The sequence below is a fragment of the Mesorhizobium sp. LNJC394B00 genome (assembly GCF_000502555.1).
GTDB lineage: Bacteria > Pseudomonadota > Alphaproteobacteria > Rhizobiales > Rhizobiaceae > Mesorhizobium.
Window position 1 is genome coordinate 1 of record NZ_AYWH01000007.1, and the last position, 230,686, is coordinate 230,686.

General features: G+C 63.2%; 200 protein-coding genes and 10 pseudogenes (1 of these 210 cut by a window edge). 127 read left to right on the forward strand and 83 right to left on the reverse strand.

Annotated features, from left to right (window positions below; genetic code table 11):
• Positions 1 to 72: 72 nt before the first annotated feature.
• Positions 73 to 576, reverse strand: a pseudogene (locus tag X751_RS143420) (winged helix-turn-helix domain-containing protein); the annotation flags it as partial.
• A gap of 47 nt (positions 577 to 623) precedes the next feature.
• Positions 624 to 1,052 (reverse strand): annotated as a pseudogene (locus X751_RS08590) (response regulator); the annotation flags it as partial.
• A gap of 650 nt (positions 1,053 to 1,702) precedes the next feature.
• On the opposite strand from X751_RS08590, the gene X751_RS143415 reads away from it, so the two are divergent.
• From X751_RS143415 to X751_RS1000000165895, 15 genes and pseudogenes are all read left to right on the forward strand, one after another.
• Complete coding sequence (locus X751_RS143415) at positions 1,703 to 1,891, forward strand: hypothetical protein (protein ID WP_023685158.1); 189 nt, start codon at positions 1,703 to 1,705, stop codon at positions 1,889 to 1,891.
• A 452-nt stretch (positions 1,892 to 2,343) separates the two neighbouring features.
• Positions 2,344 to 3,129, forward strand: a complete 786-nt coding sequence (locus X751_RS143410; protein WP_023685157.1) for a type IV secretion system lytic transglycosylase VirB1 — start codon at positions 2,344 to 2,346, stop codon at positions 3,127 to 3,129.
• A gap of 74 nt (positions 3,130 to 3,203) precedes the next feature.
• Positions 3,204 to 3,509 carry a pilin major subunit VirB2 gene (gene virB2, locus X751_RS143405; protein ID WP_023673707.1) on the forward strand — a complete coding sequence of 102 codons (306 nt, stop codon included), beginning with the start codon at positions 3,204 to 3,206 and terminating at the stop codon, positions 3,507 to 3,509.
• Positions 3,509 to 3,835, forward strand: coding sequence for a type IV secretion system protein VirB3 (locus X751_RS143400; RefSeq protein WP_023673706.1), 327 nt, complete (start codon positions 3,509 to 3,511; stop codon positions 3,833 to 3,835). The genes virB2 and X751_RS143400 overlap by 1 nt, the downstream gene beginning before the upstream one ends.
• On the forward strand, positions 3,835 to 6,204 hold the full coding sequence (locus X751_RS143395) for a VirB4 family type IV secretion/conjugal transfer ATPase (protein ID WP_023685155.1): 2,370 nt from the start codon (positions 3,835 to 3,837) through the stop codon (positions 6,202 to 6,204). The genes X751_RS143400 and X751_RS143395 overlap by 1 nt, the downstream gene beginning before the upstream one ends.
• Before the next feature lie 13 nt (positions 6,205 to 6,217).
• Positions 6,218 to 6,901, forward strand: a complete 684-nt coding sequence (locus tag X751_RS143390; protein ID WP_023673704.1) for a type VI secretion protein — start codon at positions 6,218 to 6,220, stop codon at positions 6,899 to 6,901.
• Between the two features lie 58 nt (positions 6,902 to 6,959).
• Positions 6,960 to 7,847, forward strand: coding sequence for a type IV secretion system protein (locus tag X751_RS143385; protein ID WP_023673703.1), 888 nt, complete (start codon positions 6,960 to 6,962; stop codon positions 7,845 to 7,847).
• Between the two features lie 27 nt (positions 7,848 to 7,874).
• Positions 7,875 to 8,033 carry a type IV secretion system lipoprotein VirB7 gene (locus X751_RS1000000165880; protein WP_081731114.1) on the forward strand — a complete coding sequence of 53 codons (159 nt, stop codon included), beginning with the start codon at positions 7,875 to 7,877 and terminating at the stop codon, positions 8,031 to 8,033.
• Positions 8,030 to 8,743: a type IV secretion system protein VirB8 gene (locus X751_RS143380; RefSeq protein ID WP_031247156.1), complete on the forward strand. Its 714-nt coding sequence runs from the start codon at positions 8,030 to 8,032 to the stop codon at positions 8,741 to 8,743. Before X751_RS1000000165880 ends, X751_RS143380 begins: the two co-directional genes overlap by 4 nt.
• Positions 8,740 to 9,624, forward strand: a complete 885-nt coding sequence (locus X751_RS143375; protein ID WP_023673701.1) for a TrbG/VirB9 family P-type conjugative transfer protein — start codon at positions 8,740 to 8,742, stop codon at positions 9,622 to 9,624. The genes X751_RS143380 and X751_RS143375 overlap by 4 nt, the downstream gene beginning before the upstream one ends.
• Positions 9,617 to 10,756: a type IV secretion system protein VirB10 gene (gene virB10 / locus X751_RS0133820; protein WP_023685153.1), complete on the forward strand. Its 1,140-nt coding sequence runs from the start codon at positions 9,617 to 9,619 to the stop codon at positions 10,754 to 10,756. The genes X751_RS143375 and virB10 overlap by 8 nt, the downstream gene beginning before the upstream one ends.
• The gene (gene virB11, locus X751_RS143370) at positions 10,740 to 11,780 is read left to right on the forward strand and encodes a P-type DNA transfer ATPase VirB11 (RefSeq protein WP_023673699.1); all 1,041 of its coding nucleotides are present in this window, start codon (positions 10,740 to 10,742) and stop codon (positions 11,778 to 11,780) included. Before virB10 ends, virB11 begins: the two co-directional genes overlap by 17 nt.
• Before the next feature lie 723 nt (positions 11,781 to 12,503).
• Positions 12,504 to 13,190, forward strand: coding sequence for a response regulator transcription factor (locus tag X751_RS143365; RefSeq protein WP_023745445.1), 687 nt, complete (start codon positions 12,504 to 12,506; stop codon positions 13,188 to 13,190).
• A 286-nt stretch (positions 13,191 to 13,476) separates the two neighbouring features.
• Positions 13,477 to 14,046: a DDE-type integrase/transposase/recombinase gene (locus X751_RS1000000165890; protein WP_156936400.1), complete on the forward strand. Its 570-nt coding sequence runs from the start codon at positions 13,477 to 13,479 to the stop codon at positions 14,044 to 14,046.
• Between the two features lie 172 nt (positions 14,047 to 14,218).
• Positions 14,219 to 14,377: pseudogene (locus X751_RS1000000165895) on the forward strand (ATP-binding protein); the annotation flags it as partial.
• Between the two features lie 857 nt (positions 14,378 to 15,234).
• On the opposite strand, the pseudogene X751_RS01000000164030 reads toward X751_RS1000000165895, so the two are convergent.
• From X751_RS01000000164030 to X751_RS143350, 3 genes and pseudogenes are all read right to left on the reverse strand, one after another.
• Positions 15,235 to 17,199, reverse strand: a pseudogene (locus tag X751_RS01000000164030) (chaperonin GroEL).
• A 63-nt stretch (positions 17,200 to 17,262) separates the two neighbouring features.
• Positions 17,263 to 17,559, reverse strand: coding sequence for a co-chaperone GroES (groES, locus tag X751_RS143355; protein WP_006203049.1), 297 nt, complete (start codon positions 17,557 to 17,559; stop codon positions 17,263 to 17,265).
• A 184-nt stretch (positions 17,560 to 17,743) separates the two neighbouring features.
• Positions 17,744 to 18,541: a methyltransferase domain-containing protein gene (locus tag X751_RS143350; RefSeq protein WP_023745448.1), complete on the reverse strand. Its 798-nt coding sequence runs from the start codon at positions 18,539 to 18,541 to the stop codon at positions 17,744 to 17,746.
• A gap of 82 nt (positions 18,542 to 18,623) precedes the next feature.
• Here X751_RS143350 and X751_RS143345 point away from each other — a divergent pair, with 82 nt between their 5' ends.
• Positions 18,624 to 19,493, forward strand: a complete 870-nt coding sequence (locus tag X751_RS143345) for a hypothetical protein (RefSeq protein WP_023745449.1) — start codon at positions 18,624 to 18,626, stop codon at positions 19,491 to 19,493.
• Here X751_RS143345 and X751_RS143340 read toward each other — a convergent pair.
• A complete protein-coding gene (locus tag X751_RS143340; RefSeq protein ID WP_023682986.1) occupies positions 19,490 to 20,116 on the reverse strand; it encodes a TetR family transcriptional regulator in 627 nt (208 codons plus the stop codon). The genes X751_RS143345 and X751_RS143340 overlap by 4 nt on opposite strands.
• A 1,512-nt stretch (positions 20,117 to 21,628) precedes the next feature.
• Between X751_RS143340 and X751_RS143335 the strand changes: the two genes are divergently transcribed.
• Positions 21,629 to 22,564 (forward strand): helix-turn-helix domain-containing GNAT family N-acetyltransferase, encoded by a 936-nt coding sequence (locus X751_RS143335; RefSeq protein ID WP_023724806.1) that lies wholly within the window; start codon positions 21,629 to 21,631, stop codon positions 22,562 to 22,564.
• Between the two features lie 42 nt (positions 22,565 to 22,606).
• Here the strand turns inward: X751_RS143335 and X751_RS143330 are convergent, their stop codons facing one another.
• The gene (locus X751_RS143330) at positions 22,607 to 23,440 is read right to left on the reverse strand and encodes an AraC family transcriptional regulator (RefSeq protein ID WP_023745451.1); all 834 of its coding nucleotides are present in this window, start codon (positions 23,438 to 23,440) and stop codon (positions 22,607 to 22,609) included.
• A 462-nt stretch (positions 23,441 to 23,902) separates the two neighbouring features.
• Here X751_RS143330 and X751_RS143325 point away from each other — a divergent pair, with 462 nt between their 5' ends.
• The 4 genes from X751_RS143325 (at position 23,903) to X751_RS143310 (ending at position 30,444) form a co-directional block, all read left to right on the forward strand.
• Entirely contained in the window at positions 23,903 to 24,373 is a 471-nt protein-coding gene (locus X751_RS143325; RefSeq protein ID WP_023705728.1) for a MarR family transcriptional regulator, read from the forward strand.
• Positions 24,370 to 25,587, forward strand: a complete 1,218-nt coding sequence (locus X751_RS143320) for an HlyD family secretion protein (RefSeq protein ID WP_023745452.1) — start codon at positions 24,370 to 24,372, stop codon at positions 25,585 to 25,587. Before X751_RS143325 ends, X751_RS143320 begins: the two co-directional genes overlap by 4 nt.
• Positions 25,588 to 25,936: 349 nt before the next feature.
• Positions 25,937 to 27,472, forward strand: coding sequence for a DHA2 family efflux MFS transporter permease subunit (locus X751_RS143315; RefSeq protein WP_023745453.1), 1,536 nt, complete (start codon positions 25,937 to 25,939; stop codon positions 27,470 to 27,472).
• A gap of 293 nt (positions 27,473 to 27,765) precedes the next feature.
• Positions 27,766 to 30,444: an EAL domain-containing protein gene (locus X751_RS143310; RefSeq protein ID WP_031247157.1), complete on the forward strand. Its 2,679-nt coding sequence runs from the start codon at positions 27,766 to 27,768 to the stop codon at positions 30,442 to 30,444.
• Positions 30,445 to 30,473: 29 nt separating this feature from the next.
• Here X751_RS143310 and X751_RS143305 read toward each other — a convergent pair whose 3' ends face one another.
• From X751_RS143305 to X751_RS143290, 4 genes are all read right to left on the reverse strand, one after another.
• On the reverse strand, positions 30,474 to 30,908 hold the full coding sequence (locus tag X751_RS143305) for a CAP domain-containing protein (RefSeq protein ID WP_245265806.1): 435 nt from the start codon (positions 30,906 to 30,908) through the stop codon (positions 30,474 to 30,476).
• A gap of 242 nt (positions 30,909 to 31,150) precedes the next feature.
• Entirely contained in the window at positions 31,151 to 31,783 is a 633-nt protein-coding gene (locus tag X751_RS143300; RefSeq protein WP_023715207.1) for a LysE family translocator, read from the reverse strand.
• A 156-nt stretch (positions 31,784 to 31,939) separates the two neighbouring features.
• The gene (locus X751_RS143295; protein WP_023745457.1) at positions 31,940 to 33,913 is read right to left on the reverse strand and encodes a TadE/TadG family type IV pilus assembly protein; all 1,974 of its coding nucleotides are present in this window, start codon (positions 33,911 to 33,913) and stop codon (positions 31,940 to 31,942) included.
• A 187-nt stretch (positions 33,914 to 34,100) separates the two neighbouring features.
• On the reverse strand, positions 34,101 to 35,990 hold the full coding sequence (locus X751_RS143290; RefSeq protein WP_031247159.1) for a pilus assembly protein: 1,890 nt from the start codon (positions 35,988 to 35,990) through the stop codon (positions 34,101 to 34,103).
• 337 nt (positions 35,991 to 36,327) lie between these two features.
• Between X751_RS143290 and X751_RS143285 the strand changes: the two genes are divergently transcribed.
• A complete protein-coding gene (locus X751_RS143285; protein ID WP_023745459.1) occupies positions 36,328 to 37,188 on the forward strand; it encodes a TIGR01459 family HAD-type hydrolase in 861 nt (286 codons plus the stop codon).
• 9 nt (positions 37,189 to 37,197) lie between these two features.
• A complete protein-coding gene (locus X751_RS143280) occupies positions 37,198 to 38,181 on the forward strand; it encodes a bifunctional riboflavin kinase/FAD synthetase (RefSeq protein WP_023745460.1) in 984 nt (327 codons plus the stop codon).
• A 12-nt stretch (positions 38,182 to 38,193) separates the two neighbouring features.
• On the opposite strand, the gene X751_RS143275 is transcribed toward X751_RS143280, so the two are convergent.
• The 4 genes from X751_RS143275 to X751_RS143260 all read right to left on the reverse strand — a co-directional run bounded on the left by X751_RS143275 (position 38,194) and on the right by X751_RS143260 (position 40,091).
• Positions 38,194 to 38,694 (reverse strand): HdeD family acid-resistance protein, encoded by a 501-nt coding sequence (locus X751_RS143275; protein ID WP_023745461.1) that lies wholly within the window; start codon positions 38,692 to 38,694, stop codon positions 38,194 to 38,196.
• A 186-nt stretch (positions 38,695 to 38,880) separates the two neighbouring features.
• Positions 38,881 to 39,294, reverse strand: coding sequence for an MAPEG family protein (locus tag X751_RS143270; RefSeq protein WP_023745462.1), 414 nt, complete (start codon positions 39,292 to 39,294; stop codon positions 38,881 to 38,883).
• Between the two features lie 12 nt (positions 39,295 to 39,306).
• Positions 39,307 to 39,789: an SRPBCC family protein gene (locus X751_RS143265; protein ID WP_023745463.1), complete on the reverse strand. Its 483-nt coding sequence runs from the start codon at positions 39,787 to 39,789 to the stop codon at positions 39,307 to 39,309.
• Positions 39,786 to 40,091 carry a metalloregulator ArsR/SmtB family transcription factor gene (locus X751_RS143260; protein WP_023745464.1) on the reverse strand — a complete coding sequence of 102 codons (306 nt, stop codon included), beginning with the start codon at positions 40,089 to 40,091 and terminating at the stop codon, positions 39,786 to 39,788. The genes X751_RS143265 and X751_RS143260 overlap by 4 nt, the downstream gene beginning before the upstream one ends.
• Before the next feature lie 210 nt (positions 40,092 to 40,301).
• Here X751_RS143260 and X751_RS143255 point away from each other — a divergent pair, with 210 nt between their 5' ends.
• From X751_RS143255 to X751_RS143245, 3 genes are all read left to right on the forward strand, one after another.
• Entirely contained in the window at positions 40,302 to 41,105 is an 804-nt protein-coding gene (locus X751_RS143255; RefSeq protein WP_031247161.1) for a MipA/OmpV family protein, read from the forward strand.
• A gap of 233 nt (positions 41,106 to 41,338) precedes the next feature.
• Positions 41,339 to 44,311, forward strand: a complete 2,973-nt coding sequence (gene ileS, locus X751_RS143250; protein WP_023745466.1) for an isoleucine--tRNA ligase — start codon at positions 41,339 to 41,341, stop codon at positions 44,309 to 44,311.
• Positions 44,312 to 44,512: 201 nt separating this feature from the next.
• Positions 44,513 to 45,196, forward strand: coding sequence for a hypothetical protein (locus X751_RS143245; protein WP_023682973.1), 684 nt, complete (start codon positions 44,513 to 44,515; stop codon positions 45,194 to 45,196).
• A 28-nt stretch (positions 45,197 to 45,224) separates the two neighbouring features.
• Here X751_RS143245 and X751_RS143240 read toward each other — a convergent pair whose 3' ends face one another.
• The gene (locus X751_RS143240; protein WP_023694762.1) at positions 45,225 to 45,677 is read right to left on the reverse strand and encodes a nucleoside deaminase; all 453 of its coding nucleotides are present in this window, start codon (positions 45,675 to 45,677) and stop codon (positions 45,225 to 45,227) included.
• 180 nt (positions 45,678 to 45,857) lie between these two features.
• Between X751_RS143240 and X751_RS143235 the strand changes: the two genes are divergently transcribed.
• The 5 genes from X751_RS143235 to X751_RS143215 all read left to right on the forward strand — a co-directional run bounded on the left by X751_RS143235 (position 45,858) and on the right by X751_RS143215 (position 52,517).
• Positions 45,858 to 48,041, forward strand: coding sequence for a pseudouridine synthase (locus X751_RS143235; protein WP_023705740.1), 2,184 nt, complete (start codon positions 45,858 to 45,860; stop codon positions 48,039 to 48,041).
• Positions 48,042 to 48,088: 47 nt separating this feature from the next.
• Positions 48,089 to 48,643: a 16S rRNA (guanine(966)-N(2))-methyltransferase RsmD gene (rsmD, locus tag X751_RS143230; protein ID WP_023671544.1), complete on the forward strand. Its 555-nt coding sequence runs from the start codon at positions 48,089 to 48,091 to the stop codon at positions 48,641 to 48,643.
• A 96-nt stretch (positions 48,644 to 48,739) separates the two neighbouring features.
• Complete coding sequence (locus X751_RS143225; protein ID WP_023824515.1) at positions 48,740 to 50,095, forward strand: pitrilysin family protein; 1,356 nt, start codon at positions 48,740 to 48,742, stop codon at positions 50,093 to 50,095.
• 188 nt (positions 50,096 to 50,283) lie between these two features.
• The gene (locus X751_RS143220; protein WP_031247162.1) at positions 50,284 to 51,660 is read left to right on the forward strand and encodes a pitrilysin family protein; all 1,377 of its coding nucleotides are present in this window, start codon (positions 50,284 to 50,286) and stop codon (positions 51,658 to 51,660) included.
• The gene (locus tag X751_RS143215; RefSeq protein WP_023694766.1) at positions 51,657 to 52,517 is read left to right on the forward strand and encodes a patatin-like phospholipase family protein; all 861 of its coding nucleotides are present in this window, start codon (positions 51,657 to 51,659) and stop codon (positions 52,515 to 52,517) included. The genes X751_RS143220 and X751_RS143215 overlap by 4 nt, the downstream gene beginning before the upstream one ends.
• A 167-nt stretch (positions 52,518 to 52,684) precedes the next feature.
• On the opposite strand, the gene X751_RS143210 is transcribed toward X751_RS143215, so the two are convergent.
• The 10 genes from X751_RS143210 to X751_RS143165 form a co-directional block, all read right to left on the reverse strand.
• A complete protein-coding gene (locus X751_RS143210; protein WP_023697685.1) occupies positions 52,685 to 53,221 on the reverse strand; it encodes a dihydrofolate reductase family protein in 537 nt (178 codons plus the stop codon).
• An 18-nt stretch (positions 53,222 to 53,239) separates the two neighbouring features.
• Complete coding sequence (locus X751_RS143205; RefSeq protein WP_023745470.1) at positions 53,240 to 54,004, reverse strand: 4'-phosphopantetheinyl transferase superfamily protein; 765 nt, start codon at positions 54,002 to 54,004, stop codon at positions 53,240 to 53,242.
• Entirely contained in the window at positions 54,001 to 54,459 is a 459-nt protein-coding gene (locus X751_RS143200; RefSeq protein ID WP_023745471.1) for a GNAT family N-acetyltransferase, read from the reverse strand. Before X751_RS143200 ends, X751_RS143205 begins: the two co-directional genes overlap by 4 nt.
• Positions 54,459 to 58,541, reverse strand: a complete 4,083-nt coding sequence (locus tag X751_RS143195; RefSeq protein ID WP_023745472.1) for a Pls/PosA family non-ribosomal peptide synthetase — start codon at positions 58,539 to 58,541, stop codon at positions 54,459 to 54,461. The genes X751_RS143200 and X751_RS143195 overlap by 1 nt, the downstream gene beginning before the upstream one ends.
• Before the next feature lie 379 nt (positions 58,542 to 58,920).
• Complete coding sequence (locus X751_RS143190; RefSeq protein WP_031247164.1) at positions 58,921 to 60,102, reverse strand: arabinose transporter; 1,182 nt, start codon at positions 60,100 to 60,102, stop codon at positions 58,921 to 58,923.
• A gap of 30 nt (positions 60,103 to 60,132) precedes the next feature.
• Positions 60,133 to 60,567, reverse strand: a complete 435-nt coding sequence (locus tag X751_RS143185) for a lipocalin-like domain-containing protein (protein ID WP_245265809.1) — start codon at positions 60,565 to 60,567, stop codon at positions 60,133 to 60,135.
• A gap of 58 nt (positions 60,568 to 60,625) precedes the next feature.
• Positions 60,626 to 61,642 carry a zinc-dependent alcohol dehydrogenase family protein gene (locus X751_RS143180; RefSeq protein WP_023745475.1) on the reverse strand — a complete coding sequence of 339 codons (1,017 nt, stop codon included), beginning with the start codon at positions 61,640 to 61,642 and terminating at the stop codon, positions 60,626 to 60,628.
• 25 nt (positions 61,643 to 61,667) lie between these two features.
• Positions 61,668 to 62,063, reverse strand: a complete 396-nt coding sequence (locus X751_RS143175; protein ID WP_023682960.1) for a cupin domain-containing protein — start codon at positions 62,061 to 62,063, stop codon at positions 61,668 to 61,670.
• Between the two features lie 19 nt (positions 62,064 to 62,082).
• Entirely contained in the window at positions 62,083 to 62,553 is a 471-nt protein-coding gene (locus tag X751_RS143170; RefSeq protein WP_023734245.1) for a cyclophilin-like fold protein, read from the reverse strand.
• Positions 62,550 to 63,740 (reverse strand): MFS transporter, encoded by a 1,191-nt coding sequence (locus X751_RS143165; RefSeq protein WP_023745476.1) that lies wholly within the window; start codon positions 63,738 to 63,740, stop codon positions 62,550 to 62,552. The genes X751_RS143170 and X751_RS143165 overlap by 4 nt, the downstream gene beginning before the upstream one ends.
• A 141-nt stretch (positions 63,741 to 63,881) precedes the next feature.
• On the opposite strand from X751_RS143165, the gene X751_RS143160 reads away from it, so the two are divergent.
• On the forward strand, positions 63,882 to 64,775 hold the full coding sequence (locus X751_RS143160; RefSeq protein WP_023745477.1) for a LysR family transcriptional regulator: 894 nt from the start codon (positions 63,882 to 63,884) through the stop codon (positions 64,773 to 64,775).
• Positions 64,776 to 65,463: 688 nt separating this feature from the next.
• A complete protein-coding gene (locus tag X751_RS143155; RefSeq protein ID WP_023745478.1) occupies positions 65,464 to 66,936 on the forward strand; it encodes a caspase family protein in 1,473 nt (490 codons plus the stop codon).
• A 156-nt stretch (positions 66,937 to 67,092) separates the two neighbouring features.
• Here the strand turns inward: X751_RS143155 and X751_RS143150 are convergent, their stop codons facing one another.
• Positions 67,093 to 69,216 (reverse strand): hypothetical protein, encoded by a 2,124-nt coding sequence (locus X751_RS143150; protein ID WP_031247165.1) that lies wholly within the window; start codon positions 69,214 to 69,216, stop codon positions 67,093 to 67,095.
• Between the two features lie 377 nt (positions 69,217 to 69,593).
• Here X751_RS143150 and X751_RS143145 point away from each other — a divergent pair, with 377 nt between their 5' ends.
• From X751_RS143145 to X751_RS143125, 5 genes are all read left to right on the forward strand, one after another.
• Positions 69,594 to 70,652, forward strand: coding sequence for a LacI family DNA-binding transcriptional regulator (locus tag X751_RS143145; protein WP_023745480.1), 1,059 nt, complete (start codon positions 69,594 to 69,596; stop codon positions 70,650 to 70,652).
• Positions 70,653 to 70,715: 63 nt separating this feature from the next.
• Entirely contained in the window at positions 70,716 to 71,954 is a 1,239-nt protein-coding gene (locus X751_RS143140; protein WP_023712774.1) for a sugar ABC transporter substrate-binding protein, read from the forward strand.
• Positions 71,955 to 72,077: 123 nt separating this feature from the next.
• A complete protein-coding gene (locus tag X751_RS143135) occupies positions 72,078 to 72,998 on the forward strand; it encodes a sugar ABC transporter permease (RefSeq protein WP_023745482.1) in 921 nt (306 codons plus the stop codon).
• Positions 72,998 to 73,855 (forward strand): carbohydrate ABC transporter permease, encoded by an 858-nt coding sequence (locus tag X751_RS143130; protein ID WP_023745483.1) that lies wholly within the window; start codon positions 72,998 to 73,000, stop codon positions 73,853 to 73,855. Before X751_RS143135 ends, X751_RS143130 begins: the two co-directional genes overlap by 1 nt.
• A 38-nt stretch (positions 73,856 to 73,893) precedes the next feature.
• Complete coding sequence (locus X751_RS143125; protein ID WP_023747739.1) at positions 73,894 to 75,861, forward strand: glycoside hydrolase family 127 protein; 1,968 nt, start codon at positions 73,894 to 73,896, stop codon at positions 75,859 to 75,861.
• A 1-nt stretch (position 75,862) separates the two neighbouring features.
• On the opposite strand, the gene X751_RS143120 is transcribed toward X751_RS143125, so the two are convergent.
• The 3 genes from X751_RS143120 to efp all read right to left on the reverse strand — a co-directional run bounded on the left by X751_RS143120 (position 75,863) and on the right by efp (position 78,846).
• Positions 75,863 to 76,663: an endonuclease/exonuclease/phosphatase family protein gene (locus X751_RS143120; protein ID WP_023671569.1), complete on the reverse strand. Its 801-nt coding sequence runs from the start codon at positions 76,661 to 76,663 to the stop codon at positions 75,863 to 75,865.
• A gap of 81 nt (positions 76,664 to 76,744) precedes the next feature.
• Positions 76,745 to 78,205 (reverse strand): phospholipase D-like domain-containing protein, encoded by a 1,461-nt coding sequence (locus tag X751_RS143115; protein WP_023697668.1) that lies wholly within the window; start codon positions 78,203 to 78,205, stop codon positions 76,745 to 76,747.
• A 71-nt stretch (positions 78,206 to 78,276) separates the two neighbouring features.
• Positions 78,277 to 78,846 (reverse strand): elongation factor P, encoded by a 570-nt coding sequence (gene efp, locus X751_RS143110; RefSeq protein ID WP_023682947.1) that lies wholly within the window; start codon positions 78,844 to 78,846, stop codon positions 78,277 to 78,279.
• Positions 78,847 to 78,975: 129 nt separating this feature from the next.
• On the opposite strand from efp, the gene epmA reads away from it, so the two are divergent.
• The 7 genes from epmA to lpxK all read left to right on the forward strand — a co-directional run bounded on the left by epmA (position 78,976) and on the right by lpxK (position 85,806).
• Positions 78,976 to 80,022 (forward strand): EF-P lysine aminoacylase EpmA, encoded by a 1,047-nt coding sequence (epmA, locus tag X751_RS143105; RefSeq protein ID WP_023745485.1) that lies wholly within the window; start codon positions 78,976 to 78,978, stop codon positions 80,020 to 80,022.
• Between the two features lie 197 nt (positions 80,023 to 80,219).
• Entirely contained in the window at positions 80,220 to 81,563 is a 1,344-nt protein-coding gene (locus X751_RS143100; protein WP_031247166.1) for a TldD/PmbA family protein, read from the forward strand.
• Positions 81,550 to 82,356 (forward strand): 3'(2'),5'-bisphosphate nucleotidase CysQ, encoded by an 807-nt coding sequence (locus X751_RS143095; protein ID WP_023745487.1) that lies wholly within the window; start codon positions 81,550 to 81,552, stop codon positions 82,354 to 82,356. Before X751_RS143100 ends, X751_RS143095 begins: the two co-directional genes overlap by 14 nt.
• A gap of 68 nt (positions 82,357 to 82,424) precedes the next feature.
• Positions 82,425 to 82,670, forward strand: coding sequence for a DUF4170 domain-containing protein (locus X751_RS143090; RefSeq protein ID WP_023682943.1), 246 nt, complete (start codon positions 82,425 to 82,427; stop codon positions 82,668 to 82,670).
• A gap of 5 nt (positions 82,671 to 82,675) precedes the next feature.
• Positions 82,676 to 83,464 carry a lysophospholipid acyltransferase family protein gene (locus X751_RS143085; protein ID WP_023682942.1) on the forward strand — a complete coding sequence of 263 codons (789 nt, stop codon included), beginning with the start codon at positions 82,676 to 82,678 and terminating at the stop codon, positions 83,462 to 83,464.
• Positions 83,461 to 84,777, forward strand: a complete 1,317-nt coding sequence (waaA, locus tag X751_RS143080) for a lipid IV(A) 3-deoxy-D-manno-octulosonic acid transferase (protein WP_023671577.1) — start codon at positions 83,461 to 83,463, stop codon at positions 84,775 to 84,777. The genes X751_RS143085 and waaA overlap by 4 nt, the downstream gene beginning before the upstream one ends.
• The gene (gene lpxK, locus X751_RS143075) at positions 84,778 to 85,806 is read left to right on the forward strand and encodes a tetraacyldisaccharide 4'-kinase (protein ID WP_031247167.1); all 1,029 of its coding nucleotides are present in this window, start codon (positions 84,778 to 84,780) and stop codon (positions 85,804 to 85,806) included.
• Between the two features lie 229 nt (positions 85,807 to 86,035).
• Here lpxK and X751_RS143070 read toward each other — a convergent pair whose 3' ends face one another.
• Complete coding sequence (locus X751_RS143070; protein WP_023694434.1) at positions 86,036 to 86,269, reverse strand: DUF2093 domain-containing protein; 234 nt, start codon at positions 86,267 to 86,269, stop codon at positions 86,036 to 86,038.
• A 113-nt stretch (positions 86,270 to 86,382) separates the two neighbouring features.
• On the opposite strand from X751_RS143070, the gene X751_RS143065 reads away from it, so the two are divergent.
• On the forward strand, positions 86,383 to 86,988 hold the full coding sequence (locus tag X751_RS143065) for a hypothetical protein (protein ID WP_023745489.1): 606 nt from the start codon (positions 86,383 to 86,385) through the stop codon (positions 86,986 to 86,988).
• A gap of 17 nt (positions 86,989 to 87,005) precedes the next feature.
• On the opposite strand, the gene X751_RS143060 is transcribed toward X751_RS143065, so the two are convergent.
• The gene (locus tag X751_RS143060) at positions 87,006 to 87,932 is read right to left on the reverse strand and encodes a LysR family transcriptional regulator (RefSeq protein WP_023724839.1); all 927 of its coding nucleotides are present in this window, start codon (positions 87,930 to 87,932) and stop codon (positions 87,006 to 87,008) included.
• A gap of 90 nt (positions 87,933 to 88,022) precedes the next feature.
• Here X751_RS143060 and X751_RS143055 point away from each other — a divergent pair, with 90 nt between their 5' ends.
• On the forward strand, positions 88,023 to 88,916 hold the full coding sequence (locus tag X751_RS143055; protein WP_023724840.1) for a DMT family transporter: 894 nt from the start codon (positions 88,023 to 88,025) through the stop codon (positions 88,914 to 88,916).
• A gap of 80 nt (positions 88,917 to 88,996) precedes the next feature.
• A complete protein-coding gene (locus X751_RS0133835; protein ID WP_156936402.1) occupies positions 88,997 to 89,788 on the forward strand; it encodes a hypothetical protein in 792 nt (263 codons plus the stop codon).
• A 25-nt stretch (positions 89,789 to 89,813) separates the two neighbouring features.
• Here X751_RS0133835 and mutL read toward each other — a convergent pair whose 3' ends face one another.
• Positions 89,814 to 91,667: a DNA mismatch repair endonuclease MutL gene (gene mutL / locus X751_RS143050; protein ID WP_023745493.1), complete on the reverse strand. Its 1,854-nt coding sequence runs from the start codon at positions 91,665 to 91,667 to the stop codon at positions 89,814 to 89,816.
• Positions 91,668 to 91,941: 274 nt separating this feature from the next.
• Positions 91,942 to 92,844 carry a LysR substrate-binding domain-containing protein gene (locus X751_RS143045; protein WP_023671586.1) on the reverse strand — a complete coding sequence of 301 codons (903 nt, stop codon included), beginning with the start codon at positions 92,842 to 92,844 and terminating at the stop codon, positions 91,942 to 91,944.
• An 89-nt stretch (positions 92,845 to 92,933) separates the two neighbouring features.
• Between X751_RS143045 and X751_RS143040 the strand changes: the two genes are divergently transcribed.
• The 4 genes from X751_RS143040 (at position 92,934) to X751_RS143025 (ending at position 97,384) form a co-directional block, all read left to right on the forward strand.
• Positions 92,934 to 94,484 carry a trimethylamine methyltransferase family protein gene (locus tag X751_RS143040; protein ID WP_023694427.1) on the forward strand — a complete coding sequence of 517 codons (1,551 nt, stop codon included), beginning with the start codon at positions 92,934 to 92,936 and terminating at the stop codon, positions 94,482 to 94,484.
• Positions 94,485 to 94,545: 61 nt separating this feature from the next.
• Positions 94,546 to 96,195: an ABC transporter substrate-binding protein gene (locus X751_RS143035; RefSeq protein WP_023698003.1), complete on the forward strand. Its 1,650-nt coding sequence runs from the start codon at positions 94,546 to 94,548 to the stop codon at positions 96,193 to 96,195.
• Between the two features lie 93 nt (positions 96,196 to 96,288).
• The gene (locus tag X751_RS143030; protein WP_023745494.1) at positions 96,289 to 96,768 is read left to right on the forward strand and encodes a DUF3828 domain-containing protein; all 480 of its coding nucleotides are present in this window, start codon (positions 96,289 to 96,291) and stop codon (positions 96,766 to 96,768) included.
• A gap of 4 nt (positions 96,769 to 96,772) precedes the next feature.
• The gene (locus tag X751_RS143025) at positions 96,773 to 97,384 is read left to right on the forward strand and encodes a hypothetical protein (RefSeq protein ID WP_031247168.1); all 612 of its coding nucleotides are present in this window, start codon (positions 96,773 to 96,775) and stop codon (positions 97,382 to 97,384) included.
• 219 nt (positions 97,385 to 97,603) lie between these two features.
• Here the strand turns inward: X751_RS143025 and queF are convergent, their stop codons facing one another.
• Positions 97,604 to 98,065 (reverse strand): preQ(1) synthase, encoded by a 462-nt coding sequence (gene queF, locus X751_RS143020; RefSeq protein WP_023682931.1) that lies wholly within the window; start codon positions 98,063 to 98,065, stop codon positions 97,604 to 97,606.
• Positions 98,066 to 98,205: 140 nt separating this feature from the next.
• On the opposite strand from queF, the gene X751_RS143015 reads away from it, so the two are divergent.
• Positions 98,206 to 100,251: an NADH:flavin oxidoreductase gene (locus X751_RS143015; RefSeq protein WP_023835128.1), complete on the forward strand. Its 2,046-nt coding sequence runs from the start codon at positions 98,206 to 98,208 to the stop codon at positions 100,249 to 100,251.
• 220 nt (positions 100,252 to 100,471) lie between these two features.
• On the opposite strand, the gene X751_RS143010 is transcribed toward X751_RS143015, so the two are convergent.
• Positions 100,472 to 100,879 (reverse strand): hypothetical protein, encoded by a 408-nt coding sequence (locus X751_RS143010; RefSeq protein WP_023745497.1) that lies wholly within the window; start codon positions 100,877 to 100,879, stop codon positions 100,472 to 100,474.
• 162 nt (positions 100,880 to 101,041) lie between these two features.
• On the opposite strand from X751_RS143010, the gene X751_RS143005 reads away from it, so the two are divergent.
• Entirely contained in the window at positions 101,042 to 101,476 is a 435-nt protein-coding gene (locus tag X751_RS143005; RefSeq protein WP_023682928.1) for a MarR family winged helix-turn-helix transcriptional regulator, read from the forward strand.
• A 21-nt stretch (positions 101,477 to 101,497) separates the two neighbouring features.
• Here X751_RS143005 and X751_RS143000 read toward each other — a convergent pair whose 3' ends face one another.
• Positions 101,498 to 103,564 (reverse strand): EAL domain-containing protein, encoded by a 2,067-nt coding sequence (locus tag X751_RS143000; protein WP_023745498.1) that lies wholly within the window; start codon positions 103,562 to 103,564, stop codon positions 101,498 to 101,500.
• A 310-nt stretch (positions 103,565 to 103,874) separates the two neighbouring features.
• Here X751_RS143000 and X751_RS142995 point away from each other — a divergent pair, with 310 nt between their 5' ends.
• Together X751_RS142995 and tdh are read left to right on the forward strand one after the other, a co-directional pair.
• Complete coding sequence (locus X751_RS142995) at positions 103,875 to 105,062, forward strand: glycine C-acetyltransferase (protein ID WP_023745499.1); 1,188 nt, start codon at positions 103,875 to 103,877, stop codon at positions 105,060 to 105,062.
• Between the two features lie 45 nt (positions 105,063 to 105,107).
• Positions 105,108 to 106,142 (forward strand): L-threonine 3-dehydrogenase, encoded by a 1,035-nt coding sequence (gene tdh, locus X751_RS142990; RefSeq protein ID WP_023745500.1) that lies wholly within the window; start codon positions 105,108 to 105,110, stop codon positions 106,140 to 106,142.
• 270 nt (positions 106,143 to 106,412) lie between these two features.
• On the opposite strand, the gene X751_RS142985 is transcribed toward tdh, so the two are convergent.
• Positions 106,413 to 107,081, reverse strand: a complete 669-nt coding sequence (locus X751_RS142985) for a GntR family transcriptional regulator (RefSeq protein WP_023687112.1) — start codon at positions 107,079 to 107,081, stop codon at positions 106,413 to 106,415.
• A gap of 84 nt (positions 107,082 to 107,165) precedes the next feature.
• Complete coding sequence (locus X751_RS142980; protein ID WP_023668471.1) at positions 107,166 to 108,182, reverse strand: polyprenyl synthetase family protein; 1,017 nt, start codon at positions 108,180 to 108,182, stop codon at positions 107,166 to 107,168.
• Positions 108,183 to 108,404: 222 nt separating this feature from the next.
• Between X751_RS142980 and X751_RS142975 the strand changes: the two genes are divergently transcribed.
• From X751_RS142975 to X751_RS142945, 7 genes are all read left to right on the forward strand, one after another.
• Entirely contained in the window at positions 108,405 to 108,629 is a 225-nt protein-coding gene (locus tag X751_RS142975) for a DUF2007 domain-containing protein (RefSeq protein WP_023692106.1), read from the forward strand.
• Positions 108,629 to 109,423, forward strand: a complete 795-nt coding sequence (locus X751_RS142970; protein WP_023745501.1) for a tRNA1(Val) (adenine(37)-N6)-methyltransferase — start codon at positions 108,629 to 108,631, stop codon at positions 109,421 to 109,423. The genes X751_RS142975 and X751_RS142970 overlap by 1 nt, the downstream gene beginning before the upstream one ends.
• A gap of 120 nt (positions 109,424 to 109,543) precedes the next feature.
• Entirely contained in the window at positions 109,544 to 110,401 is an 858-nt protein-coding gene (locus X751_RS142965; RefSeq protein WP_023738466.1) for a S49 family peptidase, read from the forward strand.
• Between the two features lie 72 nt (positions 110,402 to 110,473).
• Positions 110,474 to 110,659, forward strand: coding sequence for a membrane protein (locus X751_RS142960; RefSeq protein WP_023668475.1), 186 nt, complete (start codon positions 110,474 to 110,476; stop codon positions 110,657 to 110,659).
• Positions 110,660 to 110,685: 26 nt separating this feature from the next.
• Positions 110,686 to 111,579 carry a 4-(cytidine 5'-diphospho)-2-C-methyl-D-erythritol kinase gene (locus X751_RS142955; protein WP_023738465.1) on the forward strand — a complete coding sequence of 298 codons (894 nt, stop codon included), beginning with the start codon at positions 110,686 to 110,688 and terminating at the stop codon, positions 111,577 to 111,579.
• The gene (gene moaB / locus X751_RS142950; RefSeq protein WP_023738464.1) at positions 111,566 to 112,120 is read left to right on the forward strand and encodes a molybdenum cofactor biosynthesis protein B; all 555 of its coding nucleotides are present in this window, start codon (positions 111,566 to 111,568) and stop codon (positions 112,118 to 112,120) included. The genes X751_RS142955 and moaB overlap by 14 nt, the downstream gene beginning before the upstream one ends.
• A gap of 128 nt (positions 112,121 to 112,248) precedes the next feature.
• Positions 112,249 to 112,680 carry an aldehyde-activating protein gene (locus tag X751_RS142945; protein ID WP_023738463.1) on the forward strand — a complete coding sequence of 144 codons (432 nt, stop codon included), beginning with the start codon at positions 112,249 to 112,251 and terminating at the stop codon, positions 112,678 to 112,680.
• Here the strand turns inward: X751_RS142945 and X751_RS142940 are convergent.
• Together X751_RS142940 and X751_RS142935 are read right to left on the reverse strand one after the other, a co-directional pair.
• A complete protein-coding gene (locus X751_RS142940; protein ID WP_023745502.1) occupies positions 112,670 to 113,644 on the reverse strand; it encodes a hypothetical protein in 975 nt (324 codons plus the stop codon). The two genes, X751_RS142945 and X751_RS142940, sit on opposite strands and share 11 nt — an antisense overlap.
• 252 nt (positions 113,645 to 113,896) lie before the next feature.
• Entirely contained in the window at positions 113,897 to 114,400 is a 504-nt protein-coding gene (locus X751_RS142935) for a glycosyltransferase (RefSeq protein WP_023684377.1), read from the reverse strand.
• 150 nt (positions 114,401 to 114,550) lie between these two features.
• Here X751_RS142935 and X751_RS142930 point away from each other — a divergent pair, with 150 nt between their 5' ends.
• Positions 114,551 to 115,705, forward strand: a complete 1,155-nt coding sequence (locus X751_RS142930; RefSeq protein WP_023684378.1) for a PA0069 family radical SAM protein — start codon at positions 114,551 to 114,553, stop codon at positions 115,703 to 115,705.
• Between the two features lie 154 nt (positions 115,706 to 115,859).
• Positions 115,860 to 116,555 (forward strand): ribonuclease HII, encoded by a 696-nt coding sequence (locus X751_RS142925; RefSeq protein WP_023745503.1) that lies wholly within the window; start codon positions 115,860 to 115,862, stop codon positions 116,553 to 116,555.
• 224 nt (positions 116,556 to 116,779) lie between these two features.
• Here the strand turns inward: X751_RS142925 and X751_RS142920 are convergent, their stop codons facing one another.
• From X751_RS142920 to X751_RS142890, 7 genes are all read right to left on the reverse strand, one after another.
• On the reverse strand, positions 116,780 to 117,271 hold the full coding sequence (locus tag X751_RS142920) for a F0F1 ATP synthase subunit B (RefSeq protein ID WP_023668483.1): 492 nt from the start codon (positions 117,269 to 117,271) through the stop codon (positions 116,780 to 116,782).
• A 10-nt stretch (positions 117,272 to 117,281) separates the two neighbouring features.
• The gene (locus tag X751_RS142915) at positions 117,282 to 117,881 is read right to left on the reverse strand and encodes a F0F1 ATP synthase subunit B (RefSeq protein ID WP_023745504.1); all 600 of its coding nucleotides are present in this window, start codon (positions 117,879 to 117,881) and stop codon (positions 117,282 to 117,284) included.
• Positions 117,882 to 117,973: 92 nt separating this feature from the next.
• Positions 117,974 to 118,198: a F0F1 ATP synthase subunit C gene (locus tag X751_RS142910; protein ID WP_006206606.1), complete on the reverse strand. Its 225-nt coding sequence runs from the start codon at positions 118,196 to 118,198 to the stop codon at positions 117,974 to 117,976.
• A gap of 68 nt (positions 118,199 to 118,266) precedes the next feature.
• Positions 118,267 to 119,025, reverse strand: coding sequence for a F0F1 ATP synthase subunit A (locus tag X751_RS142905; RefSeq protein WP_023745505.1), 759 nt, complete (start codon positions 119,023 to 119,025; stop codon positions 118,267 to 118,269).
• Between the two features lie 65 nt (positions 119,026 to 119,090).
• Positions 119,091 to 119,483, reverse strand: coding sequence for an AtpZ/AtpI family protein (locus tag X751_RS142900; protein ID WP_023745506.1), 393 nt, complete (start codon positions 119,481 to 119,483; stop codon positions 119,091 to 119,093).
• Between the two features lie 265 nt (positions 119,484 to 119,748).
• Positions 119,749 to 120,933 carry a cell wall hydrolase gene (locus X751_RS142895; protein WP_023668487.1) on the reverse strand — a complete coding sequence of 395 codons (1,185 nt, stop codon included), beginning with the start codon at positions 120,931 to 120,933 and terminating at the stop codon, positions 119,749 to 119,751.
• A 136-nt stretch (positions 120,934 to 121,069) separates the two neighbouring features.
• On the reverse strand, positions 121,070 to 122,365 hold the full coding sequence (locus tag X751_RS142890; protein WP_023745507.1) for an MFS transporter: 1,296 nt from the start codon (positions 122,363 to 122,365) through the stop codon (positions 121,070 to 121,072).
• 117 nt (positions 122,366 to 122,482) lie between these two features.
• Between X751_RS142890 and X751_RS142885 the strand changes: the two genes are divergently transcribed.
• Positions 122,483 to 123,391, forward strand: coding sequence for a LysR substrate-binding domain-containing protein (locus X751_RS142885; RefSeq protein WP_023738457.1), 909 nt, complete (start codon positions 122,483 to 122,485; stop codon positions 123,389 to 123,391).
• A gap of 239 nt (positions 123,392 to 123,630) precedes the next feature.
• Here X751_RS142885 and der read toward each other — a convergent pair.
• Both der and X751_RS142880 read right to left on the reverse strand, forming a co-directional pair.
• Positions 123,631 to 125,137 (reverse strand): annotated as a pseudogene (der, locus tag X751_RS01000000164035) (ribosome biogenesis GTPase Der).
• Between the two features lie 76 nt (positions 125,138 to 125,213).
• Positions 125,214 to 125,876 (reverse strand): tetratricopeptide repeat protein, encoded by a 663-nt coding sequence (locus X751_RS142880; RefSeq protein WP_023745512.1) that lies wholly within the window; start codon positions 125,874 to 125,876, stop codon positions 125,214 to 125,216.
• Positions 125,877 to 126,069: 193 nt separating this feature from the next.
• Between X751_RS142880 and X751_RS142875 the strand changes: the two genes are divergently transcribed.
• Positions 126,070 to 127,074 (forward strand): polysaccharide deacetylase family protein, encoded by a 1,005-nt coding sequence (locus X751_RS142875; RefSeq protein ID WP_031247170.1) that lies wholly within the window; start codon positions 126,070 to 126,072, stop codon positions 127,072 to 127,074.
• Between the two features lie 26 nt (positions 127,075 to 127,100).
• Here the strand turns inward: X751_RS142875 and sbmA are convergent, their stop codons facing one another.
• The 3 genes from sbmA to X751_RS142860 all read right to left on the reverse strand — a co-directional run bounded on the left by sbmA (position 127,101) and on the right by X751_RS142860 (position 129,939).
• Positions 127,101 to 128,369 carry a peptide antibiotic transporter SbmA gene (gene sbmA, locus X751_RS142870; protein ID WP_023704870.1) on the reverse strand — a complete coding sequence of 423 codons (1,269 nt, stop codon included), beginning with the start codon at positions 128,367 to 128,369 and terminating at the stop codon, positions 127,101 to 127,103.
• A 115-nt stretch (positions 128,370 to 128,484) separates the two neighbouring features.
• Positions 128,485 to 129,642 carry a YbfB/YjiJ family MFS transporter gene (locus X751_RS142865; RefSeq protein ID WP_031247171.1) on the reverse strand — a complete coding sequence of 386 codons (1,158 nt, stop codon included), beginning with the start codon at positions 129,640 to 129,642 and terminating at the stop codon, positions 128,485 to 128,487.
• 81 nt (positions 129,643 to 129,723) lie between these two features.
• Positions 129,724 to 129,939 carry a hypothetical protein gene (locus X751_RS142860; protein WP_023668495.1) on the reverse strand — a complete coding sequence of 72 codons (216 nt, stop codon included), beginning with the start codon at positions 129,937 to 129,939 and terminating at the stop codon, positions 129,724 to 129,726.
• A 94-nt stretch (positions 129,940 to 130,033) separates the two neighbouring features.
• Between X751_RS142860 and X751_RS142855 the strand changes: the two genes are divergently transcribed.
• The 3 genes from X751_RS142855 (at position 130,034) to X751_RS142845 (ending at position 132,662) form a co-directional block, all read left to right on the forward strand.
• Entirely contained in the window at positions 130,034 to 130,948 is a 915-nt protein-coding gene (locus tag X751_RS142855) for a LysR substrate-binding domain-containing protein (RefSeq protein WP_023687096.1), read from the forward strand.
• Positions 130,949 to 131,033: 85 nt separating this feature from the next.
• Positions 131,034 to 132,290, forward strand: a complete 1,257-nt coding sequence (locus X751_RS142850) for an aminopeptidase (protein WP_023684389.1) — start codon at positions 131,034 to 131,036, stop codon at positions 132,288 to 132,290.
• Positions 132,291 to 132,305: 15 nt separating this feature from the next.
• The gene (locus tag X751_RS142845) at positions 132,306 to 132,662 is read left to right on the forward strand and encodes a DUF488 domain-containing protein (RefSeq protein ID WP_023745515.1); all 357 of its coding nucleotides are present in this window, start codon (positions 132,306 to 132,308) and stop codon (positions 132,660 to 132,662) included.
• Positions 132,663 to 132,800: 138 nt separating this feature from the next.
• On the opposite strand, the gene X751_RS142840 is transcribed toward X751_RS142845, so the two are convergent.
• Positions 132,801 to 133,148, reverse strand: a complete 348-nt coding sequence (locus X751_RS142840; protein ID WP_023687095.1) for an ArsC family reductase — start codon at positions 133,146 to 133,148, stop codon at positions 132,801 to 132,803.
• A gap of 165 nt (positions 133,149 to 133,313) precedes the next feature.
• On the opposite strand from X751_RS142840, the gene X751_RS142835 reads away from it, so the two are divergent.
• Together X751_RS142835 and X751_RS142830 are read left to right on the forward strand one after the other, a co-directional pair.
• Entirely contained in the window at positions 133,314 to 133,670 is a 357-nt protein-coding gene (locus X751_RS142835; protein ID WP_023687094.1) for a metalloregulator ArsR/SmtB family transcription factor, read from the forward strand.
• Positions 133,667 to 134,146: an SRPBCC family protein gene (locus X751_RS142830; RefSeq protein WP_023716130.1), complete on the forward strand. Its 480-nt coding sequence runs from the start codon at positions 133,667 to 133,669 to the stop codon at positions 134,144 to 134,146. Before X751_RS142835 ends, X751_RS142830 begins: the two co-directional genes overlap by 4 nt.
• 89 nt (positions 134,147 to 134,235) lie before the next feature.
• Here X751_RS142830 and X751_RS142825 read toward each other — a convergent pair whose 3' ends face one another.
• Positions 134,236 to 134,589, reverse strand: coding sequence for a nuclear transport factor 2 family protein (locus tag X751_RS142825; RefSeq protein ID WP_023684393.1), 354 nt, complete (start codon positions 134,587 to 134,589; stop codon positions 134,236 to 134,238).
• Between the two features lie 186 nt (positions 134,590 to 134,775).
• Between X751_RS142825 and X751_RS142820 the strand changes: the two genes are divergently transcribed.
• Positions 134,776 to 135,480: an SOS response-associated peptidase gene (locus X751_RS142820; RefSeq protein WP_023745516.1), complete on the forward strand. Its 705-nt coding sequence runs from the start codon at positions 134,776 to 134,778 to the stop codon at positions 135,478 to 135,480.
• Positions 135,481 to 135,920: 440 nt separating this feature from the next.
• Here the strand turns inward: X751_RS142820 and X751_RS142815 are convergent, their stop codons facing one another.
• The 6 genes from X751_RS142815 to X751_RS142790 all read right to left on the reverse strand — a co-directional run bounded on the left by X751_RS142815 (position 135,921) and on the right by X751_RS142790 (position 142,084).
• A complete protein-coding gene (locus X751_RS142815) occupies positions 135,921 to 137,006 on the reverse strand; it encodes an ABC transporter ATP-binding protein (RefSeq protein WP_023745517.1) in 1,086 nt (361 codons plus the stop codon).
• The gene (locus X751_RS142810) at positions 136,996 to 137,595 is read right to left on the reverse strand and encodes a cupin domain-containing protein (protein WP_023745518.1); all 600 of its coding nucleotides are present in this window, start codon (positions 137,593 to 137,595) and stop codon (positions 136,996 to 136,998) included. Before X751_RS142810 ends, X751_RS142815 begins: the two co-directional genes overlap by 11 nt.
• 281 nt (positions 137,596 to 137,876) lie before the next feature.
• The gene (locus X751_RS142805) at positions 137,877 to 138,983 is read right to left on the reverse strand and encodes an ABC transporter substrate-binding protein (protein ID WP_023668506.1); all 1,107 of its coding nucleotides are present in this window, start codon (positions 138,981 to 138,983) and stop codon (positions 137,877 to 137,879) included.
• An 18-nt stretch (positions 138,984 to 139,001) separates the two neighbouring features.
• Entirely contained in the window at positions 139,002 to 139,832 is an 831-nt protein-coding gene (locus X751_RS142800; RefSeq protein WP_023745519.1) for an ABC transporter permease, read from the reverse strand.
• On the reverse strand, positions 139,829 to 140,710 hold the full coding sequence (locus X751_RS142795) for an ABC transporter permease (protein ID WP_023745520.1): 882 nt from the start codon (positions 140,708 to 140,710) through the stop codon (positions 139,829 to 139,831). The genes X751_RS142800 and X751_RS142795 overlap by 4 nt, the downstream gene beginning before the upstream one ends.
• A 96-nt stretch (positions 140,711 to 140,806) precedes the next feature.
• Entirely contained in the window at positions 140,807 to 142,084 is a 1,278-nt protein-coding gene (locus X751_RS142790; protein ID WP_023745521.1) for an FAD-dependent oxidoreductase, read from the reverse strand.
• A gap of 176 nt (positions 142,085 to 142,260) precedes the next feature.
• On the opposite strand from X751_RS142790, the gene X751_RS142785 reads away from it, so the two are divergent.
• From X751_RS142785 to X751_RS142755, 7 genes are all read left to right on the forward strand, one after another.
• Positions 142,261 to 143,418: a fumarylacetoacetate hydrolase family protein gene (locus X751_RS142785; RefSeq protein WP_023745522.1), complete on the forward strand. Its 1,158-nt coding sequence runs from the start codon at positions 142,261 to 142,263 to the stop codon at positions 143,416 to 143,418.
• 137 nt (positions 143,419 to 143,555) lie between these two features.
• Entirely contained in the window at positions 143,556 to 145,100 is a 1,545-nt protein-coding gene (locus X751_RS142780) for a sugar ABC transporter ATP-binding protein (protein ID WP_023745523.1), read from the forward strand.
• Positions 145,097 to 146,125 (forward strand): ABC transporter permease, encoded by a 1,029-nt coding sequence (locus X751_RS142775; protein WP_196815016.1) that lies wholly within the window; start codon positions 145,097 to 145,099, stop codon positions 146,123 to 146,125. The genes X751_RS142780 and X751_RS142775 overlap by 4 nt, the downstream gene beginning before the upstream one ends.
• Positions 146,126 to 146,421: 296 nt before the next feature.
• Complete coding sequence (locus X751_RS142770; protein ID WP_023687083.1) at positions 146,422 to 147,354, forward strand: substrate-binding domain-containing protein; 933 nt, start codon at positions 146,422 to 146,424, stop codon at positions 147,352 to 147,354.
• Positions 147,355 to 147,462: 108 nt separating this feature from the next.
• Positions 147,463 to 148,449, forward strand: coding sequence for an ABC transporter permease (locus X751_RS142765; protein WP_023668514.1), 987 nt, complete (start codon positions 147,463 to 147,465; stop codon positions 148,447 to 148,449).
• A gap of 4 nt (positions 148,450 to 148,453) precedes the next feature.
• Positions 148,454 to 149,248 (forward strand): ATP-binding cassette domain-containing protein, encoded by a 795-nt coding sequence (locus tag X751_RS142760; protein WP_023745525.1) that lies wholly within the window; start codon positions 148,454 to 148,456, stop codon positions 149,246 to 149,248.
• A gap of 136 nt (positions 149,249 to 149,384) precedes the next feature.
• Positions 149,385 to 150,407, forward strand: a complete 1,023-nt coding sequence (locus X751_RS142755) for a LacI family DNA-binding transcriptional regulator (RefSeq protein ID WP_023668516.1) — start codon at positions 149,385 to 149,387, stop codon at positions 150,405 to 150,407.
• 336 nt (positions 150,408 to 150,743) lie between these two features.
• Here X751_RS142755 and X751_RS142750 read toward each other — a convergent pair whose 3' ends face one another.
• On the reverse strand, positions 150,744 to 151,325 hold the full coding sequence (locus X751_RS142750) for a TetR/AcrR family transcriptional regulator (RefSeq protein ID WP_023745526.1): 582 nt from the start codon (positions 151,323 to 151,325) through the stop codon (positions 150,744 to 150,746).
• A 242-nt stretch (positions 151,326 to 151,567) separates the two neighbouring features.
• On the opposite strand from X751_RS142750, the gene X751_RS142745 reads away from it, so the two are divergent.
• The 8 genes from X751_RS142745 (at position 151,568) to X751_RS142710 (ending at position 161,865) form a co-directional block, all read left to right on the forward strand.
• Positions 151,568 to 151,828 carry a hypothetical protein gene (locus tag X751_RS142745; RefSeq protein ID WP_023745527.1) on the forward strand — a complete coding sequence of 87 codons (261 nt, stop codon included), beginning with the start codon at positions 151,568 to 151,570 and terminating at the stop codon, positions 151,826 to 151,828.
• Positions 151,822 to 155,010, forward strand: coding sequence for a multidrug efflux RND transporter permease subunit (locus X751_RS142740; RefSeq protein ID WP_031247173.1), 3,189 nt, complete (start codon positions 151,822 to 151,824; stop codon positions 155,008 to 155,010). Before X751_RS142745 ends, X751_RS142740 begins: the two co-directional genes overlap by 7 nt.
• Before the next feature lie 14 nt (positions 155,011 to 155,024).
• The gene (locus X751_RS142735) at positions 155,025 to 156,179 is read left to right on the forward strand and encodes an efflux RND transporter periplasmic adaptor subunit (RefSeq protein ID WP_023752586.1); all 1,155 of its coding nucleotides are present in this window, start codon (positions 155,025 to 155,027) and stop codon (positions 156,177 to 156,179) included.
• Between the two features lie 175 nt (positions 156,180 to 156,354).
• Positions 156,355 to 157,062 carry a GntR family transcriptional regulator gene (locus X751_RS142730; RefSeq protein ID WP_023745530.1) on the forward strand — a complete coding sequence of 236 codons (708 nt, stop codon included), beginning with the start codon at positions 156,355 to 156,357 and terminating at the stop codon, positions 157,060 to 157,062.
• A 17-nt stretch (positions 157,063 to 157,079) separates the two neighbouring features.
• Positions 157,080 to 158,183 carry a mandelate racemase/muconate lactonizing enzyme family protein gene (locus X751_RS142725; RefSeq protein ID WP_023745531.1) on the forward strand — a complete coding sequence of 368 codons (1,104 nt, stop codon included), beginning with the start codon at positions 157,080 to 157,082 and terminating at the stop codon, positions 158,181 to 158,183.
• 160 nt (positions 158,184 to 158,343) lie between these two features.
• Entirely contained in the window at positions 158,344 to 159,666 is a 1,323-nt protein-coding gene (locus tag X751_RS142720) for a homoserine dehydrogenase (protein ID WP_023668524.1), read from the forward strand.
• 20 nt (positions 159,667 to 159,686) lie between these two features.
• On the forward strand, positions 159,687 to 161,174 hold the full coding sequence (locus X751_RS142715) for an FGGY family carbohydrate kinase (protein WP_023745532.1): 1,488 nt from the start codon (positions 159,687 to 159,689) through the stop codon (positions 161,172 to 161,174).
• A gap of 97 nt (positions 161,175 to 161,271) precedes the next feature.
• Positions 161,272 to 161,865 carry a hypothetical protein gene (locus X751_RS142710; RefSeq protein WP_023745533.1) on the forward strand — a complete coding sequence of 198 codons (594 nt, stop codon included), beginning with the start codon at positions 161,272 to 161,274 and terminating at the stop codon, positions 161,863 to 161,865.
• A 17-nt stretch (positions 161,866 to 161,882) separates the two neighbouring features.
• Here the strand turns inward: X751_RS142710 and X751_RS142705 are convergent, their stop codons facing one another.
• On the reverse strand, positions 161,883 to 162,845 hold the full coding sequence (locus X751_RS142705; protein ID WP_023745534.1) for a sugar-binding transcriptional regulator: 963 nt from the start codon (positions 162,843 to 162,845) through the stop codon (positions 161,883 to 161,885).
• Between the two features lie 335 nt (positions 162,846 to 163,180).
• On the opposite strand from X751_RS142705, the gene X751_RS142700 reads away from it, so the two are divergent.
• From X751_RS142700 to X751_RS1000000164820, 10 genes are all read left to right on the forward strand, one after another.
• Complete coding sequence (locus tag X751_RS142700; RefSeq protein WP_245260056.1) at positions 163,181 to 164,113, forward strand: ABC transporter permease; 933 nt, start codon at positions 163,181 to 163,183, stop codon at positions 164,111 to 164,113.
• 129 nt (positions 164,114 to 164,242) lie between these two features.
• A complete protein-coding gene (locus X751_RS142695; protein WP_023668529.1) occupies positions 164,243 to 165,181 on the forward strand; it encodes a sugar ABC transporter substrate-binding protein in 939 nt (312 codons plus the stop codon).
• A gap of 29 nt (positions 165,182 to 165,210) precedes the next feature.
• Positions 165,211 to 166,719: a sugar ABC transporter ATP-binding protein gene (locus X751_RS142690; RefSeq protein ID WP_023668530.1), complete on the forward strand. Its 1,509-nt coding sequence runs from the start codon at positions 165,211 to 165,213 to the stop codon at positions 166,717 to 166,719.
• A gap of 106 nt (positions 166,720 to 166,825) precedes the next feature.
• The gene (locus tag X751_RS142685) at positions 166,826 to 167,590 is read left to right on the forward strand and encodes an SDR family oxidoreductase (RefSeq protein WP_023668531.1); all 765 of its coding nucleotides are present in this window, start codon (positions 166,826 to 166,828) and stop codon (positions 167,588 to 167,590) included.
• Positions 167,591 to 167,599: 9 nt separating this feature from the next.
• Complete coding sequence (locus X751_RS142680; protein ID WP_023668532.1) at positions 167,600 to 168,385, forward strand: SDR family oxidoreductase; 786 nt, start codon at positions 167,600 to 167,602, stop codon at positions 168,383 to 168,385.
• Positions 168,386 to 168,810: 425 nt separating this feature from the next.
• Positions 168,811 to 169,677 (forward strand): ABC transporter substrate-binding protein, encoded by an 867-nt coding sequence (locus X751_RS142675; RefSeq protein WP_245265811.1) that lies wholly within the window; start codon positions 168,811 to 168,813, stop codon positions 169,675 to 169,677.
• A gap of 40 nt (positions 169,678 to 169,717) precedes the next feature.
• Positions 169,718 to 170,797 carry a glycine betaine/L-proline ABC transporter ATP-binding protein gene (locus X751_RS142670; RefSeq protein ID WP_023745536.1) on the forward strand — a complete coding sequence of 360 codons (1,080 nt, stop codon included), beginning with the start codon at positions 169,718 to 169,720 and terminating at the stop codon, positions 170,795 to 170,797.
• Positions 170,794 to 172,773: an ABC transporter permease subunit gene (locus X751_RS142665; protein ID WP_023745537.1), complete on the forward strand. Its 1,980-nt coding sequence runs from the start codon at positions 170,794 to 170,796 to the stop codon at positions 172,771 to 172,773. The genes X751_RS142670 and X751_RS142665 overlap by 4 nt, the downstream gene beginning before the upstream one ends.
• Positions 172,774 to 172,780: 7 nt before the next feature.
• On the forward strand, positions 172,781 to 173,581 hold the full coding sequence (locus X751_RS1000000164815) for a hypothetical protein (RefSeq protein ID WP_023745538.1): 801 nt from the start codon (positions 172,781 to 172,783) through the stop codon (positions 173,579 to 173,581).
• 296 nt (positions 173,582 to 173,877) lie between these two features.
• Entirely contained in the window at positions 173,878 to 174,672 is a 795-nt protein-coding gene (locus X751_RS1000000164820) for a hypothetical protein (protein ID WP_023745540.1), read from the forward strand.
• 41 nt (positions 174,673 to 174,713) lie between these two features.
• On the opposite strand, the gene X751_RS142660 is transcribed toward X751_RS1000000164820, so the two are convergent.
• A complete protein-coding gene (locus X751_RS142660; protein ID WP_023745541.1) occupies positions 174,714 to 176,072 on the reverse strand; it encodes an NAD(P)/FAD-dependent oxidoreductase in 1,359 nt (452 codons plus the stop codon).
• A gap of 265 nt (positions 176,073 to 176,337) precedes the next feature.
• On the opposite strand from X751_RS142660, the gene X751_RS142655 reads away from it, so the two are divergent.
• Positions 176,338 to 177,051 carry an XRE family transcriptional regulator gene (locus tag X751_RS142655; protein WP_023692149.1) on the forward strand — a complete coding sequence of 238 codons (714 nt, stop codon included), beginning with the start codon at positions 176,338 to 176,340 and terminating at the stop codon, positions 177,049 to 177,051.
• 122 nt (positions 177,052 to 177,173) lie between these two features.
• Here X751_RS142655 and X751_RS142650 read toward each other — a convergent pair whose 3' ends face one another.
• Genes X751_RS142650 through X751_RS142635 form a run of 4 tightly spaced genes read right to left on the reverse strand, consistent with a single transcriptional unit; the run spans position 177,174 to position 180,957 of the window.
• Positions 177,174 to 178,214, reverse strand: a complete 1,041-nt coding sequence (locus X751_RS142650; protein ID WP_023745542.1) for a DUF3445 domain-containing protein — start codon at positions 178,212 to 178,214, stop codon at positions 177,174 to 177,176.
• A 9-nt stretch (positions 178,215 to 178,223) separates the two neighbouring features.
• Positions 178,224 to 179,189, reverse strand: coding sequence for a PDR/VanB family oxidoreductase (locus tag X751_RS142645; RefSeq protein ID WP_023745543.1), 966 nt, complete (start codon positions 179,187 to 179,189; stop codon positions 178,224 to 178,226).
• Positions 179,186 to 179,782, reverse strand: coding sequence for a dimethylamine monooxygenase subunit DmmA family protein (locus X751_RS142640; protein WP_023668542.1), 597 nt, complete (start codon positions 179,780 to 179,782; stop codon positions 179,186 to 179,188). The genes X751_RS142645 and X751_RS142640 overlap by 4 nt, the downstream gene beginning before the upstream one ends.
• Before the next feature lie 41 nt (positions 179,783 to 179,823).
• The gene (locus tag X751_RS142635) at positions 179,824 to 180,957 is read right to left on the reverse strand and encodes an aminomethyltransferase family protein (RefSeq protein ID WP_023745544.1); all 1,134 of its coding nucleotides are present in this window, start codon (positions 180,955 to 180,957) and stop codon (positions 179,824 to 179,826) included.
• Positions 180,958 to 181,240: 283 nt separating this feature from the next.
• Here X751_RS142635 and X751_RS142630 point away from each other — a divergent pair, with 283 nt between their 5' ends.
• The 16 genes from X751_RS142630 (at position 181,241) to X751_RS142555 (ending at position 198,987) form a co-directional block, all read left to right on the forward strand.
• A complete protein-coding gene (locus X751_RS142630; protein WP_023668544.1) occupies positions 181,241 to 181,528 on the forward strand; it encodes a hypothetical protein in 288 nt (95 codons plus the stop codon).
• A 28-nt stretch (positions 181,529 to 181,556) separates the two neighbouring features.
• Positions 181,557 to 181,934, forward strand: a complete 378-nt coding sequence (locus tag X751_RS142625) for a hypothetical protein (protein WP_023668545.1) — start codon at positions 181,557 to 181,559, stop codon at positions 181,932 to 181,934.
• Between the two features lie 27 nt (positions 181,935 to 181,961).
• Positions 181,962 to 182,123 (forward strand): hypothetical protein, encoded by a 162-nt coding sequence (locus tag X751_RS1000000165945; RefSeq protein ID WP_023668546.1) that lies wholly within the window; start codon positions 181,962 to 181,964, stop codon positions 182,121 to 182,123.
• A gap of 14 nt (positions 182,124 to 182,137) precedes the next feature.
• Positions 182,138 to 183,532 carry an APC family permease gene (locus X751_RS142615; RefSeq protein WP_023668547.1) on the forward strand — a complete coding sequence of 465 codons (1,395 nt, stop codon included), beginning with the start codon at positions 182,138 to 182,140 and terminating at the stop codon, positions 183,530 to 183,532.
• Positions 183,533 to 183,574: 42 nt separating this feature from the next.
• Positions 183,575 to 184,264, forward strand: a complete 690-nt coding sequence (locus X751_RS142610) for a hypothetical protein (RefSeq protein ID WP_023704841.1) — start codon at positions 183,575 to 183,577, stop codon at positions 184,262 to 184,264.
• A complete protein-coding gene (locus X751_RS142605) occupies positions 184,261 to 184,578 on the forward strand; it encodes a hypothetical protein (protein WP_023668549.1) in 318 nt (105 codons plus the stop codon). The genes X751_RS142610 and X751_RS142605 overlap by 4 nt, the downstream gene beginning before the upstream one ends.
• A gap of 84 nt (positions 184,579 to 184,662) precedes the next feature.
• Positions 184,663 to 185,559: a glutamine amidotransferase family protein gene (locus X751_RS142600; protein WP_023668550.1), complete on the forward strand. Its 897-nt coding sequence runs from the start codon at positions 184,663 to 184,665 to the stop codon at positions 185,557 to 185,559.
• A 4-nt stretch (positions 185,560 to 185,563) separates the two neighbouring features.
• Positions 185,564 to 186,292 carry a GXGXG domain-containing protein gene (locus X751_RS142595; protein ID WP_023668551.1) on the forward strand — a complete coding sequence of 243 codons (729 nt, stop codon included), beginning with the start codon at positions 185,564 to 185,566 and terminating at the stop codon, positions 186,290 to 186,292.
• A 6-nt stretch (positions 186,293 to 186,298) separates the two neighbouring features.
• Positions 186,299 to 187,627 carry an FMN-binding glutamate synthase family protein gene (locus X751_RS142590; protein ID WP_023687061.1) on the forward strand — a complete coding sequence of 443 codons (1,329 nt, stop codon included), beginning with the start codon at positions 186,299 to 186,301 and terminating at the stop codon, positions 187,625 to 187,627.
• A 30-nt stretch (positions 187,628 to 187,657) separates the two neighbouring features.
• A complete protein-coding gene (gene glnT, locus X751_RS142585; RefSeq protein WP_023668553.1) occupies positions 187,658 to 188,965 on the forward strand; it encodes a type III glutamate--ammonia ligase in 1,308 nt (435 codons plus the stop codon).
• 36 nt (positions 188,966 to 189,001) lie between these two features.
• Complete coding sequence (locus tag X751_RS142580) at positions 189,002 to 190,255, forward strand: sarcosine oxidase subunit beta family protein (RefSeq protein WP_023745545.1); 1,254 nt, start codon at positions 189,002 to 189,004, stop codon at positions 190,253 to 190,255.
• 15 nt (positions 190,256 to 190,270) lie between these two features.
• A complete protein-coding gene (locus X751_RS142575; RefSeq protein WP_023704839.1) occupies positions 190,271 to 190,546 on the forward strand; it encodes a sarcosine oxidase subunit delta in 276 nt (91 codons plus the stop codon).
• A 199-nt stretch (positions 190,547 to 190,745) separates the two neighbouring features.
• Positions 190,746 to 193,727, forward strand: coding sequence for a sarcosine oxidase subunit alpha (locus X751_RS142570; RefSeq protein WP_023704838.1), 2,982 nt, complete (start codon positions 190,746 to 190,748; stop codon positions 193,725 to 193,727).
• On the forward strand, positions 193,720 to 194,346 hold the full coding sequence (locus X751_RS142565) for a sarcosine oxidase subunit gamma family protein (RefSeq protein WP_031247176.1): 627 nt from the start codon (positions 193,720 to 193,722) through the stop codon (positions 194,344 to 194,346). Before X751_RS142570 ends, X751_RS142565 begins: the two co-directional genes overlap by 8 nt.
• A gap of 255 nt (positions 194,347 to 194,601) precedes the next feature.
• Positions 194,602 to 196,971, forward strand: coding sequence for an aminomethyltransferase family protein (locus X751_RS142560; protein WP_023745547.1), 2,370 nt, complete (start codon positions 194,602 to 194,604; stop codon positions 196,969 to 196,971).
• Positions 196,972 to 197,277: 306 nt separating this feature from the next.
• Entirely contained in the window at positions 197,278 to 198,987 is a 1,710-nt protein-coding gene (locus tag X751_RS142555) for an APC family permease (protein WP_023668560.1), read from the forward strand.
• A gap of 61 nt (positions 198,988 to 199,048) precedes the next feature.
• On the opposite strand, the gene X751_RS142550 is transcribed toward X751_RS142555, so the two are convergent.
• The 5 genes and pseudogenes from X751_RS142550 to X751_RS01000000164040 form a co-directional block, all read right to left on the reverse strand.
• The gene (locus X751_RS142550) at positions 199,049 to 200,404 is read right to left on the reverse strand and encodes an LLM class flavin-dependent oxidoreductase (protein ID WP_023738429.1); all 1,356 of its coding nucleotides are present in this window, start codon (positions 200,402 to 200,404) and stop codon (positions 199,049 to 199,051) included.
• A gap of 275 nt (positions 200,405 to 200,679) precedes the next feature.
• A complete protein-coding gene (locus X751_RS142545) occupies positions 200,680 to 203,817 on the reverse strand; it encodes an efflux RND transporter permease subunit (protein ID WP_023745548.1) in 3,138 nt (1,045 codons plus the stop codon).
• 249 nt (positions 203,818 to 204,066) lie between these two features.
• Complete coding sequence (locus tag X751_RS142540; RefSeq protein ID WP_023692166.1) at positions 204,067 to 205,206, reverse strand: efflux RND transporter periplasmic adaptor subunit; 1,140 nt, start codon at positions 205,204 to 205,206, stop codon at positions 204,067 to 204,069.
• A 58-nt stretch (positions 205,207 to 205,264) separates the two neighbouring features.
• The gene (locus tag X751_RS142535; protein WP_023668564.1) at positions 205,265 to 205,870 is read right to left on the reverse strand and encodes a TetR family transcriptional regulator; all 606 of its coding nucleotides are present in this window, start codon (positions 205,868 to 205,870) and stop codon (positions 205,265 to 205,267) included.
• A gap of 153 nt (positions 205,871 to 206,023) precedes the next feature.
• Positions 206,024 to 207,675, reverse strand: a pseudogene (locus X751_RS01000000164040) (acyl-CoA synthetase).
• A gap of 190 nt (positions 207,676 to 207,865) precedes the next feature.
• On the opposite strand from X751_RS01000000164040, the gene X751_RS142530 reads away from it, so the two are divergent.
• From X751_RS142530 to X751_RS1000000168640, 5 genes and pseudogenes are all read left to right on the forward strand, one after another.
• Positions 207,866 to 208,837: a sugar-binding transcriptional regulator gene (locus tag X751_RS142530; RefSeq protein WP_023684445.1), complete on the forward strand. Its 972-nt coding sequence runs from the start codon at positions 207,866 to 207,868 to the stop codon at positions 208,835 to 208,837.
• A 94-nt stretch (positions 208,838 to 208,931) separates the two neighbouring features.
• Positions 208,932 to 210,874 (forward strand): annotated as a pseudogene (locus X751_RS07685) (bifunctional aldolase/short-chain dehydrogenase).
• A 208-nt stretch (positions 210,875 to 211,082) separates the two neighbouring features.
• Positions 211,083 to 211,423, forward strand: a pseudogene (locus tag X751_RS1000000165950) (D-alanine--D-alanine ligase A); the annotation flags it as partial.
• Positions 211,424 to 211,523: 100 nt separating this feature from the next.
• A complete protein-coding gene (locus tag X751_RS0133860) occupies positions 211,524 to 211,784 on the forward strand; it encodes a type II toxin-antitoxin system ParD family antitoxin (RefSeq protein ID WP_023692171.1) in 261 nt (86 codons plus the stop codon).
• Positions 211,777 to 211,947 (forward strand): annotated as a pseudogene (locus X751_RS1000000168640) (type II toxin-antitoxin system RelE/ParE family toxin); the annotation flags it as partial. The gene X751_RS0133860 and the pseudogene X751_RS1000000168640, both read left to right, overlap by 8 nt.
• A gap of 182 nt (positions 211,948 to 212,129) precedes the next feature.
• Here X751_RS1000000168640 and X751_RS142525 read toward each other — a convergent pair.
• From X751_RS142525 to X751_RS142515, 3 genes are all read right to left on the reverse strand, one after another.
• A complete protein-coding gene (locus X751_RS142525) occupies positions 212,130 to 213,182 on the reverse strand; it encodes a substrate-binding domain-containing protein (RefSeq protein ID WP_023692173.1) in 1,053 nt (350 codons plus the stop codon).
• Positions 213,183 to 213,228: 46 nt separating this feature from the next.
• On the reverse strand, positions 213,229 to 214,224 hold the full coding sequence (locus X751_RS142520; protein ID WP_023668572.1) for an ABC transporter permease: 996 nt from the start codon (positions 214,222 to 214,224) through the stop codon (positions 213,229 to 213,231).
• Positions 214,225 to 214,298: 74 nt separating this feature from the next.
• Positions 214,299 to 215,810, reverse strand: a complete 1,512-nt coding sequence (locus tag X751_RS142515) for a sugar ABC transporter ATP-binding protein (RefSeq protein WP_023745554.1) — start codon at positions 215,808 to 215,810, stop codon at positions 214,299 to 214,301.
• 137 nt (positions 215,811 to 215,947) lie between these two features.
• Here X751_RS142515 and mtnK point away from each other — a divergent pair, with 137 nt between their 5' ends.
• From mtnK to fba, 3 genes are all read left to right on the forward strand, one after another.
• Entirely contained in the window at positions 215,948 to 217,222 is a 1,275-nt protein-coding gene (mtnK, locus tag X751_RS142510; RefSeq protein ID WP_023745555.1) for an S-methyl-5-thioribose kinase, read from the forward strand.
• On the forward strand, positions 217,219 to 218,313 hold the full coding sequence (gene mtnA / locus X751_RS142505; RefSeq protein WP_023668575.1) for an S-methyl-5-thioribose-1-phosphate isomerase: 1,095 nt from the start codon (positions 217,219 to 217,221) through the stop codon (positions 218,311 to 218,313). Before mtnK ends, mtnA begins: the two co-directional genes overlap by 4 nt.
• Positions 218,314 to 218,630: 317 nt before the next feature.
• Complete coding sequence (gene fba / locus X751_RS142500; protein WP_031247178.1) at positions 218,631 to 219,695, forward strand: class II fructose-bisphosphate aldolase; 1,065 nt, start codon at positions 218,631 to 218,633, stop codon at positions 219,693 to 219,695.
• Between the two features lie 117 nt (positions 219,696 to 219,812).
• Here fba and X751_RS142495 read toward each other — a convergent pair whose 3' ends face one another.
• The 5 genes from X751_RS142495 to X751_RS142475 all read right to left on the reverse strand — a co-directional run bounded on the left by X751_RS142495 (position 219,813) and on the right by X751_RS142475 (position 224,575).
• A complete protein-coding gene (locus X751_RS142495) occupies positions 219,813 to 220,919 on the reverse strand; it encodes an isopenicillin N synthase family oxygenase (protein ID WP_023726348.1) in 1,107 nt (368 codons plus the stop codon).
• 136 nt (positions 220,920 to 221,055) lie between these two features.
• Positions 221,056 to 221,712, reverse strand: coding sequence for a methionine ABC transporter permease (locus X751_RS142490; RefSeq protein WP_023668578.1), 657 nt, complete (start codon positions 221,710 to 221,712; stop codon positions 221,056 to 221,058).
• Positions 221,693 to 222,781 (reverse strand): methionine ABC transporter ATP-binding protein, encoded by a 1,089-nt coding sequence (locus X751_RS142485; RefSeq protein ID WP_023704825.1) that lies wholly within the window; start codon positions 222,779 to 222,781, stop codon positions 221,693 to 221,695. The genes X751_RS142490 and X751_RS142485 overlap by 20 nt, the downstream gene beginning before the upstream one ends.
• Positions 222,782 to 222,864: 83 nt before the next feature.
• Positions 222,865 to 223,719 (reverse strand): MetQ/NlpA family lipoprotein, encoded by an 855-nt coding sequence (locus X751_RS142480; RefSeq protein WP_023745558.1) that lies wholly within the window; start codon positions 223,717 to 223,719, stop codon positions 222,865 to 222,867.
• 172 nt (positions 223,720 to 223,891) lie between these two features.
• Positions 223,892 to 224,575, reverse strand: coding sequence for an SDR family NAD(P)-dependent oxidoreductase (locus tag X751_RS142475; RefSeq protein ID WP_023745559.1), 684 nt, complete (start codon positions 224,573 to 224,575; stop codon positions 223,892 to 223,894).
• 214 nt (positions 224,576 to 224,789) lie between these two features.
• Here X751_RS142475 and X751_RS142470 point away from each other — a divergent pair, with 214 nt between their 5' ends.
• Positions 224,790 to 225,905, forward strand: coding sequence for an anhydro-N-acetylmuramic acid kinase (locus X751_RS142470; RefSeq protein WP_023745560.1), 1,116 nt, complete (start codon positions 224,790 to 224,792; stop codon positions 225,903 to 225,905).
• Here the strand turns inward: X751_RS142470 and X751_RS142465 are convergent.
• Together X751_RS142465 and X751_RS07615 are read right to left on the reverse strand one after the other, a co-directional pair.
• Complete coding sequence (locus X751_RS142465; protein ID WP_023692175.1) at positions 225,902 to 226,321, reverse strand: GNAT family N-acetyltransferase; 420 nt, start codon at positions 226,319 to 226,321, stop codon at positions 225,902 to 225,904. The genes X751_RS142470 and X751_RS142465 overlap by 4 nt on opposite strands.
• A 60-nt stretch (positions 226,322 to 226,381) precedes the next feature.
• A pseudogene (locus X751_RS07615) lies at positions 226,382 to 227,634 on the reverse strand (MFS transporter).
• 48 nt (positions 227,635 to 227,682) lie between these two features.
• Here X751_RS07615 and X751_RS142460 point away from each other — a divergent pair.
• From X751_RS142460 to X751_RS07600, 3 genes are all read left to right on the forward strand, one after another.
• Positions 227,683 to 228,222 (forward strand): Lrp/AsnC family transcriptional regulator, encoded by a 540-nt coding sequence (locus X751_RS142460; RefSeq protein ID WP_023687041.1) that lies wholly within the window; start codon positions 227,683 to 227,685, stop codon positions 228,220 to 228,222.
• A 98-nt stretch (positions 228,223 to 228,320) separates the two neighbouring features.
• On the forward strand, positions 228,321 to 229,724 hold the full coding sequence (locus tag X751_RS142455) for an SWIM zinc finger family protein (protein WP_023687040.1): 1,404 nt from the start codon (positions 228,321 to 228,323) through the stop codon (positions 229,722 to 229,724).
• A protein-coding gene (locus X751_RS07600; protein ID WP_023745564.1) for a DUF5691 domain-containing protein crosses the window boundary here: on the forward strand, positions 229,721 to 230,686 show its 5' portion. Its footprint extends 372 nt past the window's final position; 966 of the gene's 1,338 nt are visible here — the first part of the coding sequence; it begins with the start codon at positions 229,721 to 229,723; its stop codon lies beyond the right edge, outside the window. The genes X751_RS142455 and X751_RS07600 overlap by 4 nt, the downstream gene beginning before the upstream one ends.

The window sequence follows — 230,686 nt, forward strand, 5'->3', positions numbered from 1 at the left end:
GTAATTGATCAGGCTGGTACTGTTGGAAGGCTTGATCAGCCTCGTCACCCCAATCTCCAGCATAGCTCACTGTCACGCGGCCAACGTGCCTCCGTAGCTAACATCTACGTCAGCGTTGAAGAAGTACCCTGCGCCACGGGATGTTTTGACCAGGCGAGGGTTGGCCGCATCAGCCTCCAGCTTTCGGCGCAAGCGCATGATTAGGACATCGATACTTCGATCGTACACCTCTTCTCCACGCACACGGCTCGCGAGCAAAAGCCGTTCTCTGGATAGCACGTTGCGGGGGTTCTCCAGAAATGCGATCAAGAGATTGAACTCACATGCGGTAAGCTTGACCTCGCCACGCTCCGCACAGATCAGTCGCCGCTGCTTCACGCTGAGCTTCCAGGCCCCAAAGCGAAATGAGCGCTGCTCTCTGGTTCGCGGACTAGAAATGCGCTGGCGTAGCGCTACTCGAATGCGGGCCAGGAATTCGCGCATCCCGAAAGGCTTGGGAATGAAATCGGTTGCGCCGAGCTCCAGTGCAACCACTTTTTCCGCCTCATCAAGCCGGTCGCCGCTGATCACTATGATANAAAGCGAAATGAGCGCTGCTCTCTGGTTCGCGGACTAGAAATGCGCTGGCGTAGCGCTACTCGAATGCGGGCCAAGAATTCGCGCATCCCGAAAGGCTTGGGAATGAATCGGTTGCGCCGAGCTCCAGTGCAACCACTTTTTCCGCCTCATCAAGCCGGTCGCCGCTGATCACTATGATAGGAACATCCGATTTTGTCGCCAGATTGCGGACGATCGCAAGTCCATCCTCCCGGCCTAGGTTAAGGTCAACAACCACGAGATCGACTGGCTCACGTGAAAGAACATAGTCAAACTGCTTGCTATCGTGGACTGCGGTTACCTTCAGGGCATGCATCGNCTGGCTCACGTGAAAGAACATAGTCAAACTGCTTGCTATCGTGGACTGCGGTTACCTTCAGGGCATGCATCGTGAGATACTCGGCGATGAGGCGCCGCATTGCGGCATCATCGTCAATGACAAGAACATGTTTCAACGGCACACCTTCAATCTTGAATCCCCTTGTCTAAACCTGTTGCCGAGCAACCCTGGGGCACCGACCCAGAACAGCTGCTCCTTGATACCACTCGCCGTTGCGTGCGGCCAATGTGAGGCCGTGCTCGTCCTGTTCTTTTCATCCCCAGCGAATTGACCGCACCAAGGCAGCCCGTGGCCACCAGACAGGTCCAAGCGCCGACATGACCCTGCCGTGTGGTCCTTCGCTTTTTCGCTTCGAGCTCCCCCGTTGGTGCAGGCCTGCCAATATCACTCAAGTTCGACCTCATGGATGCCAAGTTTCCTGCTATGCCCTTGCATCCTGGTCATCCTGGAGTTTGCGGACCTGGATCATCTCGATATCCTCCGGCTCGTGGATCCAGCTCGGACATGGTTGAGCAGCGCGGCGTTTGGCTTGATCGGAGAGGCGGTCGGCGGAAGAAGACCGTGATTCGCTGCAGCGGCCTTGTGCAAAATAGTGCGTCTCCTGCCAAGCCGGCTTCGTCCAAGGTGGCCGGCGGCCTCAAATGCTGTTCGGCGACCGGCAGGTCGCCGGTTGCGGTGAACGTCCGGGCTAACATTTCAGTTACTGCAACTCCTCCATCTTGAGCGTGTCACTATGCTTGTCCATTGCGCCGTCGGACTCCGTCAATGACGTGCGGTTATCTGCCGATTGAACTGTGCATGATCCACCCTTTGGCGGCGGCGGCCGAACAGCTGAACGAGGCTCGCACCAGGATGGGCTGCGCCGCCACGTCTTCCCAGTTGACCCTCGCCGCCGCGGATTTGCGCCTTCGAGCCAGCTTCGCGGACGAGCTCGCGTCTCAAGCAATGATCTGAGTGTGCAGGGCCGCGCATGGCTGCTCTTTAAGGACCGGCAGCATACCGGCAAAGTTGGGCCGCTTTATCGCCTTAGTCGATTCCCCACGGTGATCCCGAGCCTGAACAAGCCCGCCAAGCTCCCCATTTTGTCCTTGGCTTGGCGCTGACAGAAGTACCATCCATGACGCCAAAGTCGTGGCCCACACTCCAGGAGCAACGGACGGCCGGGACGAGCAAAATCCTGTACAGGAGTCATTGTACCAAGACGCTCCGGATGTCGCTGGCTGATCGGGCCCGCGCCACCCACGCATGCGCAAGATGCTTACCCACGCTGATACGAACACGGTCTTTGCTTCAATTGAAACCGAAAAGCTGAACTTGAACATCACACAGTAACAAACCTCCCCGATAAGCGCGTGCCGGACAGGGCCAGAACCCGTCCGGCGGCTTGGAAAGGTAGGTGATAGGGAATGTTTATTGCAGCTTGGCCGCTGGCCGTCGTCCTGTTGACATCCATGTCACTCCCAGCCGAGCCCGCGCCACTTTCCCCGCGTGAGTTCCGCAGCCTGTCGCGCAAATGCGCTCCCTGGGTTGCGCCGTCCACCCTCGCCGCGATTGCCAAGATTGAAAGTGGCTTTGACACGCTGGTGGCTCATGACAACACCACAGGTGAGCAGCTTCGCTGGATAGACCAGCTAGAAGCCACGCGGGGCATCAAGGAACGCCTCGAAGCACAACATTCTGTCGATGTTGGATTGATGCAGATAAACAGCAAGAACTTTGCCATGCTCAATCTTACGCCGGAAAGGGCTTTCGAGCCCTGCGCCTCGCTTTCGGCTGCCGCCCACTTGCTTGAAAGCCGGTATGCCGGCGGCACCACTGCTGTGGCACAGCAACTGGCGCTTCGCCGTGCCATCTCGGCCTATAACACGGGCGACGTCACGCGTGGCTTCGCCAACGGTTATGTACGCAAGGTCGAGTCGGCCGCAAAGGACATCTCAAGTCTCCTTGAGCGAACGCTGGAGCCGACTGCTCGAGATGTGCCGCACCTTGAGGCACCCGGTCGGAAAGCCGTGCCGCCTCTGCTCCAGCAGAGCCAACAGGCCAATAGAAAGAAGCAGCCCAACCAAGATTCTTGGGACATTTGGGGCTCGTATCAGCCAGACCGCTCCGGGGCCGATCCCTCCGGTCCGACAGGCAGCCAGGCTGCGAAAGCACGGGAACCCGCGAACCCGAACAAACTCGTATTCGATTGAAACATGGAGATGCAATGATGACGCCACTCAAGATACTTCGTGCGCTTAAAACGCGTGTTCCTTCGCCTTTTTCCATGCTGCGCATGGCGGCTGAATATGTACCGGCCGCTGCTGCAGGCGCGGCGTGGACGGTCTTCTACAGCGGGCCAGCCGCGGCTCAGGTGACCGGAGGGACGGATCCTGCCAAGATGGTCCAGAATATCTGCACGTTCATACTTGGCCCCTTTGGACAATCACTGGCCGTGCTCGGGCTCGTAGCCATCGGTATCTCTTGGATGTTCGGTCGTGCTTCACTTGGCCTGGTTGCGGGTGTCGTTGGAGGGATCGTCATCATGTTCGGGGCCAGCTTCCTGGGCAAGGCGCTCATAGGCGGCGGCTGATGAGCGACCGGTTGGAAGTGAGCACCCTCTATGTGGCGGCGACGCGCCCCGCACTGTTTCTGGGGGTGCCGCTGACGCTGGCCGGATTGCTCATGATGTTGGCTGGGCTTGTTATCATTATCCTTCAGAACCCGCTCTACGAAATCGTTCTCGTGCCACTCTGGTTCGGAGCACGGCTGGTTGTTGAGCGTGACTATAACGCGGCAAGCGTCGTGCTGCTCTATTTGCAGACGGCCGGCAGAAGCGTGGACGGGCCGGTCTGGGGAGGCGCAAGCGTCAGCGCCAATCCGATCAGAGTGCCGAAACGCGGAAGAGGAATGGTGTAATGTTCGGCGCCAGCGGCCGGACCGAGAGGTCTGGCGAGATCTACCTTCCGTATGTTGGTCACGTAAGCGATCAGGTTGTCCTTCTGGAAGACGGATCGATCATGGCCATGGCACATGTGAACGGTGTGCCCTTTGATTTGGAAGACGCTGAGATGCGCAACTCGCGCTGCCGCGCGTTCAACACTCTCTTGCGCAACATCGCCGATGACAATGTCTCGATATACGCTCATCTTGTGAGACACAACGATGTGCCGGCGCCGGCGCCGCGCCAGTTTCAAAGTGCATTCGCTGGCAGTCTGAGCGAGGCCTACGAGCGTCGTGTGCTGTCGGGAAAGCTCTTTCGCAACGATCACTTCCTCACTTTGATCGTGTCCCCCCGCACCGCAATCGGCAAGATCGGCTTGCGGATTGCCAAGTCCCGCAGACGGAATGAGCACGATCTAGCCACCCAAATGCGGAGCCTGGAAGACCTCTGGCACATCACTGCTGGCGCACTCGGCGGTTACGGTCTGCGCCGGTTGGGCATTCGTGAGAAAGGCAACGTGCTCTTCACGGAAATCGGCGAGGCGCTTCGGCTCATGATGACTTGCCGGTTTCTTCCGGTTCCGATGGTTACCGGCTCACTTGGCGCCTCCATCTACACTGACCAGGTCATCTGCGGGAAGCGGGCGCTTGAGATTCGAAGGCCCGGGGATAGCTCCGTCGGATCATTGTTTTCGTTCCGTGAATATCCGGCGACGACGCGGCCGGGCATGCTAAATTCCTTGCTGTCCGCCAACTTCCCGCTTGTCCTGAGCCAGAGCTTTTCCTTCCTCACTCGCCCACAAGCTCATGCCAAACTAAGCCTTAAGTCCAGCCAGATGACGAGTGCCGGCGACAAGGCTCTCACCCAGATCAATGAACTTGCCGAGGCAGAGGACGCACTGGCAAGCAACGAATTCGTGATGGGTTCGCATCATCTGAGCCTGTGCGTCTATGCCGACAGCCTCAATAGCCTTGCAGATCGCGCAGCAAGTGCCCGCGCACGGCTGGCCGACGCGGGCGCCGTTATCGTCCAAGAGGGCATCGGCATGGAGGCCGCATATTGGTCCCAACTTCCGGGGAACAACAGGTGGCGCACGCGCCCGGGGGCGATCACCTCACACAATTTTGCCGGGCTCGTCTCATTTGAGAACTTCCCAAGCGGTTCCAGTTCCGGCCACTGGGGCAATGCTGTTGCGCGCTTTCGCACAAACGGTGGAACTTCTTTCGACTACATCCCCCATGAGAATGACGTCGGCATGACGGCAATATTCGGGCCCGTTGGCAAAGGCAAGACGACGCTGATGACCTTTGTCCTCGCGATGCTTGAGCAAAGCTTGGTCGATCGCAATGGTGCGATCGTCTTCTTCGACAAGGATCGGGGTGGTGAACTGCTGGTGCGAGCCACGGGAGGGACATATCTTGCGTTGCGCAGAGGCGCTCCGAGCGGCTTGGCCCCTCTGCGTGGACTGGACAACACCTCCGCCTCCCGGGACTTTCTGCGCGAGTGGTTGATGGCCCTGATCGAGAGTGACGGCCGTGGTCCGATCTCGCCGGAGGAAAGCCGTCGGCTGGAACGCGGCATTGTTCGTCAGCTTTCGTTCGAACCCCCTATGCGCTCACTTGCGGGCCTGCGCGAGTTCCTATTGCACAGCCCCTCCGAGGGCGCAGGAGCACGGCTGCAGCGGTGGTGTAGAGGGGGGGCGCTTGGATGGGCCTTTGACGGCGACGTGGACGAAGTAAGGCTGGATGCCTCCATTACGGGCTTCGACATGACGCAGCTCCTGGAATATGAGGAGGTCTGTGCACCGGCCGCCGCATACCTTCTGCATCGAGTGGGCGCTATCGTCGATGGTCGTCGGTTCGTCATGAGCTGCGACGAATTTCGATTCTATCTACTCAACCCCCAATTCTCGGCCGTTATCGACAAGTTCTTGCTCACGGTCCGCAAAAACAACGGCATGTTGATACTCGCAACGCAGCAGCCTGAACACGTTCTGGAATCGCCTCTCGGAGCTAGTCTCGTTGCGCAATGTATGACGAAAATTTTCTACCCATCACCGACGGCGGACCGCTCTGCGTATGTCGATGGCTTGAAGTGCACTGCGCAGGAGTTCGAGGCAATCCGCCAGGGAATGGCAATCGGCAGCCGCAAGTTTTTGCTCAAGCGCGATAGCGGGAGTATTGTTTGCGAATTCGATCTTGGGCAGATGCGCGAGTACGTAGCCGTACTCTCGGGGCGGGCCAACACAGTGCGCTTTGCCGACCAGCTTCGTAACCAGCACGGAGACGCCCCAAGTGGGTGGCTCGACAAGTTCATGGCCCGGTACCACGAAGTTCAAGACTGACGGAGGAATATTCATGAAATTTGCCAAACTTGCAGTAACGACCCTTGCTGCTTCCCTTCTGCTTCACGGACAGGCCCGTTCGCAATTTATCGTCAGCGACCCTGTAACAGAAACACAAGCGACCTTAACAGCGCTTTCCAATGCGGCGATCCTTGAGAGGTCAATCGAGACGCTCGCTACCACGATTGAAATGGTGACAATTCTAACGTCGTCATTCGCTGTCACGGGACTGCTAAGCTCACTTAACCAAGGAAATCACTACCCGTCGAGCAATAAGCTGGAGGAGCAGATGTTTGATGCTCGGGCGCCAGCTTCGATTATGGCCCGTAACATTGCGAAGGACCCAAATCGGATAGTCAACGGCACCGATTCAGAAGCGAAACTGTTACAGGGACAAATCGCCGGGGCCGCCAATGCCGCAGCTATTGCAGCCGACACTTTGGGCATGATGGACAAGCGCCTTAAGGATAACGCCGGCACGCTTGGTCAGCTTTCCCGCTCGGGAAATATTATGCAGGCCACCGTGACCAACGGTCTGGTCCTCAAGCAGATTCACGATGCGATGATCCAAAATGTCCAGGCCACGAGTCTGCTGACAATGGCCACTGCACAAGGGAGCCTTCACGCCGTGGAGGAGGCCGCCACGCAGCGTCGCGAACATCAGGACACCGCTAATATGTTTAGCATCCTCCCGTAAACCACACAGAGTTCATCAGGCTCAGCTGCGCTGATCAGGGACACATCAGGCTCACGCCATGAATTTTAAAATTCCCGCGCCATTCACGACTATACACACGATCTTTCATGGGGCCTTCACGTCCGGGCTGCACAAAGTGCTTGAAAACGTCCAAGCGGCGGTCAGTGCGCCTCTGGTTGCGTGTGTCACGCTCTGGATAATAATCCAAGGCTGTCTGGTCATGCGTGGTCAAGTCGATGCGCGCGGGGGTATCTCGCGCGTAATCATGGTGTCGATTGTCGTCGCCCTTATCTTAGGGCAGGCCAACTATCAGCAGTACATTGAAGCGCTCTTCGACGACACGATTCCGAGGTTGGCTCACGACATCAGTGGCAGCGACTTGCCCTTCATCGGAATCCCCCAGAAGCTCGATCTTATGTTTGCTTCAAGCCAGTATGTCTTTCAGCTGATTGCTTCCGAAATTGGGCCTATGAACGGCCAGGACATACTTGCTTTCGAGGGAGCGCAATGGATTTTCTACGGCGCGCTGTGGACAGCGTTCGAGATCTACGATGCCGTTGGAATTCTGACGAAGGTGCTCTTGACGATCGGCCCCCTGGTCCTTGTAGGCTACCTTTTTGATCACACTCGAGACATAGCCACCAGATGGATCGGCCAACTGCTCTCGTACGGGCTGCTGCTTCTCCTCCTCAACATCGTTGCAACGATAGTAATCGCTGCCGAAGCAGTCTCGCTGGCAGCCATGCTTTTGATGATCAAATTCTCGGGCACGACAGCAGCCAAGATCATCGGGCTTTACGAGCTCGACATGCTTTTCCTAGCTGGTGACGCTCTGATCGTCGCGCTTCCGACGATCGCCAGCAGCATCGCCGGCGGCTCTTGGGGAGGTGCGAACCGACCTCTTAACAGCCTCAATCGCCACTTTGCCAAAACGGCGGGTGCTTAATCAATCGACAAGCTCGGTGCCAAAAACATGAAATATTGCCTACTTCTGTCAATCCTCGCTTTGGCCGCCTGCAAGACGAGCCATGGGCTTGCGACATGCGCGGGTGCCCCATTCCAACTGAACGTGGGACAATGGGAAACCACCCCTGAGGATCTTCAGGTCGAATGCGCGGAAGAGCCAAAGTGAAAGTTCCTGAACATGCCCTTCTGGTGGAGAGAGAAACGCTAGCCGCCCACTATAAGAAGGTGGAAGCGTTTCAAACTTCACGAGCGAAGTCTGCGCGGCGCCTGTCAAAGGCCCTGATAGCCTTTGCCGCAGCGGCGGTCCTAGGAAATGTTGCCCAGGCATTTACCATTGCTGCCATGGTCCCGTTGGCCAAGCTCGTACCTGTGTTCCTCTGGGTCCGGCCGGATGGGACCGTCGACAGCGAAGTGTCAGTCTCTCGACTGCCGGCAACCCAAGACCGAGCCGTCATAAATGCTTCGCTGTGGGAATATGTACGCCTGCGCGAGGGGTACACAGCAGATACAGCCCAATACGCCTATGACCTCGTATCCAGTTTCAGCGCGCCGGCTGTGCGACAGCAATATCAAGATTTCTTCAACTATCCCAATCCCACCTCGCCGCAAGTCACGGTCGGCAAACGCGGCAAGCTCGAGGTCGGGCATATTTCTTCAAACGACATCAGTCCGGACGTTCAACAGATCCGTTACAAACGTTCGCTTGTTGTCGATGGGCAGATGCCGATAGTGACCACCTGGACAGCTACCATCCGCTACGAGCGCTTGACGGGTCTGCCTGGGCAATCGAGGCTCACCAATCCGGCAGGTCTACTCGTCACTTCCTATCAAAGCTCGGAAGATAGCGTATCGAACCTGGGCTATGTGCAGCCATGACAAAAAGAGCGTTTCTCGCGCTGGTCTGTTCACTCTTCTTAACGATGGAAGCGTCCGCGGAAGACACACCACTTGCCGGCAAGCACGATGCGCGCATGCGCTACCTGGCTTACCGTCCTGACGAAGTGGTGCGCCTGTCTACCGCAGTGGGGGCAACGCTGGTTGTCACATTCGCGGCCAACGAGACAGTCGCAGCCGTGGCCGTTTCCAATAGCAAAGACCTGGCTGCCCTCCCGCGCGCCAACTATCTCTTTTTTAAGGCTAGCCGGATGCTCCCGCCGCAGCCGGTCGTCGTGCTGGCCGAGAGTGAGTCCGGTACACGGAGATACGTCTTCAGTATTTCAACGAGAGCGATGCCAAAACTCGATGAGCAGCAACCTGACCTATACTACAGCGTGCAGTTCACCTATCCTGCTGATGAGGCTGCTGCTCAGAGAAAGGACGCAGAAAGGCGCTCGATTCTTGGTCAGGCCCGGGCGAAAGTGCTGCGCGACGAGAGAGTTCAGGATTTGTTGAATCGGCCCGCCGCAACTACCAGTCCGGACGAAAGCAATTTTCACTACGTCGCAAAGGGCGATCGATCGCTGGCGCCGCTGGAAGTTTTCGATAATGGCTTTACCACTGTATTTGGCTTCGCAAGCAATTCCCGCATACCCTCCCTCTACATTATCAATCCCGACGGCAAGGAAGCCGCTGCCAATTACACGGTCAAAGGAGACTATGTTGAAGTATCCGCAGTCGCCCGGGAATGGCGTCTGAGAGATGGCAATACGGTCTTGTCCATTTTCAACAGGGCTTATGACCCTGTGGGACGAGCGCCAGGGACCGGTACAGTGACACCCGACGTGTGGCGCGTTTTGAAAGGCCCGGCCGATGAATGAAACCGGCCCACAGTCGGGACAAGATGTCCATGCCTCAGGATCGATGGTCTCGGAGCCGGCCCGCCGGCATGTTTCGGGATTGCAGAAGTTGGCCGTCGCTGCTCTCGTTCTCATCTCATCTCTATCGCTCATCTGGCTCGGCGGTCGTCCCAGCACACAAGACGAGCCAACTCAGCCAAAACCTCCAATTGTCGCCGACGCCGAGCCATTCCGCCCCGTGCCGATTGAGATTGCTCCCGAAGCTCCAGCACCCGTACAGGCGGCGCAGGCAGGAGATCCTGCGCCATCCACGCCGCCTCCGGCGCCAGCTGATCCGCCGCCGGAGGAAACACCAATTTTCGCCTACAGTGGCAGCGGTCAAATGCCCAACGACGGTCAGCGGAGCGAAGACAACCATAGGGATGCTCCCGCGACCTCGCATGAGATTTCAGACGCTGGCGATCTGACGGGCCGATTGAAGCCAGATATACAGGAGCCAAGCCGGGCCACACTTTTGCCGCACCCTGATCTCGTGATTACCCAAGGAACGATAATTCCCTGCATTTTGCAAACGGCAGTCGACACAAATTTACCGGGTTATGTGAAGTGCGTCTTACCTAAAGACGTCCGCGGCGCCACCAACAACGTGGTGCTTTTGGATCGCGGGACGACCGTGATTGGCGAGATCCAGCGTGGTCTCCAACAGGGGGATGCGCGTGTCTTCGTGCTGTGGACGCGCATCGAAACGCCTGACCATGCCCTCGTTTCGCTAGCGTCGCCGGGCGCTGACGAGCTCGGCCGCTCCGGAATGCCTGGCACGGTGGATAATCACTTCTGGCAGCGCTTTGGCGGAGCAATGCTCATGAGCGTCATTCAAGGCGCGTTTCAGGCCGCCGGTCAATACGCTGGCAGCTCAGGTGGAGGAAGCGGCATCAACAGCTTCCAGAGCAACGCCGGACAAGCCGTTGACACGACCCTTAGAGCAACGATCAACGTTCCGCCAACTCTGAAGAAAAACCAGGGAGATGCTGTATCCATCTTTGTGGCTCGGGACCTCGATTTCTCAGATGTATACGATCTTAGACCGATCGCCGTGGCGCCAGCCCCCCAACATCGCCAACGCCGGAGAGACAACAATGCGACCGGAGGCTGACCCTCAATTGCGTTTGCTTCTCAACCCTGTTTTGAAATGGCTTGAGGAGCCAAGGACCGAAGAGGTCGCTATCAACCGGCCTGGGGAAGCCTTTGTCCGACAGGCCGGCGTTTTCACGAAACATCCGCTACCGCTATCTTATGACGATCTGGAGGACATCGCGATCCTCGCTGGAGCGCTGCGCAAGCAAGATGTCGGACCGCAAAGCCCCCTCTGTGCGACTGAGCTGCCGAACGGAGAGCGGCTGCAGATCTGTTTGCCGCCCGCTGTTCCCTCAGGAACAATAAGCCTGACGATACGGCGTCCCTCAAGTCGTGTGACCGAACTCAAGGAAGTTTCTTCTCGCTACGAATACTCGCGTTGGAATCAATGGCGGTCACGAAAGGAGCGCCAAGAGCGGCAGGACGAAACGATTCTTCAGCACTACGACCATGGTGACTTGGAGCAATTTTTGCGAGCATGCGTTTGCGGGCGGCTCACGATGCTGCTTTGCGGACCTACTGGAAGCGGCAAAACGACAATGAGCAAGACTTTGATCAACGCTATACCCCCGCAAGAGAGGCTGATAAGTATCGAGGACACGCTCGAACTTGCAATCCCGCACGAGAACCATGTCCGATTACTCTATCCGAAGGACCGAGCAAGCGTAGGTGCGGTGACAGCCGAGCAACTGTTGCAAGCCAGCTTGCGCATGCGCCCTGATCGAATATTGCTTGGCGAGATGCGCGATGATGCTGCTTGGGCCTACCTTAGCGAAGTCGTCTCCGGCCATGCGGGATCAATATCAACGATTCATGGGGCGGATCCGGTCCAAGGCTTTAAAAAGCTCTTTTCACTCGTCAAGAGCAGCCCGCAAGGAGCTGCTGTGGAAGACCACACGCTTCTTGACCTGCTGTCGGCTGCCATTGACGTCATTGTGCCGTTCAGTACCCACGGCGACGTGTATGAGGTGGGGGAGGTGTGGCTCGCCGCCGATGCCCGGCGACGCGGAGAGACAGTAGCCGACCTTCTTAACAAGCACTAAGGCTAGAGCTAGAGCACGTCGGGGATCGGTAAGTCGTTTGTGATACGATGGCGTAATTTGTTCAGATTGAACGTCCACTTTGATTTGAAGGAGGTGGATAATGGGAGGAGGACTGGGCGTAGACCTTCGGTCACAAGTCTGAAGTCTTCGGGCGCCCTGTCGGCGCGGCAAGTCGCGGCACGATTCGACTGGGTGTATCGAGCGCGTCCGCTGAATTGCGCGGGCGACGCTCACCGATCTGGTGCCGATGCCTGCTTCAAAAGCGGCATCGACACCCGGCAGGTCGTACCCTTGATTTAGCTAGCCGCGCTCAATGAATGTCTTCAAAGCCGCCGAACGTGGTTCGGAATGACCGGTGGTAAATCGGGAAGTGCCATATAGGGAATCTCCTGGTATTGCCTCCAGGGGGTCCTCTCAATGAACAAAGCCGCAACCTGCCCTTGCGACCTCAGCTGGAGTTTGCGACGCAACCCATAGGAGGATCGATGCGCAGAGAAATCGCAGGCAGAGTCGGTGGCATTGTGGGCTGGCCGACCGACGGTTTCAGCCCGTCAACAGGTCTTCACGTGTTCCATCCCCGACTATTGCAGGCGTGCGGCTTGCATGCTCCCGCGATCACCCATCGGAAAGAGCGTTACGAACACTACGAAGAGTTGCGCGACTTCCGCTGTCGCCCCGGTCTTACAGCGGACGGTGACCTGTCCGACCTTGATAGGACGTGAAATGCGAACGCTGCTCATTGATCATCATGTGGATCTTACGCGCGCTGTGCGAGTTGCGCTCGGGGATAGCGGTTTTGCCGTTGATGTAGTTGGCAACCTGGAACAGGCGTCGAGGGCATTTTGTTGCGCAACCTATGAAATTCTCCTGCTGGAGTTGGCTCTGCCAGATGGCGATGGCTTGGGCTGGCTGAGACAGCTAAGGAGCAACGGGCATTCAGTTCCAACCCTCATTATGAGTAGCATCAACGATCTCGAGAAGCGGATTGCAATTTTCAACGGTGGCGCGGACGACTTTCTGCTCAAGCCCGTCTCTTTCGATGAGCTCATCGCCAGAATGAGAGCCATTCTGCGCCGGTCGACACAGGTGACCGACCCCATCGTTGTATTGGGCAATCTCAATTTCGATCCGATCGGCCGACAGGTCTCGGTCTCGGGTCATCCTCTGAAGATCGCACGCCGCGAACTATGTATTTTAGAGCATCTGCTTATCCGTGCAGGCCGCATCGTGCCTCGTGCGCAGTTGGAAGATCACCTCTATTCGTTCAACGACGAGGTATCTGCCAACGCGCTTGAAGTCGGAATCTATCGCTTACGTGGACACCTGAGTAGGTCAGGTGCAACGCCACGTATCACGACTATGCGCGGCATTGGTTACATTCTTGAGTTGACTGAGGCGGCATCCGCATAGTTGGTCTAAATTGAAAGAACAGACTGCCTGCCCGTCGTCAGGTTGAGCTTGTGGCCATAATGGACATCGCGGCCGCCCTTGACGATGGTGTCGGCATGCGGTTCGAACGGCTCTGTCGCAAACCTTTTTGTAAGCGAGCATGGCAAGAAAAACGCCTCAGCTGTGGAGGAGCACGTGATGTTCAAGGGCCGCCATTTCGACCAGTCGGTGATCCTGCTGTGCGTGCGCTGGTACCTGGCCTACACTCTGAGCCTGCGCGATCTGGAAGAGATGATGGCCGAACGCGTTGAAGGTCGACCACTCCACTGTGCATCGCTGGGTCGCCCACTTCTCGCCGCAGCTGCTGGAGCGCTTCAACCGGCGCAAGCGTGTGGTCGGCAGCAAGTGGCATTGGACGAGACGTACATCAAGGTCCGCGGCCATGTATCTCTACCGCGCTATCGACATCCTCGGCGATACGGTCGAGTTCTTCTTTAGCGAAAACCGTAACCTGGTGGCGGCCCAACGCTTCCTCCGCAAGGTGCTGACGCGCCATGGCCGGCCGGAGCGCATCGTCATCGACGGCAGCCAGACCAATTACGAAGCAATCCTTTCCTGCGACGCTGAAAGCCGGCTGCGGCAGCGATCGCGGCGACCGCTGAAGCCGATCCGCTCCGCAATCGCCGGCATCTCAACAATCGGATCGAACAGGATCACCGGCGTATCAAGCCGCATTCGATCCATGCTCGGCTTCAAGTCGCATGCGAACGACGTGGTCATCCTCTCCGGCATCGAGATGATCCACATGATGGGCCAGCGACAGGCGAGGTATGCCTACAAGTCTGTCGATCGCTGTTTCGATCTCCTCGCTGCCTGACGGACAGGCCGAAATGGCCGTTCACAACCCCATTTCCAGGTTTGCGACAGAGCCTTTTGTCGGCGTTGCCGGCTTCGAAGGGCCGGTGCGCGCCCAGCGGATCAAGATCACCCACGGCCACCTTGCTGCGGCCACTCGCCGAGTACGAAGCGGTGGCCGGAGGAAGCTGGTGATGACGACCCTAGATCATGACCTGCTGATCGCAATCCTGGATCGGCTGAAGTTGACGGCGATCCGCGACCAGCTCGACACGCTCATGTCGAGCAAGATCGCGCAGTTCCCGTTTGTCCGCGAACTCGACGGCTTCGGCTTCGACGCGCAGCCATCGGTCTGCTTCAGCCAAACGTATTCATAGTATGGGACAGGCTGCTATGTCCGCCACCCACGCCTGCTCCGAGGCCCTCCAGGGCAATGGTCTGAGACCTGGGCTCAAGCCCTTCGGCGAGGAGGATGAGACGCCGCTGGAGCTCGGGTGCAAGCGCTGCCACGCCTCGCTCCGAGGCCCCACAAGGCCGAAGCGCAGTCGCCGGGGTCACGAGGTCTCACGACGACGAGACGCTGCTGGAGCCCGGTTGCAAGGGCTGCCACAGTTGGCGTGAACCTGAATCCGCCTTTCTTGAGGCGTTGCGACTATCATCGCGGCGACACGCAGCTCTTGATTTGTGTGCGAAATCCTCAGCAGATCCATCGGGCTGAGCCGCTCAGCAATATCAACGAGAATGTCCAGCGGCAGATCAAGGATACTCAGAGGAGGAAACGCTCTTGAGGCTCAGAGCGCGTCTGCTCCACTATAGATCAGGATGATTCACCGGGTCCTTCAACGCCAGCCGCCGGTTCCGATGAGAGAATTGTCCCTGATATCACGCTCGATGGAGTTAAATGCCGAGATGGGCGCCTTGCCACGCTCCTCAATGCCCCTCATGATTCACCGCCTATAGCTACCAACTGAATGAATCATCGTGATTGTCGCGCAGCGGAATCCTCAAGGATCGGGCAGTTCGTAGGGGGCGCCGGTTTGACCAGGTTGAGCCCGCGAATTGCTCGATCAGACAAGATCCTAATTCTCGACGATGCGGTGAGGCTCGAACGAGATCCTCGGGACGCACTCCAAGGTTTCGATCATGTTCGGCACACAAGGAGAGGGCGGCATGCTGCCGCCCTGTCCGCTGTAAGCTGATAGGGGCTGGATTAAAAATCCATACCGCCCATCCCGCCCATGCCGCCCATACCGCCGCCGCCCATGCCGCCAGGCATGCCGCCGCCAGCCGACTCCTTCTTGGGAGCCTCCGCGATCATGGCTTCGGTGGTGACGAGCAGGCCGGCGACCGANCCGCCGCCAGCCGACTCCTTCTTGGGAGCCTCCGCGATCATGGCTTCGGTGGTGACGAGCAGGCCGGCGACCGAGGCCGCGTCCTGGAGGGCAGTGCGCACGACCTTGACCGGATCGACGATACCCATGGCGATCATGTCGCCATATTCGCCGGTCTGGGCGTTGTAGCCGTAGGTCGCGCCCTTGTTGTCGAGGATCTTGCCGGCGACGATCGAAGCTTCAGCACCTGCGTTCGANGCGATCTGACGGGCCGGAGCCTGCAGTGCACGACGAACGATGTTGATGCCGGCAGCCTGGTCGGCATTGACGCCGGTGACCTTGATGTTGGCCGAAGCGCGCAGGAGAGCGACGCCGCCGCCTGCAACGATGCCTTCTTCCACGGCCGCGCGGGTCGCGTTGAGGGCGTCGTCGACGCGGTCCTTCTTTTCCTTGACTTCGACTTCCGTCGCGCCGCCGACGCGGATCACCGCGACGCCGCCCGCGAGCTTCGCCAGACGTTCCTGCAGCTTCTCCTTGTCGTAGTCCGACGTGGTCTCTTCGATCTGCTGCTTGATCTGGGCAACGCGGCCCTGGATCTCGNGCTTCTCCTTGTCGTAGTCCGACGTGGTCTCTTCGATCTGCTGCTTGATCTGGGCAACGCGGCCCTGGATCTCGTCCTTCTTGCCGGCGCCGTCGACAATGGTGGTGTTCTCCTTGGAGATCGACACCTTCTTGGCGCGGCCGAGCATGTTGAGGCCGACATTCTCGAGCTTGNATGGTGGTGTTCTCCTTGGAGATCGACACCTTCTTGGCGCGGCCGAGCATGTTGAGGCCGACATTCTCGAGCTTGATGCCGAGGTCTTCCGAAATGACCTGGCCACCGGTGAGGATGGCGATGTCTTCCAGCATGGCCTTGCGGCGATCACCGAAGCCCGGCGCCTTGACGGCGGCGATCTTCAGGCCACCGCGCAGCTTGTTGACGACCAGCGTGGCCAGAGCCTCGCCTTCGACGTCTTCCGAGATGATGAGCAGCGGCTTGGAGGTCTGCACGACGGCTTCGAGAACCGGCAGCATGGCCTGGAGGTTGGACAGCTTCTTCTCGTNAGCGGCTTGGAGGTCTGCACGACGGCTTCGAGAACCGGCAGCATGGCCTGGAGGTTGGACAGCTTCTTCTCGTGCAGGAGGATGTAGACGTCCTCGAGCTCGGCAACCATCTTGTCGGCGTTGGTGACGAAGTAGGGCGAGAGATAGCCGCGGTCGAACTGCATGCCTTCGACGACTTCCAGCTCGGTCTCGGCGGTCTTGGCTTCTTCAACCGTGATGACGCCTTCATTGCCGACCTTCTGCATCGCTTCGGCGATCATGGCGCCGACCGACTCGTCGCCATTGCCGGCGATCGTGCCGACCTGGGCAACTTCCTCGGAGGTCTTGATCTTCTTGGCAGCGTTGCCGAGAGCCGCGACCACTTCGGTCACGGCCAGGTCGATGCCGCGCTTCAGATCCATCGGGTTCATGCCGGCGGCAACCGCCTTGTTACCTTCCTGGACGATCGACTGCGCCAGGACGGTCGCGGTCGTGGTGCCATCACCGGCGATGTCGTTGGTCTTCGAAGCAACTTCGCGGATCATCTGCGCGCCCATGTTTTCGAACTTGTCGGAAAGTTCGATTTCCTTGGCGACGGTGACGCCGTCCTTGGTGATGCGCGGTGCGCCGAACGACTTGTCGATGACGACGTTGCGGCCCTTGGGACCGAGGGTCACCTTCACCGCGTCGGCGAGGATGTTGATGCCGTGAAGCATGCGCTCGCGCGCGTCGCGGGAGAATTTTACGTCTTTGGCAGCCATTTTTTAGCTCCTGGCAGGGGCTTGCGATCAAGCCCGAAATTCAGTTGACGGTGAGGCCGATAATCAGCCGATGATGCCCATAATGTCGGATTCCTTCATGATCAGAAGGTCTTCGCCATTGAGCTTGACTTCGGTGCCCGACCACTTGCCGAACAGGATGCGGTCGCCGGCCTTGACGTCCAGCGGGACCAGCTTGCCGGCTTCGTCGCGAGCGCCGGAGCCGACGGCGATGATCTCGCCTTCCTGCGGCTTTTCCTTTGCCGTATCCGGGATGATGATCCCGCCGGCGGTCTTGGATTCGGATTCGACCCGGCGTACGACCACGCGGTCATGAAGCGGGCGGAACTTCGACTTTGCCATTTTTTCTTCCTCGAATGAGAACGGTGAGAGCTGTTCCTCGATCCGGCGGTGCCGGATGTGCGTTAGCACTCACCTGGGGAGAGTGCTAACGTGCGCTGAAATAAGCGCGTGGCTTTCGAGAGTCAAGGCGAACGGTGAGCACAATTGTGCCAATTGGAGCCGTGCCGCGATCCGACGGCAGACCCTACCGGCGCCGCGGCGATATAAGCACCAGAAGCGGGCATCGTTCCGCCAGCCCATAACCCCCTGTCGGTGCGAGGCGGACACGGCCGAAAAACCGGCTCGCCTCTTCGACCAGCGTCGCCGCCGGGGCGAAACTGTAGACAGTCTGCGAATTCGCATAGACATCGATGGTGCCGATGACCGGCATCTCCCATCCGGTCGTCGCGGCAAGGGCCTCCCGGTCGGCAAACAGCGCATCGAAGGCGTCGAGGATCGCCCGCACCGGAATGGCGCGGTCGGGATCGCCGCCGGCACAAGCCATGGCAATGCGCCATTTGAGTTCGTGGAAGGTCGCGACACCACCGGACAGCGTCAGCGCCCGGACCTCCTGCAGATCGTCCGGCACCTGAGGGCTTGCATAGGCGCGCAATGCAGCCCGCCCATCGGACTTCAGCACACGCGCGATCTCGGCAAGCAGCGCCTGCCGTGCAACCGAGGAGTCCAGCGCCGACAGGCAGCCGTCGCCGATCACCGCCCCGGCGCTTTCGTCGCCCAGCGGCAACTCCAGCCAGTTGCCGATCACCGCCTTGCGTGAGGCGGTATCGCCCGGCCAGATGCCCGATATCATGGCAGTGGACTCGTCGATCGCGAGCATGGTCCTTCCGAGGCCGGCAAGCTCCGGCGTGACCCCGAGCAGCACCACATCGACCGATTGCAGGCTAAGTTCGCGCTCATAGGCGGCGACAGCTTCCGGGGGCGGACACAGCGGCGACCCGAGAAGCCGCCAATGACGGCGAATTGCGTCCCAATGCTCAGTCATGCGGAACGGTTTGGGGAAAGGCTGGACATATTTCCTTCCAGGCTGTTGGTTGCCTTGCGAGTTACCTCATGCAGGAAAGGCCATGGCCCGCATTGCCGTCATAACGCATGAATTTGACCGCTTCCAGAGCCGGCGGGGCCTCCTGCTGCGCCAGGACAGCCCCTACATGCTGTTCGACGTCCTGGCGGAGCTGAAACGGCGCGGTCACTCCGTGCAGATCATGCGTGGACCCTCGGCAAGTCATAACGCCGATATTGCCGTCCTGCATGTCGACGCGACAGTGACGCCATCGGACTATGTCGACTACGCGCGCGGATTTCCGATTTGTCTCAATCTTGGTGCAACCGACATTTCCAAGCGCCGCATCAGCGGTGCGATCCTCGAGGAGGGTGCCAACTGGAGCGGCCAGGTCATCGTCAAGAGCAACCTCAATCATTGGGGGACGCCCGAGGAGCAGCTCAACCGAAAATCCGTTCGCGCCGGCAAGGCAGTGCCTTTCCCGGGCGCGCAGACCTTCGACCGCTATCAGGTGCATGCCTCGCTGGCCGATGTGGCGCCGGAGATTTTCAGGCGTGCCGACCTGATCGTGGAAAAATTCATTCCCGAAATCGAGCCCGACGGGTTTGCGGCGCGGTTCTGGATATTCTGCGGCGATCGGGAGCGCTGCACCCGCTATGTCTCGCCGCAGCGCCTGGTCAAGGGCGACGACACCATCCGCCGGGAGCCGGTTGCGGTTCCCGACGAATTGCGCGCCTTGCGTCGGAAGCTGGGCTTCGACTATGGCAAATTCGACTTTGTCCTGCATGAGGGCAGGGCGGTGCTGCTCGATGCCAACAAGACCCCAGGTCGCGCCAGGAACCTGTCGAAGATTGTTGCCGCCGGCACCGCCAACCTGGCCGACGGCTTCGAAAACCTCATCCACCAGACCGGACGGGGTCGAATCGGGCGCTAGAGAAACAACCCCAGCTGCGTATGGATGATCGACCGGTAGTCCTCGATGGTGTGGCGGCTTTCCTCCTGGTTCTGGGTCAGCGCCATGCGCACGACGCCGCCGGCCAGTTGGAAGATCAGGAAAACCATACGGCCGAACTCATTGCGTCGCTCTGGCGCGAGAAAGGGGCCGACATGGTCGCAGAACATCGTCGCCTGGCGCCGGGTTTCGGCGATGTCGAGATTCTTCAGCGCCTTGTCAGCCTGGATGGCGTTTTGCAGGTCCTGAATGGCGGGGTCGCCGGCGACGCGCTCATAGTAGTCGTCGAGCAGCCGGTCGGCCGCAGCGATAACGTCGCTCAGCCCGCCGACGTCGGCAACGATCGCGGCAAGCCGGGCGCGGCTCACTTCGGAGAATCGCTCGTAGAGCATCGCCAGGATCGCCGACTTGTTGGGGAAGTAATGATAGACGGTGGCGATCGGCCCGCCGGCCTGTGCGCCGACTTCCTTCATGGTGACGGCGTCGATGCCTTTCTCGCCGATCAGCCGCATGGTCGTCGACAGGATGGCGTCGATGCGCTCGCGGCTGCGCTCCTGTTTGGGCCTGCGCCTCGGTTCGGTCGTCATCTGCACTGCTTCGTTCATGCCGCCATCCTCTCGATCGCCCAGACCATTCGATCGCCAAGACCATCCCCAGCCTTGTTGGTGCCAAGTCCCGCTACTGATTGACAAACGAATATGATCGAGTATCAGTTTCTAAATGCTGACAGACTGTCAGTTTTTTTGCCGTCAGGCAAGGACGTTGGGAGGCGACCGTGACTTCTGCTGGTAACGCGGATGCCGGGAACGGCGACTGGCTGGTCGGCAACCCCACTGGGGCGCAACTCGCCTCGGCATTGTGGATCGGCTCGGTCGGCCTGCTCATTCTCGGGCTGCAGCCGGTGCTTCTCGGCGCGCTCTACACCGAAGGGCATGTCAGCGGTGACGAACTCGCGCTGGTCGCCACGGCGGAGATGATCGCCATCGGCATCGGATCGGCGGCCATCGCCATGATGCTGTCCGCCCACAATATGCGCTTGAAAAGTGCCGTCCTTCTGCTCTTGCTGGCGCTGGCGAACGGGGCGACCGCCTATGCGCTGACCTCGACCTCGCTGATTGCCGCCCGCGCGGTGGCAGGCCTCGCCGAGGGTGGGCTGGTGGCGGTCGCCACGGAACTGATCGCCCGTTCACGCCGGGCCGAGCGCATCGGCGGCTTCTTCGTCACCCTTCAGACCCTGGCGCAATGCGCCCTTGCCCTGCTGCTGGCGCTTTACGTCATCCCGGCCGCCGGATCGGCGGGCGGCTTCATCGTTCTTGCCGTCGTCTGCATCGCCTCGGTGGCCGTCGCCTTCATCGTCCCGGATAGCTATGCCGACCTGCCCAAGGAGGAACAGTTCAGCAATGTGCTGACCGTTCCTTCGCTTGCCGCTTTGCTGAGCGTCTTCTGCTACTTCATGTTCTTCGGCTCGGTCTGGGCGTTTCTCGAGCCACTTGGCGCACAATACGGCATCGATGGCCGCACCGTCGGCCTGATCGTCTCGGCCAACCTCGCATTGCAGGTGCTGGGCGCAATGACGGCTACCGTCTTCGAGGCGCGCATCGATTACCGCTTCGCCATCGTGGCGATCGGCGTGGTCGCCGTCGCCAGTTCCGTGATGCTCGCCGGCAGCCCCGGCCTGACGGTTTTCTGGGTCGCGGCCTTGATCATGGGCCTCATCCTTCTGTTCATCGTGCCCTATCAGATCCGGCTGGCGATCACCGCCGACGAGACGCGCACGGCCGTGCTTCTGGTGCCGGCGGCCCAGCTTTTCGGTCTGGCGATCGGCCCGGTCGCGNCGACGAGACGCGCACGGCCGTGCTTCTGGTGCCGGCGGCCCAGCTTTTCGGTCTGGCGATCGGCCCGGTCGCGGCATCGCTGCTGATCGACGGCAAGGATTTTCGGCCGGTGCCGGAATTTGCCGCCGCCAGTGCTGCGGCCAGCGTTGTGCTGCTCGGCCTGTTCGTCCTGATCGCACGGCGCCGCCGCGCCATCGCCTGAGACACGACCGGGGGAGCATCTCCTCGATACTTGACTAAGTCAAATAAATGACCGATCGTTGATGGGGCAGGAGGCTTCCCATGACGATCCATCATCAACCCGGCAAGGAACGCATCGACGCGGTGCGGGCTTTCAACCGCTTCTACACCCGCCAGATAGGTCTGCTCGACGAAGGCCTGCTGAAAAGCGCCTTCTCGCTGACCGAGGCGCGGGTGCTCTACGAACTGGCGCATCGCGATGGCCTGACCGCCAGCGATCTCATCCGCGATCTCGGCCTCGACGCCGGTTATGTCAGCCGGCTCCTGAAGAAGTTCGAGCACCTGCAGCTGATTGCGCGCGCGCCGCTGGCGTCGGATGCGCGGCAGTCGTCGATCACGCTGACGCCGGTGGGGCGGCAGGCCTTCGCGCCGCTGAACCGGGCTTCGCACGACCAGGTCGCGGCCTTGCTGGAGCGGCTTCCTGCTGCCGAACAGGACCGGCTGGTCAAGGCCATGCAGACGGTGCAGCAACTCCTGGGCGACAGCCCGGAGACCAAAGTGCCGTATATGCTGCGCCCCTTGCAGGTCGGCGACATCGGCTGGGTGGTGCGCCGCCAAGGACAGATCTACGCACAGGAATATGGCTGGGACGAAACCTACGAGGCGCTGGTCGCCGAAATCCTCGGCGCCTTCGTAAAATCCTTCGATCCAGAATGGGAACGCAGCTGGATTGCCGAGCGGCAAGAGGAGGTAGTCGGCTCGGTCTTCGTCGTGCGCAAGTCCGACGAGGTGGCAAAATTGCGCCTGCTCTATGTCGAGCCTTCGGCGCGCGGCCTCGGCATCGGCAAACGGCTGGTCGAGGAGTGCATCGGCTTCGCCCGCGCCAGGGGCTACAAGACGCTGACCCTGTGGACCAACGACATTTTGACCGCCGCCCGGCACATCTATGAGAGTGCGGGCTTCAGGCTGGTGGACGAAGAGCGCCATCACGCCTTCGGCAAGGATCTGGTCGGCCAGAACTGGAAGCTGGAGCTGTAGCGCCTTTTCACCGGAAGAAGGCAAGATCGCGCGCAAACGCTCTCACACTCTAACCGGAATCCATATCTCCAGCCCGCCATTGCCACTGCGCGGATCGAACTCCGGGCCGTAGCGTTCGAATTCGGGGCCGTCGGCTATATCGTGCCCCGAGGCCGGCAGCCATTTGTTCCAGATCGTGTTGACGGTGCGGCGGATCGTGGAGATGTGCTCGGCATGGGTGAACACGGCGTATTTCTGCGCCGGCACCCGCACCCGCGAAAGCTCCTTCGGCAGGTCCGAGAAATCCGAAACTTCGACGCCGGCGATATAGTCGAAATTGCCGGCATCGTCGCCGTTGACGCAGACGCCATAGGCGACGTCGCCGGTCTCGCCCGGAATGTTGCCGATATAGGGACCGAAGCGCTGCCACTGCATCGGAATAGCCGCGCTGGTTTCGCAGCTGTAGCGCTCGCCGAGGCCGGCAATGAGGAAGGGATGGCCGGTCTCGAAGCGCGGCGGCGGCAGTGAGGCGAGGAAGGACTGGTCCATCAGGATCGGCTCCACCAGGTCGAGATTGCTGAGGCTGCCCTGCGCGCGCACCAGTTCCGGCGTCGTGCCGAACTGATCGCGGAAGGCGCGGGTGAAGGCTTCGTGCGAGGCGTAGCCGGCATCGAGCGCGACCGCGAGGATGTCGGGCGCGCCGGAAGCCAGCTTGCGCGCCGCTTCGGTCAGCCGGCGCGCGCGCATATAGCCCATCACCGAACGGCCGGTGGCGGCGCCAAAGGCGCGCGTCACATGAAAGCGCGAGACGCCGCTGCTTTGCGCGACATCTTCAAGCGAGATCGCTTCCGGCAGATGGCTCTCGACAAACCACAGCGCTTTCTCGGTCGGGTTCATAGGTCTCCTCGCATTTGGCGGCACATTTTGTCGGCTTTTTGCGAGGCCAGTTTGATCGAAATTGCGCCTGTCGTAAAATCGAAGGGCGCTGGTCGACTGTGGCAGGTCACCATCGTGGAAAGCCGTTGCTGGGCGGCCTCGGCCTGGCTCGCTGGGACAATATCTGGGCGCGCTAGGTGCGGGCACCACCCTTGCCTATGCGCTGTGGAACCACCGCCGGCTCGATGCCTTCGCCGCCGGCGAAATGCCGCCGAAAGCCTAGGTGTGCCGGTGGCGAGGACGCGCAAGACGACCTTTCTTCTCACGGCGTTCTCGACGGCAATTCACGTCTCGGTCGGGAAGTCATCCGCAACCGTCATTGCCTGTGCCATGACCGCATCTGCATGGCTGCCATCCCTCTTTTTCGGCTCTGGCGCAATGCGGCGCCTTGAATGGTAAGCACGCTTATAATATATACCGCTCATGGTTTCCGACGGCATAGATAGATTGGGCTTTTTGATCCACGACGTGCAGCGCCTCATGCGCAAGCGCTTCGAGGCGCGCGCCAGCGGTCTTGGCCTTTCCTCGGCACAATGGCGGCTTCTGGTTCGCGTCGCCAAGGAGGCCGGCGTCGCCCAGGCTCGCCTCGCCGAACTTCTCGAAATCGAGCCGATCAGCGTTTCACGCCTCGTCGACCGGATGGAGGAGGGCGGCTGGATCGAGCGGCGCTCCGACGCAACTGACCGGCGCGTGCGCATGATCTTCCCGACAGCCAAGGCGAACGCGGCCTATGCCGAGGTCAAAAGCCTTGCTGGCGAAGTTTATGAGGAATCGCTGGTCGGCGTTTCGCCGGACGACCGCCGCGTCCTTATCCGGGCGCTGGACACCATCGTGCAAAACCTGGCGGACGGCGAGACGTCGTCCTTGAAGAGTACGGAAGGGGCAGCAGCATGAACGCGGCAGCCAAACTAGACGAGAATGTTACCAAGATCGAGACGCCGGCACAGCCGGCTGCCGAAGCGCCTGCACAGCCGGCTGCCGAAGCGCCTGCACAGCCGGCCGCAGCACCTGTCGCGGTGGCTCCCCCGGTTCAACCCGCTCCGGCTCCGGTCAAGAAGCGCCGCATCGGCCGCTTGCTGCTGATGGTCGCCCTGCCGGCCGCGCTGGCCATTGGTGGCGGTTATGTCTGGGTGACCGGCGGCCGCTATCAGGAAACCGAGAACGCCAATTTGCAGCAGGCCAAGGTGTCGATCGCCTCGGACACGGCCGGCCGCATCGTTCAGGTCGGCATCTCGGACAATCAGCAGGTCAAGCAGGGCGATGTGCTGTTTGCCGTCGACCCCGAGCCCTACCGGATCGCGTTGGCGCAGGCCGACGCGGCGGTCGCAGTCGCACGCGTCGGTATCGAACAGCTGCGCGCCGCCTACAGCCAGGCGCTGGCGCAGGAAAAGTCCGATGCCAGCCAGGTCGACTACGCGCAGTCGCAGTATGACCGCGCCGCCGACCTTGCCCAGAAGGGCATCAACGCCAAATCGTCGCTGGACGAGGCCAAGAACGATCTCGACAAGGCCAGGCAGCAACTGGCCGTTGCCGAGCAAGGCATCATCAGCGCCAAGGCGGCTCTCGCCGGCAATCCCGATATCGAGACCGACAAGCATCCGACGGTGATGGCCGCACTCGCCGCGCGCGACAAGGCCGCCTACGATCTGGCGCAGACCACGGTCAAGGCGCCGGCCGACGGCGTCATCAGCCAGGCCTCCTCGTTCAAGATCGGCCAGTATGTCGGTTCCGGCACGCCGCTGTTTGCGTTGGTCGAGACCGGCGACACCTGGATCGATGCCAATTTCAAGGAAACCCAGCTTACCCACATGAAGCCTGGCCAGAAGGCCGAGATCGTCGTCGACACCTATCCGGGCAGAACTTTCGAGGCCACCGTCAAGGCGATCGGCGCCGGCACCGGCGCGGAGTTTTCGCTGTTGCCTGCTCAAAACGCCACCGGCAACTGGGTCAAGGTCACGCAGCGCATTCCGGTGCGCCTGGAGCTGACCGATGCCGACGCCAAAATGGCGCTGCGCACCGGTATGAGCGCCTCGGTTACGGTGGACACCGGCGTTGCTCGCGGGTTCCCCGCTATCTTCGGCCACGCCACCGCAGGCGAAGCGCAATAGACTGTGAATGGACCGTGATCTCGAAAAGCAGGATCACGGCCCGGCAGAACGCCCGCCGCAGGCGAGGTGAAGTTGAGATGACAGGATCGGCCCGACGGCAGGTTGAACGAGGGGTGGATTGGACCGGGCCGCATCGCGGCCTGCCCAGAACCTGGACCATCTCGGCGCCCATCCTTCGGACCTTGGATTTCCGGGCGGCAAGCGCCTGATGTGTCGAGACCTTCGATCGATGTAACCCCCACATCGATAGATCGCGTCCCACCGCGATGAGGGTCTCTTCACCAGAGAAGGCCTCGCCGCCCGGAAACCTAATGTACACGTTTTTGTTACCTGTCGGAAGTTCCGCATCATGACCACACCAGAACCTTTCAAGGAAGTGCCGCATCGCGGCCTGATCACCGTGGCGCTGATGCTGGCGACGGTCATGCAGGCGCTCGACACCACGATCGCCAATGTCGCGCTGCCGACCATGACCGGCGACCTCGGCGCGTCGCCCGACAACATCAACTGGGTGTTGACCTCCTACATCGTTGCCGCCGCGATCATGACGCCGGTGACCGGCTGGCTGGCCGACCGCTTCGGCCGCAAGGAACTGTTCCTGGCGGCGGTTGTCGGCTTCACCGTGTTCTCGATGCTGTGCGGCATTGCCTGGAGCCTGGAGAGCATTGTGTTCTTCCGGCTGATGCAGGGCGTGTTCGGCGCGGCCATCGTGCCGCTGTCGCAGACCTTCCTGCTCGACATCAACCCCAGGGAACGCCACGGCCAGGCGATGGCCATCTGGGGCGCCGGCATCATGCTGGGGCCGATCCTGGGTCCGACGCTGGGCGGTTGGCTGACCGAGAATTTCAACTGGCGCTGGGTGTTCTTCATCAATTTGCCGGTCGGCATCATCGCCTTCCTCGGCATGGCAGCCTATTTGCCGGTCGTTGCCCGGCGGATCCGCAGCTTCGATTTCTTCGGTTTCGCCATGATTTCGCTCGGCGTCGGCGCGCTGCAGCTGCTGCTCGACCGCGGCGGCGAGGTCGACTGGTTTTCCTCGGTCGAAATCTGGATCGAGCTTGCTCTTTCGATCACCGGCTTCTGGGTTTTCATCATCCATACACTGACGGCGGAACGTCCTTTCATCGACCCCAAGATCTTCCTCGACCGCAATTTCGTCACCGGTCTGGCTTTCATCTTCGTCATGGGCGTGCTGATCCTGGCCTCGATGTCGCTGCTGCCGCCGATGCTGTCGACCATCTTCGGCTATCCGACCGTCACCATCGGCGTCGTCCTGGGGCCGCGCGGTGTCGGCACGATGATTTCGATGCTTGTCGTTGGACGGCTCATGAGCAGGATCGACGCCCGCATCCTCGTCGTCATCGGGTTTCTGCTCACCGCGCAGTCGCTCTACACCATGTCCTCCTTCACGCCGCAGATGGACAATTGGCTGATCCTCAGCTCCGGCGTCATCCAGGGCCTGGGCATGGGCATGGTGTTCGTGCCGCTGTCCACGGTGGCCTTCGCCACGCTGGACGTGCGCTTCCGCACCGACGCCACGGCCCTGTTCAGCCTGGTTCGAAATCTCGGTTCGTCGATCGGCGTGTCGGTGGTGACGGTTCTCATGGTGCGCAACACGCAGGTCAATCACACCGAATTGTCGGCCTTCATCAACCCATTCAACTCCAATTTGTGGGCGCTCTCGCCGGCGGCAGCAGGCGGCGATCCGACGGCACTTTCGCAGGTGGACCGCATGGTCAACATCCAGGCGATGATGATCTCCTATGTCAACGACTTCAAACTACTGATGGTGATGACGCTGGTTGCCATTCCGTTTGTCTTCCTGCTGCGCAAGCCGAAGACCGCTCCGGCCGGCGCCGCCACGCCTGCCGCGCATATGGATTGAGGCGGGCACTGTAGCGCTGGCAGCAAGTCGGTTTAGCCCTAATGATCTGGGGTGCAAGAACGTGGCCGCTGCTCAGATTATCGTCAAAACCCTTATGCGCAAGAGAATATCGATAATGGCCCCTTGGAAGTTGATTTGAAATGAGATTTCCGCCTTCGGTATCCGGTTGCTGACGCCTCCAATTCCGTTACAGTTCATCTTGAATTAGCACATCTGTAACATTGTCAGTCGACTTTCAGTTCGCAGGAGAGAGGCCCTTTCTAGTTTCAGGCGCCAAGCCGGAGGAGGTCTGTTTGGTCACGAAGTCATCCAGAAGATCCGCCGCGACGCGCGCGCCGGTGGGCCTAGCCGCGTTGGCAAGACTGGCTGACGTCTCCTACGACACGCTCGAGGGAGAACTTCGCACGACCATTGCGGCTCTCGAAGGGCAGACCCTGCGCTTCGAGACTGCGATCGAGAATATTTCGCAAGGCATCTGCCTTTTCGATGCGGATGAACGGTTGATCCTGAGCAACCGGCGCTATGCGGAAATCTACCGCATAGCGCCCGAGGAATTGCGGCCTGGCGTGACACTGAGCGAAATCGTCGAGCGCCGCGTCGCCGCCGGCACGGCGGCGACGGCCGCCGACACCTATCTCGCGACGGCTCGCTCGATCAATTCGGGCAAGGCTTCGCGGCTCTGGACCGCCAAACTTGTCGATGGTCGCACAATCCAGATCCGTAACCAGCCGATGCCCGATGGCAGTTGGATCGCCACGCATGAGGACATCACTGAACTCCTCGCCAATCGGCAGATCGTCGACGAGCGCATTTCGCTGCAGGCGCTGATCGACTGGGTGCCCGATTATCTCTGGGTCAAGGATACGCAAAGCCGTTTCGTCGTGGTCAACAGCGCCCTTGCGACCGATAGTGGGCGCAACAAGACCAGCGACATGATCGGTTTGACCGATTTTGATCTCCACCCCCCGGAAGTTGCGCGGAAATTTCGCCTGGTCGAGCAGCGCCTGCTCAAGAGCGGACAACCGATGATCGATGCGGAAGAGTTCGTCGTCGATGCGTCGGGGAACGACAAATGGCTTTCGTCGACGAAGGTGCCGTTGCGCAATCGCCAAAATGAAATCTTCGGCCTGGTTGGCATCGCCCACGACATCACCGCCCGCAAACAGGCGGATGTCCTTCGCAGCGGGCAGGCGCAGATCCTCGAAATGATTGCCACGAGCGCGCCGCTGGAGGACGTGCTCGACCGCCTCATGCGCTTCGTCGAGGCTCAGTTGGAGGGGATATTCGGTTCCGTCCTGCTGCTCGACAAGGACGGCATTCATTTGCGTCACGGTGCGGCGCCGGGCCTGGCGAAAGCCTATACGAGCGCCATCGATGGGGCGGCCATCGGTCCCAAGGTGGGATCCTGCGGAACCGCCATCTACCGGCGGGAACCGGTCATTGTTACCGATATTCTGCAGGATCCGCTTTGGGACGATTACCGCGAACTGGCGGCACCCCATGGCTATCGTTCGTGCTGGTCAACCCCGATCCTGTCGCATCGGGGCGTCGTGTTGGGCGCCTTTGCCATGTATTCGATGACCGTGCGCGAACCCACCCATGCCGAGACCCGCCTGATCGAATTCACCACACACATTGCCGGCATCGCGATCGAGCGCAAATTGGCGGAAGACCAGATCCACTTCATGGCCAACCATGATGCGCTGACCGGCCTGCCCAATCGCGCTTTGCTGGAGGATCGGCTTTCCCAGGCGGTCCTCTACGCGCAGCGATACAATCGCTGGATGACGGTGGTGTTCATCGATCTCGACAATTTCAAACTGGTGAACGATACGTTTGGCCACAATGCCGGCGACGAACTCCTCAAGACCGTCGCCAGCCGTTTGGTTGGATGCGTGAAGGCCACCGACACCGTCGTGCGGCTTGGCGGCGACGAATTTGTCATCGTCCTGTTCGACCAAACCACCAATGTCGATGTGGTCTCGGAAACCCTGCAGACGATCAGGGATGCGATCGCGGAACCGGTTCTTGTCGGAGAGCATCGGCTGAGAACGACGGCCAGCATCGGCATCGCAAATTACCCGAAGGACGGGACCAGCCCGGATACGCTGTTGGCCAATGCCGACGCCGCCATGTATCGCGCCAAGGAATTCGGCCGCGACAATTTCCAGTTCTATGCCCCGGAGTTCAACTCAACTGCACATGAAAAATTCCTGCTTCAGGAGGAATTGCGAAACGCGCTCGCCCGGTCGGAATTCGCTCTGCACTATCAGCCACAGGTGGATCTGCGATCGGGGCAGGTTTTCGCCGTCGAAGCGCTGGTGCGCTGGAACCACCCGACGCGAGGCCTGGTTTCGCCGGCGATGTTCATCCCGACCGCCGAGGAGACCGGGCTGATCGTGCCGCTCGGCGACTGGATCCTGCACGAAGCCTGCCGGCAGAACAAAGCCTGGCAGCGCGCCGGTCTGTCGCCCGTAACCGTCTGCGTCAACGTGTCGGCGCGGCAGTTCCGGGAGAAGAACCTGATCGACCGCGTCGTCAACGCGTTGAAGGAAAGCGGCCTGGAGGCGAGGTATCTCGAGCTCGAAGTGACGGAAAGCCTGATCATGCAGGATTTCGAGCTGGCGGTCGCAACGATGAACGGACTGCAAAAGCTCGGCGTGCAGATATCGATCGACGATTTCGGAACAGGCTATTCCAGTCTCAGCGCCCTCAAGACGTTTCCGGTGGCGCGGCTGAAGATCGACAAGTCCTTCATCAACGATCTCGCGACCGACGAGAACGATCAGGCGGTCACTGGCGCCGTGATTTCCCTGGGGCAGAAGTTGAACCTTCGGGTGCTGGCCGAAGGTGTCGAAACGGAAGACCAGGTCGCCTTCCTGCGCAAGAACAATTGTGACGAGGTGCAGGGCAATTATTTCAGCAAACCCCTGTCGCCTGGGGATATCGGCGAGCTGATCGCGAAAGGCTGACGGCTGGGTCGCGCCGTGACCGCTGGCTGCTATTTTCCGAGCACCAGGCTCCAGTAGCGGATGGCGCTGTCGCGCCCGTCGCGTACATAGGCGAGGCCGAAGCGGCTGAAATCCGGATCGAGCATGTTGCGGCGGTGGCCGGCCGAATGCATCCAGATGTCGAACAGCTTCTGCTGGTCGAAGCGGCCCTCGGCGATGTTCTCGGCAGCAGCGCCCCGCACGCCATTGTCTTTCATCCGCGACGCGAAATCCTTGCCCCAGCCGGTCGTGTGGCTCATGCGTTCGCGCGAGGCCATATAGCCGGCCTGCTGCAGAGCGGCCTGCTCGAGCTGGGCGTCCGGCACCAGCGCCGGCAGTCCGGCCGAAGCTCGGATGCCGGCCAGCGCCGCGGTGGCCGAGGACGACACACCGGCGCCTTCGCCGGTCGGCACCGAGACCGTGCTGCAAGCAGCGAGGCCAGCCATGGCTGCAAGGCCGATCAGCAGTAGGCGCCTGTTTGATTTTGGACTTGCTTCGCCAGAGCGGGTTTGCGCGAGCGGATGATTGGTGGTGCAGATCATTGTCATGCCTGCCTGACTTAGCGGCGATCATGGCTTTTGCCGGGCAGGGCTGCGAAAATCTCAATCGCAGGCCTCCGTGCAGGTTCGGCCGGCCGATTCGAATGGGAAGGTCGGCGGCCGATGTAGTCTCGGCGCGCTGCGTCCGATCAGCGTTGCGCGTCGGTCGCCATTTTAAGCGCCAGCGCGGCAAGCACCGTGCCCATCATCCAGCGCTGGATGACCATCCATAGCGGCCGTCCGGCAAGAAAGGTGGCGATCGAACCGGCCGTTACCGCGATGATGGCATTGACGGTCAGGCTGATCGAGATCTGCGTGGCGCCGAGCACCAGAAGCTGCGACAGCACATGGCCGTTGCCCAGCGAGATGAACTGCGGCAGCAGCGACAGATAAAGCACCGCCACCTTGGGATTGAGGAGATTGGTCATTAGACCCATGGCGAACAGCTTGCGGGGCCTGTCCTTCGGCAGTTCGCGCACCTGGAATGGTGAGCGCCCGCCGGGCCGCACCGCTTGCCAGGCGAGCCATAGCAGATAGAGCGCGCCGGCAATGCGCAGTGCGTCGTAGGCAAACGGCACGGCAAGCAGCAGCGCGGTGATGCCCAGTGCAGCCGATACGACATAGAACAGAAAGCCGACCGCCACGCCGCCGAGCGAGATCAGCCCGGCCTTGGGGCCTTGCGACAGCGAGCGCGAGATCAGGTAGATCATGTTCGGCCCGGGCGTCAGCACCATGCCGAGGCAGACCAGCGCGAAGGCGAGATGGTTGGCGGTTTCGGGCACGAGCGATCTCCGGGAAGCGGTGACGATACCCATCACGCGTTTTGACTCACCGCAAGAGCATGATGGCCGGAGCCTTTGCGCCAGCGTCGAAAATGACGAAAGCGGCGAAGCCGCCAATTTCCCCCGCAAGGTGGGGAAGATCAGCAGCTTCAACCCTCAGCTCACCACGCGCAAGTTCGAGAGCTCGTTGGCGATTTCCTTGAAATTGTCGGACAGCGTGGCGCCGGTCGCGTTCCAGAACAGTTTTGCAGGCTTGCTCGGGTCGGTCGGATCCTTGCGGAAGCGAGAGTCCGACGAGCACGTCTTCAGTGCCTCCATCGCGCTCTTGTCGCCGGCGTCGGTCGTCGACATGTCGAGCGCCACCGTCATCACCATGATGTTGGCCGCCTTGGCGTTGTTGCACAGCGTCGCCATCTGCTCGTTGAGCGCGGCGGTGTAGTTGCTCGACGAATAGTTGAGCTGGCCGATGGCGCTCGACGTGCCGCCGAACAGGCGGGTGACCGCAGTGCCGTTGTAGCCGACGCCGGTATAGCCATAGGCGGCATAGGTCGACTTGTTGCCGGCGGGATCGCTGCTGGGCACCGCATAGGTGTTCTCGCCGTCAGTGAGCACGATGACCACCTTGTCGTTGCCGCGCTCCGTCTCAGGACGTCCTCCTGTGAAAGGCTCCGTGCTGGAGACGGTGCGCCAGCCCCAGGCCATGCCTTCCGGCACATTGGTGAAGCCGTTCGGCGCCATCAGGTCGATCGCAGCCTTGATCTTGGTCAGCCCGGCGGTGTTGGAGACGTCGGTCAGCGGCGTGATCGGTGTCGTCGTGCAGCTGTAGTTAGGACCTGCACCCGTCCCCAGCACCGGAGCATTGATCGGCCGTGGCTGGAAATACTTGGCCATGTTGGACTGCCTGGTCTTGGCGGTGGTGCTCGCCGGATCGTCGTTCCACCAGCTGTTGGCTGCGCCATAGGTCTTGGGGGCCACCTCGTCGGGGTCCTGCGTTATGTACCAATGATTGCCCGGCTCATCCGGCGCAAACATCGGCACGAACATGGTCGCGGGATCGCCGACGCCGGTGCCGGTGTTGTTCGGTCCGCCGGAGGCCGGCGCGTCGTTGACATTATAGGGATAGGGCCGCACTTCGACGCAGCCCTGCCAGCTGGCGAACGGTCCATATGTGTCGTTGTAGTCGTATTCGTTGTGGCTGTCCGAGCATGTATGATTGGGGCGATATTTGTCGCAGACCACGCGTTTGCTGCCGACGATGCGCTCGTGGCTGGTGACCACCTTCATGTCGCGGTAGAGCGAGAAGCGGGTCAGCATCTGCCCCTCCTGCTCACCCCAGCCAATGCCTTTCTTGTACCAGATGCCGCCGATCTTCTGGGCATATTTGTCGGCTGCGTTAAGCGTGGACCAGGCGAAATTCTCATTGTGGATGGGCGACAGCCCGTAGGCGTCGATCCACGACGCGTTGTCGTTGCTGGCGCCGACATTGACCGAGGCGGCGAACGGCACAAGGCTGAACTGGACCGGCTTGTCGATCTGCTTGATCATCGCGGCCTGCAAGGCAAGCGTGTCGACGAGCTGCTTGGCGGCTTGCTTGAGAAGGTCGATGCGCTTTTGTCCGGCACCCGTGCCCGTGTTCGACATCGACCCCGAATTGTCGAGCACCATGGCCACTTCCAGCGTGTTCTTCAGCCGGACTTGCGAACACACGGAGTAGGTGACGTTTTCCGACGTCCTGCCGATCAGCATCGCCGCTGCCGGCAGGAAATAGGGCTTGTAGACCAGGCTGGCGCACAGCTTGACGATGCCGCCGCCGGTCGTGCTGCTGGGCAGCGTAACGCTGAGCGTCGTGTCGGCGGGATCGACGTCGTTGAGGTTTGCCTTGAAGAAGTCGAGCGCATAGGCCCGCAACTGGTCGTCGGTGGCGCCTTCCACCAGCCGGCGCGCGGTGGCGAAGTTGGCGGCGTCGAGTGCGTTGACCACCCTTTGCTTCTCGCTGACCACGCCGGTGTAGTCGACAGCCATTGCCACGCCGCCCATCAGTGGCACCATCGCCACAACGGTCATCAGAGCGTAATTGCCGCGGCGGTCACGCCAGAAGTCACGCCGGAATGTGCGCCAGAGTTCACGCATGTGATGTAAGCGGCCCCGCCTGCGGATTCTTCAATGCCGCCACAGTTTCACAAAACGTTAAAGGACGGGTTTGGGAAACTGCTCGATTGCGCGGATAGCGCTTCACCAGGCGCTAACCAAATGCGCCAGCTGCCGAACGCAAAACGCCCCGCCGAGGCGGAGCGCCTTGTTCGAAAGATCGCGCCGATCAGCTGACGATGCGCAGGTTCGACAGTTCGTCGGCGATTTCCTTGAAACTTTGCGACAAGGTGGCGCCGGTCGCGTTCCAGTACAGCTTCGCCGGTTTGCTCGGGTCGGTCGGATCCTTGCGGAAGCGCGAATCCGAGGAGCATTTCTTGAGCGCATCTATGGCAGTCTTTTCCGCCGGCTTGGAACTAACAAGGTCGAGCGAGACGGTCATCAAGAGAATGTTCGAATTCTTCGCATTGGCGCAAAGGGTTTGCATCTGCTCGTCAAGCGCGGCCGTGTAGTTGGTCGCCGTATAGGTTGTCTTGGCGACGGTCGTGTTGACGAACAGGCGGGTCGCAGGCTCCACTGGCTTCGGAAAATTAGGGCCGGTGTAGCCATAGGCGGCGTAGGTCGATCCATTCTTGGCGTAGTTGCTGGTCATGTCGTTGCTGGGGCCGATGCTATAGGTGTTTGCGCCGTCGGTCAGGACGATGATCACTTTGTCGTTGCCTCTTTCGGTGTTCGGCCGGCCTTGCGTAAAAGGCTCGTTGCTCGACACCGTCCGCCAGCCCCAGGCCAGCCCTTCCGGCACGTTGGTGTTGCCCGTCGGGGCCATGGCATTGATGGCATCCGTCAGGATTTTCTTGCCATCGGTGGTGGTTATGTCCTGCAACGGCGTGATCGCGGCGGTCGTGCATGCCGAATTGGGTCCATCATCGGCCGCAGCGGCTGCTGCGTCCCAGGGCTTTGTCAGAAAATACTTGCGCATATCCGCCTGGCGTTTGGGGACAGTCAGCGTGTCGGAATAATCGATCCACCAATTGTTGGCGTAACCCCACGTCGATGTGCTGGTGCGAGTTGTGTCGGTCCAGAAATTGCCAGCTTCGTCCGGCGCGAACATCGGCACGAACATGGTGGCGGGCGTGCCAGTGGTCGGCGACGTGTCGTCGTCATTATAGGGATACGGCCTCGCCTCCACGCAGCCCTTCCAGGCTTCGTATTTGGCGACGACGGAGGTCTTGCAAGTGCCGTTCGAGTTTTTCTTCGTACAGGTCGTTGCCATCATGTCCTGATAGAGGGTGAAACGCGTCATCTCCTTGTCTTTGTCAGTGCCCCAGCCCGTGCCGCGCTGGTAGTAAACGCTGCCTACTTTTTCGATCCATTTGGTGGCATTTGCCGCCGCTGTCATCGTCGACCAATCGAAGTTCTGATGATGGATCGGGGAAATGCCGGTCGTGTCCAGCCACGTCGGCAATGGAGCCGGGGGGATCGGAGCGCCGACATTGACCGACGCAGAAAACGGGACCAGCGAGAACTGCACCGGCTTGGTCACCTGTTTCATTTGTGCGGCCTGGAGCGCCATTGTATTGACAAGCTCGGTCGCGGCCTTCTTGAGCAAATCTATTCGCGGCTGGCCGGTGCCGGAGCCGTTGATGCTCATGGAGCCGGAATTGTCGAGCACGAGAGACACTTCCAGCGTGTTCTTGAGGCGGATCTCGGAGCAAGCGGAGGTTTTGGCATCGGTGGACGTTCTTCCGATCAGCATGGCCGCCACCGGCAGGAAATAGGGGTGGAACGTCAAACTGGCGCACAGCTTCAGCGTGCCGCCACCTGCGTTGTTGTTGGGCAGCGTCACCGTCAGGGCCGTATTGGCCGAGCTGACCTTTCCGAGATTGGCTTCGAAGAAATCCTTCGCATAGGCCTTGACTGCCGTGTCGGTCGCCCCGGTGACGATCTGCTGTGCCGTGGCAATCCCGGCGGCATCCAGCGCGTTCAGCATGTTCTGCTTCTGGCGCAGGAGATCGGTGTAGTCAATTGCAAGCGCCAGCGCGCCCATCAAGGGCACCATGGTGATCACTGTCATCAAGGCATAGTTGCCGCGTCTGTCGTTCAGAAATCTGCGGATCATGCCTTCAGCACCCCTGCCAGGACCCAATATCGGTCCGAAGATGCCCACAAAATCGTTAAATTTCAGGTTGCTGAAATACATTCAACATCGGCCCATCTTTTCAAGGCTCGTTAACCACTCGGCCCTGGTGATCAGCGGTGCGACATTGTTTCGATCGACCGAAGCTCGGAGAAGGGTGGTTCCTGCCCGTTGCAACCCTTTGATCAGCCCGTTGCGCAACAGCCTCGCAAGTGCCGAAAAGCTGGTGACAGGATGAAACGCTTCGGTTAATGCGGGGCCGGTTGCGGCGGACCGTCGGCTGCAGCTCTCGCAATGATCGTCACAGCAGGAAAACGGCATGGCGGATTCGCCTGACATCATCGGCTCGCTCGCGGATTTGTCGGGCGCCTACTCGGCCATCCTGTGCGATGTCTGGGGGGTGATCCACAATGGCGAATGGCATTTTCCGGCGGCTGCCGAAGCGCTCGCCGCCGCGCGTGCGGCAAAGGTCCCGGTCGTCCTGATCACCAATTCGCCGCGCCGCAATGCCGATGTGGTGGCGCAGATGAATGCGATCGGCGTTCCCGCGGCCGCCTACGATCGCGTCGTCACCTCAGGCGATGTGACCCGCGACCTTATCGCCGAAGGCCCGCGAACAATCTTCCATATCGGCGCCGACCGCGACTTCACCCTCTATGACGGCCTCGACGTCGAGCTCGTCGAGGAGTTCGAGGCTTCCGGCGTGGTCTGCACCGGGCTGTTCGACGACGAGGTGGAAACGCCTGAGGACTACGCCGATCTGCTGCGCCGGCTGCGCGCCAGGAACCTGCCTTTCATCTGCGCCAATCCCGACATCGTGGTCGAACGCGGCGAGCGCATGATCTGGTGCGCCGGCGCCTTGGCGCGTGACTATGCCCAGCTTGGCGGTCGCACGCTGATCGCCGGAAAACCCTATGCGCCAGTCTATGACGTAGCGCTGCGGGAGGTTGCCGTGCTTCTCGGCCGCGACGTCGCGCGCTCCGAGGTGCTGGCCATCGGCGACGGCATGATGACCGACGTCAAGGGCGCCGCCGACAACGGCATCGATGTTCTTTACGTCTCAGGCGGCATTCACGCGCGCGACTATGGCGATCCCATGCAGCCGGACCCCGCCAGGCTTGCAGCCTTTCTGCAAAAGCACGGCTACCGGCCGGTCGCCGTCATTCCAAGACTGCGGTAGGATTGCTGCATGAGAGCAGCTTTCGAACACATTTCAGCAACCGCGCCGCTGCCGCCGCATTTTCGCCGCGGCGTGGTGGCGATCGGCAATTTCGACGGCGTCCATCGCGGCCACCAGGCGGTGCTCGATCGCGCGCTTGCCGAAGCCAGGCGGCGCGGCGTGCCGGCGCTGGTGCTGACCTTCGAGCCGCATCCGCGCAAGGTATTCAGGCCCGATATGCCGCTGTTCGTGTTGACGCCGCCGCCGATGAAGGCGCGGCTGTTGTCGCATCTGGGCTTTGCGGCACTCGTCGAACAGCCGTTCACGCGCGCCTTTGCCGGCCTGTCTGCAGAAGCTTTCGTGACCGACGTGCTGGAAAGGAATCTCGGCATCACCCATGCCGTCACCGGCTTCGATTTCCACTTTGGCAAGGACCGGCAAGGCGGCCCGGCCTTTCTGATGGTCGCAGGCGAGCGCCACGGGTTCGGGGTCACCCTGGTCGACGCTTTTCGCGACGAGGGCGCCGAGGTGGTGTCGTCGAGTCGTATCCGCGCGCTGCTCTGCGAGGGCGAGGTGGCCGAAGCCGCCGGCCTGCTCGGCTATCGCTTCACTGTCGAAAGCGAAGTCATCGGTGGCCAGCAACTCGGCCGCACGCTCGGCTTCCCGACAGCCAACATGAGGCTTTCTCCGGAAGCGACTCTCAAGGAAGGGATTTATGCCGTCCGCTTCCGCCGCGCCGATGGCACGCTTTATGACGGTGTGGCCAGCTTCGGCCGCCGTCCGACCGTCGACGACAATGGCGCGCCGCTGCTCGAAACCTTCGTCTTCGACTTTGCCGGCGATCTCTATGGTGAGATCTGCGACGTATCGTTCTTCGGCTTTATGCGCCCCGAGGTGAAGTTCGATGGGCTCGATGCGCTGGTGGCACAAATGAAGCGCGACGAGGCGGAGGCGCGCGCGCTGCTGGCCGGCGTCAGGCCGCTTTCGCAGTTGGACAGCGCGATCGCTTTTTGAGCTTCCGGCCGCTCACTTCTTCAACGCCAGTCCAACGGCGATGAAGGTCCAGCCCTGGAAGATCAGGTCGATGGCCAGGAACAGGCCGAGCACCCACAGACTGTTGACCGGCCAGCCCATGGCGATGGTCAGGCCCGCCAGCACGCTGATCAGGCCCGCCGCGACGACCCAGCCCCAGCCATTCTCCGGCCGGTGGCTGTAGCCGACCCAGGCCCTGAGCGCGCCTGAAGCGACCAGCGCAACCGCCAGCAGGAAAGTCAGCACCGTCGATGCCAGCAGCGGATTATCGAAGGCAAAGAAGCCGGCAATCGCATAGAGCAGGCCGCTGAGCAGCCAATAGAAGAAGCGGCTCCAGCTTTTCACGCCGAAGGCGTGCACGATCTCGATGATGCCGGCCATCAGCATCAGCCATCCCACGACATAGACCGAGGCGACGGTGGCGATGAACAGATTGCCGAAGGCAATGCCGCCGAAGATGAGCAGCAGCACGCCGAGCGCGACGAACCATCCCATTTGTCTCGTGTCCGGCCGATCGCGTCTTTCAGGGTGTCACCGTGCAGGGTCATAGCCGCATCTCCTCGAAATCGCCTGGCACCTTGCCGGGAGGTTAGCCCCGGCTGTAACGGACGTCCAGCCGATGGCGACGGCTACCAAACAAACAAAGCGTCGGTGGCGCGGCTTGAGGTTCGCGCGTACGTGTCAACTTATGGCAGCCCACCCAGTCACAAGGATGAGGACAAGCGTGACGAGCGCTCCAGAGACGTAGACGATCGTTCTGACACTGCCACCCTTGGCGGCATTGCCGCCGCGTAGGTAAACCCCCAGGTGAAGCAGGCGTATCGCCACATGAACCCAGACAATGGTCGCCAACGTGGCCGACCCAACGCCAACCATCATGGCCAGCACCGCCGGGACGACAAAAGGCGCCAGCGCCTCGACCGAGTTCATATGCACGCGGTCGATCCTGTAGAGGAGATTGGCGTCGTCGGCCGGGATCACCGGACCGGAAAGCGCTCCGGCAAATCCCTTGGACGAACCCGAGTAAACCGCCAGCGCGACTGACAAAAGACAGAGGATCAGTACACCGAGGATGCTTAGCCAATAGGGCTCCATAGTTGTGCTCCTTCAGGTCACTTTGCCGGCAAAAAGATCTTGGAATCGCCTGAGATACAGCGGCCAGCCTTGATCGCCGTCGATTCCAAAGCGCACGCCTTCCCAGCCTTCGCCATGACGTTCGAGATTGCGATGCTCGATCTCGACGCGGGTCCGGCTATTCGTCTCCGCCGTAAACCGGACTTCCCACTCGCTGGTCCTGTCCGGATTGGTCTCGATCTGCCATTGAGGGCTGATATCCCAACTCAGAAGCAGTCGGCTGGGCGGCTCGTAGGCCAGCACCCGTGCCCAGCGGCACTCGCTGCCATCCACACTGCGGTCGTAGACGTGACCGCCAACGCGGGGTTCGAAGATCGTCTCGGCGATCGGCACCGCAAGCAGGTTATGCTCTTTGGGTTTGAAACTGCCGAAGTCCTCGGTGAAAACCTTGAAGGCATGCGCGATCGGAGCCTCGACAAGGATGGAGTGCCTCACCGGCGGTTGATGCGTGCTCATTCCTGCTCCTTCAAGCGCTGTTCGATGACCACTTTGTAGGCCTCCAAGGTCTTGCTCCAGAACCGGTCGAGTTCGGCGCGCAGGCTGGCCAAGCCTTCCGGATCGACCCGGTAGATGCGTTGCTTGCCTAGCCGTGTGTTGGCCACGAGGCCGGCGTCCTTGAGCACCTTCAGGTGCTGCGAGACCGCCGGCCGGGTGACAGGAAGCGCACGAGCCAATTCCCCGACCGAACAGGGTTGTTCGACCAGCAGTTCGAAGATCGTGCGCCTGGTCGGGTCGCCAAGCGCTGTCCATCTGTTCATGTTAGCCTGCACTAACGCGAGTTTAGGCAACCTCGCTATTTCTGTCAACTCGCCACAGGCCCGGCGGCGCCCTGTTCAAACGGGCCACAGCATAAAAAACAGGGTCGCAGTTGCCGCCACTCTACAGATTTTAAGTCAAATTTTACCGAACCGGCGCCATGGCGTTGGCTGCCGGGTGTTCTCTCCGTTGGTTTCGCGTATGTGGTGATGATGCGTATTGTCTGGTCGATTCCACTTTTTCTCGCCTCGGCGCTGCTCACTGTGTCCATCGCCAATGCGGGCGAGGGCACCTTCGGCGGGCTGTCCGGAGACTGGTACCTGACGCTTGGCGCCACCGGCATGGTCGCGCCGAAATTCGAGGGCTCCAACAGCTATCTGCTCAGCGCATCGCCAATCATCTCGCTGGGCAAGGCCGGCCCGGCCGCGCGCTTTACCTCGCGCAACGACAACATCTCGCTGGCGCTGGTCGACGATGGCGGCGTCCGCGCCGGCCTGACCGGAAAATTCCTGTTTTCCCGCGACAGCAAGGATGAGCTCAAGGGCCTCGACCCGGTGCGCTGGGGCGGTGAGGTCGGCGGCTTCTTCGAAATCTATCCGACGGACTGGCTGCGCGCCCGCGCCGAACTGCGCCATGGCATTCGTGCCCATGATGGCTTTGTCGCCGACATCGCCGCCGATGCTTTCTACGACGTGACGCCGACTGTCAGAATTTCGGGCGGACCACGCGTGTCCTTTGCCTCGTCGGGCTATTTCGACTCTTATTATGGTGTCAACGCCAAGGAGGCTGCGGCCTCGGGCCTGAGCGAATACCATCCTGGCGGCGGCCTGAAATCGACCGGCCTTGGTGGCGCCATCACCTGGAAGGTGACCGATCCGATGACCGCCAGCCTGTTCGGCGAATATGCGCGCCTGATGGGCCCGGCCGCCGATTCCAGCCTGGTCCAGGAGCGCGGCGACCGTAACCAGTTCACGGTCGGCGTCTCGACCACCTATCGCTTCGACTTCGCGATGTAAGTGAATCGAACAAGAGACGCTTTATTCCTGCGGCTTTCTCCGCTAAAAGCCCGGCAATGACGAGCTTTTCACGCCTTCGCGCGCTGACGATACGAATTACAGGCCCGGTGTTCCGGGCGGCCTGAGCGCCGCCGGAGCCGCCGGGAGTTTTGCGCGCCCCCTCGCGCTTTTCCAAATCATGATAGTTCACGCCCGAGCTTTTACGCCCGCCGGGCAATGCACATGGCAGACCAATGACCGACACTGTTGAAACGATCGACTATTCCAAGACGCTTTACCTGCCGCAGACGGATTTCCCGATGCGCGCCGGCTTGCCGGAAAAGGAACCGCTGCTGGTCAAGCGCTGGCAGGATATGGACCTTTACGCCAAGCTGCGCGAGGCGGCCGCCGGCCGCGAAAAATACGTGCTGCATGACGGCCCGCCCTACGCCAACGGCAACATCCATATCGGCCACGCGCTGAACAAGATCCTCAAGGACGTCATCACCCGCTCGTTCCAGATGCGCGGCTATGACTCCAATTACGTGCCCGGCTGGGACTGCCACGGCCTGCCGATCGAATGGAAGATCGAGGAACAGTACCGCGCCAAGGGCAAGAACAAGGACGAGGTGCCGGTCAACGAATTTCGCAAGGAATGCCGCGACTTCGCCGCGAACTGGATCACGGTGCAGGGTGGCGAGTTCCAGCGGCTCGGCGTCGTCGGCGACTTCAAGAACCCCTATACGACGATGGCTTTCCACTCGGAGTCGCGCATCGCCGGGGAGTTGTTGAAGTTCGCCATGTCGGGCCAGCTCTATCGCGGCTCCAAGCCGGTAATGTGGAGCGTCGTCGAGCGCACCGCACTGGCCGAGGCCGAGATCGAATACCATGATTATGAGAGCGACACGATCTGGGTGAAGTTCCCGATCGTCGGCGCTGGATCAGGAAGAACTGTCACGACACCCGAGTTGGGTGGCGCTTGGGAAGCTATCAAGGAACTGAGGGATGCCCACGTCGTCATCTGGACGACAACCCCGTGGACGATCCCCGGCAACCGTGCCGTCAACTATTCGTCACGGATCGGCTACGGCCTTTATGAAGTTACCGCAGCCGAAAATTCGTTCGGTCCACAGCCCGGTGAAAAGCTGATCTTTGCAGATGCGCTTGCCGAAGACTCTTCGGCCAAGGCCAAGGTCACCTTGAATCGCCTTCGCAGCGTTTCGGTCGAAGAGCTTGGAAGCCTTACACTTTCACATCCCTTCGAAGGTCTCGGCGGCGGCTACGAATTCGCCGTGCCGATGCTGGCCGGCGATCATGTCACCGACGACGCCGGCACCGGCTTCGTCCACACCGCGCCCGGCCATGGCCGCGAGGACTTTGATGCCTGGATGGATGCGGCATCGGATTTGCGCGCACGCGGCATCGACCCTGCCATCCCCTTCACTGTAGATGATGCCGGCTTCTTCACCAGGGACGCGCCGGGTTTTGGCCCGGATCGCGAAGGCGGGGCGGCGCGCGTCATCGACGACAACGGCAAGAAGGGCAATGCCAACCAGGCGGTCATCGACGAACTGATCAAGCGCAACGCGCTGTTCGCGCGCGGCCGGCTGAAGCACAGCTATCCGCACTCGTGGCGGTCGAAGAAGCCGATCATCTTCCGCAACACGCCGCAATGGTTCGTCTATATGGACAAGGACCTCGGCGACGGCACGACGCTGCGCAGCCGTGCGCTGAAGGCGATCGATGACACACGCTTCGTGCCGGCGGCCGGCCAGAACCGTATCCGCGCCATGATCGAGGAACGCCCGGATTGGGTCTTGTCGCGCCAGCGCGCCTGGGGCGTGCCGATCGCCGTCTTTGCCGACGAGGACGGCAATGTGCTGAAGGACGATGCCGTCAACCAGCGCGTCATGGACGCATTCGAGAGGGAAGGCGCCGACGCCTGGTTCGCTGCCGGCGCCAAGGAGCGTTTCCTCGGCAATCACGATGCCTCCAAATGGAAGCAGGTGATGGACATCCTTGACGTCTGGTTCGATTCGGGCTCGACGCATGTCTTCACGCTGGAAGACCGTCCGGACCTGAAATGGCCGGCCGACGTCTATCTCGAAGGTTCCGACCAGCACCGCGGCTGGTTCCACTCCTCGCTGCTCGAAAGCTGCGGCACCAGGGGCAGGGCACCTTACGACACCGTCGTCACCCATGGCTTCACCATGGATGAGGAGGGGCGAAAGATGTCGAAATCGCTCGGCAACACCGTCGTGCCGCAAGACGTCATCAAGCAGTCCGGCGCCGACATTCTGCGGCTATGGGTGGTGACGACGGATTATTGGGAAGACCAGCGTCTCGGCAAGAACGTGCTGCAGACCAACATCGACGCCTACCGCAAGCTTCGCAACACCATCCGCTGGATGCTGGGCACGCTCGCCCATGATGATGGCGAGGAGGTGCCGCTGGACAAGATGCCGGAACTGGAGCGGCTGATGCTGCATCGGCTGGCCGAACTCGATGAGGTCGTGCGCTCGGGCTACGACGCGTTCGAGTTCAAACGCATCACCCGCACTTTGCTCGACTTCATGGTGGTCGAGCTGTCGGCCTTCTATTTCGACATCAGGAAGGACGCGCTCTATTGCGAGGGACCCGCCAGCGTGAAGCGCAAGGCCTCGGTGCAAGTGGTGCGCCACCTCTTCGACTGCCTGGTGAAATGGCTGGCCCCGATGCTGCCCTTCACTACGGAAGAAGCCTGGCTCGACCGTCATCCGGATGCTGTCTCGCTGCATCTCGACCAGTTCCCCGAGATTCCGGCCGACTGGAAGAACGAGGCGCTGGCGGAAAAATGGCGCAAGGTGCGGCAGGTTCGCCGTGTCGTCACCGGCGCGCTCGAGATCGCACGCGCTCAGAAGGTCATCGGTGCCTCGCTGGAAGCCGTGCCGGTCGTGACCCTCGACGATGCCGCGCTTGAAGCCGCGATCGCCGATGTCGACATGGCCGAAATGGCGATCACCAGCGATCTCGTCATCGCCCATGGCAAGGCGCCGGAAGGCGCCTTTGCGCTCGACGACGTCAAGGGTGTCGCGGTGGTGGTCGAAAAAGCCGAGGACCGCGGCTTGGTCAAATGCGCGCGTTCGTGGCGCTATACCGCCGATGTCGGGCAGGACGTGGAATTCCCCGACGTGTCTGCCCGCGATGCCGCCGTCCTGCATGAACTCAAGGCTCTGGGACGTTTGTGACTGCTCATAAGCCGGTGCACAAATGCCACGCCGCGTGGGCGAAAACCGCCCGCGCGTTGCCCTTAACGAGTGGTTGAGATAAACACGCGAAACTCCGGAAGACAAATTGTCGCCGGAATTCCGTCGCAAGAGCGTGGACGATGGGGACCGGGCCTTTGGCCGGTGACGATCGAGAGGCTGTCTAGAGTGGGACTTTTTGGCATGATCGACAGAACTTCCGTGCGCGTTGCGCTGCTGGCGCCGCTTGTCGCGTCCGGCCTCGCTCTGTCCGGTTGCATGGGCTCGCCTACCTACGGCACCGACAAGACGGCTGGCGAGCAGCTTGCCGGAGACCTTTCCGGCGCCTTCGCGATCACGCCCAAGCACAAGGAACAGATCGACTACAGGCCGCGTCCGGAGCTGGTAAAGCCGGCGCCGGGGCAGAAGGAAGTGCTGCCGCCGCCGCAGGAAAGCATCGAGACGGCGAGCACCGATTGGCCCGAATCGCCCGAGCAGCGCCGCGCCCGCCTGCGTGCCGACGCCACTGCCCACCAGGACGACCCGTCCTATCAGTCGGGGATCGTCGACGACGTGCAGACCGATCCGGCTTCCGTGAAGAAGGCGCTGGCGGATTCGGGCTCAAGCCACCCGCCGGCCTGGTCGCCGAAGGATTCAGACAAGGGCCGCGCCGCCGAGATCCAGCGCCGCACCGCAGAGCAAAAGCAGGGCGATCCCAACACTCGCAGATATCTGAGCGAGCCGCCTCTGGCCTATCGGGCTGCCTCCGACACGGCGCCGCAGGGCGAACTCGGCGAGGATGAATACAAGAAGGAACGCCGCCTCAAGAAGGAAGCGGCCGCCAAGGGCAAGAGCGGCGGGCTCTTCGACTGGCTGCCCTCCTGGTAGGAACCGTCGCCTTCGGTAGCTGAAGGCTCTACGTTTCGCGTCTTTCCCGAAAGAATTCCCTGAGCAGCAGCGCCGCGTCGGCCTCGGCCATGCCCGGATAGATGTCGGGCGTATGGTGGCAGGTCGGCGAAGCGAAGAAGCGCACGCCGTTGACCACCGCGCCGCCCTTCTCGTCGGCCGCGCCGAAATAGAGCCGGCGCAGCCTGGCGAAGGAAATGGCGCCTGCGCACATGGCGCAGGGTTCCAGCGTCACATAGAGGTCGTGGCCGGTCAGCCGCTCGCTGGAGAGCGTTTGGCAGGCCGCGCGGATGGCCAGCATTTCGGCATGCGCCGTCGGATCGGCAAGTTCGCGGGTGCGGTTGCCGGCGGATGCCACCACCGTGTCGCCGCTGGCGATGACGGCGCCAACCGGAACTTCTCCGCGCAAGGCGGCGGCTTGCGCCTCTTTCAGCGCCAGCGCCATGAAATCCGGCCGCTTCACGCGGTTTCCATTCCGATTATCTCCTCGCCACTTGGCGGTGATCCTGTTATGGAGCGCGTCAACCCGAATATCGGAACAGATTTTCGGAAATGATCATGCGCCAAATCAAAGTGCTATAGCGTCCTTTGCGCGTCCGAAAGGATGCGCCACGCTGTAGCAGCGCAACAAGGCAAAGGCCACATGGACGACAACGACAAGAAATCTCCGCGCCACAAAGGCCCGGGCAAAAGCGGCCCTGGAGCCGCGGGGCCGCGCCGCGATGGCGCCGCCGGCAAAAGCGGCAAACCCTCCTTCGGGGCCAAGAAACCCTATTCACCGCGAGGCGCCCGGCCCGCAGCGGCTGAGGGCGAGCGGCCCAAGCGCGATTTCAAAAGTGGCGACCGGCCATTCAGCAAAGGTCCGCGTTCCGAAGGCAAGCCCTTCGAAAAGCGCGAGGGACCGCGCAAGCCATATGCACCACGCGGTGACCGGCCGATGGCAGCCGAAGGCGAGCGCAAGCCGTATGAAAAGCGCGAAGGGCCGCGCAAACCCTATGCGCCGCGTGGGGATCGCCCTATGGCGGCCGAGGGTGAACGCAAGCCGTATGAAAAGCGCGAGGGGCCGCGCAAGCCTTATGCACCGCGCCGCGATCGGCCGGTTGCGGCCGATGGCGAGCGGCCAAAGCGCGATTTCAAGGGCGGCGATCGGCCGTTCAGCAAGGGGCCGCGTCCCGAAGGCAAGCCTTTCGAAAAGCGTGAAGGGCCGCGCAAGCCCTACGCACCGCGTGGCGATCGGCCTGCTTCCGCCGAGGGCGAAAAGCGTTTTGACCGGCCAAAGCGCGATTTTGGCGATCGCCCGCAGCGCGACGCCGGAGATCGTCCCAAGCGTGACTTCAGCGATCGCCCCAAGCGCGATTTCGGTGGTGACCGGCCGCAAGCATCTGGCGGCCCCTTCAAGCCGCGCCCGCGTCCGGCCGAGGCTGAAGAAGCCGGCGAGCGTATCGCCAAGCGGCTGGCCCGCGCCGGCCTGGCGTCGCGCCGCGACGCCGAAGACCTGATCGCGGCGGGCCGTGTCAAGGTCAACAACCGGGCTTTGACCTCGCCGGCCTTCAACGTCATGCCGGGCGACATCATCCATCTCGACGGCATGGAGATCCCGCCGATCGAGCGCACCCGCCTGTTCCTGTTTCACAAGCCGGCCGGCGTCGTTACCACCAACCGCGACCCCGAGGGCCGCAAGACCGTGTTCGACGTGCTGCCGGCCGAATTGCCACGGCTGATGACCATCGGCCGCCTCGACATCAACACCGAAGGCCTGCTGCTGCTCACCAATGATGGCGGTCTGTCGCGCGTGCTCGAACTGCCTGCCACTGGCTGGCTGCGCCGTTACCGCGTGCGCGTTCATGGCAAGGTCGAGGAAAGCATGCTCGCAGGCCTGCGTGAAGGCATTGCCGTCGACGGCGTCTTCTACGGCGCCATCGAGGCGACGCTCGATCGTGAACAAGGCACCAACGCCTGGCTGACGATCGGCCTGCGCGAAGGCAAGAACCGCGAAGTGAAGAACATCCTTGGATCGCTCGGCCTCGACGTGACGCGGCTGATCCGTATCTCCTACGGACCGTTCCAGCTCGACGATCTCGCCGAAGGCCATGTGCTGGAGATCAAGGGCCGCGTCTTGCGCGACCAGCTCGGCGAGCGACTGGTCGAGGAATCCGGCGCCAATTTCGACGCCGAGATCATCAAGCCGTTTTCCAACCAGCCGGTGCGGCGAGAGCGTGACGCGGAGCCGGAACGGCCGAAAGTCACCCGCGAGGGTGACCATCGGCCGATCGGCGAGGGCGGTCTTATCAAGAACCGCAAGCGCCGCGAAGGCAGCCGCGACGAAGCGCTCGGCAAGCTGTCGACCAGTCCCGAAAGGGGCGCGAGGCCGGAAAAGAGCTTTGGCGAACGCGGCCCGAGACCCGAGCGCAGCGAGTTTTCGGACAAGCCGCGCAGCGAGTTTCGCGAAAAGCCGCGCGGCGATTTTGGCGACAAGCCCCGTGGAGGCTTCGGCGACAAGCCGCGCGGCGCCTTTGGTGACAAACCGCGCGGCGGCAAGAAGCCCGAGCGCGAGCAGCGGCCGATCGATCCGCCGGGCCAGCGCAAGGCTAATGTCTGGATGGCGCCGGGCGCGCGTCCGATCGGCAAGGGCAGGGCGGAAGCCGATGCCGCCAAGGCGGCTGAGGCCAAGGCGCGCAAGGCGTCGTTCAAGCCGTCCTATGGCAAGCCGGCCTATGGCAAGCCGGGCGGAGCCAAGCCGTTCGGCAAGCCGGGTGGCGAGCGTCCGGATGGCGGTCGGGGCGGCGAGCGGCCACGCAACGGTCCCAAGGGCCCGAGGACCAGATGATGCCGGGACTTAAATGAGATCTGGCCTTAAATGAGACCCGGGCATAAATGAGAATCGTCGGCGGCCAATTTCGCGGGCGTCCGCTGGCGACGCCGCGCGACCATGCCATCCGCCCGACGACCGACCGCGCCCGCGAGGCCGTCTTCAACGTGCTGGCGCACCGCTTTGCCGACAAGCTCGACGGCGCGCGTGTGCTCGACCTTTTCGCCGGCACCGGCGCTCTCGGCCTCGAAGCGCTGTCGCGCGGCGCTTCCTATGGCGTCTTTATCGAAGAATCGGCCGAAGGACGCGGCCTGATCCGCACCAATGTCGAAGCTTTTGGCCTTACCGGCCGCACCAAGATCTTCCGCCGCGACGCGACCGCCCTGGGTGAGGCCGGTACGCTTGCGGCATTCGGCCTGGTCTTCGCCGATCCGCCCTATGGCAAGGGCCTTGGCGAGCGCGCCCTGCGCTCGGCCAGGGATGGCGGCTGGTTGCTGCCCGGCGCGCTCTGCGTGGTCGAGGAAGCCGCCTCGGCGCCCTTCGAGATTGGGCCGGAATTCTCGGTGGTTGATGAACGAAACTACGGCGAGACGGTGGTCCGGTTCATCGAGCTTGCGTAAGGGTGGAGCGACCGGCGCCTTCAAAATGACGCACAATTCACTTTGCCTCCGCGGCTAACCTTGCCTATCGTCGCGCGATAACAACCGGAGCCATCAATGACATTTCATACTGAATGGCTGCGGAGAGCCTTGCTCGCCACCGCGCTGACCATGGCCGGCCCGGCCCTGGCCGCGGACGATGGCAAGGTGGCCAACTTCCTGCTCGACAATGGCATGGAGGTGGTGGTCATTCCCGATCACCGCGCCCCCATCGTCACCCATATGGTGTGGTACAAGATCGGCAGCGCCGACGAGCCGCCAGGCAAGTCCGGCATAGCGCACTTCTTCGAACACCTGATGTTCAAGGCCACGACCAACCACGCCGCGGGCGAGTTCGACCGCGCCATATCGGCCATCGGCGGCTCCAACAACGCCTTCACCTCCTATGACTACACTGCCTTCCACGAGACGGTGGCGCCCTCGGCACTCGGTGAGATGATGAGCTTCGAGGCCGATCGCATGCGCAACCTCATCTTGACCGACGAGGTCATCAAGACCGAGCGCGACGTGATCCTGGAAGAGCGCCGCGCGCGCATCGACAGCAATCCGCAGGCGGTGCTCGACGAAGAGGTCGACGCGACGCTCTGGCAGAACCAGCCCTACCGCATTCCGGTGATCGGCTGGATGCAGGAGATGGAGCAGTTGAACCGCACCGATGCGGTTGCCTTCTATGACAAATACTACCGCCCCAACAATGCGGTGCTGATCGTGGCCGGCGATGTCGAGCCGGAGGTCGTGAAGGCGCTGGCCGAAAAAACCTATGGCAAGGTCGCGCGCGGTCCCGACCTGCCCCCGCGCATCCGCCCGGTCGAGCCGGAGCAGAACACCAAGCGCACGGTGACGCTCACCGATGGGCGCGTTTCGGTGCCGAGCTTTTCGACGCAATGGGTGGTTCCGTCCTACCACACGGCAAAACCCGGCGAGGCCGAGGCGCTCGACCTGCTGGGAGAGATCCTTGGCGGCGGCAGCCGCAGCAGGCTCTACCAGCAACTCGTGGTCAAGCAAGGCATCGCATCGGCGACCGGCGCGTTCTTCCAGGGTACGATGCTCGACGCCACCAATTTCACCGTCTATGGCGCGCCGCGCGGCGACGCCAAGCTGAGCGACGTCGAGGCGGCCGTCGACGCCGAGATCGCCCGCATCGTCAAGGACGGCGTCACCGCCGATGAGCTGGAGAAGGCCAAGGCCCGCTATATCAGGGCCATGATCTTCGCCCGCGACAAGCAGGACGAGATGGCCAATCTCTACGGCGCCGAGCTCGCCACCGGCGGCAACGTCAGGGATATCGAGGAATGGCCGGAACGCATTCGCAAGGTCACCGCCGATGAGATAAAGGCGGTCGCCGCACGCTATCTGCTGCTCGATCGTACGACGACCGGCTATCTCTTGCCGCAGCAACAGGCGGGGAATTGATGATGACGAGATTGAGCGTTAGCGCTGCCCCTCACCTGCCTGCCGGCATCCTCTCCCCCTATAGTGACGGGGAGAGGGGCGCTGTCATCGTCGATTTCGCCAACCATCAGCGTCGTAAGAAGAGCGCCAGCGTCGCGGCGAGACCCCTTCTCCCCGTCACTATACGGGGAGAAGTGCCCGGCAGCGCGATGAGGGGCGGAGCTGACCTTGGCGATCAATGGCCTGATGGGATTACTCATAGGCGCATCGCGGTTCTCCACGTCTTCGCCACACTGTTCCTCGGCATCTTCTTCCTCATCCTGCCGGCGCTTGCCGCGCACGCGATGGACATTCAGCCGGTGACCTCATCGAAAGGCGTCAACGCCTGGCTGGTCGAGGACCACTCCATTCCGATCGTCGCCATCCGCTTCGTCTTCGATGGCGGCTCGACGCAGGATCCGGCGGGGCGGGAAGGGCTGGTCAATCTGATGACCGGCCTATTCGACGAGGGCGCCGGCGACCTCGACAGCGAGGCCTTCCAGATCAAGCTTGACGATGCCGGCGCCGAAATGGGCTTCGAAGCGGCGCGCGACGGCACCTATGGCGCGATGCGGATGCTGGCCGAGCAGAAGGATGCGGCCTTCGACCTGCTCAGGCTGGCGGTCACCAGCCCGCGCTTCGACCAGGCGCCGATCGACCGTATCCGCGCCCAGATCCTGTCCGGCATCATCGCCAATGAGCGTGACCCCAACACCGTCGCGCAAACCAAATGGCTGCGCGCCATCTATGGCGACCATCCGTATTCCAGGCCCGACCAGGGCACCAAGGACAGCATCGCCACCATCACGGCAGCGGATCTGGCTGCCTTCCACAAGGCCAATTTCGCCCGCAGCGGCCTGCATGTTGCAGTGGTCGGCGACATAGATGCCGCGACGCTGAAACGGAAGCTCGATGAGGTCTTCGGCGATCTGCCGGAAAAGCAGGTGCTGCAACCGGTTGCCGATACCGAGCTGAAGCTCGGCCAGCAGCTCGAGGTCGACTACGACCTGCCGCAGACCTCGCTGCAGTTTGCCTACCCCGGTGTGAAGCGCGATGCGCCGGATTTCTTCCCCGCGGTGCTGATGAACCAGATTCTCGGCGGCGGCACCTTCACCTCGCGCCTCTATGACGAGGTGCGGGAAAAGCGCGGCTTGGCCTACTCCGTCGATTCCAACCTGGTCGACCACCAGCATTCCAATGCGCTGATCATCACCACGGCGACGCGTTCCGACCGCGCCGCCGAGACGCTCGCCATCGTCAAGGAGGTGGTCAAGAAGATGGCGCAGGAGGGGCCGACCGAGGCCGAGCTGGACGCGACCAAGAAATACATGGTCGGCTCCTATGCTATCAGCAATCTGGATTCTTCCAGCGCCATTGCCGCGACCCTGGTGGAATTGCAGCTCGACAATCTCGGCATCGACTACGTGCAGCGCCGCGCGGCGCTCATCAACGGCGTGACGCTCGATCAGGTCAAGGCAGCGGCGAAGAAGCTGCTGACGCCGGCGCCCGCGATCATGAGCATCGGGCCGAAGCTGGAGGCCAAATGACAGGTCCGACTTTCGGTATCGCCTTTGGCGGCGGCGGCGCGCGCGGCCTCGCCCATATCCACATCGTCGAGGCGCTGGACGAGCTCGGCATCAAGCCCGTGGCCATCGCCGGCTCCTCGATCGGCGCCATCATGGGCGCCGGCATGGCCTCGGGCATGAGCGGAAAGGACATCGAGGACTACGCCCGCTCGATCCTCGGCCGCCGCGCCGAGGTGGCGGCGCGCATGTGGCGCTCGCGTCCCGGCACCATCGCCGAGGCGATGCAGGGCGGCATCCGCGTCAGCCAGTTCAACATAGAGCGCATCTTGAAGGCGTTCCTGCCGGAAGCCATCCCGGAAACCTTCGCCGAGCTGATGATCCCGCTCAAGGTGACGGCGACGGACTATTTCGGTCACAAGCTGGCCGTCTTCGACGAGGGCGACCTGCATTCGGCGCTCGCCGCCTCGGCTGCCATTCCCGCCGTGTTCCGCCCGGTGACGCGCGACGACCGCGTGCTGATCGACGGCGGCATCTACAATCCGGTGCCGTTCGACCTCATCGAAGACGCCGCCGACATCATCATCGCGATCGACGTCGTCGGTGCGCCGAGCGAGGCCGAGCGCAAGCACCCGACCACCGTCGATCTGATGTACGGCGCCACGCAATTGATGATGCAGTCGATCATCGCCCACAAGCTGAACCAGCGCCCCCCCGACATACTGATCCGCCCGCCAGTGTCAAAATACCGCGTGCTCGATTTCATGAAGATCGACACGCTGCTTGCCGAGACGCAGGAGGTCAAGGACGAACTGAAGCGCGAGGTGGAAAGAGTGGTCGAGGCGCATGCCAAGGGCAAGCGGGGGAAGAAAGCAGGGTGAGCTGCCGATCTCCCCCCTCGAGGGGGAGATGGCCGGCGGACCAGAGGGGGTCGTCTCGCGTGAAGCTCGACCTCCTACGGTCGATAGGAGGTTGCGTCAGGACGGACCGACCGCCTCTGTCGCCTTCGGCGACATCTCCCCTCAAGGGGAGATTACCCACCAGCGTCTCACACCCTCCCAGCCGCATATTCCAGCGCCACCACGCCATTGCTGAACTGTACGGTCGAGATCGGCTCCAACGCCACCGGCATATCGGGCGGGAACAGCTTCTTGCCCTCCCCGACGGAGCCAGGGTAGCTCAGCAGCCTGACGCGATCGACCAGACCATGGCGCAGCAATTCCCGCGCGACGCTCAGGCTGCCATGCACATAGATGTTGCCGCCGCTGCCTTGCTTCAGCGCCCGAACCGCTTCCGGCAACACACCCTTCAGCAACTCGGCCGGTTTCCAGTCGAGTGCCTTCGGGCTTGTCGACGCGACATATTTCGGCAGCGCATTGAACCGGTCGGCGAAGTCTCCGGTTTCCTTGGGCCAAGAGCCGGCAAAAATCTCGTAGGTCGTGCGCCCCAGAAGCATGGCCCCGCTGTCGGCAAGCTCGTCCTCCTTGAACCTTTGCATCTCATCGTTCCAGGTCACGCTGGGCAGCTTCTCGACCTCGGCGATGCCATCGATGCTGATGAACTCGGTGATAATAAGGTTTCTCATGGCGCGCTCCTTCTTCTGTCAAAGGACGAACCGTGTGAGCCTTTTGCGACCGCTCTGCGAAAAAAAAGCGCTTTGTTGAGCAGGCGTTGCTGTCGGGCGCTGGCCCATCGCGCTTAAAGGGGGGGCGCTTCGGACACCATCGACAAACGCCAGAACGACCACACACGGAGCAACGCAGTAAACCAGTCTCGCTCTGCGGCCCGTCTTCGTCACAGCGTCGCTTGCGTCGAGATCGACGGTGATGTCCTCATAGCCCAGCACTTCGCCATCAAGCGGGTAGGCGGCCTTGTAGACAGCTTCCTTCGCGGCAAAAAGGATGCGACCGGCAAGACACAAGTCGGTTGCGTCGATCCGGTCAGCGGGGACTGCAACCAGCGCGAAGATGTCGTCGGGCAGGGGCAAAGCGGGCTCGATATCGATGCCGAGCGAGGCGACGTGGGAGAGCGGCGCGACGGCCGCCACGGCTATCTCGTCGTCGTGAGCCAGCGACCCCGTTACTCCATGAGGCCATACCGGTGCGCCGGAGGAGCCGCGGAGGATAGCGACGTCGTTCAAGCCCATATCCGCCAGCAGCTCGTGCGCGATCCACCGCGCCGCGCCACTCGCCCGCCGCATCAGCGGCAGGCGTGACGGGATGGAGCGTGCTTCCTGCGGCAGCAAATGGTTCTCATCGCCTTCGCGGATCGTGCGGCATCCGATCCGAACGCCGGCCGGTGCCATGGCGGCCATCGCCGCCAGCAACTGCGCCGACAGGCTGGCACCGGCATCGAGCCGGCGCGTCATGGCTGTTCGCCCCGCAGAGCGAGGTCGGCGATCATTTCCCCGTCCTCGTCGGGCCCTTCTTCGACGAAACCGGCAGCGCGATAGAGGCGGCGTGCCGCTTCATTCCCAGGTTCGTAGCAGATCGAAACGTGGCTGATGTGGCCGAGCCGCATGATTTCATCCAGCACTTCGCGCAAAGCGGCCTTGCCGTAGCCTTGGCCCTGATGGACGCGATCGATCATGAAGCGGTAGATCCGCGCCTCGTCGTCGTCCTGCGGCGCCTCGTACATCAGGAAACCGATGACGCGATCCCCTGCCATGACGACGCGCGGCCGAGCGTCCCCGTCGCTTTCGGCTTCGTCCAGCGACTCCGCATTGCTGGCGACGAAATCCATCTGATCCGCAGCCAGTTCCAGAGCCGCGACCAGGGCCCGGTTGGCCCCGGTCACCGAAACGAGGCGGATGTCTGCGCTCATCAAGCCGTTGCCTTGACGCTATCCTCCGGCACCGGCGTGACGAAGCGATGCAGCTTGGCCGGGTTGCCCCGCCAGATCGAGTTGGGCTCCAGCTCTTCGCCCTTCATCACGAAGGAGTCCGCATCGACCATCGAGCCTTTGCCCATCACCACGCCGTAGTGGACAAAGGCGGAAGGCCCGAGCGTGCAGCCATCGCAGATGCGGATGAAATCGGACTTGAACGCGCCTTCTTCCAGCGAATGGGCCTGGATCACGCAGCCCTCGTTGAGCGTGACGTCGTCGCCGATCTCGACCAGCGAACGCTCGGTCAAATTGCTGCCGCCGTCATAGACCCGGCTGCCGACCTTGACGCCGAGCAGGCGCAGGATCATCGGCCGGAACGGCGTGCCGGCGAACAGGCGCACGATCGGCGAATCCGCCAGCTTCCAGTGGCGTTCGTGGCGCCAGAAGGCGACGTCGTAGATCGTCGTCATCTGCGGCTTTAACCGGCCAAAGCCAAGGCTTGCCCGCTCGACCAGAATGTAGAACGGAATGGTGATCGCCGAGGTCAAAAGCACAGCGGCGAACAGGGCGACCTCCGCCCATTCCGTATAGTAGTTCAGCGCCCGGTCCCAGATCGCCAGCGTGACGAACAGCATGACCCATTGCGTTGCCAGGAACAGAAGAATGGTCACCAGGTTGTGGCGGTTCTTGTGCGGGATGCGCCGGCGCCGGTCGGCCTCGTCGACGCCGGCGATAAGCTCCTTGTCGCGGTTCACCATGCGCGGGATTTCAAACGCAGGCGAACCGAGAAGGCCGACATTCTCGCGCACCGGCCCATCGATGGGGATCATCACCTTGGTGCCGAGCAGCACGTTGTCGCCGGTGCGGCCGTCCGGGGGATAATAGATGTTGTTGCCGAGATAGTTGCGTTCGCCGATGCGCGTCGGCTCGAGCCTGAAGGCCGAGGCGGACTTGTGCATGTTGATCATGAACAGCCCGTCCGAGACCATGGTCTCGGTGCCGATCTCGCACAGAAGCGGATTTTCGTGCTGCTGGTTGGAGCCGAAATTGGAGCCGGTCTGCACCACTCTGTTGAGGTTCCAGCCGATGGCGCGCATGTAGTGCACGATGGCCGAGCTGTCGCCGGCCAGGAGCCCGAGCACGCGGGAATTGCTGGCGAATTCGGCGACGGTCTGCAGCCAGTAGCGGAAACCGTAAAGCGTGTAGGTGCGGCCCGGCTTCAAGATGAGGCTGGTCAGGCGCGGCACCAGCGTCGCTGCCAGGAAAGCCGCCGCGATATAGCCGAAAAGCGTGACCGTGGTGCCGATTGCGACAAGGCCGATCGTCTCCTGATAGTCGTCGCCGACATATTCCCAGTAGCTGTGGAACAGGAGCGGCAGCGGGGTGACGAGGCCAAACAGGCCGATCAGCTGCAGCGCTTCATAGAGGAAGCGCCGGACCTGGTAAGGATTGACATTGCGCACCTTGCAATAGTCCGCCGTGGTCGGCACCGCCGGCGATCCATGCCAGTGCTCGCCGTCGGGAATGCTTTGCCCGCGATGCAGCGAGGACGAATGGCCGAGCTGGGCGCCGTTGCCGATCCTGGTGTCGATGTCGAGCGTGGAGCCGACGCCAACGAAGGCATCGCGGCCGATGGTCAGCGGCCCGGTGTGGATATAACCGGACTGGGCCCTGAAGCCGAGGATCATCGATTCCTTGCGCAGGATGGTGTTGGCGCCGATGGAAATAAGATCCGTGCAGACGGGCACGGACTTCGATTCGATGACGGCGTTTTTGCCCAGCTTGGTGCCGAGCAGCTGCAGATAGAGGCTGTAGAGCGGGCTACCGCGGAACAGCACGACGGGTGCGGTGCGGATCAACGTCTTGACCACCCAGAAGCGGAAGTAGCGCACGCCCCAGATCGGAAACGCCTCGGCCTTCCAGCGGCCGATGAGCACCCATTTCGCAATGACGGCAAAGCCCGACATGCCGAAGAACACGGCCGCCGAAAGCGCCACGCACCGGATATAGAGCTGCAGCGGATCGTCGAGCGCGTCATACATCCAGTTGAGGCCGTCATTGATCGCCCAGAGCGCCACGTAGCTGTAGAGGCCGTAGAACGAAAGCTGCGCCGCGCCGCAGGTCCAGTAGGCGAAATTCGAGGCCCGGCGGGTGAGGACCGGCTCGTTGGTGGCCGTCGTCATCTCCACGCCCAGATGCAGCGCCAGGCGCGCCACTGTAGGATAGAGATAGATGTCGCGCATCGACGTCGTCGCCCATTCCTTCCTGGTGCGCACGCGCGCGCAGAAATGCGCCATCAGCAAGGAATTGGCTCCGAGATCGTCGAAGAAGTGGTCCTCGACCGACACCGCGTCGAATTTCAGCACCGTTGCCAGCGCTTCCGCCAGGAATCGCTCGTCCTCATTGCCGGGCGGCACCATCGTGCGATCGGCCGAAAGCCGGACGCTCGTCGGCTTCGGCAGTTGGCGCAGGTCTACCTTGTTGGAGACGGTCATCGGGATGGCGGGCAGCTCCTCCAGATAGGCGGGCACCATATAGTCCGGCAGCCGCCGCTTCATCGTCTGGGCGAGATCTCCTCGGGAAATCGCCGCTACGCCGGTTTTAAGCGCGTAATAGGCAACCAGTTCGACGCGGCCGGGCTCGATCTCCCAGGTGGTGACGGCGGCCTGCGCGATCTCGGGCTGGTCGAGCAGCACCGCCTCGATCTCGCCGAGCTCGATGCGATATCCGCGAATCTTCACCTGCGTGTCGATGCGCCCGGCATACTCGATCTCGCCGCTATCGTTGATCCGGCCAAGATCGCCGGTGCGGTAGATGCGCTGCGACGGGTTGTTCGGCAGGCCGACGAAATCGGCGATGAATTTCTGGTCGGTCAGGTCCGGCCTGTTCAGATAACCGACGGCGAGCCCGATGCCGGCAATGCCGATCTCGCCCAGTTCACCGGGCTCGGCAAGTTGCGGCAGCGAAGCGTCGAGAATGACGATCGAGTAAGTCGGCAACGGCGCGCCGATTGTGACGGGACGGTCCGGCGTCAGCGCCCCCATCGTTGCGGTGACGGTCGCCTCGGTCGGCCCGTAGGTGTTGAGGATCTGCCGGCCCGGCTTCGACCAGCGCACCACCAGATTGTGGGGGCAGGCCTCGCCGCCCACCAAAAGCGTGCGCAGGCTGGGCACATCCGATGTCATCGATGACAACAATGTCGGGCTGCAGGCCATGCAGGTGATGTCATGGAGGCGCAGGAAATCCGCCAGTTCCTCGCCCACCAGCGGCATCTGGCCAGGTGCCGGCACCACCGTCGCGCCGGCGACGAACGGCACCCAGATCTCTTCGGAGGAAAAGTCGAAGGCAATGGTCATGCCCTGATAGACCCGGTCGCCCGGCCGGTAGCCATAGGAGGCGGCGGCGACGTGTATGAAATTGACGAAACTCTGGTGCGTGATGACCACGCCCTTGGGCTTGCCGGTGGTGCCCGAGGTATAGAGGATGTAGCAGATGTCGTCGTTCGCCTGCTGCTTCAGCGGCGCGGGCGACTGTGTGGAGATGTCGGCGGCGGCGCTGTCGATCAGTACATGGGGAACGGGCAGTTGACCGGCGCGCGACGCATAGGCGGCGATGGTGACGATCATGCTGACGCCGGCGTCTTCGATGATCAGCGCCATCCGCTCCTGCGGAAACGCGGTGGCCAGCGGCACGAAGGCAGCCCCCGCCTTCATCACCGCCAGCAACGCCACATAGGTCTCCGCCGACCGGTCGAGAATGAGCCCGACCCGGTGGCCCGGCCGCACGCCGTGCTTGATCAGCATGCGGGCGAACTGGTTGGCGCGGCTGTTCAGCTCCTGATAGGTCCACACGCGCCCGTCGGAGATCACCGCCGGCAACGTGGCGAATGTCACGGCGAGCTGCTCGAACACCGTATCGAGCCGCTCACCCGGCTGCAGGGCAAAGTCGGCGCCCGTCAGGACCTGGCCGTCCCTTGTCGGGCCGCGAGCGATCCGTGCCAGCGCATCGATGCCTGGCAGGCCGCCGATCGGCATTGCCGCGTCGCTGTCCAGTTCGGCGATATCGTAGTCCATGTCCATACTTTCTCGTCCTCGCCGGGCATCGCCCGGCTGTTCATGCCGCCGCTGGAGCAGGCACTGCGCCGCCGCTGCGATTTTGTTGGTGGAGGGCTTCCAAAAAGGAAGTGCCCGGAATCCCGACGGGGAAGCTTATGCCACCCGATCTTTTCGCCGGTTTTTCCGAACTGTTGAATTTTGTTTCTGGAGTGTGTCTGGGCNGAAGCTTATGCCACCCGATCTTTTCGCCGGTTTTTCCGAACTGTTGAATTTTGTTTCTGGAGTGTGTCTGGGCGGGGATTTGCCGGGCCTCGTTGACCCTTGCGGGGCAGGGGTTCAGCCTCAGTGGCGACCCGGAAAGAGACTATGAGCGAACCTCATGCGGACGGCGCCGGCGAGCTGTCTATAATGGAGCGCTACGGCGACCCAGCAGCAGAGCGATGCCCAACGCCGGAAGCGTCGCCGCCGCGACGGCGAAGAAGACGAATTGCAGCCCGGTCGACGCAGCGACCAGGCCGAGCGCCGGACTGCCGAAGCCGAGCGCCACGTCGAGGAAGACGGTGTAGAGTCCCATGGCCAGGCCGCGGCTGCGCGACGGAAGACGGCTTACGGCCTCGGCGCCGAGGCCGGGATAGACCAGCGAGTAGCCGAGGCCAGTCAGGCCCGCTCCGATCGCGGCGACAACAGGCCCGGTCGCAAGCCAGATCAGCATCAGCCCTGCCGCCTCGACCGCGACGAAGATCACAGCGACGCGTGCGCCCCCAAGCCTGTCGGGCAGGTGGCCGAAGCACAGCCTTGCCACGATCAGCGACGCGGCATAGGCCGTGAACGGAAGCCATACCGGCTGCCAGCCCCGCTCGGCGAAGAGCAGGGCGCCGAAGCCCAGAATAGCACCATAGCCGAGGCTGCTGAAAGCAGCTCCGACGCCAGGAAGCCAGACCGCTTTCGCCACGCTCCTCCATGATTGCGGCCCGCTGCCCGCGACGGCGCTGGTGCCGCGCATCGGCAGGATGGCAAGCAGCGTCGCCAGCGGCAGGACGATTGTCGCGAGCGCGATCGCGGTGAAACCGCTCGCTGCATAAAGCGCAGATCCGGCCGGCGCCCCTAGCGCGAGCGCCGCAAACATCGCCGTGCCCACCCAGGCTATGACTTTTCCTGAGTTCTGTCCGCCCGCAACGGAGAGGCCCCAGGCGACGCCGCCGGTGATGATGAAGCTCTCGGACGCGCCCAGTACCGCCCGTCCGGCGAACAGGGCCGATGCGGACGCTACCGGCCGGTCGAGCAATACCAGCGAGCCGAGGTAAAGTAGCCCGGCAAGGGCAGCGGCAATGAGGCCGACGACGACGGCGCGCTTGCCGCCGCGTCCATCGGCATAGTTTCCAGCCCCGATGCGCGACAGCATCGAGGCGACGAACTGGCTGCCCGTCACCAGCCCGACTGCGAAGGGGCCGAAGCCGAGCTGCTGGTGAAGATGCAGCGGCAGGACGGGTAGCGCCAGGCCGATCAGCAGGAAGCCGGCGAAGACAGCCGCCATGATCGGCGCCAGTTCCGCCATGACGCCATTTCGGTCTGATATCCGCGCCATTTTGGTCAATCGGTAATCCAACTGTTCGGATCAGTAGCGTTCGTAGGTCACGCGCCAGCCTTCGGCCGGGTTGTCAGGAGTGAGGACCAGTTTGTTGTCCGAGACCTCGAATTTGCGTTTCATGCTCTTGCCGACAAGGTTGCGGACCAGGGAGGACTCGATCGTGATGACGAAGGTCTTGTCCTGGTCGTTGATGGCGACCGGCCCGTAATAGGCTTCGTAGCCATTCGCCGTGTAAGGCGTGTCCGGCGCCTTGGGGTCGGGGTTCTGCGCCTGCACCGAGAGGGTGCCGGCCTCGGTGAAGATGACCTGGCCGAAATATGGCACGGGCTTGAGGTTTCCCTCTGCCCCGGCCTCGAGCGAAATCATGCGCCATGCGCCGATGATCGCGGATTCTTGCGAGAGAGCCGGCGTGGCGACCGAAAGGGCAAGCGCAAGGGCGGCAATCTTTAATCTCATAGTCATATGTCGTTGTTCCTCTTCTGAGTTTTGGGTGCGCACAGGCCGTCCGCCCGATTGCTGCTCACACCGAAAGCATGACCTTGATGGCGCGACGCTCGTCCATGGCGCGATAGCCTTCAGCGACCTCGGCCAACGGCAGCTTGAGGTCGAAGACCTTGCCGGGCTTGATCCGACCTTGCAGCACACGGTCCATCAGGTCGGGCAGGAAGCGGCGCACCGGCGCCGGGCCGCCCAGCATGCGTTTCTGGCCGAAGAATAGTTTTTGGCCGTCGAAGTTCACGCCGTGCGGCACGCCGACATAGCCGATGGTGCCGCCGGGGCGGGAGCAGGCCAGCGCCTGGTCGAAGGATTCTCCCGTGCCGACGCATTCCAGCACGGAGTCCGCGCCGACGCCCTTGGTGAGTTCCTTGATGAGGGCCACGCCTTCCTCGCCGCGCTCAGCGACGATGTCGGTGGCGCCGAACTCGCGGGCGAGTTTTTGGCGGCTGGCGTGCCGGCTCATGGCGATGATGCGCTCGGCGCCCATCTCCTTGGCCGCAAGCACGCCCATCAGGCCGACCGCACCGTCGCCGACCACCACCACCGTCGATCCTTCGCGGACCTCGGCTGCGTCGGCCGCATACCAGCCGGTGCCGAGCACATCGGACACCGCCAGCAGGTCAGGGATGAGGTCGGCCGGCGGCACCTCGGCGGTGGCGACCAGTGTGCCATCGGCCAAGGGTACGCGAGCGTAAGGCGCCTTCGCGCCCGACATGAACTCGCGCTGCACGCAAGACGACTGGAAGCCGAAGCGGCAATGCGGGCAGGTATTGTCCGAGAGGCAGAATGACCCGACGACGAACTGGCCGGGGCGGACCGTGCGCACCTCTGCGCCGACCTCGACGACGATGCCGCAATATTCGTGGCCCATATGCATCGGCCCGGCGACCGGCTGCAGCCCGCGATAGGGCCACAGGTCCGAGCCGCAGATGCAGCTTGCCGACAGCTTGATGATGGCGTCCGTCGGCCGCATGATTTTCGGATCGGCGATTTCCTCGCAGCGTATGTCGCCCGGTTTGTGAAGAACGGTTGCAAGCATGTTGGTTCCTTCCGAGGGGAGAAGATCAGCCGCCGTAGTCGGCGTCGCTGACATGTTCCAGCCAGTCCACGACCTTGCCGTCCTTGACCTCCTGGAGGGCGATGTGGGTCATGGCGGTCCGAGGCGACGCGCCGTGCCAGTGCTTTTCGCCGGGAGCGAACCAGACGACATCGCCCGGATGGATTTCCTCGACCGGGCCACCTTCGCGCTGCACGCGACCGAGGCCGGAGACGACGATCAGCGTCTGGCCGAGCGGATGCGTGTGCCAGGCGGTGCGGGCGCCGGGCTCGAAGGTCACCTGTGCGCCTTGAACCCGCTCGGCGTCGAAGGGATTGAAGAGCGGATCGATCCGCACCGTTCCGGTGAACCAGTCAGGCGGTCCCTTGCCGGAAGGCCTGGTGCCGGCGCGAAGAATGTCCATGGTGATCTCCTTTGCGTCCTCAAATGCGTTCGATGCGAAGCGGGAATTTGCCGCGAATGTGCAGGGCCTGCTCGCCCTCGTCGAAGCGGCCAAGCCTGATCAGCCCCGGATGGCGGTAGTCGGCGTAGAACATGGCCAGGTTGCCCCACGGCATGAAATAGCACAGGTCATAGGGCTGCTCGTCGGCGAACGGACCGCTTCCCTCCTCGGTCAGCTTGCGCGGCAGATAGGCGATCTTCTCGTTATGGGCGTAGTCCTCGATTTCGAGGTCGAGCGGCAGCATGGAGAAGAAGTCGTGCGCCGACGGATTGTCGTAGAGCGTGGCGGTCATGGTGCGGCCGTTGAAAACCATCCTGATCTTCATGTCGGTGGGCTCCTGGCTGACGGGAGATTGGCCTTCCTGGCCGGCGGCTGTGCGAGGCAGGGCCGCCGCCGCGAGCGCGGCGCCGAGCAATGTCCGGCGGCTGAGCGGCGCATGTTCGTTCGTCACGGCAAAGACCTCCGGGCCATATGCGCTGCGGCAAGGGCGGCGACCGCCGATCCGCAGAGCAGCACCGCGCCCAGAGTGAACGGTCCCCACCAGCCCACCGTATCGAACAGCGTGCCGCCGATCGCGGCGCCGCCGGTGATGGCGAACTGGATGACGGCTACCTGCAACCCGCCGCCGGCCTCCGCGTCGTTCGGCAATGTTCGGCTGAGCCACGTGCCCCAACCGACCGGCGCGGCCATGCCGAAGAAGCCCCAGGCAACGAGCAGCAGCGCTGTGGGACCCGGGAGTGCACCGAGGGCGATGAGCGCAGCGGCCAGCGCAGCCATGACCAGCGGGATGACGGTGAGAATGCTGAACAGACGCGTGCGCAAAAGCCGGCCGACGCACCATGTGCCGAGCACCCCGGCCAGCCCCATCGCCAGCAGGACCGCCGAGAGGGCGGCGATGTCGAGCCGCGTGACGTTCTCGAGGAAGGGCCGCAGATAGGTGAAGAGCGCGAACTGGCCCATGAACAGCATCATGATCGACGCCATGCCGGTAGCGACAGGAAGACGGCCGAGCAGCGCCAGCGGATTGCCGGCACGATTCCTGCGGCGCGGCGGCAGCGCCGGCAGGCTTGTCCACTGCCAGGCCAGCGCCAGGAGGCCAAACGGCACGACGAGGAAGAAAGCGCCGCGCCAGCCGACATAGGCGCCAAGAAAACTGCCCAGCGGCGCCGCGATGGTGGCCGCAATGGCATTGCCGGCGTTCAGCATGGCGAGACCCTTCGGAACCATGTCTTGCGGCACGAGGCGCATGACGATCGCGGTCGACATCGACCAGAACCCGCCGATCGCGATGCCGAGCAGCGCCCGGCCGACCATGAGCAACGCGTAGTTCGGCGCGAAGGTGACAGCCAGACCGGACACGATGAGGAGGAGGGTGAAGCCGGTCACGACCAGTCGGCGGTCGATGTGGCGCGTGAGGCCGGCGACCAGCAGGCTGGTCACCACGGCGAAAGCGCCCGAAATCGAGATCGCCTGTCCCGCGCGGCCCTCGGTGATGCCGAGATCGGCCGCTAGCGGCGACAGCAGGCTGATCGGCATGAATTCCGACGCGATGAGCACGAAAACACACAGCGCCATCGACAACACCGCGCCCCATGCGGCGCGGTTTTCAACAAGCCTTGTGTCGTATGTGGTTTCCATGATTGGCATCCTGGCAAAGCGGCCGGACGGATCAGCCGCCGTCGCTGCCAGAAGATATTGCAGGGGAACCCATTTAAGTAGACTAAGTAATCCGCATGGACTTATCTGCTCATGATATGAATGTCCGGCGGGAGGTGCCCTATGCAGCGCGACGGCATGAAGGATCTGCTCTGGTTCGTGGCGGTCGCCAGGGAGCGCAGTTTCACCAGGGCGGCGGCAAAGCTCGGAACCTCGCAGTCGACCCTGAGTTCGACAATCAAGGAGCTTGAAGCTCGCCTTGGCGTCCGCCTGCTGACGCGTACGACGCGGAGCGTCTCTCCGACCGAGGCCGGCGAGCGACTATTCCAATCTCTCGTTCCCCGCTTCGAGGAAATCGAATCCGACCTTGCAAGCCTGGTGGCGTTTCGCGACAAGCCCTCCGGAACGGTCCGCATCACCCTGTCCGACCATGCGCTCCAGACGACCGTCTGGCCGAAGCTCGAGCCCTTGCTCAACGACAATCCCGACGTGCGCGTCGAGCTCTACAGCGACAACGGCATGAAGAACATTGTGGAGGAGCGCTTCGACGCAGGCGTGCGGCTTGGCGAGAGCATCGACAGGGATATGATCGCAGTGCGCATCGGGCCGGATTGGAGGCTCGTGGCCGTGGCTTCGCCGGACTACTTTTCCCGCCATCCGGTTCCGACCGCGCCCCAGGACCTGGTCGATCACGACTGCATCAATATGCGGCAGGCGACGTTCGGCGGATTGTATGCCTGGGAATTCGCCAGGGATGGCCGCGACCTTCGTGTGCGGGTGGAAGGCCAGCTCACCTTCAACTCGTCCATTCCCATGATCGAGGCTGCGACAAGCGGTTTCGGGATCGCCTATGTCCCGGAAAACCTCGTCAGCCACCACATCGCCGACGGACGCCTCAGGCTCGTGCTCGACGACTGGAGCCCGCCATTTGCGGGCTATCACCTCTACTATCCGAGCAGGCGACAGCTCTCCCCTGCGATGGCGGTGATCATCGACGCGCTCCGCCATCGCATCTGACCCGAGACTGTTTGGATCATGAAGCTGAGCTTGGTAATTGGCAGGTTCTACCTGGGCATTGCCCGGCTGTTCATGCCGCCGCTGGAGCAGGCGCTGCGCCGCCGCTGCGATTTTGTTGGTGGAGGGCTTCCAAAAAGGAAGAACCGGAATCCCGACCGGGAAGCTTATGCCACCCGATCTTTTCGCCGGTTTTTCCGAACTGTTGAATTTTGTTTCTGGAGTGTGTCTGNCGGGAAGCTTATGCCACCCGATCTTTTCGCCGGTTTTTCCGAACTGTTGAATTTTGTTTCTGGAGTGTGTCTGGGGGGATGCTGGCCGGCCGCTTGTTGGCCCTTGCGGGGGAGGGCTCATGCGGACGGCACTGGCGATGCTGTCCTCTGGCGGTAGCGCCGACTTTCGCGCTGATAGCGCTGCTGACCTGTGTTTTCAAGGGCGATGTGCTCTGCATGAACGGGCAGGGCGCTTGGCCACTCAGCGGCATGGTGCCGATGTATTTGCTGATGAGCGCCTTTCATTTGGCGCCTTGGCGGAGGCTTCGCCGACAAGGCGCCGCCTGGCACCCTTGCAACCAACCCGAAAGCATTCGGGTGGTCTTGCAAACAGACTTTAGCTTTCAGGTGCATAGCACTATAAGGCACACGCTTTGTGCTGGTCCCCGCCGGGGATCGGAAAAATCAGGGGCGCGCCTATGCCAAGACTGAATGCACTCGTTGTAGGAAACGCCAAATACGATGACGGCAATAACCTGAAGAACCCAACCAACGATGCCGATGATATTGCTGAAGTGCTCGCCAATGGCGGGTTCAGTGTCACCAAGTTACTAAATGCCACCTACAAAGAAATGAAGAAAGCGATCAAGGCGTTCGAAAAGGTTTCGGATAACGGCGGAGCGGTGTCCGTCTTCTTCTTTGCGGGCCATGGTGTAGAGGTCGATGGGGTTAACTACCTAATCGCAAAGGATACCGAAGCCGACGACAAGACGGATATCGAAAGCGGAGCTCTCTCGCTGAACGAGGTGCTGAGTCGTATGGAGCCCAAAGGCGGTGCCACTCGGACTAGCATTGTCATCCTTGACGCATGTCGGGAGAATCCTTTCGAGCGAAAATGGCGTAGCTCCTCGCGGGGATTGGCTCCGGTCTATGCGCCGCGCGGAACCTTGGTCGCGTTCGCAACTTCGCCAGGTCAGCTATCCGGCGACGGCGTCGGTCGGAATGGTCGCTACACCGGTGCCTTGCTTAAGCACATCGAGGAACCGGATTTGCCCGTCGAAGCCATGTTCAAACGTGTGCGCAATACGTTGGGAGCCGCCACCAAACAGAAGCAAATCTCGTGGGAGCACACCTCTTTGGCTGGCGAGTTCTATTTCAACCTTAGCGCCGCAGCTAGCATCGAAAACTATAGCGCCAGCGCTATTAAGGACAGCACGTTTGTGCTCGATGAAAGCAAGCGCTCGCATAGGGTCGTTCGCGCTCTTAAGAGCCAAAACTGGTACACACAGAATCCTGCCCTTGAGGCCGTCAAAGTGGACCAGCTTGATGGTGCTAGCGCTGATAGCCTGTTCGTCCTCGGTCGCAACATTTTGCAAGCTGCCAGCGGATCAGCGAATGCGGCAGTAGATTGGGTTCGAAACTTCCGAGACCGTACGAGAGGAATGAAGGCAGCAAAGCGCAAGGCCTTGCTCGATGGTATCTTGTTTGAAATTTTTTTCGATTCCGATGGCGAACTCCGCAGGCGGCCCAAGGCGAACTATTTCAGCGAGGCGTTCGAATTGGAGCAATTTCCGGAGTTTAAAGACAGCTTCGACTTTATCGCCGGCGCTCTTTCATCCCACGCGCGTGACTACTTCGCTCTACCAGGGAAGAGCCAGAAGGTCACCGTCGATGTTCATGTTGATAGCCAGGCGCAGGTGACCGGAGTTTTTGTCGGTGGCAGGAACTATCTTCTAAGAGAAGACGATGTATTCGATGTCGATGATGATGATGATGACAACCTAGTTTATCGGAGGTGCGATCGCGAACGCTTTGAGGACGATCTCGTCGGGCAGATGCTTGTGCCTAAGCGCTTGCTAAAGATCGTCTACAACAAGCCGATGAAGGGCCTGGACACGCTTAAGTTCCCGTACGGGTTTGACGTTCACCGGCCGGGCACTGCCCGCTCGTGATTGTTAGAGGCGGCAATGTCGACGAGGTTTGATTGCCATGCGCGCCGTCCTGAAAAAAGTCTCTTCTTTAGAATTCAGTGCCCGAAACTGCCATTCGGCCTCCGGCCCACAGGGCTGCCGGCAGGGTATGTGCCTCAATCGGCCGTTCCTCGCCAGTCAGCGTTTCGTGAGGTCGATGTTGAGCCGGTCTTTGTAGACGCTGATCCGCTTGCGAGCGCGATCAACCACATCCTCGAAAAACAGCATCTCCTCGTAAAGCTCGCCGAGAACCCGATCGTTTTCCGGGTCTTGTAAAGGGCTGGACCGGAAATAGCCTTTGCCGGTCGGAAATCGGGTGTAGCCGGTCATCCTAAGTCGGTTGACAGTGTCGCCTATGAGGTAGCCGTAGAATTTCTTCAGCCGACCCTTCGACTTCGCAGCTAAGAGATGAGCATACTCGGATAGATCACCGATATGCTCGTCCATGCTGACTCCCGGCGCCTTGAACTCGACGATGATCGCCGAGCCCTCTTTGCTAAAGATCGCGATGTCCGGCCGCAGCGCTCCATTTGCGTCAGTCCTCTCCGTCAGTATCCGCTCGAAATCCTCGTCTATGCCATCCTCGAAAAGTTTTTCGGCATCGGACCACTCGATCTGCGAAAGCAGTTTATCCGAGGCAATGTAGTCGTAGTATTGGTATTCTTCGCTCAGCAGCCAGATATCGTGGTCTGACACCTCGCTGCTGTCCTTCCTCATAGGAAAGAAGATGCTGTGAATGATGCGCTCGTCCTCGCGCCGCCCCACAACTCCGGTTTGCACGTCGAGCCTCTTGTCGCAGGCAAGCGACAAGATTTCGACGATTGCCGCGCGACGAACCACGAGCTGGGACAAATTGGCCATGTCGAAGGTCTTGAGCGACGAAGTGTAGCGCCACGACAACTCGTGGACCTTCTGGCGGAAGTCAGCTGAGTGAGGTTCGGCCCGTGCGATCTCGTCCTTCAGGTCAAAGATCTCCGCCGTGTCGGCGATGATGCGGTCCTGATACTTCTTCAGGACGCGCTCCGCGACGGACTTGGCTGTGTCGCCATAGACCACCCGCGTGTCGGTGTCGGTCAGCATCGGTGGCGACACGCCGAACTTTTCTGCTGCATGAGCGATGACATCGTCGCGGCTCCAGCCCTTAGGCGTGACGAATTGGTCGATAATCGGGTCGATCTGTTCGTATAGCGCGGCGTAGGACACGGTTTCGTTGGTGAACATGTCCTCCGTGGGAAGCTCTTCGGGAATGCCTTCGAAGTCGTCACGCTGCTCGTTCACGCGCCGGTCTAGCAGCGCACCTTCAATGAGGACGATGTGGTGAAACCCGCTCACTGCGCTGTTCTGCTCGGTCTTGGTCCGGAGATAGCGCGACGTGATGTCCTTGGCCGGTGATGATTTCGCGCAGAGTGAGATGGCGTTTCGTGGAAGGTCATACTGCGCCGCGTCCAGTTTGTAATGGGAAAGCTGAAAGCTTTCGGAGCGCCCCAGCGCCTGGCCGGTCCGTGGGTCGCACTCCTCTACCTCCACCGCGCGGACATTCGAAACGGGGGGCAGGTCGCGTGCGCGCAGAGTTTCCGTCTCCTCGACGCCGTCGGGGGAGGTGGTCCTGAAGACCATCTCGAAGTCGCCCAATTCAGTCTTCAGGCTCACCAGTCTCTGCAGGAAGGCCATGAGGATGTGTCGCCTAATGTTTGCCGCAGAGAAGGTGCTAGTAATCGTGTCGATTGCGTAGACGCGCTCGCGCGTCGAAAACTTCAATCCAGACAGGGTAATCGTGGTGCCAATGTCGTTGATGACACCCTCCGCAATCGCGAAGTTGTCGAGTTCGAGCTTCTTCCGCCCGTCCGTGGGAAGAAGCGTCCGCTGAAGCACGCGCTCGCCTTCGCGGTAGGTGCTCCTAATGCCGACGCTCGCGAAGTGATGGAAAAACTGGATTCGACCTGATCCCTTGCATTTTCCGATCCCCGCGATCGCGAGATCGTCCTTGTAGGACGTATCCTTTGTGAGGAATGCGTTCGTTTGCTCGTCCCCCATGCCGCAGCCATTGTCCGTGCAGGAAATGGAAAGGTCGATCTCTTGCTTCAGCAGGTCAGTCGCGAAGAGATTGACGGATAGAGTAACTCGAAGACTTGCGTCGGTGGGATCAATGCTCCGTCGAATCAGGAAGGCGTCAATCGAATTCGAGATCAACTCCTCTACTACCACGTACCGGTTGGAGCTGAGCTTGGTGTTCTTCAGGCTTCCGCGAATGTCTAGCGTCATCATCTAATCCGTTGGAAGCCTTCCGCGACCGTGACGGGGTCGTGGCCTCGAAGTCAAGGGCACTCGACGCCGTCCTATAGCGTGATGGCAAAATCTACTTTTGCACGGCTTGGCCTAAGCCGCCATTTCCGGAAACGGCCCAAAGGCGACTTCAGAATACTGCTCGTCAATGACCGCTTCTAGCGCAAAACGGTCAGAACAACCATGTTGATCGATTCGCCACCCCGCCACCCCCTTGCCATCTCTAAATTCTCATCCTAATCTCGCTGAGAAAACGTTTTCCCAAAACCTCGCAGCATCCACCACCCACCCACATCGACACACCACAGCCCAGTAAGAGAAAACCTTTTCCCAGATTGAGGACCGACACCCGACCAATGCCCTCCGACACCTCGCCAGCACCCGCCAAGCAACCCGTCACCCTGCGTGAAGTCGCGGCGATGGCTGGCGTCAGTGTGGCCACGGCCTCCAAGGCGCTGAACGGGCAGGGGCGGATGACCGCCGAGACGCGGCAGCGCATTCGCGAGACGGCGCAGCGGCTCGGCTTTCGCCCCAACAGCCTGGCGCAGAGCCTGCTGCGGCGGCGCTCCTTCACCGTCGGCCTGTTGACCAACGATACCTATGGCCGCTTTTCACTGCCGGTCATGTCGGGCATTTCGGACGCGCTGGTCGATGCCGGTGTCTCGGTGTTCATGTGCAATGTCGAGGACGACCCGCGGCTGGCGCAGCTGCATGTCGAGGCGATGCTGGACAAGCGCATCGACGGCATCATCGCCAGCGGCAAGCGCATCGACCGCCATTTGCCGGTCGACCTCGCCAATCTCGGCGTGCCCGTGATCTACGCCTTCAGCCAGCCCGATCCCGGCGCCGTCGCCTTCGTCTCCGACGATGCCGGCGGAGCGCGGCTGGCGGTCGAGCATTTTTGCCGCCTCGGGCGGCGCCGCATCGCCCATGTCAGCGGTCCCGCCAGTTTTGCCGTGGTGAATGAGCGGGCACAGGCTTTTCGCGATGTGCTGGCCGAGCACGGCCTGCCGGTGACAGAGCCCTTGCTCGGCTCGTGGTCGGAAGCCTGGGGGCACGACGCCGTCGGAAAGCTGTTCGACGGCCCAACGCTCTTCAACAAGAAGGGAGAGAAACCCGATGCGGTGTTCTGCGGCAACGACCAGATCGCGCGCGGCGTCATCGATGCGCTGCGCGAGCGCGGCTTAGGCGTGCCTGATGATGTCGGCGTCATCGGCTTCGACAATTGGGAGATCGTGGCCGAGGCGACCCGCCCGCCGCTGTCCTCGGTCGACATGAACCTGGCAGCGCTCGGCCGCGAGGCCGGCCTCACACTGCTTTCGCTCGTCGGCGGCCAACCCGCCGCGCCGGGCATTCGAAAACTGCCGTGCCGGCTGGTGGTGCGTCAGTCATGCGGCCGTCCATTGGGCGGCTAGGAGAACGCGCGGCGCGATCTGCGGCGCAACAGGGAGGAGAAGAAAACCATGAGGAGGAAAACCATGAAGACCATGATTACCGGGTTCGCGCTCGCCGCGAGCATCATTGCCTTGCCTGCAATGGCCGCCGACACCGCCAACATCTGGGTTCGCGCCGACGGCTCGAACTTCATGCCGCGCATCGTCGATGCCTTCAACAAGGGCCATGAGAACCAGGTTAAGCTCGACATCATTCCCAATGCCGAGATCATCCCGAAATATGGCGCCGCCGCCGCCGGCGGCACGGCGCCCGACGCGCTGTCGCTCGACCTGATCTACACGCCGTCCTTTGCCGCCGCCGGCCAGCTCGAGGACATCACCGATTGGGCGAAATCGCTGCCTTATTTCGCCAGCCTGTCGCCGGCGCATGTCAAGACCGGCACCTACAAGGACCACATTTACGGGCTGCCGTTCTCGGCCGATGCCTCGGTGCTGATCTGGAACAAGAAATTGTTCAAGCAGGCGGGTCTCGATCCCGACAAGGGGCCGGCCAACTGGGCCGAGATCGAGGCCGATGCCGAGAAGGTCAATGCGCTTGGCGGCGACATCAAGGGCTTTTATTTCTCCGGCAATTGCGGCGGCTGCAATATCTTCACCTTCACGCCGCTGGTGTGGGCCTCGGGCGGCGACATCCTCTCCGAGGACGGCTCGAAGGCGACGCTGGACAGCCCGCAGCTGCGCGGCGCCATCGACCTCTACCGCTCGATGGTCAAGAAGGATCTGGTGCCGGCCGGCGCGCAGACCGACACCGGCGCCAACTTCTTTGCCGCCTTCGCCACCGGCAATATCGGCATTTCACCGTCCGGCGCCTTCGCCATCGGCGCGCTCAACACGCAGTATCCGGATATCGATTATGGCGTCACCTTCCTGCCGGGCAAGGACAGCGGCTGGTCTTCGTTTGCCGGCGGCGACAATTTCGTCGTCACCAAGGGCACCAAGAAGCTCGCCGTGGTGAAGGAGTTTCTCGACTTCGCCTATTCGCTCGAAGGCCAGACCATCCTGGCCAAATACGGCAGCCTGCCGGTGCGCGGCGACATCGCCAAGGAGGCGCTGAAAGATCTCGATCCGCGCTACCAGATCGCCGCCGAAGCCATGGCCAAGGGCCGCACACCCTATTCCGTGGTGTTCAACGACCTGATCAACTCGGCCAACGGCCCGTGGACGCAGATGATCAACGAGGTCGTCTTCGGCGACGACGTCGATGGCGCCATCGCCAATGCACAAGAGACCATGCAGTCGATCATCGACCAGGCGCAGAAATAAGGACTGGCCGGCGGCGAGGGCGGTGCAACGCCCTTGCCGTCGCGGGTCCTGATCCGGCCGCCCGGTCCGTCTCCCTGGACGGGCGGCCGGCGCTCCTTACCCTCCCCACAAGGGGGAGGGTAAATGACCATCACCACCACCACCCCGCCACGCGCCAGGAAACTGGTCGGTGCCGGCCGCCGGCAGTGGATCGGCCTGCTCTATGTCGCGCCGGCCGTGGCGCTGGTCGTCGTATTCTTCATCATCCCGCTCGGCATGACGGCCTGGATGTCGCTGCACAACTGGCCGCTGATGGGCGAGCATTTTTACATCGGTTTCGACAATTACCGGGCGATCCTGCGCGACAACCGTTTCTGGAACGCGCTGAGCTTCACCGCCTACTACACCGTGATCGTCACCATCGTGATCTTCGCCGTCGCCTTTCCGCTGGCGCTGTTCATCGAAAAGCCCAGGCGGCTGACCGGCTTTTACCGGACATCCTTCTTCATGCCGGCGGTCGTCGGCTTCGCCTCGGCCAGCCTGCTGTGGTCGTGGCTGCTCAATGTCGATTCCGGCCTGTTCAGCCCTGCCGCCTACGACCTCGGCCTGACCGCGAAGAAGTTCAACCTGCTGGCGACCTTCCAGCCGGCCTTCTGGTCGATCATCGCCATGGTCGTCTGGAAGGTGGCGGGCTTCACCATGATCATCCTGATGACCGGCCTGCAGTCGATCCCGACCGATCTGCAGGAAGCCGCGATGATCGACGGGGCAGGGCCGTTCGCGCGCTTTCGCGCCATCACCCTGCCGCTGATGCGCCGCACGCTGGCGCTGGCGCTGATCCTGTCGATCGCCGGCTCGATCCTCGCCTTCGACCAGTTCTACATCATCCTGCGCGGCGGCCCGCGCAACCAGACGCTGACCGCCGTCTACTGGATCTTCAACCAGTCCTTCGTCTCGTTCAAGCTCGGCTATGGCGCCGCTTTGTCGATGATCCTGCTGGCCATATTGGTGGCGCTCAGCCTGGTTCAGCTGTGGCTGCTGCGCAAGCCGGAGGGCATCGACTGATGGCGCAGGCAAGAAGCCGCAGCAGCCGCCTCTGGCTCAGGATCGCCGAGCATTCGACCGGCATGATCGCCTCAGTGCTGTTCATCGCGCCGATCGTCTGGGCCGTGCTGTCGACCTTCAAGCCGGCGCAGGAGGCGCGCCAGCCGCCGCTGCCGCCATGGCCGACGACAGGCTTCTCGGTCGAGAACTACCGCACGCTCGACACCTTTGGCGACGGCCTCTGGCTGCCGGCGCAAAACAGCCTCTACGTCGCCTCCATGACGGTGGTCCTGTCGGTGATCGTCAGCGTGCTCGCCGGCTACGGCTTTTCGCGCTTCCGCTTTCCCATGAAGGATGTGCTCTTCATCGTCATCCTGTCGACGATCATGATCCCGTTCCAGTCGATCCTGACGCCGATCTTCCTGGTGCTGACCAAGGTCGGCCTGCACAACACGCTGACCGGGCTGGTCCTGGTCTACACCACGCTGCAACTGCCGTTCTCGATCTTCATGATGCGCAACGCCTTCGACGCGGTGCCGCGCGAGATCGAGGAAGCCGCGCGCATGGATGGAGCCAACAACGTCACCATGCTGCTGAAGGTGATGCTGCCGCTGGTCTGGCCGGGCATCGTCACCATCGCGCTGTTCGCCTTCCTCGGCGCCTGGAACGAATTCCTGGCCGCACTCGTGCTGATGACCGACCAGTCCAAATTCACGCTGCCGATCATGATGACGGCGCTGCAGTCGGGCCGCTTCGGCGCCATCGACTGGGGCGCCGTGCAGGCCGGCGTCACCGTGATGATGGTGCCGTGCCTGGTGCTCTTCCTGTTGCTGCAGCGCTTCTACATCCGCGGCCTGATGGCCGGCGCGGTGAAATGACCCGCCGTGAAATGACCAATATCCAACGGAGTGACACGATGACCGTTCAACCATCCGCCAAGCCCGGCAAACTCGCCTTCCGCCCACTGCCGGTGCCGCAGGTCGATGTCCGCGGCTTCTGGGGCGACCGTGTCGATGCCGTGGCGTCGCGCACCGCCGACATCCTCTACGAGCGCTGCGTCGAGGCGCGCATGCTGGAGCAGATCGACCCGGACCGGCCCTCGCCGGGCGTCGTCATTCCGTTCCATTCGCCGTCGCCCGACGAGGCTGCCAGCCCCGGCTTCACCGGCTCGACGGTGACGACGCAGATGTTCTGGGACTCCGATTGGGGCAAGACCATCGAAACCGCGGCCTATTCGCTCTACCGGCGCAAGAACGCGGCACTCGAGACGAAGATCGATGCCGTCATCGACCTCTACGGCAGACTGCAGCAGGAAGACGGTTATCTCTCCAGCTGGTACCAGCGCATCCAGCCCGGCAAGCGCTGGACCAATCTGCGCGATTGCCACGAGCTCTATTGCGCCGGCCATCTGATCGAAGGCGCGGTCGCCTACTACCAGGCCACCGGCAAGCGCAAGCTGCTGGATATCATGTGCCGCTATGTCGACCATATCGCCGACACCTTCGGCCCGGAGCCGGGCAAGAAGAAGGGCTATTGCGGCCATGAGGAGATCGAGCTGGCGCTGGTCAAGCTGGCGCGGGCGACCGGCGAGCAGAAATACATGGACCTGGCCAGGTATTTCATCGACCAGCGCGGGCAACAGCCGCATTATTTCGACGAGGAGGCGCGTGCGCGCGGCGCCGACCCGAAGGCCTATCATTTCAAGACTTATGAGTACAACCAGTCGCACAAGCCGGTGCGCGAGCAGGACAAGGTCGTCGGCCATGCGGTCAGGGCGATGTACCTCTATTCCGGCATGGCCGACATCGCCACCGAATATGGCGACGACACGCTCAGGGTAGCGCTCGACCGTCTGTGGAACGATCTCACCACCAAAAACCTCTATATCACCGGCGGCCTCGGGCCATCGGCGCACAATGAGGGCTTTACCAGCGACTACGACCTGCCCAACGAAACCGCCTATGCCGAGACCTGTGCCTCGGTCGGCCTCGTGTTCTGGGCCAGCCGCATGCTCGGCATGGGTCCCAACGCCCGCTACGCCGACATGATGGAGCGGGCACTCTACAACGGCTCGATCTCCGGCCTGTCGCTCGACGGCTCGCTGTTCTTCTACGAGAACCCGTTGGAGAGCCGGGGCAGGCACAATCGCTGGAAATGGCATCGCTGCCCCTGTTGCCCGCCCAATATCGGCCGCATGGTCGCCTCCATCGGCAGCTATTTCTACTCCCTGTCGGATGATGCGCTGGCCGTTCATCTCTACGGCGACAGCACCGCGCGCTTCGACATATCGAACCGGGCGGTCAGTCTGATTCAGACCAGCAATTATCCTTGGGATGGCGCGGTCTCTATCCGGATCGAAGCCGACGCGCCGGTCGAGTTCACCTTGCACCTGCGCGTCCCCTCCTGGTGCGGCAAGGCGGCGCTCAAGGTCAACGGCGCCGCGGTCGATCTGGACGGCATCACCAGCGACGGCTATGCCGCGATCCGGCGCGAGTGGCGCCAGGGCGACCGGGTCGAACTCGATCTCGAAATGTCGATCGCCCGTCTGTTCGCCAATCCGGAGGTGCGTCAGGACATCGGCCGCGTCGCACTTGCGCGCGGTCCGCTGATCTATTGCGTCGAGGAGACCGACAATGCCGGCCAGTTGCATCGGATCGCTCTGCCGCGAACGGCAAAAATCGAGGCGCATGCCGAGCCGAACCTGCTCGGCGGCATCGTCACGCTTTCGGCACTTGCCAGCAAGGAAGTCCAGGAAAACTGGGAAACCGGGCTCTATCGCACCGATCCGCCGGCGGTGAGCGAAACGAAAATCACCGCTGTCCCGTACTTTGCCTGGGACAACCGCGAACCCGGAGAGATGCTGGTCTGGCTGCGGGACGGATGAGTTAGAGGCTGACAAACGCCGTCAGCGGCAAATGATCCGACGCAACCCGCGACAGCGGCGTATCATGGGCTTCCACCGACGAGACCATGCCGTGCCGGTTGGCCATGATCCGGTCGAGCGCCAGCACCGGCAGGCCTGAGGGAAAAGTCGGCACCGCCGCCGGCGTGAAACCAAAGGTGGCGTGCAGCGTCTTGAGCGCCGAGCGGTTGCCCAGCCGCCATTCGTTGAGGTCGCCGAGCAGCAGGGTCGGCCTTTCATCCTGGTTGCTCATGATGTCGAGCACGACGCGGGCCTGCTCCGAACGCGAGCGGCGCAACAGGCCGAGATGCGCGGCGATGACGCGCAGAGTGCGCGTTTCGTCGAGGTCGATCTCGGCAACCAGCGCGCCGCGGGGCTCCAGTCCCGGAAGCTTGATCTGATGGACGTCGCGCACGGTGCCGCGCTTGAACAAAAGCACGTTGCCGCGCCAGCCATGGCCCTTGCCGCTTCCGGAAACCGGCACCGGCACAAGCCCTGTTTCGTGTTCGATCCGGGCAAGGTCGAGCAGCCCGGCGCGATCGCCGAAGCGGTTGTCGGCCTCCTGCAGCGCGATGACGTCGGGGCCGATCTCGCGGATGACGCGAGCGGTCCGTTCGGGGTCGAACCTGCGGTCGGTGCCGATGCATTTGTGGACGTTGTAGGAGGCGACCACCATCTGGGCCCCTTCAATGTGCTTGCGCGGCGTCGCGTTCGCCTTGCGCGCTTTCCTGCCGCGGATCGACAGGAGCACGGTTTCAGGAAGGCTGCGTCCGTTTATGTCCATAGGCCTGCTATTCGATGTCCTGATTCTTTGTTCTATGCATATCGTTCTCTCACAACCGGGACCACTTCGAGGCGGTATGCATTAGAGATAGGGCGATCCCAGCCATAACAACCGGTCAAAAACCCGGATGAGAAATGGCCGCGCTTTCAAGGTTGCGAGTGTGACGGGTTTGGCGGAAGCGATTGCCGCTCCGATGCGCCCTTCGATCTCGGCGGCAAAGCCGGTATCCAGCACCTCCAGGTCGATTTCGAAATTCAGCCGCAGCGACCGGGCGTCGAGGTTGGAAGAGCCGACATAGGCCCAGACGCCATCGACCGACAACAGCTTCGAATGGTCGAATGACCCTTCATGACGCCAGACGCGGCAATAGTGCTTCAGCACCTGGTCGTACTGCGCCGTCATGGCGCGGCCGACCAGGAAGAGATTGTTGACCGCGGGCACGACGATGTCGATCTCGACGCCGCGCCGGGCAGCCGTGACCAGCGCGCTGACAAATTCCCGGTCCGGCAGGAAATAGGGCGACATGATGCGGATCGATTTGCGGGCGACGGAAAATGCCCCCGTCAGCAATTTGTGGTTGGTTTCGATGCTGGCGTCCGGCCCCGACGCTACCGCCCGCACCAGGATCGGCTGACCGGGAGGCGGCGAGGGCTTTTCCACGTGCCAGACCTCGTCCTTGAGGGCCTCGTTGCCGGCAAAACGCCAGTCTTCGGCGGCAACCGCGAACAGGTCGGCCACGACGGGCCCCGTGACCTGGAAATGCGTATCCGCCGAACTGGCGCTGCCGGCGAATTCGGCCGAGAATCCCTTGCGGATGTTCATGCCTCCCGTGAACGCCACCACACCGTCGACGATCAGGATTTTCCTGTGCGTCCTCAAATTCGCGTAGGGAAGTCTCAGGCCCATGACGATGTTGCCGTTGAACAGATCGACGGTGACGCCGGCTTCCCGGAGTGTCCCAAGAATGCTGGGCACGGAATAGCGCACGCCCACCGCATCGATCAGCACGCGAACCGTCACACCGCGCCGGACCGCTCCGGCCAGCGATCCGACAAAACGTCGTCCGATCTCGTCATTGTCGAAGATGTAGGTCTCGAGCAGGATGCTGCGCCGTGCGCCGTCGATCGCCCCGCACATTGCCGCGTAGGCTTCGTCGCCGGTCCTCAGGATGGTGATTGCATTTCCCGAAAGCAGGCCGCGCCGCGCCACCCTGTCGCCTAGCGTCTTCAGGCCGGCAAAGCGCTGGCCGAATTCGGCTGAGATGAGTGTTTCGAGCGCAATGTCGTGGTCGTGTTTGGCTGTCTCGGCTTCACCGGCGACGGGCCGCATGGCGCTGATCGTGGCGCGGCGGATGCGGTTGATGCCGGCAATGGCATAGATAATCGCGCCAAGGAACGGCGACAAGATCATCACGCCGACCCAGCCGGTGGCGGCGCGCACGTCTTCCTTGGTCATGATTGCGTGGACGATGCCGATGGCGGCCATCAGCATCGGAATGATCACAAGGATTAGAGGCCAGTAGGTCACAAAGGTCTGCCACATCGGCAGGACTATCGAGCCAGCGGCCGCAGAAGGCAATGCAACGGATCAACCAGGACGGAGGCGCTCGCGCCTCAGTCCTTCGCCCGCTCCACATAAGCGCCATCGGCCGTCATCACCACCACGCGGGTACCCGGCGCGATGTGCGGCGGCACCAGCGTGCGCACGCCGTTGGAAAGCACGGCCGGCTTGTATGACGAGGACGCCGTCTGGCCTTTGGTCGTCGGCTCCGTCTCGACCACTTCGAAAGTAGCGCGCTGCGGCAGCACCAGGGCTATGGCGATGCCGTTGAACTGCGAAATCTGCACCGCCATGCCTTCGAGCAGGTAGGGCGCCATGTCGCCGACCACGCTTTCCGGCACCGCGACCTGGTCGTAGCTTTCCGGGTTCATGAAGTGATACCCCTCGGCGTCGGCGTAGAGGAAGGTGTGCTCGCGCTCCTCGACATAGGCGCGCTCGACCTGCTCGGTGGTGCGGTAGCGCTCCGAAACCTTCACCCCGTCGGAGATGCGGCGCATGTCGAGCTGGGTGACCGGCGTACCCTTGCCAGGGTGGATGTTTTCGGCAAAGAGGATCACGTAAAGCTTGCCGTCCTTGTCGACGACATTGCCTTTACGGAGCGAACTGGCGATGACCTTCACCACGGTTTTCAATCCTAGACTTCGTTGGCCTGAAACGATCGTTCGGCGCAAATCGGCTGCGAGAGCCGTCGCCGTAGCGCATCTTGGCCCGAACCGCCAGCCCTGTCAGCAATTCCGTTGCCCGGCAAACCCATGACTGGCGCTTCGCCCTGGTGGACGCCGGATGTTCACGCCGACCGCCGGCCGCGGCTGATGGCGCGTAACGCCATAGCTGCCGCAATGCGCAGCTGGTTTGGCGAGCGCGACTTCATCGAGGTCGAGACGGCGGCGCTGCAGATATCACCGGGCAATGAGGCGCATCTCTCCGCCTTTGCCACCGAGGCTATCGGCGCCGACGGTGCGCGCCGGCCGCTTTACCTCCACACCTCACCGGAATTCGCCTGCAAGAAGCTGCTTGCCGCCGGCGAACGGCGCATCTTCAGCCTGGGCGCCGTCTGGCGCAACCGCGAGCGCGGTCCTTTGCATCACCCGGAGTTCACCATGCTCGAATGGTACCGAGTCGGCGAAACCTATGAGAGCCTGATGGCTGATTGCGCCGAACTGCTGAAGCTCGCGGCTGAGCGGGCCGGCGCCAAAACCTTCCGCTTTCGCGGCCGCGAGGCCGATCCGTTTGCCGAGCCGGAACGCGTGAGCGTGGCGGAAGCTTTTGCGCGTTACGCCGGCATCGATCTTCTTGCCACCGTTTCTGCCGATGGCGGCACAGACCGCGCCGCACTTCATGATGCTCTGGTCAAGGCCGGCCTGCGCACGGCCGACGATGACAACTGGGCCGATTTGTTCAGCCGCGTGATGGTGGAAAAGGTCGAACCGATGCTGGGGCAGGGGCGGGCCACAATCCTCTATGGCTATCCGATCTCCGAGGCCGCCTTGGCCCGGCCGAGCGCGGAGGACCAGCGCGTGGCCGAGCGCTTCGAGCTCTATTGCTGCGGCGTCGAGCTCGCCAATGCTTTTGGCGAACTGACCGATCCGGCCGAGCAGCGCCGGCGCTTTGCCGCCGAGATGGACGAGAAGGAGCGCGTCTATGGCGAGCGCTATCCGCTGGATGAGGATTTTCTCGCCGCCCTCGCCATCATGCCGCAAGCCAGCGGCTCGGCGCTTGGCTTCGACCGGCTGGTGATGCTGGCAACGGGCGCGACGAGGATCGATGACGTGATCTGGACGCCGGTCGCCACTCCTTGACGGAAATCGGCCTCGGTTAAACTCACAAACCGGTCAAGCCGCGCGTCTGTGGCGCCGCCGCGGATGGCTTTGCGGGCCGCTTGGGCGCTATGCCGCAGCGGGACAATTGCCCGTGCGCCATTGCACAAGCCGCATTGGGACAATAGATGGTGCAGCAGCCGCTACCGCCCGGCGCGGCTTCAGCCAGGACCACGCGCATGACCGATACATCAGAGGCAGCGAAATTGACCGACCGCGTCGCGGCACTGGTCGAGGCTGCCAAGCGGGCCGGCGCCGACGCCGCCGACGCGGTTGCCGTGCGCGGCCGCTCGATCGGCGTGTCGGTGCGGCTGGGAAAGGTCGAGAACACCGAAGCGTCCGAGGGCGACGATGTCTCGCTGCGCGTCTTCGTCGGCAACCGGGTGGCGAGCGTCTCGGCGACGGCGGCATCGGACCCCAAGGCGCTGGCTGAGCGCGCCGTGGCCATGGCCAAAGTCTCGCCCGAGGACCCCTATCAGGGTCTCGCCGATCCGGCTTTGCTGGTCGGCAAGGTGCGCGACCTCGATCTGTTCGACGCCACCGAGGTTTCGGCCGATCAGTTGAAGGAAGCGGCCCTTGCCGCCGAGGAAGCGGCCCTTGCAGTCAAGGGCGTCACCAATTCGGCCGGCAGCGGCGCCAGCGCCGGTCTTGGCGGGCTGGTGCTGGCCACGTCGAACGGCTTCGTCGGCCACTATGTCGCATCGCGCTTTTCGCGTTCGGCCAGCGTTATTGCGGGCGAAGGCACCGGCATGGAGCGCGACTACGAATACTCCTCGAACCAGCATTTTTCCGATCTCGACGCGCCGGAGCTGATCGGCCGCAAGGCCGGCGAGCGCGCCGTGCGCCGCCTCGGCGCCCGCAAGGCGGCGACCGGTCCGGTCAACGTTGTGTTCGATCCGCGCGTCGCGCGCGGCATTGCCGGCCATCTCGCCGGCGCCATCAACGGCGCTTCGGTGGCGCGCAAGACCAGTTTCTTGCGCGAGATGATGGGCAAGCAGGTTGCGTCGGCTGCCATCACCGTCACCGACGAGCCGCTACGGCGTCGCGGCCAGGCCTCGCGCCCGTTCGACGGCGAAGGCGTCGAGGGCGAAAAGCTGTTGATGGTCGAGAACGGCGTGCTGAAGCACTGGTTCCTGTCGACGTCCGCCGCGCGGGAATTGGGGCTGACCACCAACGGACGCGGCGCGCGCAGCGGCTCGTCGGTATCGCCGTCTTCGACCAATCTCGCCATCGAGCCGGGCGACAGGACGCCGGAAGACCTGATCAGGTCGCTGAAATCCGGCTTTTATGTCGCCGAAGTGTTCGGCCAGGGCGTCGACATGGTGACGGGCGAATACAGCCGTGGCGCATCCGGCTTCTGGATCGACAATGGTGAGCTTGCCTATCCGGTGGCCGAGGTGACCATCGCCTCCAATTTGAAGACGATGTTCCTCAACATGGTGCCGGCGAGCGATCTTGACCGCGATTTCGGCACCGCCGCACCGACGCTGCTGATCGAAGGAATGACCCTTGCCGGAGCGTGACCCGGTCATATCGGCCGGGGCCTCGGACGACCTCGATCTGCTGCGCGACGCCGCCCGCGAGGCGGGCGCGATCGCCATGCGCTATTTCGGCAAGAACCCGCAAGTGTGGATGAAGGGCGGCACCTCGCCGGTCAGCGAAGCCGACCACGCGGCGGACGCCTATCTGCGCGAGACCCTGCTTGCGGCGCGGCCGGACTATGGCTGGCTATCAGAGGAAACGACTGACGATCCGGCGCGGCTTCTGGCGCGGCGCACCTTTGTCGTCGACCCCATAGACGGCACCCGCGGCTTCCTCGAAGGTCTGCGCTCGTGGTGCGTCAGCGTCGCGGTGGTCGAGAACGGCCGCACGCTCACCGGTGTGCTCGAATGTCCGGCCAAGGGCGAAACCTATTGGGCGTTGCCTGGCCATGGAGCTTTCTGCAACGGCAAGCCGATTGCCGTGCGCGGCCTGGGTAAGACGGTCGAGATCGGCGGGCTGAAGCAGTTGATCGACCTGATGCCGCCGCAATGGCAGGGCCGGGTGCGGCGGGCGGCGCACATCCCCTCGCTCGCCTACCGGCTGGCGATGGTCGCCAACGGCACGCTCGACGCAACCTTCGTCAAGCCCAACGCGCATGACTGGGATATCGCCGCCGCCGATCTCATCTTGCGCGAGGCTGGCGGCGCCGTGCTCGACGGCCATGGCCGCGCGCCGCTTTATGCCGGGGAGATCATCCGTCACGGCGCGCTGGTCGCCGGCAGCGGGCAGTTGCTGACCGTGCTTGCCGGCGTCATTGCCGATACGGAAGCGTGATCGAAGGTTCCAAAGTCGGCAGCTTTGGGCTAGACCTGTCGCAAACTCACAATATGTGAAGGACCGAAATGGCCGCGGAAGACGGAAAGAAACAGCTTTTGCACCTGGTGTTCGGCGGCGAGCTGAAGAAGCTGGGAGGCACCGAGTTCCGCGATCTCGACGCGCTCGACATCGTTGGCGTTTATCCGGACTATCAAACCGCGCACACCGCGTGGAAGGCCAAGGCGCAAGCCAGCGTGGACAATGCCCATATGCGCTATTTCGTCGTCCATCTGCACCGGCTGCTCGACCCTGAAAGCAAGGCCGCCGGTTGACAGCGATGGAGCATGAAGCGGTGAAAGGGCAGCCCACCGGCGCCGCGGTCCGAAGAAGACGCGGCGGCAGTTCGAAGACATTCTGGCGCAAGATCCGCGAGCCGTTGGCGCAGTCGCGAATCGTCAAGAGCATGATCGTCAGCCTGCTCGCCCAGTTCGTCCGCCTGGTGCGCCTGACCAACCGCGTGGTCGAAGGCTCGGCTAAATTTTCAGGCGGCGACTACGCCGAATTCGAACCCGGCATCATCGCGCTCTGGCATGGCCAGCATCTGCTGACCCCAGCCTATTATCCCAAGGGACGGCCGCTGGTCGCCATGGTCTCGCGCAGCGCCGACGCCGAACTCAACGCGCTGATGATCGAAAAATTCGGCATCGAGGCGGTGCGCGGCTCCGGCGGGCGTGAAAGCACGAAGCATCTCGACAAGGGCGGCGCCAAGGCGCTCATCGCCCTGAAAAAGTCACTCGTCGCCGGCAAGAACGTCGCCATGATCGCCGACATTCCCCACGGCACGCCGCGCGACGCGGGGCTTGGTATCGTTCTGCTGGCACGCCTTTCCGGCCGGCCGATCATGCCTGCCGCCATCGCCACCAGCCGCCGCAAGGTGCTGGAAAGGAGCTGGGACAAGACCACCATCAACCTGCCGTTCGGCCGCTCCTCGATCGTCATCGGAACGCCGGTTTTCGTGCCGGCCAATGCCGACGAGGCCGAAATGGAGCGCAAGCGCCAGGAAGTCACGGCCGCGCTCAATGCCGCAACCGCCGAGGCCTATCGGCTCGTGGACGGCAGGCCATGAGCGTCGGCTGGGCGCGCGCCTTCCTGGCGGCCTACCGCCTTGCCGGTGCAGCCGCCTATCCGCTGATGGGTCCCTATGTCGCCTGGCGCACATCGCAGGGCAAGGAAGACCGCAGCCGCAGCCGTGAGCGCTACGGCGTTGCCGGGCGGCCGCGCCCCGAAGGGCCGGTGATCTGGATCCATGCGGCAAGCGTCGGCGAGACCCTTGCGGTCGTGCCGCTGGTGCAAAGCATCCTCGACTACGGTGTCAACATCGTGCTGACGACGGGAACAGTGACCTCGGCGCAGGTTGCCGACGAACGGCTGGGCGACCGCATCATCCACCAATATGTTCCGCTCGACCTCAAGCCGGCCGTCAGCCGCTTTCTCGATCACTGGCGGCCGGACCTGGCTATCATCGCCGAATCCGAGATATGGCCGATGACGATCCTCGAGCTCGGCGCCCGCCACGTGCCGCAGGTGCTGGTCAACGGCCGGCTCTCCGACCGTTCGTTCAAATCCTGGAAGAAGCGCGCCAACATCGCCGAGGCGCTGTTCGAGAACCTTGCACATGTCGTTGCCCAGTCGGATGTCGACGGCGAACGGTTTCGCGCGCTTGGCGCCCGGCCGGTCACCGTGTCCGGCAACCTCAAGGTCGACACCTTGCCGCCGCCGGTCGACGAACGGGCGCTGGCGACGCTGAAGCGCCAGATCGCCGGCCGCCCGACCTGGGCGGCAATTTCGACCCATGACGGCGAGGAGGTGGTCGCGGCGGAAGTCCACGCCACGCTCTACAAGCGCCACCATGGCCTGCTGACGATTATCGTCCCGCGCCATCCCGACCGCGCCGAAGCGCTGGCCGCACAGATTTCCGGCATGGGCCTGAAGCTGGCGCGGCGCAGCAAGGGCGACCGGATCACCGCCGACACCGATATCCTCCTTGGCGATACGATCGGCGAGATGGGGCTTTATCTCCGGCTGACGGAAATCGCCTTTGTCGGCCGCTCGCTGACCTCGGAAGGCGGCCAGAATCCGCTGGAGCCGGCCATGCTCGACACCGCTGTGCTGGCCGGCCGCAACGTCCAGAATTTTCGCGAGGCCTATCAGCGCCTGCTCGACAGTGGCGGCGCCAAGCTGGTGCGCGACCGCGACATGCTGGCCGGCGCCGTCAATTTCCTGCTGAGCAATGAAGTTGCGCGCCATGAGATGATGGCGGCCGGTGCCGCCACAGTCGACCAGATGCGCGGTGCGCTGGCGCACACGCTGAAGTCGCTCGAGCCTTATATCCAGCCATTGATCGTCAAGTCGCGCCTGAAGGGCGCCGACGGGCGATAGGTGGCGTCGGAAGCACCACCTTTCTGGTGGGAAGCGCCGGACTGGCGGGTCTTTGCGCTGTCGCCGCTATCAGCGGTCTATGGCATGGTCGCCGGCCGCCATATGCATCGGGCGATACGTGAAAAGATCGACGCGCCAGTGCTTTGCGTCGGCAACTTCACCGTCGGCGGCAGCGGCAAGACGCCGATCGCCATCGCGCTGGCCAAGCAGGCCCGGCGCATGCAGCTCAATCCCGGATTCCTGTCGCGCGGCCATGGCGGCTCGTTCGCGCAGGCGCATGTCGTCGATGCCAGTCACGACGCTGCAAAGCATGTCGGCGACGAGCCGCTGCTTTTGGCCGAGCACGCGCCGGTTGCGGTGAGCCCCAACCGCGCTGCCGGCGCCAAGCTGCTCATGGAAGCCCATGGCTGCGATTTCCTGATCATGGATGACGGTTTTCAGAGCGCACGCATCCATATCGATTATGCGCTGGTCGTCGTCGACGCCCGTTACGGCATCGGCAACGGCCGGGTCATTCCGGGCGGTCCGCTGAGAGCCAACATCGTCGATCAGTTGGTGTTCACCGACGGGCTGTTGAAGATGGGCGAGGGCGCTGCCGCCGACCAGGTCGTGCGCCAAGCGGCGCGCGCCGGCCGGCCGATCTTCGAGGCGCATGCCGAGCCCGCGGCCAAGGAGCGGTTCGCCGGCCGGCGGTTCCTCGCCTTTGCCGGCATCGGCCACCCCGAAAAATTCTTCGACACGCTGCGCGGCACCGGTGCGGAAGTGGCGCTGAGCCGGTCGTTTCCGGACCATCACTTCTATGCCCCTGATGAACTCGCGGAACTGGCGGCAACCGCGCGCCGCGATGGACTGGGCCTCGTCACCACCGCCAAGGACGCCGCCCGGCTGCGCCACGGCGCTGCCCCGGCCGATTTCCTCGCTGAACTCGCCGTGCTGGAGATCGACGCCACGTTCGAACTCGACACTGTGCCGGAGCGCATCATCGACGAGACGCTGGATGCCTGGAGACAGCGCAAGCTGCGAGGGTAGGGCGTGCAGCGTCACGCGGAGATGCTGGCGGACAGCACCCCCCTCTGGCCTGCCGGCCATCTCCCCCGCAAGGAGGGAGATCAGCAGCTTTGCCAATGGCGCTCATTCTGCAACGCTGGTGATTTGGCGAAAGCAAAGATGATCATCCAATCTCCCCCGTTGCGGGGGAGATGTCCGGCAGGACAGAGGGGGGTGTGAAGGAACGCGACCAACGGCTCTGTGCGCGCCTTTAACCCCGGCTGCGCAGGTCCGGATGCATCTCGATCTCGCGGCGCAGCGAGGCGGCGGCGCTGACATAGGGCTCCTGCCTGGCGACGCTCCAATATTTGAGCTCGTCCAGCGGAATGCTCTCGCCGGTCACAGCGCAGCGCACGAATGCGCCGGGGCTGGTGACCTGGAAGTCGCCGTCGAGATAGCGGATCCGGGCTTCCTTGCCGCCAGGGCCTTCGAAGCGGTTCATCATGGGGTGGTGCCAGAGTTCATGCTGATTTCATCGCCATAAATTGCCGGCAAGGTCAAGCTTGACGCAATGCTGAGGCGCTATTGTCGGCTCCAAACCATTCTTATGGGACCGGCATGGACATTTCATCCGCCCGCCTGACTGCGCTGCTGCGCGAGGCCATGATATTGGCAGCGGTGCCGTCGGCGAAGGCCGATCCGGCGAAAGCAGCACTTATAAAGGCGCTGGTGCAGCCGCCGACGCCATCCGGTGCGCCTTTGCAGCCGGCAGCGGCGCCGGCGCTGCAGGCGCTGTTGTCCGCAGCCACCGCAAAGGGGCAGCAGACGGGTTCAGCCGAGATCCTGCAGGCCTATCTGGCCCTTGCCGAACCGGGTGACGCGGCGCCCGACGATTTCGGGCCGACAACGGCTGCGACAGGCAAGGCGACGCCAGCCAACGACGATGCACAGCGCGGTCTGCCGGTGCCGCCGGCCAGGGCCGATGATGGCGCTGCCGCAAAGCCGGCAGGACTGCCCTGGTTTGCGCTTCTCGCACCGGGGGTTTCGCCGCCGCGCCGCGCCTCCGCCACCGACGCGGCGGCGAAGCGGGGGCAGGCGATGTCTGGGTCGAATGACACGGTCCAGCCCGAAGGCCGGCAGCAGATGCGTGTCGGCCTGATGGCGCTGGCTGCCGGGTTTCTGGCCGTTGCCATTGTCGGGCTCGCCTTGCTGGTGCTTGGCTGAGCACCGAACGATCGCCGCTATCGCTCGGCTTCGAGGAATGCTTCCATCTTGTCCATCGCCAGCCCCGCCTCGACAGCGATACGGCGTGAAAGTTCGGCGGCAGCCGTGCGTGGCCGCCCCAGCGGCCGGTCGAGCCAGTACGACACCGGGTTCAGCGCCCTGCGCTCGTCGACGGCGACGATGCGGCCTGCCTCCAACTGGTGTCCGGTCAGCGGTGGCCGCGCCAGCGCGATGCCGAGCCCGTAAGCTGCGGCGTCGAGCACGAGATTGTAGTCCTCGAAGCGGCGATCCTGCGGGCGCGGGCGGTAGTCCATCCCTTGCGCGGCAAACCAGGCACGCCAGCCGGAGGCGTCGGAATCGTTGATCAGTGGAAACCTCAGCAGCCGGGCCGGGTCGCCGCGGCCGATCTCGCGGGCAAGGCCGGGCGCGGCGACGGGAAAGACATGTTCCTCGAACAGCTTCACCGAGATGCGGCCCGGAATGCCGCCGCGGCCGCAGCGGACCGACAGGTCGATGCCTTCATCGGCAAGGTCGGCCTGGCGGATGTCGACGTCGAGGACGATGCGCAGCTTGGTGGGATTGTTCTCCAGCGCCGCCATGCGTGGCATCAGCCACAGCCCGCTGACGGAGGGTATCGAGGTCAGCCGCACCACGGCGGTGCCGCGCGGCTCGACCCAGCGGTCGGAATGGCTGGAGATCAGCGCAAAGGCTTCCGCCGTGCGCAGATGCAGGCGGTTGCCCTCGATGGTCAGCGAGACGCCGCGCGCGCCGCGGTCGAACACTTTCAAGCCCAGCCAGTCCTCCAGCTTGGCGATCTGCCGGCTGACGGCGCCGTGGGTGATGTTGAGCTTCTCGGCCGCGGCCGAAAAGCTCCCCGTTCGCGCCGCCGCATCGAAGGCGCGCAGGGTCTCGAGCGGCACCATTGTGTCTGAGCTGTGATCCATAGTCACAGGTGATCCTCGATTTGATCGTTTGTCAACGGCGCCGAAAAGGCGCTTTCTGCCTTTCAACTCTGGGAACCCGAGGACAGGCAGATGAGCGCAACGACTAGCACGTCGAATCCGACACAGCGGATGGACACCACGGCGGCCATCGCCGTGGCGTTGACGGTGGTCGGCTGGGCCTCGGCCTTTCCGGCGATCCGTGCCGGCCTCGCCGCTTTCGGGCCGCTGGAACTCGGTGCGCTGCGCTTTGCCATTGCCGCGGTGCCGGCGGCGATCTTTCTTGCCGTCAAGCGCCCGGCGCTGCCGAGGCTCGACGAAGTGTGGCGCCTGGTCTTTGGCGGCGCCATCTTCGTCGCGCTCTACACTGTCATGCTCAATTTCGGCGAACTGACCGTGTCGGCGGGTGCCGCCGGTTTCATCATCAATGTCAGTCCGGTCTTCACCGCCATCATGGCAATGGCATTGCTGGGCGAGCGCTTCTCAAGCTGGGCCTGGTTCGGCACGGCGATTTCTTTCGCCGGCATCGGCATCATCGCCGTGGCCGACGGCAATGGCTTGAGTTTCGACACCGGCGCGCTGCTGGTTCTTGGCTCCGCGCTGTGCTCGGCCGTCAACACGATCGTCCAGAAGCCGCTCTTTGCCCGCCATCACCCGCTGACCATTTCGGCCTCCAACATGATCCTTGGCGCGCTTTGCCTGGCACCCTTTCTGCCAAGCGGCTTTGCGCAGGCCGCGGCCGCCAACACGGCCGGTATCGGCGCCGTGATCTTTCTTGGCATCGTGCCCAGCCTGATCGCCTATGCCGCATGGGCAACCGCACTGTCGCGCCTCCCGGCAGCGCGCGCGTCGAACTTCCTCTATCTGGTCTCGCCCATGTCGGCCCTGATCGGCTTCTTCTGGCTGGGCGAAGTGCCGACGCTACTTGGTATCCTCGGCGGCGCACTGGCGCTGGGCGGCGTGATCGTGGTGAATTTAAAGCGTTAAAACAAATGATTTGAGCTGTTTTCGGACTCAAACCGGGAACCGCTTCCATCAGAATGCAGACACCCAGAGGAAGGACAGCTATGGTACGCTGCCTTCACTGGGGGACGGAATGGCAAGACTGTTCATATCGGCAATTTTTTTGCGTTTTGCTGCTGACCGGGAAAGCCGCCGCGGGCTGGTATCAGGTCGAAAACTACGAAGGCTCCATCGGACCTAACCCCGTCCACCTATCGCTGCAGAGATATGACAGTTTCGGCAGCGGGATTACGGTCGAGGGGAGCTATTTCCACGACGCGAAGCAAAGCCCGATAGCGGTGTACGGCAAGATCAGTGGCACCAGCGTCTTCCTTTGCGAGATTGCGGACGACAGGGAGTTCGACCGGGTGCTGGTCATGGGATCGAAAACGCCCGTTGGCACCGCCGGATGTCCGTTTTCTCTCGACCTTGGCGAAAGCGGCGCAACAGGGACTTGGAGCAAGGGCTCGGACAAGTTCCCGATCACGCTGAAGAAGGTCGCAAGCCTCGACGATACCGGTGAGGCGAAGGTTGACGGCACCGTCGAGATTCCCTTCTGGGCGCAGACAGCCACCCACAGATTTGCCGGGGTCTACGAGAAAGCGGGCTTTCTCGTCTGCATGAATAAGCTGCGGGTCATCGATAAGAAGAAAAAGAAGGTCGTTCAGGAGATCGCTTTCGATGACGACGATTGTGATGCCGGCATGCTGATGACTCCCATCTACATGAATGTTCAAAAACAGGTTGGGAGAAGCTTCGAGATAATCTCCGTGAATTTTCGCGGCGGTGGCGCCGGTTACTCAAGGGATTACGTTTTCTCTCATAGGTTCAAGGATTATCGCCTGTTGGTGAATTGAGCGTGTGGCCTGACCTGGCTTGTGCTCACCGCCTTCCGAACAACCGCTCGATATCGGCGAGCTTGAGTTCGATATAGGTCGGGCGGCCGTGGTTGCAGGTGCCGGAGCCGGGAGTCGCCTCCATCTGTCGCAGCAGTGCGTTCATCTCCTCGGGTTTGAGCAGCCGGCCGGAGCGCACCGAGCCATGGCAGGCCATGGTGGCGGCGATCTTGTCCAGCCGCTCTTTCAGCGTCTCGACGGTATCGTTGTCGGCGATCTCATCGGCAAGGTCGCGCACCAATTGCTGGACATTGGTTTCGCCGAGCATGGACGGCGTCTCACGCACCGCCACCGCACCGGGGCCGAAACGCTCGATGCCGAGGCCGAACCGGGCCAGCGTTTCGGAATGCATGGCCAGCCGCTCGGCGTCCTCCTCCGGCAGGTCGACGATCTCCGGCAGAAGCAGCATCTGCGAGGGCACCGCGCGCGAGTGCAGGGCATTCTTCAGCGCCTCGTAGACCAGCCGCTCATGCGCCGCGTGCTGGTCGACGATGACAAGCGAATCCCTGGTCTGGGCGACGATGTAGTTCTCGTGGACCTGCGCGCGGGCGGCGCCCAGCGCGGTGCCGAGCAGCGTCTCGGCCGGCTCGGCTAAGCCGGCACGCGCATCGGCGCTGGCGAGCGGACCGGCGTCGAATGCAGCCTGGTCGTTTTCGCGGAAGCCGGCGCCGTCAAATCCCATATCCAGCGGCCGCTGTGGCGAGCGGTCAAAGCCCGAAAAGCCCGAGGCCCGGTAGGCCGCGTCATAACTGCGATGACCGTTGGCAGGACCCGCATGGGCGTAGGAGGCGGCTCCCGGCCGGAACGCCGCCACCATCCCGGCGGCCCCGCTGGTGGCGGCGCGGATGCCGGCATTGGCCAGCGCCTCGCGAATGGCGCCGACGATCAGCCCGCGCACCAGGCCGGGGTCGCGAAAGCGCACATCGGCCTTGGCCGGGTGGACGTTGACGTCGACGGTCGCCGGATCGAGCGTCAGGAACAGCACGGTCACCGCGTGCCGGTCGCGCGGCAGCACATCGGCGAAAGCGCCGCGAATGGCGCCGGCAATCAGCTTGTCGCGCACCGGACGGCCGTTGACATAGGCATATTGCTGCAGCGCGTTGGCGCGGGTGAAGGACGGGATCGAGACGTGGCCGGTCAGGTGCACGCCGTCCCGGCTGGCGTCGATAGCGATGGAATTGTCGGGAAACTCGGCGCCCATCACCTGGGCGACGCGGCGCAGGCTGCCCTCGGTACTGTCATCGGTCGCCGGCAATTCCAGCGTCGAGCGGTCCGAGCCGGCCAGCGTGAAGCGCACGGCGGGGAAGGCGATGGCGATGCGCTTGACCACGTCGCTGGTGGCCGAGCTTTCGGCCCGCTCGCCCTTCATGAATTTGAGCCGCGCCGGCGTGGCAAAGAACAGGTCGCGCACCTCGACCGTTGTGCCGCGATTGGCCGCCGCCGGTTTGACCGCCGAAACGCGGCCGCCTTCGATGGCGATCTCGGCGGCAGCGTCGCCTGCGGTCGTGCGCGAACGGATCGACAGCCGCGCCACCGAACCGATCGACGGCAGCGCCTCGCCACGGAAGCCGAGCGAGCGGATATCATGAATGTTGTCGGCAAGTTTCGAGGTGCAGTGGCGCGCAATGGCCAGCGCCAGTTCCTGTTCGGGGATACCGGAGCCGTCATCGGTGACGCGGATCAGGTTCAGCCCGCCGCCGGCAGTGACGACCTCGACGCGGGAGGCGCCGGCGTCGAGCGCGTTTTCGACCAGTTCCTTCACCACGCTCGCCGGACGCTCGATGACTTCGCCGGCGGCGATCTGGTTGATCATCGTTTCGGAAAGCTGGCGAATGGGCATGGGGGTATTATAGGCGGATTCGAAGGGTGTGCGGAAGGCTTCAATGAATGCCGGACATTGGAGACGCCAGCGGGACAGCACCCCCCTCTGGCCTGCCGGCCATCTCCCCCGCAAGGAGGGAGATCAGATGTCACGACGGCTTTCGCCAATCTCCAATGCTTGAAGGGTGACGCGACATATGAACTGCCAATCTCCCCCCTTGCGGGGGAGATGTCCGGCAGGACAGAGGGGGGTGTGAAGGAACTCCGCGATAGTGACTACGCTGCAACCGATTTCAAGCCTGCGCCGCCAGCCAGTCCCTGACTTTCCGCGCATTCTCGCTCAACTCCCGGTTCTTCGGCCAAACCACATAGAACGCCTTGCCGGTTCTCAGCACATGGTCGGTCACCGGCACCAGCAGCCCCGACGCCAGGAGCCGTTCGGCCAGATGCCGCCAGCCGAGCGCGATGCCCTGGCCCTCCATGACGCCCTGGATCACGAGGCCGTAATCGTTGATGCGCAGGCCGCGCGCGGTGTTGTCGAGCCTGCCGCCCGCAGACTGGAACCATTCGTCCCAGCTAGCCGCCTCGCGGTAGGGCTCCTCGAGGTGGATCAGGCGATGCGTCGCCAGCTCCGCGACGCTCCTTGGCATGCCGAATTTCGCGAGATAGCTGGCGCCAACCACCGGAAAAATCTCCTCGTCGGCCAGCGGCAGCGAATGATAATCGGCCCAGTCGCGCGGTTCGCCGCCGCGAACGGCGAGCGGGATGCCCTCGGCGATGATGTCGAGATCACGGTCGGCGGTCTGGATGCGCAAGTCGATGCCCGGCAGTTCATCGCGGAACTGCTGCAGGCGCGGCATCATCCAGAACGAGCCGAAGGCGGTCGACGCCGCCAGCGTGACATGGCCGCCGCTCGCCTGCAGGCGCAGATCCTCGGCCGATTTGCGGATATGCGACAGACCGAGCGAGACGTCGGCATGGAAGCGTTCGCCCGCTTCTGTCAGGACGACCTGGCGGTGGCGGCGCTGGAACAGCTGCGCGCTAAGCTGTTCCTCCAACCCGCGCACCGCATAAGAGACGGCGGCCTGCGTCATGCCGAGCTCGCGCCCGGCAGCGGTGAAGCTCGACAGCCGGCCCGCCGCCTCGAAGACGATCAGGCTGCCGGCCGAGGGCAGGAGGTGGCGCAGGCTACGCATAAGCTGAGCTTATACAAGAGATCAGGATTTTCCAGCATCACATCCATATTTCCTCTCGCTAACTTGGTTGGACGGAATGAGGAGGCTCCATGAACGCACCGGCCACTGAACTGACCGAGCAAACCCACCGCCGCGGCGGCGGTCGCCTCGGACGCAAGGCGCTGAGGAGCGCCCCCGTCACCTCGTTCCCGACGCTGGTCCGCGAGATCCCCACCTACCAGATGGTCCCGGACGAGGCGGTGGAACTGATCCACCAGGAGTCACTCGCCATCCTCGAAGAGGTCGGTTGCGAGTTCCGCGACGACGAGGCGATCGCCATGTGGAAGGCGGCGGGCGCCGACGTGTCCGAGACACGCGTCCGCATCGACCGCGGCCTGCTGATGGAACTGGTCGCGAAGGTTCCGTCCGAATTCACCCTCAATGCGCGTAATCCCGAGCGCACCGTGCGCGTCGGCGGCAAGAACTCCATCTTCGCGCCGATGTATGGCGCGCCTTACGTGCGCGACCTCGACAACAACCGGCGTTATGGCACGCTTGAAGACCTCAACAATTTCCACAAGCTCGCCTACATGGCCCCGGCGCTGCATTCGTCGAGTTCGATCATCTGCGAGCCGATGGAGATCGCGGTGCCGAAACGGCATCTCCACATCATCCATTCGGCGCTGAAGCATTCCGACAAGCCGTTCATGGGCATCGTTACTTCCAAAGACCGCGCCGAAGACACGATGGCGATGGCGGGCATCGTCTTTGGCGAAGATTTCGTTCGCGACAACCCGGTGCTGGTGTCGATTACCAACTGCAACTCGCCGCTGGTGTGGGACGCCACCATGCTGGACGCGATGAAGGTCTATGCGCGCAGCAATCAGCCGCTGATCCTGGCTCCCTTTGCGCTGTGCGGCGCATCGACTTCGGCCTCGGCCGTCGGCGCGGTGGCGCAGGTCAATGCCGAAGCACTGGCCGGCGTCGCTTTCACCCAACTGCTGCGCCCGGGTTCGCCGCAAATCTACGGCCAGTTCATGGTGACGGTCGACATGAAGACCGGCGCGCCGATGGGCGGCACGCCGGAAGCCGCCCAGATGATGTATCTGATGGGCGCGCTGGCGCGGAAATACAAACTGCCCTGGCGAACCTCCGGCTTCCATGTCGGCTCCAAGCTCAACGACGCCCAGGCCGGCTATGAATCCAACATGCTGATGCATGCCGCCATCCTCGCCGGCGCCAATTATATCTGGCACTCCGCCGGCTGGTTGGAGGCCGGGCTGACCTGCGGCTATTCGAAATTCGCCACCGACTGCGAGCAGCTTGTCGGCTGGTATAAATATGCCGGCGGCCTGCCGTTCGACGATTTCAAGGAGGCCATGGCGGCGATCCGCGAAGTCGGGCCGCAGGGCCATTTCCTCGGCACCCAGCACACGCTCGATCATTACGAGTCGGCATTCTTCATGCCCACCATCATGGATTTCAACTCCTACGAACAATGGAAGGCTGGAGGGGCGAAGGACCACGACACGCGCGGCCGCGAGAAAGCCCGCAACATGCTGGCCGACTATGAAGAGCCGAAACTCGATGAGGGCATTGCCGAGGGCCTCAGGGACTTTATCGCGCAGCGCGAAGAGAGGCTGCCCGACAGCGTTAGCTAAGAGAACGACGAATGAGTTGATAACGGGCGAAGACCCGATGGGAACCGCAAGGGAGAGAGACATGACAGTTTTCAAAAGCAATGGCGATCGCGTGCCAACGGCCATCGAGGCGATGGCGCAAGAGACGCGTGCTGGCCGTATGGACCGGCGCGAGTTTCTTGCATTGGCAAGTGCGTTCGGCGCATCGACGGCGCTGGCCTACGGCATGATCGGCCTTGCCGCGCCGGGACAGGCTTTTGCCGAGGAGCCGAAGAAGGGCGGCACGCTGCACATATCGATGTCGGTCAAGGCCCAAAAAGATCCGCGCACCTATGACTGGGTGGAACTCGCCAACATCTCGCGCTGCTGGCTGGAGCCGCTGGTCCGCTACACCAGGGAATTCACCTTCGAGCCAGTGCTGCTCGAAAGCTGGGACATCAATGACGACGCCACGGAATACACGTTGCATGTGCGCAAGGGCATCACCTGGAACAATGGCGATGCTTTCAACGCCGATGACGTGGTCTTCAATGTTACCCGCTGGTGCGAGAAGAAGGTCGCCGGCAACTCCATGGCCGCTCGCGTCGGCGGGCTGATCGACGAAAAGTCGGGCAAGGCCAGGGAAGGCGCGATCGCCAAGGTCGACGACAATACGGTCAAGCTGACGCTCAGCGCGCCCGACATTTCGCTGATCCCGAACCTCACCGATTATCCCGCGCTCGTCGTCCACCGCAATTTCGACGCCGAAGGCGCCGACCCGGTCAAGAAGCCGATCGGCACGGGCCCGTTCGAACTGGTCTCCTACGATGTCGGCCAGAAGGCGGTGGTCAAGCGTCGTGAAAACGGCAAGTGGTGGGGTGGTGAAGCGCCGCTCGACAGCGTCGAGTTCATCGACTACGGCACCGACTTCAACGCTTCGATCAACGCCTTCGAATCCGGCGAGATAGACCTCAATTTCGAGACGCCGGCCGACTTCATCGACATCCTGGATAAGATGGGGCTGGAGAAGTCCGAGGTTGCGACGGCAACCACGCTGGTTGCCCGCACGAACGTTACCCACAAGCCCTACGACGACCAGCGGGTGCGCAACGCGCTGCAGATGGCGGTCGACAACAATGCGGTGCTGGAACTCGGCTATGCCGGGCGAGGGACGGTCGGTGAAAACCACCATGTCAGCCCTATCCATCCTGAATATTTCGCGCTGCCCAAGAAGACGCGCGACGCGGCCGGCGCCAAGAAACTGATGGCCGACGCTGGGCAGGCCGATTTCGAGCACGAGCTGATCACCGTCGAGGACGATTGGCAGAAGAACACCGGCGACGCGATTGCCGGCCAACTGCGCGACGCCGGCATCAAGGTCAAGCGCACGGTGCTGCCGGGCTCGACCTTCTGGAACGACTGGACGAAATATCCCTATTCGATGACCATCTGGTACATGCGCCCGCTTGGCGTCCAGGTCCTGGCGCTTGGTTATCGCACCGGCGAGGCCTGGAATGAATCGGCCTATTCCAACCCGGACTTCGACGCCAAGCTGAAGCAGGCGCTGTCGCTGATCGACGTGGAGAAGCGGCGTGAGGTGATGAAGGATGTCGAGCAGATCCTGCAGGATTCCGGCGTCATCATTCAACCCTTCTGGCAGAAGCTCTACAGCCACATGAACAAGAAGGTGAAAAACTACGGCGTCCACCAGACCTTCGAGATGGACCTGCAGAACGTCTGGCTGGATGGCTGAGACGGTGCAGCCGGGGCTTCATGAGCCGCAAAAAAGCCGATATGCAGGATGTCTGGTATTGCCGCCTTGCCGCCAAACTTCCGGAGATCCTGCATGAAACCGATAGTGCTTGCCGCTGTCTTTTCGATTGCCTTGCCAGCGACGGTGCTGGCCGGGCCGGCTTCCAACGCCGTGAAGTTCTTTTATGTGCCCCAGGTGAAATTCGAGGGAGATGCAAAGTACCGCGACCGCTTCACCGAGCCGGTGACCAAGCTGTTCGATCTCAACGACCAGGCAACGAAGAACAAGCCCGACGAAGTCGCCTGCCTCGACTTCGATCCCGGCCTCGACGCCCAGGATTTCGACCAGAAGTCGATTGCCAAGACATTGAAGCTGGCCGAGACCGTCAATGGCGATACGGCCGAAGTCACCGCCACCTTCAGCCTTTTTGCGGAAGGCGATGATTCTAAACGCGAAATGCTGTGGTCGCTGAAGCAAATCGACGGCAAATGGAAGGTCGCCGACATCACCTCCAAGACCAGCAACTGGACGCTAAGCGCGCTGGAATGCATGCCCGACAAAGCGCCGGAGTGATCCCGTGCTCCGGCGTCTTGCCCTGGTGCTGTCGCCCATGTGCGTGCTGGCGGTGGGTATGAGCGCAGCCGCAGCACAAGGCCTGTTGGGCCCGCCGCCAGCCAATGCGCCGGCCGTGGCGGCACCGGCCGGCGCAGCACCGCCCGCAAATCCACCCGGGACAGCGGTGGAACCGGCGACACCGCCGGTTGGGTGGCCGCCGGCCGACGCCGCACGGGCCGCACCCATTCTGCCGGGATCCCCGACGGCGGTGGTGCGGCCATTTTACGATCAGGTGGGACTGGAGCTCGATCCGACCCAGCGCAAAAACTTCGTCGACCCGGCCAAGACCGTACTCGACAAGAGCGACGCGTTGCGCAAATCCGGGCAGGGCGAATGCCTCGACCCCAACATGGCGCTCGACAATGGCGCCTATGACAAGGCCGAGATCGATAAGAGCCTGAAGACGCTCGAAGCGATCAATGGCGACCAGGCCAAGGTCATTGTCGCCTTCGTCGTCGCCGGCAACCCGCATCGCCTTGAATGGAAATTCAGGAAAGTCGACGGCGACTGGAAGATATCCGATCTGCTTTCGGTGACCGGTGAATGGGCGCTCAGCCAGTATCAGTGCGAATAATGTTGATTGAGGGTCAGCGCCTGCGATCCTTCGCGCCCCCCTCTGTCCTGCCGGACATCTCCCCCACGGGTGGGGAGATCAGCAGTTCCAGCGTCTCGCCCGCTTCGCAAGATTTGAGATTAGCGAAAGCCTATGTGGCGGCCAATCTCCCCCCGTGTGCGGGAGATGTCCGGCAGGACAGAGGGGGGCGCTGTCCCGCTAAAGGTCCGCAAAATAGCTTCAGCCCCTTCCGCGATAGGGGGCAACGCCGGTGTCGGGCAACCAGGCGCCTTCGGGCGGAGCGCCGGTCTGCCAGAAGACATCGATCGGAATGCCGCCGCGCGGATACCAATAGCCGCCTATGCGCAACCACAGCGGCTTCGTTGCCGCCACAATGCGGCGGCCGATCATCACCGTGCAGTCTTCATGGAAAGCGCCATGGTTGCGAAACGAGGTCATGAACAGTTTGAGCGACTTCGATTCCACGAGCGTGGCATCGGGTGCGTAGTCGATGACGATATGAGCGAAATCCGGCTGTCCGGTTACCGGGCAGAGCGAGGTGAATTCCGGGCAGGTGAAGCGCACGATCGCCGGCGGTCCGTCGCCGCGCTGGAACGGCACGGTCTCCAGGACCGCGGTCTCCGGGCTCTGTGGCGTCTCGACGTGGGCGCCGAGCTGGGTGAGGGTTTTGGTATCGATCATCGTGGTTTTCCTGGGGATTTTCCGCGCTCATTAGCATCGGATCAAAAAGTGTGCAGCGATTTTCGGATAAATTCGATGCTCAAGACAAGAACTGGAGCAGCGCGCGCTGCTCCGACACAAACTGGAATGGCAGGAAGATGATGACCAGCAACGACCCGCTTCTCCAGCCTTACCAGCTCAAACACCTGACGCTGAAGAACAGGGTGATGTCGACCAGCCACGAGCCGGCCTATTCAGAGGACGGCATGCCGAAACAGCGCTACCGGCTCTACCATGCCGAAAAGGCCAAGGGCGGCATGGCGCTGACCATGACGGCGGGCTCGGCGATCGTCTCGCGCGACAGCCCGGCCGCCTTTGGCAATCTGCATGTCTATGACGACCGCATCGTGCCGTGGCTGGCCGAACTGGCGGACGCCTGCCACGAGCATGACTGCAAGGTGATGATCCAGATCACCCATCTTGGTCGCCGCACCGGCTGGAACAAGGCAGACTGGCTGCCGGTGCTGTCGGCCTCGCCGGTGCGTGAGCCGGCGCACCGCGCGTTCCCGAAAACTATCGAGGACTGGGACATCGAGCGCATCGTCGCCGACTATGCGTCCGCTGCGCAGCGCTGCCAGGCGGCCGGCCTCGACGGCATCGAGTTCGAATCCTACGGCCATCTGATGGACGGCTTCTGGTCGCCGGCCACAAACCATCGCGACGACGAGTTCGGGGGTTCGCTCGACAACCGGCTGCGCTTCACCGACATGGTGCTGGATGCCGTGCGGGCTGCCGTCGGTGAAAAGTTCATCGTCGGCATCCGTATGGTCGCCGATGAGGATTTTGACAAAGGCCTGTCGAAGGCCGAGGGCGTCGAGATCGCCAGACGGCTCGCGAATTCCGGCAAGGTCGATTTCCTGAACATCATCCGCGGCTCGATCGAAAGCGACGCGGCGCTCACCAAGGTTATCCCGGTGACCGGCATGCGCTCTTCCCCGCATCTCGATTTCGCCGGCGAGGTGAGGGCGGCAACGAAATTTCCGACCTTCCATGCGGCGCGGATTTCCGATGTCGCCACGGCGCGCCACGCCATCGCGACCGGCAAGCTCGACATGGTCGGCATGACCCGCGCCCATATCGCCGACCCGCACATCATCAAGAAGGTCATGGAAGGCCGCGAGCACGAGATCCGGCCTTGCGTCGGCGCCACCTATTGCCTCGATCGTATCTATGAAGGCGGCGAGGCGCTGTGCGTCCACAATGCCGCGACCGGCCGCGAGGCCGAGATTCCGCATATCATCCTGAAGACCGAAGGGCCCAGGCGGAACGTCGTCGTCGTTGGCGCTGGCGCTGGCGGGCTCGAGGCAGCTCGCGTCATGGCCGAACGTGGCCATCATGTCACGGTGCTTGAAGCCTCCGGTCAGGCCGGCGGCCAGGTCCGGCTGGCGACGCAGAACCCGCGCCGCAAGGAACTGATCGGCATCATCGACTGGCGGCTGGCCGAACTCGACCGGCTCGGCGTCGGGATCCGCTACGATACATGGGCCGAGCAGGACGATGTGCTGGCGCTGTCGCCCGATGTGGTGGTGATCGCCACCGGCGGCCTGCCGCAGAACCCGCCGCTGACATCAGGCGACAATCTCGTCACGTCGAGCTGGGACATCATGGCCGGCAGCGTCAAGCCGGCGGAGAACGTGCTGCTCTTCGACGACAATGGCGGCCATCAGGGCATGGGCGCGGCGGAGCTGATCGCCAATGCCGGTTCGAAGCTGGAGCTGGTTTCGCCGGAGCGCTTCTTCGCCCCCGAAATGGGCGGCATGAACCACGTGCCCTATATGCGCGCCTTCCAGGAGAAGGGCGTCACCATCACCATCAACACCAGGCTGCGCTCGGTACGGCGCGAGGGCAACCAGCTGGTCGCCGAACTCGCCTCCGACTTTGCCGACGGCTGGCGCGGCGAGAGGCGGGTCGACCAGGTGGTGGTCGAGCACGGCACGGCGCCGCTCGACGATCTCTATCTCCAGCTGAAACCGCTGTCGAAGAATGGTGGCGCGGTCGACTATGAGCGGCTGGTCGGCGGCGGCGATATTTTTCCTTCACGCAATCCCGAAGGCGGCTTCGTGCTGTTGCGCATCGGCGATGCAGTCGCCTCGCGCAACATCCATGCCGCCATCTATGACGGCATCAGGTTCGGCTTGCGGGTTTGAGCCTACAAGCCGGCCTACGGCTTGTTCCAAAGCTCGATCTCACCCTTCCGGCGGGCGCAACTCGATCGATCAAAGTGATGGGTGGCGCGCAGCCAAACCTCTGTGCGGAGAGCCACCTTGCACATCCGTCCGAACTGCGCGCCGCGTACGCCACCAGCCGAGAGCCAGGCGACGCACCATGCGGAATGCTTTTCAACCGGGAGGCAACGCGCGGCAGGGCTCAAATCATCCTGGCCGTCGCCATGCAAAGTACGGTGAGTACCAGAAGCCAGGCGGCGATGCGCTCGCCGCGGGCCATTTTGGTGCGCAGCGCCGCTTCCGTTGCGGCGTCCGCGCCGGCAAGCTGCCGGCTGGTCTTGCGGACGACGACGCTGAGAACGCCGGCAGCGGCGAAGGCGGCCAGGATGCCCAGCGCCAGCACCATTTCCATCGAGCCGAAATAGGCGCCGTGGAAGAAATACCAGAGCAGGGCGCCGGTCACGAACACCATACCGGCCGAGCCCATTTGCGGTCCAATAAAGCGCTCCGCCCTGATCTCGGGGTCGCGGGCAAGCGTGATGGTGGTGCCGGCCCAGAACACACCGGCCATGACGTGAAGGCCGATAACGACGATGTAGACATATTGCATGACCGCTTCCTCCTTGCCCGCCGCCCGTCCTCGGATCCCTGTCGAATGCGGGATAATACGAACTCGGTAGATCGACACGCATGATAGTTAGGTATCAAATGGTTCGATGTCAATGTATAATGCCGCGTTCCATCGCTCGGCGCCTTGTTCTACTGTCGGCGCATGACTCCCTTTGACCGTCCGCCAATCGGCATGAATCTCGCGCGCACCTCCAAGCTGGTGGCGCAGGCCTTTGACGCCGCTTTGGTCGAGGCCGGCGGCACGCTGCCGGTGTGGCTGACCTTGCTTTCGGTCAAGTCGAGCGAGCTTGCCAACCAGCGCGAACTTGCCGGCATGATCGGCATCCAGGGCGCCACGCTCACCCACCATCTCAACGCCATGGAGGCGCAAGGCTTGCTGACGCGCCGCCGCGATCCGGACAACCGCCGGGTTCATCTGGTCGAGCTGACGCAGGCGGGCGAAACGATGTTCCTGAAGCTGCGGGCGGCGGCTCTCATCTTCGACAAGCGGCTGCGCGCGGGATTGCCGGACGACAGGCTGGCGGAGTTCGCCGAGGTGCTGGCGGCATTGCGGGCGAATGTCGCGCCGGCCAAATGACCGGCACCGGTGGGCAATAGTCTAGGCTAAATTGCCCTGAAGCACCTTCAGCTTGGCTTTCTTCGGGCTGCGCGCCAGCAGCCATTCGCGCGCTTTGTCCTGCGGCATCGGGAAGGCGATGGAATAGCCCTGCACCTGGTCGCAGCCGATTGCCATCAGCGAATCGAGCTCGGCTTCGGTTTCCGCGCCCTCGGCGACGATCGAAATGCCGAGACCGCGCGCCAGCTCGGTGATGGCGCGCACGATCTTGGTGTTGTCGCCATTCTCGTTGATGTTCTGGACGAAGCGGCGGTCGATCTTCAGCCGGTCGATCTCGTTGGGATTGACGTGGCTGAGCGAGGCATAGCCGGTGCCGAAATCGTCGAGCTCAAGATGGACGCCGGCAGCGCGGATGTGGCGCAGCTTCGCCGCGATGCCCGTCTTCTCGTCGTCGAGAATGACGGATTCGACGATTTCCAGCGACAGTTTCTGCGGAGCAAGGCCGGCCTTTTCCAGCGTCGCGAACAGGAAGCGGTCGAAGTCGGGTTCGCGCAGCTCGGTGCCGGACACGTTCACGGCGAGCCGGCCGAAGGCAATGCCGGCGCGATCCCATTCGGCTGCTTGCTCGATCGCCTTGGTAAAGACGATGCGGCCGATCTCGGGCATGAAGCCGCATTTTTCGGCGACCGGAATGAACTCGCCCGGCGCAATCATGCCGCGCTCGGCATGCTTCCAGCGCACCAGCGCCTCGATGCCGCTGATGGCGCCGTTGCTCAGCGACACCTGCGGCTGGAAATAGACTTGGAAGGCGTTCTCCGAAATCGCGACCTTGATGTCGTGCTCGAGCTGCTTGCGGTAGTCTAGCTCGCGCCTGAGTTCCTCGGAGAAGAACGAGAAGCTGCCGCCGCCGAGCTTTTTGGCGGAATAGAGCGCGAGGTCGGCGTGGACGAGCAGATCCTCGGCATTGTCGGCGTCGATGGGATAGACGGCAACGCCGGCGCTGGCCCCTGGAAGGATGGTCGTGCCCTGGAAGGTAATCGGCTCGTTGATCTCCTCCAGGATGCGCCGGGCCAGCATGTTGATGTCCTCGGGGCCGCCGGCGCCATTGAGGATCATCACGAATTCGTCGCCGCCAAGGCGCGCGCACAGATCCGACGCGCGGCAGGAATCGCGCATGCGCTGCGCGGTGACGACCAGAACATAGTCGCCGGCGGCGTGGCCGAGTGTGTCGTTGATCTGCTTGAACCGGTCGAGGTCGAGCTGGATCACCGCCAGCCTCTCACGCCGGCGATGCGCGCCCTTGATCAGCGTCTCGAAGTGATCGGTCAGGAAGGTGCGGTTGTGCAGGCCGGTCAGCCCGTCATGTACGGCGATGAAGGCCATCGAGTTGCGGGCATCGACAAGCTCATGGGTCTTGCGCAGGATCGCCTTCGACATCGGCCGGAAGATGAAAAGCGCCACCAGCACGATGACGCCGATGGTGGCGTAGAACAAGGTGCGGTGGAGATCGAGGAGCTTTTCCGACCGCTCGTCGGCGAATGCGGCGATGCGTTGGCCGAGCGCGGCATAACCCGACAGCGTCGCATTGGCGACGGAAGCATCGAGATTGACGCGCTCGCCGCCGCCCTTGTAGGCGGCATTGCCGGAGAGCTGGGATTCGAAGGACGAGATCAGCCTTTCGCCATTGGCGACCAGCCCGACCGAGAAATAGTCGAGGTGGAACGGCTTGCCGTAGAGCACGCTCTCGATCGACCTTGGGTCGGACAATGCCGGCGACAGCGGGTCGGCTCCCGTCTGTTTGAGGAGCAGGTCGTAGTTCGTCTCGAACTCGGCGGTCGCCTGTTTCAGCGCGGCAACCAGGGCCGGCTGCTTGTCACGCGCGGCGGAGCCGGTTGCGCTGGTCAAAAAGACGATGCGCTGCGACAGCGCCTTCTGGGTGCTGACGATGTCGAGCAGAGTATGGTTGTGCTGTTGCGCCGCCATCATCTGCTGCAGCAGGATGAAGGAGGCCATCACCATGGCGGCGATGATCAGCAGCGCCAGCCAATAGCCGCTCTTGATCAGCAGGATGAGTTTGCCCGAGACGGTTTGCGCCGGCTGCTGCGACATATTCTAGGTGACCCCTCGGTCGAACTGATTCTGCCACCGATTCGTGGCGAGAAGACCATTGCCTTGAAAGGGTTAACAGGTCTGGAAGCCGGCGGAACTGTTGCTTCGGCAGTAAACGAAAGCTGCCGAGATGGTTATCATGTTCTTTCGCGGCATAGCCGTATTCGCGTGCCTGCTACTCCAGCACGCGGGCCATGCGATCGGGTCGCGCCAGGGTTGAGCCCGCCGTGCCACCGAAACGGTCGCTTTTGCGATGGATTTTTAGTGCGCGTAGCGCGACAGTCGCGCCAATCTCAACAGGACCTGATCCATGAGCGCGGCATTCCTCTCCCATATCGACAACGAACTGCAAGGGCTGAAATCCGCCGGGCTCTACAAATCCGAGCGGGTGATCACCTCGACCCAGTCGGCTGAGATCGAAGTCGGCGGCGACAAGGTGCTGAATTTCTGCGCCAACAACTATCTCGGCCTCGCCGACAGCTCAGAATTGCGCGATGCAGCCAAAGGCGCGCTGGACCGCTACGGTTACGGCATGGCCTCGGTGCGCTTCATCTGCGGCACGCAGGAAGAGCACAAGCAGCTTGAATCAACGATTTCATCATTCCTCGGCATGGACGACACCATCCTCTACGGCTCCTGCTTCGACGCCAATGGCGGCCTGTTCGAAACGCTGCTCGGCGAGGAGGATGCGATCATCTCCGATGCGCTGAACCATGCCTCGATCATCGACGGCGTGCGGCTGTCGAAGGCCAAGCGTTTCCGCTATGCCAACAACGACATGGCCGACCTCGAAGCGCGGCTGAAAGAGGCGAAAGACTGCCGCTTCCGCCTGATCGCCACCGACGGCGTGTTCTCCATGGACGGCATCATCGCCAATCTGAAAGGCGTCTGCGACCTCGCGGAAAAGTACGGCGCCATGGTGATGGTCGACGACAGCCATGCCGTCGGCTTCGTCGGCAAAAACGGCCGCGGCTCGGCCGAGCATTGCGGCGTCGAGGGCAGGGTGGATATCATCACCGGCACGCTCGGCAAGGCGCTCGGCGGCGCCTCCGGCGGCTACACCTCCGGCAAAAGCCAGGTCGTCGACTGGCTGCGCCAGCGTTCGCGGCCTTATCTCTTCTCCAACACGCTGATGCCGGCGATCGCCGGCGCCTCGATCAAGGTTTTCGAGCTGATCCGAAATGGCGATGCGCTACGCGAGCGCCTCTATGCCAATGCGGCGCGGTTCAGGTCCGAGATGGGCAAGCTCGGCTTCACATTGGCCGGCGCCGATCACCCGATCATCCCGGTGATGCTGGGCGATGCCAGCCTGGCGCAGGAAATGGCGGCGCGCATGCTGAAGCGCGGCATTTATGTCATCGGCTTTTCCTTCCCGGTGGTGCCGAAAGGCCAGGCGCGCATCCGCACGCAGATGTCGGCGGCGCATTCCGCCGCCGACATCGACCGCGCCGTGGCGGCATTCGCCGCAGTCGGCAAGGAACTGGGCGTCATCTCCTGAGCCGCCAAAAGCGATTCCGGATCAAAGGATTCAAGGGACAAAAGCATGTCGAACATGATGAAGGCGCTGGTGAAGGCCAAGGCCGAGCCGGGTATCTGGATGGAAGAGGTGCCGGTGCCGGAGATCGGCCCCAACGACGTGCTGATCAAGGTCAAGAAGACCGCGATCTGCGGCACCGACGTGCATATCTACAATTGGGATCAGTGGGCACAAAAGACCGTGCCGGTGCCGATGGTGACCGGCCATGAATTCGTCGGCACCGTTGCCGATTTCGGCTCGGCGGTCACCGAATACAAGGTCGGCCAGCGCGTCTCCGGCGAAGGCCACATCGTTTGCGGCCATTGCCGTAACTGCCGCGCGGGCAGGGGCCATCTCTGCCGCAACACGCTCGGCGTCGGCGTCAACCGTCCCGGCGCCTTCGGCGAGTATCTGGCGATCCCGCAGCACAATGTCGTCTCTATCCCCGACGATGTGCCCGACGAGATCGCGGCGATCTTCGATCCGCTCGGCAATGCCGTCCACACCGCCCTGTCCTTCGATCTCGTCGGCGAAGACGTGCTGGTCACCGGAGCCGGACCGATCGGCATCATGGGCGCGCTCGTTGCCCAATGCGTGGGTGCGCGAAAAGTCGTCATCACCGACATCATCCCGGTGCGGCTGGCGCTGGCCAAAAAACTCGGCGTCCAGCATGTCGTCGATGCGTCCAAGGAAAAGCTGCGCGACGTCATGCCGGCGCTCGGCATGACCGAGGGTTTTGACGTCGGCCTCGAAATGTCGGGCGCCGCGCCCGCCTTCCGCGACATGATCGACACGATGAACAATGGCGGCAAGATCGCCATTCTCGGCATCGCGCCGACCGGCTTCGAAATCGATTGGAACAAGGTCATCTTCAAGATGCTTCATCTCAAGGGCATCTACGGCCGCGAGATGTTCGAGACCTGGTACAAGATGATTGCGCTGGTGCAGGGGCCGCTGGATGTGTCGGGTCTGATTACGCACCGCATTGGGATCGACGATTTCCAGACGGGGTTTGACGCGATGCGGAGCGGCAGTTCGGGCAAGGTGGTGATGGATTGGTGAGGCGCAGAGGCACGTTCTAGCTGGAGAAGCCGGCGGGACAGCACCCCCCTCTGGCCTGCCGGCCATCTCCCCCGCAAGGAGGGAGATTGGCAGCTTTGACGCCTCGCCAACCTCTGCAACATTGGAGATTGGCGAAAGCCTTCGCGACATCTGATCTCCCCCCTTGCGGGGGAGATGTCCGGCAGGACAGAGGGGGGTGTGAAGGATCGCGACGCTCGCGCTTGTCAAAGAGGCTGACGATTTGTCCGCAGCCGCTAGCTCCGCCGAGCCCTACCCGACGATGGCAAACGCTTCGCGCATCTTGCCCGACGCGGTCTTGACTGGTTTCTGGCCGATCCACTGCACGTGCCGGCCAAGCGTGGCGGCGGCCGATTCAGTATTGCCCTGCCGCAGCGCGCTGAGGATCGCGCGATGATCCTGGTCGGTGCGGATTTCCCATTCCGAGCGCCAGGCGGCGAACAGGAAGCGGGCGCTTGCGGCGTGCAAATCGTCGATGGTGGCGATGAGCCGCGGCATGCCGCAGGGCGCCAGGATCAGCCGGTGGAAGGTGCGGTTGGCCTCCTCCCAAGAGCGGACATCGCGGGATTTGTCGCCGGCCTTTGTGGCTTCTTCGGCAAGATTGAGAATGGAAGCTGTCAGATGCGGCGCGGCATGGCGCAGCGCCAGCACTTCGAGGGCTGCCCGCATTTCGGCGACTTCCCTTACCTCGCCGAGATCGAAAGCGGCGACGCGCACGCCCCGCCTGGGCTCACTGACCGCCAGCCCTTGCGCCTCCAGGCGCCGGAAGGCTTCGCGCACCGGGACATGGCTGGTCTGGAATTCCTCGGCGATGTGATCCTGCCGCAACCGGGCTCCCGGCTCGATCGCGCCCGATATGATGCGATCCGCCAGCACCTTGCTGATGCGCACGGCGATGGTGTCGTCTGCGGTCTTTGCCATGTTTTATAGATAATTTGCGCCGCAACCGATTGTCGAGCGGTGATTGCCCGATATTGCATGCAAACTTTTGGCGCCAGGCGCGGGTCAGTTCACCCGGCTGATGCAGAAGTCGATGACGTCGATCAGCGCCGATTTCTGCGGCGTCGCCTCCAGCGGCGCCAGCGCGTCGCGGGCGATCTCGCCGAAATGGCGGGCGCGGCCGATGGTGTCGGCAATGGCGCCATGGCGGGTCATCAGGCCGATCGCCTTTTCCAGGCCGGCATCGTCGGTGACATTGTCCTCGATGGCGCGCTTCCAGAAGGTGCGCTCGGCCTTGGTGCCGCGCCGGTAGGCGAGGATAACCGGCAGCGTCACCTTGCCCTCGCGGAAATCGTCACCGACATTCTTGCCCAGCTCCTGGCTGGAGCCGCCATAATCCAGCGCATCGTCGATGAGCTGGAAGGCAAGGCCGAGATTCATGCCGTAGGAGCGCAATGCGGCGCGATCGTTGCGCGTCGCCGATGCGATGACCGGACCGACCTCGGCGGCAGCCGAAAACAGCGCCGCGGTCTTGGCCTTGATGACGGCGAAATGCTCGTCCTCGGTGGTATCGAGGTTCTTGGCTGCGGCAAGTTGCATCACCTCGCCCTCGGCGATGATCGAGGCGGCGCTGGACAGGATGTCGAGCGCTTCCAGCGAACCGACATCGACCATCATGCGAAAAGCCTGGCCGAGCAGGAAATCGCCGACCAGCACGCTCGCCTGGTTGCCCCAGATCATGCGGGCAGTCTTTTTGCCGCGCCGCATGCCGCTCTCGTCGACGACGTCGTCATGGAGCAGCGTGGCGGTGTGCATGAACTCGACCGCGGTGGCGAGCTTGACGTGGCCCTCGCCGGAATAGCCGAACATCTGGGCCGCCGCGAGCGTCAGCATGGGACGCAGCCTTTTGCCGCCCGACGAGATCAGATGATTGGCGACCTCCGGGATCATCTCGACGTCGGAGCCGGCCTTGGACAGGATCAGTTTGTTGACGCGCCCCATATCGGCTGCTGTCAGGTCGATGAGATCCTTGATGGAGGCGGGTTCCCGCTTCCCGTTTTCGATGTTGAGAACGACACCCACCAACAAACACTCCCGTCTTTGATCACGCGTGCGACGGCACCCCTGGTCCCGCCTGGGACTCTAGGGCGGCACATACGGGCACGGCAAGAGGCGAATTGGCGCGGCTGCGGTGACGGCGTGTCAACCTTAGCGACCGCATGCCGTTGCCCGAAAACCGCTCCACACTTTTCGGCGCCATGCTCCAGCGTTTACATCAACGCTGCAACCTGCGAACTTCGTCCGATGATAGAACTCGTGCGCACCAACGATGCCGTGATCATCTCCTTTGTCGAATCGCTGATGCGCGATGCCGGGATTGCCTGCTTCGTCGCCGACCAGAACATGAGCATTCTCGAAGGGTCGATCGGTCTTTTGCAGAAGCGCGTGATGGTCGATGCCGACCAGGCCGATCAGGCGCGGCGCATCTTGAAAGACGCCGGCATCGAGAACGAAATCCGCCAGACATAATGGCTGAAGCGAGCGGGCTTACCAGCGATACGCCGGCCCACACGGTGGATGCCTTCCATCGCGGCCGCTTCTGGCTGGTCCAGCCCAGGACAGGGCATCGCGCCGGGATGGATGCCATGATGCTGGCGGCAGCAGTTTCATCCGGCTTTTCTGGACGCCTCGCCGATTTCGGCGCCGGCGCCGGTGCGGCGGGTCTCGCCGTGCTGTCGCGCTGCCCAGAGGCGCAGGTCGTGCTCGTCGAACGGTCGACCGAGATGGCAGGCTTCGCCACAACCACGCTCGCCCATCCCGGCAATGCGCATCTCGGCAATCGCGCCTCGGTGCTGACCGCCGACGTCACGCTGTCGGGCCGGGCGCGGACGCAAGCCGGCCTTGCCGACAATTCCTTCGATTTCGTCATCATGAACCCGCCCTTCAACGCGGCGCAAGACCGCGCCACGCCCGATCCGCTGCGGCGGCAGGCGCATGTCATGGACGACGGGCTGTTCGAAAGCTGGATCCGGAGTGCGGCTGCCGTCGCCAAGCCGCGCGGGGGCCTGGCCGTCATTGCGCGGCCGGAACAGCTTGGCGACCTCCTCTATGCGCTGTCGGGCCGCTTCGGCGACGCCGAGATGCTGGCCGTGCATCCGCGCCCGGAAGCAGCCGCAATCCGCATTGTCGTCAGGGCAGCGCTCGGCGCGCGCGGCAAGCTGTCGATCCGCCCGCCTTTGATGCTGCATGGGCAAACGGGCGACGGCCCGTCGGAACGAACCGAGATGATCAACAACGGACTGGCGTCGCTGTTTGGCGATTGATTTGGGCCCGTCAGTGTCGTTGCCGCAAAACCGGCACACAGTTGGCTGAGATGGATTGCAGCATTGCCGTTGACCGGCAAATCCCTACATGCGTTGAAGCCATTTGGAGACAGCCACCTCGTGAAACGCCTTTTCAACCGCCTGCTGCCGAAATCCTGGCGATCCAGCGTCGTCACCATTCCCGTCATCAGGCTGCATGGCACCATCATGGCCGGCGGCGGCCCGTTCCGGCCGAGCCTGTCCTTGGCGTCCACCGCCGCCCTCATCGAAAAGGCGTTCCTGTTCGATGCGCCCGCCGTCGCCATTTCGATCAATTCGCCTGGCGGCTCGCCGGTGCAGTCGCGGCTGATCTTCAAGCGCATCCGTGATCTCGCGGTCGAGAAGAACAAGAAGGTGCTGGTCTTCGTCGAGGATGTGGCGGCCTCGGGCGGCTACATGATCGCGGCCGCCGGTGACGAGATCTTTGCCGATCCGTCCTCCATCGTCGGTTCGATCGGCGTCGTCTCGGCCTCGTTCGGCTTTCCCGAACTGATGAAGAAGATCGGTGTCGAGCGCCGTGTCCACACCGCCGGCCAGAACAAGGCGGTGCTCGACCCGTTCAAGCCGGAGAAGAGGGAAGACGTCGAGCGCCTGAAGGCGCTGCAGCTGGAAGTGCACGAGACCTTCATCGACCTGGTCAGGGAACGCCGTGGCACCAAGCTGAAGGACGATCCGGACCTGTTCACCGGCCTGTTCTGGACTGGCAAGAAAGGGCTGGAGCTTGGCCTCGTCGACGCGTTGAGCGACATGCGCACGGTATTGAAAACCCGCTTCGGTGCGAAAACCCAGCTCAGGCTGGTCACCGCGCCGCGTGGCCTGTTTGGCCGCATCGGCCTGTTCGGCTCGAACTTTTCAGCGCCCGATATTGCCGCCGCCGCCGCAAGCGGCGTGATCGATGCGGCGGAAGAGCGCGCATTGTGGGCGCGCTTCGGGCTTTGAAAAAGCGGGGAAAGCGTCTAGCATAAGCGCTTGACAGTCTGCCTTGCCGCCTTGCGAGGGAGGAGCTTTGAAATGCCACAGATCATTTTCTTCGCAGTTGTCGGCGCCGCCGCTTATTTCGGCTACCGCACCTTCGTCCGCGAGGCCGAACGTGTGACCGCCAAGGTGCGGCGCACCGAAAAGCAGGCAGCCAACGGCACCAACGGCACGCTGGTCCAGGATCCCAAGACCGGCGAATACCGCCTGGCCAAGGACTGAGCATCATCCCGTCAGCAGCCGACAGTTTGGATGCCGCAGCCCGGACGTGGCTTGCGCCCGCCAAGATAAATCTGGCGCTGCACGTCACCGGCAGGCGCGCCGACGGGTATCATCTGCTCGAGAGCCTGGTCGTTTTCACCCGCTTCGGCGACAGGGTCGAGATCGAGCCTGCCGACGCCGACCGGTTCTCCGTATCGGGCCGTTACGCGACTTCCGTGCCGATCGACGACAGCAATCTGGTGGTGAAGGCGCGCGAGGCGCTGCGCAGGCAGGCCGGCCAGCAGAGCACGCCGCCGGTTGCCATCCGGCTGGAAAAGAACCTGCCGGTCGCCTCGGGCGTCGGCGGCGGCTCGAGCGACGCGGCGGCGGTATTGCAGGGTCTTGTGCGGACCTGGGGGCTCGACATCGGCGAGGCCGAACTGAGCCGGATCGGTCTCACGCTCGGCGCCGACGTGCCGATGTGTCTTGCGGCAAAACCGCTGGTTGCGCGTGGCGTCGGCGACGAGCTGTCGCTGGTGCCGGATTTTCCGGCGCTCGCTTTGGTGCTGGTCAATCCCGGCGTCGCCGTCTCGACGCCTGATGTGTTCAACGCACTTGAGAAACGCGACAATGAGGGATTGCCGCCGCTGCCGCGTGCATTTGACTTCCACAGCGTCCGCAACTGGCTGGAGATCACCCGCAACGATCTCGAATCGGCGGCGCAGGCGATCCAGCCGCCCATCGGCCGAGCGGTTTCCCTGCTGAACCGGGCCGGATCGGGATTTTCGCGCATGTCGGGCTCCGGCGCCACATGCTTCGGGCTGTTCGAGACCGGCAATGTCGCCAAGCGCGCCGCCGCCGAGATTCGCAGCCGCGAACCGGAGTGGTTTGTCGCCGCGACACGAAGCATCGCTTCGGAGGGGGCCGATGGCCAAAATTGACGAGAGCCGCCCGTTCATCCCGGTGCGCATCGCGGTGCTGACGGTGTCCGATACGCGCAGCCTTGCCGACGACAAATCAGGGCGGACGCTGGCCGATCGCATCGTCGAGGCCGGCCATGTCCTGGCCGCGCGCGACATCGTCACTGACGACCGGGAGAAAATCCGCGACAAAGTGCTGGGCTGGTCGCGCGACAAGGACATCGATGTCGTCATCACCACCGGCGGCACCGGTTTTACCGGCCGCGACGTGACGCCGGAGGCGCTGGAGCCGATCTTCGAGAAGCGCATGGATGGCTTTTCCGAAGTGTTCCACCGCATTTCCTACGACAAGATCGGCACCTCGACAGTGCAGAGCCGGGCGACGGGCGGCGTCGTCAACGCCACCTTCGTCTTCGTGCTGCCGGGCTCGCCCGGCGCCTGCAAGGACGCCTGGGACGGCATCCTGAAACCGCAGCTCGACTACCGCCACATGCCCTGCAACTTCGTCGAGATCATGCCGCGCCTGGACGAGCATTTGCGGCGCGGCAAGGCCGCCTCGTAAACCAAGGCAAAGTGCCGGCCAAGTGCTGCCTTGTCAGGCAGAATGGCGGCTGCGCCTGCGAAAGGATCATTTCCTGAAGGCCGCCAGGCGGGTAATCTGCCACTAGGTCCTTGAGGCGGAAAGATGCCATGACTGCGTATCGCGGCGGCTGCCATTGCGGCAACATCCACCTGACATTCGAAACCGGAATCGAGCCGTCCGAGATGGAGATCCGCGCCTGCCAATGCGCCTTCTGCGTCCGGCATGGCTCACGCGCCGCCGCCGATCCGCGGGGGCGATTGATCGTCGCGGTCGAGGACGAGGCCCGGCTGCACCGATACCGGTTCGGATTGCGCACCGCCGATTATCTCATCTGCCGGGACTGCGGCGTCTATGTCGCTGCTGTGACCACCGACGGCGAACCGAGAGCGATCGTCATCGTCAATGCGCTGGATGACCGGCCGCGGTTCAACCGCGAGCCGGTCCCGATGGACTATGATGCCGAGAACAAAGAGGGTCGCATTGCCCGGCGGCAAGCGCGCTGGATGCCGGTCGAGATCCGCTCCGGCCTCAGCGGATGACCGGTTCGCCGTGGAAGCGGCGGCGCGAGGGCGGCGAGACGCCGAAGCCGACCTCCATCATCAGCCGTGGCGTGGTGGACGGCACAGTGCCCATGTGGAAGCCGAACGGGTCCTCGACGAAGCCGAGGCCGGCCTCACCGGTCAGCGTGACCGGGCTGTCGTCGCCATAGACCTTGAGCACGTCTTGCGCCGGATGGCCGACCAGCAGCGTCAACTGGTGCTTGAGGCTGCGCCTGTTGTGGCTGCCTTTGACATAGACATGCGGGCCGGTGCCGGCATCGCAGGGCTTGAGATAGAAGAAGAATTTCAGCATCCGCCAGTCGTCGAGATCGAAATGATATTTGCCGAGCGAGGCAAGGTTCTTGTCGGCGTCGGAAGCCTCGCCGGTCGGAAAACTCCACCAGACACGCGTGGTGATCAGCTTTGCCTGCCCGCCCAGATAGTGCTGGGCGATGTCGAGCAGCAGCGGATCGTTTTGGATGGCGAGTGCTGCCTTGCAGCTGAGGATGCGCTCGAAATAGTGGCCGCTGAGCAAAGAGCGGCCGAACCGCTTCTCGGCTTCTGCGTGTTCTCCGGGCATGAATTCGAGCCGGCGGTCGAAATTGCCGAAGCACGGCGTGCTCTGAGCAAAGCTGGCGATCTCTTCGTGGATTGCCTGCGGAAGGACCAGTCCGGAGAACAGGCCATCGGCGCGCAGCGCCGCGACGATCGACTTGAGGTCGACGCCCCTGAACATCGTCGCTCCGGCACTCTGCGCGGGGCGCGCGGCTTTGGCGCCAAGCCAGTGCAGTTTGCGCGCCGGCATGGTGCGGGCAAGCACGAACATCGGCAGCCATGCGGGATTTTCGCGCAGGTCGGACAGATAGGTCGGGATACGCACCGCAATGCGGCGGAGCTGGCTGCCGTTGCGGGCAATGGCTTCCAGACTGGGGGCGCCGGATTTGTCAGGGGACGAAAGGTTCATCGGGGTCCTCAGATATGAACGGCAGCAACGACGACGCGGCGCTTGCTTACCGCTCCGGCACTACCCAAGCCCCGATATCCCGCATCAACGGAATGCTAATCCCGCGTCAGCTTTTGTGCAATGCACAATAGCTTTTTGCGGCGAAAAAGAGGGATGGTGCTGCGACCGTGCCAATGCGGATGAGGCGCCGACGCTGCCCCTCATCCGCCCTTCGGGCACCCTTCTCCCTGGGAACGGGAAAAGGGAGAAAGATCACTTCTTCGGCGCCAGCCAGATTTCGGCGTCGAGCCGCCTGGTGGCGAGACCGCGCGCAAGGGCTTCGGCGCTGTGCGCGTTCTTCGACAGGGCAGCGGCCTGGCGCTTGCTGATGACCAGCCCTTCGGCCAGCGCCCGGTTGCCCGAAAACACCCGTGACAGGAACGGCGTGCGGCTGCCGCGCGCACGGGAAAAGCGCGCCGGCATGGTTTGCCGCGCCGTGTGAGCGACAACGTCGTCGATCCAGCCCTCCGCCAGCCTTGCGCCGGGTTCCAGAAACAGCAGCCAGTCACCCTTCGCCTGCCTGATTCCCGCGGCAATGCCGCCGGCCACGAAGTGGCAGCCGGCATGATCGGCAACCCGATGCGTCTGGTCGGTCGAGCCGGTGTCGCAGACGATGACATCGCGCACCACGCCCTCGACCGCGCCGCCGATCAACGAGGCGAGCGTGCGGGCAAGGCCTTCTTCGTCATCCCGGGTTTCGATGAGAACGCTGAGCATTTTTAGCCGAATAGCGGAAAGCCCGGCGCAGCGCCAGTTTTGCATGGCCCAACGAAAAAGTTCTTGCTTTGTTCTCATCAGCGAAATAGGATTATTTTCATGAACAGAGCGATTCGACAGCCAGCCGACAGTCCTTGGGAAAGGGCCAAAATGGAACATATCGTGCGTGCGGACATTGCTGCTTTCGGAGCAGGGCGAGCCGAGATGGCCAATGCGATGATCGAACAGAGCGGCATGCGCGTCCGTCCGGATCGCAACCGCGGCCGTTCCGCGGGCATCAACCCGTCCGGCCGGTTCGAGCCGGTCAGCCGGCATGTGTTCGACGACGGCTGGAATTCGCTGGAGGAATTGCCGCCGTTCAAGACCGAAGTGCAGGTCGAGAAGCCGCGCACCATCATCACCCGCAACGAATCGCCCGACATTTCCTTCGACCGCTCGATCAACCCCTATCGCGGCTGCGAGCATGGCTGCGTCTATTGTTTCGCCCGGCCGACGCATTCCTTCATGGGCCTGTCGCCGGGGCTGGATTTCGAAGCGAAGCTGTTTGCCAAGCCGGATGCGGCGCGGCTGCTCGACAAGGAACTGTCGAAGGATGGCTATCAGCCGCGCACCATCGCGATCGGCACCAACACCGATCCCTACCAGCCGATCGAGAAACAATACCGGATTATGCGCGAGATCCTCGAAGTGCTGGAGGCGCGCGGCCATCCGGTCGGCATCGTCACCAAATCCCATCTGGTGACGCGCGACATCGACATCTTGTCGCGCATGGCCGAACGGGGCTTGGCCAAGGTGGCGCTGTCGGTGACGACGATGGACCGCATGCTGGCGCGCACCATGGAGCCACGCGCGTCGACGCCGACCAAGCGGCTTGAGGCAATCCGGCAGCTTTCCGATGCCGGCATCCCGGCCTCTGTCATGGTGGCGCCGATCATTCCCGGCCTGACCGACCAGGAGATGGAGCGTATCCTCGATTCGGCACGCGCCGCAGGCGCCCGCGAGGCCGGCTATGTCATCCTGCGCCTGCCGCTCGAGGTGGCGCCGATCTTCAAGGACTGGCTGCTGCGCCACTATCCCGACCGCTACCGGCACGTGATGTCGCTGATCCGTTCGATGCGCGACGGCAAGGACTATGATTCGGAATGGGGCAAGCGGATGAAAGGCGCCGGCCCCTATGCCTGGCAGATCGGCCGGCGCTTCGAGATCACGGCCAAGCGGCTCGGCCTCAACGCCGAGCGGCGCACGCTCCGAACCGACCAGTTTGTCGCCGCCGCCAAGGCGACCGAGCAGCTGATGCTGCTCTGAGAGTAGCGCCTGCCCTGCCCTCGTGGTTGGCAGGCGACCCAAGAATCCCGTCCGGCCTGTCCCCCGGCCTGCAGACGGTGCCCTCCCGGTCTTGCCCCACTCGACCCTGGAGGGACTTGCGGAGAATCGGAGCCGATGCGAACCTCGCCGCAACATGGCTCGCGCGCGTTCCGATTCTCCGCTTCTTTTAGAAATCGTCGAAAAGCCCGACTTCTCCTTCGAGACGAAGGCGATGGCTGAAGGCCTGTGGCCGGTGGCAGGCATGGACGAGGCCGGCCGCGGTCCGCTGGCCGGGCCGGTGGTGGCGGCGGCGGTGATCCTCGATCCCGCCAACATTCCCGACGGGCTAGACGATTCCAAACGGCTCAACCATTTGCAGCGCGAGGCGCTGTTCCTGAAAATCCTGGGGTCAGCGCTCGGCGTGTCGATGGCCTCGGTCAGCGCCGAAGGCATTGACGGCAGCAATATCCTCAAGGCCAGCCTGGAAGCCATGCGCCGCGCCCTTGCCGGCCTGCCGATCCAGGCGAAGCTGGCGCTGGCCGATGGCCGCGATGTGCCGCCGGGCCTCCTCTGCGAAGGCCGCGCGCTGATCAAGGGCGACCAGCGCTCGCAATCGATCGCCGCCGCCTCGATCGTCGCCAAGGTGATGCGCGACCGCATGATGTGCGGCTGCGGCAGCCACCACGAACGCTACGGGTTCGAAGTCCATATGGGCTACGCCACCGTGCGGCACCGCACCGCGATCGAAGCGCATGGTCCGGTGGCAAGGCTGCACCGGGCGTCATTCGCGCCGTTCAGGCTGGGTGGAGTTGAGGTGGTTGAGCAAGAGAGCTTCGCCGGGTTGGAGTAATGATAATCTCCCCCCTTGAGGGGGAGATGGCCGGCAGGCCAGAGGGGGTCGCCGCGCGTGAAGCGCTAGCCCTTACTGGCCGCAGAAAGAGCGTCGCGGCCGGTCGCACCGAACCCCTCTGTCGCTTTTGGCGACATCTCCCCCTCAAGGGGGCAGATTGTCCGCGCTCAACAAAAAAGCCGCCAGGTTGCCCGGGCGGCTTGATGTCAGCGAGTTAACCCCGCTCAGTTCAGCCTGGCCTTCACGTCCTGCAGCGCGGACTTGAACAGGTCGGCGCCGGCCTTGGCGTCGATCTTGCCGGCAAGCAGCGTGCGGGCCGCCTCGACGGCGATGTCGACGGCGCTGGCGCGCACTTCGGCGACGGCTTCGCGCTCGGCCTGGCCGATCTTCTGCTCGGCAAGCGCAGTGCGACGGGTGACATAGTCTTCGGTCTTCTTGTGCGCCTCGGCGGCAAGCATGTCGGCCTCGCGCTTGGCGGCAGCGACGATGGCTGCGGCCTCCTGCTCGGCTTCCTTGCGCTTCTTCTGGTATTGGCCGAGCAGTTGCTGGGCCTCTTCGCGCAACCGGCGGGCTTCCGCAAGCTCGTCGCTGATCTTGGTCGCACGGGCGTCGAGCGACTTGGCGATCAGGCCTGGCACCTTGATGTAAACGGCAACGCCGAGGAAAATGACGAGGGCAACCGTTGCCCAAAGCGTTGCGAGAGATGTGGCGTCCATGATGTGCTCCTCACCGGGCCACGGATTTGACCGCAGCCGAGATCTCGGCCTTGCTCGTCTTGCCGCCGACAAGCGCATCGACGATGGCTGAAGCGGTGTCCTCGGCAATCATGCCGACTTCCTTCATGGCGTTGGCCTTGATGGAAGCAATGCTGGCCTCGGCCTCGCCGAGCTTCTTGTCGAGGGCGGCCTCGACCTTCTTGCGGGCAGCCTCGGCTTCAGCCTTGGCAGCGTCGTTGGCCTGCTGGCCGATCGCGTTGGCCTTGGCCTTGGCTTCCGCCAGTTCCTGCTCGTAAGCGGCAACGGCGGCGTCGGCCTCGCCCTTCAGCCTGGCGGCCTGGTCGAGGTCCTGCGTGATGCGATCGCTGCGGACGTCGATGATGCCGCCAAGGCGCGGCATCACCACCTTCTTCAGGAACAAATAGAACAGCCCGAACGTGATCGCCAGCCACAGAAGCTGGGACGGAAACGTCGCCGGATCGAATGGCGGGAACGTGCCGTGCGCCTCGGCAGGCACGCCGGTGCCGGAATGCGTGTCGCCTTCCGTACCGGTGTGGGCGCCTTCAGCGGCGGGTGCGGACTCTTGCGCAAACGCAGATGTCACGAACATGGACTATCCCCTCATATCAGGCATGGCCGCAGGAATGCGGCCAGCCAATTCTTCCCAATGCTCGTCCGACCGATAATTGGCCGAACAGGGGCTCAGCCGAACAGGGCGAGAAGCGCGATGAGAAGCGAGAAAATGCCCAGAGCTTCGGTCACGGCGAAGCCGAAAATCAGGCGGCCGAACTGGCCATCGGCGGCCGACGGATTGCGCAGGGCGCCCGCCAGGTAGCTGCCGAAGATGTTGCCGAGGCCAATGCCCGCGCCGCCCATGCCCAGGCAAGCGATACCGGCGCCGATGTACTTTGCTGCTTCTGCGTCCATTTTGAACTCCTTTGGATCTGTAATTCCGTTGCAATTCCATCCGGCGAAAGATGCCGGAAATTCTAAGGTCAGTGCCCGGGATGCAGGGCGTCGTTCAGATACATGCAGGTCAGCACCGCAAAGACGTAGGCCTGCAGGAAAGCGACCAGCAATTCCAGCGCGGTCAGCGCGACTGCCATGGCCAGCGGCAACACCGAACCGGCAACGCCGACGGCGCCGAGCGCGCTCAGGCTGACGACGAAGCCCGAAAACACCTTCAGGGTGATGTGGCCGGCCAGCATGTTGGCGAACAGACGAACCGAGAGGCTGACCGGGCGCGACACGAAGGAGATCACCTCGATCAGCACCACCAGCGGTAACAGGAACACCGGAACGCCGTGCGGCACGAAGAGCTTGAGGAAGCCCAGACCGTGCTTCGTGAAGCCGTAGACAACGACGGTTCCGATCACCAGGGCTGCGAGGCCGAAGGTGACGATGATGTGGCTGGTGACGGTGAAGAAGTAAGGGAAAAGGCCAAGCAGGTTGGCGACCAGCACGAACATGAACAGCGAGAACACGAAGGGGAAGAACTTCATGCCCTGCGTTCCGGCGGCGTCGCGCAGCATGTTGGAGACGAACTCATAGCCCATTTCCGAAACCGACTGCAGGCGCCCGGGAACAAGGCTGCGGCTGGAGGTCGAGAGGTACAGAAACGCCGATGCGACGAGCACGGTCGCGACCATGAACAGAGCCGAATTGGTGAAGGACAGGTCATAGCCGCCGATATTGATCGGAATCAGCTTGACGATATGGAACTGGTGGATCGGATCGACCTTGTCAGCAGCCATTTACATCCCCGTCAAAACCGCGAGCGGCCTTAAGTGTCCTTGTGCGCCATTGGCGGCGCGCCATTTCATTCTTTCGGATCGTGCGACTTCTCGCTTTTTCCGAATTCCGCCACAACACCTGACGAACGCAGGACATTGAGCACGCCGGCGCCAAAGCCCAGCAACAAGCCGACGACCAGACCCCATGGCGAGGTTCCCGCCACGCGATCCAGAAACCAGCCAAGGCCCACACCCACCACTATCCCGGCGATGAACTCGCTGGACAGCTTGAGCGCCTGGCCATATCCGGCCGTCGCCTTCGCGCCGTCATTCCCCTCGAGCTGATCCGGCCGTCTTGTCGCAAGCGATGCTCCAAGCTCACGCCGGCGGCGTTCGAGATCTTCGTCGCGGATGTCGGCCTCGTGCTTGCTGCCGTGGCCGGTTTCTCCGGTTCCGTCTGGCCCGTTCTTGTCGGCCATCGTAACCCCCCTGCCCGGTCAGACCGTCACCGTCCGTCCGCTTCTAAAGTCGCCGGCAACATAGTTAGAGGGTTTGCGCCCGTCAAGCCACGGGCGGGACTTCAAAGCCATGTATTTTTTCTATTGGAATCAATCACTTGGCGAGGTGCGACATCGTGCCCGGCACTATCGGGTCGGCACATGCCCCGAATCCGTCCGGCGACCGTTGTCCGATTTCGGCTTCCAGGGCCTTTGCGGTTCGTTTGCGACAGGCAAGCCGAAGGGCTCAGCTCCAGCCGCCGCCATAGGTGCGGTAGAAGATATGCAGGCCGATCTTGGTCATCTTCTGCATCGTGCGCGCCCAGCCCGGATGGACGTAGTTGGCGTAGTAGTGGGTCGATGAGCCGACTTCGGGAATGAATATCTTGCCGGCGGTGACCGCCATCGCGACGTCCTGCGCGGTCTTGTAATGGGCGGGGCTCTCGATGCGCTTCTTGCGGCCGTCGCAGGCGAAGGAGAACTGGCAGCGGTTCAGCCAGTTGTCGTTCTGGTAGACGACGCCGCAAATCGAGTTCGGATAGGCCGGATTGCGGACGCGGTTGAGAATGACCTGCGCGACGGCGGCCTGGCCGCGCACGGATTCGCCGCGCGCCTCGAAATAGATGCCGTTGGCGAGGCAGGCCTGCTCCTTCGTGGAGAAGACGCTGGCCGGCAGCGGGTTCTGGATCCACGAGTGGTCACCCTTGGCCATCGGCGGAATGAAGCGCCCGCTGCTCGGCTCCTCGTCCTGCAGCAGCGCTTCGAAGGGTGAGGCCTTGGCGTAATCGGGTTCGGCCTGGGCATAGGCGGTGGCCAGCACGTCCGGTCTGTCATTGTTGACCAACGCGGCAAGCATGGCCGGCACGCCGGGATCGGGCTTCTTGTCCACATTGGTATGGAAGGCCTGGGCGATCTGGATTTCCTTGCCCTTGATGCCGGGCTTGGCGAAGGCGAGCTTCAGGCCGCTGTCCATGCTCGGCCGCAGCAGCGAGGACGTGCGCTGAAAGATTGAGCCGGCATTGAAGTTCTTCGGCGGCGCCACCGGCGAGACCTGGATGATGCGGCCCTTCTTGTCGGCGCGCATGATGCGGTCCTCGTCGGGCGTGATGCCGGCGACATTGCCCTTGCCGCGAAACGAGACCTTGCCGACGCCGGGCAGGCGCACGCCCGAGCCCGAGAGCGAACCGGTGGTGACGGAATCGATGAAAGGCATTTCGGCGGCATGAACCGAGCCGGCGACGGAGCGCTCGACATAAGAGTTCCAGCGGGTGCCCGAAGCTTCGAGGCCGGAAATCAAGCTGCCCATGTCCTGGTAGGCGACGACAGTTGGAAAGCCGATCCAGATGCCGAGCCCGATGACCAATGGCGATACGAAGGAACGTTTTTTCTCACCGGCGGCGGCGGCCAGCCGCTTCAGGACACGTCGATGCACGGGGAACTCTCCAGAAACGCCACTGAGCCACTGGAGAGCCAAAGTGAAGCATTAACCTTGATGCGGGGTTAACGCGGTTGATCGTGTTTTTCCGAAGCGGCCCGAAATGGGACGCCGTTTGCCGACCGGCAACCCGTCAGTTCGGCCGCAGGAAAATTGGCCATGCAATCATGGCGCAGAGCGCGCCCACCAGCCAGACGCCAGGCCACGACCAGATGAGCAGCAAAGCCGGAATGGCGGTCGGCACCACGAAGAAGGCGATGAAGACGAAGCTGTTGGCAAGACCGAGCGCGGTTCCGGCGCGGCTGGCGCCGGCAAGCGTGGCGAGTTCGGTGTAGGCGACGCCATGCCAGGCGGAGACCGAAATGCCGGCAACGACCAGCAGCACGTCGATCGCCGGGATCAACGCGGCATGGGCGTCTGGCGTGGCTCCTGCCGCCAGGACCAGCAGGCCGACGGCCGCGAAGCCAAGCGCGCTCGTCATGCTGCAGAGGCGCAGGAACCAGCGGCGGTTGCCATGGCGGTCGGTGAAGCGGCCGCTCCAGACGCGCATCACCATCGCGCCGGTCTGCACCGCGGCAAGGCTGGCGCTGATCGTGAGCGTGGCCATGCCGGCGAAATCGTGCAGGAAGACGGAGGCGAAGGTGAGCACCGCCACTTGCGGAAAGCAGAGCAGGCCGATGGCGGTGGCGATGCGCCAGACCTCGACATTGCGCAGCGGCGCCGGACCGCCCGACTTTGCCACGGCCATGCTGCCGGCATTGTCCAGTTCCGGCGGCTGGTGCAGCCATCGCCAGGCAAACAGCGCAGAGACGGCGTTCATGGCGGCCAGCAGCCCGAAGACCGCCGCGAAACCGTGCACCGATGCCAGCGACGGCAGGACCAGCGCGCCGAGCCCGCCGCCGAGCGGCACCGCGGTCTGCCTGATGCTCATGGCAAAGCCACGTTCGCCTTCGTGGAACCAGGCCATGATGGCGCGGCCGCTGGAACCGTTGACGCTGCCGCCGAGCAGGCCGGTGACCAGAAGGCATGCGGCCAGCATTGCGACGCCAGGCACATAGGTCACTGAGGGCACGATGAACAACGCCATCAGGGCGAGCCACGCCGCGGTCGCACCAAGGCCGGTCAATAGCACGCCGCGATCGCCCCAGCGGTCGGTGAGCAGACCCCAGGGCAGTTCGCTCAAGGCAACGCCCAGTCCGAGAAGACCGAGGACCAGGCCGAGATTGCCATTGCTCAAGTGATAGCCCGACCGCAGAAACACCGCCGCCGCCGGTATGCCGGCGAAGGTGGCGGAGAAACTGGCATTGGCGGCAACGCCGATGCCAAGCACCTTCCAGCGATGATTGGCGCGAAATCGTTCAGCCTTCGACGTGACGGCGGCGGCTCGGCCAACCCGGCCTGGCTCACAATTTGCGTCGGCGATCGACATGGCGGGACTCCTGTTGATGCCCTTTCGGGACCTTGACGCCTCGTCTTTACCGCCATAACTTCATCCCGAATATCGGGAAGTTTTTGACAATTGTTCCCGAAAAACAGGATCGTTGTGATGCGCCGCGTAACCTTCGATCTCGATGTCCTCCGAAGCTTCGTCACCGGCATGGAACTCGGCAGCTTCGCCAAGGCCGCCGACCGGCTTGGCCGCTCGACCTCGGCGGTGAGCGCGCAACTGAAGAAGTTGGAGGACCAGGCGGCGACGCCGATCTTCCGCAAGTCGGGCCGCGGACTGGCGTTGACCGAAGCCGGCGAAACCATGCTCGGCTATGCCAGGCGGCTGCTCGAGTTGAACGACGAGGCGGCCTCGGCCATCCACGACGTGGAACTGGAAGGCTGGGTCAGGCTCGGCTTGCAGGAGGATTTCGGCGAGGCGGTGCTGCCGGAGGTGCTCGGACGCTTCGCCCGCGCGCACCCCAAGGTCAAGATCGAGGCGCGGATCGGGCGCAGCTATGAACTCGCCGAGCGGATCACATCAGGCAATCTCGACATTGCGCTGGCCTGGGACAGCGGCCAGGCGCTGCCTTACAGCCGGCATGTCGGCGACGCGCAATTGCGCTGGATCGGGCCGGCAAAGCTGATCGAGACCAGGCTACGCGAGGGCGAGGCACTGCCGCTGGTGGCGCTGGAAGCGCCATGCCTGCTGCGCACAGTGACGACGGAAACGCTCGACCGCGCCGGCCTGCCATGGCGGATGGCCTTCTCCAGCCCCAGCCTTGGCGGCATCTGGGCGGCGGTCGCCGCCGGCCTCGGCCTGACGATCCGCACGGATATCGGCCTGCCGGCCAATGTCAGGACGATGGCACCGCAAACGTTGGGCTTACCCGCGCTGCCAACCATGGCGCTGGTGATGCACCAGAAAGACGCCGAACTGGACCCGGTGGCGACGCGGCTGGCGGATATTTTGTGGCAGGCGGCGGTGGCGGCGCTGCCGCAGGACGAGCGGTTGAGAGAGGTCGCTTAGACGCGGTGATCACCCGGTGTCGCGTTCCGTCACACCCCCCTCTGTCCTGCCGGACATCTCCCCCTCAAGGGCCCTCAAGGGGGGAGATTGCTGTCATCAACGCTTTCGCCAATTTTTGATCTTGCAAGGTGAGAACGGCCGCAGCGGCTGCTGATCTCCCCCCTTGAGGGGGATGCCCGGCAGGGCAGAGGGGGGTGCTGCCCCGCCAATCTTGCGGAGAATTTCGCAACCGTCACCGCTCACTTGCGCTTGTTCGCTCTCCCCGCGAACGGGTTGTCCGAAGTCCGCAGCGCTATCCTGATCGGCACGCCGGGCATGTCGAAGGCTTCGCGCAGGCTGTTGGAGAGGTAGCGGACATAGGATTGCGGCATCGCGTCGGGCCGCGAGCACTGGACGACGAAACCCGGCGGCCGGGTCTTGGCCTGGGTGACGTATTTGACCTTGAGCCGGCGTCCGGCGACGGCGGGCGGCGGATGATGCGCAAGAATGCTTTCCAGCCAGCGGTTGAGCTTGCCGGTGGAAACGCGGCTGTTCCACACCTTGTGCGTCTTGATGACGGCATCCATCAGCTTGTCGAGGCTGCGCCCGGTCTCGGCCGAAACCGTCACCGCCTGGATGCCGCGCACTTGCGGCAAAAGCCGTGTGGTCTTTTCGCGCAATTCGGCCAGCAGTTCCTGCGGATTGTCGATCAGGTCCCATTTGTTGAAGGCGATGACCGGCGCCCTGCCCTCGCGGATGATCAGGTCGGCGATCTGGAGGTCCTGCTTCTCGAATGGGATGGTGGCGTCGAGCACGATGATGACGATCTCGGCAAAGCGGATGGCGCGCAGACCGTCCTGCACCGACATCACTTCCAGCTTTTCGTGGATCCTGGCCTNCGATCTCGGCAAAGCGGATGGCGCGCAGACCGTCCTGCACCGACATCACTTCCAGCTTTTCGTGGATCCTGGCCTTGCGGCGCATGCCGGCAGTGTCGAACAGTTTTAGGCGACGGCCATGCCAGTCCCAGTCGACCGAGATGGAATCGCGGGTGATGCCGGCTTCCGGGCCGGTCAAAAGCCGCTCCTCGCCGATCAGCGCGTTGATCAGCGTCGACTTGCCGGCATTGGGACGGCCGACGACGGCGATGCGCATCGGCTTGGTGTCGTCATAGGCAGGTTCGGCGTCGGGATCGGTGATGTCCTCGCCGATCAGCACCTCGCTGGCGGCGACGTCCTCGGCCTCGTCTTCTTCCTCGCCGAAGGCGCGGTCTTTGCCCAGCGCCTCGATCACCGCGTCGCGCAGATCGGGCATGCCCTGGCCGTGCTCGGCCGAGACCGGGATCGGCTCGCCGAGGCCGAGTTCCCAGGCCTCCAGCATGCCGCCCTGGGCGCCCTTGGCCTCGGCCTTGTTGGCGACCAGCACGACCGGCTTGCCGGATTTGCGCACGATCTCGGCAAAGGTGCGGTCGTCGGGCAAAAGGCCTGATTTGGCGTCGATGGTGAAGAAGATCAGGTCGGCTTCGCGGATCGCGATCTCGGTCTGCGCGCGCATGCGGCCGGGCAACGTCGAGGCGGCGGCGTCTTCGAAACCGGCGGTGTCGATGACATCGAAATGCAGATCGTAGAGTTTGGCCGCGTGGACGCGACGGTCGCGGGTGACGCCCGGCGTGTCGTCGACAAGCGCCAGCTTCCGTCCCACCAATCGGTTGAAAAGCGTCGATTTGCCGACATTGGGCCGGCCGATAATGGCGACTTTGAAGCTCATCCGGCTATCCATATCATCGCCCAAACCGCAGCGCGCCCTTGGGTCAGGCCCGAGGGCAGGCTTTGGGCGATGCGTATCATGACGCGCCCGAGCCGCGGATCAATTCCGACATCAGCGTCGCCCGCTGGCGCGCGTTGCGCGGGGCGCCGTCATCGGCGGCGATCTGGTCGAACAGTTTCAGCGCATCCTGGGTCTTGCCTTCCTTCCAGGCGGCAAGGCCGAGCGCTTCGCGCGCTGTGTGGCGCAGCGTGTTGTTGTCGGCGGTCAGCGCCTCGACGCGGCTGGAGACGTCGGCGAAGGAGCCGTGATCGACGAGCAGCAGGGCGGCCCGCAGGCGCGCCATGTCGCGAATGCCCTGGGGAATGGCGTTGTCGGCGGCGACGCCATCGAAATCGGCGACGGCGGCGGCAAAGTCGCCCTTGTCGGCCTTGACGGTCGCCGCGCGCATGCGGGCGAGCAGCGGATAGGCGCCGTAGCCGTCCTTTTCCAGCTGTTCGAGGGTGGTCAGCGCCTCGTCGCTCTTGCCGTCATTGGCAAGCTTCAGCGCCTGCGAGAAGGCATCGCCGGAGCGGTTGGCGCGCGTCTCGTCCCAATAGCGGTAGCCGACGAAGGCGGCGGTGCCAAGCACCACCAGGATGGCGAGGCCAAGGATCGCCGGACCAAAGCGGTCCCATAGCGCCTGCGCCTGCTCGCGACGGATCTCGTCGTTGACTTCGCGGATAAAACTGTCGTCGGACATCAATCAAAACCATTGCTGCCCTAACAGGGGCGCTTCTTGAGCCCGCGTTTTAGCGAAATTTCGCGGGCATGGAAGGGGCTCGGCAGGAAAATCGGCTAATCGCCGGGCGCATAGCTGCCGACGTTGATCGCACCCACGCCACATTTTGCCGATAGCCGGCTTGGACTGCCTCCAGATCAAGCCCAGATTGCCGATGCCACGTTTGTCCCGCGTTGTTGCGTTTTCCTCAGCCGTGCTTGCCATGGCTGGTGCGGCTTTCGCCGACCCGCCGGCGCCGCCTGCCCCGGCAAAGCCGAAGCAAATCGTCATCATCTCGTTCGATAGCGCCCGGGAGATCTCGCAATGGCACCGCAGCCGGGCGCTGGCCAAGCGCACCGGCGCGCATTTCACCTACTTTTTGTCCTGCGTCTTCCTGCTGTCGCCGCAGACGCGGGCCGACTACACAACTCCGGCCAAGTCCGCGGGCAAATCCAACATCGGCTTTGCCGCTTCGAAGCAGGACGTCGCCGATCGGCTCGATCAGATCGGGCTCGCCGCTTCGGAAGGCCATGACATCGCCAGCCATGGCTGCGGCCATTTCGACGGCAAGGACTGGAGCAAGGCCGACTGGCTGAAGGAATTCGCATCGTTCGAGCGCATTCTGGAGAACGCCTATGCAATCAACGGCATTGCGCCCGAGCCCGCAGGCTGGCGCGCTATTGCCCATGCCGTGGTCGGCTTTCGCGCACCCTACCTCTCGACCGGCAAAGGGCTCTACAAGGCCCTGGCTGAAGCAGGCTACGACTATGACGCCAGCGGCGTTTCGAACGGCCCGGTCGAGCCGCCGACCAGCGGCGGCCTCACTCGCTTTTCGCTGCCGCAGATCCCGGAAGGCCGGAGCGGCAGGCCGGTGATCGCCATGGACTACAATCTTTATGTCCGCCACTCCGGCGGTTTCGAGCGGCCGAGCCAGGCAGCCGAGTTCAGCGATCGGACCTACCAGGCGTTCCGCGCCGCCTTCGACAAGCAATATCAGGGCAAGCGCATCCCGCTGGTGCTGAGCTTCCATTTCACGCTGATGAATGACGGCGCCTACTGGAACGCGCTGGAGCGCTTTGCCGACGAGACGTGCGTGAAAGCCGACGTCGAATGCATCAGTTTTCGCGATTATGTGCAGCGGCAACGTGGTAGCGAGAGGCAGGCGGCGGTGGGCGGCTGAGCCGCCAACCGTCTGTGCAAATAGGATCAAGCCGGGTCGGGTTCCTTTGCCTGTTCCTGACGCTCCATGAAGTGGCGGTCAATGTCGGGCAGCGGCTCGCCGCGAATCGTCGCCTCGAAGGCGCGAAGGCGCTTGTGAACTGACAGAAGCTCGACAATCGTCGACCAAGAATTGACGAGATACTGGAATGAGTTGGTTACCTGACTGAAGGCTGAACTGACCTGGTTGATGAGACCCAGCGTCAGCGTTCCAGCGATCATGGAAGGCACCATCAGGAAGTAGGAGAAGACGTTGTTGGTCTGAAGATAAAGATAGCGGACCACGTTGAAATACACATAGTGGAAATACAGGCGAAAGTAGTTTTGCCGCACACTCGCAAACAGCTCCGCGACGGTCGGCGGCTGCGCCCGGGCCGGATCGTCCTCACCGTAGACGAGTTCCTTGCGATATGCTGCCTCGACGCGCTGGTTACGAAACTGCAAGCCAGGAAGCTTGATGCCTGCGGTCGCAATGATGACTGTACCGAAGACTGCCCAGAAGATCGCAGCCAAAACCAGCGGCTGAGGAACATGACCGATCAATGGCAACTCTGTGACATGCTTAGAATAACTGAGCAGGATCGGCATGAAAGCGATAAGCGTCATGATGGAATCGACGAAGCTAGTGCCAAGGTCTTCCATTATCTTGGAAAACCGCATCGTGTCTTCCTGCACACGCTGTGCAGCGCCCTCAATATGGCGCAGCTTCGGCCAATAGGACATGTAGTAATTGTTCATCGCAGTGCGCCAGCGAAACACCCAGTGGCTGACGAAGAAGTTTGTCAAAACGAACACGGTAACCGCGACAAGAGCGATACCGAGGAAAGTGATTATTTGAGCGTAAAGATCAGCCTCGGTTGCCTTGACCGTTTTGCTAACGATGCCCTGAATGAGGTCCCAGAATGGTCCATACCATGCGTTGATCGCCACGCTTACCTGCACCTGAAAGTAGGTCGTGAACAGGAGCAGCGAACTGCCGAGGATAGACCATTGGTCCCACGGGTGCGGAGAATACCAGTGCCAGAAGCCATAGAATATCAAAACGCCAAGCGCATAGTAGATGTAGAACCAGAGGAACGGAGGCGACCAGAACACCGAGACGCCTATGATGGGCGGCGCGTCGGCAAGAGCCGGAGGCAAGCCGAGAAACGCGCCAAGCTGGTCAGCACCGAGGAACCAGGCTGCCACGAGAACCGCAGTCCAGACGACGGCCGAGATGAAAAACAGCTTCGGCTGCGGGAAGAAGGATACGAACACTGTGGTGAAATCCTCGGTCGGTGCGCAAATCAGCGGGGTTCGGCGGGCATAAAGTCACACATTAGGTGGAAAGCAAATGCCCGTACCCGATGCCCGGCATCGAGCAAGACCACAATCATGGCGATTTTGGCGCGGCCGACCAGGTGATCCCAGCAGATACCAGCAATACGCCAGCAGCGACGATCGAGGCCAGGAAGAAGTTGCCCGAGGCTTGCGCCAGCAGTCCGGCGACGATCGGGCCGACGATCTGGCCGATGCCGAAGGAAGCGGTCATCAGCGCAAAAATCCGGCGCGGCGCCTCCGGCACGAGCTGCCTTGCCGTCTGCAGGCCGAGCGCGGTGATGGCGATGAAGGTGCCGCCGAGCAGGACGCCCGCCAGCAGCGGCCCGGCGGTGCCGCCGATGGCGACGCTGGCGGTGACGCCGACCACCTCGACCAGGCAGCCCAAGGCATAGGCGGTATAAAGCCCGATCCGTGCCGCTACCTTCTGCCACAGCCAGACCGAGGGAAAGCCGGCAAGGCCGGTGACCATCCAGACGCTTGCCTCGAAGACGCGGCCGCCGCCGCCCTGGCGCACGATGGCGACCAGGAAGGTCGCCGTCACCACATAGCCGAAGCCGAACAGGCCGTAGGCAACGATGACTTTTGCCAACGACCGGTCCCTCGGCAGTGCCGGTTCGCGGTCGGCCACGCCGCGGCCAGGTGCGGTGCCGCCGGCGAGCAAGGCGACCATCGCAAGGCCGCCGGCGGAAATCGCTGCCGACCACAGCCAGCCCGAAGCCCAGCCGGCATGTTCGGTGACCAGAACCGCCATCAGCGCTGAGGATGCCGCGATGCCGAGGCCGACGCCGCCGAAATGCAGCGCCTGCAGGTCGCTTCTGTTGGCGGCTGCCAGGTGACCGAAGACGATCGAGGCCATGAACACCATGACGAAGGCGCTGGCGAGACCGGCAAGGAAGCGGAGGACGACAAAGGCGGTCATCGTCTCGCTCAGCCCCATCAGGGCGGCGAGCGCAGCACTGGCGGCAAGGCCGCCAAACATCAGCAGGCGCTCGCGCCCATGCGCCCAGCCGCCGGCCGCCGCAAGCGCGCCGACGAGGTAGCCGAGGTAGTTGGCCGACGCGATCCAGCCGGCATCAGCCGGCGACAGATGCAGCTCCTCCATCATGCCGGGCAGGATCGGCGTGTAGACGAAACGGCCAATGCCCATGGCGACGGCCATGGCGATCATGCCAGCGAGAGCAAGGCGCAAGGGTGATGGAGCGGCGTTCATTGCAGCGCACCATAGAATTGGCGACCGATGAAACAATCCGCTTTGTGTTGGGCCAGCGGGCGCGACTAACGCCCCCGCATCTCAGCCGCAGCCGACCGCCCCGGTCTCGTAGGCGGTGCGGCGCGCCGTCAGCCGGAACGGGATATCTCCGAGTTCGCGTTCCGACATGGTGTCCAGCACCGGATGCGACAATGGGTCGGTAACCCAGTCGATGACATCGCCGCCGTGCATCCCATCATAGCGGTCCGGCCGGAGGCCGGCAGCGGCTAAGATCTTGAACAATGATACGATCGTCATCCTCGCCTCCTCGGTCTGACTGTCCCACTAAAATCTGCCTTGTCGGGCTGTCTTTCAATTGAGATTTCAGCCGCGCCGGTTTAGAAAAACTGAAATGGCTATGCTGAACCGCGTCCATCTCAACGGCCTGCGCGCCGTCGAAACCGTCGCCCGCCTCGGCTCGCTGGCGGCCGCTGCCGGCGAGCTCAACGTCTCCGTCAGCGCCGTCAGCCAGCAGATCAACCGCACCGAAAAGCAGCTTGGACAGGCGCTGTTCGAACGAACGGCGAGCGGGCTGGTGCTGACCGAGTTCGGCACGGTTTTTTCCGCCCGGCTTGGCGCCGGTTTTCGCGAGCTGGCGCAAGCGGTGGCGCTGGCCGACGAGGCAAGCCAGTGCACGCTGGTGGTTTCGGTGGCGCCGGCCTTCGCTTCGAAATGGCTGCTGCCGCGATTGTCGCGGCATTTCGACCGCCATCCCAACGTGCTGCTGCGCATCGACGCCTCGGTGCGGCTGGCCGATCTCGAGCGCTCCGACATCGACATCGCCATCCGGCTTGGCGACGGCAAATGGCCGGGCGGCCGGGCGGAACTTTTGTTGGCGCAGGAAGTCTTTCCGGTCTGCGCGCCGGTGATCGCCAAGAAACTGAAGTCGATCGAAGACCTGGCGCAGACCTGCGCCATCACCGACGAACGGGCGATGATCAACTGGGAGAGCTGGTTCAAGGCTGCCGGGGCCGAGCCGGTCAGCTTCCGCAAGGGCGCGCGCTTCACCGACCCGATGCTGTGCCTGGAATCGGCGATCGCCGGCCATGGCGTCATGCTCGGCTGGCAATTGCTGGCCGCCGATGCGCTGGCCGACGGCCGCCTCGTCGCGCCTTTCGGCGTGCGGGCGCAGAGCGGCCTCGGCTACTGGCTGGTGACCTCGGCGACCAAGACCGAAAGCCGCAAGGTGCGCGATTTCAAGATCTGGATCCGCGAGGAAATCGCGGCGACCGTGGCGCAGTTTAGCGCGCTGGAAAGCGCTGCCTAGGGCTGTCCGTCGCGACGGTGCTGGAAAGGACAGCCGCGCCGGCCTATGTTGGAACTCTCACTCCCGGACCAAGGCAGGCAGGATCATGACCACACATTCGCGCGGCGTTTCCGCAACGATCGACCCGGTGAAGCTCGACAGGCTGGCGGAAGTCGCCATCAAGGTCGGGCTGCAATTGCAGCCGGGGCAGGATCTGGTGCTGACCTCGTCGATCGCCGCACTGCCGCTGACCAGGCGCATCGTCGAGCACGCTTACAAGGCGGGCGCCGGGCTGGTAACGCCGATCTTCAACGATGACGAGATCACGCTGGCGCGCTTCCGCTACGGCGCGGATGCCGGCTTCGACCGCGCCGCCGGCTGGATGTATGAAGGCATGGCGAAGGCCTTTTCCAACAATGCGGCGCGGCTTGCCGTGCGCGGCGAGGACCCGTCGCTGTTGTCGGCGCAGGACCCGGCGAAAGTGGCGCGCGCCAACAAGGCGAACTCGATGGCCTACCAGCCGGCGCTGGAAAAGATCACCGGCTTCGACATCAACTGGAACATCGTCGCCTACCCGGATCTCGCCTGGGCAAAACAGGTCTTCCCCGGCGATGCCGACGATGTCGCCGTGGTGAAGCTCGCCGATGCGATCTTTTCGGCATCACGGGTCGATGTGGAAGACCCGATCGCAAACTGGACGGCGCACAATGCAGCGCTGCGCGGCCGCACAAAGTGGCTGAACGAGCACAATTTCCATGATCTGCATTTCAGCGGCCCGGGCACCGACCTCACCGTCGGGCTGGCCGATGGCCATGAATGGATGGGCGGCGCCTCGACTGCCAAGAACGGCGTCACCTGCAATCCGAACATCCCGACCGAGGAGGTCTTCACCACGCCGCATGCACGGCGCGTCTCCGGCCGTGTATCCTCGACCAAGCCGCTGTCCTACCAGGGCACGCTGATCGACGATATCTCGGTGCGTTTCGAAGAGGGCAGGATCGTCGAGGCCAAGGCTTCGAAGGGCGAGGACGTGCTGAAGAAAGTGCTCGACACCGACGAGGGTTCGCGCCGGCTCGGCGAGGTGGCGCTGGTGCCGCATTCCTCGCCGATCTCGGCCAGCGGCCTGCTGTTCTTCAACACGCTGTTCGACGAGAACGCCGCCTGCCACATCGCGCTCGGGCAGTGCTATTCAAAATGCTTCGTCGACGGCGCCTCGCTCACCCAGGACGAAATCGCCCAGCGCGGCGGCAACAAGAGTTTTATCCACATCGACTGGATGATCGGCTCCGACAAGATCGACATAGACGGCGTGCACAAGGATGGCCGCAAGGTGCCGGTGATGCGCAAGGGTGAGTGGGCGTAAGCTCGCGGAGGGCGGATGGGTTTCGACCTGACGGTCAAGCGAATTTACGAAGCACCCGCGCCCGATGACGGGCAGCGGGTGCTGGTTGATCGCATCTGGCCGCGCGGCATCAGCAAGGAGGATGCCGCGCTGACGCTGTGGCTGAAGGAGATCGCGCCGAGCGATGAATTGCGGAGGTGGTTCGGACATGAGCCGGCGCGATGGGCGGAGTTTCAGGTGCGGTATTCGGTCGAGCTGGATGGGAATAGAGAAGCGGTGGCGAAACTGCGTGGCTTGCTCGGCAAGGCCAAGGTGACGCTGCTTTATAGCGCACATGACGAGGCGCATAACAATGCGGTGGCGTTGGCGGGGTATTTGCGCTGGACGGGTTGAGAGACAGCGAACCGCTGCATACGCCGCAAGCGAAAGCCTGCACAATTAGCGATCGCCCTCCACGCGTTCGTCATCCTTGGGTCTGCGCTGCGTCGCTTCGCTCCTTGCTACGCCATAGGCTGACGAGGCAAGGCTACGCTACTTCACCACCCCTTCATAAGCCTCCGGCTTGAACCCCACCAAAATCTCATCCCCGACCTCGAGCACCGGGCGCTTGATCATCGTCGGGTTGGCCAGCATCAGCTTCCTGGCCTTCTTCTCGTCGAGCCCTTGCTTGTGCTTGTCGGGCAGTTCGCGGAAGGTCGTGCTGCCCTTGTTGAGCAGCTTTTCCCAGCCAACCTTGCCGATCCATCCATCCAGTCTGCCCACCTCTATCCCCTCGGCCCGGTAGTCGTGAAAACGGTAAGGCACATCGTGGCCCTCCAGCCAGGTGCGCGCCTTCCTGATCGTGTCGCAGGTGGTGATGCCGTACATGGTGATCGTCAAAACGCACTTCCCTTGGGCTGGTGGTCGAATCCGCCGGACAGCCTAAAACCGTCCTTCCCGCTTTGCCAGCACCCCGGTCACATCAGCCCATTTTTAGGGCTTGCCAATACTAAGGAATTTTCCTAAGTATCTTTCCATACCCGTCGACGGACCTCAGGATCGCCCATGCCAAGCCTCCACGCCCCAACTACAAGTCTCCCGCCGATCGACGGCATCTTCCGCGCGCTGGCTGACCCGACGCGGCGGCGCGTGGTCGAGCGGTTGAACCGCAGTCCGGCCTCGGTCAGCGAGTTGGCGCAGCCTTTCGAGATGGCGCTGCCTTCCTTCATCGAGCATCTGAAAGTGCTGGAAGGCTGCGGACTGGTGCGATCGGAAAAAATCGGCCGCACCAGGACCTATCAGCTGGCGCCCGAACCGCTGCAGCTCGCCGAAAACTGGCTGGCCGAACAGCGCACGCTGTGGGAGCGCCGACTCGATCAATTCGACGCCTATGTGATGAGCCTCAAGGAGCAAGAAAAGTGAGCTATCCCTTCAAGCCCGACCCCAGACTGGACCTGACTCTGGAGCGCAAGCTCGACGCGCCGCGCGAACTCTTGTGGAGCGCGATGACGGTGCCGGAGCATGTCAAGCAATGGTTCACGCCCAAGCCCTGGCTGATCACCGATTGCGAGATCGACCTTCGTCCGGGCGGACTGTTCCGGACGCGCATGCAATCGCCCGACGGCAAGGAGGTCAACGACCGCCATTGCTGCTATCTCGAGATCGTGCCGAACGAGCGGCTGGTGTGGACCGATGCGCTGCTGCCGGGCTATCGGCCCTCGGGCGAGCCCTTCATCACCGCAGTCATTTCGCTTCAGTCGGATGACAAGGGCACGCGCTACACGGCAACGGCCATCCATCGCGACCAGGCTACCCGCAACAATCATGAAGAGATGGGGTTCTTCGACGGCTGGGGCACGGTGGCCGATCAGTTGGCGCAGTATGTGAAGACCATTTGAGCTCTTCCCACTGCGGCCAGGACTTTGTCCCGGCCGCCTGGTTTTTGGGTCGTGCAGCGAAGCGCGCCGGAACCCGACGGCACCCGGGCTCAGTAGTAGAAGCGCTCTTCGGTGATCTTGCCGTTCTTGACCGTGTACAGGCCAACCTCGTCCATGGTGACCCGTTCGCCGGTGGCCTTGGGCGTTATGTCGAACTTGAAGCGCACCGCGAACTGGTCGCCGTTGACATAGGGGCCTTCGACAGAGCCGCCATGGACTTCGTGGTTCTCTTGCCACCATTCGCCCTTTTGCCTGAGAGCCTCCTTGCCACGGGCGATGGCCATCGGCCCCTCCATGGCTTCGAGGCTGACGATATCATCGGCATTGTACTTTTCACCAGCACCCAGGTGATCCCCCTGCTGGAGCATTTCAGTGAAATCCTTGGCAACATCCGCGATGGTCATGTGTGTTCCTCCTGTTCAGACTGGTTTGAAATAGGGAAGCGCTTGCCGGCCCGCCACCTTTACCCGCACGACAGCTGACAAGGTGTGTCAGGACGATGATATAGCGCGGCTGTGTGACGACGATTGCGGCGGCGTCGGACAGCGACTTCGGTTGCAGACAAAAGCCAATTCCGCAATGCTGGGTGCATGTGCAACCTCTACAACATCACGACGACGCAAGAGGCGGTCCGCCAATGGACCCGCACATTGCGCGATATCAGCGGCAACCTCGAACCTTCGCTTGATGTCTATCCCAATCAACCTGGGCTTGTCGTTCGCAACAGGACGGATGGGGAGCGTGAACTGGCGAAACTGCTTTGGGGTTTGCCAACGCCGCCCGAGCGCATGAAAGGTAAGGCCGACTACGGCACCACCAACGTTCGCAATCCGCAATATTCGCACTGGCAGCAATATGTGGGCGTCGAGCACAGATGTGTCGTGCCGGTGACCAGCTTTGCCGAGCCCAGCCCTGCGGCGAACGATAAAGACCCGGAAACAGGAATCCAGCGAAATTACTGGTTTGCCCGTGGCGAGAGCCGGCCGCTGTTCTTCTTCGCTGGTTTCTGGATGTCTTGGCAGGGCCTGCGAAAGGTCAAGGACGGTCCCGGCGACTTCGAGCTATACGCCTTCATGACCACCAAGCCTAATGCTCTCATTGCGCCGATACATGAGAAGGCTATGCCCGTGATCCTCACCACGCCGGAGGAAACCGAGGCTTGGCTGACGGCGCCATGGTCGGAAGCACGGCGTTTGCAGCGGACGGCGCCCAACGACGCGTTGGTGATCGTTGAGAAGCCAGCCACACAGATCAAGTTCCCACCACAGGCCCCGGCCCAAGGGTCTCTGTTTTAGCCCGAAATCGGCTCTCCTCAATCGTCGTCTCGCCAGATTACCCGGCGAACCATGCGGATTTCGACAAGACGTCTGACGCGAATTTTAAGGCGTTCAGCAGCGCTTGGCAGAATGATGCCTGCATCGAGCTCACGACCTTTGCAGCGCTCGCACCGCATGTGCCGCTCCACATCCCAAAAGGGGATATCACCAACCAGCTTTGCGAGATCGCCAGGCAGATAGTGTCGAGTGATGTTGCAGTTCCGACATCGAACACGAATTAGCTGCCCGACTTCATGCGCCAAGCAGAGGGTTTGCACATTTCGGCGCGGTCGGGTGCTTAGTTCGGGCATCCCGCAAAGTAGGAATATGTTCCTTTGCGAGTCAATTCACACTTAATTCCACCTTGGCGATCTTCACAGCAGGTTAAATCCAACCGTCGATGATGGGATTGGGTTGGATCAGCTTGGCAGCATAGGGCAGTTGGCACCACGGCGCAGGCTGATATGCGCCACGTCGCCGACGCTGAATTGAAAGCCCTCGGCCTGGCGCGGCGCATCGATCACCACCGGCAATCCCTGCCCGAGCTCAGCATGCAGCCGCAGCGTGCGGCCGTGGAAGACGATGGAGTTGACGCGCGCCGGCGCGGTGCCGGCGGCGGCATCGGTGGTGGCCAGCAAGTCCTCGGGGCGAACGCCGATGGTGCGCTCAGTGCCTTCGCCGGGCGTGTCGCCGGTTTCGGATGTTGCCTCCAGCGAGAGCCCGCCGGCGGCAAAGCGCAGGCGGTCGCCATCGCGGCCGATGAAGCGCGATTGCAGCAGGTTCATCGTGCCGATGAAGCTCGCGACGAATTTCGTCGCGGGCCGGTCGTAGAGCGTGGCCGGCGGCGCGATCTGTTCGATGCGGCCCTTGTTCATGACGACGATGCGGTCGGAGATCGACAGCGCTTCGGTCTGGTCGTGGGTGACCATGACGAAGGTGGTGCCGAGCCGCGACTGCAGCCGCTTCAGTTCGACCTGCATCTGTTCGCGCAGATGCGCATCGAGCGCCGACAGCGGCTCGTCGAGCAACAGCACGCGCGGCTCGCAGACGATGGCGCGGGCGAGCGCGACGCGCTGGCGCTGGCCACCCGACAGTTCGGAAACGCGGGCGCCGAGCTTGTCGGCGAGGCCGACCATGTCGAGGGCTTCGCGGACGCGCTTTGCCTGCTCGGCGCCGGACAGTTTGCGCAGCGACAGGCCGAAGCCGACATTCTCGGCGACGTTCATATGCGGGAACAGCGCATAATCCTGGAACACGGTGTTGACGGGACGCTCGAAGGGCCTCAGCGCGGTGATGTCGCGACCATCGAGCAGCACCTTGCCGCCCGAGGGGCTTTCGAAACCGGCAATGACGCGCAGGCTGGTGGTCTTGCCGCAGCCCGACGGCCCGAGCAGCGTGATGAACTCACCGCTGATAATAGCGAGATCGACGGCATCGAGCCCGACAATGCCGCCGGGGAAAACCTTCGAGACCGTGTCCAGCCGCACCAGGGCGTCAGGCGCCATCGCGCACCTCCGAGGGTTTGGTGGTGTTGACCCAGAGGATCTGGCAAGGCTCGGTGCCGGGATTGCGGAAGGCGTGCAGAAGCGTGCTCTTGAAGGCAAAGGAGTCGCCGCTCTTCAGCACGTATTTTGTCGAGTCCACCACCAGTTCGACCTCGCCCGAGACGACATAGCCGAATTCGTGGCCGATATGCGCATAGGCTTCCGCCGTGCCGCCATCGGCTTCCACCGTCACCAAGAGGCCGGTCAGCGCCGCGCCCGGCGGCGACAGCAGCGCCTTGGCGATGCCTTCCGACTTGACCGGGAGCTGCCGCCTTTTGTCGGCGCGCACGCAATAGAGATCGTTGGCGGCTTCGTTGCCGTCGGTGATCAGCGCCGAAGGCTCGATGTCGAGCGCGGCCGCAAGCGGCCAGATCACCTTGACGCGCAGCGAAGACAGGCCGCGCTCGATCTGGCTCAGCGCACCGATGGAGACGCCGGCTTTTGCTGCCAGCTCGGCCAACGACAAATTGCGCTCCAGCCGCAGCGCCCGCACGCGCCGGCCGACGCGAATGTCGGCGTCGGCCTTTGGTTTCGCTTCAAGCATGTCCATCAGTTGGTCCTTGTTGCAGTCTTTGGCGCGGCGGCAAGACCCGCGGGCTTCAGGAGATTAGTCACAATTACCTGCCGTCGGCGCTGCCCCTCATTGTCCTGCCGGACATTTCTCCCCGTATAGTGACGGGGAGAAAGCGGCTGGTCGCAAACTCGGCGCCATTTCTGCAACGTTTGCGATTTGCGAAATCGCTGGTGACAGCGCCCCTCTCCCCGTCACTATACGGGGAGAGGATGCCGGCAGGCAGGTGAGGGGCAGCGCAACCGTCGGCGATGGATCCCTCAGCCGCCCGCCTTCACTTTCTCGAACATCTTCGCCACATCGTCGTTCTGCTTCATCGGGCCGGTGAAGATGGTGGTCTTCAGCATCACCTCCGGGTCCGCCGGCAATTGCAGCTTGTCCAGTTCGTCCTTCGCCACGCCGGCGAAGGCGGTGCTGAGCGAGCTGCCATAGCCGTAGGCCTGGATCAGGTACTTACCCGAGTCGGCGTCGAGCCGGCTGTTGATGAAGTCATAGGCGAGGTCGACGTTTTTGGCGTCCTTGAGCATGACGAAGCCGCAGGCCCAGGTCAGCATGCCCTCCTTCGGCTTCATGAACTCGACCGGCACGCCCTGCTTCTTCAGCGAGGTTGCCGACGCGTTCCAGGTCATGGCGGCGACCAGCTGGCCGCTGGCCAGCGCCTGTTCGACCGAGGTCATGTCGGTGGTGTAGTTGGAGAGGAGGGGACGCTGCTCGCGCAACTTTTCCGCCACCTTGTCCATCTGCTCGGGCGTCATGTCGAAGGGGTTTACGCCGGCCAGAAGTGCGGCAACGATCGGGGTGTCATGCACGGCATCGATGGTCGCCATGCGGCCGGCATATTGCTTGTCCCACAGAAGGTTCCAGCTCGCTTCCGGGTTCTTCACCAGATCGGTGCGGTAGAGGATCGAGGTGTTGCCCCAATCCCACGGCACCATCCAGACCTTGCCGTCGCCGGCCTGGATGTCGGGCAGGTTCTTGAACACCGGGAAGATCGAATCCCAGTTCTTGATGCGCTTGGTATCGATCGGCTGCAGCAGGCCTTCCTTGTTCCAGCGCGCCACCTTGTCGTAGCAGGGATGGGCGATATCGGGGCGGAAGCCGGCCTTGACCTTGGTGAAGGCATCGTCGTCGTCGCCGAAGATCGAGGCCTCGACGCCATCGGGATGGGCCGTCAGGAAGCTCTTGTTGAAGTCGGGCAGTTCATAGCCGGACCAGGTGAAATATTGCAGCTTGTCGGCGGCGAAGGCGACAGTCGACGACAGGACGATTGCAAGCGCGGCAAGCCCGGTGCGGGCTGTCTTTGCAGTGATCGATTTCGGGCCAGTGATCGATTTCAGCCCAGTAATTGATTTCGGGTCGAATGCCATTTCGGTTCTCCTCTTTTGTTATGGTTCAGGCTGGACTGGTGGGCGCCGNCGGGCTGTGCTCAGCCCGCGATGGCGCAGGATTTCGGCGATGCCGGCGATGATGACGGACACAGCAAGGATAGCTGTCCCCAGCGCCATCACGGTCGGCAGCGAGCGAGGAAAACGCAGTTGGCTCCAGATGTAGAGCGGCAGCGTCGGCTCGGTGCCGGCGAGGAAGAAGACGACGATGAACTCGTCGAAGGAAATCAGAAAGGCCAGCATGAAGGCCGAGACGATGGCCGGCAGCGAGAGCGGCAACATCACCCGCCGGAAGGTCGTCCAGTCGGAAGCGCCGAGATCGAGTGCGGCCTCGCGAATGGTTTTCGGAATTGCGGCAAACCGGCCGCGCATGATCACCACGGTGGTCGGCAGCGCCACCAGCATGTGGCCGAGAACGATGGCGATGCGCGACGGGCCGAGGCCGATGAGATTGACGAGGATCAGCAACGATATGCCGACGATGACGCCGGGGATCAGGATCGGCAGCCTGGAGATGGCGCTGATGGTGGCGGCGAGCGGCGAACGACCGTAGAGGTCCATATAGGAGACGGTGATGCCGCAGAGCGTGGCGCCGGCGGCGGCCACGACGCCAATGACGAGACTGTTCAAAAGCGCGTCGGACAGCGCCGGATTGCCATAGAGCGTGGCATACCATTCGAGCGTGAAGCCCTGCAGCGGAAACGCGGCCTGGATGGAGTTGTTGAAGGAAAACAGCGGGATCAACAGCACCGGCAGATAGAGGAAGACGAGATAGGCAAGCACATAGACGCCGAGCCAGCCGCGGCCATCATCTCTCCGCGCCGCGCTCATGTGCGGCTGCCGAATTTGCGGTCGGCGCCGCGTGCGACCAGCACCACGCAGAGGATGACCAGCATCACGCAGACTGAAAGTGCCGCCCCGAACGGCCAGTCATTGGCCTTGCCGAACTGCGACTGGATCAATGTGCCGATCATGGTGCTGGCGGGACCGCCGACCATGGCCGGGGTGACATAGTCGCCGACCGTCGGCACAAAGACGACGAGGGCGGCCGCCAGAACGCCCGGCATCGAATTGGGCAAGACGACGCGGCGAAACGCCGTGAACGGTCTGGCGCCGAGATCGGAGGCGGCTTCGAGCAGTGATTTCGGGATGGTGTCCAGCGCCACATAGATCGGCAGGATGGCGAAGGGCGCATAGGCATGCGCCAGCGTGACGACCACCGCCGCCGGCGTGTTGAGGAAGGCCAGCGTCGGTTCCGACCAGATGCCGCTTTCGATCAGCGCCGAGTTCAACACGCCATTGTAGGCGAGCACGATCTTCCAGGCGAAGACGCGCAGGAGATAGCTGGTCCAGAACGGCAGCGTCACCAGGAACAGCAGCAGGCCACGGCGGCGGGCGGCATGGAAGGCGAGATAGTAGGCGACGGGATAGGCGGTGACGACGGTCGCCAGCGTCACCAGGCCGGCGATCACCAGCGAGCGCAGCGTCACCGTCCAGTAGAGCGGATCGGAGACCACGGTGATGAAGTTGCCTGCCGTGAAGCCGGCGCCGAGCAGCGAACCGTCATTGCCGCGAAGTGAGAGGAAGAGCACAAGGCCAAGGGCAAACAGGATCAGGAACAAGGTGACCAGCCCGCCCGGCAGCAACATGGCGAAGCGGAAGCCTCGGGACGACCCTGCCGGCGCTTCTGTTGCAACGATGCTCGACATCGGACTGCTCAACGGAAATATGAAATCGGCTTAGCTTTTTTCATATTTGTGAAACTGTCAAGCTGAATCCACGAGGCCTAGGCGACCGGCGCCCAATCAGCGCTCGAAGGCGTCGAGCATCCGGTACCAGGCGATGGTCGCGGCGACGCCGACCTGGCGGAAGGCGTGGAACGGGATCGGCCGGACCGGCGACAGCGGGAACGGCAATTGATTGACATCGCCGCCCGCGAGGTAGCCCGCCATGCGTTTTCCCAGCGCGGTCATCAGGCCGACGCCCCTGCCCTGGCAACCAACCACGGCGAGCAGGCCCTTTTCCGGCTCATGGATGTGCGGCAGGTGATCCGGTGTCATCGCCACACGACCGAACCAGCGTTTCTCGATCGAGATATGGGCCAAGGCCGGATAGAGCCGCACCAGCGCGTGCTGCAGATGCGCCCAGTCGGCCTCGCTCCTCGGCCGCGCCATGCGGCCGCGGCCGCCAAGCACCAGATGGCCGTCGGCTGTTTTGCGGTAGTAGACGAGAATGCGCCTGGAGTCGGACACCGCCTGCCCTTCCGGCAGGATCGTCGCCGCAAGGTTGGATGACAGCGGCGCGGTGGCGACCTGGAAGGAATGCAGCGGCACGATCGTTTCGGCGAGGCCCGGAAGCAGTCCATCGGTATAGGCGTTCGTCGCCAGGACAACCGCTTTCGCCCGCACCTCGGCGCCGTTTTCGCTTGAAACATGCCAAAGGCCGGCCTCCTTGCGGAGTTTCACCACCTTCTGCCGCTCGGCAATGCTGGCGCCGGCGGCGGCAGCGATGCGCGCCAGTTCCACTGTATAGGCGAGCGGATCGATGATGCCGGCGCGGCGGTCGAGCCAGCCGCCGAGATAGCCTTGCGCGCCGGTCATAGCGGCGATCTCGCTTTCATTCAGAAGCCGGACATCGGCGCCACGCGCCCGCCATTGACGATCCCTGTTCGCCGCCGCTTTCAATGCGGTTTCGGTATGCGCGGCCTGGATCCAGCCATTGCGCGTGAACGGCACCGCCAGCTTTTCGTCTTGGATGAGGTCGAACACCGCGTCCGCCGTGGAGGCGGCGAAATCGACCAATGCCTGGCCGCGCTCGGGACCGAAATGCTCGAGCAGCCATTCGGGATCATATTTCAGGCCGGGAATGACCTGGCCGCCATTGAGGCCCGAGGCACCCTGGCCGATCTCGCCGGCCTCCAGCACCTGTACACCGAGACCGAGCCGGGCTGCGTGCAAGGCGGTCGACAGGCCCATGAAGCCGCCGCCGACGATGGCAACGTCGACCGGCGCAGTGACGAGCAACTGGAAGGCGGATGCGGTCTGCGGCTTCTGCCAGATCGGAACGGAAAACGGTGTGGGCAAGGCTTCACCTGGAGTATGCGGAAAATGAAAATTCTAGTGCTAGTTTCATTTTTTTGAAAGAGCGGGCCTCATGTCAGAACCGACAATTGCCTGCGCCACGGGATAGACCTTTGGCGTGAATCCGGTGAAAGTGCCGCGGCCCAGCTGCCATCTCGATCATCAAAGGACCGTAAGCCATGACGAACCCAACGCAGCTTCCCGCCGACGGGCTCTTCATCGGCCGAGCCAGGGCAAGCGATGCCTCGCATCCTCTGGTGGTCACCGTGCGCGACGGGATCGTTTTCGACGTCACCTCGACCACCGCACCCACAGTGCGCGACATCTCCGAGATGGCCGATCCGGCCGGACACGTGCGCTCTGCCAAGGGCGAACCGATCGGCTCGCTCGACGCGATCGCCGCCAACAGTTTTCAGGCCACCCGCGATCCGGCAAAACCCTATCTGCTCTCGCCTGTCGACCTGCAGGCGGTGAAGGCGTCGGGCGTGACCTTCGTGGTCAGCCTGCTCGAACGCGTCATCGAGGAGCAGGCGCGCGGCTCGGCGGAAAAGGCCGACGCCATCCGCGCCGACATTGCCGGGCTGATCGGCCACGATCTGTCCAAGCTGAAGCCCGGCTCGCCCGAAGCGATGGAGATCAAGGCCAAGCTCATCCAGCGCGGCGCCTGGTCGCAATATCTGGAAGTCGGCATCGGCCCCGACGCCGAGATCTTCACCAAATGCCAGCCGATGGCGTCCGTCGGCTTCGGCGCCGATGTCGGGCTGCATCCTGTCTCCACCTGGAACAACCCCGAGCCGGAGATCGCCATGATCGCCGCCAGCACCGGCAAGATCGTCGGCGCGACCATCGGCAACGACGTCAATCTGCGCGACGTCGAGGGACGCTCGGCGCTGCTGCTCGGCAAGGCCAAGGACAACAATGCCTCGGCCTCGCTTGGGCCCTTCATCCGGTTGTTCGACGCAAGCTTTTCCGTCGACGATGTCAAGCGCGCCACTGTGCGGCTGAAGGTCGAGGGCGAGGACGGGTTTTCGCTGGAGGGCGCGAGCTCGATGGCCGAGATCAGCCGTTCGCCCGAAGAACTGGTCGCGGCCGCCATGGGGCCGCACCACCAGTATCCCGACGGCTTGGCGCTTTATCTCGGCACCATGTTCGTGCCGTCGAAGGATCGCGGCGAGAAGGGCAAGGGATTCACCCACAAGGTCGGTGACATCGTCACCATCTCGTCGGAGAAATTCGGCGCGCTGGTCAACCGGGTGCTTCTGTCGCCCGATTGCCCGCACTGGACCTACGGCGCCAGCCATCTCATGCGGGACCTAGCCAAGGCCGACCTGATCTGATTTCGGAGCAGCGGGACGAACGGCTAGCCGGTAAACGTTCCTGTCCGGGATTCGTAAGCCGTTTGTTAGCGGAATCCGGGTGACTGTATCGGAAATTCGCTCCAGGATCGGGGCGCGGTCTGTGGGGGCCGAATCGCATGCTCGGTTTGCCGATGATATCGGTGCGCAATCTCGCCAAGCGTTATGGCGGCGTTTTCGCGCTAAGGGATATGAACCTGTCTGTCGGACAGGGGACGATCCATGCTGTCGTCGGTGAAAGCGGCGCCGGCAAGTCGACGCTGGTGAAGGTGCTTGCCGGCGTGCTCCGGTCCAACAGCGGCACCATCCGTGTCGGCGACCAGATAGTCACCGTCGACAGCCCGATCGCTGCACGCAAGCACAGCTTCGGCGTCGTCCACCAGGGGCTCAGTCTGTTTGCCGACCGCTCGGTGCTGGCCAATCTGTTCGTCAATCGCGAGCCGTTGCGCAACGGCTTTGTCTCCAGGCGCGAGATGGAGGCACGCAGCCGCACCTTGCTTCGGCAACTCAAGCTCGACGTCGATGTCCACGCTCCTGTGGGACAACTCGGCATGGGCGAACGGCAATATGTCGAACTCGGCCGCGCAATTCTGGAAGGCACGAGGCTGCTGATCCTCGATGAACCGAATTCTGCGCTCGACCTGCGCCAGACCGAGCACCTGTTCACCGTACTAAGTGACCTCAAGGCCAAGGGCACGAGCGTGCTCTATGTCTCGCACCGGCTGGAGGACGTGTTTGCGATCGCAGACCAGGTCACCGTGATGCGCAACGGCCGTGACGTGCTGACAAGTGAGCGCTCGGCGTTGAGCGAAGCCGATGTGATCGACGCCATGATCGGCCAGCAGCGCGGCAGCCTGTTCCCGCCTGCACTGCCGGCCAATGCCAGCACGATAAGGCCGCGGATCACGGTGGAGGGTCTGAGCGGCGGCCGGATTTCCGGCGTCAGCTTCACCGCCCGCTCCGGCGAGATCCTCGGCTTGGCCGGGCTTGAGGGGTCGGGCGTTGAAGACCTGTTCGAGATGCTGTTTGGCCTGCGCGAGGCGCAAAGCGGCAGGGTGCGGCTCCCCGACGGCTACGGCTTGCCTGGAAATCCGACCGAAGCGGCGCGGCGCGGCATCGGCCTGGTGCCGGCCAACCGCCTGTGCAACGGCCTGATGCCCGACCGGTCGCTGGCCTTCAACATAGGCAACATCGCTACCGGCGCCCGCAACTGGGGGTCTCGCCGCTACTCGCCCAAGGCCGCGATCGCCGCCGCCGCAAGGCAGATCGATGCGCTGCGCATCAAGGGCCTGCCGGACGCGCCGGTGAATTCGCTGCTGGCCGGCGATCAGCAGAAGATCGTAATCGCCAAATGGCTGGAGACGGCGCCGCAAGTGCTGCTCCTAGACAATCCGGCTGGCGGTATCGAGGCGGCTGCCAAGCGCAAGATCTATGCGCTGATCCGGCAGATGGCGGCCAATGGCTGTATCGTTTTGCTGCGTTCGGTCGAGCCGTCCGAACTGACCAACCTCAGCAACCGCGTCCTTGTCTTCCACCGCGGCCGGGTCGCCGGCGAGCTGTCCGGCGCCGAGATGAAGCGAAGGACAGTGCTGCAACTGACCACCACCGGCGAGATGCCGGGGGCGGAGCGGCCGAAAAAGAAACTCGTGGGAGCCATGGCATGACACGATTGGATCCCATGCTACAGCTTGCCGGTTCGGCTGCCCACCCGAAGCGCAGCCTTCGCCTGCCCGTCGAACTCAGGCCGCTCATCGGGCTCGTTGTCCTTGTGGCGATTACAGGCTTTGCCCGGCCGGATTTCCTCGACGAGGCCAATGTGCTGTCGTTGCTGGAAACCGCTGCGTATCCCGGCATGCTGGCGATCGGCATGGTGTTCGTGCTCGCACTCCGCGAGATCGACCTTTCCGTCGGCTGGATATTCCATCTCGCGGCCCTTCTCACCGCATTCCTTCTGGCCACCGGCATCGACCCGTGGCTTGCCGCCCTTGCCGGCGTGCTGCTCGGCGCCGGGCTCGGCCTCGTCAACGGCCTGCTGGTGGTGGCGCTGCGACTGCCGGCCATCGTCGTTACGCTGGGCACCTTTGCAATGTTCCGGGGCCTGGCGGCGGTGGCCGTCAAGATGCAAGCGACAGCTCCGGCCAGCCCAGGCGGCGACTTCTTTGAGATCGTTCACGGCAAGCTGTTCGGCCTTGTGCCGACGGCTGTCTTTGTCTTCGTCACAATGGCGGTGGTGATGCACCTCGTGCTTCACCGCAGCCGCTTCGGCTACCGGATCCAGGCCGTCGGCAGCAATCCGCAGGCGGCGCTCTATGCCGGCATCCCGACAGGTGCTGTGCGGCTGCAGACGCTGGTGCTGATGGGCATCGTCTCGGGGCTGGCGGGCGCGCTGTGGCTTGGCTCTCCCGTTACCGACGTCGACCAAGGCGGCGGTTTCGTGCTGATGGCGATTGCCGCGGCGATCATCGGCGGCACCTCGCTTTCCGGCGGGCGCGGCACCGTCTTCGGTGCGGTGATCGGCATGCTGATCGTCCAGGTCATCTTGAGCGGCGTGACCCTGTTCGGCATCGACGCCGCATGGAGCCCCTTCGTGATCGGCGCGGTGATGGTGCTGGCGCTCGCGCTCGACCGGCTGGCCAAGGTGCTGCGCAACCGCCAGGCCGAGCGCTTTCAGGAAAATCCGCGCGCCTGAGTTTAAGCCCCGCCTGCTTGCCGGGAAATATCTCTATCTCTTGGTTGACGCAATTCCGGACGGAAAACCGTTTCACACTTTTCCTGGAATCGCCCTCTAACTGATGCGATCTGATGGGATCGATGATGGCGCGTTGCATCGCGCCACCATCCATTGGGCGGATGGAGGCTTGCCATCGGCCGCAAAAGAAGATGCTCTGCGCATCCGGGTCGGCGCTGGCAGGAGGAGAGGATCAAGGGCATGGCCCGGATCATCGCCGGACGTGGAGGTCGTTTTTCAACATGGGAGGAAAGCAAATGCTGACGAGGCTACGATTACTCGTGCTTGGCTTGATTGTGGCGCTGGCCGTTCCGGCGGCGGCACAGGCCAAGACGTTCTACTGGATTTCGCATGGCGGCCCGGCCGACCCGGTCTGGACCTACTTCCTGGCCGGCGCCAAGCAATGGGCGAAGGACACCGGCAACACCGTCAACACCTCGTTCCACAATGGCGACGTTGCCTCGCAGCAGGAGGCCGTGCGCGCCGCGATCTCGGCAAAGGCCGACGGCATCGTCACCACCAGCCCCGATCCGGGCAGCCTGATCGAAATCGCCAAGGAAGCCAACACCGCCAAGATCCCGATCATCAACTTCAACACGCCCGATCCTAAGGCAAGCTTCGACGCCTATGTCGGCGGCGACAACGTCACCTTCGGCAAGCACTGGGCGCAATATCTGGTTGACAAGGGTCTGGTGAAGAAGGGCGACTTCGTCTGGATGCCGGTCGAAATCCCCGGCGCCACCTACGGCGTCCAGGAAGAGGAAGGCATCAAGAGCGTCTTCGAACCGCTGGGGATCACCTATGAGATCACCGAAGCGACGCTCGACCAGGCCGAAGCCATCAACCGCATGGTCGACTATCTCACCGCGAACAAGGCCAAGGTCAAGGCAATCATCGGCCTCGGCGATCTGGTCACCGGCTCGATCAAGCGGGTGTTCGACCAGGCCGGCATCAAGCCGGGCGAAATCCCGGTCGTCGGCTGGGGCAACTCGCTCGACACCACCCAGGAAGTGCTGACCGGCTACGTCAATGCCGGCCAGTGGCAGGACCCGCAGGCGACCAGCTACGTCGCGCTGTCGCTGGCCAACATGGCGGCGTCAGGCATTCCTCCGGGCTTCAACGTCATCACCGGCGCGCTCTATGAAAAGGACACCGCGCAGGTCTACGACGACATCCTGTCCGGCAAATAACCCAGACCTTCAACAGTCGCGGCCGCAGCCGCGGTCGCGACTGTCTTTCGCCGAGCCCTTCGCGTTGCGCGCTGGGCTCAGCCTTCCCCTTCCTGTCGCAGGTTATCAGTGGAAAACCGTTCGCTCATCCAACGCCTGATCGCGAGGCCGGAATTCGGGCCCTTCGTTCTGCTCATCGTCGAAATCGCGGTATTCTGGAGCATCAACCACGATTTCCTGTCGCCGCAGAACATCTCCAACACGCTGGCCTTCACCGTCGAGCTCGGGCTGATCGCGCTGGCGATGACGCTGTTGATGACGTCGGGTGAATTCGATCTGTCGGTCGGCTCGCTGTTCGGCTTTTCGCCGGTGCTGATGTGGACGCTGTTCAACAGCGGCCTGACCTCGCTGGAGGTCGGCTTCCTCGCCGCGCTGCTGATCGCGGCCTTCATCGGCCTGGTCAATGGCTGGTTCGTCACGCAGCTGAAAATCCCATCCTTCCTGGTGACGCTCGGCATGCTGCTGGTGGTGCGCGGCACCGCGCTGTTCGTCACTGACGGCTTTCCGCAGCGGACGTGGAGCGCCGAGGGCAGCTGGCTGGCCGAAGCGCTGGTCGGTGATTTCTTCATCGGCCCGTTCCGCATCTACATGTCGCTCTTCTGGTTCATCGCGGCGGCCATCGCGCTGGGCTACGTGCTGACGCAAAGCCGGACCGGCAACTGGATCCAGGCAGCCGGCGGCAATCCAGGCGCCGCAAGGGCGCGCGGCGTCAACGTCAGCGGCGTCAAGATCGGCCTGTTCGTGCTGTCGTCGGTGATGGCTTCGCTTGCGGGCGTCATCTCGTCGCTGCGCACGTCGGCCGCCAACCCCAACAGCGGCACCGGCTACGAGCTCGAAGTCATCGCCATGGTGGTGATCGGCGGCACGGCGCTGACCGGTGGGCGCGGCACCATCATCGGCACCGTGCTCGGCATCCTCATCCTGCGCGTCATGCGCAACGGCATCGTGCTGATCGGCGTGCCCGGGCTGGCCTACAACATCTTCATCGGCGCCATCATCCTCGGCATGATGGCGCTGCACTCATGGCTGGAACGCCGGCATCAGGCAGGGACCTAGAACCATGGCTGAACCGCTCATCCGCATGTCCAACATCAAAAAGTCCTACGGGCGCGTGCAGGCGCTCGAAGACGCCAATTTTCATGTCAACGAAAGGGAGATCGTGGGCCTGCTCGGCGACAATGGCGCCGGCAAATCGACGCTGATCAAGGTGTTGTCGGGGGCGGTGCCGCTGACCAGCGGCGACATTTTCATCCGCGGCAAGAAGGTCAATCTGCGCAGCACCAGCGACGCCATCGCGCACGGCATCGAGACGATCTACCAGGATTCGGCACTGGTGACGCAGCTGTCGATCGCGCGCAACCTGTTCCTCGGCCGCGAGCCGATCAAGCCGCCGCGTTTTTTGAACCGCATGGACCAGGAGGCGATGAACAATGTCGCCCGCGACCTGTTGAAACAGGTCGGCATCTCCAAGAACATCCCGCCGACGACGCCGATCGGCTCCCTGTCCGGCGGCGAGCGGCAGGCCGTCGCCATCGCGCGCGCCATGCACTTCGACAGCGACCTGATCATCCTCGACGAGCCGACCAACAATCTCGGCGTCGCCGAGACGCAAGGCGTGCTGAGCTTCGTGCGCAACGCGCGCGATTCCGGGCATTCCTGCATCTTCATCGCCCACAACATCCACCATGTCTTCCAGGTGGTTGACCGCATCGTCGTCATGCGCCGGGGCAAGGTGGTGGCCGACGACATCGACCCGAAGACGACCAGCGTGGCCGAGGTCGAACGCATCATCACCGGGATGTCGGACAAGGAGATCCGCGACGCCATCATCGAAGGCGGGCCATCGCACGGCTGAACCGTCTTCGCGCCGTCTGGCACGGAAACGCATCCGCTCTAACTCGTTGTAGAGCATGACCTTTTGACAAAACGGTTCCCGTTTGTCCGAGAAAACCGGTTCCCACTTTTCGGGATCATGCTCTATGACTACAGCCATGAAAGCCACCGTTGCCGACATAGCCAGGAGCTGCGGCCTGTCGACCGCGACCGTCGACCGGGTTCTGAACAACCGGGCCGGCGCGAGCGCCGCCAACCGCCAACGGGTGATGGAGGCGGCCAAGCAGCTCGGCTATTTGCCGGTGGTCGATCAGGTGACGCTGCCGTCGCGGCCGGCGCATCTTGAATTCTTCCTGCCGATCGGCGCCAACGGTTTCATGATCGACCTCGCCGGGCACATCGAGGACTATGCGGGGCGCCTGCCGCTGGTCGCCTCGTGCCGGATCCACAATCTCGGCGGCATCTCACCGGCAGCGCTGCAGGCGGCGGTTGAAAATCTGTCGCTGAAGGCCAATGGCGTCGGCGTCATTGCCGTCGATCATCCGCGAACGCGCAACATATTGCGCGATGTGGTCGAGGCAGGCATCCGCCTTGTCACGCTGGTCTCCGACGTTCCAGCCGCCCCGCGTTCGGCCTATGTCGGCATCGACAACCGGGTTGCCGGACGCACGGCGGCGCTGTTGATGGGGCGCTTCCTCAACGGCCGCCAGGGTCATCTGGCGATGGTCGTCGGCTCGCGTTCCTATCGCGGGCACGAGGAGCGCGAAATGGGTTTTCGGTCGGTACTAACAGAGGAATTCCCCAATCTAACCGTCTCGAGTGCGGTCGAGATCAATGACGAACCCGAAGGCAGCTACACAGCAACGATGCAGGCGCTGCACAACGAGCCGGAACTGCTCGGCATCTATTGCGTCGGGGCCGGGCGCTCAGGTGTGGCGAGAGCGCTGCTCGAGGCCAAGCCAAAGAAGAAGCCGGTCTTCATCTGCCACGACCTGACCAAGGAAACGCGCGGCTATCTCGTCGACGACCTCGCCGATGTCGTCATCGACCAGAATGCGCGGCTGATCGCGGAGCAATCTGTGATCCGCCTGCTCGGCTCGATCGCGTCCGCCGCGCCCTACCTGACGAAGAAGTTCATCGAGCCACGGCTGATCTTCAAGGAAAACGTGCCGGTGCAGTGAAGTCGCGCCGTGGCGGTTTCTCCGATTTGTACGACAAGTCGGGGTAGATGCCGCAAATCTGCACAGCAGCCATGCAACTTTCATTGTTGCCGAATCATTGGGCAACCCGTACTCATCTGGGTGTCGGCCATCTACTCCTCCCAGATGCGATGCCGACGCTGAGCGCGGTGCACCTCCTCCCGCATCTCGTTCGAAATCGAGCCCGCTGCCACCTCCTCCCGGCAGCGGGCTTTTTTCATTCTCAAATGAATCTAAATTAAAGTTGACGGGCAAGTTCGGAGAATAGCCAAAAGCCCCGCCGGATGATGGGGACTCCTCAACTCCGAAAGCTGAAATTCAGCGCGCCCTGAAAGAGCTGATCAGGCCTTCAGCCATGCGCACGAACTGCGTGCTGGGGCCCTGGCAGCCCATGGTCTGCACGCTGACGCGCGCCCCTTCGAACAGCAGCGACAGCGTATCGGCCAGAAGCTCGGCCTGACCGATGCCCGCATCCCGGCACAGCGCAACGAGGCGATCGCGCTGAGCGCTCTTGAGCTCCTTGATCACGCTCCTGGCGGGATGGTCCGGCTCGGTCAATTCGGCGGCGGCATTGGCCATGTCGCAGCCGCGACCGTCAGCCGCCAGGCAAGCAGCGGCCATGCGAATCCAGGCATGCAACTGGGCGAGCTTGTCGCCGGGATGCTCCGCCTCGAATTGGTCCCACATCGCGGCCCCTTTAGCCGCCGACGCGCGCAGGCACTGGACGATCAGTTCGTCCTTCGACTCAAAATGACGGTAGAGCGTCATCTTGTTGGTGCCGGCGGCTTCCGTGATGGCGTCGACACCGACGCCCTTGATGCCATGCTTGTGAAACATGTCCTGCGCCGTCTCCAGGATTCGATCCCGGGGGCGCACACGATCGGTAATGCCGTTTGCCATCGCAGTCTCCTTGTCTCCCTAAAAATTCGGTTCACCTCTTGACTAGGGTGTTACCGGTCTGTAACTATCCGAATGTTACTTACTGGTAACACCTATGTGGCCTTCCGTCAATAACAAGGCCGTGAACTGGTCCTGCCAGATCACAAAGGGTGAAAATTGCAGGTCATGCGGCTCCGGCCGGTGAAGAGATGAAAACCGGTTCGCGATCATCCGATGCGAATCGCTGGAATGGAGACGCTCCAATGTCGCAGCGCAAGGATTTGACCATCGATGAAGCCATCTGGGATCCGATGATCCGGCTGGTGATGAAAGCGGACCGCGTCAACCCGCGCGCCTTCGAAGCGATGCTGAGGACCGTGGCCGATGAGCAGGGCCTCAGCGGTGCGGCGCCGTCTTCGTATTTTTTGCAAGACCCGGGTTCGGTGCGCAGCCGGCGGCTGTCCCGGTCTGCCAATTCTTTTAGAGAGGCCGGTTCTTCTAAAGAGGTTTGCGTGTCGTGGTAAACTTTTTCATCCATCGTCCGATCTTCGCCTCGGCCATCGCCATCATCATGGTGCTCGCCGGGACGATTTGTTATTTCCTTTTGCCGGTTTCGCAGTTTCCCGACATCACGCCGCCGCAGGTCGTGGTCAGCGCGCATTATCCGGGCGCCAGCGCGCAAGTGGTCGCCGATACGGTGACGACGCCGCTGGAGCAGCAGATCAACGGCGTCGAAGGCATGACCTACATGTCGTCGTCGAGTTCCAATGACGGCTCCTCGACCATCACCATCACCTTCGATGTCGGCTATTCCTTGAGCACCGCGGCCGTCGACGTCCAGAACCGCGTCTCGCAAGCCGCCTCGTCGCTGCCGGCGATCGTCAACCAGGGTGGCGTGACGATCAAGAAGCAGAACCCGAATTTCGTCCTCATCGTCAACCTGACCTCGCCCGACAGTTCGGTCGATCCGGTGGCGCTGAGCAACCTCGCCTATCTGCAGGTCGTCGATCCGCTGAAGCGGCTGCCTGGCGTCGGCGACGTCCAGATATTCGGCGAGCGCCGCTATTCGATGCGCGTCTGGCTCGACCCGGACAAGCTCGCCAATCTTGGCATCACCGCTGTCGACGTCCAGAACGCCATCTCGGAGCAGAACGTCCAGGTGGCGGCCGGCAAGATCGGCCAGTCGCCGGCGCCCGCCGGCACCGCCTTCGAGATGCAGGTCAACGCCGTCGGCCGCCTGAGCGACCCCAAGGAGTTCGGCGACATCGTCGTGCGCGCCAACACCGGCACCGGCTCGCTGGTGCGACTGCGCGACGTCGCCCGCATCGAGCTCGGCGCGCTGCAATATTCGTCGTCGGCATTCTTTGGCAAGGACCCGACGGTGGTGCTGGCCGTCTACCAGATGCCCGGTTCCAACGCGCTCGATCTGCAGCAGCACGTCAAGGACAAGATGCAGGAACTGTCGGCCCGTTTCCCCAAGGGCGTCAGCTACGCCATGCACTACGACACCACGCGCTTCGTGTCGGCATCGATGCATGACGTGCTGATCACGCTTGGCGAAGCGCTGGTGCTGGTCGTGGCCGTGGTGTTCATCTTCCTGCAGAGTTGGCGCACGACGATCATCCCGACCATCGCCATTCCGGTGTCGCTGGTGGCGACGATGGTCGTCATGGAAATGATGGGCTTCTCGCTCAACATGCTCTCCCTGCTCGGCATGGTGCTGGCCATCGGCCTCGTCGTCGACGACGCCATCGTGGTGGTCGAAAATGTCGAGCGACAATTGGAGGCGGGCCTCAAACCGCTGGCGGCGACCAAGGCCGCGATGGCCGAGGTCACCGGACCGATCATCGCCACCACCGCAGTGCTGATGGCCGTCTTCGTGCCCGTTGCCTTCATTCCCGGCGTCTCCGGCAAGCTCTACAATCAGTTCGCGCTGACGGTGGCGATTTCGGTCGGCATATCCGCCTTCAACTCGCTGACGCTCAGCCCGGCGCTGAGCGCCGCCTTCCTGCGCCATCGCGGCGAGACGCAGTTCGCCCCGTTCCGCTGGTTCAACACGGGCTTCGACAGACTGTCGCATGCCTATGCGCACGGCGTGCGTATCCTCATCCGGCTGCGCTGGATCATGCTCGGCTTGTTCGCGGCCGGCCTGGTGGCCACCTACTTCGTCTGGCAGAAGTTGCCCTCGACCTTCCTTCCGGTCGAGGACCAGGGTTACTTCTTCGTCGTCATCCAGCTGCCTGACGGCGCCTCGCTGGAACGCACCGATGCGGTGGCGCAGAAAGCGCGCGACATATTGCAGGCAACACCCGGCGTCGAGATTGTCGGCTCGATCAGCGGCCTGAACTTCCTGACCAGTGCGGCGCAGTCGAACTCGGCTGTCGAGTTCGCCATCCTGAAGCCGTGGGAGGAGCGCGGCCCCGACCAGAGCGCGTCCAAGCTCGTCTCCGATGTGCGCGGCAAGCTGATGCAGATTCCGGAAGCCTTCGCGCTGTCCTTCGATCCGCCTTCGATCCCGGGTATCGGCACCACGGGCGGCTTCGAATTCGTCGTCGAGGATCTCACCGGGCGCGGCAGTTCAGCCCTCAACGACGCGACGCAAGCCGTGATCGCCGAGGCGCGCAAGCAGCCGGAAATCAACCCGCAGCAGCTGTTCTCGCCGTTCTCGACCTCGACGCCGCAGTTCAACTACGACCTCGACCGCAGCAAGGCCAAACTGCTCGGCCTCAACCTGCCCGACGTCTTCAACACGCTGCAGATCTATCTCGGCTCGCTCTACGTCAACGACTTCAACCTGTTCGGCCGCACCTTCCGGGTGACCATCCAGGCCGACAAGGATGCACGTGCCGACGCAGGCGACCTTTCGCGGCTCTATGTGCGCAACGCCTCCGGCGGCATGGTGCCGCTGAGCACACTGGGCAAACTGGTGCCGTTCGTCGGCCCGGAAACCGTGCCGCACTACAACAACAACGCCTCGGCCACGATCAATGGCGGCGCAGCCCCCGGCTTCTCGTCGGGCCAGGCGGTTGCCGCGATGGAACGGGCCGCCGCCACCGCTTTGCCCAGGGATTTCGGTTTCGAATGGACCGGCATCACCTTCCAGGAGCTCAAGGCAGGATCGATCGCGTCGGTCGTCTTCGGCCTCGCCATCGTCTTCGTCTTCCTGATCCTGGCGATGCAGTATGAGAGCTGGGCGATGCCGTTCATGGTGCTGCTGGCGGTGCCACTGGCCCTGTTCGGCGCCTTCGCAGCCCTGTTCCTGCGCGGCATGCAGATCGACGTCTACTCGCAGATCGGCTTCGTCATGCTGATCGGCCTCGCCGCCAAGAACGCGATCCTGATCGTCGAGTTTGCAAGGCGGCGGCGCGAGGAAGGCTTGAGCATTGTCGACGCGGCGATGGAAGCCGCGCGGCTGAGGCTGCGGCCGATCCTGATGACGGCCTTCGCCTTCATCCTCGGCGTGCTGCCGCTGATGTTTGCGACGGGTGCGGGTGCGGCAAGCCGGCAGTCGATCGGCACCACCGTGTTTGGCGGCATGGTCGCGGCGACCATCCTGTCGCTGGTGTTCGTGCCGGTCTTCTACGCGGTCATCGAACAGCTGCGCGAACGCCGCGTGCGCAGCGAATCCAACGCTGCTCATGACCAGGACAATAATGAACCGACTGCCGAACCAGCGCCGATGCGCCTGGCCGAAGCAGCCGAATAGAATTGGAGACCAAAATGCGTAAATGGAAAATAGCTTTGGGAACGGCCGTCGCCCTGGGAGCGATCTCGGTGGCAAGCGTCCACTTCCTCGACATGGGCAATCTCAGCCTCAATGCCGGCACGGCGGCAGCGACGGCAGCACCTGCGGCATTCGTCATGCCGGTGCCGGTGACGAGCGTGGTTAAGAAGACGATCCCGATCTATCTCGACTACGCCGCCCGCATCGAGGCGATCCGCAGCGTCACCTTGCAGGCCCGCGTGCCCGGCTATCTGCAGGAGCAGACGGCTGAGGACGGCGCCGATGTGCGCCAGGGTGATCTGCTCTACAAGATCTCGCCCGACGACTTCAAGGCGGCTCTCGACCAGGCCAAGGCCGAAGTGCAGCGCGACCAGGCGAGCCTCGACTATGCACGCTCCAATCTCGGCCGCGGCTCCGAACTCGCCAAGAGCGGTTATCTCGCCAAGGACGGGTTCGACCAGCGCACGAGCACCTTGCGCCAGGCCGAAGCGTCGCTTGCCGTCAACCAGGCGGCGGTGCGGACGGCCGAGCTCAATTTGAGCTACGCCGAAATCCACGCTCCGTTTGCCGGCCGCGTCGGCCGCAACCAGGCTTCGGTCGGCACGCTGGTCAGCGTCGCCGGCACGGTGCTGAACACGCTGGTGCAGCTCGACCCGATCTACGTCACCTTCAATCCGAGCGAGACGGACCTGGCCGAAATCGAACAGGCCCGCGCCGCCGGCCCGATCGAGGTCGAGGTGCTGCTGCCCGGCGAGACCGAAGCCAGCCAGAAGGGCGAACTCACTTTCATCGACAACACGGTCGACCACTCGACCGGCACGATTACGGCGCGCGCCACCATCGGCAATGCGAAGTTCTCGCTGCTGCCGGGCCAGTATGTCCGCGTGCGGCTGCACATCAAGCAGCTGCCCGACGCGCTGATGGTGCCGCAGGTGGCGCTGGGTTCGAGCCAGTTCGGCAAATATGTCTATGTCGTCGGCAAGGGCAACACGGTCGACCAGCGCATCGTCTCGCTTGGCGCGACCAGCGGCGACCTTGTGGCGGTCCTCAGCGGCGTTGCCGAAGGCGACCAGGTGATAACGGGCAATCTGCAGAAGATCGGACCAGGAATGCCGATCTCGCCGTTGCCCCAGGAGAAACCGGCCAGCTGATAACCCCCATCAGCCCCGGTCCTGCGGCGCCTTCGGCTTCCACGCCGAGGGCGCCGTTTTTTTATGGAGCGCCGCACGCCGTTTTTGGGTAACCGCAAGGCACAAGAATCCGGAATATATTGTAGGATTGTCGACAATCTGCTTGTCTGTTTCCGGCTCTCACTGGAGTGACGGAATGGCCAAGCTGGACTTCAATCCGATCGCGGATACGACACGCCGAGCCGAGATCGTTGCGCTGTTGCGGCGGGCGATCCTGATCGGCCAGCTGGAACCCGGCCAAAAGCTGAGCGAGCTGAGGATCGCTGAGCAGATGCGGGTCAGCCGCGCGCCTTTGCGCGAAGCTATGCGCGAGCTGGTGCAGGAAGGCATCCTGACCAGCATTCCCTATGCCGGCACCTTCGTCATCGATGTCACCGCCAAGGACATTGACGACGCCTACTCGCTGAACAAGGTGCTCGATGAATTCGCCATCGAGCGGACATGGAAGCTGCGCGACCAGCGCTTCTTCGATGAACTCGACCGCCGCCACGAAGCGGTGAAGCAGGCAACGCGCGCGCGCGACACCACCCGCCAGATCGAGACCGCACTGCAATTGCACGGGCTGATCTATGAATGGGCCGACAATTCGGTGCTGCTGGAAACCTGGCAGCGGCTGACCAGCCGGCTGCAGATGTACTTTGCCCTGCACCAGCAGGCCCGCAACGAGCCGGTGCCGGCCGAAGATCTCCACGAAACCTATGTGCGGCTCTTGAAGGGCGCCGACATGCGCGCTGCCCAGCGCCATGCGCGCGAGCATATCGACCTCGATTTCGAAGAGCTGCTTGCCTATGCGCGTGGCCTCGAGCAGCGGAACATCGAAGGGCTGACCCTCCTCAACACCTAGAGACAACGGACAGACAAGTGCAGATCAAATCCATCAAGGCCTATCGCGTCGTGCAGCCCTTCGTGGACGGGCCTTACCGCATGTCCAAGGGGCGTGTGGCCGACTGTTTCGACGCGGTGATCGTCGCCATCACCTCCGACAGCGGCGTAACCGGCTGGGGCGAGATGGCGCCGCTCGGCAATTTCTATTCGGCCGCCTTTCCGGCGGGAACGCGCGCGGGCGTGGTCGAGATCGCGCCGCACCTGATCGGCCAGGACCCGCGTGGCCTCGCCGGCATCGGCCGATTGATGGATACGGTGTTCAAGGGCCATCCCTATATCAAGTCGGCGCTCGACATGGCCTGCTGGGATCTGGCCGCCCGCGCCGCCGACGTGCCGCTGGTGACCATGCTTGGCGGCCGCGAGAGCGACATGGCGGAGACCTACCGCGTCGTCACCCACGGCACGCTCGACCAGATGGCGGCACTGGCCAAAAGGATCATCGCCCAGGGCTGCCGCCGGCTGCAGGTCAAGGTCGGCGGCAATGTGCATGAAGACATCGAGCGGGTGAGCGCAGTCGCTTCGGCCGTGCCGAAAGGCACGGTGATTTTCTGCGACGCCAATGCCGGCTGGACACCCTACCAGGCGCGGCAGTTCGCCGATGCAACGCGCGGCATCGACTACACGTTCGAGCAGCCCTGCACGACGATCGAGGAGAACATGTCGGTGCGCCGCATGCTCGACAAGCCGATGGTGCTGGATGAGAGCGTCATCTCGCTCGAGGCGATGCTGGAAATCCATCGCCTGGGCGCCGCCGACGGGCTGACGCTGAAGATCTCGCGGCTTGGCGGCGTAACCAGGACAAGGCAAATCCGCGACGTCGCCGTCGATCTCGGTTTCATGATCACCGTCGAGGATACGGGCGGCGCCGAGATCGACACGGCGGCGATGGCGCATCTGTCGCTGTCGACGCCGGAAGAACGCCGGCTGCACGCCATCGCCTTCCATGAGTGGGTGACGGTGCGCACGGCCTCCAACGCGCCACCGGTCACCGGCAGCCACATGGGCATTCCCGACGGGCCCGGCCTCGGCGTCGATGTCGTGCCCGACCTGCTCGGCAAGCCTTTCCTTGAGATCGGCTGAGATCAAGCCCAGCATGAAGCTGTCACCCACGAATCCTCCGTGGGAGATTTGGCCCTGCAGCCATTCTCCGATTTGCGGGTTGAAATATTTTTCAAATGGAAATAGGAATGTTCAAAATGATGATTTGACGCTGCGGCGCGTCATGACTGGAGGAAGCGATATGGCCCATCCGCAATTTGCAGCGGAACTTCTGCAGCGCGCTGAAGCCCAAGGGCCTATCACCATCGGACTCGCCGGCGCCGGGCAGATGGGCACCGACATCGTCGTCCAGGTGGCGCTGATGCCGGGCATGCGGATCGGTGCCATTTCCGAGGTGCGGCCGCAAGCGGCGATCGATGCCGCACTGCTCGCCGGCCATGACCGCTCCGACATCGTCCAGGCTGCGAACGCCTCTGCCATCGACCGCGCCATCGAGGCCGGCAAGATCGCTGTCACCGAAGATCTGCATGCGCTGGCCGCGGCCGGCCGCATTGATGTCATCATCGACGCGACAGGCAATCCCAACATCGGCACGCTGTTTGCGCTCGAAGTGATGAAGAACGGCAAGCACATCGTCATGCTCAATGTCGAGGCGGACATTACGATCGGCCGCTTCCTCAAGGAGGAAGCGCGCAAGGCCGGCGTGGTCTACACTGGTGCGGCCGGCGACGAACCCGCCTGCACGCTGGAGATCATCGGCTTCGCCAAGAGCCTCGGCTTCAACATCATCGCCGCCGGCAAGGGCAAAAACAACCCGCTCAAGATCGACGCCATGCCCGCCGACTACGAGAAGGAAGCGGCCGAGCGCAATATGAATGCGCGCATGCTGGTCGAGTTCGTCGACGGTTCCAAGACGGCGATCGAGATGGTGGCTATCGCCAACGCCACCGGGCTGGTGCCCGACGTGCCGGGCATGCACGGCCCGACGGCGACGCTGGAGGAACTGGCCAGCGTGCTTTGCCCGCGCGAGGATGGCGGCGTGCTGCACCGCAAGGGCGTGGTCGACTATTCCATCGGCAAGGGCGTGGCGCCCGGCGTGTTCTGCATCATCGAAACGAGGCATCCGCGCGTGCTGGAGCGCATGGTCGACCTCAAGGTCGGCAAGGGCCCCTATTTCACGATCTACCGTCCCTATCACCTGACAAGCCTTGAAGTACCACTGTCGGCGGCGCGCGCCGTTGTCTACAAACGCGCCGACATGGAGCCCCTCGACCATCCGGTCGCCGAAGCGGTGGCGGTGGCCAAGAGCGATCTCGGCGCGGGCCAATCGCTCGGCATGATCGGCGAGAACGACTATCGCGGCTTCGCCATGACCTGGGAGGACGCCCGCGCCAAGGGCGCGCTGCCGCTCGGGATTGCCGAACGCGCCAAGGTGGTCAAGCCGGTCAAGACCGGCGACTTCCTTACCTATGAAAATTGTGTACCCGACGATTCGATGGTGATAACGCAGATCCGCCGCCGTCTAGACCAGTCGGATGGACAGTTTGTGACCAACGCCGCCTGAACCTTCGGGATCTCCCTGTGATGGACGATGTCGTTATCGGGATCGATGCCTCGACGACGGCGGTGAAGGCGATCGCCTTCACCGGCGACGGCGCGGAGCTGTTCCAGGCGCGCGAGGCCTATCCGCTGGCCAATCCTAAGCCCGGCCATTTCGAGCAGGATGCCGAACATTGGTGGGCAGCCCTTATCAGTGCGCTGAAGCAGGTTGCCGACAAGGTCGGCGCCGCGCGCGTGGCGGCAATTGCCATAGCCCATCAGCGCGAGACCTTCACCCTGATCGATCAGGCCGGCACGCCGCTCATCCCGGCGATCCTGTGGCTTGACGAGCGCGCCCGGCCTCAAGTCGCCAGGCTGTCGGCCGAGCTTGGCCGCGAGACGATCCGCGACTGGAGCGGCAAGCCGCCGGATCCGACGCCGGCGCTCTATGCCATCGCCTGGCTGGCGGAACACCAGCCGCAGGTGCTGGCCAACGCCGCCGCCCTGGTCGATGTTCATGGCTTCTTCGTTCACCGGCTGACCGCACGGCTGGTAACCAGCACGGCAAGTGCCGACCCGCTCGGCTTGCTCGATGTCGCGACAGGCGAATGGCACCCTGAGCTTGTCGCGGCTGCAGGGCTGCAGCCACGGCAGTTGCCGGCGCTGATCGGCCCAGGCGAAATCTGCGGCGGCCTTGCCGAAAGCATTGCCCAGCTGACTGGCCTCAAAGCGGGCACGCCAATTGTCGCCGGCGCCGGCGATGGCCAGGCCATGGGTCTCGGCATGGGCGTCTATGGTGCCGGCAGGAGCTATCTCTCGCTCGGCTCCGGCGTCGTCAGCGGCTGCTATTCCGGCACGGTCACCACATCGGACGCGTTTCGCACGCTGGTCTCGCCGACCGGCTCCGGCTTCATGCTGGAAACCGTGCTGCGCTCGGGCATGCAACTGGTCGACTGGATCGTGCGCACCACCGGCGCGTCTTCCGCGGCAGAACTGGAGAAGGGTGCGGTCGATGTTGCGGCCGGCGGCGACGGTCTTTTGGTCATGCCCTATTGGGCCGGCGTCATGAGCCCCTATTGGGATGGCGCGGCGCGCGGCGCCGTTGTTGGCCTGTCGCTCGACCATGAGCCCAGGCATCTCTTCCGCGCCACGCTGGAAGGCATCGCTTTGGAGCAGGCCATCGCCAGCGAGGCGATGGAGGCCGAAAGCGGCGGCAAGCCGGGAGAGATGATTGCCGCCGGCGGCGGCACCAATTCGGCGCTGCTGATGAAGATCATGGCCAGCGTGCTGGAGCGGCCGCTGTTCGTGTCGCCGGTCAACGAGGCGGCGGCCCTTGGCGCGGCCATGCTGGCGGCTTCGGCGATCGGCTGGTTCGCCTCGGCGGAAGACGCCGCCAAGGCAATGGCGGCGGCGCCGGCCAGGCGTGTCGATCCGGATATGACGCTGGTGCCGGCTTACCGGGCGCGCAAGGCGATCTACCGCGACCTCTATCACGCGACACGCGACATCCACGCGCGGCTCGGTGCGATCTGAGTTCAAGCGCAGCTTGCCTGCGTGAGGCTCCCATGCCCAACCTGCCCAGCTTGCCGATTTTGCGTCCTGCCCGGCCAATGCTAGACTCATCGGGCTCATGAAAGCAGTATTTCACCTTGCCGCCCTGCCCTGGATTGTCGCGCTTGCGGCAGCTCCGATGACGGCGCGTGCGCAGGACGAGCCGCCCTTCGAGGTCACGCTCGACATGGACAATGACGGCAGGATGGATCGGGCCGCGATCGCGGCGGATTCCGACAGCGGGCTGGCGGATCTCTCGATCTATCTGGCTGCCGGCGAAGGAAAGCTCGATCCTTCGCGCAAGCCTGACTTTGTCAAAAAGGCGCTGACGCAGGACCGTATTCTCGGGCTCGAAAGCAAGGGCAAGGGATCGCTTGTCGTCACCTCGTGCTTCGGCTGCGGCGCCAACAAATCATGGGATACAACGCTGACCATCGTCTGGCGCGGCGGTAAATTCCTTGTCGCCGGCTACAGTCGCGACTGGGACTGGAATGTGCAGAAAGCCGACGGCTCGGTCGAGACGACGCTGGGCGGTTGCGACATCAATTTTCTCACCGGCAGAGGCGTTGCCTCAAAGGACCTGGACGACGGCAAACCGGTCGCGGGAAAATTCGTGCCGATCGCACTGGCCGACTGGTCGGACGACAGTCGTCCGGAGCCCTGCGAATTCTGACCGACGCCGGACAGCGCTCAACGGTTGAGCAGGCCTTTGGCCGCATCTTCATCGGTAATGAGCACCGTAATCCTGGTGTTGGCGAGCGCCGCGCGCATGACGGCGACCTTCTCCTGACCGCCTGACACCAGGATGATGCTCGGAATATCGGACAGATCCTGCAGCGGATAGGCGCAGACGCGGCGGTTGACCTCATGGTCGACAGGGTGGCCCTCGGCGTCGATGAAATGGCACAAGAGGTCGCCGACCGCGCCGGCCGCCTGCAATTCCTCGAGTTCGCTCGGTTTGATGAAGCCGTAATTGGCGATCGGGCTGTCCTTGGAAAACGAGCCGACGCTGAGCACGGCGATGTTGGCGCGGCGCGCGCGGAAGACCACATCCTGAACGCTGCGCTGGCTCATGAAGGCATCGCGCTGTTCCGGCTTGTCGGCATAGACCGGCACCGGCAGCAGGAAACATTCAGCGCCGATCTTTTCGGCGAACTCCCAGGCGCTTTCGGTCGGGTTGAGCGGCTGCGCGTGGGTGAGGCCGCCGAGCATCGAGACGACCGTCGTCCTGGCAATCGGCCGCCTCGGCAATTCGTTGATGGCGAATTTCAGCGTCCGGCCCCAGCCCAGCGCAATGACGTCGCCGGCATTGACGTTGTCGGCGAGATAGGCGGCAGCCGCGTGGCCGATCATCAGCGGCGCGTTGCTGCGGTCGGCGGCCGACGGCACCACGACCGCCTGGCTTAGCCCAAAGCGCTGCTTCAGGCTCTCCTCGAGCTGCACACATTCGACGACACTGTCGCGAATGCGGAACTGCACGATGCCTTCCTCGCGGGCAGCCGACAGGATCCGGTGCACCTTGATGCGGCCGACGCCAAGAATCTCGGAGATGCGCTCTTGCGTCAGACCTTCGACATAGTAATGCCAGGCGGCCCGGGCCTTGAGCTCGGCATCGGGGAAGCGCGAGGCCTTCTCGTTTTCGACGGTCGCCATCTTTTGCCCTCCCGCGGCAGATTTCGGAAATCTTTCCGCAAGCGCCGCCCCCTGGCCTTCCCTAGGACAAACCGCCCTGTGGCGCAAACCACCGCCGAATGGCGCAACGGCTCTTGACAATTTTCTAATGAACAGTTTAGCTGAACAAAATTGCATATCAAAGATAAATTGTTCACAGGGAGGTGCCTGGTGAACAAGAGCGGACGGCAGGCCATCGCCGTTTCGCTGACGGAGGAGACGAAGTGGCCGTGAGTAATGATGCAAGCGAGTCGAAGGCTGGCGAGTTGAAAGCCGCGCCCGGCACTCAAGGTGCGACGGCCGCGAAGCTTTCGGCACTGTTTGCCGGAACCATGGGGCCGCTGATCGGGCTGCTGCTGCTTTGCCTGGCGCTGACGTTGACCACCGACACGTTCCTCACCGTGCGCAACATCCTCAACGTGCTCGACCAGATCACCGTGCTCGGCATCATGGCAATCGGCATGACGCTGGTGATCCTGATCGGCGGCATCGATCTCTCGGTCGGCTCGGTGCTGGCGCTGGCCGCCATGGTGATGGGCTTTGTGTCCCATCCCGACTATCTCAATCTCGGCCTTGCGGCCGGCGTCGTTGCAGCACTGGTCGTCGCCGGCCTTTGCGGACTGGTGTCCGGCCTGCTGGTGACCGTCACCCGGCTGCCGCCGTTCATCGCGACGCTGGCGATGATGTCGGTGGCGCGCGGCCTTGCCAACATGATCACCGACGGCTCGCAGATCGTCGGCTTTCCCGACTGGTTCACCAGCCTGTCGATCATCCGCCATTTCGGCTTCCTGTCGGTCACAGTCGGGGTGATGATGGTGCTGGCGATCGTCTTCGCCATCTTCCTCAACTACCGCGCCACCGGCCGCAGCCTTTACGCCATCGGCGGCAGCGCCGAGGTGGCGCGGCTCTCCGGCATTCCGGTGAAGTCGCTGACCAACTGGGTCTATGCCATCTGCGGCGTGCTTGCGGGTCTTGCCGGCATTGTGCTTGCCGCGCGGCTGGATTCGGTGCAGCCGAGTTCCGGCCTCGGCTATGAGCTCGACACCATCGCGGCGGTGGTGATCGGCGGCGCCAGCCTGTCGGGCGGCGTCGGCTCGATCGGCGGCACTGCTGTCGGCGTACTCATCATCGGCGTGCTGCGCAACGGCCTCAATCTGCTCGGCGTCTCGCCCTTCATCCAGCAGGTGGTGATCGGCGTGGTGATCGCGCTGGCCGTCGCCAGCGACACCTGGCGGCGCAGGGCGCGATAGAGAGCGGGGCACAATTGAGAATTCGCCCGGAACGTCCGGGCGATAGACGGATCGGTCGATCCGAAACTGGGATGTTCCAAGGGGCGCGATGCGCTGGCGGGACAGTTTGACTATCAACGGAGGAAAAACATGCTGACCAAACGTTCACTGCTGCTCGCCGCTGCCGCCATCATTCCTATGCTCGGGCTGACCGACATGGCCTCGGCCAAGGAGGCCAAGAAACTCGGCCTCGCCGTGGCCAATCTGCAGGCCGACTTCTTCAACCAGATCAAGCAGTCGGTCGAAGCCTACGGCAAGGAGAAGGGCATCGAGATCGTCACCGTCGACGCCAAGGGCGATTCAGCGACCCAGGTCAGCCAGGTCCAGGATCTGATCACGCAGAACATCGACGCGCTGATCTACATTCCGGCCGGCGCCACAGCCGCCACCGTGCCGACCAAGACCGCCAAGGCTGCCGGCATCCCGGTCGTCAATGTCGACCGCAACGCCGACGGCGCGCCCGGCGACACCTTCATCGCCACCAACAGTGTCGCCTCGGCGCAGGCGGTGTGCGACTACATCGCCAAGCAGGCCGGCGGCAAAGGCGAACTGATCATCATCCACGGCCAGAAGGGCACCACGCCGGAAGTCGATCGCTCGAAGGGCTGCGGCGAAGCGCTCAAGGCCTATCCCGATATCAAGGTGGTCGGCGAATTGTGGAGCGAAGGCTGGCACCAGGACGAAGGCTTCAAGCTGACGCAGGACCTGCTGCAGTCGCATCCCGATGTCTCCATCGTCATCGGCCAGGCCGATGCGCTGGCGCTGGGCGCGGCACAGGCGGTCAAGGTCGCCAATCCCGGCCACAAGGTCTGGGTTGCCGGCTTCGATGGCGACGTGGCCGCGCTCAAGGCGCTGAAGGACGGCGTGTTCGACGTCACCGCGACGCAGCAGACGCAAGGCATGGGCCGTCTCGCCGTCGATGCGGCGATCAAGCTGGTGGCCGGCGAAAGCGTTCCGGCCGAGCAGCTGCAGGATGCGACGCTGACCACCAAGGACAATGTCGAGCAGTTCATCGCCAAGCATCCGTAACGACCGGCACCGCTTAAGAGAGCACCACGATGTCTCCTGATCCTCGCCACAGCGAAAGCCCGCACAACGGGCTCTTCGTCAACGGCCTTTGCAAGAGCTACGGACCGGTCCAGGTCCTGGCCGATGCGAGCTTCGAGGTGCGGCCGGGCGAGGTTGTGGCGCTGCTCGGCGAAAACGGCGCCGGCAAGTCGACGGTGTCCAATATCATCGCCGGCTCGACCCGGCCCGACGCGGGCACCATCATCTGGCGGGGGAAGCCCTATTCCCCCGCCTCGCCCGCCGCCGCCATCGATGCCGGTGTGGGCATGATCCATCAGGAACTGAAGCTGCTGCCGGATCTGTCGGTGGCGGAGAACGTCTATGTCGGGCGCCTGCCGATGCGCGGCGGCCGCATCGACCGCGCAGCGATGAACGCCAAGGCCTCGGCGCAGTTGAAGCGGCTTGGCCTCGACGTCTCGCCCGAGCGCAAGGTGGGCACGCTGCGCATCGCCGCCCAGCAACAGGTCGAGATCGCCAAGGCGTTGACGCTCAATGCCGAATTGCTGATCTTCGACGAACCGACCGCAGCGCTTGGCGGCGAGGAAACGGAGCTTTTGTTCCAGCAGATCCGCAAGCTCAAGGCGGAGGGCATGTCCTTCATCTACATCAGCCATCGTCTCGACGAGATCGCGCAGATTGCCGACCGCGTGGTTGTGATGCGCGACGGACGCATCGTCGCCCGCCACGAACGCGCCGATATTCCCGTGCGCACAGTAGTGGAGCAGATGGTCGGCCGCTCGGTCGAGCGGATGTTCCCACACTTGACGCCGCCGCGCGAGGAGACGCTGCTCGAGGTCGACAACCTGTCCTCGCCGGAGAAGAGCTTCAACAACGTTTCCTTCTCGGTCAAAGCAGGCGAGATCCTCGGCATTGCCGGGTTGATCGGCGCCGGCCGCACCGAACTGGTGCGGGCGATCGCCGGCGCCGATCCGATCTCGTCGGGCTCGGTGCGCGTTGCCGGCAAATCGGTGCATCTCAGCGGGCCGGCGGCAGCGATCAAGGCCGGCGTCGTGCTGGTGCCGGAAGACCGCAAGGCGCAAGGCGTCGTGCTCGACCAGACCATCGGCGAGAATTTGGCGTTCGGCAATTTCGACCATGTCGCGCCGAAGGGCTGGGTGTTTCCGAAAGCGGTGCAGAAATTCGCCGAAGCCGGCATCGCAAGGCTCGGGGTCAAGGGCAAACCTGGCCAGGCGGTCAGCAAGCTTTCCGGCGGCAACCAGCAGAAGGTGATCATCGCCAAATGGGTGTCACGCCCGCCGAAGGTGTTCATCCTCGATGAGCCGACGCGCGGTATCGATGTCGGTGCGCGCGCTGCGATCTACGACGTCATCGCCGACCTCGCCCGTTCCGGCATGGCGGTGGTGGTGGTGAGCTCCGACCTCGAGGAGGTGCTGGGGCTGTCGCACCGCGTGCTGGTGCTGAGCCGCGGCCGCCAGCGCGGCATTCTCGGCCGCAGCGAGGCCAGCAATGTCGCGGTGATGGAACTCGCCACGAGCTGAGGACAGGAGTCGGAACAAAGCGCAGCAGGTGGTATCCTCCCAAGGACCGGACCGCGCGGGGCGCCAGCAAAGACTAGCGCCCCTTCATTTCAGGAGGGGGAACAACATGAAACTATTCGATCTCAGCGGCGACGTAGCGGTGGTAACAGGCGCCGGCAGCGGCATTGGCCAGGCCATTGCCATCGGGCTCGCCGAAGCCGGCGCCGACATAGCCTGTTTCGGCCATGCCTCGAAAGGCGGGCTGGATGAGACCGCGCACAGGATCGCCGTGCTTGGCCGCAAGGCGGTGGTGCTGACCGGGACGGTGACGTCGGAGGCCGACCTGGCGACCGCAGTCGAGCGCACGGAAAAGGAGCTCGGCGCGCTGACCATCGCCGTCAACAATGCCGGCATTGCAGGAGCCGAGGCCGCCGAGACGCTGTCGCTGGAGAAATGGCAGAAAATCTACGACGTGAATGTCAGCGGCGTGTTCCTGTCCTGCCAGGCCGAAGCGCGCGCCATGCTGACGCGGCGCAAGGGCTCGATCATCAACATCGCCTCCATGTCGGGTTCGATCGTCAATCGCGGCCTGACCCAGGCGCATTACAATTCGTCGAAGGCGGCGGTCATCCACATGTCGAAAAGCCTCGCCATGGAATGGGCCGATCGCGGCCTGCGCGTCAATGTGGTGAGCCCAGGCTACACGCTGACGCCGATGAACAAGCGGCCGGAGGTCGCCGAACAGATCAAGATCTTCGAACGCGACACGCCCATGGGGCGCATGGCGACGCCGGAAGAGATGGTCGGCCCGACCGTGTTCCTGGCCAGCCGCGCCGCGAGTTACGTCACCGGCATCGACCTGATCGTCGATGGCGGTTTTGTCTGCTGGTAAGGAGAAAAGATGCAGAAGCGTTTTGAAGGCAAGACTGCGGTCATCACCGGCGCGAGCGGTGGCATCGGCGCGGCGATGGCGAAGCGCTTCGCCGAGGAAGGTGCCGCGGTCGTGGTCAGCGCCATCGATACCCGCGTCGAGGACGTCGCCGCCGGCCTGAAAGCGGCAGGCGCCAAGGTCGCGTCGATGCGCATGGACGTTACCAGGAAGTATGAGGTCACCGCGCTTTACGACCTCGCCGAGAAGGAATTCGGCCGTGTCGACATTTCGGTGCAGAATGCCGGCGTCATCACCATCGCCCGGATCGAGGCGATGACCGAGGCCGAGTGGGACAAGGTGATGGCCGTCAACACCAAGGGCGTGTTCCTGTGCTGCCAGGAAGCGATCGCGCGCATTCGCAAGCATGGCGACGGCGGCCGGCTGATCAACACGGCATCGGGCCAGGCGCGGCAGGGTTTCATCTACACGCCGCACTATGCGGCGTCGAAGTTCGGCGTCGTCGGCATCACCCAGAGCCTGGCCAAGGAAGTAGCCAAGGAAAAGATCACCGTCAACGCGATTTGCCCCGGCATTATCGACACTGACATGTGGGCTTACAACGACGCCGCCTGGGGCAAGCTGATGGGTGACTACAAGCCCGGCGAGCTGATGGCCGAATGGGTGAAGAACATCCCGATGGGACGCGCCGGCAGCGGCGAGGACGTGTCCGGCCTGGTCAGCTTTCTCGCCAGCGACGACGCCACCTACATCACCGGCCAAACCATCAATGTCGATGGCGGCCTGATCATGTCGTGAACGTCAGCTCTGGCGGTTGGCAATCGACCAGTCTGAAATTCCGCAGTGCACAGGGCATCAGCCGTTGCGCCGCATGAACGTTGGTATATATAATTTCATCTCATGAAACGGCCTTGGCGGGGATGGGGCTCGCCGGCCGAGACCATGGGACCTTGATGGCTCGCACGTCTGAGAGCGCCGCTGGAGCGGCGATCGATCTGTTGACGATTGCTCACGCAGCAATCCATCCGATGCCATGACGCGGGCCCGCCCGGCATCACATAAACACCAAGTCGAGCAACCATTTCGCCTGCGCAAGTTGCGGCTGCGGCACTGGCTTGGTGCGAACGAGCTTGCGTAACGACCCGCCTTTCCAACACAATCAAGAAAAGACGCAAAAAGGGAACGATCAAGAAATTTCCACATGGTTTGACAGGAGAACAAGCATGTCATTTCGCAGTGTGATTTCGAACCTATCAATGGGAGCCTTGGCGCTTGCCGCCGCAAGTGCGCTTACATCACCGGTCCACGCAGCAGCACCTGAATCCAACGACCCGATCAAGATCGCGCTGTTCGACTGGACCAGCGTCAACCTCAACGCCAAGATCCTTGGCGGTATCCTCGAAAAGCTCGGCTATACCGTCGAATATCCGACAGCCGACTACCTCTCCAGCCTGACCACCGGCCTCACCAATGGCGACCTTGATGTCGGCCTGGAGTTCTGGGACACGACGGCCGGCGAAGCGATGAAGGCTTCAGACGCCACCGGCCAGACCGAGCGGCTCGGCAAGCTCGGGCCGAAGGCCAAGGAGGAATGGTGGTTTCCCGAATATATGAAGGAGAAATGCCCCGGTCTGCCCAATTGGGAAGCGCTGAAGGACCCGAAATGCGCCGAGGCGTTCTCGACAGCGGAGACGGCACCGAAGGGCCGCTATCTCGGCGGCCCGGTAACCTGGGAAGGCTTTGACGACGAGCGCGTCGAGGCGCTGAAGCTGCCCTTCACCGTCATCCATGCCGGCACCGACGCGGCGATGTTCGCCGAGTTGGACTCGGCCTATCAGCGCAAGGCGCCGATCATGCTGTGGATCTATTCGCCGCACTGGGCGCCGGCCAAGTACAAGGGCGAGTGGGTTGAATTCCCGGAGTATACGCCCGAATGCTACACCGATCCGAAATGGGGCACCAACCCGGATGCCAAATATGATTGCGGCAAGCCGCATGGCGAGATCTGGAAATACTCCTGGTCCGGCATGAAGGACAAATGGCCGATCGCCTACAAGGTGGCCAAGGCCTACACGATCNCCCGGCCGTAACGGCCGGGTCCATATCTTCATTTTCCAGAAGGGCCATTGGATGACGGAAGCGACTGAACCGCAGGCGGCTGGCACGCCCAAAGATGTGCGGCCGATAAAGCTTGCCTGCCGCAATGTCTGGAAATTGTTCGGATCGAACGCGGCCAGCTTCATCCGCGAGCGTGACGGCAAGGCCAGCATGGCCGACATCGCCGCGGCCGGACTGGTCGGCGCGGTGCGCGCCGTCGATCTCGAAATACGCCAGGGCGAGATTTTCATCATCATGGGGCTGTCCGGCTCCGGCAAGTCGACGCTGGTGCGCTGCATGTCGCGGCTGGTCGAGCCGACCTACGGCAAGGTCGAATTCGAAGGCAACGACCTGCTCAAGATTTCCGATGCGGCGCTGATCGAACTGCGGCGTCATCGCATGGGTATGGTGTTCCAGAATTTTGCGCTGCTGCCGCATCTTAACGTGCTCGACAACATTGCCTTTCCCCTGAGCATCCAGGGCCAGGACCGACCGACGCGCGAAGCGAGAGCGCGGGAGGTGATCGATCTCGTGGGCTTACGCGGCCGCGAGCATTTCTATCCGCGCGAACTCTCCGGCGGCCAGCAGCAGCGCGTCGGCATTGCCCGCAGCCTCGCGACCAAGCCGGAGATCTGGTTCCTCGACGAGCCGTTCTCGGCGCTCGACCCGCTGATCCGCCGCGAGATGCAGGACGAACTGATGCGGCTGCAGACCATGCTGCACAAGACCATCGTCTTCATCACCCATGATTTCGACGAGGCGATAAGGCTTGCCGACCGCATCGCCATCATGAAGGATGGAGAGGTCATCCAGACCGGCACGCCGGAACAGCTGGTTGTCAACCCGGCGACCGACTATGTCGCCGAATTCACCCGCGATGTCGACCGCGCCAAGGTGATTTCGGCGCGCAGCCTGATGCGTGCCTGCGATGGCGCCGAGCACGGCGGCACGGTTTTGCCCGACGCCAAGATCGCCAGCTTCTCGGCCAGCATTGTCGCCTCGGGTAAGCCCTTCGCCGTGGTCAACGGCGCCGGCAAGCCGATCGGCGAGGTGACGCCGCAAGCCGTGATCGGACTGCTGGCCGGCATCGACAAGCAAAGAGCTGGCGCATGACGGTCACGGCAAGCGCCAGCGAAACGAGGCCGCCGGTTCAGCGCTGGCTGCTGATCTGGGCGCTGGCGCTGGCCGCCGTGCTGGTGGTATTCCTGCTGCAGGAGAGGCTGCCATGGGCGGTCGACTATCCGGCCGATGCGGTCGTTCCCGTCGCCGACTGGGTCAGTGCGCTGATGCGCTGGATCAAGTCGAACTTGTCCTGGCTGACCCGCTCGATCACCGCGGTGCTCGGCGTTCCCCTCGATTTCGCGCTCGACCTGCTGGCCAAGAATTTCAAGATTGGTCACGGTGCCGATGCCTATGTCCTGCCGCGCCTGTCCTGGATCGGCGTCTGCGTAGCCGCCTTCATCGCCGGGCACGCCGTGGGCGGTAGAAAACTCGGCATGCTGGTCGGCGGCTGTTTCCTCTACACCGCGCTGTTCGGCCAATGGACCAGCGCCATGCTGACACTGGCACTGATTTCCATCGCGGTGCCGTTCTGCATCGTCACCGGCCTGTTCGCCGGCATCTGGGCGTGGCGCAAGCCATGGGCCGAGCGGCTGATCATCTCCCCTGCCCTCGATTTGATGCAGACCATCCCGACCTTCGCCTATCTCATCCCGATGCTGCTCCTGTTCGGCAACAGCCCGGTCTCGGCGATGATCGCCACCGCCATCTTCGCCACGCCGCCCATGGTGCGAGCAACGATGCTGGGCCTGTCGCGGGTGCCCTCCGAGATCGACGATTTCTCAGAGATGGCCGGCTGCACGGCGCGGCAGAAATTGTGGCGCGTGCTGCTGCCGTCGGCGCGGCCGACACTGATGATCGGCGTCAACCAGGTGATCATGCTGGCGCTGAACATGGTGATCATCGCCTCGATGATCGGCGCCGGCGGCCTCGGCTATGATGTGCTGCTGGCTCTGCGTGCGCTGAAGGTCGGCGAAGCGATGGAAGCCGGGCTCGCCATTGTGGCGCTCGCAATCGCGCTCGACCGGCTGAGCCAGGCGATCGCGCATAAGCAGGCAAAAGGCCACGTTCAACGGCAGGCGAACCAGAGCGTTTGGCGGCGCTATCCCAATCTGTCGCTGGCCATCGCCATCCTGGTCGTGACGACGCTGCTCGGCCTGTTCGTACCGGCCTTCGCGGCGGTGCCGAAGGCGATCACCTTCACCACTGCGCCACTGTGGAAGGCGGCGGTGAGCTGGGTGACGATCAACTTCTTCGACGTGATCGAAGCGTTTCGCGTGGCGCTCATCCTCAATGTACTGAACCCGCTGCGCGCCTTCTGCGAAGGCTTTCCGTGGCTCGGCGCGGTGGCCCTGCTGGGCCTCGCCGGCTACCAGCTCGGTGGCCTGCGTCTCGCCGCCCTCGTCGCCGCGCTGACCGCCTTCTGCGCCGTCACCGGCCTGTGGGAAAAGACCATGGCGACGGTTTATCTCTGCGGCATCTCGGCCTTCATCGCTTGCCTGATCGGCATCCCGATTGGCCTGATGGCCGCCCGCAGCGACCGCTTCGAAAAGATCGTCACGCCCATCATTGACACGCTGCAGGTGCTGCCGTCCTTCTGCTTCATCATTCCTGTGGTGATGCTGTTCCGGGTCGGCGACGTCACCGCCATGATCGCCACGGTGGCCTTCGCCGTGGTGCCGGCGATCCGCTACACCAATCATGGCATAAGGCAGGTGCCGCCGGCATTGATCGAGGCGGCGAAGGTTTCCGGCTGCACGCCGCGCCAGACCTTCTTTCGGGTACAATTGCCACTGGCGCTTCCCGAAATCATGCTGGGCGTCAACCAGACGATCCTGATGGCGCTAGCGATGATCATCATCTGCGCCATGGTCGGCACACGCGACCTCGGCCAGGAAGTCTTCATCGCGCTGTCCAAGGCCGATTCCGGACGCGGCATTGTCGCGGGTCTCGCCATCGCTTTCATCGGCATCGTCGCAGACCGGCTGTTCAATGCCTGGACGGCGAAGGCGCGGGCAAGACTAGGATAATTGTTGAATGTCCAATCCCGGCGAACCGCCTTTTGCCGTACTCGTCTTCGACATGGCCAAGACCGGCGAGCCGGACGGGGAGCACGTAGTTTCGGGGTTTGAGACGCTGGAGGCGGCGACGTCCTACGCCATTGCGCGGGTTCGCGCCTCGGTGGAGGACTTGCGCAAGCCCGGCATCGCCACTGCTGAGCTTCGCCAGCTCTGGCACCTCTATGGCGAAGACTGTTCGGTGCTGAACGCCGGAGTGCGCGGCAGCGATCTACTCGACGATTTCATTGCGACGCCGTCGATGCCGGCCGAATGCAACTGGCAAGTTCTCGCGCCAAGGCTGCGCCGCTTCCGCGCCTCGCTGCTGATCTCCAACGGCAACAACGAATCCGTCTGGGCGGGCGGCTTCTTTCGCTCGACCTACAGGCTGACGCGAGACGGCCTCCTCGAGCGCTTTGGCGACGACGCCATTGCCGCCTTCAAGGCCAAGGGGATCGAGCCGGCGGAGCCGACGAAGCTCATGGTCGCCAATTACTTCGAGCTGCCCGACCCGCCCTACCCGCCGCCAGGCGTGACGCTGCGATCCTGGAAGGTCGAGGTCGGTTTCGTCTGCCATGACGTGAAGTTCGGCGGCGACGCCGCCGGCGTCTTCGCCTGGCCGCAAGAGCCCACCGACTGGGCGTTCAGAACCATGCAGCTCCTGCTGATGGCCGACATGATGGCCATGCGCGGCGATGGCCCCGACTGGGCCAACGACTGCGAGATACTAACCGCCAAAGTGACCGAGACGGAGGCGCCTCCCGACTATCCGCTGGATTGAAGTGATGATCATCACCTGCCCCGTGGCCGGCACACGCGATCTCGGCCAGGAAGTGTCCATCGCACGGTCCAGGGTCGCGGCATTGTCGCGGGCTGGCAACAACCTGCCATCGACATCATCGCGGTCGGTCTCCGACCCCTGAGCCGCGAAAGCTCAAGCACGGCTCGGATAGACGGTTTCGCCTCTTCTGGAGTTCGCCTCTTCTGGAAATGGCAGGCCGCGCTCCAGCTCTTGACTTTGACGCATTTTCGCGCGGAAAGCTGCTTCATCCTCGACCAGCCTGAGCTTGCTGCCGAATGCCCGATCAGCGCGAACCGCCTTTTACTGTCGTCGTCTTCGACATGGCCAAGACCGGCGAGCATGTGGTTTCGGGGTTTGAGACGTTGGATGCGGCTACGTCCTACGCGATTGCTCGGGTTCGCGCCTCGGTGGAAGAGCTGCGCAAGCCCGGAATCGCAGCAGCCGAGCTCCGGCGGCACTGGCATATCCATGGTGAGGATTGCACGGTGCTGAACGCCAATGTGCGCGGCAGCGATCTGCTTGACGATTTCATCGCGACGCCGGGGACACCGGCCGAATGCGACTGGCGGGCGCTGGCGCCACGACTGCGCCGTTTCTACGCCGCTGTGAACGTCTTCAACAACGATGGCAAATCTATCCGGGTCAGCGGCTTTTTCCGCGCGACCTACCGGTTATGGCACGCTGGCCTGCTCGCACGATTTGGCGACGACGCCATCGCCTCCTTCAAAGCCAAAGGCATCACGCCGGCACTGCCGACGAGAGTCTCGGTCGACCATCACTTCGAGCAGCCCGATCCGCCGCGCCCGCCGCCCAGCGATATCAGGCCGTTGCTGTCGTGGAAGGTCGAGATCGATTTCGGATGCACCGATGTGAGGTTCGGCGCCCAAACCGACGGCGTCTTCGCCTGGCCCGAGGAGCCGACCGGCCGGGCACTCAACGACATGACACATCTGCTGATGGCTGACAGACTGTCCATGTACGGCACCGGCCCGGAGGGCGCCTATTATAGCGAATTGGTCTGGGTCAAGGTGACGGAGACCGATGCGGCTCCCGACTACCCTCTGAATTGAAACTGGGCCGGTGCCGGCGCATTGTTTTGCATCACGCCGACCTATTCCGCCGCCACGCCCTTCACCTGGAGATAGCTTTCCATCGAGTCGTCCAGCGCCTGCAGCCAGGGCGTATGGTGCAATGGCGCCATGGTGCCGGTCATCAGCGAGCGATAGGCGTGGTCGCGAAAGCTCATAATGTCTTCCGCCTTGTGGTGCTCCCATTCCATGAAGGTCTGGTTGACCGCCTCGACGTCGAAGCCGGGATAGTCGGTCTGGTCCATCAATTCCTTGGTGTAGTCGCCCTGGAACCAGATCATCTGCTCGGCGTCTTCCAGCGTCTCTTCGCGTGCCCGCCACTTGGCGCCGTGCTCGGCCATCGCCTGTACCGACGGCAGCTTGATGCGGCCCATGATGACGTCACGGGCGAACCAGGCCTGGGCGTCGAACATGTTGAAAGTGTAGAACTGGTCCTGCATGCCGATATAGGACAGTTTCGGGTTCTTCTCCCACACGACGCCCTCATAGAGCCCGTCCGGCCACATGCGGTTGGCGGTCTTCAGCTTCAGCTCTTCCGTGAGGAACGGGAAGGAATGCAGATAGCCGGTGCACAGGATTATGGCGTCGACGTCCTTGGTGGTGCCATCCTTGAAGTGCGCCGTCTTGCCGACGACCTTCTGCAGCAGCGGCACTTCCTTCCAGTTCTCCGGCCATTTGAACCCCATCGGCTTGGAGCGGTAGCTGGAGGTGATAGATCTGGCGCCGTATTTGTAGCATTGCGAGCCGATGTCCTCGGCAGAATAGGAGCGGCCGATGATCAGTATGTCCTTGCCCTTGAACTCCATGGCGTCGCGAAAATCATGGCTGTGCAGGATGCGGCCGTTGAATGTCGAAAAGCCTTCGAAATAGGGAACGTTGGGAACGGAAAAATGCCCTGAGGCGACGACGACATTGTCGAACTCCTCGGAGTAGGTGACGTCGTTGGTGCGGTCATGCGCGGTGACGGTGAATCTCCTCGTCTCGTCGGAGAAAGTCACCATGCGCACCGGGCTGTTGAAGCGTACCCATTCGCGCAGGCCTGATTTCTCGACGCGACCCTTGATGTAATCCCACAGCACCGCTCGCGGCGGGTAGGATCCGATCGGGCGGCCGAAATGCTCCTCGAACGTGTAGTCGGCGAATTCCAGGCACTCCTTCGGTCCGTTCGACCAGAGGTAGCGGTACATCGAGCCGTGGACGGGATCGCCGTGCTCGTCGAGGCCGGTGCGCCAGGTGTAGTTCCACAGGCCGCCCCAGTCGGACTGCTTTTCGAAGCAGACGATTTCGGGTATCTCGGCGCCCTTGTCGGCAGCCGACTTGAAGGCCCTGAGCTGGGCCAGACCGGATGGCCCCGCTCCAATGACGGCAACGCGCGTTTTCATGGCAGGCCTCCCGGTGTCATTCGATTTTTGGAATTGCTCTTACGAAAGAAATTTCACTCACAGGACAGTAATTGCCTCTTGGATGCTGTCAACAGGCCTTGTGGAGAAACCGCGTTTCGACCCAGCGGATTTCCGGAAACGGATGACGGCGCTAATCCGGTGCGGACACCATTCGACTTAACGGGCTTGCTGCGCGGTTGCGTTTCTGTATCGGCACCGAATATGTTCACCTGGAGTGAAATAATCAGGGGGATTCGGGGGCGAGATGGCGAAGACAAGTTCCGACTCCAAGACTGCTTCGACAAGGGCAAAGCCACCGGCGAAGGCCTCCGTGGACGGGAAGACCATCCGCGCGCCGCTGACGCAGAACCCGCATGCCATTCGCGACACCCGCGAAAAAGTGCTGGAGGTGGCGATCGGGCGCGAGGTGCGCGCCTTCCGCAAGAAGCTCGGCATCACCGTCGCCGATCTCGCCGTCGCCACCGATATTTCGCTGGGCATGCTGTCGAAGATCGAGAACGGCATCACCTCGCCGTCGCTGACCACACTGCAGGCGCTGTCGAGGGCGCTCGGCGTTCCCGTCACCGCCTTCTTCCGCCGATTCGAGGAAGAGCGCAGCGCCGTCTTCGTCAAGGCCGGCGAAGGGCTAGATGTCGAACGCCGCGGCACCCGCGCCGGCCATCAATACAATCTGCTCGGCCATATCGGCTCCAACACCAGCGGCGTCGTCGTCGAGCCCTATCTGATTACGCTGACCGAGGATTCGGATGTGTTCCCGACCTTCCAGCATGAGGGCATGGAATTCCTCTATATGCTGGAGGGCGAGGTGGTGTACCGGCACGGCAGCAACCTCTATCCGATGAAGCCGGGCGACAGCCTGTTCTTCGACGCCGATGCGCCGCATGGGCCGGAGCAGCTGACAAAACTGCCGATGCGGTATTTGTCGATCATTTGCTATCCGCAGAATAGCGCTGGGTAATCGGACCGCCGCAGCCCCCTCACCCGGATTGCCCCGAGGGGAGAGGAGTCTGGCGTCAGCGCTGGCGATCTCTTCTCCGCTCGGGGAGAAGGTGGCCGCGCAGCGGCCGGATGAGGGGGCCTTTAGTCCGGCCCGAACCCCGGTGACGTCGCACTGCCATCATCCAGCTTCGACAGCCATTCCACCAATGTCGGCTGATACCGCGTCAGGCCCTTGTAGGTGGCCAGCTCTTCCGGCAAATCCCGGATCACCCGGTGCAGTCGTCTTGCCCATTTCGGCTGTGTCACCAGTTCGTCCATCTTGATGAGATAGCAGCGGATCGGGAAGACGATGCCGTTCGAGCGCGGCAGCCGCCAGAAGCTTTGCAGTTCGACGCGCAGATGCACCTTGTCGCCGACATTTTCGGGCGTCACCGTCGCGCGGTCCGGGCCCCATTTGTGGTAATTCTCCGGGCTGGTGTCGAGGCGCGGGTTGATGGTCATCGTCCAGTTGAGACGCCGCGCCGGCTTGCCCTGCTGGATGTTGGTGAGGAACTTCAGCGCCCTGACGAAAATCCCCTTCTCATGCGCCAGCGGCACCGGCGCGTGCCATTCGAAGAAATTCATGCCGATGTCGAAATCGAGCGACCAGTCGGCCTGGGTGGTGACCATGCCGGCGTCCATCCACAGATTGCCGTCGCGCTGATCGAGGATGCAGAAATCGCCCTGGCTCTGGCGGGTGATGTACTCCATCGGCCCGTAAGGCAGTGTCGAGGTGTCGCCGAAGGTGAAGGTGTCGTCGATGCCGAGCGGTCGGTTGATCCAGCGCCAGCGGTCGCCGTCGCGGGTCAGGGTGAAATGCTCGGGATAGCCAAGTGCCTGTTGCTCCATCAAAAGTTCGAGCAGGTCCCAGCCGGCCAGCGTCATATGCGGCAGCGACTGGCAGCGCAGCGGATCCTCGGCCAGCACCAAAGCGCGGTCCTGCATCTCGGCGACATAGTGCTCGTCGACGTCTATCAGGTTTTCCAGCACGCTGCCCTTGGGACCGACGACATGCGGCTCGATGTTGACCGCGTACATGTAGCTGTCTTCGTGGAACGGAAACGGAAACCGCCTGATGTGCTCCGGGCTGTTGTTGAAGGTGAAATCGTCGCGAAACGTTTCCTTGCGAAAGGTGATGCCCAAGCTCGCCTCCTATCTTTCCAGGACCAGCGACTTGCCTTCGAAGCGCGACACGCACGGCATGATCTTGCAGCCGGAACGGTGGTCTTCCTCACTCAGCCAGTGGTCGTTGTGGATGAACTTGCCGTCATGCGAGATGACGTTGGTCTCGCACTGGCCGCAGACACCGCCGCGGCAGAGATAGGGCGGATCGACGCCGGCGGCCTCGATCGCTTCGAGCAGGCTCTGCTGCTCGCCGACGCGGATGGTCTTGCCGCTGACGGCAAGTGTGACGTCGAACGGCAGGCCGGGCTGGGGTGCCGCGAAATGCTCGTAGTGCACGGTCTCCGCCGGCCAGCCGAGAGCCGCAGCGCGCTCGCGCACCCAGTTGATCATGCCGGTCGGGCCGCAGACATAGAGATGGGTGCCGAGCGGCTGCGAGGACAAGAGACGGTCGAGTTCGATGCGCTCGTCGCGGTCGTCGTGATAGAGCCGGACGCGACGGCCATAGCGCTCCTGCAGCACATCGGCATAGGTGCCGAGCGAGGCGGTGCGGCAGGTGTAGTGCAGCTCGAAATTGCCGCCGGACCCGGCGAGCTGCGCGGTCTGCGCCATGAACGGCGTGATACCGATGCCGCCGGCAAGCATCAGATGCTTCTTGGCCCTGAGGTCGAGCGAGAACAGATTGACGGGGTAGCTGACCACCATCTCCAGGCCGGGGTTGACGCTCCGGTGCATGAACAACGAGCCGCCGCGGCCGACATCGTCGCGGCGCACCGAGATGGTGTATTCGCGGGTGTCGAGCGGCGATCCCATCAGCGAATAGGGATTGAGCCTTGTGCGGTCGCCATCGCGCATCTCGACCACGACATGGGCGCCGCCGGAAAAGGTCGGCAAAAGCTCACCGTCACGGCGGCGGAAATGGAAGCGCGTCACCAGTTCGTTGACCGGGACGACGTCGCTGACGACGACATCGAGCTTGGTGGTGCCGGTGCTCATGGGAAGACCTCCTCGATGGGAGGAATCTCCGAGCGGTCCTCGGCATTTATGCAGACGCCCTGGAATGCTGCCAGCCGTCGCGAATAATGATCGCGCACCAGAAGCAGCAGGCCGCAATGCGCGCAGGTGGCCGGCTGCGTCGTCACATTTTCGGTGATGCCTTTGCAATGCACGCACTGCATGCGCCGCGCCAATGAGCCGCGATGCTCGGTCTGCATGGAGGTATGATCGATGCCGGCTTCGAGCGCCACCTGCATGGCCTGGCCGATCAGCCCTTCGGTGCCGGCGAGATAGAGGCGCAGGCCCATATGCGCGTTGGCAAGCGTCTGCTTCAGCCGGGGCAGCAGGCTGGCGAAGGTTGGCGCGACATGAAATTGCGCGGACTTCAGTGCCTCAAGAGCGGCAACGTGCTTGCCGTCGGCCCCGGGAATGAAGACGATTTCGGCGCCGTCGAAGAAGCCGGGGGGCGCCGTCCTTGCCATATCGACGATCGCCAGCGCGCCTTCCGCATCCGCCACGAAAAGATGATGCTTGCCGGGCTGCGGGGACAGGGTTCCGTAAATGGGCCGGCTGATGATCGTTTTGGCTGCCATTCTCTACTTCGTACCTCGAAACCCTCGCTGTCGATTGTGCCTCAGCCTTTCGCCGTGCGCTTGGTTTTTTTGGGATCGTCGAAGGGCAGAGGCTGCGCCGTCGCCCTGATCGAACCGCTCTTGTTGCGGATCTCGAGCCTGGTGTCCTTGACCGCGCAGTCGACGTCGAGGCGGGCGATGCCCATCGATTTCTCGACCAGCGGCGAATACATGGCGCAGGTGACCACGCCCACCTTTTTGCCGTCGCGATAGACCGGCGCGCCCTCATCCGCGGGTTGCTTGCCGTCGAGCAGCACGCCGTAGATCTTGAAGCGCTCCTTGCCCTTGAGGCGGTAATGCTCTTCGGCGCCACGAAAGCCGGTCTTGCCGGGGCTGACAGTGAAGTCGAGGCCGAGCTCCCACAGCGTGTCGCCGGGGCCTTCGTTCCCGAACGGATATTTCTGCGAGTTGTCATAGGGATAAAACAGCAAATAACTTTCGACGCGCAGCATATCGAGCGTGGTGAAGCGGCACGGAATGATGCCGGCGCTCTTGCCCTCGTCGAGGATCCTGTCCCAGATGGTGCCGGCGTCCTGACCGCGGCAGAATATCTCGTAGCCGCGCTCGCCGGTGTAGCCGGTGCGCGAGATCATGACGGGAAAGCCGAACAGCTGCGTCTGCATATGATGGAAATAGTTGAGGTCGCGAATGCCCGGCACATGCTTTGAGAGATAGTCGACCGCGGTCGGCCCCTGCAGCGACAGATCGTGCAGATTGTCGTCGAAGCGCAGCGATACGTCGCGGCCGACGGAAGCGCGCTGCAATTCCTCATGGCCGGTGCCGGAGCCGTGCACCACCATCCAGGCGTTCGGCCCGGTGCGGTAGAGGATGCAGTCGTCGGTGAATTTGCCGGCCTCGTTCAGCATGCAGGCATAGGCCGACTTGCCGGGATAGATCTTCTCCACGTCGCGCGTCGTTGCCAGGTCGATGAGGTGTGAGGCGTGCGGCCCGGTGATGTGAACCTTCTTCAGGCCCGACACATCCATCAGCCCGGCCCTGGTGCGGATGGCGGTGTATTCCTCGTCGGCGTCCTTGTCGTAGGTCCAGGCGGTGCCCATGCCGCTCCAGTCTTCGAGCTTCGAGCCTAACGCGCGATGGCGATCCGCCAGGGTCGAAAATCTCCAGGATGCCGTCATCCGCAAATCCTCCGTTCGAAAATTCTATTGTGTTCCCGGCTCCCTGCGCGAGGCGGGAGCATTTGGTCGAATATTGATCGCAAACGTCCTGATGCCGCAATACCCGGAAGCAAATAATTTCATTGTCAGGCAAAATTCGCGGCTGGGGACAAACGGTTAACCCAACGTAAAATCACCTTGACAATTGCTGGATTCGGCCCGAATTTATGAAAAAAATTTCACTCTGTTGAAAGAGGGCAGCGGGCGGCCAATTCGGGGTCGGGCGCTGGAAAAGGGGAAACCGATGTCAGACCTGCAGCAGCGCATCGAAGCGCTGTACCGTTCCGACCTGCGCGGATCCGCGCTCCTGATCATCTGCCTTTGGGCGACGATCCTCTTCGTGCTTGTCATGACATGGCCCTACATCCCGGACACCGGGATCAAGATCGTCGTCGCTATCGCTGCCGCCGCCGTGCTGATCTTCAACACGGCCGCCATCCTGGCGATGGTCAATCACTACAAGGAAGACAAGGACTTCATCTACGGTCTCGACATCAAGAACGCCGACGCGGCCCGCAACCGCAAGTCCTGAAAACAGAACGTCCTGAGGGGTAGAAGTCATGTCGCGCTACACGCCGCCGGAACAAGGCAAGGCCGGGCAGATTTTCGATATCGTGGTCGTCGTGGTCGCCATTTTCGTGGCGCTGTGGCTGCCATTGAAACTCGGCCTGGCGGGTGCGGCGAAATCCATCGACGCGCTCGATGCCAAAACCTGGGAAGCGTTGGGACAGAACCCGACCATGGCCTCGATCTGGGAAAAGCTCGGCTATACGCCGGAGACCGCGCACGACATCATCCAGAACCGCTTCCACTACATCATCGACTGGCCGACGCTGATCATCATGGCGGCGGTGCTGATCGGCTATTTCGTCTTCCTGTTCCGCGCCTCCGACCGCGAATATCGCGACGTCATCAACGAAAAGTTCGACGACAAGTAACGCCAGAGATTTTGGGGAAGCACGCTCATGTGGGTCGCACTCTCTTACGCATCGTGGGGCATCTCGGTCGTGCTTGCGCTGTGGATGCTCTACGACTGGTTCAAGATCGACACGACCTATTCCGAGGAGGTGCTGACTTCCTCGCGCGAAGGCGAGCTTGAAGCCGCTTCCGAAAAACACCGGATCTGAGTGGGGATTGAACAATGACGATCACGCTTGAACCGGCAATACACGGCGACAGGGTTTCACTGCTACGAGTGCTCGGCCCGGCCCATGTCTGGGCGCTTGGCGTCGGCATCGTGCTGGTCGGCGAATTCACCGGCTGGAATTTCTCGGCCGACAAGGGCGGCGCACTGGCGGCGCTGATCGTCTGCTGGGTGGTCGGGCTCTTGTATACTTCGGTCGCCATGATCGACTCCGAGGTGACATCGACGGTTGCCGCCGCCGGCGGCCAATACGCGCAGGCCAAGCACATTGTCGGGCCGCTGATGGCCTTCAACGTCGCGCTGTTCCTGGTCTTTGCCTACACCATGCTGGAGGTTTCGGACGCCATCCTGCTCGGCGACACCATCGTCGCCAAGGCCGGCGTCGAAGGGCTCACCCACAACTCCTTCATTGCCGCCACCATCGTCGTGCTGGCATGGCTGAACTATCGCGGCGTGCTGATGACGCTCAACGTCAACTTCGTCATCACGGCGATAGCCTATGTCTCGATCGTTATCCTGTTCTTCTCGGTCAGCCCCTGGACGCAGGGTGCTGTGCTGAAGCTCAACGAACTGGTCACCCCCGGCAATGCGCTGCCCTATGGCTGGATCGGCGTCATCGCGGCCTTCCAGTTCGGCATCTGGTACTATCTCGGCATCGAAGGCACCACGCAGGCCGCCGAGGAAGTGCGCTCGCCGGCGCGTTCGCTGCCTTACGGCACCATGGCCGGCATGATCACGCTTTTGATCGCCGCCGCCATGACCTGGTATGTCTGCGCCTCGCTGATGCCCTGGGAGTACCTCGGTATCACCTATTATCCCTTGTGGGACGCCGGCAAGCTGACCGGCAGCCCGCTGCTGGAAAACCTGTTGTTCGTCGCCACGCTGCTCGCGGCACTGGCGTCGGCCAATGGCTGTATCAACGATGCGGCCCGCGCGTGGTTCTCGCTTGGACGCGACCGCTATCTGCCGACATGGTTCTCGGCCGTGCACCCGAAATACCGCACGCCCTATCGCTCGATCCTGTTCCTGTTGCCGATCGCGCTCGCCTTCGCCTTCATCGCCGACCTCAACCAGGCGATCACCTTCTCAATCCTGTCGGGCGTGCTGCAATACACCTTCATGAGCATAAACATCATGATGTTCCGCAAAAAGTGGCCGCTGGGCACGATCCGCCGCGGCTATACGCACCCGTTCCACCCGATCCCGGCGATCGTGCTGTTTTGCCTCTGCGTGGTGACCTTCTTTGCGATCTTCCTCGGCTACGGCACGCAGCTGATCGCCATGGTCGCCTTCTACTTCCTGATCTCGCTGTGGTTCCACTTCTACCGTTACCGCTATGTGCGCCGCGGCGACCAGTTCACCATGCCGTGGCCGAAGCCGCAGGGCTATTGACAGGAGAGGGCCTGCCGGTCTGGGCGGGCATGGCGTGACGAGGTGTCTGACGTGACGACAGCATTGCTGGCCGGGGCGGTCGCCGTGGCTCTCGTCCTGCACCTCGCCTGGCATACGCGCGCCAGCCGCAAAAAGGCCAAGGCTGATCTTGCAGCCGAGGCAGCCAGCATCCGGACCGTCATCACAGATGCCGTTGATGTCTCCGATGGCACAGCCGGCGTTGTCACCTGGGCCGGCACATGGAACGGACAGCGCGTGCAGCTGCGCACCATCGTCGACACGCTGGCAACGCGAAAGCTGCCGGCGCGATGGTTGAGTGTCACGATCACAGAGCCGGTTGCGGTGCCGGCGACCTTCGACATGATGATGCGGCCGGGCTCGCCGACGACCTTCTCCAATTTCGATCATCTTCAGCATACGCTGCCGAAGGCTCCGGGATTTCCGGCTGAAGCCGTGCTGCGAACCGACCTCAGGGCGGCGCGCTTTCCGCAGAACCTGATCGCCAGCCATCTCGACATCTTTGCCGAAGGCCGCGCCAAGGAACTCTTGATCACCCCGAACGGCGTGCGCATCGTCTGGCTGCTGGCCGAGGCCGAGCGGGCGCGCTACGGCGTGTTCCGGCAGGCCGCATTCGGCGGCGCAAGGCTGGATCCAACGCTGGTCGAGAGACTGCTGACCTCGGCCTCAGTGCTGCGCGATGCCATCAACCGACAGGAAAGGCAGGTCGCATGAGCGCACCCGCACCGACAAACCCGTATCTGGTGCTCGGCGCTGCCATCGTCTTACCGGCCAGCGGCCACGTCATTCTGGGCGTGCCCGTGCGCGGCCTGCAGTTCCTGTTCTTCATGGTGATCCTCGCCTGGGTGACGGCCAAGATCGCGCCGGCCGATGCCAGCTTCGTCGGCCGCCACGCCGGCGGCTTCCTGATCTATGCGCTGTCGATCCTCGATGCCTACAGAATAGCCCGCATCCGCACCGCCACATGGATTCACAGCGCCCGCGACGGCGGCGATAGTTCACAAGGCCGCATCGAGCCGGATACGTAACTACAGGAATATTTTTTTCATACGATTGAATTCGCACGACGCATTCGATACATCATCGTCTAGTGGTAACGTCGGGAGGCTGACATGTGTGGAATCGTCGGACTTTTTCTGAAAGACAAGTCGCTTGAGCCGCAGCTCGGCTCGATGCTGTCGCAGATGCTGATATCGCTCAGCGATCGCGGCCCCGACAGCGCCGGCATTGCCATCTATGGCGCGCCTTCCAGGAATGAAGCCAAGATCACCATCCAGTCCGCGAAGCCCGAGCGCGATTTCCGCGGCCTCGACGCCGAACTCGCGAAGGCCATCGGCGCGCCGGTGAGCATAGCGGTGAAGTCCACCCATGCAGTGTTGAGAACCGCGCCCGACAAGGTCGATGCCGCGCGCGAAGCGCTGCAGTCAATCCGCCCCGACGTGCGCATCATGGGCGCCGGCGAAGCGGTGGAAATCTACAAGGAAGTCGGTCTGCCGGAAGCGGTCGTCGACCGCTTCGACGTCCGCTCGATGACCGGCACGCATGGCATCGGCCATACCCGCATGGCGACGGAATCGGCCGTCACCACGATGGGCGCGCATCCGTTCTCGACCGGCGCCGACCAGTGCCTGGTGCACAATGGCTCGCTGTCCAACCACAACAATGTGCGGCGTGAGCTGGTGCGGGAGGGCATGAAATTCGAGACCGAGAACGACACCGAGGTCGCCGCCGCCTATCTCTCCTCGCAGATGGCGCATGGCAAGAACCTCGGCGAGGCGCTGGAAGGCACGCTGTCCGACCTCGACGGCTTCTTCACCTTCGTCGTCGGCACCAAGAACGGTTTCGGCGTGGTGCGCGATCCGATCGCCTGCAAGCCCGCCGTCATGGCCGAGACCGACCAGTATGTCGCCTTTGGCTCGGAATATCGGGCGCTGACCAAGCTGCCCGGCATAGACAATGCGAGGGTCTGGGAGCCGGAACCCGCAACCGTCTATTTCTGGGAGCATTGAGCCCATGCCGGCAACCAAACTTTCGAAGGCGGCGCAAGACCAGGCGTCCCGGGTCTTCGATCTTGATGTGTCGTCGCTGCGCGAGCTCAACCAGGCGCTTCACAATCTGACGCCCGGCTCCAACGAAACGGCGTGGGAAGTGCTGCACCCGAAGGGCAGCCATTCGGTTGCGGTCGGCGTCGACCAGCCTGTCAGCATCGATGTGCGCGGCAGCGTCGGCTACTACTGCGCCGGGATGAATGACGGCGCTGCCATCACCGTGCACGGCTCGGCCGGACCTGGCGTCGGCGAAAACATGATGTCGGGCTCGATCGTCATCAAGGGCGACGCCAGCCAGTATGCCGGCGCCACCGGCAAGGGCGGGCTGCTCGTCATCGAGGGCAACGCATCCTCACGCTGCGGCATCTCGATGAAGGGCATCGACATCGTCGTGCACGGCAATATCGGCCACATGTCGGCCTTCATGGCGCAGTCCGGCAATCTGGTGGTGCTGGGCGATGCCGGCGACGCACTTGGCGATTCCATCTACGAAGCGCGGCTGTTCGTGCGCGGCAAGGTCGAAAGCCTGGGCGCCGACTGCATCGCCAAGGAGATGCGGCCCGAGCATATCGAACTGCTGCAGGGACTGCTCGACCGCGCCGGCGTCACCGGCGTCAAGCCGTCGGAATTCAAGCGCTACGGCTCGGCGCGCACGCTCTACAATTTCAATATCGACAACGCCGACGCGTATTGAGGCAGCATGACCTACAAGAACCCGCCGACGACGCCGCGCAAATCCGCGACCTTCGACGACTACACGCTTTCCGAAATCCGCCGCGCCGCGGCGACCGGCATCTATGACATCAGGGGCGCCGGGGCCAAGCGCAAGCTGCCGCATTTCGACGACCTTTTGTTCCTCGGCGCCTCGATCTCGCGCTATCCGCTGGAAGGCTATCGCGAGCGGTGCGACACGTCGGTCGTGCTGGGCTCGCGCTATGCCAAGAAGCCGATCGAGCTGAAAATCCCGATCACCGTTGCCGGCATGAGCTTCGGGTCGCTGTCCGGCCCGGCCAAGGAAGCGCTCGGCCGTGGCGCTACGCTCTCAGGCACGTCGACCACCACGGGCGACGGCGGCATGACCGAGGAAGAGCGCGGCCATTCCAAGCAACTGGTCTACCAGTACCTGCCGTCACGCTACGGCATGAACCCCAGGGATTTGCGCCGTGCCGACGCCATCGAAGTCGTTGTCGGCCAGGGCGCCAAGCCCGGCGGCGGCGGCATGCTGTTGGGACAAAAGATTTCCGACCGCGTCGCCGAAATGCGCACGCTGCCGAAGGGCATCGACCAGCGCTCGGCCTCACGCCATCCCGACTGGACCGGGCCGGACGATCTCGAGATCAAGATCCTCGAGCTGCGCGAGATCACCGACTGGGAAAAGCCGATCTACGTCAAGGTCGGCGGCGCCCGCCCCTATTACGACACAGCACTTGCGGTGAAGGCCGGCGCCGATGTCGTCGTCGTCGACGGCATGCAGGGCGGCACGGCGGCCACCCAGGAAGTATTCATCGAAAATGTCGGCCAGCCGACGCTTGCCTGCATCAGGCCGGCGGTGCAGGCGCTGCAGGATCTCGGCATGCACCGCAAGGTGCAGCTGATCGTGTCGGGCGGCATCCGCAATGGCGCCGACGTCGCCAAGGCGCTGGCGCTCGGCGTCGACGCGGTGTCGATCGGCACGGCAGCGCTCGTCGCGCTCGGCGACAACGACCCGCGCTGGGAGGCCGAATACAATGCGCTCGGCACCACCGCCGGCGCCTATGACGACTGGCACGAGGGTCGCGACCCCGCGGGCATCACCACGCAGGACCCCGAACTGATGAAGCGGGTCGATCCGATCGCCGCCGGACGGCGGCTGGCGAACTACCTCAAGGTGATAACGCTGGAGGCGCAGACCATTGCGCGTGCCTGCGGCAAGAACAGCCTGCACAATCTCGAGCCCGAGGATCTCGTAGCCCTCACCATCGAAGCCGCCGCCATGGCTGGCGTGCCGCTGGCCGGCACCAACTGGATACCGGGGAAAAACGGCTTCTAAAAAACACATCAAAATAAGCGAGGAACTATAATGGGGAACGATCTCGCCGCATTCGCCAAAGAGAACGGCGTCAAATATTTCATGATTTCCTACACCGACCTGTTCGGCGGCCAGCGCGCCAAGCTGGTGCCGGCGCAGGCGATCGCCGACATGCAGAAGGACGGCGCCGGCTTCGCCGGTTTCGCCACTTGGCTCGACCTCACGCCGGCGCATCCTGATATGCTGGCGGTGCCGGATCCGGATTCGGTGATCCAGCTGCCGTGGAAGCCCGATGTCGCCTGGGTCGCCGCCAACTGCATCATGGACGACAAGGAGGTCGAGCAGGCGCCGCGCAACACGCTGCGCCGGCTGATCGCGGAAGCCGCCACCGACGGCATGCATGTCAAGACCGGCGTCGAGGCCGAGTTCTTCCTGATCTCGCCAGACGGCAGTGTCATCTCCGACAAATACGACACCGCATCGAAGCCTTGCTACGACCAGCAAGCGGTGATGCGCCGTTACGATGTCATCGCCGAGATTTGCGACCACATGCTGGCGCTGGGCTGGAGCCCCTACCAGAATGACCATGAAGACGCCAACGGCCAGTTCGAGATGAACTGGGCCTTCGACGATGTGCTGGCGACCGCCGACAAGCACTCGTTCTTCAAGTTTATGGTCAAGTCGGTAGCGGAAAAGCACGGCCTGCGCGCGACCTTCATGCCGAAGCCCTTCCAGGGCCTGACCGGCAATGGCTGCCACGCCCATATTTCGGTGTGGGACAAGGCCGGCAAGGTCAACGTCTTTGCCGATAATGCGATGGAGCTCGGCCTGTCGGCCAAGGGCAAGAATTTCCTCGGCGGCATCATGAAACATGCCTCGGCGCTGGCCGCCATCACCAACCCGACGGTGAACTCCTACAAACGCATCAACGCGCCGCGCACCATTTCGGGCGCCACCTGGGCTCCGAACACGGTGACCTGGACCGGAAACAACCGCACCCACATGGTGCGCGTGCCCGGCCCCGGCCGCTTCGAGCTGCGGTTGCCGGACGGCGCCGCAAACCCTTATCTGCTGCAGGCCGTCATCATTGCCGCCGGTCTCGACGGCATCCGCTCCAAGGCCGATCCCGGCAAGCGCTACGACATCGACATGTACCAGAACGGCCACACGGTGAAAGGCGCGCCGAAGCTGCCGCTCAATCTGCTCGACGCGCTTCGCGAATACGACAAGGACAAATCGCTCAAGGCGGCGCTGGGTGAGGAATTCTCGTCGGCTTATCTAAAGCTGAAGCACCAGGAATGGAATTCCTATGCTTCGCACTTCACGCAATGGGAGCGCGACCACACGCTGGACATATAATCGTCCCCGCTGTGCGAGCGACCTCGGAATGACCTGATGAAATATTCGATCTTCTCGCTCGCCCGTGCTGCCCTTTCCGGCCACAAGAATTGGCAGCGCACCTGGCGCGATGCGGCGCCCAAGGACCACTACGATGTGGTGATCATCGGCGGCGGCGGCCATGGGCTCGCCACCGCCTGGTTCCTCGCCAGCGAGTTCGGCATCAGAAACGTCGCCGTGCTGGAAAAGGGCTGGATCGGCTCCGGCAATGCCGGCCGCAACACCACCATCATCCGTTCCAATTACGGCCTGCCCGGCAATACCGGCTTCTACGAGCTTTCGATGAAGCTTTGGGAGCGGATGGAGCAGGACCTCAACTATAACGCCATGGTCAGCCAGCGCGGCGTCCTCAACCTCTATCATTCCGATGCGCAGCGCGACGCTTATGCGCGGCGCGGCAACACCATGCGCATCAATGGCATCGATGCCGAACTGCTCGACCAGGCGGCGCTGAAGAAGATGCTGCCGTTCCTGAATTTCGACCATGCGCGCTTTCCCGTGCAGGGCGGCCTCCTGCAGCGCCGCGGCGGCACCGCGCGGCATGACGCGGTGGTCTGGGGCTATGCCCATGCGGCGAGCGAACTCGGCGTCGACATCATCCAGAACTGCGAGGTCACCGGCTTTGTCCGGGACGGCAACGGCAAGGTGACTGGCGTCGAGACGTCGCGCGGCAAGATCGGCGCCGGCAAGGTCGGCATGGCAGTCGCCGGGTCATCGTCGCGTGTCGCAGCGATGGCGGGCATGCGCCTGCCGATCGAAAGCCATGTGCTGCAAGCTTTCGTCTCGGAGGCGATCAAGCCGCTCATTCCTGGCGTCATGACCTTCGGCGCCGGGCATTTCTATGTCAGCCAGTCCGACAAGGGCGGGCTGGTCTTCGGCGGCGACATCGACGGCTATAATTCCTACGCCCAGCGCGGCAATCTGCCTGTCATGGAAGATGTCTGCGAGGGCGGCATGGCGCTGATCCCGATGATCGGCCGCGTGCGGCTTCTGCGCCAGTGGGGCGGCATCATGGACATGTCGATGGATGGCTCGCCGATCATCGACAAGACGCCGGTCGACGGGCTCTACCTCAATGCCGGCTGGTGCTATGGCGGCTTCAAGGCGACGCCGGGATCGGGCTTCGTCTTTGCCCATCTTCTGGCGCGTGACGAAACGCACAAGGAGGCGGCGCTGTTTCCGCTCGACCGCTTCCAGCGCGGCGCCATGATCGACGAAAAGGGCCAAGGCGCCCAACCGAACCTGCATTGAGGCGGCCGGAACAAGATGCGTATCACCTGTCCTTTCTGCGGCGAACGCGAACTCGGCGAGTTCAGCTATCTCGGCGATGCCAAGCCTGTACGGCCGGCGGCGGGTGCCGGCGAGGATGCTGTCTACGACTACGTCTATCTGCGCGACAATGTCGCCGGCGTGATGGCTGAGAACTGGTATCACGGCGGTGGCTGCCGGGCCTGGCTGAAGGTCACCCGCAACACGCTGACGCACGAGATCTCGGCGGTGGAACCGGCGGCGGGGGCTGGTGCGAGGCAGGTGGCGAAATGAGCTATCCTGTCGAAATCGTAGCCGTCGCGAAAAGCGCCAGCCCCCTACCTCCCCCTTGTGGGGAGGTCGGACCGCAGGTCCGGGTGGGGGTCGGTGCCGCACCCCCACCCCGCTGCTGCGCAGCGACCCTCCCCACAAGGGGGAGGGTGAAGAGCGCGACGGTCCCGCCTGGCATTGGATCGATGAGAGGCCGGCCATCGTGAGTTCCAGCCAATCCCATCGTCTCACATCCGGCGGTCTCATCGACCGTTCCACCCCCCTCACCTTCCGCTTCGACGGCATGACATTTTCCGGCTTCCAGGGCGACACGCTGGCGTCGGCGCTGGTCGCCAATGGCGTCAAGCTGGTCGGCCGCTCGTTCAAATACCATCGTCCGCGCGGCATTCTGACTGCGGGCTCGGAAGAACCCAACGCGCTGGTCGAACTGCGCACCGGCGCACGGCGCGAGGCCAACACCAAGGCCACGACGGCCGAACTGTATGAAGGCCTCGAAGCGGCAAGCCAGAACCGCTGGCCCTCGCTGCGCCACGATGTGATGTCGGTGAACCAGCTGTTCGCACCGATCTTCGTCGCCGGCTTCTACTACAAGACCTTCATGTGGCCGGCAAAATTCTGGGAAATGGTCTACGAGCCGGCGATCCGACGCGCCGCGGGTCTGGGTCGCGCGGCGGTCACCCCCGATCCGGATCACTACGACAAGGCCTGGGCGCATTGCGATGTGGTGATCGCCGGCTCCGGTCCGGCCGGTCTCGCCGCCGCACTCGCTGCAGGCCGCAGCGGTGCGCGCGTCATCCTGTGCGAAGAAGATTTTGCGCCCGGCGGCCGTCTGTTGTCGGATGGCGGCACGATCGACGGTCTGCCGGCCGCGGAGTGGCTGTCGCGCACACTGGCCGAACTCAGCTCAATGCCTGACGTTCGCATCATGACGCGCACGACGCTGTTCGGCGTCTATGACGGCGGCACCTATGGCGCGATCGAACGCGTCAACGATCATCTGCCGGTTCCGCCCGAGCATCAGGTGCGACAGCGGCTGTGGCGCATCGTGGCCAAGCGCTGTGTTGTGGCTGCAGGCGCGATCGAGCGTCCCATCGTCTTTGCCGGCAACGATACGCCCGGCGTGATGATGGCGTCGGCGATGCGGACCTATGTCGCGCGTTATGCCGCGACGCCGGCAAAGCGTGTTGCGCTGTTCACCAACAATGAGGATGGCTGGCGCACGGTCGAGACCGCGCTCACAGCCGGACTGCAGGTCGCGGCGGTGATCGATGCGCGGACTGACGTCTCGCCTGCCCATCGTTCCCTCGCCTCCAGGAACGGCTTCACCGTGCTGCATGGTTCGGTCAGCGGCGTCGACGGCGGCAAGGACGGCGTAAGAAAAATAGCGGTGTCGCTGACCGGCGGCGCGCGCGCCGAGGTCGAGGCCGACGGGCTTGCCGTTTCCGGCGGCTGGAATCCGGCGGTCGGGCTCACCTCTTACCATCGCGGCCGGCCGAAATGGCGAGACGACATCGCCGCCTTCGTGCCGGACGGCGCGCCGCCCGGTATGGTCGCCGCAGGTGCGGCTAACGGCGACTTCGGGCTAGGCGCCTGCCTGCGCGCAGGTTTCGAGGCCGGCGCCGCAGCGGCGCGGGACGCGGGACGCAATGGCAATCCGGGCTCTGCAGCTGTTGCCGGCGACGAGTCCTTCTCACTGACCCCGCTCTGGCACGTCGCCGGCAAAGGCAAGGCCTTTGTAGACCAGCAGCATGACGTCACCGCGTCCGACATCGAGCTGGCGCAGCGCGAGGGTTTTGAATCGGTCGAGCATCTGAAGCGCTACACCACGCTCGGCATGGCGACCGACCAGGGCAAGACGTCCAATGTCGCCGGCCTCGCCATCATGGCGGCGGTGTCGGGCAAATCCATTCCCGAGACCGGCACGACCATCTATCGCCCGCCGTACGTGCCGGTCGCCATCGGCGCCTTTGCCGGCCACCATCGCGACGAAAATTTCCATGCGACGCGGCTGACGCCGTCGCATCACTGGGCGGCCGAACAAGGCGCGATCTTTGTCGACACCGGCCTGTGGAAGCGCGCGCAATGGTATCCGCGCGCGGGCGAGAAGGACTGGCTGGAATCGGTCACCCGCGAGGTCAAGGCGGTGCGCTCGGGCGTCGGCTTCTGCGATGTCTCGACGCTGGGCAAGATCGATGTGCACGGCCCCGATGCCGGCGCCTTCCTCGACCGCGTCTACATCAACACCTTCTCAAACCTTGCCGTGGGAAAAGCCCGCTACGGGCTGATGCTGCGCGAGGACGGCCTCGTCTATGATGACGGCACGACCTCGCGGCTGGCCGAGGACCATTATTTCCTCACCACGACCACGGCGAAGGCCGGGCTGGTGATGCAGCATCTCGAATTCTGCCGGCAGGTGCTATTCCCCGAACTCGACGTGCAACTGACCTCGGTCTCCGACCAGTGGGCGCAGTTCTCGATTGCCGGGCCAAGGACGCGAGACCTGTTGAAGGAAATCGTCGACCCTGCCGAGGACCTTTCGAACGAAGGTTTTCCCTTCATGGGCGTGCGCGAAGTCGCTTTGCGCGGCGGCATCAAGGCGCGGCTGTTCCGCATCTCCTTCTCCGGCGAGATGGCGTTCGAGATTTCGGTGCCGGCGCGTTACGGTGAAGCGATGGCACGCAATTTGATGCTGGCGGGAAAACCGTTCGGCGTGACGCCGTATGGCACAGAAGCCCTCGGCGTCATGCGCGTTGAAAAGGGCCATGTCGCCGGACCGGAACTGAGCGGCATGACGACCGCCGCCGATCTCGGCCTCGGCAAGATGATGTCGACCAAGAAGGATTTCATCGGTCGCGTCATGGCCGGCCGCGAGGCGCTGGTGGCGCCGGACCGGCAGGTCGTGGTCGGCATCAAGCCGATCGACAAGGCGCGCCGCCTGCGCTCCGGCGCGCACATCATCCCGAAGGGCCAGACGCCCGGGCCTGATAACGACCAAGGCTACGTCACCTCGGTCTGCTTCTCGCCGACGCTCGACCAGTGGATCGGTCTCGGCCTTGTCGAGCGCGGCCGCGAACGCATCGGCGAGATCGTCCACGCGCATGATCCGCTGCGCGGTGAAGACTATGATGTCGAGCTCTGCAATCCCGTCTTCTACGATCCCGATGGAGGGCGCCAGCGTGGCTGATTTTTCCTGGGATGTTCGTAGCCCGCTCGAGCGGGCACTTGTTGTCGGGCCTTACGGCGCGAACGGCAATGTCGGCGTGTTGCTGACCGAAATCCGCAATTTCGACCTGATCCAGGTGATGGCGCGGCGCGGCAAGGCGGGAGATTTGGCCAACGCTGCGAAGGCAAGCTTCGGTGTTGCGGCTCCTGAGACACCCAAGGCGGTGCAGACTTCGGATGCGACGCTGATCTGGTCGGGACCGGACCAGTTCTTCGTGCTGTTGAAGGGCGGCAAGCATGGGACTGAAGCACTCGCCCAGACGTTCGCGTCTTCCGCTTCGCTATCGGACCAGTCGCATGCGCGAGTGCTGATCAGTATCTCCGGTACCAAGGCGCGGGCGATGCTGGGCAAGCTGTCGTCGATCGATCTGCATCCCGATGCATTTCTGGTTGGGGCGGCTGCCGCGACCTCGATGGATCACACCAGCGTCACGCTCTGGCGCGGGAATGACCGGCCGGATGGGCAGGCGGTGTTCAACGTGCTGATGTTTGCGACATTTGCTGAAAGTCTGTGGCACACGATGCTGGATTCGGCGGCGGAGTATGGTATCGAGATCGGGCATTCCGAGGATTTGGCGTAGCGCTTGTGCGCTTCTTCCTTCTCCCCTTGTGGGAGAAGGAAGATCGGCGCGTTAGTGCCGAGACGGATGAGGGGTGTTCCAGGGTACGCCAACGTCTCACCGCTGGAACACCCCTCATCCGTCGCCTGCGGCGACACCTTCTCCCACAGAGGGAGAAGGGGGAGCCAGCCTTGCCAAACGCAACTGCGCTGCTATTCTTGCAGCTAAAGTAATTTTACACACAGGCAAACTTGTTTCTCGAACCGCAAGGCTGAGATGAGCCAGTCGCCCTACCCTTCAGTGACAGCCGGGCCGCCCCGGCCAAGCCTCATCCTGCGGCCCGGCCAGATCGCGCTGCCGCCGGGCATGGAGCGGTATGCGGCCCCCGGTAACGGCGCGGTGCTGATCGATATCGAGGCCGGCGATACATTTGCCATCCGCAATGTCGAGGGCGGCCAGGCCTGCGAGCTTTTGGCCTGGGACAAGTCAGGCGCCACCGACCCCGCCATCTTCGGCGAAAAGTCCAATAGCAATGCCGCCGGGATCAAGGCGCTATTGGCCGAGGGCGACGATAGCCTCGCTTCCGTGCGCCGCGGACTCGAGCGCCGCCAGGTGCAGCTTGACCAGGCCAAGGCGGTGCGCGTCTTCGGCGGCGCCACGCCGGCAGGCACCGAGCAGGCCTTCACCGTCGCGCGCGATGGCGGCTTGCTGATTGCAGCGCCTAGCGGGCCGATGCTGGTCGACGGCCACGACACGGCAACGCCGCTCACCGTCATGGTGCGCCGCGCCACCGTGCGCCTGAAGACAAAGTCGCAGCTGGCCGATCCGCTTGCCGATCCGGTGCTCGATCTGCGCGTCCATTCGGCGACAGCCGAACCCTATTTCGTCAAGGCGGGCGACTACCTGCAGATCATCGATGTCGACGGCCGCCAGTGCACCGATTTCCAGTGCTTCTCGGCGCGCAAGCTGGACAAGGGGCTGGACCATCCGCTCGACGTAACGACCACGCGCACGCTGATGGGGTCGAGCTACCCGATGCCCGGCCTTCACTCGAAATATTACGACCAGGACATGGAGCCGCTGGTCGAGGTTATCCAGGACACGTGCGGCCGGCATGACGCCTTCGCGCTCGCGTGTGCGGCCAAATATTACGACGACATCGGCTATCCCGGCCACACCAACTGCTCGGAGAATTTCAATCGCGCGCTGGCCGACAAGGGTGTGACGCCCCGTGCCGGCTGGATGGCGATCAACTTCTTCTTCAACACGGCGATCGACGCCCATGGCGTGATGGTGTCGGACGAGCCGTGGTCGCGGGCGGGTGACTATGTGCTGCTCAGGGCGCTCACCGACGTTGTCTGCGTCTCCTCCGCCTGTCCCGACGACACGACACCGGCCAATGGCTGGAACCCGACCGACATCCATGTGCGAACCTATTCCGGCCAGCACAAATTCTCGCGAGCGATCGCCAGACGCATGACGCCCGATTCGGAACCGAAAATGACCCGCGAGACCGCCTTCCATTCCAGCTTCGCCAAGCACACCCGCAACTTCGTGGAATACCGGGGTTATTGGCTGGCCAATTCTTTCGCCAAAGAGGGGCCGATCGCCGAGTACTGGGCCTGCCGGCAGGACGCGGTGATCATGGACCTGTCGCCGCTGCGCAAGTTCGAGGTCACCGGTCCCGATTCCGAAGCGCTGCTGCAATACACGTTGACCCGCGACGTCAAGAAGCTCGGCGTCGGCCAGGTCGTCTATTCCGCCATGTGCTACGAGCATGGCGGAATGATCGACGACGGGACGCTGCTGCGGCTCGGCAAGGACAATTTCCGCTGGGTCGGCGGCGATGACCTGTCCGGCGAATGGCTGCGCGACACCGCCAGAAAACTCGGCCTCAAAGTGCTGGTGCGCTCGTCCACCGACCAGATGCACAATGTCGCTGTCCAAGGGCCGAAGAGCCGTGACATTTTGCGAGAGGTGGTCTGGACCTCGCCGCTGCAACCGTCGATCGACGAACTCGAATGGTTCCGCTTCGCTGTCGCGCGCATCGGCGGCGGCAATGGCATTCCGGTCGTGGTGTCGCGCACCGGTTATACCGGCGAGCTCGGCTACGAAATCTGGTGCCACCCACGCGACGCCGAAAAAGTGTTCGATGCCATCTGGGAGGCCGGCCAGCCGCACGGGCTGAAGCCGATGGGCCTGCAGGCACTCGACATGGTGCGCATCGAAGCCGGGCTGATCTTCGCCGGTTACGAATTCTCCGACCAGACCGACCCGTTCGAGGCGGGCATTGGTTTCACCGTGCCGTTGAAGACCAAGACCGACGATTTCATAGGCCGCGAGGCGCTGATAAGGCGCAAGGAACATCCGCAGCACAAGCTCGTCGGCCTCGACATCGACAGCAATGTCGCGGTCGGCCATGGGGATTGCGTCCATATCGGCCGCGCCCAGATCGGTGTCGTCACCTCGGGCATGCGCTCGCCGGTGCTGAACAAAAACATCGCTCTGGCGAGGCTTGACGTCACCCACGCGGCAATCGGCACAGAGGTGGAGATCGGCAAGCTCGACGGTCATGCCAAGCGGCTGCCGGCGCGGGTGGTGGCCTTCGCTCACTACGATCCGCAAAAGACCAGGCCGCGATCCTGAGGGTTGCACCCCCGGCCCTTCGCAGGCTCAGGGCGTTCGAAGCTCGAAAGCAATTGGCTTTCCGTCCGCTACCGCGGACCGCTTCTCACCCCACAAGGGGAGAAGGACAAAGCGAGCGTTTCGCAACCGTGATGTGCACGGCGCCACAAATCACTTGACGTGAAAGCGCGCCGGATCAATCTTCACTGTTAAGAAAAAAATACGACTGAGTGGAAACACTGGAGTCGTGCGGTCATGTACCGGGGAACAAGCTTCGCGAAGCCGAGGCATCACCGGCCGGGAACACAAAATGGGGAATTCAGACAGATGAGCACGATTACCACTGCCCTGGAGCAGCCTGCTGAAGGCAAGCTGCTCCGCAACATCGACTGGCGCGGCGCCTTCTGGGTGGCGAGCGGCGTTCCTGCCCTTGTCCTGTTTTCGATCGGCGGCATTGCCGGCACGACCGGAACGCTGGCCTTTGGGATCTGGATCGCTTCCATGATCATGGGCTTCCTGCAATCCTTCACCTATGCCGAGATCGCCGGCCTGTTCCCGAACAAGTCGGGCGGCGCCTCGATCTACGGCGCCACCGCCTGGCTGCGTTATTCCAAGTTCATCGCGCCGCTGTCGGTGTGGTGCAACTGGTTCGCCTGGTCGCCGGTGCTGTCGCTGGGCTGCTCGATCGCCGCCGCCTATATTCTCAACGCGCTGGCGCCGGTGCCGCTGTTCACCGAGGCGTCGCCGGACGTCGTCGCCTATATCGCGGCGCATGCCGGAACGGTGCCTGCCGACGCCATCGCCGCGGTGACCGCGGCGGCCACGCCGGCGATCCGCAACTGGACGCTGTTCAGCCACACGCTGGGTCCTGTCTCCTTCACCCTCAATGCCACTTTCTTCATCGGCGCGGTGCTGATGCTGATCATCTTCTCGATCCAGCATCGCGGCATTCTCGGCACCGCCAATGTGCAGAAGTATATCGGCCTGCTGGTCATCATCCCGATGCTGATCGTCGGTGTCGTGCCGATCGTCACCGGCCAGATCAACTGGGCGAACTTTTCGCCGCTGGTGCCGCTGGCGGCGGCTTACGCGCCGGAGCCCGGCTCGTGGAACATTGCTGGCTGGACGCTGGTGCTGGGCGGCATGTTCATCGCGGCGTGGTCGACCTATGGTTTCGAGACTGCCGTCTGCTACACATCGGAGTTCAAAAACCCCGGCACCGACACGTTCAAGGCGATCTTCTATTCCGGCCTGCTCTGCATGCTTCTGTTCATCCTGGTGCCCTTCACCTTCCAGGGCGTGCTGGGCCTCAACGGCATGCTGGCGACGCCGATCGTCGACGGCTCCGGTGTTGCCGATGCACTGGCCGGCATGGTCGGGGGTGGCGCATTGATCCACAGCCTCTTGGTGATGCTGATGATCCTGGCGCTGGTGCTGTGCATCATGACGGCAATGGCCGGCTCGTCGCGCACGCTCTACCAGGGCTCGGTCGATGGCTGGCTGCCGCGCTATCTCAGCCACGTCAACGAGCATGGCGCGCCGACGCGCGCCATGTGGACCGATCTCGTCTTCAACCTGATCGTGCTGGCCATCGCCTCGGCCGACGCGACGAGCTTCTTCTTCATCCTCGCCGTGTCGAACTGCGGCTACATCATCTTCAACTTCCTCAACCTCAATGCCGGCTGGATCCACCGCATCGACAACGGCCACATCAACCGGCCTTGGAAGGCGCCGAGCTGGCTGCTCGGCCTCGGCGCCATCTTCGCCTATGTAAACGCCATCTTCATGGGCGCCGGCGCCAAGGTGTGGAACCCGATGGCGCTCTGGGCCGGCCTGATCACAGCCGCCTTGATCATCCCGGTGTTCTGCTACCGGCACTACGTCCAGGACAAGGGCAAGTTCCCCGACCACATGCTGGCCGACCTCGGCATGGCGGGCGCAGACCTCTCGGTCAAAAAGGCAGGCATGCTGCCCTACCTGACGCTGGTCGCCGGCCTGGTCGTGATGCTGCTCGCCAACTGGTACTTCGTCATCTGATAGTGATGGCTTGAAAAGAATGGGCGCGCTTCGGCGCGCCCGTTTCTTTTTGTGGCAGACGTCAGCCGGCCTTGCGGATGACCGCTTCGGAGCCTTTGAAGAACCGGTTCGGCGGACGCTTCAGGCCGAGATTCTCGCGCAAGGTGGTGCCCTCATACTCGCGCCGGAAGAGCTTTCGCCGCTGCAGCTCGGGCACCACCTTCTCGGCGAAGTCGTCGAGCCCGGCTGGCAGATAGGGGAACATGACGTTGAAGCCGTCTGACCCTTCGGCAAACAGCCATTCCTCCATCGAATCGGCGATGGTTTTCGGCGTGCCGACGAAAGCAAGGCCGGAATAGCCGCCGAGCCGCTGCGCCAGCTGGCGGACGGTCAAAGTCTCCCGGCGCGCCAGCTCGATGACGCGCTCACGGCCGCTCTTCGAGGCATTGGTCTCGGGGATTTCGGGCAGGGGCGCGTCGGGATCGAAGCCGGATGCGTCGTGCCCCAGCGCGATCGACAGCGAGGCAATGCCGCTCTCGTAATAGACCAGGCTGTCGAGCTTGGCGCGTTTGGCCTGTGCTTCCTCGACACTGTCGCCGACGATGACGAAGGCGCCGGGCAGGATCTTGATGTCGTCGCGCGAACGGCCGAGCTTCTCGGCCCGGCTTTTGACATCGGCAAAGAAGCGCTGCCCAGCCGCCAGATCGGAATGGGCGGCGAAGATCACCTCCGCCGTTTCGGCTGCCAGCTGCCGCCCGGCCTCAGATGCGCCGGCCTGGACGATGACCGGCCAGCCCTGCACCGGCCGCGCAATGTTGAGCGGGCCGCGCACCGAGAGATGCTCACCCTTATGGTCGAGCACATGCAGCTTCGCGGGATCGAAATAGAGCCCGCTCTCGGCGTCGCGGATGAAGGCGTCGTCGGCAAAGCTGTCCCAGAGGCCGGTCACCACATCGTAGAATTCCCGCGCATTGTGATAGCGCTCGTCGTGCTCGACATGCTCGTCGAGGCCGAAGTTCAGCGCGGCGTCGGGATTGGATGTGGTGACGATGTTCCAGCCGGCGCGGCCGCCGCTGATATGGTCGAGCGAGGCGAAGCGACGGGCAATGTGATAGGGCGCGTCGAAGGTCGTCGATGCGGTGGCGATAAGGCCGATATGATCAGTGACGGCGGCGAGCGCCGACAGCAGCGTGAACGGCTCGAACGAGGTCACCGTGTGGCTGCGCCGTAGCGCCTCGATCGGCATGTTGAGAACGGCCAGATGGTCGGCCATGAAGAAGGCGTCGAACTTCGCCGCCTCAAGCGTCTGCGCGAAGCGCTTCAGATGGGCGAAGTTGAAGTTGGCATCGGGATATGAGCCGGGATAGCGCCAGGCCCCGGTGTGAAGACTGACCGGACGCATGAAGGCGCCGAGCCGCAATTGCTTATTGTCTACCATGGGATGATCACCTGATGCGAATGAGCGTTGCCGCTCCGATATGTAAGCAGGATCGGACGGCTTTGCCGTCCTGGAAAGGAATTCTGTTTTGCAAAACCGGCGCCGCGAAGCATTTTCATACAGGTGGCCGTTCAACCTATTTTGATGAACCCGCCTGGTGTTGAGATACTTGCCGAGGTGCTCGGTGCCACCGGCAACGAGAAAGCCAGAACGCCGCACGTCAAGCGTACGGCGTTCCAGCCTTTTCCAAGGTGCATCCTGTGCGCCGGCAGCGCTTACTCGGCGGCCAGGGCAAGTGGCGGCCTGTCATTGTCCTGCACCGCCTCATCAGCTGGCTTCTTGCCTTGCTTCGGCTCGCGGCCGAAGAACAGCGCGTAGCCTGCCGGCAGCACCAGGATGGTGAGTACGGTGGCGACGAGGATGCCGCCCATCATGGCGTAGGCGAGCGGTCCCCAGAACACCGCACGCGAGATCGGGATCAGCGCCAGCACCGCCGTCATCGCCGTCAGCACGATCGGCCGGAAACGGCGCACCGCCGAGCCGATGATGGCCTCCGATCGGTCCATTCCCCTGGCGATGTCCTGATCGATCTGGTCGACCAGGATGATTGAGTTGCGCATGATGATTCCGAGCAGCGCGATGACACCGAGGATGGCGACGAAGCCGAACGGCGCGCCGCTGATCAACAGAGCCGCCGCCGCACCGATGATGCCGAGCGGACCGGTGGCCAGCACGAGCATCGCCTTGCCGAAATGCTGCAGCTGGATCATCAGGAGCACGACGATGACGGCCAGCATGATCGGCGCCTTGGCGGCAATCGAGGCCTGGCTTTCGGCGGAATCTTCCGCACCGCCCTGGATCTCGATCTTGTAGCCGGGCGCCAGGCCGGCGCGCATGCCCTGCATGTCATTGTAGAGCTTGGTGACGACGTCGTTCGACTGCACGCCATCCGGCAGCGTGGCGCGCACCGAGATGGTCGGCAGGCGGTCGCGCCGCCATTCGACGCCTTGCTCGAGCACCGGCACCACCTTGGCCACCTGCGACAGCGGCACGAAGCCGCCGAAATCGGTCGGGATATAGACCGAGTCGACCGAGGACAGCAGGCTGCGGCTGGCGTCCGGTTCGCGGGCGACGATGGAAACCGTCTCCTCGCCATCACGGAAGTCATCGAGCGGCGCGCCGGACATCGCTGCCTGCAGCATCTGGCGGATGCGCTGCGAGGTGACGCCAAGCGCACGGGCGCGGTCCTGGTCGATGACCAGCTTCATCGCCGGTACCGGCTCCAGCCAGTCGTCATGGACGGCGCCGAGCAGCGGATTTTCGGCGAATTTCGCCTTCACCTGGTCAGCGATGCGGCGCACCTCCTGGCGGTCCGGACCCATGATGCGCATCTGCACCGGCCAGCCGGTCGGCGGGCCGAGGAACAGACGGTCGACCTTGGAGCGGATCGAAGGGAAATCCTGCGCCAGGACTGAGCGCAGCTTGAGGATCAGCCGCTCACGCGCCGGCTCGTCATTGGCCATCACCAGAAGCTGCGCATAGTTCGGATTGCGCAATTGCTGGTCGAGCGGCAGGAAGAAGCGCGGCGCGCCTTCGCCGATATAGGTGGCGATGAAGCGCTTGTCCTTGTCGTCCATCATCCGGGCTTCCAGCGCCTTGGCCTGCGTCTCGACTTCCTTGATCGAGGTTCCCTCAGGCAACCAGAGATCGACGAGGATTTCCGGCCGCGAGGATTGCGGGAAGAAGTTTTGTGGGATGAACTGGAACGCCCACAGGCTGGTGGCGAAGGTGACCAGCGTCATCACCAGAACGATGATGCGGTGGCGCACCGCCCAGCCGACCGTGGCGCGCAGCCGCCGGTAGAAGCCGGTGTCGAAGGCGTCATGATGGTTGCCGGCATGCTTGCGCTGCTTGAGGATCATGTAGCCCAGCCACGGCGTGAAATAGACGGCGACGAACCACGACACGACGAGCGCGATGCCGACGACATAGAACAGCGTGCGCACATATTCGCCTGCGGTCGAGGCGGCGAAGCCGACCGGGATGAAGCCGGCTATGGTGATCAGCGTGCCGCTCAGCATCGGGAAGGCGGTCGAGGAATAGGCGAAGCTCGCCGACTCGATCTTGACCAGCCCCTCCTCCAGCTTGCGCTCCATCATCTCGACGACGATCATGGCGTCGTCGACCAACAGCCCGAGCGCGATGATCAGGGCGCCGAGCGAAATGCGCTGCAGATCGATGCCGAGCTCGTACATGATGGCGAAGGTGGCGGCCAGCACCAGCGGAATGGCAATGGCGATGACCAGGCCGGAACGCCAGCCGATCGACAGCAGCGAGACAGCAAGCACGATCAGCAGCGCCTCGCCGAGCGCCTCCATGAACTCGTTGACGGCGTCCTTGACAACCTCGGGCTGGTTGGAGATCTGGTCAACCGCAACGCCGTAGGGCAGCGCTTCCTCGAAGCGCTTGTAGGTCGCCTCGACATCCGTGCCGACGTCCCTGACGTTGAAACCCTTGGCCATGACGACGCCGACCTGGACGCTTTCGTGGCCGTTGAAGCGGTACTTGCGCTGATAGGGATCTTCGAGACCGGAACTCACGGTGGCGATGTCGCCAAGACGTGTCACCTGACCACCGGCGCGCAGGCGCAATTCCCTGATGTCGGCAGCCCTGGTGACATCGCCCTCGACCGAGATGCGCACCGAGCGCAGGCCGGTATCGACGGAGCCCGCCGGATCGACATTGTTCTGGCCCTTGATGGCGTTCTGCAGGTCGGTCAGCGTCAGGCCGCGTTCGGCCAGGGCCTTGGACGAGACGTCGATATAAAGCTTCTCCGGCTGGTCGCCGATGATGACGGCCTTCTCGACGCCCGGCGTCGTCAGCAGCATGTCGCGAGCCTGGGTGGCGAATTTCTTCAGCTCCGGATAGCTGTAGCCGTCGCCGCCGATCGAGTGCAGGGTGATGAAGGTGTCGCCGAACTCATCGTTGAAATAGGGCCCGAGCAGGCCTTGCGGCAGGTCGCCGGAGATGTCGCCGACCTTCTTGCGCACCTGGTAGAAGGCGTCCTTCACCTCCTCTGCATTGGTGTCGCCCTTGATCTGGACGGTGATGATGGCGCTGCCGGCGCGGGTGTAGGAACGGACGAAGTCGAGGTGCGGCGTTTCTTGCAGCTTGCGCTCGATCTTGTTGACGACCTGGTCTTCCATCTCCTGGATCGAGGAGCCCGGCCAGATCGCCTGGACGACCATGACGCGGAAGGTGAAATCGGGGTCTTCCTTCTGGCCCATGCGCATCAGGCCGAGCGCGCCGGCAATGATGATCAGACCGAACAGGAAGCGCGCGATCGAGGGATGGCCGATGGCCCAGCGCGAAAGATTGAAAGGCTGCTTTTCAGTGCTGTCGGTGGTGGTCATCGGCGTCAGTCCAATTCGTTGATCGTGAGCGCACACCCTCGGCATGCGGCTTCAGGTATTCCGATGCTGGCTTCCGGGCGGCGAGGCTTTCCGAGCGGAGAGACACTCATCGCGGTGGGACGCGCGGATCGATGCGGGGGAACTCGATCTTGGCGTCTCGACCATCGGGCGCTCGCCGCCCGGAAACCCTGAATTCGCTTGCCCAGCCCTTTCGCCGAAGCGACGATCAAGCCGGCTTCATGCCTGCGGTCAGCGCAGGGCCTTTGCGGCATCGCCTTCCGCAGAGGCGGCCTGGACCGCATCGCCGGTCAGCTTGACCTTGAGATTCTCGGTCATGAACTGGGTGCCGGCGGCAACGACGACATCCCCCGGCTTGAGCCCGTCGGCGACGCTGACGCCGTCGGCGGTGAACTCCGCAACCTTGACCAGGCGCTCGTGCACCGTCTCGCCGGCGCGGTCGACGGTCCAGACAATCTTGCGACCATCCTTTTCCGCAAGCGCGCTGAGCGGGATCGACACCATCTCCTGCTTCTTGGCCACCGAGGCCTCGATGTTGGCGGTCATGCCGAGCAGCACGCGCGGGTCGTCGGGCAGCGAGACGCGGACGGCAAAGGTGCGAGACTGCTGGTCGGCGCTGCCGGCGACTTCACGCACTTTGCCGGAGAGCGCCAGCGCGTCATCGGACCAGAAGCTGGCCTTGACGTCCTTTCCCGGCTTGAAGGCGGCGATGTCCATTTCGGGAACCGCGATCAGCACTTCCTTTTCGCCGTCGACGGCAACGGTCATCACAGGCGTTCCGGCGCCGACCACCTGGCCGACATCGGCCGAGACCGCCGTGACGATGCCGTTCTCGCTCGCCTTGAGATCGGTGTAGACGACCTGGTTCTGCGCCTGGGCAAGGGTAGAGCGGGCAGCATCGCGCGTCGCTACCGCCTGGTTGTAGCTCAGCGTCGCCTGTTCGAGCTGCGACTTGGAGGTGAAGTTCTTGGCAAAAAGCTGTTCAGCGCGCTTGCGGGACAGATCGACCGTCTCGACCTGCCGCTCGGCGGCGTCGAGGCTGGCCTTGGCGCTCTTGACCGACAACTCATAGTCCGTGGGATCGATACGGGCTAGCACATCGCCTGTCGTCACATGCTGGCCGATGTCGACCAGGCGCTCAGTGACCTTGCCCGAGATGCGAAAGCCGAGGTTCATTTCGGTACGGGCTCGCACCGAGCCGGAATAGGTGAGTTCGCGACTCTTTTCGGCCTGGCCGATCTCGACCACCTTGACCGGACGGATGATGTCCTGGACCTCGGTCTTCTCCTGGCTGCAGGCGGCGAGCCCGAGCGTGGCGACGATCAGGCCGGCGACCGGCAGCTTGCGGATGATGGAACTGGACAAAGACACTTTCGTACTCCCGACTGGAGATGAACGGTCGACACCGGCGCCCGGCGGGCGGCGGCTATTACTTCAGAGCCTTGATCGCGTAATCGATGAGATCGTCGGGCATCGCCCGATTGGTCTTGGCAAGGCACTGCGCCACCATTTGCGGGTGGCACAGAATGACGGTGGCGGCGCCGAAGCAGCGCGATGCGATGACCGGATCCTGGTCGGCAAACTCGCCGGCCTCGATGCCCTCGCGGATGACCTCGGCAAACAGGTCGTGAATGCTGTCGATATGCTTGTCGATGACGCCCCAGTCGCGCTCGAGCGCGACGATGACCATTTCGTGGACCTTCTGGTCGTCGAGCATGACTTCCAGCGTCATCTTGTACTGCGCATGCACGTAGCGGCGCAGCCGCTCCTCGGCGCTGATCGGCAACCGGGAAATCTCGTAGGCCATGTTGTAGCTGGCGAGGAGCATGCGGCCGCAGACGGCCTGGTGGATTTCGACCTTGGAGGCGAAGAAACGGTAGATATTGGCCGGCGACATGCCGAGTTCGCGGGCGATGTCGGCGACATTGGTCTTGCCGTAACCATAGTGCCGGAACAGGCGTTCGGCACAGTCGAGAATGCGGGTGACATTCTCCTGGCGGGTGGAGTCGGCCATTATGCTGGCGGCTTCGGACATGGCTCTCTGTCGATTTATGAGTGACGAATTTCAACTTTCGTCAGTCGTAAATCGAAAAGAGGGAATTGTCAATGCGAATTCGACGTACGCGTATAATTTGGTGACAGAGGGTGTGCGCGAACTCGACCTTGCGCGTGCCGTTGCGCTCTGGAACTAAGATCCCTTCGCCATTTCCCGCAGCTGAAACTTCTGGATCTTCCCCGTCGATGTCTTCGGGATCTCGGCAAAAATCACCGCCTTCGGCACCTTGAAGCGGGCGAGCAGCGCGCGGCAGTGTTCGATGATCTCGGCCTCGCTTGCCACCTTGCCGGGCTTCAGCTCGACATAGGCGACCGGCACCTCGCCCCATTTGTCGTCTGCCTTGGCGACGACGCCGCAGGACGCCACGGACGGGTGTTTGTAGAGAGCTTCCTCGACCTCGATCGATGAAATGTTCTCGCCGCCGGAGATGATGATGTCCTTGGAGCGGTCCTTGAGCTGGATGTAGCCGTCGGGATGCATGACGCCGAGGTCGCCGGAGTGGAACCAGCCGCCGGCGAAAGCCTCGTCGGTCGCCTTCCTGTTCTTCAGATAGCCCTTCATGACAATGTTGCCGCGGAACATGACCTCGCCGATGGTCTCGCCGTCGGCCGGCGTCTTCTGCATCGTCTCCGCGTCCATCACCGTCAGGCCTTCGAGTGCGGCATAGCGCACGCCCTGCCTGGCCTTTCTGGCGCTGCGTTCGCCCTTGTCGAGACCGTCCCAGGCGGTGTGCCATTCGTTGACGACCGCCGGGCCATAGGTCTCGGTCAGGCCGTAGAGATGGGTGACGGCAAAGCCGGCATCGGCCATGCCTGACAGCACGGCTTCCGGCGGCGGCGCGGCAGCGGTGTTGAAGGTAACGGTCTGCGGGAAGTGGCGCTTGTCCTCATCGCTGGCGTTGATGAGCACCGACATGACGACCGGCGCACCGCAAAGATGTGTGACGCCGTGGTCGGCGATGGCATCGTAGATCGGCNGTAGATCGGCTTCGGCCGCACCCAGCGCAGGCAGACATGGGTGCCGGCCTGGACGGCCATTGTCCATGGGAAGCACCAACCATTGCAGTGGAACATCGGCAGCGTCCACAGATAGACGGCGTGCTTGGCCATGCCGGCATGGATGGTGTTGGTGTAAGCCATCAGTGCAGCGCCGCGATGGTGGTAGACGACGCCCTTCGGATTGCCTGTCGTGCCGGAGGTGTAGTTGAGCGAGATGGCGTCCCATTCGTCGTCGGGCATCGACCAGGCGTAGCCCTGGTCACCGCCGGCGACGAACGCCTCATAGTCGATCGCGCCGATGCGCTCGCCCTTGGGATAGGGTGCATCGGCGGCATAGTCGGGGTCGTCATAGTCGATGACCAGCGGCTTCACCTTGGCCAGTGCCAGTGCCTGTTTGACGACAGCAGCGAATTCGCGGTCGACGATGAGCACCTTGGTCTCGGCATGGTCGAGCTGGAACGCGATGACGGCGGCATCGAGCCTTGTGTTGAGCGAATGCAGCACCGCTTTGGCCATCGGCACGCCGAAATGCGCCTCCAGCATGGGGGGCGTGTTGGACAGCATGACGGTCACCGTATCACCCTTGCCGATGCCGCGCTTCGACAGCGCCGAGGCCAGCTTCAGCGAGCGCCGCCAAAAGGTGCGATAGGTGATGCGCTGGCTGCCATGGATGATGGCGACATGATCGGGATAGGTGCTTGCCGCCCGCTCCAGATAAGTGAGCGGCGTCAGCGGCTGATGGTTGGCGGCGTTCTTGCCGAGATCCTGCTCGTAGGGACTGCCCATCCCGTGCTCCCCGAATTTTCATTGTTGAGAACTTCTAACCACAGGTTCCCGCCACGTCACCATCGGCGATTCCCGACCGGGCACATTTGGCGCAATGATCGTCCAGATTCGATGGGCAAAGAGGTATCGTGTACCCACGCCAGTTTGACTTTTGTCGAGAGCCGTGAATAATGTCAGCCGAGGAGACGGCATGGCGATCCGACCGGCAGAACAGCTTATCCACAAGGCCGCATGGCTCTATTATGCCCATGGCCTGCGCCAGGACCAGGTCGCCAGCCAGCTTAACATCTCCCGCGCCTCGGTCGCCATGTATTTGCGCAAGGCGCGCGAGACCGGCATCGTCAACATCTCGACCTCGACGCAGCTGTTCACCGACGACGTGCTTGCGCGCCAGCTCGAGGACGCGCTCAAGCTTGATGCGGTGTGGATCGCGCCGGAGAATGCCTATGTCGTCGACCCTTCGACGGACGTTGCGGTGCTGGCGGCGGGCGTCTTTCTCGAACTGGTCAAGAAGGGCGACCGGATCGGCGTCGCCTGGGGCCGCACCGTCTACACCATCGCCGACGTCATGTCCTATGCCGACCTGCAGGACGTCACCGTTGTGCAGCTCTGCGGCAATCTCGGCGCGCCCTACTCCTACCGTCCCGACCAGTGCACGATGGAGATCGCCCGGCGGCTCAACGCCAAGGGCCTCAATTTCTACGCGCCGCTGGTGCTGACGACGGAATTGCTGGCGCATGGGCTGCGCGCCGAACCGGTGATCCGCGAACAACTGGCCGATATTGCCAACTGCGATCTGGCGCTCTATTCGGTCGGCACCGTCGATGGCGACAGCCATGTCGTCAAATGCGGCGCGCTCAGCCCCGGCGAGATGGGGCTGTTGCGCGAAGCGGGCGCCGCCGGCGTCGTTGCCGGCCAGATCATCGATGCCACCGGCAAGGCGCTCGACTGCAGCTACAACCGCCGCGTCATCTCGGCCTCGCTGTCGTCACTGCGCCAGATCGAAAAGCGGCTGATGGTGGTGCAGGAAGACAGCAAGTTCGAACCGCTGCTCGCAGCACTCGCCGGCGGACTCTGCACGCATCTCGTCGTCGGCGCCAGCATGGCGCGGCGGCTGCTCGACCATGCCGGAGCCAGTGCGGGGGCAAAAAAGGCTTCCTGACCAACGAAATCCCAGCAGCAGGCGCATTGTCATCAAGGCGTCGCGGCACTCCTGTTCACAGCAACATCAAAGACAGCAAAGCGGACATAGCGACATGAAGAACCTTTGGAATGACGGCGACGCGGAAAGACTGGTTGCCGACTATGCGAAAAAGGGCGTTGCCCGCGACCTCGCGCTGCGCGTCTACACGACCCGGCTGCTCGGCGGCGAGCCGCGGCTGGTGCTGCATGGCGGCGGCAACACCTCCTGCAAGACCAAGGCCACCGATCTCGTCGGCGACGAATGGGATGTGCTGTGCGTCAAGGGCAGCGGCTGGGACATGGGTGTGATCGAGCCGCAAGGCCTGCCGGCGGTCAAGCTCGGCGCGCTGCTGAAGGCGCGTGCGCTGGCCAGCCTCGCCGACGAGGACATGGTGGCGCTGCAGCGGGCGAACCTCATCGACCCCGCCTCCCCCAATCCATCGGTCGAGACGCTGCTGCACGCCTTCCTGCCGCATAAATTCGTCGACCACACGCATTCGACCGCGATCCTCGCCATCGTCGACCAGGCGGACAGCAAGCCGCTGATCAAGACCGTGTTCGGCGACAAGATGGGGTACGTGCCCTACATCAAGCCGGGCTTCGACCTCGCCAAGGTGGCCGCCGATGTCTACGACGCCGACCCCAGCGTCGAAGGCCTGATCCTCGACAAGCATGGCATCTTCACCTTCGGCGACGCTGCGAAGCAGGCCTATGACCGCATGATCCATTATGTGAACGTGGCCGAAGACTATGTGGCGAAGAACGGCAAGCCGAAGGCAGCGAAAGCCGCACTGCCGGCCAAGCTCGCAACGCCGGCAGCGATCGCGCCGATGCTGCGTGGCGCGGTGGCGGTGGCGCGTGGCGAAGGCCGCTTCGACCGCATGATCAGCGATTTCCGCACTTCGGACGCCATCGTCGATTTCATCAACTCAGCCGGCATTGCAGACTATGCCGGACGCGGCGTGTCGACGCCCGACCTGTCGATCCGCATCAAGACCGGACCGATGGCGGTTCCGGCGCCAGACGCCGACAAGATTGGCGACTACAAGGCCGTCATCAAGAGCCATGTCGACGCCTTCGCCAACGACTATCGCGCCTATTTCGAAACCAACGATGCGCTGGACGACGTCCAGCGCACCATGCTCGACCCGATGCCGCGGCTGACGCTGGTGCCGGGTCTCGGCATGTTCGGCCATGGCCGCACGCTGAAGGATGCGAAGATCGCATCTGATGTCGGCGAGATGTGGATCGAGGCGGTGCGCGGCGCCGAGGCCGTCGGCAGCTTCCATCCTCTATCGAAGGCCGACCTCTTCCCGCTGGAGTACTGGTCGCTTGAGCAGGCCAAGCTCGCCTCCAACAAGCCGAAGCCGCTGACCGGCCAGGTGGTGCTGATCACTGGCGGCGCCGGCGCGATCGGTGCTGCGACGGCAAAACTGTTCGCCGCCAATGGCGCGCATGCCGTCGTCGTCGATCTCGATGCGGCCAGGGCGGCCGAGGCGGCAAAGGCAGCNTCAGACGTGTGCTCTTCCGATCTATCGGCGAGCTCGACGATGCCCTGCTGCGCAAGAGTTTCGAGCTCAACTTCTTCGCCCACCAGTCGGCGGCGCAGAACGCGGTGCGCATCATGCTGGAACAGGGCACCGGCGGTGTGTTGTTGTTCAACACCTCCAAGCAGGCGGTCAACCCGGGTCCGAAATTCGGCGCCTATGGTGTGCCGAAGGCGGCGACGCTATTCCTGTCCCGGCAATATGCGCTCGACTACGGCGCGCACGGCATCCGCTCCAATGCGGTCAACGCCGACCGCATCCGCTCCGGCCTGTTGACCGACGCCATGATCGCCAGCCGTTCCGGCGCGCGCGGCATGTCGGAGAAGGAATACATGTCGGGCAATCTGCTCGGACAGGAGGTGACGGCAGAAGACGTGGCGCAGGCCTTCCTGCACCAAGCATTGGCCGAACGCACCACCGCCGATGTGACGACGGTCGACGGTGGCAACATCGCCGCAGCGCTGCGCTAGACATAGACCTGGAGCGGTTCATCGTTCACCAAAACGACGAACCGCTCTCCCACCTGAAGGACTCCAGGCGGAGAACTGCTTTTGCAGGTCGTGCTGAAAAACTGCTCGAACCGGTCAAAATCCACTCCAATCCTTGGCCTATTGCTCGACCACTTTAGGGCGCGCCTTGTGTTTCGCATGCGAGCTCCGACCCTGATCCTTGGTGGAGTTGTCGATGGCTGCGAAGAGACTTCGTGTCGGCTTGCTGTTCGGCGGGCGCTCCGCCGAGCATGAGGTGTCGCTGCTTTCGGCAACCAATGTCATAGCCCTGCTGGACCCGGCGAAATCCGACGCCGTTCCCATCTTCGTCACCCGCGAAGGCCAATGGCTGCTGAGCAATTTCAAGGACGGCGCGCTGGCGACACCGTCTGATGGGACGCAGCTTTGCCTGGCGCCGGGCGGGCATGGGCGGATGCTGGCGATCCCCGCCAAGGGTGCGCCGCACGACCTGCCTGCCATCGAATATGGTGTTCCGGTACTGCACGCCTGCATGGCGAGGACGGCGCGGTGGGCTGGTGCGAGTCGGGCGGTCATGATGCAGGGGCAGATTCCTAACAGATATGTTAGACCTTGTTGGATGCATTATAATGTGGGTATGAAAAATGAACCTATGCGCACCCTCACCATATCCCTCACCGCGCAGCAGATAGCTCGCCTGCAAAGCGCTATCGAAGGTGGCGGTTATGCTTCCAACAGCGAGATTGTCCGCGACGCCCTGCGCTTATGGGAGCAGCGCGAGGAATTGCGCACGCTCGAACTCCAGCACTTGAAGCGGGCCTATGCCGACGGGATGGGCAGCGGCAAGCCAGTGGCTGTCGACCCCACCGAGTTCATCGGCAGCCTGAAGGCAGAACGCCGCGCCCGTGGCTAGCTATAGGCTCACACCGCGCGCTTCGCAGGATTTGCGAGACATCTGGCACACCATCGCCGCCGACAATGAAAAGGCAGCAGACAGACTGTTGATGCGCATTTTCGAAAGACTGGAGCTGGCGGCGCAGCACCCCAAGATGGGCAGCGCACGGCCCGAGTTAAGCGCAACGGCCCGCGTGCTCGTCGAAGGCCGTTATATCATCATCTACGAGCCGCAGCCCGATGGTGTCTGTGGCGATTGTCCACGGGATGCGCGATCCAGACCATTGGTTGTAGGCCGGCAGGCTTACGATCAATATGAAAAGAGCGGCCCATGCCGCCCTTCGCATCTATCAGACGACCGATCCTACTTCGCGTTCGGGTTCGGCATCCAGGCCGGCATGGCGACATCGGCATGGGCGAATTGCGGCAGCTTGGCCGACAGGTCCTCCATGTTCTTGATGTCCTTGTCGATCAGGTCCTTCTGGGTGATCAGCGTCGGCGGCACGATGACGTTGTGGCCGGGATCTTCACCGGCGAGCAGCTGCGCCAGCGCGCGCACCGAGACCTGGCCGACGACGGCAGGGTTGGTGGCGGCGGTGGCGGCCCAGGCGCTGTCGGTCTCGCGCATGGCCGCGATGTCCGAGGTAGAGATGTCGGCGGAGTAGATCTTGATCTTCTTGTTCAGCCCCGCCTCGTCGACGGCGATCTTCACACCCTTGGCGAACTCGTCATAGGGCGCGAACATCACATTGATGTCGGGATGCGCCTGCAGCACCGAGCGCGCCTGGTTGGCGACCGAGTTGGCGATCGGGTTGTCGAGCGTGCCGAACATCGCGACTTCCTTGATGCCGGCATGTTTCTTCTTCACGTCGACCCAGGTCTCGTTGCGGCGGTCGAGCGGCGCGATGCCAGCGACATAGACATAGCCGGCATTCCAGCTCTCGCCATTGTCCTTGACCGCCTGCTCGAGCGCCAGGCGCGCAAGGTCCTTGTCGGACTGTTCGATCTGCGGGATCTTGGGGTTTTCGACATTGACGTCGAAGGCGACGACCTTGATGCCGGCATCGACCGCGCGCTGGGCGGCGTCCTTCATCGATTCCGTCAGGCCGTGCTGGATGATGATGCCCTGCACGCCGAGTGCGATGGCCTGGTCGACCATGTCGGATTGAAGGGCGGCGTCCTGGCGGCTGTCGAGCACGCGCAGATCGATGCCGAGCGCCTTGGACTGGGACTCGACGCCCGAGAGATAGGCCTGGAAGAAATCGCCGGTCGAGAGATAGCGCACCAGCGCGATCTTGACGCCGGGCTTGTCGAACGGCGCCGGCTTGTCGGCGGCAAAGGCCGGGACCTGCATCAGCATTGTTGCGCCGGCCAATCCGAGCGCGACCTTCCCCAAAAGTCGTCTTGTGATGTTCACGTTCTTTCCTCCGTTTGTTGAACCCAAAACTGTCCCGGCAGCCATTCTATCTCCTGCCCCGGCCGGAAAGGGCGAAGGTAAAGACAAGGGCGACGACGAGAACCACGCCCTTGACGAAATCCTGCGTGTAGTAAGGCGCGTTCATCATCGTCAGGCCTTGCAGCAGGATGCCGACGAACAGCGCGCCGATGGCGGTGCCGAAGGCGTTCGGCTTGGCGGCGCCGAGCACCGCGTAGCCGATCAGCGCCGCGGCAACCGCATCGAGCAGCAGATTATTACCCGACGCGATGTCACCGCGTCCAAGCCGTGCGGCCAGCAAAATCCCGCCGATCGAGGCAAAAACTCCTGAAATGACGTAGGCCCAGATTTTGTATGCCTTGACAGGCGCGCCGGCGAGTTCGGCGGCCCGTTCATTGCTGCCCACGGCATACATCATGCGGCCGAAGCGTGTGTATTCGAGGAAGAACCAGATCAGCACGGCGAGCACGATCAGCACGACCACCGAGACCGGAATGAGGTTCGGGATGAAGAAGTCGAAGCGGTGGCGGCCGAGCGCCAGGAAGGCGTCGGAGAATTTGCCGTTGGCGACCGAGCCGTCCGGCATTGTCATACCGGTGGCGATGGAGCGTCCTTCAGTCGGGATGCGCTGGAGGCCGACGAGCAGGAACATCATGCCGAGCGTCGCCAGCAGATCGGGCACGCGCATATAGACGATCAGCCAGCCATTGATGAGGCCGACAAGGGCGCCGATGAGCAGGCAGATGAGGACAGCGACGACAACGTTCTGCTCCAGCACCACCATGACATAGGCAGCCGCCATCATGGCCGATGTGGCAACCGAGCCGATCGAGAGATCGAAGCCGCCGACAACCAGTGTGGCGGTGACGCCCAGCGCCAGCACGCCGGTGATGGCGACCGACTGGAAAATGAAGACGGCACTTTGCGGCGAGACGAACCCGTCGGCGGCGATGGCGAAATACGCGATCAGCCCGAACAGAAGCACGATGAACCCATAGCGGATGGCGTAATCGCGCAGCGTCATTCAGCGCCCGCCGTCAATACCCAACTCAAACCCGTGCACTCCATTCCAACCCTCAGTTCTTCAATCATCGTGGCTCAGGCCGCACTGTGCAACGGCCCGCCCGCGACTTCGGCCAGCAGACGGTCGAGATCGACATCGGCGTTGCGGTGTTCGCCGACGATGGTCTGCTCGGACATCACCAATATGCGATCGGCCGTCTCCAGTGCCTCGTCGAGTTCGGTGACGAACAGCAGCGTGGCGCGGCCATTGGCGCTGGCCCTCAGCTTGGCGGCGATGTCGCGCCTGGCGGAGATATCGACGCCCTGGAACGGTTCGTCGAGAATGAACAATCGGGCGTCCTGCGCCATCCAGCGGGCCACCATCACCTTCTGCTGGTTGCCGCCCGAGAGAGTGGTCATCTCGTCCTTCTCCGAGCGGCAGACGATGCCGAGATCCTCGATCTGCCGGCGGGCAATAGTGCGTTCAAGGCCGCGTTTGAGAACTGAAAAACGCGACATGCGCTTGTGGAAGGGCAGGCTGATGTTTTCCTGGATGTTGAAGTCGCCGACGATGCCGTTTTCGCCACGGTCCTTGGCGACCAGAAACACGCCGGCGGCGATGGCTTCGCCGGTCGACGCGGGCGCATAGGGCTTGCCATATAAAGTCATCGTGCCGGACAGCGGCTTGCGCAGGCCGAACAGCGTCTCGGCGAGCGCCGTCTTGCCGACGCCGACGAGGCCGGTGATGGCAACGACCTCGCCGTCGCCGAGCGTCAGCGAGAATGGCCGGGCACCAGGGGCGATGCGCAAGGCATCGACGGTCAGGATCGGCTTGGCAGAACTCCTGGCTTCGATGCGGTCAAGATGGATCTTGCGGCCGAGCATGGCGTTAACGGCACCCTCATAGTCGAGAGGCTCGCTGTCGAAGACGCCTGAGATGACGCCATCGCGCATCGAGACGATGCGGTCGGCAAGCCGCCTGATATCCGACATGCGGTGCGAGATGTAGAGGATGGCGACGCCTTGCTCGCGCAGCCGGTCGAGCAGGGCGAACAGCCGGTCCGCCTCGGCGCTGGACAGTGAGGAGGTCGGCTCGTCGAGGATCAGCACTTTCGGCTGGTGCGCCATGGCGCGCGCGATGGCCACCATCTGGCGATCGGCCAGCGACAGATCGCTGATGCGGGCCTTGAGGTCGATGGCGAGCCCCATGCGGTCGGCCACCGCTTTGGCTTCGCGGCGCACCCGGCCGGGGTTGAACAGCAGCGGCGCGCCCTTGCCGCTCAACCTATCCAGCGTCAGATTGGTGGCGACATCGAGATCGGCGACGACGCCGTCATTGATGTTTTGATGCACGGTGACGACGCCTGCGCGGATCGCCTCGGCCGGCGTGTTCGGCGCGAAATCATGACCGGCCAGGTGCATGGTGCCGCCGGCATGGTCGTAGACGCCGCTGATAATTTTCACGAGGGTGGACTTACCGGCGCCATTGGCGCCCATCAGCACGGTGATCTCACCGGCATGCAGTTCGAGCGAGACGCCGCCAAGCACCTCGATATGGCCGAAGGACTTCCTCAGCCCGTCCACGCGGAACACGGCATCATTGCCCATTCGTTTCCTCCCTGACCATGACGCTATGGGCTACGTCATCAATTGTCAACTCGATTGACAATTGCCAGTCAGCTTCCTAGCTTGGCCTCACCGCCATCGCTCCACTATGATTGAGCGAGCAAGCGGGAGGGTGAGGAATGACTGCGAAATTGCCGTTCGAAGCACTGTCGGTGGAGACGCTTGCAACGCGCCTCGGCACGAACGAAGCGCTGTGCGCAAAAATCGGCCCCGATACCGGTGCCTGGAAGGTGCGCGAGGTCGGCGACGGCAATCTCAACCTCGTCTTCATCGTCGAGGGCGTGTCGGGTGCGGCCGTGGTCAAGCAGGCCCTGCCCTATGTTCGCCTCGTCGGCGACAGCTGGCCGCTGCCGCTCAAACGCTCCTTCTTCGAGTATCACGCGCTGACGCGGCAAGAGGCGCGCGCGCCGGGTTCGGTGCCGGCGATCCTCCATTTCGACGAAGCCCAGGCGCTGATCATCATGGAATATCTGGCGCCGCCGCACATCATCCTGCGCCGTGCCCTGATCGGCGGCCGCGAGTTGCCAAATATCGCCCGCGACATCGGCCTGTTCATGGCCCGCACTTTGTTCCGCGGCTCCGATCTCTCCATGCCGACCAAGGACCGCAAGGCCGACCTGGCGCTGTTCGCCGACAATGTCGAGCTCTGCGGCATCACGGAAGACCTGGTGTTTTCCGATCCCTATTTCGACGCCAAGCTGAACCGGCACACCTCGCCGCAGCTCGACGGCCTGGTCGCCGAGCTGCGCGCCGACCGCGACCTCAAGGTCGAGGCGCAGCGGCTGAAGCATATCTTCGCCGCCAACGCCGAGACGCTGCTGCATGGCGACCTGCATTCGGGCTCGATCATGGTCACCGACACCGAGACGCGGATGATCGATCCGGAATTCGCCTTCTACGGTCCGATGGCCTTCGACGTCGGCATGCTGCTCGCCAATTTCTGGATGTCCTACTTCTCGCAGCGCGGCCATGAACACAAGGGCAAGCGTGACGCCATGCGTGCCTATCTGCTCGGGGTGACCAATGACACCTGGACGGTGTTCCGCGCCGAGTTCTCGCATCTATGGCGCACCGAGCGCACCGGCATGCTTTACCAGAAGAGCCTGTTCGAGGATCAGGGCGACATTCTCGCCTCGGAGCAGGCGCTCGACCATGTGCTGCACCAGATCTGGACCGACCTCTTGGGCTTTGCCGGCATCGAGGTGCACCGGCGCATCCTCGGCCTCGCCCACAATGCCGATTTCGAGACCATCGAGGACGAGGATCTGCGAGCCTCCTGCGAGGCCAAGGCGCTGAAATTCGGCCGTCACATCGCCGTCAACCGGCGCGAGATTCACGGCATGGACGAGGTTAATAATCTGGCCGCTTTGATCGAACGGGAGAGCAGGATTTGAACGTCGGCGAGCGCCACTACCGCACCATCTGGCTGAGCGACGACCAGCGTTCGGTCGAGATCATCGACCAGCGCTGGCTGCCGCACGAGTTCCGGGTCGAGACGATCGGGAGCGTTGCCGGCATCGCCACCGCGATCCGTGACATGTGGGTTCGTGGCGCGCCGCTGATCGGCGTCACCGCGGCCTACGGCGTCGCCATCCAGATGGCGGACGATCCGTCTGACGAAGCGCTCGACGCGGTCTGGGAGACGCTGCACAAGACGCGGCCGACTGCGATCAATCTACGCTGGGCGCTGGACGAGATGCGGCGGTTCCTAAGGCCGATCGTATTGGGACAGCGCGCGGAGGCGGCCTATAAGCGCGCTGCCGAAATCGCCGACGAGGATGTCGATCTCAATCGCGCCATCGGCGAGAACGGGCTTGCCATCATCAAGGAGATCGCGGCACGCAAGAAGCCGGGCGAGCCGGTCAACATCCTCACCCATTGCAACGCCGGTTGGCTGGCGACGGTCGATTACGGCACCGCCACGTCGCCGATCTATCTCGCCGTCGAGGCCGGCATTCCGGTCCATGTCTATGTCGACGAGACGCGCCCGCGCAACCAGGGCGCCCAGCTGACCGCCTGGGAGATGGCCGGCCACGGCGTGCCGCACACGCTGATCGTCGACAATGCCGGCGGCCATCTGATGCAGCGTGGCGCGGTCGACATGGTGATCGTGGGCACCGACCGCACCACGGCCAATGGCGACGTCTGCAACAAGATCGGCACCTATCTCAAGGCGCTCGCCGCCTCCGATAATGAGGTGCCCTTCTACGTCGCTCTGCCCTCGCCGACCATCGACTGGACGGTGGGTGATGGCCTCACCGAAATCCCGATCGAGGAACGCTCCGGTGACGAGGTGTCGCTGGTCTGGGGCAAGACGGCGGACGGCAAGATCGCGCAGGTTCGGGTTTCGCCCGAAGCGACGCCGGCGGCCAATCCGGCGTTCGATGTGACGCCGGCACGGCTGGTGACGGGGCTGATCACCGAGCGGGGTGTGGCCAAGGCTTCGCGCGAAGGGTTGAAGGCGATGTTCCCCGAACGCGGATAATCTCCCCCCTTGAGGGGGAGATGTCGCCAAAGGCGACAGAGGGGGGTCGGCGCGTCCTGACGCGACCTCCCAGCATCGACAGATGATGCTAGCGCTCCAGTCGAACCGACCCCCTCTGGCCTGCCGGCCATCTCCCCCTCAATGGGGGAGATTAGCGCCTCACCGGCTGGCTACCGGATTTCAGCCCTGCAACAAGAATTGCGGCCTCGATGGCCGCTGACGGTTGCGGTTCTGGCGAAATCCGGCCAGAAGCATCTAGGCCGGCAATCGGCCGGCCCGCGACGTTGCGCTTGAAACCAGATACGGGAGACTATTGGGTGGCTCGCATAACACTGAGACAATTGCTCGACCACGCCGCCGAATACGGCTACGGCGTACCCGCCTTCAACATGAACAATATGGAACAGGGCCTCGCCATCATGGAGGCGGCCGAGGAGACCAAGTCGCCGGTCATCCTGCAGGCCAGCCGCGGCGCCCGCGCCTACGCCAATGATGTGGTGCTGGCCAAGCTGATCGACGCGCTGGTCGAAATCCACCCCGACATCCCGGTCTGCATGCATCTCGACCATGGCAACAACGAAGCCACCTGCGTCACCGCCATCCAGTACGGCTTCACCTCGGTGATGATGGACGGCTCGCTGAAAGAGGACGGCAAGACGCCGGCCGACTATGCCTACAATTCCGGAATCACCCGGCGCGTCGTCGACATGGCGCATTGGGGCGGCGTGTCGGTGGAAGGCGAGATCGGTGTGCTCGGTTCGCTTGAGAGCGGCGGCGGCGAGCAGGAAGACGGCCACGGCGTCGAAGGCGCCATCAGCCACGACCAGCTCTTGACCGACCCAGTGCAGGCGGTCGAATTCGTCAAGGACACCCATGTCGATGCGCTGGCTGTCGCCATGGGCACCAGCCACGGCGCCTACAAATTCTCGCGCAAGCCGGACGGCGCGGTGCTGGCGATGAATGTCATCGAGGAAATCCACCGCCGCCTGCCCAACATGCATATGGTGATGCACGGCTCGTCCTCGGTGCCCGAGGACCTGCAGGAGATCATCAACAAATATGGCGGCCAGATGAAGCCGACCTGGGGCGTGCCGGTGGAAGAGATCCAGCGCGGCATCAAGCACGGCGTGCGCAAGATCAACATCGACACCGACAACCGCATGGCGCTGACCGGCGCCATCCGCAAGGTGCTGACCGAAAACCCGAGCGAGTTCGATCCGCGCAAATATCTGACGCCGGCGATGGCGGCGATGCGCAAACTGTGCAAGGAGCGCTTCGAGCAGTTCGGCACCGCCGGCAATGCCCAGAAGATCAAGCCGCTGCCGGTGGCTGAGATGGCCAAGCGGTACAAGTCGGGCAGCCTCGATCCGAAGTTTGGCTAGGGCTCTTAATGGATAAAAAAGGCCGGGCGCGAAAGCGGCCCGGCCAAAAGAAGGTCAAGAACCTTCAGAGGGGAACACCGCTCGGTGGAATGGGAGGAAACCGCCGAACGATAATTCCTATATGCGCGTATTCGCGGCAGATGGCGACGAACGGCTTTCTAAAACAACGCGAGATTCGGAAATTTCGTTCTCGTTTTGAAAGATTTCAGCCGGTGAGGCGTCGGTTTCCAGAAGATCGGCGTAGTGCCGGCGCGCCACGTCGGGATGCGAGCGCAGGCGGCTCTTCAGCACATTGGTGCCGACATTGCGAAACAGCGGGTTGTCGGGGTCGCTGGCCGGCCCGCGCGCCTCGGCCGCCAGATTCTCGGGCAGGTCGAGCAGCGGAATCGTGGCGTCGAGCCGGGCGCTGAAGAAGAACGGGACCGAGACGCGCTCGACGCCGGCTGGCGGTGTCACCACACGGTGGACTGTCGCCCGGAGATAGCCGTTCGACGCCAGTTCGAGCAGTTCGCCGATGTTGACCACCAGCGTGTCGGGCAGCGGATCGACGTCGACCCAGGCACCGTCATATTCGACCTGCAGGCCCTTGCTCTCGTCCTGCAGCAGAAGCGTCAGGAAACCGCCATCCTTGTGCGCGCCGACGCCCTGGTCATCGCCGGTGGCGTCGCGACCGGGGTAGCGCACGATCTTCATGCGGTGGTTGGGCTCGGCCCGGTAGATCGGATCGAAGGCATCCTCGGTCTGGTCGAGCGACAAAGCGAAGGCCCTGAGCAGCCGGATCGCCACCGCTGTCGCCTTGGTCTGCCATGCCAGCAGAGCCGGCTTCAGCTCGGGCAGTGCCCCCGGCCACTGGTTCGGCCCTTGCAGCCGCGTCCAGGCGGGCACGCCGGGGCCTTGTTCGATGGCCGGGCGTTCGACGCCGATGTCGAGCTGTTCGCGCCAGTCGGCCTTGCCTTTGGTCAGCTCGCCGCCGGCGCGCGTGTAGCCGCGGAACTGCGAGGACTTCACCATTTCGATCGCCAGTTTGTCGGCTTCCGGCAAGGCAAAGAACCGGCGCGAGGCGTCGAGCACTTCTGCGGTATCCGCAGCCGATATGCCGTGGCCGGTCAAATAGAAGAAGCCGACATCGCGCGCGGCCGTGCGCAGGTCGAAGAGAAACGTTCGCCGCTCGGAAGCGCCCTGTTCGAGACGGCCGAGATCAAGCACGGGTACGATCCTGGGCATGGTCAAGCTCCTTGTTCCGCTGTCACGGTGGCACGCAGGCCGGTCCGATCAAAGCAACGCGCAATCCAATCTCGGCGCCGATAGAGAAAGCCGGCGCTGCGTTTGGCAGCCTGCCGGCAAATAACGTTCGTGGCGCTCATCCGCGCCGGTCCAGCCTGGCGACCAGCCGGTCGCCGACCCACTGGATGCCGCAAACGAGGATGATCAGCACAATGACCACGGCGACCATGACGCTGGTCTCAAAACGCTGGTAGCCGTAGCGGATGGCGAGGTCGCCAAGCCCGCCGGCACCGATGGCGCCGGCCATGGCCGAGGCGCCGATCAGCGTTACCAGCGTCACCGTGAAACCGGCGACGATGCCGGGCAATGCTTCGGGCACCAGCACCTCGCGGATGATCGTCCAGCGGTTGCCGCCCATGGCGCGCGCCGCCTCGATCAGGCCGCGATCGACCTCGCGCAGCGACACTTCGGCGATGCGGGCATAGTAGGGCGTCGCCGCAATCGACAACGGCACGATCGCCGCCCAGGTGCCGATCGAGGTGCCGACGATCAGCCGCGTCACCGGGATCAGCGCCACCAGAAGGATGATGAAAGGCACCGAGCGGAAGCCGTTGATGACGGCGCCGAGCGCGCGGTTCACCCACAGGCTTTCGGCAATGCCGCCGCGCTCGGTGGCAATCAATGCCAGGCCGAGCGGCAGCCCGAAGACGAGCGAGATGAGACCGGACGCGGCTGTCATCAGGACCGTCTCCCAGATCGAACGCAGCAGAAGTTCAAACAGAACCGGCGACATGGCCAAGCACCTCCACCCGCGCGTCGCGGGCCTTCAGGAATGCGATTACTTTCGACAGATGTTTCGGATCGTTGCCCGCGACCGCAAGGAACAGCGTGCCGACCGGCTGCTGTTGGACATGGTCGATGCCACCATGGACGAGGCGGAAAGGCCCCGGCACCGCCACCGCAAGATCGGACAGCAGCGGACCGCGCGCGGCCTCACCTGCGACGTCGACCCTGAGGATGAGCTCGGCGCCGCCTCCGGGAGCAAGCCGGCCGGCAATCTCGGCCGGCAGTTGCGGGCGGATGCCGCCGAGCAGGCTCCTGGTGATTTCGGAACGCGGCTCGGCAAAGACCGACCACACCGGGCCTTGCTCGACGATGCGCCCGGCATCGATCACCGCGACGCGGTCGGCGATCGAGCGGATCACCTCCATCTCGTGGGTGATGAGCAGGATGGTCAGGCCGAGCTGCCGGTTGATGTCTTTCAGCAAGGCCAGGATGGAGCGCGTCGTCTCCGGATCGAGCGCTGAGGTCGCCTCGTCGGACAGCAGCAGCGCTGGCCGCGCGGCCAGCGCCCTGGCGATGCCGACGCGCTGCTTCTGGCCGCCCGACAGCGAGGACGGATAGGCCTTCGCCTTCTCCGACAGGCCGACGAGGTGGAGCAATTCGGCGGCGCGCGCCAGCCGTTCGGCCTTTGGGCGGCCCTCGATCTTCAGCGGCAGCGCGACATTGTCCTCCACGGTCTTGGCCGACAGCAGATTGAAGTGCTGGAAGATCATGCCGATGCGACGCCGCAGCGGCTGCAATTCACGCTCGCCGAGCCGGCCGATCTCGCGGCCCTCGATGAAGACGTCGCCGGAGTCCGGCCGCTCCAGCCCGTTGAGGCAGCGGATCAGCGTCGACTTGCCGGCTCCGCTGCGGCCGATGATGCCGAGGATCTCGCCCTTCTTCACCGTCAGCGAGACGCCGTCGAGCGCAGGCGTCGCGCCAAAGCGGCGCTTGAGGTCGACGAGGCGTACGACATCTTCTTGCCCGGCCGATATATTGACCGGACCGGATGCCTCGGCCGTGACGTGCTGGTTCATCTCACTGTCCGTTTCAACGCTCGACAAATGCGACAGCGGCCCGCTCAACAGCGGGCCGCCTGCTCCTGACAACCAGGCGCCAATCAATAGGCGCTGATCCCGGTGCCCTTGTAGACCTTGTCGAACTCGGCCTTGACCGCCTCGTTCTGGTAGGACGCGACCAGCGTCTTCACCCACGCCTCGTTCTCGTTGCCGGATTTCACGGCGATGAAGTTGCGGTAGGGGTTGTCGGCCACTGGCTCCTGGGCGATGCGGTTGTCCGGGCCGAGACCGCTCTTCAGCGCCCAGTCGGTGTTGACGACAGCCGCGTCGAGATCCTCGACCGAGCGGCCGACAATGCCGGCGTCCAGTTCCTTGATGACGACCTTCTTAGGGTTCTCGGCAATGTCGGCGGTGGTCGCCAGGATGCCGGTGCCGTCCTTCAGCTTGATCACGCCTTCGTTCTGCAGAACGCGCAACGCGCGGCCCTCATTCGAGGGGTCGTTGGGCAAGCCGATGACGGCGCCTTCGGGCAGGTCGGCAACCTTGGTGTATTTCTTGGAGTAGAGGCCGATCGGCCAGACGCCGGTGTAGCCGACGCGCACGATGTGGTACCCTTGGGTCTTGATCTGGTTGTCGAGATAGGGCTGGTGCTGGAAGGCGTTGGCGTCGATCTCGCCGCGCTCGAGCGCCTCGTTGGGCTGGGTGTAGTCGTTGAACACCACGGTCTCGACGGTCAGGCCTTTTTCGGCGGCCTGGGCGACGACGACGCGCCAGACATCCTCATCCTCGCCGCTGATGATGCCGACCTTGATAGACTTCTTGTCCTCGGCGAAGGACGGCGTCGGCTGAGCCAGACCAACAAGCGTGATGGCCGAGGCAAAAAGTGCCGCAAGGGCAGCTCGCCGGCTGATGGCTGAAAAAAGAAGAGAGCTGGAAGCGTTTCCGCGTTCGGACATTGTCGATCCCTCGTAATCCTGAAGTCATTGCGGCGAGGTGGAATACCAAGCCTTGACGACATCATCGGCAATGCTGCTTGCCGGATCAAAGAACCGCATTTCTTCTCAAACACGAAGCCGGGAATATTCTCTCAAAGATTTCGCGATTGCGAGAACGCTCACGCCGGACCGGTCAGAATGTCTCGACAAAGGGCCGCAGCTCGACCTCGAAGCTCCAGGCGCTGCGATGCTGGCGATGGGTCGCGAGATAGGTCTGCGCGATCGCATCGGGCGACAGCTGGCTGTCCGGTCGCTCGGGCTTCGTCCCGACCGGCTCGATCTGGCCGTCGATAATGAAATGGGCGACATGGATGTTCTTCGGGAAGAGTTCGCGCGCCATCGACTGAGCCAGACCGCGCAGGCCGAATTTCGGCATGGCAAAGCCGGCGGAGTTGGGAAAGCCCTTGGTGCTGGCCGAAGCGCCGGTGAACAGGATCGAGCCGGAGCCGCGCGAAAGCAGCCGCCGCGCCGCCTGCTGGCCGACCAGGAAGCCGCCATAGGCGCCAACCAGCAGCGCCTGTTTGACCGCATCGGGATCGACCTCGGCGATCGGGCCGCGCGTGCGGCCGCTGGCGTTGAAGACCGCAAGCGCCAGCGGACCTTGCTTGTCGGCGGTGTCGAACAGGCCGGCGACGGAGGCCGGGTCGGCGACGTCGGTTTCGACGGCCAGTGCGCCGGTTTCCCCGACCAGCGCCGCGAGCTTGGCCGTGTTGCGGGCGGCCAGCACCACGCGGAAGCCTTCCTTGGTGAGAAGACGGGCCAGCGAGCCGCTCAGGCCCGCGCCCGCGCCCGCGATCACTGCGACTTCGGATGCCATGCCGTTTCTCCCTGGCGATTGATGTGCTTGTTCCATAGCTGGCGTCTTGAACGGCAAGAGGCAAGAACGGCGTTGCTCGATTTTCGCTGTTCGGTGAAAAACTCTGCCGGCAGGTTCGGAGCAATCGACCGCGGCCAGGGTCTTGCCTGGCGAGACAATCCGTCCGACAGGTGATTGCGTTGGAATCGCAAACGGTGTCGCAAGGGAGTCGACCGTGGAACCAATCTGGGCCGTCGGCCTGATGACCGGCACCGTGCTTGACGGCAATATCGACGTGGCGCTGATCAAGACCGATGGCGAGCGGATCGCCGATTTCGGCACCTATACGCTGGCCCCCTACCCCGCAGCGATCCGTGCCTTGCTGGAGGAGACGCTGCGTCAGGCCCGGGTGTGGAATTTCGACGGGCCGGAGCCGGCGATCTTTGCCGAAGCCGAGGAGGCGCTGACGCGGGCGCAGTCGGCGGCGGTGAAGGACCTTGTCGAAAGCAACGGCCTGACCATGGGCGATATCGGCGTGGTCGGCTTTCACGGCCAAACCGTGCTGCATCGTGCCCCGCAACCCGGGCGGCGCGGCGATACGCGCCAGTTGGGCGACGGCGAGCTGATGCATTCGATCCTGGGCGCCAAGGTCGCCTATGATTTCCGCTCGGACGATGTGCGCGGCGGCGGCCAGGGCGCACCACTGGCGGCTGCCTACCACGCGGCGCTTTTGAGGGAAGCCGACGCCAGCGGGGACACCGCTGTGCTCAATCTCGGCGGTGTCGGCAACGTCACTTGGTGGGACGGCAAGGACAACATCGTCGCCTTCGACACTGGCCCGGCCAACGCGCCGCTCAACGATTTCATCAAGGCAAACGGCCTCGGCGAGATGGACCGCGACGGCGCACTAGGCGCGGCCGGCACCGTCGATGAAGTGCGGCTGGCCAAATTGCTCCAGCATCCGTATCTGACCAAGCCCTATCCGAAATCGCTCGACCGTTTCGACTTCGGCGCCGCCATGGCCGACGGCCTCAGCGCAGAGGATGGGGCGGCGACGCTGACGGCCTTCACCGTCTCGGCCGTCGGCAAGGCGCTCGATTTGTTGCCGCGCCGGCCGAAGCGCCTAGCGGTCAGTGGCGGCGGCCGCCGCAACCCGACGATGATGGCGATGCTGGCGAGGCGCGCCAACGTCGAGGTGGTGCAGGCCGAGACACTGGGCTGGAAAGGCGATGCGGTGGAGGCCGAATGCTTTGCCTTCCTTGCCGTGCGCGTGCTGCGCGGCCTGCCGATCAGCTTTCCCAGCACCACCGGCGTGCCGCGGCCGATGCAAGGCGGGCGGCTGGCAGGTTAGAGCTTCTTCTGCAGGAAGATGCGGCTGCGGCCGATGGGAAAGTCAGGCAGCTCGCCGAAACGCCGGTAGCCTTGCCGCTCATAGACTTTGGCCGCTGTCGGATTGAACGTGTCGATCCAGGCGGTCTGGCAGCCCCGGGCGACTGCTTCGCGCTCGGCAGCGTCCAGCATGTCGCCGGCCATATGCTGGCCGCGCAGGCGTTCGTCGACCCACAGCCATTGCACATAGAGCCAGCCCCAGGCGGTGTATCCCGAAATGCCGGCGACGACAGCGCCGTGCTCGTCACGAACGAAGACCGCGATCGGCTTGCGGCCGGAGGGGCCGACATCGCCGTCATTGAACGCCGTCAGCCGCTCGGCCAGGAAGGCGAGGTCGTCTGACGAGGGGTCGGCAGTGGTTTCAAGCGTCGTCTTCATCCGGGCGGGGCTCGCATGGCAAGCCAAGCTCTAGCGAAGGACGGGATGAGGACGCAAGCTTTACGGCTTGATGGGCGGAGGCGACCGCCATGACCCCGCTGCTGCCGCAACCAGCATCAGCACGGCGGCGACGATCGCGCAGATGGCAAAGCCGAACGATGAATAAAGCGGCCCGAAGCTGGTGGTGCCGATGAAGACGGCGAGGTAGGTGACCGAACTGTTCAGGCCCATGATGGTGCCACGGCGCGACGGATCGAGCGCGGTAAGGCGCATCACCAGCACGTTCAGGCCGAAATGATTGGCAAGGCCCCAGATGGCGATCATAGCCAGGATCAGCACGAAATTGCTGCTTGCGAGCGCGATCGCGACATAGACGACGGCGACCAGCAGATAGGCGAAAGGCATGACGCGCCGTGCGCCGATGCGGTCGATGACGCCGTCGAGGAAGGCCGCGGCGCCGAAGCCGGCGCCGTAGGCGAGTGCGGCCAGCGCATTGGCGCTGACGGGCTCGCCCAGATCCTGGTGCAGATGATCGCCGAGATAGCCGTAGACGCCGTAAAAAGCGGTCATGAAGGCGGTGCAGGCGATGAGCAGCGGCACGATGCCCGGAATGGCCAGCGCAACGAACGGCGACGGCGCCGGGCCGCTCTTCCTGACGTCGCTGAGCGAGGTCATCGACAAGGCAGCAAGCGCAATGGCGGAAAGCACCGCGACGGCGGCGAAGACGGCGCGCCAGTGCACGAGATCGGCAAGCACGGCCGACAGCGACACGCCGGCCACCATGGAGACCGTCCAGCCGGTCAGCACGACGCCGATCGTGCCGCTTTCGCGGCCGGGCGGCGCAATTGCCGCTGCACTGGCATAGATGGCCGGCATGGCGACGCCGGCGGCGATGCCGGCGACGGCCTGGGCCGCGACCAGCATGATCACCGTCGGCGCCAGCGCGCTGGCGAGAAGCCCGACCGCCAGCAACAGCAGAGCGCCCTGCAGCATGCGGCGGGCGCCGACGCCGTCGATATAGCGGGCGAGGAACAAAGCGCTGGCGGAAGTGCCGAGACCGAAGGCAGCCGACGCGGCCATCACCGCCGGCACGCTGGTGCCGAAGGATGCGGCGACTGCNAAGTGCCGAGACCGAAGGCAGCCGACGCGGCCATCACCGCCGGCACGCTGGTGCCGAAGGATGCGGCGACTGCCGGAGCAATTGGACCCAGGACCAGCGAGTTCGAGCCGATGACGGCGATGCAGCCGGTCAGGAGGTAGGCCAGCGCCGGGATCGGCTGATGGAGCGTTGCAGCTTGATGCGCGTTCGTCATCGGGTCATAATGGCCGAACTGGATTCCGCGACAACAAGGAATTTCGATATGGACGAAGAAACAGATGGGGTTCTGCAGAACAAGGTAGCTCCCCGCGAGCTCGACGCAATCGACCGAAAAATATTAGGCGTGCTGGTCGAGGATGCGACGATCAGCTACGCCGAACTTGGCGAACGCGTCTGCCTTTCGCCGCCGGCGGCGCATGAGCGGGTCAAGCGCCTGCGGCGCAGCGGCGCCATCCGCGGCACGGCTGTGATCATCGACCCGAAGGCGGTGAAGAAGCCGCTGCTCACCTTCGTGCATATCGATACCAAGGGCTGGGGCAAGACACCGGAGCTGATGGCCGTCTCCCAATATCCTGAGGTCGAGGAAATCCATTCGGTGGCCGGCGACACCTGCATGCTTCTCAAGGTCCGCACCGAGGACACCAGGGCGCTCGAAGGCCTGCTGGCGCGTCTCTACGAAACGCCCGGCGTCACCTCGACGCGAAGCTATGTCGTGCTGTCGACCTATCTCGAGCGCCCGGTGCAGCCCGAGATCACGGCGCAATGGCCGACGCCCCGGCATATGGCCACGCCGTTGTACTGATCTGCGCTATCTTCGTCTTGCCGGGGCCACAACAATCCTTCACAAACGGCACCCTATATTGATGCCAGGCATTGATTTGGGGTGACGAGAGGCGCGGCTTGGAATTCGAACTGAAAACCATCGAGGCGCTGGCCCCCGATCAGGCGTCGCTAAGCGCCGCCTCGAAGCTCACCAAGCGCTCGAACTGGCCGCGGCTGGAGAAGAACGAGCAGCAGGCGCTGATCTGGGGCGAATGCCAGGGCTCGGGATCCAACCCCTATCGCACCGTCGTCGACACCGGCGACCACGGCTACAAATGCACCTGCCCGTCGCGAAAATTTCCCTGCAAGCACACGCTGGCGCTGATGTGGATCGCCGCCACGGCGCCGGCCAGCTTCACATCAGCCGAAACAACGCCGGAATGGGTCAATGACTGGCTTGGCCGGCGCAGGAAGAGTGCGCCCCCGCCGGTCGACGCAAAGTCTGGCAGGGGCGCGTCTGGCAAGAGCATTGGCGAGGCCTCGCAGGCAGAGGAAAGCACCGTCGATGACGCCGCCGCGACGGAGCGCCGCGAGACGGCGCAGCGCAAGCGGGCGGAAGATACGCGCACCGCGGTGGCAGGCGCGCTGGACGAACTCGACCAGTGGATTGCCGACCAGCTGCGGCTCGGCCTTTCCGCCTTTGCCGACGCCAGCAGCGAGCGCTGCCGCCGCATTGCGGCGCGGCTTGTCGACATGAAGGCGACGGCGCTTGCCGGACGCATCGACGAAATCCCGGCCCGGCTAATGGCGCTGCGCAGCGAGGAACGGCCGGACGCGGCGATCCGCGAACTCGGCAAGCTGGTGCTGCTGGCCAAAGCCTGGCGCTCGGCGCCCGACGATCCCGAGCTGAAGCGACTGGTGTCGGCGTCCGAAACCCGCGACCAGGTTCTGTCCAGTCCCGACGCGAAGCAGGTCGACAGCCATTGGGAGGTCGTAGGCGAGAAGATCGAGACCCGCCGCGACGGTCTCGTCAGCCATTCGACCTGGCTGCTCGATCTGAAAAGCCCGACGCCGCAGTTTGCGCTGCTGCTCGATTTCTTTCCGGCTTCGGCCGGCCGCCGCTCGGCGGCGTTCACGCCCGGTGACCGGTTCCACGCCCGCCTGGTATTCTACCCGTCGCGCCAGCCACTGCGGGCCTTGGTGGCGGAGCGCAAGGGCGACGTCGTGTCGGGCGCCTGGCCGGATTTCGGCCTCGACGCTGTCAAGGACCCGCTCGCGGCGCATGCGGCGCACCAGGACGCAGCGCCCTGGTCGACCGATAGCCCGCTGATGCTGCCTGCCGGCGCGATCCTGCTCGATGAGCGCGGCACCGCCTGGTGGCAAGCGGCGCACGACCCGCAAGGGATCGCCCTGCCTGTTAGCGGGACCGTCGATCAGACCGTGCTTGGCCTCGACCTCGCGGCCACGGCAGCGCTTTGGAACGGCGCGCGGCTCGATCTGCTGGCCGCGCAAAGCGGCTTCGGGAGGCTCGATCTGTCATGAACGAGCTCGAACTAACCGGCCTGGCGACGATGCGCGACTGCTGGATCACCGGCGGAACCGCATTCGATCTGGCGCCAACCGCATGGAAGGAGATCGCGGGTGGCGCAAGCCCAGACGAACGGGAGCGACGTCTGCTGGCGATCGCGGCGCAGGCGCTCGATGTCGGCCTGCGGCCGTCGGCGCCGAAGACGCTGAAGCGGCGCCCGCCGCTGCCGAGGCTTGGCCTGCCGCTGCTGCCGGAGCGGTTGCGGCCGCTGTTGCGGGCGGCCCTGAAGAACGCCGCCGATGCGCGGCGCAAGGCGCGCGTGGCGACGCTCGTCGCCGGCCGTGGCTACGTGCTGCATCCGATGGACTGGATGCCGTCGGCATCAGACCAGAACAGCCCTGACATCTATGCGCCGTGGATCGACTGGCAGGCCAGCGTCGAGGGGCTGAAGATTGCGCCGCAGGAGCAACTGACGGTGCAGAACTGGGATGACTTTTACCCCGCCGCGCGCCGTATCGCGTTGACCGAGATGCGCCGTCGCGATCCGGCCACGGCCCGCAGCCTGATGGAAGCGAAGGCGCCCGGCGAGCCGGCGGAAGTCCGGCTGGCACTGATCGAACTCATGCATTTCGGCCTGACGCCTGAGGACGCGCCGTTCCTGAAAAGCCTGGCCACTGACCGCTCCGGCAAGGTGCAGGAACTGGCGAGCCGGCTGCTGGCGAGGTTGGGCGAGCACGGTCGTGTTGGTGGCGGTGCCGACGATCCCGTTGCCGAACTTGCCGCCTTCATCGCAGAAGGCAAATCCGGCTTTATCCGCCGCCGCACCACCTACACCCCGGCAAAACTCAAATCCCCGGCGCAGGAAAAGCGCCGCGCCGAACTGTTCGAGACCTGCAATCTGGTCGACCTTGCTTCCCGATTTGGGGTCAGCGAACCCGATTTCATTGCAGCCTGGCAGTTCGGTGCCGACAACAAT

Bases quoted from the DNA above. Each gene is read 5' to 3' on its own strand.
- X751_RS143375 (WP_023673701.1), top strand. From the start codon at position 8,740: ATGACAAAAAGAGCGTTTCTCGCGCTGGTCTGTTCACTCTTCTTAACG.
- X751_RS142860 (WP_023668495.1), bottom strand. From the start codon at position 129,939: ATGACGATCGTATCATTGTTCAAGATCTTAGCCGCTGCCGGCCTCCGG.
- X751_RS142775 (WP_196815016.1), top strand. From the start codon at position 145,097: ATGACACGATTGGATCCCATGCTACAGCTTGCCGGTTCGGCTGCCCAC.
- X751_RS142560 (WP_023745547.1), top strand. From the start codon at position 194,602: ATGAGCCAGTCGCCCTACCCTTCAGTGACAGCCGGGCCGCCCCGGCCA.
- X751_RS142670 (WP_023745536.1), top strand. From the start codon at position 169,718: ATGACGGAAGCGACTGAACCGCAGGCGGCTGGCACGCCCAAAGATGTG.
- X751_RS143265 (WP_023745463.1), bottom strand. From the start codon at position 39,789: ATGAGCACGCATCAACCGCCGGTGAGGCACTCCATCCTTGTCGAGGCT.
- X751_RS143180 (WP_023745475.1), bottom strand. From the start codon at position 61,642: ATGCTTGCAACCGTTCTTCACAAACCGGGCGACATACGCTGCGAGGAA.
- X751_RS142645 (WP_023745543.1), bottom strand. From the start codon at position 179,189: ATGAGCACCGGCACCACCAAGCTCGATGTCGTCGTCAGCGACGTCGTC.
- X751_RS143365 (WP_023745445.1), top strand. From the start codon at position 12,504: ATGCGAACGCTGCTCATTGATCATCATGTGGATCTTACGCGCGCTGTG.
- X751_RS143010 (WP_023745497.1), bottom strand. From the start codon at position 100,879: ATGCAATATGTCTACATCGTCGTTATCGGCCTTCACGTCATGGCCGGT.
- X751_RS143030 (WP_023745494.1), top strand. From the start codon at position 96,289: ATGAAACCGATAGTGCTTGCCGCTGTCTTTTCGATTGCCTTGCCAGCG.
- X751_RS142730 (WP_023745530.1), top strand. From the start codon at position 156,355: ATGGCCAAGCTGGACTTCAATCCGATCGCGGATACGACACGCCGAGCC.
- groES (WP_006203049.1), bottom strand. From the start codon at position 17,559: ATGGCAAAGTCGAAGTTCCGCCCGCTTCATGACCGCGTGGTCGTACGC.
- virB11 (WP_023673699.1), top strand. From the start codon at position 10,740: ATGCGACCGGAGGCTGACCCTCAATTGCGTTTGCTTCTCAACCCTGTT.
- X751_RS142715 (WP_023745532.1), top strand. From the start codon at position 159,687: ATGGACGATGTCGTTATCGGGATCGATGCCTCGACGACGGCGGTGAAG.
- X751_RS142475 (WP_023745559.1), bottom strand. From the start codon at position 224,575: ATGGCATCCGAAGTCGCAGTGATCGCGGGCGCGGGCGCGGGCCTGAGC.
- X751_RS143400 (WP_023673706.1), top strand. From the start codon at position 3,509: ATGAGCGACCGGTTGGAAGTGAGCACCCTCTATGTGGCGGCGACGCGC.
- X751_RS142855 (WP_023687096.1), top strand. From the start codon at position 130,034: ATGGCTATGCTGAACCGCGTCCATCTCAACGGCCTGCGCGCCGTCGAA.
- X751_RS142515 (WP_023745554.1), bottom strand. From the start codon at position 215,810: ATGGGCAATGATGCCGTGTTCCGCGTGGACGGGCTGAGGAAGTCCTTC.
- X751_RS142780 (WP_023745523.1), top strand. From the start codon at position 143,556: ATGCTCGGTTTGCCGATGATATCGGTGCGCAATCTCGCCAAGCGTTAT.
- X751_RS143000 (WP_023745498.1), bottom strand. From the start codon at position 103,564: ATGTCGCAGCAGCCGGCGCAAACCGTCTCGGGCAAACTCATCCTGCTG.
- X751_RS143100 (WP_031247166.1), top strand. From the start codon at position 80,220: ATGACCGATACATCAGAGGCAGCGAAATTGACCGACCGCGTCGCGGCA.
- X751_RS143165 (WP_023745476.1), bottom strand. From the start codon at position 63,740: ATGGAAACCACATACGACACAAGGCTTGTTGAAAACCGCGCCGCATGG.
- X751_RS142495 (WP_023726348.1), bottom strand. From the start codon at position 220,919: ATGCCCAGGATCGTACCCGTGCTTGATCTCGGCCGTCTCGAACAGGGC.
- X751_RS142480 (WP_023745558.1), bottom strand. From the start codon at position 223,719: ATGTCCGAACGCGGAAACGCTTCCAGCTCTCTTCTTTTTTCAGCCATC.
- X751_RS142935 (WP_023684377.1), bottom strand. From the start codon at position 114,400: ATGCTCAGCGTTCTCATCGAAACCCGGGATGACGAAGAAGGCCTTGCC.
- X751_RS143350 (WP_023745448.1), bottom strand. From the start codon at position 18,541: ATGACTGAGCATTGGGACGCAATTCGCCGTCATTGGCGGCTTCTCGGG.
- X751_RS143260 (WP_023745464.1), bottom strand. From the start codon at position 40,091: ATGAACAGATGGACAGCGCTTGGCGACCCGACCAGGCGCACGATCTTC.
- X751_RS142615 (WP_023668547.1), top strand. From the start codon at position 182,138: ATGACGATCACGCTTGAACCGGCAATACACGGCGACAGGGTTTCACTG.
- X751_RS142580 (WP_023745545.1), top strand. From the start codon at position 189,002: ATGAAATATTCGATCTTCTCGCTCGCCCGTGCTGCCCTTTCCGGCCAC.
- X751_RS142970 (WP_023745501.1), top strand. From the start codon at position 108,629: ATGGCTGAAGCGAGCGGGCTTACCAGCGATACGCCGGCCCACACGGTG.
- X751_RS0133860 (WP_023692171.1), top strand. From the start codon at position 211,524: ATGCGCACCCTCACCATATCCCTCACCGCGCAGCAGATAGCTCGCCTG.
- X751_RS142625 (WP_023668545.1), top strand. From the start codon at position 181,557: ATGTCGCGCTACACGCCGCCGGAACAAGGCAAGGCCGGGCAGATTTTC.
- X751_RS143155 (WP_023745478.1), top strand. From the start codon at position 65,464: ATGCCAAGACTGAATGCACTCGTTGTAGGAAACGCCAAATACGATGAC.
- X751_RS143385 (WP_023673703.1), top strand. From the start codon at position 6,960: ATGAATTTTAAAATTCCCGCGCCATTCACGACTATACACACGATCTTT.
- X751_RS142520 (WP_023668572.1), bottom strand. From the start codon at position 214,224: ATGACGCTGCGCGATTACGCCATCCGCTATGGGTTCATCGTGCTTCTG.
- X751_RS142890 (WP_023745507.1), bottom strand. From the start codon at position 122,365: ATGTCGATCGCCGACGCAAATTGTGAGCCAGGCCGGGTTGGCCGAGCC.
- waaA (WP_023671577.1), top strand. From the start codon at position 83,461: ATGAGCGTCGGCTGGGCGCGCGCCTTCCTGGCGGCCTACCGCCTTGCC.
- X751_RS143290 (WP_031247159.1), bottom strand. From the start codon at position 35,990: ATGATCCGCAGATTTCTGAACGACAGACGCGGCAACTATGCCTTGATG.
- X751_RS142735 (WP_023752586.1), top strand. From the start codon at position 155,025: ATGCGTAAATGGAAAATAGCTTTGGGAACGGCCGTCGCCCTGGGAGCG.
- X751_RS1000000164815 (WP_023745538.1), top strand. From the start codon at position 172,781: ATGTCCAATCCCGGCGAACCGCCTTTTGCCGTACTCGTCTTCGACATG.
- X751_RS143305 (WP_245265806.1), bottom strand. From the start codon at position 30,908: ATGGCTGGCCTCGCTGCTTGCAGCACGGTCTCGGTGCCGACCGGCGAA.
- X751_RS142760 (WP_023745525.1), top strand. From the start codon at position 148,454: ATGGCTGAACCGCTCATCCGCATGTCCAACATCAAAAAGTCCTACGGG.
- X751_RS143035 (WP_023698003.1), top strand. From the start codon at position 94,546: ATGACAGTTTTCAAAAGCAATGGCGATCGCGTGCCAACGGCCATCGAG.
- X751_RS142685 (WP_023668531.1), top strand. From the start codon at position 166,826: ATGAAACTATTCGATCTCAGCGGCGACGTAGCGGTGGTAACAGGCGCC.
- X751_RS142850 (WP_023684389.1), top strand. From the start codon at position 131,034: ATGACCACACATTCGCGCGGCGTTTCCGCAACGATCGACCCGGTGAAG.
- X751_RS142595 (WP_023668551.1), top strand. From the start codon at position 185,564: ATGCCGGCAACCAAACTTTCGAAGGCGGCGCAAGACCAGGCGTCCCGG.
- X751_RS142925 (WP_023745503.1), top strand. From the start codon at position 115,860: ATGGCTCGCGCGCGTTCCGATTCTCCGCTTCTTTTAGAAATCGTCGAA.
- X751_RS142900 (WP_023745506.1), bottom strand. From the start codon at position 119,483: ATGGCCGACAAGAACGGGCCAGACGGAACCGGAGAAACCGGCCACGGC.
- X751_RS143245 (WP_023682973.1), top strand. From the start codon at position 44,513: ATGATCGACAGAACTTCCGTGCGCGTTGCGCTGCTGGCGCCGCTTGTC.
- X751_RS142875 (WP_031247170.1), top strand. From the start codon at position 126,070: ATGCCACGTTTGTCCCGCGTTGTTGCGTTTTCCTCAGCCGTGCTTGCC.
- X751_RS143150 (WP_031247165.1), bottom strand. From the start codon at position 69,216: ATGACGCTAGACATTCGCGGAAGCCTGAAGAACACCAAGCTCAGCTCC.
- virB10 (WP_023685153.1), top strand. From the start codon at position 9,617: ATGAATGAAACCGGCCCACAGTCGGGACAAGATGTCCATGCCTCAGGA.
- ileS (WP_023745466.1), top strand. From the start codon at position 41,339: ATGACCGACACTGTTGAAACGATCGACTATTCCAAGACGCTTTACCTG.
- X751_RS143315 (WP_023745453.1), top strand. From the start codon at position 25,937: ATGACCACACCAGAACCTTTCAAGGAAGTGCCGCATCGCGGCCTGATC.
- X751_RS142820 (WP_023745516.1), top strand. From the start codon at position 134,776: ATGTGCAACCTCTACAACATCACGACGACGCAAGAGGCGGTCCGCCAA.
- epmA (WP_023745485.1), top strand. From the start codon at position 78,976: ATGACTGGCGCTTCGCCCTGGTGGACGCCGGATGTTCACGCCGACCGC.
- X751_RS143255 (WP_031247161.1), top strand. From the start codon at position 40,302: ATGCGTATTGTCTGGTCGATTCCACTTTTTCTCGCCTCGGCGCTGCTC.
- X751_RS142655 (WP_023692149.1), top strand. From the start codon at position 176,338: ATGGCGAAGACAAGTTCCGACTCCAAGACTGCTTCGACAAGGGCAAAG.
- X751_RS0133835 (WP_156936402.1), top strand. From the start codon at position 88,997: ATGGTACGCTGCCTTCACTGGGGGACGGAATGGCAAGACTGTTCATAT.
- X751_RS143410 (WP_023685157.1), top strand. From the start codon at position 2,344: ATGTTTATTGCAGCTTGGCCGCTGGCCGTCGTCCTGTTGACATCCATG.
- X751_RS142905 (WP_023745505.1), bottom strand. From the start codon at position 119,025: ATGGCTGCTGACAAGGTCGATCCGATCCACCAGTTCCATATCGTCAAG.
- X751_RS143190 (WP_031247164.1), bottom strand. From the start codon at position 60,102: ATGGCGCGGATATCAGACCGAAATGGCGTCATGGCGGAACTGGCGCCG.
- mutL (WP_023745493.1), bottom strand. From the start codon at position 91,667: ATGCCCATTCGCCAGCTTTCCGAAACGATGATCAACCAGATCGCCGCC.
- X751_RS143070 (WP_023694434.1), bottom strand. From the start codon at position 86,269: ATGATGAACCGCTTCGAAGGCCCTGGCGGCAAGGAAGCCCGGATCCGC.
- X751_RS143395 (WP_023685155.1), top strand. From the start codon at position 3,835: ATGTTCGGCGCCAGCGGCCGGACCGAGAGGTCTGGCGAGATCTACCTT.
- X751_RS142835 (WP_023687094.1), top strand. From the start codon at position 133,314: ATGCCAAGCCTCCACGCCCCAACTACAAGTCTCCCGCCGATCGACGGC.
- X751_RS142550 (WP_023738429.1), bottom strand. From the start codon at position 200,404: ATGGTAGACAATAAGCAATTGCGGCTCGGCGCCTTCATGCGTCCGGTC.
- X751_RS142815 (WP_023745517.1), bottom strand. From the start codon at position 137,006: ATGGCGCCTGACGCCCTGGTGCGGCTGGACACGGTCTCGAAGGTTTTC.
- X751_RS143125 (WP_023747739.1), top strand. From the start codon at position 73,894: ATGACCGTTCAACCATCCGCCAAGCCCGGCAAACTCGCCTTCCGCCCA.
- moaB (WP_023738464.1), top strand. From the start codon at position 111,566: ATGGCCAAAATTGACGAGAGCCGCCCGTTCATCCCGGTGCGCATCGCG.
- X751_RS143415 (WP_023685158.1), top strand. From the start codon at position 1,703: ATGACGTGCGGTTATCTGCCGATTGAACTGTGCATGATCCACCCTTTG.
- X751_RS142770 (WP_023687083.1), top strand. From the start codon at position 146,422: ATGCTGACGAGGCTACGATTACTCGTGCTTGGCTTGATTGTGGCGCTG.
- glnT (WP_023668553.1), top strand. From the start codon at position 187,658: ATGGGGAACGATCTCGCCGCATTCGCCAAAGAGAACGGCGTCAAATAT.
- X751_RS143040 (WP_023694427.1), top strand. From the start codon at position 92,934: ATGAACGCACCGGCCACTGAACTGACCGAGCAAACCCACCGCCGCGGC.
- X751_RS142945 (WP_023738463.1), top strand. From the start codon at position 112,249: ATGACTGCGTATCGCGGCGGCTGCCATTGCGGCAACATCCACCTGACA.
- X751_RS143115 (WP_023697668.1), bottom strand. From the start codon at position 78,205: ATGTGGCAGACCTTTGTGACCTACTGGCCTCTAATCCTTGTGATCATT.
- X751_RS142995 (WP_023745499.1), top strand. From the start codon at position 103,875: ATGAGCGCGGCATTCCTCTCCCATATCGACAACGAACTGCAAGGGCTG.
- X751_RS143005 (WP_023682928.1), top strand. From the start codon at position 101,042: ATGACTCCCTTTGACCGTCCGCCAATCGGCATGAATCTCGCGCGCACC.
- X751_RS143195 (WP_023745472.1), bottom strand. From the start codon at position 58,541: ATGGACATGGACTACGATATCGCCGAACTGGACAGCGACGCGGCAATG.
- X751_RS143200 (WP_023745471.1), bottom strand. From the start codon at position 54,459: ATGAGCGCAGACATCCGCCTCGTTTCGGTGACCGGGGCCAACCGGGCC.
- rsmD (WP_023671544.1), top strand. From the start codon at position 48,089: ATGAGAATCGTCGGCGGCCAATTTCGCGGGCGTCCGCTGGCGACGCCG.
- virB2 (WP_023673707.1), top strand. From the start codon at position 3,204: ATGCTGCGCATGGCGGCTGAATATGTACCGGCCGCTGCTGCAGGCGCG.
- X751_RS142880 (WP_023745512.1), bottom strand. From the start codon at position 125,876: ATGTCCGACGACAGTTTTATCCGCGAAGTCAACGACGAGATCCGTCGC.
- X751_RS142885 (WP_023738457.1), top strand. From the start codon at position 122,483: ATGCGCCGCGTAACCTTCGATCTCGATGTCCTCCGAAGCTTCGTCACC.
- X751_RS142795 (WP_023745520.1), bottom strand. From the start codon at position 140,710: ATGTCGAGCATCGTTGCAACAGAAGCGCCGGCAGGGTCGTCCCGAGGC.
- X751_RS142940 (WP_023745502.1), bottom strand. From the start codon at position 113,644: ATGAACCTTTCGTCCCCTGACAAATCCGGCGCCCCCAGTCTGGAAGCC.
- X751_RS143210 (WP_023697685.1), bottom strand. From the start codon at position 53,221: ATGAGAAACCTTATTATCACCGAGTTCATCAGCATCGATGGCATCGCC.
- X751_RS142930 (WP_023684378.1), top strand. From the start codon at position 114,551: ATGGAACATATCGTGCGTGCGGACATTGCTGCTTTCGGAGCAGGGCGA.
- X751_RS143145 (WP_023745480.1), top strand. From the start codon at position 69,594: ATGCCCTCCGACACCTCGCCAGCACCCGCCAAGCAACCCGTCACCCTG.
- X751_RS142485 (WP_023704825.1), bottom strand. From the start codon at position 222,781: ATGAACCAGCACGTCACGGCCGAGGCATCCGGTCCGGTCAATATATCG.
- X751_RS142710 (WP_023745533.1), top strand. From the start codon at position 161,272: ATGAAAGCAGTATTTCACCTTGCCGCCCTGCCCTGGATTGTCGCGCTT.
- X751_RS143340 (WP_023682986.1), bottom strand. From the start codon at position 20,116: ATGAACGAAGCAGTGCAGATGACGACCGAACCGAGGCGCAGGCCCAAA.
- X751_RS142810 (WP_023745518.1), bottom strand. From the start codon at position 137,595: ATGGACATGCTTGAAGCGAAACCAAAGGCCGACGCCGACATTCGCGTC.
- X751_RS143120 (WP_023671569.1), bottom strand. From the start codon at position 76,663: ATGGACATAAACGGACGCAGCCTTCCTGAAACCGTGCTCCTGTCGATC.
- tdh (WP_023745500.1), top strand. From the start codon at position 105,108: ATGTCGAACATGATGAAGGCGCTGGTGAAGGCCAAGGCCGAGCCGGGT.
- X751_RS142720 (WP_023668524.1), top strand. From the start codon at position 158,344: ATGGCCCATCCGCAATTTGCAGCGGAACTTCTGCAGCGCGCTGAAGCC.
- X751_RS143135 (WP_023745482.1), top strand. From the start codon at position 72,078: ATGACCATCACCACCACCACCCCGCCACGCGCCAGGAAACTGGTCGGT.
- X751_RS143065 (WP_023745489.1), top strand. From the start codon at position 86,383: ATGGACATTTCATCCGCCCGCCTGACTGCGCTGCTGCGCGAGGCCATG.
- X751_RS142825 (WP_023684393.1), bottom strand. From the start codon at position 134,589: ATGACCATCGCGGATGTTGCCAAGGATTTCACTGAAATGCTCCAGCAG.
- X751_RS143045 (WP_023671586.1), bottom strand. From the start codon at position 92,844: ATGCGTAGCCTGCGCCACCTCCTGCCCTCGGCCGGCAGCCTGATCGTC.
- X751_RS142695 (WP_023668529.1), top strand. From the start codon at position 164,243: ATGCTGACCAAACGTTCACTGCTGCTCGCCGCTGCCGCCATCATTCCT.
- X751_RS142975 (WP_023692106.1), top strand. From the start codon at position 108,405: ATGATAGAACTCGTGCGCACCAACGATGCCGTGATCATCTCCTTTGTC.
- X751_RS142960 (WP_023668475.1), top strand. From the start codon at position 110,474: ATGCCACAGATCATTTTCTTCGCAGTTGTCGGCGCCGCCGCTTATTTC.
- X751_RS142865 (WP_031247171.1), bottom strand. From the start codon at position 129,642: ATGAACGCCGCTCCATCACCCTTGCGCCTTGCTCTCGCTGGCATGATC.
- X751_RS142705 (WP_023745534.1), bottom strand. From the start codon at position 162,845: ATGGCGACCGTCGAAAACGAGAAGGCCTCGCGCTTCCCCGATGCCGAG.
- mtnK (WP_023745555.1), top strand. From the start codon at position 215,948: ATGACTGCGAAATTGCCGTTCGAAGCACTGTCGGTGGAGACGCTTGCA.
- X751_RS143335 (WP_023724806.1), top strand. From the start codon at position 21,629: ATGACGATCCATCATCAACCCGGCAAGGAACGCATCGACGCGGTGCGG.
- X751_RS143285 (WP_023745459.1), top strand. From the start codon at position 36,328: ATGGCGGATTCGCCTGACATCATCGGCTCGCTCGCGGATTTGTCGGGC.
- X751_RS143090 (WP_023682943.1), top strand. From the start codon at position 82,425: ATGGCCGCGGAAGACGGAAAGAAACAGCTTTTGCACCTGGTGTTCGGC.
- X751_RS142660 (WP_023745541.1), bottom strand. From the start codon at position 176,072: ATGAAAACGCGCGTTGCCGTCATTGGAGCGGGGCCATCCGGTCTGGCC.
- X751_RS143055 (WP_023724840.1), top strand. From the start codon at position 88,023: ATGAGCGCAACGACTAGCACGTCGAATCCGACACAGCGGATGGACACC.
- X751_RS142805 (WP_023668506.1), bottom strand. From the start codon at position 138,983: ATGGCATTCGACCCGAAATCAATTACTGGGCTGAAATCGATCACTGGC.
- X751_RS142535 (WP_023668564.1), bottom strand. From the start codon at position 205,870: ATGTCCGAAGCCGCCAGCATAATGGCCGACTCCACCCGCCAGGAGAAT.
- X751_RS143160 (WP_023745477.1), top strand. From the start codon at position 63,882: ATGCAGCGCGACGGCATGAAGGATCTGCTCTGGTTCGTGGCGGTCGCC.
- X751_RS143320 (WP_023745452.1), top strand. From the start codon at position 24,370: ATGAACGCGGCAGCCAAACTAGACGAGAATGTTACCAAGATCGAGACG.
- X751_RS142690 (WP_023668530.1), top strand. From the start codon at position 165,211: ATGTCTCCTGATCCTCGCCACAGCGAAAGCCCGCACAACGGGCTCTTC.
- X751_RS143185 (WP_245265809.1), bottom strand. From the start codon at position 60,567: ATGACTATGAGATTAAAGATTGCCGCCCTTGCGCTTGCCCTTTCGGTC.
- X751_RS1000000164820 (WP_023745540.1), top strand. From the start codon at position 173,878: ATGCCCGATCAGCGCGAACCGCCTTTTACTGTCGTCGTCTTCGACATG.
- X751_RS143220 (WP_031247162.1), top strand. From the start codon at position 50,284: ATGAGGGGCGGAGCTGACCTTGGCGATCAATGGCCTGATGGGATTACT.
- X751_RS143330 (WP_023745451.1), bottom strand. From the start codon at position 23,440: ATGAACCCGACCGAGAAAGCGCTGTGGTTTGTCGAGAGCCATCTGCCG.
- X751_RS143015 (WP_023835128.1), top strand. From the start codon at position 98,206: ATGACCAGCAACGACCCGCTTCTCCAGCCTTACCAGCTCAAACACCTG.
- X751_RS143085 (WP_023682942.1), top strand. From the start codon at position 82,676: ATGGAGCATGAAGCGGTGAAAGGGCAGCCCACCGGCGCCGCGGTCCGA.
- X751_RS143130 (WP_023745483.1), top strand. From the start codon at position 72,998: ATGGCGCAGGCAAGAAGCCGCAGCAGCCGCCTCTGGCTCAGGATCGCC.
- X751_RS143235 (WP_023705740.1), top strand. From the start codon at position 45,858: ATGGACGACAACGACAAGAAATCTCCGCGCCACAAAGGCCCGGGCAAA.
- X751_RS142785 (WP_023745522.1), top strand. From the start codon at position 142,261: ATGACGAACCCAACGCAGCTTCCCGCCGACGGGCTCTTCATCGGCCGA.
- X751_RS143175 (WP_023682960.1), bottom strand. From the start codon at position 62,063: ATGGACATTCTTCGCGCCGGCACCAGGCCTTCCGGCAAGGGACCGCCT.
- X751_RS143295 (WP_023745457.1), bottom strand. From the start codon at position 33,913: ATGCGTGAACTCTGGCGCACATTCCGGCGTGACTTCTGGCGTGACCGC.
- X751_RS142575 (WP_023704839.1), top strand. From the start codon at position 190,271: ATGCGTATCACCTGTCCTTTCTGCGGCGAACGCGAACTCGGCGAGTTC.
- X751_RS143060 (WP_023724839.1), bottom strand. From the start codon at position 87,932: ATGGATCACAGCTCAGACACAATGGTGCCGCTCGAGACCCTGCGCGCC.
- X751_RS142665 (WP_023745537.1), top strand. From the start codon at position 170,794: ATGACGGTCACGGCAAGCGCCAGCGAAACGAGGCCGCCGGTTCAGCGC.
- X751_RS142605 (WP_023668549.1), top strand. From the start codon at position 184,261: ATGAGCGCACCCGCACCGACAAACCCGTATCTGGTGCTCGGCGCTGCC.
- X751_RS142910 (WP_006206606.1), bottom strand. From the start codon at position 118,198: ATGGACGCAGAAGCAGCAAAGTACATCGGCGCCGGTATCGCTTGCCTG.
- X751_RS143325 (WP_023705728.1), top strand. From the start codon at position 23,903: ATGGTTTCCGACGGCATAGATAGATTGGGCTTTTTGATCCACGACGTG.
- X751_RS142600 (WP_023668550.1), top strand. From the start codon at position 184,663: ATGTGTGGAATCGTCGGACTTTTTCTGAAAGACAAGTCGCTTGAGCCG.
- X751_RS1000000165880 (WP_081731114.1), top strand. From the start codon at position 7,875: ATGAAATATTGCCTACTTCTGTCAATCCTCGCTTTGGCCGCCTGCAAG.
- X751_RS143215 (WP_023694766.1), top strand. From the start codon at position 51,657: ATGACAGGTCCGACTTTCGGTATCGCCTTTGGCGGCGGCGGCGCGCGC.
- X751_RS142530 (WP_023684445.1), top strand. From the start codon at position 207,866: ATGGCGATCCGACCGGCAGAACAGCTTATCCACAAGGCCGCATGGCTC.
- X751_RS142635 (WP_023745544.1), bottom strand. From the start codon at position 180,957: ATGACGGCATCCTGGAGATTTTCGACCCTGGCGGATCGCCATCGCGCG.
- X751_RS142985 (WP_023687112.1), bottom strand. From the start codon at position 107,081: ATGGCAAAGACCGCAGACGACACCATCGCCGTGCGCATCAGCAAGGTG.
- X751_RS143275 (WP_023745461.1), bottom strand. From the start codon at position 38,694: ATGGGATGGTTCGTCGCGCTCGGCGTGCTGCTGCTCATCTTCGGCGGC.
- X751_RS143140 (WP_023712774.1), top strand. From the start codon at position 70,716: ATGAAGACCATGATTACCGGGTTCGCGCTCGCCGCGAGCATCATTGCC.
- X751_RS143280 (WP_023745460.1), top strand. From the start codon at position 37,198: ATGAGAGCAGCTTTCGAACACATTTCAGCAACCGCGCCGCTGCCGCCG.
- X751_RS142755 (WP_023668516.1), top strand. From the start codon at position 149,385: ATGAAAGCCACCGTTGCCGACATAGCCAGGAGCTGCGGCCTGTCGACC.
- X751_RS142590 (WP_023687061.1), top strand. From the start codon at position 186,299: ATGACCTACAAGAACCCGCCGACGACGCCGCGCAAATCCGCGACCTTC.
- X751_RS142680 (WP_023668532.1), top strand. From the start codon at position 167,600: ATGCAGAAGCGTTTTGAAGGCAAGACTGCGGTCATCACCGGCGCGAGC.
- queF (WP_023682931.1), bottom strand. From the start codon at position 98,065: ATGATCGATACCAAAACCCTCACCCAGCTCGGCGCCCACGTCGAGACG.
- X751_RS142845 (WP_023745515.1), top strand. From the start codon at position 132,306: ATGGGTTTCGACCTGACGGTCAAGCGAATTTACGAAGCACCCGCGCCC.
- X751_RS143390 (WP_023673704.1), top strand. From the start codon at position 6,218: ATGAAATTTGCCAAACTTGCAGTAACGACCCTTGCTGCTTCCCTTCTG.
- X751_RS142490 (WP_023668578.1), bottom strand. From the start codon at position 221,712: ATGTCGCCGGTTCTGTTTGAACTTCTGCTGCGTTCGATCTGGGAGACG.
- X751_RS142640 (WP_023668542.1), bottom strand. From the start codon at position 179,782: ATGGCAGCCAAAACGATCATCAGCCGGCCCATTTACGGAACCCTGTCC.
- X751_RS142555 (WP_023668560.1), top strand. From the start codon at position 197,278: ATGAGCACGATTACCACTGCCCTGGAGCAGCCTGCTGAAGGCAAGCTG.
- X751_RS142745 (WP_023745527.1), top strand. From the start codon at position 151,568: ATGTCGCAGCGCAAGGATTTGACCATCGATGAAGCCATCTGGGATCCG.
- X751_RS143345 (WP_023745449.1), top strand. From the start codon at position 18,624: ATGGCCCGCATTGCCGTCATAACGCATGAATTTGACCGCTTCCAGAGC.
- X751_RS142460 (WP_023687041.1), top strand. From the start codon at position 227,683: ATGGACGAAGAAACAGATGGGGTTCTGCAGAACAAGGTAGCTCCCCGC.
- X751_RS143205 (WP_023745470.1), bottom strand. From the start codon at position 54,004: ATGACGCGCCGGCTCGATGCCGGTGCCAGCCTGTCGGCGCAGTTGCTG.
- X751_RS142545 (WP_023745548.1), bottom strand. From the start codon at position 203,817: ATGACCACCACCGACAGCACTGAAAAGCAGCCTTTCAATCTTTCGCGC.
- X751_RS143270 (WP_023745462.1), bottom strand. From the start codon at position 39,294: ATGGAGCCCTATTGGCTAAGCATCCTCGGTGTACTGATCCTCTGTCTT.
- X751_RS143225 (WP_023824515.1), top strand. From the start codon at position 48,740: ATGACATTTCATACTGAATGGCTGCGGAGAGCCTTGCTCGCCACCGCG.
- X751_RS142915 (WP_023745504.1), bottom strand. From the start codon at position 117,881: ATGTTCGTGACATCTGCGTTTGCGCAAGAGTCCGCACCCGCCGCTGAA.
- X751_RS1000000165945 (WP_023668546.1), top strand. From the start codon at position 181,962: ATGTGGGTCGCACTCTCTTACGCATCGTGGGGCATCTCGGTCGTGCTT.
- X751_RS142630 (WP_023668544.1), top strand. From the start codon at position 181,241: ATGTCAGACCTGCAGCAGCGCATCGAAGCGCTGTACCGTTCCGACCTG.
- X751_RS142465 (WP_023692175.1), bottom strand. From the start codon at position 226,321: ATGAAGACGACGCTTGAAACCACTGCCGACCCCTCGTCAGACGACCTC.
- X751_RS142750 (WP_023745526.1), bottom strand. From the start codon at position 151,325: ATGGCAAACGGCATTACCGATCGTGTGCGCCCCCGGGATCGAATCCTG.
- X751_RS142920 (WP_023668483.1), bottom strand. From the start codon at position 117,271: ATGGACGCCACATCTCTCGCAACGCTTTGGGCAACGGTTGCCCTCGTC.